150 protein-coding genes (1 of these 150 cut by a window edge) are annotated in these 170,451 nt (G+C 41.4%); 101 read left to right on the top strand and 49 right to left on the bottom strand.

Annotation, left to right across the window (positions count from 1 at the left end; all coding sequences use genetic code 11):
• Positions 1–557 precede the first annotated feature (557 nt).
• From ABKW31_RS10410 to ABKW31_RS10400, 3 genes are all read left to right on the top strand, one after another.
• Complete coding sequence (locus ABKW31_RS10410) at positions 558–2,966, top strand: zinc-dependent metalloprotease (protein ID WP_348616277.1); 2,409 nt, start codon at positions 558–560, stop codon at positions 2,964–2,966.
• The gene (locus ABKW31_RS10405; RefSeq protein WP_348616276.1) at positions 2,967–3,497 is read left to right on the top strand and encodes an NUDIX domain-containing protein; all 531 of its coding nucleotides are present in this window, start codon (positions 2,967–2,969) and stop codon (positions 3,495–3,497) included.
• A 379-nt stretch (positions 3,498–3,876) separates the two neighbouring features.
• A complete protein-coding gene (locus tag ABKW31_RS10400; protein ID WP_348616275.1) occupies positions 3,877–4,332 on the top strand; it encodes a transposase in 456 nt (151 codons plus the stop codon).
• A 229-nt stretch (positions 4,333–4,561) separates the two neighbouring features.
• Here the strand turns inward: ABKW31_RS10400 and ABKW31_RS10395 are convergent, their stop codons facing one another.
• From ABKW31_RS10395 to ABKW31_RS10340, 12 genes are all read right to left on the bottom strand, one after another.
• Entirely contained in the window at positions 4,562–5,704 is a 1,143-nt protein-coding gene (locus ABKW31_RS10395; protein WP_348616274.1) for an acyltransferase family protein, read from the bottom strand.
• A gap of 36 nt (positions 5,705–5,740) precedes the next feature.
• The gene (locus ABKW31_RS10390) at positions 5,741–6,427 is read right to left on the bottom strand and encodes an ABC transporter permease (RefSeq protein WP_348616273.1); all 687 of its coding nucleotides are present in this window, start codon (positions 6,425–6,427) and stop codon (positions 5,741–5,743) included.
• Positions 6,428–6,438: 11 nt separating this feature from the next.
• Positions 6,439–7,317 carry an ABC transporter ATP-binding protein gene (locus ABKW31_RS10385; protein ID WP_348616272.1) on the bottom strand — a complete coding sequence of 293 codons (879 nt, stop codon included), beginning with the start codon at positions 7,315–7,317 and terminating at the stop codon, positions 6,439–6,441.
• Between the two features lie 24 nt (positions 7,318–7,341).
• On the bottom strand, positions 7,342–7,731 hold the full coding sequence (locus ABKW31_RS10380) for a GntR family transcriptional regulator (protein ID WP_348616271.1): 390 nt from the start codon (positions 7,729–7,731) through the stop codon (positions 7,342–7,344).
• A gap of 882 nt (positions 7,732–8,613) precedes the next feature.
• Positions 8,614–10,032 (bottom strand): TonB-dependent receptor, encoded by a 1,419-nt coding sequence (locus tag ABKW31_RS10375; protein WP_348616270.1) that lies wholly within the window; start codon positions 10,030–10,032, stop codon positions 8,614–8,616.
• Positions 10,033–10,772: 740 nt separating this feature from the next.
• A complete protein-coding gene (locus tag ABKW31_RS10370) occupies positions 10,773–11,360 on the bottom strand; it encodes a hypothetical protein (RefSeq protein WP_348616269.1) in 588 nt (195 codons plus the stop codon).
• Complete coding sequence (locus tag ABKW31_RS10365) at positions 11,353–11,862, bottom strand: sigma-70 family RNA polymerase sigma factor (protein WP_348616283.1); 510 nt, start codon at positions 11,860–11,862, stop codon at positions 11,353–11,355. The genes ABKW31_RS10370 and ABKW31_RS10365 overlap by 8 nt, the downstream gene beginning before the upstream one ends.
• A gap of 119 nt (positions 11,863–11,981) precedes the next feature.
• Entirely contained in the window at positions 11,982–12,623 is a 642-nt protein-coding gene (locus ABKW31_RS10360) for an energy transducer TonB (protein WP_348616268.1), read from the bottom strand.
• A gap of 743 nt (positions 12,624–13,366) precedes the next feature.
• The gene (locus tag ABKW31_RS10355) at positions 13,367–13,783 is read right to left on the bottom strand and encodes a group 1 truncated hemoglobin (RefSeq protein WP_348616267.1); all 417 of its coding nucleotides are present in this window, start codon (positions 13,781–13,783) and stop codon (positions 13,367–13,369) included.
• Between the two features lie 4 nt (positions 13,784–13,787).
• Complete coding sequence (locus tag ABKW31_RS10350; RefSeq protein ID WP_348616266.1) at positions 13,788–14,651, bottom strand: DUF3034 family protein; 864 nt, start codon at positions 14,649–14,651, stop codon at positions 13,788–13,790.
• A complete protein-coding gene (locus ABKW31_RS10345; protein WP_348616265.1) occupies positions 14,648–16,981 on the bottom strand; it encodes an EAL domain-containing protein in 2,334 nt (777 codons plus the stop codon). The genes ABKW31_RS10350 and ABKW31_RS10345 overlap by 4 nt, the downstream gene beginning before the upstream one ends.
• Positions 16,981–17,709: a methylamine utilization protein gene (locus ABKW31_RS10340; RefSeq protein ID WP_348616264.1), complete on the bottom strand. Its 729-nt coding sequence runs from the start codon at positions 17,707–17,709 to the stop codon at positions 16,981–16,983. The genes ABKW31_RS10345 and ABKW31_RS10340 overlap by 1 nt, the downstream gene beginning before the upstream one ends.
• Before the next feature lie 214 nt (positions 17,710–17,923).
• Between ABKW31_RS10340 and ABKW31_RS10335 the strand changes: the two genes are divergently transcribed.
• Positions 17,924–18,754, top strand: coding sequence for a mechanosensitive ion channel family protein (locus ABKW31_RS10335; protein WP_348616263.1), 831 nt, complete (start codon positions 17,924–17,926; stop codon positions 18,752–18,754).
• A 49-nt stretch (positions 18,755–18,803) separates the two neighbouring features.
• On the opposite strand, the gene ABKW31_RS10330 is transcribed toward ABKW31_RS10335, so the two are convergent.
• Positions 18,804–19,313 (bottom strand): hypothetical protein, encoded by a 510-nt coding sequence (locus ABKW31_RS10330; RefSeq protein WP_348616262.1) that lies wholly within the window; start codon positions 19,311–19,313, stop codon positions 18,804–18,806.
• A 166-nt stretch (positions 19,314–19,479) separates the two neighbouring features.
• Here ABKW31_RS10330 and ABKW31_RS10325 point away from each other — a divergent pair, with 166 nt between their 5' ends.
• Positions 19,480–20,475 carry a CorA family divalent cation transporter gene (locus ABKW31_RS10325; RefSeq protein WP_348616261.1) on the top strand — a complete coding sequence of 332 codons (996 nt, stop codon included), beginning with the start codon at positions 19,480–19,482 and terminating at the stop codon, positions 20,473–20,475.
• Between the two features lie 526 nt (positions 20,476–21,001).
• On the opposite strand, the gene ABKW31_RS10320 is transcribed toward ABKW31_RS10325, so the two are convergent.
• Together ABKW31_RS10320 and ABKW31_RS10315 are read right to left on the bottom strand one after the other, a co-directional pair.
• The gene (locus ABKW31_RS10320) at positions 21,002–21,511 is read right to left on the bottom strand and encodes a hypothetical protein (RefSeq protein WP_348616260.1); all 510 of its coding nucleotides are present in this window, start codon (positions 21,509–21,511) and stop codon (positions 21,002–21,004) included.
• A gap of 125 nt (positions 21,512–21,636) precedes the next feature.
• Positions 21,637–22,182: a DUF6265 family protein gene (locus ABKW31_RS10315; RefSeq protein WP_348616259.1), complete on the bottom strand. Its 546-nt coding sequence runs from the start codon at positions 22,180–22,182 to the stop codon at positions 21,637–21,639.
• A 159-nt stretch (positions 22,183–22,341) separates the two neighbouring features.
• Here ABKW31_RS10315 and ABKW31_RS10310 point away from each other — a divergent pair, with 159 nt between their 5' ends.
• Positions 22,342–23,718, top strand: a complete 1,377-nt coding sequence (locus ABKW31_RS10310; RefSeq protein WP_348616258.1) for a GntP family permease — start codon at positions 22,342–22,344, stop codon at positions 23,716–23,718.
• A 442-nt stretch (positions 23,719–24,160) separates the two neighbouring features.
• Here ABKW31_RS10310 and ABKW31_RS10305 read toward each other — a convergent pair whose 3' ends face one another.
• From ABKW31_RS10305 to mutS, 12 genes are all read right to left on the bottom strand, one after another.
• Positions 24,161–26,467, bottom strand: a complete 2,307-nt coding sequence (locus ABKW31_RS10305; protein WP_348616257.1) for a molybdopterin cofactor-binding domain-containing protein — start codon at positions 26,465–26,467, stop codon at positions 24,161–24,163.
• The gene (locus ABKW31_RS10300) at positions 26,460–26,945 is read right to left on the bottom strand and encodes a (2Fe-2S)-binding protein (protein ID WP_348616256.1); all 486 of its coding nucleotides are present in this window, start codon (positions 26,943–26,945) and stop codon (positions 26,460–26,462) included. Before ABKW31_RS10300 ends, ABKW31_RS10305 begins: the two co-directional genes overlap by 8 nt.
• A 19-nt stretch (positions 26,946–26,964) precedes the next feature.
• A complete protein-coding gene (locus ABKW31_RS10295) occupies positions 26,965–28,260 on the bottom strand; it encodes a cytochrome c (protein ID WP_348616255.1) in 1,296 nt (431 codons plus the stop codon).
• Between the two features lie 441 nt (positions 28,261–28,701).
• Positions 28,702–29,619 (bottom strand): DMT family transporter, encoded by a 918-nt coding sequence (locus ABKW31_RS10290; protein WP_348616254.1) that lies wholly within the window; start codon positions 29,617–29,619, stop codon positions 28,702–28,704.
• An 80-nt stretch (positions 29,620–29,699) separates the two neighbouring features.
• Positions 29,700–30,317 (bottom strand): 3-isopropylmalate dehydratase small subunit, encoded by a 618-nt coding sequence (leuD, locus tag ABKW31_RS10285; RefSeq protein WP_348616253.1) that lies wholly within the window; start codon positions 30,315–30,317, stop codon positions 29,700–29,702.
• 14 nt (positions 30,318–30,331) lie between these two features.
• Positions 30,332–31,744 carry a 3-isopropylmalate dehydratase large subunit gene (gene leuC / locus ABKW31_RS10280; protein WP_348616252.1) on the bottom strand — a complete coding sequence of 471 codons (1,413 nt, stop codon included), beginning with the start codon at positions 31,742–31,744 and terminating at the stop codon, positions 30,332–30,334.
• A gap of 52 nt (positions 31,745–31,796) precedes the next feature.
• A complete protein-coding gene (gene leuB / locus ABKW31_RS10275; protein ID WP_348616251.1) occupies positions 31,797–32,885 on the bottom strand; it encodes a 3-isopropylmalate dehydrogenase in 1,089 nt (362 codons plus the stop codon).
• Positions 32,886–32,891: 6 nt separating this feature from the next.
• The gene (gene leuA / locus ABKW31_RS10270) at positions 32,892–34,448 is read right to left on the bottom strand and encodes a 2-isopropylmalate synthase (protein WP_348616250.1); all 1,557 of its coding nucleotides are present in this window, start codon (positions 34,446–34,448) and stop codon (positions 32,892–32,894) included.
• A 347-nt stretch (positions 34,449–34,795) separates the two neighbouring features.
• Positions 34,796–35,437 carry a hypothetical protein gene (locus tag ABKW31_RS10265; protein ID WP_348616249.1) on the bottom strand — a complete coding sequence of 214 codons (642 nt, stop codon included), beginning with the start codon at positions 35,435–35,437 and terminating at the stop codon, positions 34,796–34,798.
• A 41-nt stretch (positions 35,438–35,478) separates the two neighbouring features.
• Positions 35,479–36,771, bottom strand: coding sequence for a phosphopyruvate hydratase (eno, locus tag ABKW31_RS10260; protein ID WP_348616248.1), 1,293 nt, complete (start codon positions 36,769–36,771; stop codon positions 35,479–35,481).
• A 142-nt stretch (positions 36,772–36,913) separates the two neighbouring features.
• A complete protein-coding gene (locus ABKW31_RS10255; RefSeq protein ID WP_348616247.1) occupies positions 36,914–38,545 on the bottom strand; it encodes a CTP synthase in 1,632 nt (543 codons plus the stop codon).
• A 284-nt stretch (positions 38,546–38,829) separates the two neighbouring features.
• Positions 38,830–41,445, bottom strand: coding sequence for a DNA mismatch repair protein MutS (gene mutS, locus ABKW31_RS10250; RefSeq protein ID WP_348616246.1), 2,616 nt, complete (start codon positions 41,443–41,445; stop codon positions 38,830–38,832).
• A 75-nt stretch (positions 41,446–41,520) separates the two neighbouring features.
• On the opposite strand from mutS, the gene ABKW31_RS10245 reads away from it, so the two are divergent.
• On the top strand, positions 41,521–42,006 hold the full coding sequence (locus ABKW31_RS10245) for a nicotinamide-nucleotide amidohydrolase family protein (protein WP_348616245.1): 486 nt from the start codon (positions 41,521–41,523) through the stop codon (positions 42,004–42,006).
• Positions 42,007–42,844: 838 nt separating this feature from the next.
• Here the strand turns inward: ABKW31_RS10245 and ABKW31_RS10240 are convergent.
• Positions 42,845–43,996, bottom strand: coding sequence for an AI-2E family transporter (locus tag ABKW31_RS10240; protein WP_348616244.1), 1,152 nt, complete (start codon positions 43,994–43,996; stop codon positions 42,845–42,847).
• Positions 43,997–44,525: 529 nt separating this feature from the next.
• Here ABKW31_RS10240 and recA point away from each other — a divergent pair.
• Positions 44,526–45,563 carry a recombinase RecA gene (gene recA, locus ABKW31_RS10235; protein ID WP_348616243.1) on the top strand — a complete coding sequence of 346 codons (1,038 nt, stop codon included), beginning with the start codon at positions 44,526–44,528 and terminating at the stop codon, positions 45,561–45,563.
• Between the two features lie 409 nt (positions 45,564–45,972).
• Here recA and ABKW31_RS10230 read toward each other — a convergent pair whose 3' ends face one another.
• Both ABKW31_RS10230 and ABKW31_RS10225 read right to left on the bottom strand, forming a co-directional pair.
• Complete coding sequence (locus tag ABKW31_RS10230; protein ID WP_348616242.1) at positions 45,973–46,290, bottom strand: EscU/YscU/HrcU family type III secretion system export apparatus switch protein; 318 nt, start codon at positions 46,288–46,290, stop codon at positions 45,973–45,975.
• A 25-nt stretch (positions 46,291–46,315) separates the two neighbouring features.
• Positions 46,316–48,835 carry a flagellar hook-length control protein FliK gene (locus ABKW31_RS10225; RefSeq protein WP_348616241.1) on the bottom strand — a complete coding sequence of 840 codons (2,520 nt, stop codon included), beginning with the start codon at positions 48,833–48,835 and terminating at the stop codon, positions 46,316–46,318.
• A 235-nt stretch (positions 48,836–49,070) separates the two neighbouring features.
• Here ABKW31_RS10225 and ccmA point away from each other — a divergent pair, with 235 nt between their 5' ends.
• From ccmA to rfbD, 14 genes are all read left to right on the top strand, one after another.
• Positions 49,071–49,691: a cytochrome c biogenesis heme-transporting ATPase CcmA gene (ccmA, locus tag ABKW31_RS10220; protein ID WP_348616240.1), complete on the top strand. Its 621-nt coding sequence runs from the start codon at positions 49,071–49,073 to the stop codon at positions 49,689–49,691.
• Positions 49,691–50,356 (top strand): heme exporter protein CcmB, encoded by a 666-nt coding sequence (gene ccmB, locus ABKW31_RS10215; RefSeq protein ID WP_348616239.1) that lies wholly within the window; start codon positions 49,691–49,693, stop codon positions 50,354–50,356. The genes ccmA and ccmB overlap by 1 nt, the downstream gene beginning before the upstream one ends.
• A complete protein-coding gene (locus tag ABKW31_RS10210) occupies positions 50,356–51,135 on the top strand; it encodes a heme ABC transporter permease (RefSeq protein ID WP_348616238.1) in 780 nt (259 codons plus the stop codon). The genes ccmB and ABKW31_RS10210 overlap by 1 nt, the downstream gene beginning before the upstream one ends.
• A gap of 5 nt (positions 51,136–51,140) precedes the next feature.
• The gene (ccmD, locus tag ABKW31_RS10205; protein ID WP_348616237.1) at positions 51,141–51,347 is read left to right on the top strand and encodes a heme exporter protein CcmD; all 207 of its coding nucleotides are present in this window, start codon (positions 51,141–51,143) and stop codon (positions 51,345–51,347) included.
• 17 nt (positions 51,348–51,364) lie between these two features.
• Positions 51,365–51,850 carry a cytochrome c maturation protein CcmE gene (gene ccmE, locus ABKW31_RS10200; protein ID WP_348616282.1) on the top strand — a complete coding sequence of 162 codons (486 nt, stop codon included), beginning with the start codon at positions 51,365–51,367 and terminating at the stop codon, positions 51,848–51,850.
• Positions 51,851–51,862: 12 nt separating this feature from the next.
• On the top strand, positions 51,863–53,866 hold the full coding sequence (locus ABKW31_RS10195) for a heme lyase CcmF/NrfE family subunit (protein WP_348616236.1): 2,004 nt from the start codon (positions 51,863–51,865) through the stop codon (positions 53,864–53,866).
• Entirely contained in the window at positions 53,866–54,444 is a 579-nt protein-coding gene (locus ABKW31_RS10190) for a DsbE family thiol:disulfide interchange protein (protein ID WP_348616235.1), read from the top strand. The genes ABKW31_RS10195 and ABKW31_RS10190 overlap by 1 nt, the downstream gene beginning before the upstream one ends.
• Positions 54,441–54,890, top strand: a complete 450-nt coding sequence (locus ABKW31_RS10185) for a cytochrome c-type biogenesis protein (RefSeq protein ID WP_348616234.1) — start codon at positions 54,441–54,443, stop codon at positions 54,888–54,890. The genes ABKW31_RS10190 and ABKW31_RS10185 overlap by 4 nt, the downstream gene beginning before the upstream one ends.
• Positions 54,887–56,137: a c-type cytochrome biogenesis protein CcmI gene (ccmI, locus tag ABKW31_RS10180; protein WP_348616233.1), complete on the top strand. Its 1,251-nt coding sequence runs from the start codon at positions 54,887–54,889 to the stop codon at positions 56,135–56,137. The genes ABKW31_RS10185 and ccmI overlap by 4 nt, the downstream gene beginning before the upstream one ends.
• Complete coding sequence (locus ABKW31_RS10175; protein WP_348616232.1) at positions 56,134–56,895, top strand: VacJ family lipoprotein; 762 nt, start codon at positions 56,134–56,136, stop codon at positions 56,893–56,895. The genes ccmI and ABKW31_RS10175 overlap by 4 nt, the downstream gene beginning before the upstream one ends.
• Positions 56,896–58,035: 1,140 nt before the next feature.
• Positions 58,036–59,121: a dTDP-glucose 4,6-dehydratase gene (gene rfbB / locus ABKW31_RS10170; RefSeq protein WP_348616231.1), complete on the top strand. Its 1,086-nt coding sequence runs from the start codon at positions 58,036–58,038 to the stop codon at positions 59,119–59,121.
• Between the two features lie 596 nt (positions 59,122–59,717).
• Positions 59,718–60,599: a glucose-1-phosphate thymidylyltransferase RfbA gene (gene rfbA, locus ABKW31_RS10165; protein ID WP_348616230.1), complete on the top strand. Its 882-nt coding sequence runs from the start codon at positions 59,718–59,720 to the stop codon at positions 60,597–60,599.
• A gap of 243 nt (positions 60,600–60,842) precedes the next feature.
• Positions 60,843–61,391, top strand: coding sequence for a dTDP-4-dehydrorhamnose 3,5-epimerase (rfbC, locus tag ABKW31_RS10160; RefSeq protein WP_348616229.1), 549 nt, complete (start codon positions 60,843–60,845; stop codon positions 61,389–61,391).
• A gap of 12 nt (positions 61,392–61,403) precedes the next feature.
• Positions 61,404–62,276 (top strand): dTDP-4-dehydrorhamnose reductase, encoded by an 873-nt coding sequence (rfbD, locus tag ABKW31_RS10155; protein WP_348616228.1) that lies wholly within the window; start codon positions 61,404–61,406, stop codon positions 62,274–62,276.
• Positions 62,277–62,731: 455 nt separating this feature from the next.
• On the opposite strand, the gene galE is transcribed toward rfbD, so the two are convergent.
• The 3 genes from galE to ABKW31_RS10140 all read right to left on the bottom strand — a co-directional run bounded on the left by galE (position 62,732) and on the right by ABKW31_RS10140 (position 65,701).
• Positions 62,732–63,745: a UDP-glucose 4-epimerase GalE gene (gene galE, locus ABKW31_RS10150; protein ID WP_348616227.1), complete on the bottom strand. Its 1,014-nt coding sequence runs from the start codon at positions 63,743–63,745 to the stop codon at positions 62,732–62,734.
• 2 nt (positions 63,746–63,747) lie between these two features.
• Positions 63,748–64,047, bottom strand: coding sequence for a DUF6170 family protein (locus ABKW31_RS10145; protein ID WP_348616226.1), 300 nt, complete (start codon positions 64,045–64,047; stop codon positions 63,748–63,750).
• Positions 64,048–64,171: 124 nt separating this feature from the next.
• Positions 64,172–65,701, bottom strand: a complete 1,530-nt coding sequence (locus ABKW31_RS10140; RefSeq protein WP_348616225.1) for a peptide MFS transporter — start codon at positions 65,699–65,701, stop codon at positions 64,172–64,174.
• A gap of 704 nt (positions 65,702–66,405) precedes the next feature.
• Here ABKW31_RS10140 and wecA point away from each other — a divergent pair.
• The 20 genes from wecA to ABKW31_RS10040 all read left to right on the top strand — a co-directional run bounded on the left by wecA (position 66,406) and on the right by ABKW31_RS10040 (position 92,613).
• A complete protein-coding gene (gene wecA, locus ABKW31_RS10135; protein ID WP_348616224.1) occupies positions 66,406–67,491 on the top strand; it encodes a UDP-N-acetylglucosamine--undecaprenyl-phosphate N-acetylglucosaminephosphotransferase in 1,086 nt (361 codons plus the stop codon).
• Between the two features lie 94 nt (positions 67,492–67,585).
• Complete coding sequence (locus ABKW31_RS10130) at positions 67,586–67,951, top strand: hypothetical protein (protein ID WP_348616223.1); 366 nt, start codon at positions 67,586–67,588, stop codon at positions 67,949–67,951.
• Positions 67,951–69,714 (top strand): polysaccharide biosynthesis/export family protein, encoded by a 1,764-nt coding sequence (locus ABKW31_RS10125; RefSeq protein ID WP_348616222.1) that lies wholly within the window; start codon positions 67,951–67,953, stop codon positions 69,712–69,714. The genes ABKW31_RS10130 and ABKW31_RS10125 overlap by 1 nt, the downstream gene beginning before the upstream one ends.
• A 27-nt stretch (positions 69,715–69,741) precedes the next feature.
• A complete protein-coding gene (locus ABKW31_RS10120) occupies positions 69,742–70,527 on the top strand; it encodes an ABC transporter permease (RefSeq protein ID WP_348616221.1) in 786 nt (261 codons plus the stop codon).
• The gene (locus tag ABKW31_RS10115) at positions 70,524–71,174 is read left to right on the top strand and encodes an ABC transporter ATP-binding protein (protein ID WP_348616220.1); all 651 of its coding nucleotides are present in this window, start codon (positions 70,524–70,526) and stop codon (positions 71,172–71,174) included. The genes ABKW31_RS10120 and ABKW31_RS10115 overlap by 4 nt, the downstream gene beginning before the upstream one ends.
• Before the next feature lie 2 nt (positions 71,175–71,176).
• Positions 71,177–72,619 carry a lipopolysaccharide biosynthesis protein gene (locus ABKW31_RS10110; protein WP_348616219.1) on the top strand — a complete coding sequence of 481 codons (1,443 nt, stop codon included), beginning with the start codon at positions 71,177–71,179 and terminating at the stop codon, positions 72,617–72,619.
• Positions 72,620–72,828: 209 nt separating this feature from the next.
• The gene (locus ABKW31_RS10105) at positions 72,829–75,531 is read left to right on the top strand and encodes a glycosyltransferase (RefSeq protein WP_348616218.1); all 2,703 of its coding nucleotides are present in this window, start codon (positions 72,829–72,831) and stop codon (positions 75,529–75,531) included.
• Positions 75,532–75,634: 103 nt separating this feature from the next.
• Entirely contained in the window at positions 75,635–76,264 is a 630-nt protein-coding gene (locus ABKW31_RS10100) for a glycosyltransferase (protein WP_348616217.1), read from the top strand.
• 11 nt (positions 76,265–76,275) lie between these two features.
• A complete protein-coding gene (locus tag ABKW31_RS10095; protein ID WP_348616216.1) occupies positions 76,276–77,061 on the top strand; it encodes a CatB-related O-acetyltransferase in 786 nt (261 codons plus the stop codon).
• On the top strand, positions 77,058–77,927 hold the full coding sequence (locus ABKW31_RS10090; protein WP_348616215.1) for a WcbI family polysaccharide biosynthesis putative acetyltransferase: 870 nt from the start codon (positions 77,058–77,060) through the stop codon (positions 77,925–77,927). Before ABKW31_RS10095 ends, ABKW31_RS10090 begins: the two co-directional genes overlap by 4 nt.
• Complete coding sequence (locus ABKW31_RS10085; protein ID WP_348616214.1) at positions 77,917–78,534, top strand: glycosyltransferase; 618 nt, start codon at positions 77,917–77,919, stop codon at positions 78,532–78,534. Before ABKW31_RS10090 ends, ABKW31_RS10085 begins: the two co-directional genes overlap by 11 nt.
• 26 nt (positions 78,535–78,560) lie before the next feature.
• Entirely contained in the window at positions 78,561–81,119 is a 2,559-nt protein-coding gene (locus ABKW31_RS10080; RefSeq protein WP_348616213.1) for a hypothetical protein, read from the top strand.
• A complete protein-coding gene (locus ABKW31_RS10075; RefSeq protein WP_348616212.1) occupies positions 81,112–83,511 on the top strand; it encodes an FkbM family methyltransferase in 2,400 nt (799 codons plus the stop codon). The genes ABKW31_RS10080 and ABKW31_RS10075 overlap by 8 nt, the downstream gene beginning before the upstream one ends.
• A gap of 50 nt (positions 83,512–83,561) precedes the next feature.
• Positions 83,562–84,473, top strand: a complete 912-nt coding sequence (locus tag ABKW31_RS10070) for a hypothetical protein (RefSeq protein WP_348616211.1) — start codon at positions 83,562–83,564, stop codon at positions 84,471–84,473.
• 342 nt (positions 84,474–84,815) lie between these two features.
• Complete coding sequence (locus ABKW31_RS10065) at positions 84,816–87,428, top strand: glycosyltransferase (protein ID WP_348616210.1); 2,613 nt, start codon at positions 84,816–84,818, stop codon at positions 87,426–87,428.
• Positions 87,429–88,583, top strand: a complete 1,155-nt coding sequence (locus ABKW31_RS10060; RefSeq protein ID WP_348616209.1) for a glycosyltransferase family 1 protein — start codon at positions 87,429–87,431, stop codon at positions 88,581–88,583.
• Positions 88,584–88,595: 12 nt separating this feature from the next.
• Complete coding sequence (locus tag ABKW31_RS10055; protein WP_348616208.1) at positions 88,596–89,534, top strand: GDP-mannose 4,6-dehydratase; 939 nt, start codon at positions 88,596–88,598, stop codon at positions 89,532–89,534.
• A gap of 145 nt (positions 89,535–89,679) precedes the next feature.
• Complete coding sequence (locus ABKW31_RS10050; RefSeq protein WP_348616207.1) at positions 89,680–90,531, top strand: sulfotransferase domain-containing protein; 852 nt, start codon at positions 89,680–89,682, stop codon at positions 90,529–90,531.
• A 380-nt stretch (positions 90,532–90,911) separates the two neighbouring features.
• Positions 90,912–91,802: a WcbI family polysaccharide biosynthesis putative acetyltransferase gene (locus ABKW31_RS10045; protein WP_348616206.1), complete on the top strand. Its 891-nt coding sequence runs from the start codon at positions 90,912–90,914 to the stop codon at positions 91,800–91,802.
• The gene (locus ABKW31_RS10040; RefSeq protein WP_348616205.1) at positions 91,795–92,613 is read left to right on the top strand and encodes a sulfotransferase family 2 domain-containing protein; all 819 of its coding nucleotides are present in this window, start codon (positions 91,795–91,797) and stop codon (positions 92,611–92,613) included. The genes ABKW31_RS10045 and ABKW31_RS10040 overlap by 8 nt, the downstream gene beginning before the upstream one ends.
• Positions 92,614–92,814: 201 nt before the next feature.
• On the opposite strand, the gene ABKW31_RS10035 is transcribed toward ABKW31_RS10040, so the two are convergent.
• Complete coding sequence (locus ABKW31_RS10035) at positions 92,815–93,576, bottom strand: sulfotransferase family 2 domain-containing protein (RefSeq protein WP_348616204.1); 762 nt, start codon at positions 93,574–93,576, stop codon at positions 92,815–92,817.
• Between the two features lie 788 nt (positions 93,577–94,364).
• On the opposite strand from ABKW31_RS10035, the gene gmd reads away from it, so the two are divergent.
• The 20 genes from gmd to galU all read left to right on the top strand — a co-directional run bounded on the left by gmd (position 94,365) and on the right by galU (position 119,378).
• The gene (gene gmd / locus ABKW31_RS10030; protein ID WP_348616203.1) at positions 94,365–95,480 is read left to right on the top strand and encodes a GDP-mannose 4,6-dehydratase; all 1,116 of its coding nucleotides are present in this window, start codon (positions 94,365–94,367) and stop codon (positions 95,478–95,480) included.
• A 54-nt stretch (positions 95,481–95,534) separates the two neighbouring features.
• On the top strand, positions 95,535–97,127 hold the full coding sequence (locus tag ABKW31_RS10025) for an FkbM family methyltransferase (protein ID WP_348616202.1): 1,593 nt from the start codon (positions 95,535–95,537) through the stop codon (positions 97,125–97,127).
• A gap of 2 nt (positions 97,128–97,129) precedes the next feature.
• Complete coding sequence (locus ABKW31_RS10020) at positions 97,130–98,092, top strand: GDP-L-fucose synthase (RefSeq protein WP_348616201.1); 963 nt, start codon at positions 97,130–97,132, stop codon at positions 98,090–98,092.
• A 527-nt stretch (positions 98,093–98,619) separates the two neighbouring features.
• A complete protein-coding gene (locus ABKW31_RS10015) occupies positions 98,620–99,069 on the top strand; it encodes a GDP-mannose mannosyl hydrolase (protein WP_348616200.1) in 450 nt (149 codons plus the stop codon).
• A gap of 72 nt (positions 99,070–99,141) precedes the next feature.
• Positions 99,142–99,627 (top strand): hypothetical protein, encoded by a 486-nt coding sequence (locus tag ABKW31_RS10010; RefSeq protein ID WP_348616199.1) that lies wholly within the window; start codon positions 99,142–99,144, stop codon positions 99,625–99,627.
• A gap of 8 nt (positions 99,628–99,635) precedes the next feature.
• Positions 99,636–100,841 (top strand): hypothetical protein, encoded by a 1,206-nt coding sequence (locus ABKW31_RS10005; RefSeq protein ID WP_348616198.1) that lies wholly within the window; start codon positions 99,636–99,638, stop codon positions 100,839–100,841.
• Between the two features lie 74 nt (positions 100,842–100,915).
• Positions 100,916–101,650 (top strand): hypothetical protein, encoded by a 735-nt coding sequence (locus ABKW31_RS10000; RefSeq protein ID WP_348616197.1) that lies wholly within the window; start codon positions 100,916–100,918, stop codon positions 101,648–101,650.
• A gap of 384 nt (positions 101,651–102,034) precedes the next feature.
• Entirely contained in the window at positions 102,035–102,979 is a 945-nt protein-coding gene (locus ABKW31_RS09995) for an NAD-dependent epimerase/dehydratase family protein (protein ID WP_348616196.1), read from the top strand.
• Positions 102,976–103,797, top strand: a complete 822-nt coding sequence (locus ABKW31_RS09990) for a hypothetical protein (RefSeq protein WP_348616195.1) — start codon at positions 102,976–102,978, stop codon at positions 103,795–103,797. The genes ABKW31_RS09995 and ABKW31_RS09990 overlap by 4 nt, the downstream gene beginning before the upstream one ends.
• Positions 103,797–104,870: a GSCFA domain-containing protein gene (locus tag ABKW31_RS09985; RefSeq protein WP_348616194.1), complete on the top strand. Its 1,074-nt coding sequence runs from the start codon at positions 103,797–103,799 to the stop codon at positions 104,868–104,870. The genes ABKW31_RS09990 and ABKW31_RS09985 overlap by 1 nt, the downstream gene beginning before the upstream one ends.
• Positions 104,871–104,908: 38 nt before the next feature.
• Positions 104,909–107,986 carry a rhamnan synthesis F family protein gene (locus ABKW31_RS09980; protein ID WP_348616193.1) on the top strand — a complete coding sequence of 1,026 codons (3,078 nt, stop codon included), beginning with the start codon at positions 104,909–104,911 and terminating at the stop codon, positions 107,984–107,986.
• A gap of 30 nt (positions 107,987–108,016) precedes the next feature.
• Positions 108,017–109,273 (top strand): glycosyltransferase family 2 protein, encoded by a 1,257-nt coding sequence (locus tag ABKW31_RS09975; protein ID WP_348616192.1) that lies wholly within the window; start codon positions 108,017–108,019, stop codon positions 109,271–109,273.
• A gap of 6 nt (positions 109,274–109,279) precedes the next feature.
• Positions 109,280–110,743, top strand: coding sequence for a glycosyltransferase (locus tag ABKW31_RS09970; RefSeq protein WP_348616191.1), 1,464 nt, complete (start codon positions 109,280–109,282; stop codon positions 110,741–110,743).
• A gap of 2 nt (positions 110,744–110,745) precedes the next feature.
• Entirely contained in the window at positions 110,746–111,975 is a 1,230-nt protein-coding gene (locus tag ABKW31_RS09965; protein ID WP_348616190.1) for a glycosyltransferase family 4 protein, read from the top strand.
• Positions 111,976–112,153: 178 nt separating this feature from the next.
• Positions 112,154–113,278, top strand: coding sequence for a hypothetical protein (locus ABKW31_RS09960; protein WP_348616189.1), 1,125 nt, complete (start codon positions 112,154–112,156; stop codon positions 113,276–113,278).
• A gap of 56 nt (positions 113,279–113,334) precedes the next feature.
• A complete protein-coding gene (locus tag ABKW31_RS09955; RefSeq protein ID WP_348616188.1) occupies positions 113,335–115,065 on the top strand; it encodes a glycosyltransferase family 2 protein in 1,731 nt (576 codons plus the stop codon).
• Between the two features lie 150 nt (positions 115,066–115,215).
• Complete coding sequence (locus tag ABKW31_RS09950) at positions 115,216–116,118, top strand: glycosyltransferase (protein WP_348616187.1); 903 nt, start codon at positions 115,216–115,218, stop codon at positions 116,116–116,118.
• Complete coding sequence (locus tag ABKW31_RS09945; protein WP_348616186.1) at positions 116,115–116,981, top strand: glycosyltransferase family 2 protein; 867 nt, start codon at positions 116,115–116,117, stop codon at positions 116,979–116,981. The genes ABKW31_RS09950 and ABKW31_RS09945 overlap by 4 nt, the downstream gene beginning before the upstream one ends.
• 161 nt (positions 116,982–117,142) lie before the next feature.
• A complete protein-coding gene (locus tag ABKW31_RS09940) occupies positions 117,143–118,483 on the top strand; it encodes a UDP-glucose/GDP-mannose dehydrogenase family protein (RefSeq protein WP_348616185.1) in 1,341 nt (446 codons plus the stop codon).
• Between the two features lies 1 nt (position 118,484).
• On the top strand, positions 118,485–119,378 hold the full coding sequence (gene galU, locus ABKW31_RS09935) for a UTP--glucose-1-phosphate uridylyltransferase GalU (RefSeq protein WP_348616184.1): 894 nt from the start codon (positions 118,485–118,487) through the stop codon (positions 119,376–119,378).
• A gap of 52 nt (positions 119,379–119,430) precedes the next feature.
• Here the strand turns inward: galU and ABKW31_RS09930 are convergent, their stop codons facing one another.
• The 6 genes from ABKW31_RS09930 to queF all read right to left on the bottom strand — a co-directional run bounded on the left by ABKW31_RS09930 (position 119,431) and on the right by queF (position 125,498).
• Positions 119,431–119,736, bottom strand: coding sequence for a helix-hairpin-helix domain-containing protein (locus ABKW31_RS09930; protein WP_348616183.1), 306 nt, complete (start codon positions 119,734–119,736; stop codon positions 119,431–119,433).
• A gap of 155 nt (positions 119,737–119,891) precedes the next feature.
• Positions 119,892–120,899 carry an isocitrate dehydrogenase gene (locus tag ABKW31_RS09925; protein ID WP_348616182.1) on the bottom strand — a complete coding sequence of 336 codons (1,008 nt, stop codon included), beginning with the start codon at positions 120,897–120,899 and terminating at the stop codon, positions 119,892–119,894.
• A gap of 124 nt (positions 120,900–121,023) precedes the next feature.
• Positions 121,024–122,754 carry a hypothetical protein gene (locus ABKW31_RS09920; RefSeq protein WP_348616181.1) on the bottom strand — a complete coding sequence of 577 codons (1,731 nt, stop codon included), beginning with the start codon at positions 122,752–122,754 and terminating at the stop codon, positions 121,024–121,026.
• A complete protein-coding gene (locus ABKW31_RS09915) occupies positions 122,747–123,121 on the bottom strand; it encodes a DUF3192 domain-containing protein (RefSeq protein ID WP_348616180.1) in 375 nt (124 codons plus the stop codon). Before ABKW31_RS09915 ends, ABKW31_RS09920 begins: the two co-directional genes overlap by 8 nt.
• A 111-nt stretch (positions 123,122–123,232) precedes the next feature.
• A complete protein-coding gene (ppnN, locus tag ABKW31_RS09910) occupies positions 123,233–124,591 on the bottom strand; it encodes a nucleotide 5'-monophosphate nucleosidase PpnN (RefSeq protein WP_348616179.1) in 1,359 nt (452 codons plus the stop codon).
• 67 nt (positions 124,592–124,658) lie between these two features.
• Positions 124,659–125,498, bottom strand: coding sequence for an NADPH-dependent 7-cyano-7-deazaguanine reductase QueF (queF, locus tag ABKW31_RS09905; protein ID WP_348616178.1), 840 nt, complete (start codon positions 125,496–125,498; stop codon positions 124,659–124,661).
• 120 nt (positions 125,499–125,618) lie between these two features.
• On the opposite strand from queF, the gene syd reads away from it, so the two are divergent.
• Entirely contained in the window at positions 125,619–126,182 is a 564-nt protein-coding gene (gene syd, locus ABKW31_RS09900; RefSeq protein ID WP_348616177.1) for a SecY-interacting protein, read from the top strand.
• A gap of 2 nt (positions 126,183–126,184) precedes the next feature.
• On the opposite strand, the gene ABKW31_RS09895 is transcribed toward syd, so the two are convergent.
• Positions 126,185–126,460, bottom strand: coding sequence for a hypothetical protein (locus tag ABKW31_RS09895; RefSeq protein ID WP_348616176.1), 276 nt, complete (start codon positions 126,458–126,460; stop codon positions 126,185–126,187).
• Between the two features lie 199 nt (positions 126,461–126,659).
• Between ABKW31_RS09895 and ABKW31_RS09890 the strand changes: the two genes are divergently transcribed.
• Positions 126,660–127,037 carry a DUF3192 domain-containing protein gene (locus ABKW31_RS09890; protein WP_348616175.1) on the top strand — a complete coding sequence of 126 codons (378 nt, stop codon included), beginning with the start codon at positions 126,660–126,662 and terminating at the stop codon, positions 127,035–127,037.
• Positions 127,038–127,114: 77 nt separating this feature from the next.
• Here the strand turns inward: ABKW31_RS09890 and ABKW31_RS09885 are convergent, their stop codons facing one another.
• Positions 127,115–127,345 carry a DUF2789 family protein gene (locus ABKW31_RS09885; RefSeq protein WP_348616174.1) on the bottom strand — a complete coding sequence of 77 codons (231 nt, stop codon included), beginning with the start codon at positions 127,343–127,345 and terminating at the stop codon, positions 127,115–127,117.
• Positions 127,346–127,460: 115 nt separating this feature from the next.
• Here ABKW31_RS09885 and ABKW31_RS09880 point away from each other — a divergent pair, with 115 nt between their 5' ends.
• Both ABKW31_RS09880 and ABKW31_RS09875 read left to right on the top strand, forming a co-directional pair.
• On the top strand, positions 127,461–128,078 hold the full coding sequence (locus tag ABKW31_RS09880; RefSeq protein ID WP_348616173.1) for a GNAT family N-acetyltransferase: 618 nt from the start codon (positions 127,461–127,463) through the stop codon (positions 128,076–128,078).
• Between the two features lie 940 nt (positions 128,079–129,018).
• Complete coding sequence (locus ABKW31_RS09875; RefSeq protein ID WP_348616172.1) at positions 129,019–129,891, top strand: universal stress protein; 873 nt, start codon at positions 129,019–129,021, stop codon at positions 129,889–129,891.
• A gap of 55 nt (positions 129,892–129,946) precedes the next feature.
• On the opposite strand, the gene ABKW31_RS09870 is transcribed toward ABKW31_RS09875, so the two are convergent.
• Together ABKW31_RS09870 and ABKW31_RS09865 are read right to left on the bottom strand one after the other, a co-directional pair.
• Positions 129,947–130,252 (bottom strand): DUF3301 domain-containing protein, encoded by a 306-nt coding sequence (locus ABKW31_RS09870; protein WP_348616171.1) that lies wholly within the window; start codon positions 130,250–130,252, stop codon positions 129,947–129,949.
• A complete protein-coding gene (locus tag ABKW31_RS09865; RefSeq protein ID WP_348616170.1) occupies positions 130,249–131,274 on the bottom strand; it encodes a DUF3549 family protein in 1,026 nt (341 codons plus the stop codon). Before ABKW31_RS09865 ends, ABKW31_RS09870 begins: the two co-directional genes overlap by 4 nt.
• 71 nt (positions 131,275–131,345) lie before the next feature.
• On the opposite strand from ABKW31_RS09865, the gene ABKW31_RS09860 reads away from it, so the two are divergent.
• Genes ABKW31_RS09860 through ABKW31_RS09850 form a run of 3 tightly spaced genes read left to right on the top strand, consistent with a single transcriptional unit; the run spans position 131,346 to position 132,886 of the window.
• Positions 131,346–131,666 carry a YqcC family protein gene (locus tag ABKW31_RS09860; protein ID WP_348616169.1) on the top strand — a complete coding sequence of 107 codons (321 nt, stop codon included), beginning with the start codon at positions 131,346–131,348 and terminating at the stop codon, positions 131,664–131,666.
• 4 nt (positions 131,667–131,670) lie between these two features.
• Positions 131,671–132,447, top strand: coding sequence for a tRNA pseudouridine(65) synthase TruC (gene truC, locus ABKW31_RS09855; RefSeq protein ID WP_348616168.1), 777 nt, complete (start codon positions 131,671–131,673; stop codon positions 132,445–132,447).
• Positions 132,440–132,886: a flavodoxin domain-containing protein gene (locus ABKW31_RS09850; protein ID WP_348616167.1), complete on the top strand. Its 447-nt coding sequence runs from the start codon at positions 132,440–132,442 to the stop codon at positions 132,884–132,886. The genes truC and ABKW31_RS09850 overlap by 8 nt, the downstream gene beginning before the upstream one ends.
• Before the next feature lie 77 nt (positions 132,887–132,963).
• On the opposite strand, the gene rpsT is transcribed toward ABKW31_RS09850, so the two are convergent.
• Positions 132,964–133,227 carry a 30S ribosomal protein S20 gene (gene rpsT, locus ABKW31_RS09845; RefSeq protein ID WP_348616166.1) on the bottom strand — a complete coding sequence of 88 codons (264 nt, stop codon included), beginning with the start codon at positions 133,225–133,227 and terminating at the stop codon, positions 132,964–132,966.
• 254 nt (positions 133,228–133,481) lie between these two features.
• On the opposite strand from rpsT, the gene murJ reads away from it, so the two are divergent.
• From murJ to ispH, 6 genes are all read left to right on the top strand, one after another.
• Positions 133,482–135,041, top strand: coding sequence for a murein biosynthesis integral membrane protein MurJ (gene murJ / locus ABKW31_RS09840; RefSeq protein WP_348616165.1), 1,560 nt, complete (start codon positions 133,482–133,484; stop codon positions 135,039–135,041).
• A 193-nt stretch (positions 135,042–135,234) separates the two neighbouring features.
• A complete protein-coding gene (gene ribF, locus ABKW31_RS09835) occupies positions 135,235–136,161 on the top strand; it encodes a bifunctional riboflavin kinase/FAD synthetase (RefSeq protein ID WP_348616164.1) in 927 nt (308 codons plus the stop codon).
• Positions 136,162–136,205: 44 nt separating this feature from the next.
• Positions 136,206–139,034 carry an isoleucine--tRNA ligase gene (gene ileS / locus ABKW31_RS09830; protein ID WP_348616163.1) on the top strand — a complete coding sequence of 943 codons (2,829 nt, stop codon included), beginning with the start codon at positions 136,206–136,208 and terminating at the stop codon, positions 139,032–139,034.
• Positions 139,027–139,521, top strand: a complete 495-nt coding sequence (gene lspA / locus ABKW31_RS09825; RefSeq protein WP_348616162.1) for a signal peptidase II — start codon at positions 139,027–139,029, stop codon at positions 139,519–139,521. Before ileS ends, lspA begins: the two co-directional genes overlap by 8 nt.
• On the top strand, positions 139,514–139,990 hold the full coding sequence (fkpB, locus tag ABKW31_RS09820) for an FKBP-type peptidyl-prolyl cis-trans isomerase (protein WP_348616161.1): 477 nt from the start codon (positions 139,514–139,516) through the stop codon (positions 139,988–139,990). Before lspA ends, fkpB begins: the two co-directional genes overlap by 8 nt.
• Positions 139,991–140,014: 24 nt before the next feature.
• Positions 140,015–140,959: a 4-hydroxy-3-methylbut-2-enyl diphosphate reductase gene (gene ispH / locus ABKW31_RS09815; protein ID WP_348616160.1), complete on the top strand. Its 945-nt coding sequence runs from the start codon at positions 140,015–140,017 to the stop codon at positions 140,957–140,959.
• A 32-nt stretch (positions 140,960–140,991) separates the two neighbouring features.
• On the opposite strand, the gene ABKW31_RS09810 is transcribed toward ispH, so the two are convergent.
• Positions 140,992–141,399: a type IV pilin protein gene (locus ABKW31_RS09810; RefSeq protein ID WP_348616159.1), complete on the bottom strand. Its 408-nt coding sequence runs from the start codon at positions 141,397–141,399 to the stop codon at positions 140,992–140,994.
• 93 nt (positions 141,400–141,492) lie between these two features.
• On the opposite strand from ABKW31_RS09810, the gene ABKW31_RS09805 reads away from it, so the two are divergent.
• The 9 genes from ABKW31_RS09805 to ABKW31_RS09765 all read left to right on the top strand — a co-directional run bounded on the left by ABKW31_RS09805 (position 141,493) and on the right by ABKW31_RS09765 (position 152,236).
• Complete coding sequence (locus ABKW31_RS09805; RefSeq protein WP_348616158.1) at positions 141,493–142,011, top strand: prepilin peptidase dependent protein A; 519 nt, start codon at positions 141,493–141,495, stop codon at positions 142,009–142,011.
• Positions 142,005–142,640: a prepilin peptidase dependent protein B gene (locus ABKW31_RS09800; RefSeq protein ID WP_348616157.1), complete on the top strand. Its 636-nt coding sequence runs from the start codon at positions 142,005–142,007 to the stop codon at positions 142,638–142,640. The genes ABKW31_RS09805 and ABKW31_RS09800 overlap by 7 nt, the downstream gene beginning before the upstream one ends.
• Positions 142,627–143,760 (top strand): PilX N-terminal domain-containing pilus assembly protein, encoded by a 1,134-nt coding sequence (locus tag ABKW31_RS09795; protein ID WP_348616156.1) that lies wholly within the window; start codon positions 142,627–142,629, stop codon positions 143,758–143,760. The genes ABKW31_RS09800 and ABKW31_RS09795 overlap by 14 nt, the downstream gene beginning before the upstream one ends.
• A complete protein-coding gene (locus ABKW31_RS09790; RefSeq protein ID WP_348616155.1) occupies positions 143,750–145,411 on the top strand; it encodes a hypothetical protein in 1,662 nt (553 codons plus the stop codon). The genes ABKW31_RS09795 and ABKW31_RS09790 overlap by 11 nt, the downstream gene beginning before the upstream one ends.
• A 231-nt stretch (positions 145,412–145,642) precedes the next feature.
• A complete protein-coding gene (locus ABKW31_RS09785; RefSeq protein ID WP_348616281.1) occupies positions 145,643–146,224 on the top strand; it encodes a pilus assembly protein PilV in 582 nt (193 codons plus the stop codon).
• Positions 146,221–147,084 carry a PilW family protein gene (locus tag ABKW31_RS09780; protein WP_348616154.1) on the top strand — a complete coding sequence of 288 codons (864 nt, stop codon included), beginning with the start codon at positions 146,221–146,223 and terminating at the stop codon, positions 147,082–147,084. The genes ABKW31_RS09785 and ABKW31_RS09780 overlap by 4 nt, the downstream gene beginning before the upstream one ends.
• Positions 147,081–147,662 carry a pilus assembly protein PilZ gene (locus ABKW31_RS09775; RefSeq protein WP_348616153.1) on the top strand — a complete coding sequence of 194 codons (582 nt, stop codon included), beginning with the start codon at positions 147,081–147,083 and terminating at the stop codon, positions 147,660–147,662. Before ABKW31_RS09780 ends, ABKW31_RS09775 begins: the two co-directional genes overlap by 4 nt.
• A gap of 45 nt (positions 147,663–147,707) precedes the next feature.
• Positions 147,708–151,757: a pilus assembly protein PilY gene (locus tag ABKW31_RS09770; RefSeq protein ID WP_348616280.1), complete on the top strand. Its 4,050-nt coding sequence runs from the start codon at positions 147,708–147,710 to the stop codon at positions 151,755–151,757.
• A 2-nt stretch (positions 151,758–151,759) separates the two neighbouring features.
• Positions 151,760–152,236: a type IV pilin protein gene (locus tag ABKW31_RS09765; RefSeq protein ID WP_348616152.1), complete on the top strand. Its 477-nt coding sequence runs from the start codon at positions 151,760–151,762 to the stop codon at positions 152,234–152,236.
• A gap of 611 nt (positions 152,237–152,847) precedes the next feature.
• On the opposite strand, the gene ABKW31_RS09760 is transcribed toward ABKW31_RS09765, so the two are convergent.
• Positions 152,848–153,393, bottom strand: a complete 546-nt coding sequence (locus tag ABKW31_RS09760) for a GspH/FimT family pseudopilin (RefSeq protein ID WP_348616151.1) — start codon at positions 153,391–153,393, stop codon at positions 152,848–152,850.
• A gap of 154 nt (positions 153,394–153,547) precedes the next feature.
• Between ABKW31_RS09760 and nadE the strand changes: the two genes are divergently transcribed.
• From nadE to ABKW31_RS09675, 17 genes are all read left to right on the top strand, one after another.
• The gene (nadE, locus tag ABKW31_RS09755; protein WP_348616150.1) at positions 153,548–154,378 is read left to right on the top strand and encodes an ammonia-dependent NAD(+) synthetase; all 831 of its coding nucleotides are present in this window, start codon (positions 153,548–153,550) and stop codon (positions 154,376–154,378) included.
• 24 nt (positions 154,379–154,402) lie between these two features.
• Positions 154,403–154,741 (top strand): P-II family nitrogen regulator, encoded by a 339-nt coding sequence (locus tag ABKW31_RS09750; protein ID WP_348616149.1) that lies wholly within the window; start codon positions 154,403–154,405, stop codon positions 154,739–154,741.
• A 181-nt stretch (positions 154,742–154,922) separates the two neighbouring features.
• A complete protein-coding gene (locus ABKW31_RS09745) occupies positions 154,923–155,456 on the top strand; it encodes a hypothetical protein (RefSeq protein WP_348616148.1) in 534 nt (177 codons plus the stop codon).
• A 57-nt stretch (positions 155,457–155,513) separates the two neighbouring features.
• Positions 155,514–156,362, top strand: coding sequence for a DUF692 domain-containing protein (locus ABKW31_RS09740; protein ID WP_348616147.1), 849 nt, complete (start codon positions 155,514–155,516; stop codon positions 156,360–156,362).
• On the top strand, positions 156,362–157,111 hold the full coding sequence (locus ABKW31_RS09735) for a putative DNA-binding domain-containing protein (RefSeq protein WP_348616146.1): 750 nt from the start codon (positions 156,362–156,364) through the stop codon (positions 157,109–157,111). Before ABKW31_RS09740 ends, ABKW31_RS09735 begins: the two co-directional genes overlap by 1 nt.
• A gap of 119 nt (positions 157,112–157,230) precedes the next feature.
• Entirely contained in the window at positions 157,231–157,353 is a 123-nt protein-coding gene (locus ABKW31_RS09730; RefSeq protein WP_348616145.1) for a hypothetical protein, read from the top strand.
• 35 nt (positions 157,354–157,388) lie between these two features.
• Positions 157,389–157,925, top strand: a complete 537-nt coding sequence (gene apt / locus ABKW31_RS09725; protein WP_348616144.1) for an adenine phosphoribosyltransferase — start codon at positions 157,389–157,391, stop codon at positions 157,923–157,925.
• Between the two features lie 9 nt (positions 157,926–157,934).
• Complete coding sequence (gene dnaX, locus ABKW31_RS09720) at positions 157,935–160,313, top strand: DNA polymerase III subunit gamma/tau (protein ID WP_348616143.1); 2,379 nt, start codon at positions 157,935–157,937, stop codon at positions 160,311–160,313.
• 47 nt (positions 160,314–160,360) lie between these two features.
• Entirely contained in the window at positions 160,361–160,687 is a 327-nt protein-coding gene (locus tag ABKW31_RS09715; RefSeq protein WP_348616142.1) for a YbaB/EbfC family nucleoid-associated protein, read from the top strand.
• A gap of 13 nt (positions 160,688–160,700) precedes the next feature.
• The gene (gene recR, locus ABKW31_RS09710) at positions 160,701–161,300 is read left to right on the top strand and encodes a recombination mediator RecR (protein ID WP_348616141.1); all 600 of its coding nucleotides are present in this window, start codon (positions 160,701–160,703) and stop codon (positions 161,298–161,300) included.
• Between the two features lie 129 nt (positions 161,301–161,429).
• Positions 161,430–163,352 (top strand): molecular chaperone HtpG, encoded by a 1,923-nt coding sequence (gene htpG / locus ABKW31_RS09705; RefSeq protein ID WP_348616140.1) that lies wholly within the window; start codon positions 161,430–161,432, stop codon positions 163,350–163,352.
• A gap of 186 nt (positions 163,353–163,538) precedes the next feature.
• Positions 163,539–164,183 (top strand): adenylate kinase, encoded by a 645-nt coding sequence (gene adk, locus ABKW31_RS09700; protein WP_348616139.1) that lies wholly within the window; start codon positions 163,539–163,541, stop codon positions 164,181–164,183.
• 82 nt (positions 164,184–164,265) lie between these two features.
• Positions 164,266–164,652 carry an MAPEG family protein gene (locus ABKW31_RS09695; protein WP_348616138.1) on the top strand — a complete coding sequence of 129 codons (387 nt, stop codon included), beginning with the start codon at positions 164,266–164,268 and terminating at the stop codon, positions 164,650–164,652.
• Between the two features lie 438 nt (positions 164,653–165,090).
• Positions 165,091–166,302 carry an efflux RND transporter periplasmic adaptor subunit gene (locus ABKW31_RS09690; RefSeq protein WP_348616137.1) on the top strand — a complete coding sequence of 404 codons (1,212 nt, stop codon included), beginning with the start codon at positions 165,091–165,093 and terminating at the stop codon, positions 166,300–166,302.
• A 1-nt stretch (position 166,303) separates the two neighbouring features.
• Positions 166,304–167,056: an ABC transporter ATP-binding protein gene (locus ABKW31_RS09685; RefSeq protein WP_348616136.1), complete on the top strand. Its 753-nt coding sequence runs from the start codon at positions 166,304–166,306 to the stop codon at positions 167,054–167,056.
• A 26-nt stretch (positions 167,057–167,082) separates the two neighbouring features.
• Complete coding sequence (locus ABKW31_RS09680) at positions 167,083–168,321, top strand: ABC transporter permease (RefSeq protein ID WP_348616135.1); 1,239 nt, start codon at positions 167,083–167,085, stop codon at positions 168,319–168,321.
• A 36-nt stretch (positions 168,322–168,357) separates the two neighbouring features.
• On the top strand, positions 168,358–169,602 hold the full coding sequence (locus ABKW31_RS09675) for an ABC transporter permease (protein WP_348616134.1): 1,245 nt from the start codon (positions 168,358–168,360) through the stop codon (positions 169,600–169,602).
• 74 nt (positions 169,603–169,676) lie between these two features.
• On the opposite strand, the gene ABKW31_RS09670 is transcribed toward ABKW31_RS09675, so the two are convergent.
• Both ABKW31_RS09670 and lepB read right to left on the bottom strand, forming a co-directional pair.
• Positions 169,677–170,114 (bottom strand): Hsp20 family protein, encoded by a 438-nt coding sequence (locus ABKW31_RS09670; protein ID WP_348616133.1) that lies wholly within the window; start codon positions 170,112–170,114, stop codon positions 169,677–169,679.
• A 223-nt stretch (positions 170,115–170,337) separates the two neighbouring features.
• A protein-coding gene (gene lepB / locus ABKW31_RS09665; protein ID WP_348616132.1) for a signal peptidase I crosses the window boundary here: on the bottom strand, positions 170,338–170,451 show its end. Its footprint extends 540 nt past the window's final position; only the last 114 of its 654 coding nucleotides appear in the window; its start codon lies off the right edge, out of view — the gene reads right to left on this strand; it ends in the stop codon at positions 170,338–170,340.

Genomic DNA, 170,451 nt, shown 5'->3' with positions numbered 1-170,451 from the left:
GTTGATATGTTCGTCCCTAAAGGAACTCCTACAAGGGGGGCGATTCTAGCACTTGTAGGAGCTGCTTCAGCTGCGAACAATCAACCATCATTGTTAAATGGATAGTGAATGGTAAATCAACATCGCGGTAGATTTTTTCGGCTCTAAAGGGCCTCCTACAAGGGGGAGGATTCTAGCACTTGTAGGAGCTGCTTTAGCTGCGAATAATCAACCTCATTGTTAAATGGATATTGAATGGTAAATCAACATCTGTGGTTGATATGTTCGTCCCTAAAGGAACTCCTACAAGGGGGGCGATTCTAGCACTTGTAGGAGCTGCTTCAGCTGCGAAGCTTTTAGCTGCGAATAATCAACCATCATTGTTAAATGGATATTGAATGGTAAATCAACATCGCGGTTGATATGTTCGGCTCTAAAGGGCCTCCTACAAGGGGGGGTGTGTCTTTTGCTTGGTAACTATCCATTTCTAAATGTCGTGCTCGGCTATTTTGGGCTTTTTTTTCGGTTTGATTGTGGTTAATGTGGGTGGGCTAATTATTAAAATGGGAATTGATTAAATGCGTGTTAGATTTTTATTGGTATCACTGTTGCTGGTGGCGTTTTTTAGTGGCGCTAAAGATGCGCCTTCGCCTGAGAGTATTAAAGATTTTACCCAGAACATGCAGCATCAGGCGGGCTATTATGATTTTTATTATCAGCTTGACCAAGACAAAATTTATTTAAAAATCAATGCTTTTGACCAGCCGTTTTTATTTCAGAGCAGTATGCCGCAGGGCATTGGTTCGAATGATATTGGTTTAGATCGGGGGCAGTTGGGTGAAACGCGTTTGGTTAAATTCGAGCGCTATGGCAATAAGGTGATGCTTAAGCAGCTTAATACTGCTTATCGTGCGTCTTCTAGTAACCTCGCCGAACAAGCCAGTATTGATGAGGCCTTTGCCGATTCGGTGATTGCGGGTTTACCGGTTGTGGCGACCGAGGGCAGTGCGGTGCTGGTGGACTATACTGACTTTTTACTATCGGACATTCACAATATCAGTGCGCAATTAGATGATACTAAACAGGGTTCATTTAAAGCTGATCCGATGCGCAGCGGGGTGTATTTACCGCGCAGTAAAGCCTTTGTAGATAATACCGAGCTTGAGGCTATGGTTACCTTTGCTGGCAGCAAGGCGGGGGAGTATGTGCGCCAAGTTACGCCAGATTCCAATAGTATTTCGGTGCATTTGCATCATTCTTTAATTCGTTTACCGGATGATCAATATCAAACGCGGTCGTTTACGCCGTTTTCGGGCTATTGGTCGGTCAGTCATCAAGACTACTCAGCGCCACTGGATGAGAGTATGACGGTTAGCGTGATCCCGCGTCATCGTTTGCATAAAAAAGACCCTAATGCGCCAGTGAGTGAGGCGCTTGAACCGATTATTTATTATTTAGACCCGGGTATTCCAGAGCCAGTGATGAGTGCCTTAAAAGACGGTGCGCTGTGGTGGGATCAGGCCTTTAGTGCGATTGGCTATAAAAATGCATTTCAAGTCAAAGTGTTACCTGAGGGCGCCGACCCGATGGACGTGCGCTATAACGTGATCCAATGGGTACATCGCGCTACGCGGGGCTGGTCTTATGGGGCATCGGTGATTGATCCGCGCACGGGCGAGATTATTAAAGGTCATGTGACTTTGGGCTCGTTGCGGGTGCGTCAGGATTATTTGATTGCTCTTGGTCTCACTAGCCCATTCAGTGACAATGCCGCTGAAGATAAAAACGTCAGTACACAAGCGCAAAAAGACATGGCGTTGGCGCGTATTCGTCAATTATCTGCCCATGAAGTTGGCCACACCTTGGGCATTGCCCATAACTTTTCTGCCAGTGAATATGGCCGTGAATCGGTAATGGATTATCCTCATCCTTATGTATCGATAAAAGATGGTCAAGTCAGTTTGGATGGGGCTTATGCCACTGGCATGGGCGCTTGGGATAACTATGTGATTGCCTATGGTTATCAAGATTATGCAAAAGGTGCAGATGAAAAATCTGCACTCGCTGATTTAGTCACGCAGGCCCGAGAACAAGGTTATCGTTATCAATCTGATCCCGATGCACGTCCTTCACATGCGGCTAATCCCTCTGGCAGTTTGTGGGATAACGGCGCAGATGCTGTGGCTGAATTAAGCCGTTTAAGTGAAATTCGTCAGTTGGCCCTGGCTAATTTTGGCTTGAAGAGTTTAAAAAGTGGTGCCAGTTTGTCGTCGCTTGAAGAAAGTTTAGTACCGATTTATTTGTTACATCGTTACCAGTTAGACGCGGTGGCTAAATTAGTGGGTGGTGTAGATTACGAGTACGAGCTTAAAGGCGATTATAGTCAGCCCAAAGGCGCGGTGCCGCTGGCCGCTGAGCAACAAAAAAGTGCTATTAAGGCGTTGTTAGCAACCATACAGCCTGAGTATTTGGCTATCCCCGCGTCTATTGTGCGCTTGATTACGCCTAAAGCATACGGCGAATCGCGTAATCGTGAGAGCTTTAAAGGTCGCACCGGATTAACCTTTGACCCTGTCAGTGCGGGTGAATCTGCGGCAAATTATACTGTTGATTTATTGCTCAAGGCCGAACGTTTAAACCGTTTAGCCCAGCAGGCCGAGCAGCAAAAGGGTGTGCCGGATGTGCAAAGCGTTGTCGCGCAGTTATTTGAGACCAGCATTCAAAGCAAGTCGGACAGTGAGTTGGCTAAACGCATTAATTTTGTAGTGCTGGATGCTGTGGTCAGAGCCAGTTTACAAACCACTCTGGCACCTGAAGTTAGAGCTGATGTTGAATTGCAATTAAGCAACTTGTACAGCTGGCTTAAAAACAACAAACGCAATCCGCAGAATAAGATTATGGCCAAGCAACTTGAACTTTATTGGCAAAATGGCGAGTGGAAGCCCTTGTTTAAAGCCTTACCTTTACCCCCAGGATCGCCCATTTAAATGATTCAGATTAACAATAACCTACGATTTTGCCCCCAGTGTGGGGCCCAAAGTTTTAGCCAGCGCTGTGAAAAATCGCTAGTGTGCAGTGAATGTGGTTTTACCTATTTTCATAATGTGGCTGCCACCGTAACTGGTTTTATTTTTTATCAAGATAAGTTACTGCTGGTCAAACGTGGCCAACAACCCTGTTTGGGTATGTTAGATCTGCCAGGCGGTTTTGTTGATCCCCACGAGTCAAACGAACAAGCCCTAGTCCGTGAATTGATGGAAGAGTTGCAACTGCGGGTTGATGCCATGGACTATCTATTTTCTTACCCCAATGTCTATACCTACAAAACGGTAAGCTATCACACCTTAGATAGCTTTTTTATGATTAAACTCAATGCCTTACCCGAGCTTATCATTCAAGAATCAGAACTCAGCGATTACTGCTGGCTCAAACCAAGTGAAATCGCCCCCGAAACATTGGCGTTTGAATCACATAAAAAAGCCTTGAAAGCGCTAATGGAAAAGGCCGCAAGGGCATAGGGCTATTTGTAGGAGCTGCCGGTGACCGGCGCAGTTCAGCTGCGAAAAATCAACCATCATTGATAAATCGTCAATGATGGTAAATCAATATCTGTTGTTGATTTGTTCGTCCCTTGTAGGAGCTGCTTCAGCTGCGAAGCTTTTAGCTGCGAACAATCAACCTCGTTAATTAATGGACAATGGCTGTAAAATCAACATTTGCGGTTGATTTTTGTTCGTCCCTAAAGGAACTCCTACAAGGGGGCTCTTGAAGGAGTTTACTCCGCAACCCCGTTGCCCCAACGGATGTTATCAGCTGCGAAGCTTCTAAATTGCATTAATACTTGAAAAAATTATCTCAGCGGCTAGTTTTAAATAGCTAACTAAAAGGGATTTTAAGATGAATTTTCATGCAAAGGAATTGCGCAGGGGTCGTATTTCTCAGGCCGATGCAATCTACTCTATCACTGCGGTAACGTATGAGCGCCAAACCATATTTGATGACTTTGGTTCCGCTAGATTACTCATTCAAACCCTACGTCAGTCGCAACTCGAGCAGCAGTCTGAGACGATTGGTTTTGTGCTGATGCCAGATCATTTACATTGGATGGTAAGGTTAAATCACCCAATAAAATTAAGCCGTTTGATGATGATGATAAAAGGTCGTAGTGCAAGGCAAATAAACCTGTTTAGAAATAATAAAGAACCGATTTGGCAAAAAGGTTATTACGATCATTGTCTGCGCGATGATGAAGATTTGATCAAAAACATGCGTTACATCGTGGCAAATCCATTACGAGCAGGATTGGTGTCAACGTTAAGACATTACCCACATTGGGATAGTATTTTTTTGTAGGAGCTGCTTTAGCTGCGAACAATCAACAGCGGTGATTGATAAAGGGCATTGTTGTCAAATCAGCATCTGTGGTTGATATGTTCGTCCCTAAAGGAACTCCTACAAGGGGGGGAAATCAACCTCGTTGATGAAATGGACATTTGTTGAAAAATCAATATCTGTGGTTGATTTTTGTTCGGCCCTAAAGAGCCACCTACAAGGGGAGGGGCTTGCTGTTCGACATTTTTTGCTAACTGCTTTTGCTCACTAACATGCGTGATAGCCATGTCCAAGATACTAGTAGATGGAAACTGATGATGCTGATGGTCAGTGTGGCAAGGCTTGATACTAAAAATTTAATGCTCATATGCCATGTGACATCGATAAGTAAAAATTGGATAAAAAACAGTAGCGGTAAATGTACGATGTAAACCCAATAACTCACTTTTGATATGTAACGCATAAACGCACGATTGCTATTTAAGTAGCGCTTGGCATACAGCACGGCACTTAGGGTTAATAATACTGCACTTGTTGCTTCAAGCACGATTATTGCCAGTTTGACTAGTCCTTGAGGTTGTTGCTCGGGGAATAGTTGACTGGGCAGAAGATAGTAATAAATGAGATAAGTGATCAGGCCAATCACGAGCCACAGTGGTAATTTTTCTTCAAATTGTTCAATAAGTTTGGGCTTAGTAAAAAAGCCGTAACCTAGAGCAAAAAATAATCCATAAAACCACAGTGCCCACAGCGCTGGAAATACCCATTCAGGTGCTGGGAAGGGCACGGATACTGCGTATAAGGCTGGGATGCTGGCTGCAATTAGTAGGAGTAGAAGTTGTGTTGGTTTACGCGATGTAAACCAAATGGCTAGCTTGGCACTGAGTAAAATATGGCCAACGTAAGTGAGTAAATATAAAAATAACAGATGATATAAAAACCACAGATGCATGGTATTTAATGGCGCTGCGGGTGGTTCTGGCAGGGCCATAAGCATTTGAATGAAATTTAAAAATGGGTTTTTGTTTTGCACCTGCTCAAGGCCGTATTGAATGACGAACATCATGGCAATACTGAGTATGGGTAAAAATATCACCAGGGGCAGGGCAATGCGTATTAAGCGGTTTTTCATAAATGTAAAACCGCCTGATTTTTTAAGTACCAAGGCACAAAAGAAGCCTGCCATCACAAAAAATACCGGCATTCTGAACAAATGGCTGCCCCAGGCAAACAAATCAAACAGCCAATGATTTTGTGGGTTAGCACTTGGCCATATTGAATGTGCCATTGGGCTATACGCTAAGGCGGCATGAAAAAAAATCCCTGTTATCATGGCGATTGCGCGCAGGTTGTCCATAAAAAATAGACGTGTTGATCCCTGCAATGAATTCATCGGCATGTTTCCTTTTTAGACTAGAAATTTAGTGAATTATAAGAAGCTGGTCAGGCGTTTTTGTAAGATACCGGTTAGCAGTAATATGGCTGCAGAAAAGGTAATTAATGCGGCCAAAATCAACAGAGATGTGGCGTTCCAGCTAGCTGTAGCCGCTTCAAAGGTTTGGTTTAATTCGGGTAATCTCATTATGAGAATAATAAAGCCGTTTAAAAGCAGGTTTGTTACGATCATGACCGAGATGGTAAAACCCTCTGAATACGTCAGTAATGCGGTGGCAAGATAACAGCAATAGGCTGCGAGAATGTAAGCACTGACTAAGATCACTAAGGGGATGACACCGTTGTAAATGGGTGTACTCACAATAATAACTAACATACCGAGCACCAGAATCAGCCAAGGTACAAAATATAAGACCAAATTTGATAATAGTTTGGCAAAGGCATAGTCTTGCGGCGTTACGGGTAGGCTTAAAATAAAGGGTAGGGTTTGCTCTTTCTTTTCATTTACGATGGATTCGATTGCTGAACGGGCCCCTATTACAATTAACAAGGTAATCATCAGGATCGCGGCAATATTGAAGGTGATCGCTGTCGCCATGCCCATGATGCCAAGAGTCACAATGCCTGCGAGCATATAAGCAGCAATGGATTTTTTCATTAATGCCCAGTCTTTCATTACTAGGTGTTTTATCATTTGGCTGTTGTGTATTGTCGTTGTCATTTTATACCTTCCTATCGGCTGCGTTTTACATTGGCGACAAAGATTTCTTCGAGCGACATGCGGTGCTGTTCTAGTACGCTAAAACCGGCTTCTTGCAGTTGCTTGGCATAGCCTTCTGACCATTGATCAGTCACTACTTCAGCGATTTGGCCATGACGTATTATACTGACGGCTCCAACGACCGATTGGCTTGCAGTATCCTTAACTTGGCATCTGAATCGGCCCCAACTTTCTAAGTATGATTCTTTGTCTTGTAAGGCTAATAACTTACCTTTGTCTAGAAACGCAATTTGGTCTGAGAGTTTTTCGATGTCATGGGTATTGTGTGAGGAAAACAGTACGCTGCGTTCGTCATCACGCAGGATGTCAGCTAGTTCGCTTATCACCTCTTCACGGGCTACCGGATCAAGACCGGTAGTGGGCTCATCCAGCACTAACAGTTTTGGTCTTCTGGCCAGTACTAATAACAAACAGGCTTTAACACGTTGGCCATGAGATATGCCTTTAATTTTCTGATCGGCAATTAAGTCAAAGCGCTTGAGTAAGTCTTTGGCATAGGCTGAGTCAAATTTAGGGTAAATGCTTTGAACAAAATCCATATGCCATTGAAGGGTCTGGCTTTTGTATAAACGCATATCGTCTGAAGCAAAACCGATATCGTATTTGGCTTGTACTTGTTGACTGGGCAGGTCGTAACCCAGCGCTTTTACTTCACCTGCGTTGGCTTTAACTAAACCCATTAGAATACGAATGGTTGTAGACTTGCCCGCTCCGTTAACACCCACTAAACCCATAACTTGCCCTTGCAATAAGCTCAAATTAAGGTTCTCCATACTAAAATGCGGATAGCGAATCGATACGTCGCGCATTTCAAATGCATAGTTTTGCATGATTATTCTCCCAGCTTTTATTCCCTACTTAGGGGATTTGTGCTCACCTAAGTGTTGTTTTACGCAAGTGATGATGTCGTCATCACTCAACTGCAATTGTTTGGCAAGATTGATGGATTCTGCCAAGTGTTGTTCAAATTCTTGTTTTCTAAGTTCTTGATTTAGCTCGCTATTGGTCGATACATAGGAGCCTTTCCCGGGTTGGGTTACGATAACCCCAGCGCGTTCTAACTCTAAATAAGCCCGCTTAACAGTGATTACGCTGACCTGTGTGCTAGCCGCTAGCTCTCTAATTGATGGCAAGGGCATATCTGCAAGCCAATCGCCGACCATTACTTTGCTGGTGATCTGCTCCACAATCTGTAAATACATCGGTTTTTTATCAGTTGAGGATAGAAACAGTCCAAAAGTCATAGACTTCCCTATTAAGTGTTATTCTGTATATATACAATATGCACAGTATATACACATGTATACACAGTGCAATAGGGTGAGTAAAAAATAAGCACAAATTTAGGATTTGTTGTAGGAGCTGCCGGTGACCGGCGCGGCCGTAACGGATGTTATCAGCTGCGAACAATCAACCTCGTTGATGAAATAGGCATTTGCTGAAAAATCAACATCTGTGGTTGGCATGTTCGTCCCTGAACAACGCCGGTTACCGGGAACTCCTACAAGGGGGCTCTTGTAGGAGCTGCTTTAGCTGCGAATAATCAACCTTGTTGATAAAATAGGCATGTGTTGTGTAATCAACATCTGTGGTTGGCATGTTCGTCCCTGAACCACGCCGGTTACCGGGAACTCCTACAAGGGGGGATTTGGCAATTGTAGGAGCTGCTTCAGCTGCGAACAATCAACCTCGTTGATGAAATGGGCATTGCTGTGTAATCAACATCTGTGGTTGATTTTTGTTCGTCCCTTGTAGGAGCTGCTCCGTAACGGATGTTATCAGCTGCGAACAATCAACCTCGTTGATAAAATAGGCATGTGTTGTGTAATCAACATCTGTGGTTGGCATGTTCGTCCCTAAAGGAACTCCTACAAGGGGGGATTTGGCACTTGTAGGAGCTGCTTCAGCTGCGAACAATCAACCTCGTTGATAAATGGACATTCGTTGAAAAATCAACATCTGTGGTTGTTTTGTTCGTCCCTGAACAACGCCGGTTACCGGGAACTCCTACAAGGGGGGGATTTAGCACTTGTTGGAATTGTGCGGAACGGTAATGCCGATAGGGCTTTGCCAACTGTTAAAAATTTGGCCTAGTGCTTGTTGACTAGGCCTTTATTTTATAGGGTTTAAGGCTTGAAGCCGAAGAGGCGCTTATCTATGATTTCTTGGACGATTTCTTCTGGTAGGGCTTTTTCCCATTCGCCGCGTCCGTTTTTCAATTGCTTGAGCACTTCGCGAGAATAGATTTTAAACAGATTTACGTCACTGCTTTCAATGCCGGCTAGGAAGCCATTTTCCAGCAAGTGGCGGTAGAGAAAACGCAGGTGCTCTTGCACTTTCACGGCGGTGAAGTCGCTCAGCTCGCCATCGGCAGTTAACTCTGGATAAATGAACAAACGGGTATTATCTGGGAAGAGTTTACCAAAGCCTTCTAATATTCCGCCTTCTACGCCACGGTAAGTATCTTCATCAAAAATCTGTTTGATATTAACCATACCCACCACGATGCCGATTTGCATTTTGGTGTATTGGCGAAAGTAAGCCCGTAGTGAGAAATAACGGGTGTAATCCGAAACCATCACGTTGTAGCCCAACAAATTCAGTAATTGAACGCGTTGAATTATATCTTCTTCAGGCACTTTAGCATCTTGCCCTTTGGCGTCATTTAATGAAATTTCGGCAATGGCGATGGTGTTTTTTTCGTTTACATCGGTCAGTTCATAAAATGATTTTTTACCTTGCTCAATCATGTCTATATTGAGTTTGGTTACCGGCCTGAATGAACCTCGAATAGTCAGCACATTCTTTTTATAAAGCATTTCTGCAGGCACCGAGATTGAACCATCTGGGCGGAACATGATTGCGCGGGTTTTCCAGCTTCTGATCAAATGCAAGTTGATGGCGCGGTTATCGATGTCTTCAAAATAGGGGCCAAGAAACTCTATGGAGTCAATTTCTATGCGACCAGCTTTAATGTTATCAGTGAGTGAATCGATGATTTTTTTAGGATCTTCAAAATAATAATAAGCCGCATAAATTAAGTTAACACCTAGCACACCGAGCGCTTGTTGCTGTGCTTCTGCATTATCATCAAGCATACGTGCGTGAATTTTTATATTGGACGGTTCGGCGCCAGGATACATCTGAATACGAATACCACACCAAGCATGACATTCATTTTGACGATTAAAACTTTTGGCGGCTACCGTGGCCGCATATGCGAAATAACGTGAAGACTTTGAACGAATATCGCCAACACGCTCTAAAACCAAATCAAATTCTTGGTGCATCATGGCTTTTACGCGGGCTTTACTGACGTAGCGGCCGTCTTCTTGTACGCCGTAAATGGCATCAGAAAATTTCATATCATAGGCTGACATGGTTTTAGCTATGGTGCCGGCAGCAGCCCCTGCAATAAAAAATTGCCTAGCGACTTCTTGGCCTGCACCTATCTCAACAATAGTCCCATACTTTTTTTCATCTAAGTTTAAACGTAGGGCTTTTTGCGACGTAGTGCGTTCGCTGACATTTTTATCTTTGTCCATGTTGATTCCTAGTGCGAAAGTATTGACGATGAAGTTACCATTGTAGCGCTAAATAAACCGATCAATAAATCTAATTTTTGACTAATACATTGAATATGAAAGGTAAAACCATCGACGAGTGGATAGCGTTGAGTTGCGCGCGAATGCAAAAGCAAAAGTGAGCCATCACAGCCATCGATGATGGGGGGGAATTGTAGGAGCTGCCGGTGACCGGCGCGGTTCAGCTGCGAACAATCATCCTAGTTGATAAATAGACATTGGTTGTGCAATCAACATCTGTGGTTGATTTGTTCGTCCCTAAAGGGACTCCTACAAGGGGGAGTTGGCACTCGTAGGAGCTGCTCCGTAACGGATGTTATTAGCTGCGAAGCTTTTAATTAAAACAATCATCCTCGTTGATAAATAGACAATGGTTGTGTAATCAATATTTGTGGTTGATTCTTTCGTCCCTTGTAGGAGCTGCCGGTGACCGGCGCGGTTCAGCTGCGAAAAATCAACCATACATTCATAAATGGATATTGAATGGTAAATCAACATTTGTGGTTGATTTTTTCGTCCCTAAAGGAACTCCTACAAGGTGACGATCTGTTGTAGGAGCTGCTCCGTAACGGATGTTATTAGCTGCGAACAATCAACCTAGTTGATAAATGGACATTGGATGGTAAATCAACATTTGTGGTTGATTTGTTCGTCCCTGAAGGAACTCCTACAAAAGGGGGGAGCTCGCACCTATCTTTTCCTCAACAATGTGCCAGTTTGGGGCTGGGTTTTATGCCTAAAATTAAGCCGGTTTTGTCGAACATCAAAGCGACATGGTCGCCGGTTTTGAAGGTGCCTTCAATTTGGTGAATATTGCGCAGGGCAGTAATAAGATCTTGCGACACTTTTACCACTTGCTGATCGCAGGTTTGTAATTGCCAGCCGTCATCGGTTTGCTGCAATATCGCCTGTTTTTGGTGGTGGAAGGCTAGGATCTCTCGCTGCGACAAATATTCGTTATAGTGTTTGGCGTAGCGTTCTGATATGGCGTCTGATTGTTTACTGGGCGCTAGTGAGTGCAACTCGATGCTGGTGTAGTGAGTTGAAGCAATTTGTTGCTCCATCGATTGCCATGAATAATGGTGCCAAAATACCAGTCCACAAAGTAATAAGGTACTAGCTGCGACAGCGACATGGGTGATGCGTCGCCAAATCTGCTGGTTACTGAGTAAAGTCTGATGTTTGGCCAGAACCTGACGTTTGATGCCGGCAGGCGCGACATGTTGTGCTTTGCGCTGCTGGTATAAACGGTCTAGCGTTTCATCTGAGTATTTATCGGAATTAGGCATGATTGTCCTCGATGATAGGTTTAAGTTGCTCACGTAAGTTATCTTTGGCGTAACGTAAGCGGCTTTTAACCGTTTCAATATTGGTATGGGTGATGCTAGCGATGTCTTCTAAGCTAAAGTCTTCTTGTTGTAAACAAAAAGCCTCTCGTTGGGCAAAAGGTAATTGTTGCAAGGCCCCATTAAAACGCTGTAATAATTCACCCTCTAATGCTTGGGGTGCTTGCTCGGCGCACAAGGTATCTAAGTCATCGCTGGTATTCTTTTGTTTGCGGTATTCATCAATCAGCAGATTTCTGGCTAGGGTAAACAGCCACGCTTTAAATAAACCCGAGTCACGGTAGAGATGTTTCTTTTCGATGACTTTGAGCCATGTCATTTGGCATATATCTTTGGCTAATGTGGGCTCTGACAGGGTTAACATAAAATGATAGAGATCATTGCCACACACATCATATAACTTGCTCAGTAAGATAGTGTCGCCGCTACTGGCGTAACGAAGCATAAGCGCTTCATTACTCCAGTGGGTATCGACCGAAAGACGGTTTAACCAGGTTTTTAATGACAAGCCAATACTCATTGCTACTCCTTGAATATGATTATTTTGCCTGTGTGCTTATCTATTTATTGAGCGAGTTTAAAATCAAGTACCACCATCATGCCATCTTGGGCTTGTGGAACGCCAGCAACAATTTGTGGTTTATATTTCCATTTGCTTAAAGCGCGTTTTGCTTCTCGGTCGAATATACGACTCGGCTCAGACTCTAACACTTGAACATTTTCGACTTGGCCAAGTACATCGATAGAAAACAATAATTTAACCCATCCTTCAATACCATCGCGAGCGGCTTGTGCTGGGTATTTTGGCTCCATTCTTACGATGGGACGGGCATCACCTTCTCCTGGTGACATTTGCGTGCCAATGCCTAAACCAATCGGACCTATATTCACATCGGGTATATATTTAGCGATTAAGCCCGTGTTGTCGGGGGTGTCTTCAATAACCCGAGTGTCTATTTTAGGGATGGGTTTGATTTCTGGCTTAGGTGCGAGCTTCGGACGCACGATTGTTTGCGGCTCATCAATGTTTTGTAGAAAGGTCACAACGGTTGGTTGTTCAGGTTTAACAATTGAAACTGTATTGTTGGCGATCAATTTTTGCATCATCACAAATAGACCGAAGGTAACGGTTAATGCGATGCATACGGTCACGGCGATTTTAGTAAAAGAAATAGTGGTTTGTGGCAGTGCTAGGCTTGCGTTCATGGTTTTCTCCTGTGGTTTGTAGGAGTAACGGTGTTGAAAGTCAAAAGGGGTTAAATAAAAAAAGATAGTTTGAGTTTGGAGGCAAAGAGTAAAAGCAATTTAAGCACAGAGGGCACCGGGTGCCGCGCACCAAGGCGCATACCTTGTAGGAGCTGCCGGTGACCGGCTCAGTTCAGCTGCGAACCGTGGTGATTAATGGACATTGTGATATCAAATTAACATCTGTGGTTGTTTTGTTCGTCCCTAAAGGAACTCCTACAAGGGGGCTCTTGTAGGAGTTTGCTCCCCAACGGAGTTGCCGTAACGGATGTTATTAGCTGCGAATAATCAACCATCATTGTTAAATTGATATTTAATGGTAAATCGACATCTGTTGTTGTTTTGTTCGTCCCTAAAGGAACTCCTACAAGGGGGGATTTGGCACTTGTAGGAGCTGCTTTAGCTGCGAAGCTTTTAGCTGCGAATAATCAACCATCATTTTTAAATGGATATTGAATGGTAAATCGACATCTGTTGCTGTTTTGTTCGTCCCTAAAGGAACTCCTACAAGGGGGGATTTGGCACTTGTAGGAGCTGCCGGTGACCGGCGCGGCCGTAACGGATGTTATTAGCTGCGAACAATCAACCATCATTGATGAATGGAAAATGGTTGTGAAATCAACATCGGTGGTAGATTTTTCGTCCCTAAACAACTCCGTTGTGGCCACGCCGGTTACCGGGAACTCCTACACAAAAAAAAAGGGTTACAAATATATAATTTCTTTGCGGGTTGGGACCATCTTGGCTAATAATTTATTTTGAATTGGGTGGGGGATGTTGGCTTTGGTCATGGCGGCGATGAATAAGTCTACGCCGAGGTTAAAATCGCTTTCGGTGATGTTCATGCCGGCGTGTACTTGTTCCATGGTATCGCCGGTGTATTCGCAGGGGCCGTTGGCTAATAGACATAGGTGTTCATTCAGTTTTTCTCGGAAACGTTCGATGTCAGATTCTGCGAAATAACGAAACATCGTGTCGTTAAACTCTATTTCGTGAATAAAATTATCGACGATAGTGGCAACGGCTTGTTGTCCACCTAGTTCGGCATAAAGAGTGGTTTTTGTGTTAGCACAACTAGATAAGGCACTTAACAGGATAAATAGGCTGAATAATTTTTTCATGGTGTTACCACAACTGTCCGTTAAAAGAGAGATAAAGACCTGACTGTCCTGGTGCGCCTGCAATAGAGCCTAATTTTGCCCAAGCCAAGGTTAAGTTGAAATCTTTACTGGGGATATAACTGACAAAATAGTCGGTCCAATCATCTTCGCCGAGACCAAGATTATCGGGTTTTTGTCGGTACTCAACGCCCACTGCTATATTGCGCGAAAATAGGATCCCTGCTGAGGCCTCTAACATCAACTCGTAATCGTTATTTTGCACACCACCAAACCCCAAAATTCCCATTTGATTGGCTTTAGTCGCTCGTGCTGTGATATTCCACACCGCGTTATAGCCGGCAATCGCGCCAAGGTGAACCTTAGTGGCGGCTACATAAAAATCGGTGCCATTACTGCTATTTTCTGCACCCACTGAGCTTGCTACCGCAGAGTCTTCAAGTTGTTTATATTGCATACCAACACTGACTTGTGGCCAAGTTGAATAGACCACGTCGCCACATACACGGTATTTTAGTCCTAGGATATTCTGTTTAATTTCAACGCCGGCGCCTTTAATTTCAAAACGTTGTTGGGCGATACTGACTTCTAAGGTGTCGTAAAATGAGACATTGGCCGCAAACATTACCAAACGAAAATCATCAACATCTACCTGCGTGGCTGTGGCGCTGGCCGATATTTGGTCACGGCTGTCATAACCGGAAATAGTTGCCCAAGGCACGATACCGCCGCCGCCACTGCCTTCGACTTGGGTGAGTCCTGCGGTACCAATTAATTTACCATCCGCGGCCAAAACACTCATCGATAGGCCCAACAATGCAGCGGCGCAGATAAAAGTTTGGGTTAAGCCTTTGAGTGAGAAGATGCTCATGAGTTTTCCAGCCAATCTTGATTTATATTGGTTTGATACCAGTCGAGCAAGGCCGCAACGGGTATCGGTCTACAAATATGGTAGCCTTGAGCATATTCGCAGCCCCACTGTTGTAATAAATTAAGGGTTGCTTGGTTCTCAACCCCTTCAGCAACCACATCCATGCCAAAACTTTTCGCTAGTTTTAGAACGGTTTGCACGATATTTTGATCACCCACTTGGGTATTTAATTTGAGGATAAAACTTTTGTCTACTTTTAAGGTATCCACGGGTAAATTTTTCAAATAAGCCATGGATGAATAACCTGTACCAAAGTCATCAATGGCTAAGATAAAGCCATATTCTCTGAAAGCAGACAGATGTTTAATGGCTTTTTCAGGATCTTTTACTACGTCACTTTCGGTAATTTCAAAGGACAAGACGCTGCGTGGTAAGTTATTTTGCTCGAGCAAGTTAACCACATAGGGCAATAGATCTTCGTTCATGACATCGTTTGCCGACAAGTTGATAGCAATGCACAAATCTATGCCAGCCTGTTGAATGAGCAGGGCATCGCTAATGGCACGATTGATCACCCATTCGGTTATTTTATCAATGAAACCGGCTTGCTCAGCAATGTTGATAAAGTCTTCAGGTGAGACAAAGCCAAGAGTTGGGCTATTCCAGCGAATTAATGCCTCAACACTTTTTATTTTATTGGCACCAATATTCAGTTTGGGTTGGTAAGACAAACTGAGCTCTTGTTGTTCACTGACCAGGACTTTTTTAAGCTCAACGATAATGGATAAACGGCGCAGATATCGCTCTTCTATAGCGGGGTCAAAGTTGAGGAGTAATTGGCGGGTAATCTGCGCCTCATCCAAGACAATGTTCATACGTCTGAACAATAGTTGCGCGGAACCGGCTTGCTCTGGACAATGAATAATACCGATGGCCACTTTTAAATTAATCACAACCCCAACATCATCAATCGGTTGTTCTAGGCTTAGTTTGAGTGCGCTTAGCTGCACTGGTGTTTGCACTTGGTCAGGGATCCACAGCAACTCACCGCCGGTTAAGCGAGCGGCTAAACCGCCGAGCTCAGCGACTCTTGAGGCAAGAATTTTAAGGCATACATCACCACTTTGATAACCAAAAATGTCGTTGATACCCCGAAAACCAAAAATGTTAATACCGATGGCTTGAAACTCGTCCTTGAGTTTTAGTTTGTCATCAACCAATTGTTCAATGTGGTAACGGTTATTCACGCGGGTAAGCAAGTCGTGGTTAGCTTGGAATATGATTTTTGATTCCCTTGCCTGGATGTTGTCTTGCATCAGGGCAAAGGCAGACGACAGTTCTTGAACTTCCGCTAAGTCTTGTTGTTCACTGACTAAATTTTGTTGATAGTTGCCGTGGGAAATACGATTAGCAATCTGGGCTAGGTTGCCCAAGGGTTTAGATAGGCGACGTGAAAACAGCGCGGCAAATATCAAGGCAATTAGCATCGACAAAAACGCCACGATTGAAATAGTCACTTGTAATTGGTTAAATTCTGAAAAAATTTGTTCGGCATTTTCTGATAGTACGGCCCATACCGTTTGGTCATCCAGTTGTGACAGAGAAAACTGCTTAGAGATATAGGCGTGTTTTTTTAACAGCACCGTTTCAAACCAACTAAATTCCGCCTCTTGCTGATTTAAGGCTTCAGCTTGAGCGTCTGGTGCCAAGGTAGATTCGGAAAAAATCACATTTTCGCCTTGCCTGACCTGTAAGCTTATTTCTAATTGAGTAATCTTTTTTAACTGGGTCAGTAGCTCTGACTCCAATTCAAATCCAACAACGGTCAAGGCGATAGGTTTTGGTGTATCAACAGTCAGAATAATAACCTGATACAGTTTACCGCCAATTAACATTAAGTTGGAACTGCCACCCTCTTGCAGGGTAGTTTGAATCAATTCAGGGTAGGGAAAAGGACTACCCTGGGGCAGTGCTTTAGCAGTACTGGCGGTTAAATTGCCATCTAAGGAGACTAAGGCCATCAGATCAGCATCAATTCTGTTACCGTGATTTTGCAAAACACTTTGGATGGTGGCTCCGTCGTTGGTCGCAACCGCGGTTCTAAAGGCAAAGTCTAAGGTTAGGGCATTGGCACTTATATACAGTTGTTGTTCGCGACTGCCGAGTACTTGTTGTAATACACCTTGGGCAACATTGAGATTGCGATTGAGTTGTTTTTGCGCATGACTTGAGGTGGTTGCCCACATACTGACAAGCACGCCTACAGTAATAAAAAGTACTGTACCAACGACTAATCTAAATATACTTTTATTGAGGGTAATTGCGGCCATTAATTAAATTTTTTCTTAAATTTAGAGGTACTGTTTTGTTGTACTTCTGTATCTGTTTGCTCAAGCAACATGTCTAAGGTAATCGGGATAACATTGCTACCGGGTAAGGGGCTCAGTTTGGCAATACTCACCGTATCACGTTGGCTGTTTTGCGTGGATAGATTAGCATGCCAAATAGTTATTTGATCACTTCCTGCGGGTAAGTCTACTTGCCCCAATGCATCACTGACAAAGGTTTGTTCATTTTTGGCTACGTAGATGTAACCCACCATATTGTCATGAATATTACAGCCAAGCACTACAATACCAGGGCGTTCAAATACAATAGGTTGTGTCACCGCACCCTTGAATAGTTTGATTTCAAAGGGTTTTGCGGCGGAAAAACTATAAACATGATGACGAATATCGTCACTGTTTGGAAAACTTACGCGTTGCCCTTCTTGGATAACCAGCACCCGAGGATAAAATTGTTTGCTTATTTGGTCCATGATTGCCACTTCATCGGTGGCCGAAGAGGAGGAGCTGTCGGGCATTGCGATCCCGACTACGGCATCGGTGATGGGCTTGCCTGCTTTGTCTAGCAATACAATGGATTGTGCATTCACTACTGCGACACTAAGCATTAAAGAAGTGATAAATAAAGTGGGCTTTAAGCTACGGCTAAGGAAAGTTATACCGTTACCTATGTTGAATGCGATGCTTTGACCCAGACTACAGTTATTTTTCATTATATTTTGGCTGTTTTTCTTAATCACTACCGCATCCTACATGATAGGATCGCAGTTATACAAGCCTGTTAAAATAATCCTGACACATAATGATTATCCTTATTTGTCGGGCTTAATTATTAACAAGACCAAGATAGCGACGTTTGGCTTGAAATCAGGTCGCTTGAACAAGCAAATTTCATTTTTATAAGTGATTAGATTTAAGGGTTAATCAGTGGATTTAGTGTTTAGTATTGTTAACAATCAGTTTTTTCTTACTTTTTTCATCCCCTTCGTGGCGCTGACTATTAAATATACCTTGGTGAGTTGGTGTCGTCGCCGTGCTAAAAGCAAAGATGATGACAAGCGCGACTTAATTAATAATATTAAAAACTTTATTAATTTTACCCTGATTGTTTCTTTGTTGGCGGTTTGGGCGCCAGAATTACAAAAATTCGCCCTATCGATCGCAGCCTTTGCGGTGGCTATTGTGCTTGCTACCCGCGAATTTATTCAGTGTGTTATTGGTTTTTTCTATTTACTGTCGACTCGCCCGTTTCGCATTGGTGATTGGATAGAGGTTGAAAATCAAGTGGGTGAGGTTTCTGCTACCGATTGGATCAAAACCACCCTGATCGAAGTGGCGCCACAAACTTATCAATACACCGGAAAAACGCTTTTTATTCCGAATAATAAGTTGATTGCTAGCCCGATTAAGAATTTCAATTTTCTAAAACGTTATGCCTCACATAAATTTTCGATTACCCGCGACCAAAGTGTTAATCCTTATGTTTTTTTGGCCCAACTGCAGGAAAATGCCCAAGAATATTGTGCCGATTTTTATGAGGTAGCTGCACGCTATAATCAAATGATTGAACGGCGTTTAGATGTCAATATTACTGGACCCGAGCCAGAAATTACCGTAACGACTTCGAATGTAGGTGATACGGTGGTGACTTTTACCTTATTTTGCCCCACGCAACGGGCGGCAGAACTTGAACGAGCATTGACCACTGATTTCATGAATTTATGGTTTGAACAACGTAAGCAAGCACTTACTCTTTAAGCTTTTTTGATAGCTAATACTGATAGGTGATGGCCCTTAGGTTGAAAGGCTAATACTCCAACTCCAATCCCAGCGGTGACAAGGTAATCGCGATGGGTTCGTTGCTGAGCAAGTTGAGGTCGAGTTGCTCAAAGTCGAGTAAAATGATGGGTGGCAGCGAGCGACTAATTGATTGCTTGACCACTTTAACCGCTTCTGTTGAATCAGACATATTATTTTGGGTGATAAAAAATTCATCCAATTGTGGACGATCAAATCGCAAGGTATTACTGACTGGTTGAAATGTGGCAGTGTCTTTAATCAGTCCATTGGCTTCCAAGCTCTGCCCTTGATACGTGACTTTGACTTGCAGTTTTATTTCAATTTCATTGTCAAGGTATCTAACGATAACCTTAGGATTATAAAAGGTCGCTTCGACGTCATCGTATTGGCGAACGATAGGAAAACGTTGCTGGATTTGCTTATTAAGTTGAACGGCCGTTACGGTAAATTGTTCTGCGTATGATATTGAGCTATTCAGCAGCAAATAAACTAATACACTACCGAGTAAATATTTCATTGCTACGACTTTATCCTCTTATGTTAAACCTAACGCGTGCTAATCACTGAAAAAGCACTTTTAATTATAGTAATAAGCTAGCACCATACTCATCATTTTAATAGTGATTTGAACGTGTTTACTTTGCACTACTAGCAAGTAAATGTAGAAATCGTAAGGAAAAGTAATGCCCGATACTTCCAGTGACAAAATATTTGTGGCAGGCCCTGATGGCCTGCTTTGGTGTTATATTATAGAGCCAGGAAAGACCAGTCAGTGTTGCTCATTTGAAGAGCTTTTAGCCTATCGTGGTCAGGGTTTTACCTGGATACATATGCAAAGCGACGAAGTTGAATCAGGCCTGACGCTGAGTCGTTTGGGGCTTAACAAGCCGCAAATAGATGCCCTTTGTGCCCTTGATACTAGACCCAAAGCGCAACAGTTTGACGATGGCATGTTGGTTTACCTGCGGGGCATCAACCGTAATCCTGAAGCTGATCCTGAAGACATGGTGTCGCTGCGCATGTGGGTGAAAGAAAATCAAATCATCTCATTGCGGCGCAAAGACCGGCGTTTATTGTCGATTTTAGATGTAAAAGAAAACCTTGAACGGGGCTTGGTACTTAATTCGCCAAATGAGCTGATGTTAAATATAGTGCGCCGCGTCACTGATCGTATCAGCGATACAGTAGATGAACTGGATGATGAGCTCACACAGTTCGAAGCCTTAGACGTACCGCAACATGAATCCCGCATTCGTTTGACGTGTGCAAGACGACAAGCGGCGGCTATTCGACGTTATCTGGCTCCTCAGCGGGATGCGCTTGATGCCATTACACGCATTTCTAAACATCTTAGTGATGAACAAATTCATAATCTGCGCCTCGAATACGATCGTATGACACGTTATGTGGAAGATTTAGACCTAGCCAAAGAACGCGCCATGGTGTTGCAAGATGAATTACGTAACCGCATTGCTGAACAACAAGGTATGCGCATGTACGTCTTGTCGCTGGTCACCGCCATCTTTCTACCGCTATCATTTTTAACCGGTATATTTGGCATGAATGTCGCCGGCTTACCCGGCACCGAAAACCCCATAGCGTTTACTTTGTTAGCTTTTAGCATGGTCGCCATTGCCATCGGTATTGGTGGCTACATGGTTTGGAAAAAGTGGATGTAAACAGGTTTTGTAAAAGGCCCTGGTCACCGGAGTTGGGGCCGAAAAATCAACAACAAATGTTGATTTTACAACAAATGCCCCCCTTGTAGGAGTTCCTTTAGGGACGAAAAAATCAAACACAGATGTTGATTTCTCAAACGATGTCCATTTCATCAACGAGGTTGATTGTTCGCAGCTAAAGCAGCTCCTACAAAAGCCCCCCCCTTGTAGGAGTTCCCGGTAACCGGCGTTGTTTAGGGACGAATAAAACAACAACAGATGTTGATTTCCCTGCACTGCCCCTCTATCAACCACCGATGTTGATTTACCATCAGCGTCTATTTATCAACTAGGATGATTGTTCGTAGGTAAAAGCTTCGCAGCTGAAGCAGCTCCTACAAGTGCCCTCCTCCTTGTAGGAGTTCCCGGTAACCGGCGTTGTTTAGGGACGAACAAATCAACAACAGATGTTGATTTCATAACCAATTCCAATTTATCAATGTATGGTTGATTTTTCGCAGCTGAAGCAGCTCCTACAAGCCCCCCTTCACACCGAACCTTTGGCGCATTCTTTATCGAGGTAATCGCTGTCGATATTAAATTGGCTTTGCAAGGTAGTGTAAACCGCGTCTGTTATTGCTTTTCCGGTGAGCTTGTCTTGGAGCCAGATATAACTTTTTCCGTCTTTGTCACGTCGTTGAATGGTGACAATTTGTCCGGCAGTTAAGGGGGCTTTGAGCATGATATAACTCCCTTGTCTGACGATACCGCCCCATTGTGTGCGATTTCTCAGGGCTGGGTTCATGTATGAATAATCGACGACTCGGATAAAAATGTCATGTGCTGCGGGTGAGAGGTTGCGATCAATTTCGGTGTAAGGGGCGAGATGCCGCTTGAAACACATTAGCTGCGCGACTTTTGTACCACTGTCGCTGTCTTGTTTAAAATTAATGAGGGTAGCGGAGTTGGCTTTAAGTTGTTCATTCCCCTGTAATCCTGCGCAACTCGATACACTTAGCGCCAGTGCTGCACTTATTATCAGTTTCCCTATCTGCATGTGATTGTTCCTTTTGTGGGTAATAGCGTTGTTGCACTCATTGATGGTTAATGTTTATCAAGATGAATGGCGCTTAGACTCAAGCTTAAAATACGTTATTTGCAACACGACTGACAAGCCTAAGTTCAACGAGACTTGTTGCGCTTAAAGGCAAACTTGGTTTCTTGTTTTTTACCATCGTCGTCGATAACAACAAAAACATGCAACTCGTCTGGGCTAACTAATTGATAAGTATAGCCATCAAAATAGGCGATATTTTTTTCAAGTTTAACCAGTTTAAATTCCATATATTGATCTTTTTCTTCCCAGCCCTTCAGGTCAGCTGAAAAATGTTTTAAGCGCAAGACTAGGCTGTTGTTTTGTTCAAACAGGGTAATGATTTCGTAAAAGTTTACCTGCTCGTCAGCGGCAAATTTAAAACTGGCCATCATGCTACCCGCTAGTGGAGCTGACCAAATTTCTTCTGCTTGGCCTCCCCATATTTCACCTTGCCAATATCCTTGCAGCCAACTGATATCACCTATTTTAGCCTGAGGAGAACCCTCTGATGCTTGGTAAGAATAGGTATTGGGAAATTGAGACGCGGCAAACAGTGTGTGGCTGAATACTAAACTTAGTAGAGTAAAAACAAGGATATGAACGTGTTTTAAAGGTGGTTTAATCATGCGCATTATATTTCCTTAGTGTTGCTTAGCTTTAATGTACAAACGAAGTGACGTATTTTCGACATAGCACTAGTTAAAATAAAACTAGCATTGCACCGAGTAAGTGTATTCAATTGTTAATAAATTGTAGGTTAAACTTTCTCGCTAAACTAGGTAGAAATAAGTATGGAAACACTATTATCACCCACTGACGGTGGTTATTTATTGCTGGTGGCCTTGGCTGCTGTTGCTGCTTTATTGTGGCTGATTGTATTTGTTAGATTACACGCTTTTGTTGCCCTTTGCTTAGTCAGTTTAGCAACAGCCTTGGCTGCAGGCATCGCTATAGATGCTGTTGTGCCCACCTTATTATCTAGTTTTGGCGGTACTCTAGCTTCAGTTGCATTGCTCGTAGGTTTGGGGGCGATGATTGGTAAATTGCTGGAGGCCTCGGGCGGGGCGCAAGTATTGGCGGATAAATTAATCAGTTTGTTTGGCCCAAGTAAGGCGCCACTGGCTCTTGGGGTTGCGTCTTTATGTTTTGGCTTTCCGATCTTTTTCGATGCTGGTTTGATCGTGATGATGCCGATTATTTTTAGTGTTGCGCGGCGTTTTGGTGGTTCGATTTTAACTTATGCCTTGCCTGCTGCGGGTGCGTTTGCAGTCATGCATGCCTTTGTGCCGCCTCATCCTGGACCTGTAGCCGCGGCTAATTTTCTCGGCGCTGATATGGGCTTGTTATTGTTAGTGGGCTTACTGATTGCGATACCGACTTGGTATTTAGGAGCTTATCTTTTTGGTCTGTATGCCGGTAAAAAATTCTTAGTTAATATACAAAATACTCTTTTTCAACCGAGTGCTGATGATCCCTCTTTACCTTTGCCGGCTTTTTCTCAAGTCATCATTATCTTGTTGTTGCCCATCTTGTTGATATTTCTCGATACGGGTTTAAATACCTTACTCTTGGCTGGGGTTATTGAGAGTGACTCAGTTTTAATTGATACGTTACGCCTCTTGGGTAAAACCCCTGTCGCTCTGCTCATTACCTTAATCATGTGTTTATTAGTATTTCGTGCACGATTTGGTATGAAAAAAATGGAACAGATATGCAGTGATTCATTAGCGCCGATATGTGGCGTAATTTTAGTCACGGGCGCTGGTGGGATGTTCGGGGGCGTGCTACGTGCGAGTGGCATCGGTGACGCCTTAGCGGCCCTATTAAGTGATATTGGATTACCTCTTATCGTTGCTGCCTTTGTGATTTCTGCTTGTCTAAGGGTTGCCCAAGGCTCAGCTACGGTGGCCTTAACCACCACGGCTGCACTAATGGCGCCTACTGTCTTGCAAACTACCGGACTGTCGCCTATAGATTTGTGCTGTATTGTTATCGCTATCGCGGGTGGTGCAACGGTATTGTCGCATTTTAATGATTCGGGCTTTTGGCTGGTCAGCCGCCTGTTTAACATGGATGAAAGCACCACACTGAAAACGTGGACAGTAATGGAAACATTATTAGGCACCATTGCTTTTGTCATCGCGTATTTAATAAGTTGGGTATTTTAGGGGGTAGGTGCTAGTTGCTAAGTGCGGGGTGCGAGTAAGAGCTTTTTACCAACGAGGACAATGGGTGCTGCGCATTGGGTGTCGCACATCGGTGGTCGGTATGTTCAGCTGCGAAGAATCAACCATCATTGATAAATGGACGCTGATGTTAAATCAACATCTGTTGTTGATTTGTTCGCAGCTAAAGCAGCTCCTACAAGGGGGGGGCTTTTTGTAGGAGCTGCCGGTGACCGGCTCAGTTCAGCTGCGAAGAATCAACCATCATTGATAAAATGGATATTGGTTGTGAAATCAACATTTGTTGTTGATTGGTTCGTTCGTCCCTAAAGGAACTCCTACAAAGGGGGGGACTTGTAGGAGCTGCTTCAGCTGCGAACCGTGGTGATAAATCAACCTAGTTGATAAACGGGCAATGGTTGTCAAATCAACATCTTTGCTTGCTCTAAACCCTACTAAGGGCGGTTTTTACGTCCTCTGGGGTCATGGGTATTTTGCGTAAACGAATGCCTACTGCCTGATAGATTGCATTGGCGATGGCTGGTGCAACTGGGGTTGTAGCAGGTTCGCCTAAGCCAGCAGGTGCTGCTGTGTTGGGGATGAACTCAATCTTAACCTCAGGAGTTTGGCTTAAACGTAATGGCGTGTAGGTGTCAAAATTAGCGTCTTTCACCTTGCCATTTACAAACTCGGTACCTTCATACAAGGCCATGGATAAGCCCCATAAAGCAGCGCCTTGGCACTGGGCTTCGGCACCATTGGGATCAACAACAATCCCGGCGTCTACTACAACATGGAGTTTTTGTACCTTAACGATACCGGTACTTTTGTTGACATGTACTTGCACGGCAACCGCAACCCAAGTGGGCATATTGCGTTCTTGACCGAAGGTTGAGGCAAGACCTAAACCGGTATCAGCGGCTTGTGGCTGGCCCCAGCCTATTAGGTCAGCGGCGCGTTGCAATACAGCTGCTTGACGTGCAGCGCCTCCAATAGATATTGGCTCTACACCTGCGTTGCGACCCTCTGCAATCAGCTTATCTAAGCGAAAGGTCAGTGGGTCTGCACCTATATGATGAGCGGCCTCATCCATAAAACTTTCTAGGGCCCAGTTTGTCCAACCGGGGCCAACCGAGCGTAACCAGCCTGGTCTAAAAGACTTATTGGCTAGTTCGTTTGATATAGCTCGAACTTTTTGTGCACCAACGCTATACCAGTGATCTGCTCCTGAAATTGAAAAGGGATCAAATGACTCGCCATTGATACCTTTGGGCATAAACGCCGGTACCATGACTTTGGTGGGCCAGCCTGCTGTTGCATGATGTTCCATCGCACTGACTTTGTTGTCTTGGTCAAAAGCCATTTTAAGCAGTTGCACCGAGGACGAACGTGGGCTGTCAAACTGAAAATCTTCTGTGCGCAACAGCACCATTTTAACCGGTTTACCGCCTAAGGCTTTAGACGCTAATGCTGCCGGAACCGTATAGTCGCCGTTAAGTCTGCGACCAAAACCACCACCGAGTAGATAACTCCGCATGATGATGTCGTTTTCCTTGACCCCTAATGCACTGGCTAGCGAGGGTAGGGTCAACGATTGCCATTGGCAACCAGAATGGATTTCCCACACCTTGTCGCTATTTTGAAAGGCTAGGGCATTGACCGGCTCCATTTGCGCGTGGAGTACGGTATGGGTTGTGTATTCTTGGGTGAGCGTTGAGCTCGCTTGTTCAAAAGCCGCAGCGGTGTCGCTGTTGCCAGTATCGAGGATCGCGCCTTGGCTTGCATCCTGAATTAACTTGCGGCCTTCGGCCATAAAATCTGACTCAGACACATAAGCCGCAGCACCAGCTTGCCAGCTGACTTTGACTTTTTTCGCGGCTTTTTGCGCAGCATAAAAGCTGCTTGCAATCACCATTACCCAACCGGGAACGGTATCGCTAGGATCCTCTAAGATCAGAGTTTGTTGATAGCCTTTTATCGATTTGGCGGCACTATCATCAAGGGTGGATACTTTTGAGCCATTGCGAGTAGGGGGCAGTATTGGGCAACCGTAGACCATGCCCTCGATTTTGGCATCGATACCGAAGATGGCTTTACCATTGGTTTTGTTAGTAATATCTAAAGAGGTAACTTGCTGGCCGACTAAGCTTAAATCTTTGTTAGGTTTTAAGGGTAAGGCCTTAAGTTCTTCTTCGCTAAATTGACGACTGAGCCCTTTGGCGACAAGATCACCATAGCTCAGGGTTTTTGTACCATAGACGACCTTACCCTTTTGTGCTTTACATTTACTGGCAGCTACGCCCCATTGTTTGGCGGCTGCTTCAATTAATGCAGTTTTACCCGCGGCACCGGCTTGACGATAGACGGGCCAGCTTTGCGACACAGACCAACTGCCGCCGGTGACCATATAACCCCATTTTTCATTACTATCAACATGGATAATTTCGATATCTTGCCAATCGGCTTCTAGTTCGTCCGCTAAAATACGTGCGATTGAGGTACCCACATGCTGGCCCATTTCTGCACGGATGATATTAACTTTTATTTTCCCCGCGCTATCAATGGAATACCACAGGGAGGGCTCGTATACGTCTGCTGCACTGGGTAATACCTCACCGTTTGGCGAGGCTGGGTCCATAGCTGCCCAAGAGCGTGGGAAACCAAAACTGACTCCGGTCGCCGTCATCGCAATTAAAAAGCCGCGACGGCTGATGCTGGATGAATCGCCTTGTTTATTGCCTAATTTACGCATGGCTGCTCTCCTTAGTGGCTGGTGCCCCAGTGGCTGCTGCCGCGTCATGGATAGCTTGGCGAATACGCACATAAGTCATGCAACGACAAAGGTTACCGCTCATTACCGCATCTATTTCTTCGTCACTGGGCGAGGGGATATCTTTTAGCAGGGCCGCGGCTTGCATTATTTGGCCTGATTGACAGTAACCACATTGGGGAACTTGCAATTGTTGCCACGCGACTTGTACAGGATGATCCCCTTGCTCAGACAAACCCTCGATGGTGGTAATATTAGCGCCTTCCACAGCGACGACTGGCGTGATACACGAGCGCGTCGCTCTACCACCAACGTGCACAGTACAAGCACCACAGGTGCCTATACCACAACCAAACTTGGTGCCGGTTAAACCTAATTCATCACGGATAACCCATAACAAGGGGGTATCATTTTCCACATCAGCGGTCATCGTTTTACCGTTTAACTTAAATGTTGCCATAATTTGTTTCTCCGCGAACTTACTGTGCAAACTGGGGTTGGTTTCTGACTTCACCCACTTTACTGATTAGATTGGGCCATGCTTTTTCACCGGCTGATTGACGCAGGTAGCCCGCAATTAGCGCAATATCCTCATCACTGAATGCCTCTCGATAGGCTGGCATAACGATGCCCTTAAGACCTTGGTCAGCATGAAAGCCATCCAGGATAACGTTGATTAAATTAGTCGGTTCAGCCAAATGCAATGATGAGCCAAGACTGAGTAAGGGACGACCTTTTACTATATCTTGCCCACTGTAATGACAAGACTGACAAGCAACTGCATACAAATTAGCGCCTTGATCGAGTCGTAAGTCGGGAAGTGTTTGTTGTGCATCGATAGCGCTGATTAATTGTGAGTTGGCGGTAAAATCTTGATCACTATTAACCCCCGCTACATTGGCAAAATAAATACTAATTGCCATCACATCGCTATCACTTAATGCAGACATACCATCGTGCACAACCGGTGCCATTGGACCAGCCGCACTGTCATGATAAGGAGAGTTACCGGTAGTTAAATATTCGAATATATCTTGGGCTCGCCATGGCAAGGGAGCCGGATTAGTTGTGGTTAACGATGGAGCTATCCAGCCATCAATCGCTGCGCCAGCATACATATTGTCGCGTTTTTCAGCGCCCACGGCATTGCGCGGTGTATGACAAGCGCCGCAATGGGATACCCCTTCAGCTAGGTAAGCGCCCCGATTCCACTCAGGTGACTTGGCTGATTGCGCAACAAAGGGAGCGGTATCAGCAAACAGTAATTTCCAGCCTGCCTGTAACCAACGTATGTTGAGGGGAAAGGGAATGGCATTGTCTTTTTTGAGCTGATTAACTGCTGGGATTGAGGTCATAATATAAGCATAAATGGCTTTGATATCGGCATCGCTCATCTTATTAAAATGCTCATAAGGGAAGGCGGGCAATAGATGATGACCATCTTGACTGACACCACTGCGCATTGCTCGCTCGAAAGCTTCTAAAGACCAAGAGCCAATGCCGGTTTCTTTATCAGGGGTGATATTGCTCGTATAAATAGTGCCAAATTCGGTATGCATGGCATAATTTCCCGCATACAACTGACCATCTGCTGGCGTATGACAGGTGCTGCAATAGCCAGCGGCGGCCAGTATTCTGCCCTCGACTATTTCTTCGGAGGTAAATTGGGCATTGTCGGGAGATGAAATCGGCTCGATGGGAGAATGCCAAGCATATAGGCTGAATAAACCCACCCCGGCAATAAGCACTAAACTGACGATAAGACGTTTTTGCATAGTATATAAGCCTTGTTGTGAATAATTTTATTAGTAGACAGGTGGGTATTGACAATTTTATCTGAGCACAAGCAAACGTTACGACGTGATCCTTTGGTTTTATGAGCGAAAACCCAACCTTGGCTATTTACCCTAATACTAAGTGCATGAAATATCCAGTCATTCATTAAAGTAAGCAAATTTAATTAACATCTTAAGTTCAAGTTGAATCTATTGTTTTGTGCTACGGCCTCTGTCATCGCGTGTTTGATGAGTTTGGTAATTTAGATGCGATATGAAAGTGTTCGTCCCTAAAGGAACTCCTACAAGGGTGGGGCTTTTTGTAGGAGCTGCTCCGTAACGGATGTTATCAGCTGCGAAAAATCAACAATACATTGATAAATTGGATATTGGTTGTGAAATCAACATTTGTTGTTGATTGGTTCGGCCCTAAAGAGCCTCCTACAAAGTCGATGATTTGGGCTTTTTAATCATTAACCATACGGCTAACATCACCATCGTTAAACCTGCAAAATGATAAAGCGTAAAGGCCTCATTTAGCCAAAAAACCGCGACCATTGAGGTAATCACCGGCCCACATGTGCCAATTACGCTTGTGCGTTCTGGGCCCATTCTATTTATGGCTTCGGCTACTAAAAATGATGGAATAACGGTGGCGAATAACGCGATAGCTGCGCACCATAGTAATGCCTCAGTACCCACATTAAGTTCATCAAAACTATGGCTAAAACTAAAGTGCAGCAAGATCACCACGCTTGCAGACAACATAGCCAAGCAGGTAAACATCATACTGCCTACTCTAGTCATGAGTGGTTTGCTCCATAAGGTATAAATGGCAAAACTGACGGCACTAATAAACACCAATACGCTACCAAACAGCACTTCGTCACCCAAGGTGGCCATATCGTGAGCAAAAATTAATAATATGCCCGCATAAGATAAACCTAGAATGAGCCAGATATTGCGTGGCATGGGCGTATTAAATACCCAGCGTGAGAGCAATACTACGATAGTTGGAAAGCAAAACAGCACCACTCTTTCTAGTTGGGCGCTGATATACTGCAAAGCCCATAAATCAAGAAAACTGGCGATGTAATAACCCAAAATACCTAAGCCTGAAATGAATAGTAGGTTATTTTTATATAGTCCATGCAACTGAGTATTCTTGCGCCACAAGATGCACCCGATAACTAAATAAACGGGACCTGCAAACAACATGCGCAAAGCAATAAGTTGGCTGCTATCGATACCCAGTAAATATAATTGTTTAACCAAAATCGGTTTCATAGAAAATAAAAAGGTACCAGCAAGAGCAAGCAGTAATGCAGATAAATAAGAGGCTGGATGATGGGTGTTCATTTAATCTATCTCATTAGTTTGCCCATAAAAAACGACCCTATTGGGTCGTTTATATAAACACCAAAAGGCTCGTTACAAGACTAGGCCTGTTGCCACTGTGGGCGGCTGTTTTCAAAGGCGGTAATCTTGTCATTCAGTTCAAGGGTTAAGCCTATAGCGTCTAAACCTTTTAGCAAGTTGGTTTTGTGCTGGTGGGCAATATCAAAATGAAAACTAAGGGCATTCACTTTAACAGTCTGCTCTTGCAAATTAATCGTTACTTCTGCATTGGCATCGGCTTCGACTAAAGCAAAAAGTTGATCAATTTCATCGCTGGCTAATTGCACCGGTAATAATTGGTTATTAATGCAGTTGCCATAAAAAATATCAGCAAAGCTGGTGGCGATAACGACTTTAAATCCATAGTCGGCTAGGGCCCAAGGTGCGTGTTCGCGACTTGAACCACAACCAAAGTTTTCACGGGTCAATAAGACACTGGCACCTTGATATTCAGGGTTATTTAAGGCGAATTCGGGGTTCAATACTTGCTCATGTTGATCCAAATAACGCCAATCGTGAAACAAATGTTTGCCATAGCCAGTGCGGGTGACCGCAGTTAAAAATTGTTTAGGGATAATTTGGTCAGTATCGACATTGGCTTGATTCAAGGGCGCGATGCGACCGCTATGAATGTTGATACTCATTTCAGTTGTTTGCATATTCAATTCCTTAGCTATTGATAGTCGCGTACGTCGGCAAAATGACCGGCTAATGCCGCTGCTGCTGCCATGGCGGGGCTGACTAAGTGAGTCCGTGCGCCGCGGCCTTGACGACCTTCAAAGTTACGGTTGCTGGTAGACGCACAACGATCACCTGCGAGCAAAATATCGTCGTTCATGCCCAAACACATTGAGCAGCCAGGCAAACGCCATTCAAAACCTGCATCGATAAATATTTTATCGAGTTGCTCAGCTTCGGCCTGTTGTTTAACGGCAACAGAGCCAGGCACCACGATAGCGGTTACGCCTTTGGCTACTTTGCCTTGTTTAGCAATGGCAGCTGCGGCACGCATATCTTCGATACGACCATTGGTGCACGAACCAATAAAGACATTGTTTACCGCTAAGTCTGATAACTTTTGACCTGGGTTTAAACCCATATATTTAAGGGCTTTAACCGCTGAATCTTGATCAATAGGATCACTAAAGTCTTGAGGAGCAGGCACTGGGTGATTGACTCCGATAACTTGACCTGGATTAGTCCCCCAGGTCACTTGGGGAGTGATTTCTTTGGCATTTAATTCCACTATGGTATCAAATACGGCGTCGTCGTCAGATTTTAAGCTCTGCCAGTAGGTAAGAGCCTGCTGCCAATTATCGCCTTGAGGCGCATATTCACGACCTTGTACATAGTCGAAAGTAGTTTGATCCGGGGCAATGAGTCCGGCTTTGGCACCGGCTTCTATGCTCATATTGCACACTGTCATGCGCTCTTCCATGCTCAAACCTTGAATCGCTTCGCCAGTATATTCAATAACATAACCGGTAGCACCGGCATGACCAATTTTACCAATAATCGCAAGTATCAAATCTTTGGCCGTAATACCAATTGGCAAAGCGCCATTGACTTGTACTTTCATACTTTTGGCTTTGCTTTGTTTTAAGGTTTGGGTAGCAAATACATGTTCAACTTGCGAGGTACCAATACCAAAAGCGAGTGCACCAAAGGCGCCATGGGTGGCGGTGTGAGAATCGCCACATACCACTGTCATACCAGGCTGAATTAAGCCTAGTTCTGGGCCCATAACATGCACAATACCTTGTTTTTGATGACCGACTGGGAATAATTCAATGCCGTGTTTCGCACAGTTATCGGCCAAGGTTTGGAGTTGTAATTTGTTGGTTGGGCCACAAGCATCGATAGCTAATGAACGGGTAGAAATACTATGATCCATGGTCGCAAAAGTGCGTTGTGGGCAGCGAACTTTGCGGCCTTTCATATCAAGCCCTGCAAAGGCTTGAGGTGTGGTCACTTCATGAATAAGGTGACGGTCGATATAAATTAAGCCTTCTTCGCCGGTCGCTGAGGCTTGTTGAGAATCTATGATATGGGCTTGCCATATCTTGTCATATAAAGTTGTTGCCATATTTATTTACTCTTTACTCAATTTTTAATGTCTTGGCGTTCTTGGGCGTAAACTACGCTAATAAACTGACAATATAATCACCAACTTCGCTGGTGGACTTGGCTAAATGACGATGCTCTTTAGCCAGTAATTCGCCGGTCAGAATGCCATCTGCCAGAGTTTGTAATACGGCTTGATCAATTGCGTCGGCTGCTGCTATTTCGTTCAAGCTAAAGCGCAATAACATCGACGCAGATAAAATTTGTGCAATTGGGTTAGCGATGCCTTGGCCAGCTATGTCAGGGGCAGAACCACCGGCGGGTTCAAATAAACCAAAACCGCTGCCGTTGATACTGGCAGAGGGCAATAAACCCATAGAGCCGGTGATCATGGCACATTCGTCAGAAATGATGTCGCCAAATAAATTCGAACACAGCATCACGTCAAAGCTGCTGGGAGCGCGCAAGAGTTGCATGGTCGCATTGTCGATATAGATATGTTCCAAGGTGACATCAGGATAGTCTAAGGCGACCTCTTCGGTGACTTCTCGCCACAAACGGCTGCATACCAATACGTTAGCTTTATCTACCGAGGTGACTTTTTTGCCACGTTTAAGGGCGGCTTCAAAGGCACTAATAGCAATTCGACGAATTTCACGGCGGCTATAGCGCATAGTATCAAAGGCGTTTTGTTCTTCACCTTCGCCTTCTATACCCTTAGGTTTACCAAAATAAATACCACTGGTGAGCTCGCGAATAACCAAGACATCAAAACCACTTGCTGCAATATCTGCCCGCAAAGGTGATAGCGCTTCAAGGCCTGGGTAGATTTTAGCCGGGCGCAGGTTACTAAATAGATCAAAATGGCCGCGTAAAGCGAGCAGGGCGGCACGCTCTGGGCGCTGCTCTAAGGGTAAGGCATCCCATTTTGGACCGCCAATTGAGCCAAATAAGATAGCATCAGCAGCTTCGCAGCCTTTGAGTGTGGCGTCGGGTAGGGCATGACCGTGATTATCAATGGCGATGCCACCGACATCAAATTCACTTAATTTAAAGTCGATTTTGAATTTAGTGCTGACCGCGGCCAATACTTTTTTGGCTTCGTGCATGACTTCTGGGCCAATACCATCACCGGCCAATACTGCGATTTTATACTCAGACATTGTGTTCTATACCCCTGCTATCTTTACTTGTTTTTTTTGATGGTCTATTTGATCGGCCAAGTGGGTGTTATTTAATACATAAATCAATGCTTTAACCCCTGATTCAACAATATCTGTGGCCAGTCCGATACCGTTAAAACGCCGACCATTATATTCTGCAATCACACTTACTTGTGCAAGAGCATTGGCGCCTTCCCCTTTTGAATCGAGCTTGAAGTCGACGATATCGATGCGGTTATGGCCAAGTATCTTAGTTATCGCATTGTAGGCTGCATCGACTGGACCGTTGCCAATGGCGGTTTCGGTGACTTCTTTGTCGCCGACCAATAAACTCACGGTTGCACTAGGAATGATTTCTTTACCTGATGAAGCGTGCAAATATTTTAGCTCGTAATAGGCGTGGTCGTGTTTTTGCTGACTAAAAAACAACAAGGCTTCTAAATCATAGTCAAACACTTGGCCTTTTTTATCCGCTAATTTTACAAAGGATTCGTAAACGGTTTCTAAGTCAAAATCACTTTCTTTGTAACCCAACTCCATCAAGCGATGTTTAATAACATGGCGACCTGAGCGAGAGGTTAAATTCAAATTATTTTTATTAATACCCACACTTTCAGGTGTCATGATCTCATAGGTATTTTGCGCTTTTAAGACTCCATCTTGGTGAATGCCTGAAGAGTGACTAAAGGCATTTGCGCCGACAATGGCCTTATTAGCTTGCACCGGCATATTACATAAGTTACTGACTAACTTAGAGGTGCGTGAAATCTCTTGGCTGCGGATATTGGTGGTTAAACCTAATAGGCCGTGGCGGGTTTGTAAAATCATGGCAATTTCTTCAAGAGAACAATTACCTGCTCGCTCACCCAAGCCGTTGATAGTGGCCTCTACCTGACGGGCGCCTTGTTCAACGGCGGCCAAAGAGTTGGCTACCGCCAAACCTAAATCATTATGGCAGTGCACAGAAATGATCGCTTTGTCGATATTCGGTACGCGGTTGAACAGGGTTTTAATGATGCCGCCAAACTCGGTTGGCGTGGTATAGCCGACGGTGTCGGGAATATTTACCGTAGTCGCACCCGCATTAATCGCGGCTTCAACCATACGGCATAAATAATCAATGTTAGTGCGCCCCGCATCTTCGCAAGAAAACTCCACATCGTTGGTGTATCGACGCGCTCGTTTGACTGCACGTACGGCCATTTCAACCACTTCGTCTTGTGACTTACGCAACTTTGCACCCACATGAATTTCAGAAGTAGCAATAAAGGTATGAATACGGAAATGATCAGCAACTTTTAGGGCTTCACCGCAGGCATCAATGTCTTTATCTAAGGCACGAGATAAGCCGCACACTGTGGCATTTTTAATTTCTCGAGCAATGGTTTGCACTGACTGAAAGTCGCCAGGTGAAGACACGGGAAAACCGGCCTCAATAATATCTACGCCAAGACGTTCGAGGGCCAGAGCAATTTTCAGTTTTTCTTTAACGCCTAAACTGGCAGGTAAGGCTTGTTCGCCGTCCCGCAAGGTTGTGTCGAAAATTTTGACTTGGTTTGACATACCTTTCCTTTTGCTCCGTGGTTGATGATGAATGATTACTTTGGGTCTATGTTTTTAAAACTTTACATACAAAAAACCCGTGCTGGGCACGGGCTTTGTAATACTTAAACTTGTTTAGTTTACTTACAACCTACCCGTGCAGTCTTGCTGCCAGAAGGAGTAGGATAGAGAGAAATAACGTTTTCATAAAGTGTTAGGTCTAATTTTATGCAAGTAAAGTTTCATTAAGGTATTTGTAACCTGTAAGGCCTTGTGGGTCAATACTAAAGCGGCAATAGAGTTATAACTTAATGATATAATTACGAAGATAAATACTTACTGCTCAACCAGTTCAACAAGCGGGCTGTTTATCGAAACGTTTGCCAGTTGATTGAAAATGACAGCATTAACTCGCGTAAGGTTAATAAGCGTGGTTGGCTGCGACCTTTGTGATTCCAACTATGCCCACAACAAGCAGCCGTTAAGACCCCTTTTGTTGGCTTGAGTAATTGTGTTTTTGCTGATTTGCTATCTGTTTGTATGGATAAAGATTTGCCATCTAGGCTAAACCAACCAAATTTATTTAAGTGTAATTTGGCCGCTTCAGTATCAATACGGTCGATGGAATCAAGTTCAATGTGTTCGACTCCCAGCTCATTCACATGCACAGAAGCGCAGACGCCTAATTCTAAAGGTCGATGGTACCAAGCCAGGGTTTTTTCGAAATCGAGTAATTTGGCTGGGCATTTAGCCGCTTGTTTCGCTTGCCAACTGGCATTATGAATATCGATTTCAAGTGGGGCTTGATGTTGCAGTAAATTATAGGCAGCACGTTTGATATGGTGTTTTAAACCACCTATTTGGCGCTGTAATAAACTGATATTATTGAGTTTTTGTTGACTTATATGTGTTAGTTCACGCTCATACAGCGCATTACACAACTCAGCAAAATGCAGCTGACGAAGATCGTCAGAAAAAATATTAACTTGGCGCTTGTCGATGTGCTGCATAAAAATAGCTGACCGGCATTCAACCGGTCAGCAAAGGTCAATTATTGACCTTTGATTTCTTTACGGCCGTTGTAACTTACTGCACTACCAAGGGCTTCTTCAATACGAAGTAATTGGTTGTACTTAGCCACACGATCAGAACGACACAATGAGCCTGTTTTGATTTGGCCTGCAGCAGTACCGACAGCTAAATCCGCAATAGTGGCGTCTTCAGTTTCGCCGCTACGGTGTGAAATAACTACGGTGAAACCAGCAGCTTTAGCCATACGAATAGCTTCTAGGGTTTCAGTTAATGAACCGATTTGGTTGAATTTGATCAGGATAGAGTTACCTACGCCATTATCAATACCGCGTTTTAGGATCTTAGTATTGGTAACAAATAAGTCATCACCGACTAATTGAATTTTACTGCCTATTTTCTTAGTTAAATAAGCCCAGCCATCCCAATCGCTTTCGTCTAGGCCGTCTTCAATAGAAATAATAGGGTATTTTTCACTTAGCTCAGCTAGATAATCGCTGAAACCTTCAGAAGTAAAGACCTTGCCTTCGCCTTTAAGGTCATACTTGCCATCTACATAAAATTCAGAGGCAGCACAATCCATCGCCAGCGTAACGTCTTTGTCCATAACATAACCAGCAGCTTGGATTGCTTGGATAATAACGGTTATCGCTTCTTCGTTAGAGCTTAGGTTAGGGGCAAAACCACCTTCATCACCTACCGCCGTATTGAGGCCTTTCGCACTTAATACTTTTTTTAAGCTGTGGAATATTTCGGCGCCCATGCGCAATGCTTCTTTAAAGTTTGCAGCGCCAACGGGTTGAACCATAAACTCTTGGATATCAACGTTGTTATCAGCATGCTCACCACCATTGATGATATTCATCATTGGTACGGGCATTGAATATTGACCAGCAGTACCGTTTAATTCAGAAATGTGTTGGTAAAGTGGAATTTTTTTATCAATTGCAGCCGCTTTAGCTACCGCAAGTGATACCGCTAGGATTGCGTTTGCACCAAACTTTTCTTTGTTTTCGGTACCATCTAAGGCAATCATAATGCGGTCAATGGCTTCTTGTTCATAAGCAACTTGGCCAATAAGAGCAGTTTGGATGTCGTTGTTAATAGCGGCAACAGCTTTTAATACGCCTTTACCTAAATAACGACTTTTATCACCATCACGCAGCTCTAATGCTTCACGAGAACCGGTTGATGCGCCTGAGGGTGCTGCCGCACGTCCCATTGCGCCTGATTCTAAATATACATCTGCTTCTACTGTGGGGTTACCGCGAGAATCCATGATTTCACGGCCAATAATCTTACTGATCTTTGACATTAACGTTACCTTACTTAGTCTGGATAAAAGTTAAATACCCATGCTCTTTTACTACCCTGCTAAAACGCAAATTTTGAAGGAGTATGGGTACCTTGAGTCTAATCTTTGTAGGTCAAGTAGACTCGTTGTTATTTATATTATTTTAATTATTTTGTTTAAAATACTCGCCCGCCGCTTTTACAAAGCCTTCGAACAATGGATGTCCGTCGCGAGGAGTAGAGTTAAATTCTGGGTGGAACTGACCCGCAATAAACCATGGATGATCTGGTAATTCTATGACTTCCACTAAACGTTTATCAGTAGACAAACCCGTTACTAATAAGCCTTTGGCTTCTAATTCAGCGCGTAATTTGTTGTTTACTTCATAACGGTGTCTGTGGCGTTCATATATTTCATTTGAGCCATATAATTCGTGAACTTTGCTGCCGGGAATTAAATGACAAAGCTGGCTACCCAAACGCATGGTGCCACCGAGATCAGACGATTCATTACGAAGCTCAGTGCTACCATCAGTTTCAAGCCATTCGGTGATTAAACCAACCACAGGGTAGGGGGTTTGTGGGTCAAATTCTGTGCTATTAGCGCCTTCCATGCCAGCTACGTTGCGGGCAAATTCAATCAAAGCCACTTGCATACCTAAACAGATACCAAGGTAGGGGATTTTGTTTTCACGGGCATATTTTGCAGTGGCAATCTTGCCTTCAATACCCCGTTCACCAAAGCCGCCTGGCACTAAAATAGCGTCTAAGTCCTTCAGCAACTGGTCACCTTTGCTTTCAACATCTTGTGAATCAATGTGCTTGATATTGACGGTAAGACGGTTTTTAAGGCCTGCATGTTTAAGTGCTTCATTGACTGATTTGTAAGCATCTGGCAATTCAACATATTTGCCGACCATGCCAATATTGACTTCACCTAAAGGGTTAGATTCAGCAAATAACACTTGCTCCCATTCGGCCAAATCAGCCTCTGGGCAATCATAACCAAAACGTTTTACCACGAGTTCATCCATACCTTGCGCTTTCAGCGCGGCAGGGATTTTATAAATACTGCTAGCATCTTTTAAGGAGATAACTGCTTTATCAGCTACGTTGGTAAACAAGGCTATTTTAGAGCGTTCGTTAGAAGGCAGGGCATTCACTGAACGACACACTAGAATGTCGGGCTGAATACCAATAGAGCGCAATTCTTTAACCGAATGCTGAGTGGGTTTGGTTTTAACTTCACCAGACGCAGGCATATAAGGTACTAAAGTAAGGTGCATGTACATAGAATGTTCACGGCCCACTTCGGTACCTAATTGACGAATGGCTTCTAAGAATGGTTGTGATTCGATGTCACCTACTGTGCCGCCAATTTCTACAATAGCAATATCAACGCCTTCAGCACCAGCAATAATACGGCGTTTAATTTCGTTAGTGATATGCGGAATAACCTGAATAGTGGCACCTAAATAATCACCGCGACGTTCGCGTTTGATGACTTCTTCATACACTCTGCCGGTAGTGAAGTTATTACGTTTAGTCATTCGGGTACGAATAAAACGTTCATAGTGACCTAAATCTAAATCGGTTTCGGCACCGTCATCGGTCACAAATACTTCACCATGTTGAATCGGACTCATGGTTCCGGGGTCAACATTAATATAGGGGTCAAGTTTGAGCATGGTGACACGCAGGCCACGTGCTTCTAGAATTGCAGCCAATGATGCAGCAGCAATACCTTTACCAAGTGATGAAACAACACCACCTGTGACGAAAATATAGTTTGTCATGAGAACCCTAAGGCGTTGGAGTTTAAAAGATTTTTACTTTTTTGGGGCACGGGATAGCACAATGTTGCTGATCCTTAATTTTGCAGCCCCAGACGGGCAAATAGTATACTTAAAAGCGGGCTATCTCACAATTTAAAAGCGCGGATAAATCGAAATAAAACTATTTATTGCTGGCTCAGTGCAATCTGGCCGTCGCGCGCGATGGTACTATGCATCAGTGCATGTTCCAGTGAGATGGCGCTTTGTCAAAGCTAGTAGCTCGCAGCTCCTGACTCGCAGCTGCTCTACTCTTCTGCTAAACGTTTAAGTTGATACAAATAATCAAGGGCAAGCTTGGGCGTCAACTCGTCTGGATTGATGTTCTGTAAGGCCAAACGTAGTTCATCACTTTGGCTGAGCATGTCGAGCTGTTTAGTGGTTCTAGTGGGTGTCTCGATCGTTACCGCAGTGTTATTTTCTAACTCATGTAGCTTGAGTTTAGCTTGTTTGATCACCGCTTTGGGTACACCAGCTAATTGAGCAACTTGTAAGCCATAACTTTTATTGGCCGCGCCCTCTTGTACCGCATGCATAAAACGAATGTTATCGTCGTGCTCAACCGCGTCTAAATGCACATTAGCCAACTCAGGCATGGCTTGGGCTAGGTGGGTTAATTCAAAGTAATGGGTGGCAAACAAAGTATAAGATTGCAACTGTTGGGCAAGATAAGCGGCGCAAGCCCAAGCCAGCGATAGGCCATCATAAGTGCTAGTGCCGCGGCCTATTTCATCCATTAAGACTAAACTATTTGAGGTGGCATTATTGAGGATGTTGGCGGTTTCGGTCATTTCTACCATAAAGGTCGAACGGCCAGAGGCCAAGTCGTCAGAGGCACCAATACGGGTGAAAATGCGATCGATTGGGCCAATTTGGGCATTTTCAGCCGGCACAAAACTGCCAATATAGGCCATCAATACGATTAAGGCGGTTTGACGCATATAAGTGGATTTACCGCCCATATTCGGACCGGTAATGATTAACATACGCCGCTTTGGATTAATCGCAATGGGGTTGGCAATAAACGGTGTTTTCATCACTTGTTCAACCACCGGATGGCGGCCTTGATCAAAATAAATCCCGCTTTGGGTGCTCAAGCTAGGGCAGTGATAATCGAGGGTATCGGCTCGCTCAGCTAAGTTAGTTAATACATCAAGCTCGGCCAAAGCATCAGCACTTTGCATTAAGCGATCAAGTTCAGGTAACAGTAGGTCAAATAGCTCGTCATATAAGCGTTTTTCGAGGGCCAAAGAACGGCTTTGACTGGTCAATACCTTGTCTTCGTGGGCTTTTAATTCGGCCACAATAAAGCGCTCATTGTTTTTTAGCGTTTGGCGGCGAATATAGTCAGCAGGCACTAAGTGAGCTGAGCTGCGACTAACTTCGATGAAAAAGCCATGGACGCGGTTATATCCCACCTTTAGGCTGGATATACCGGTGCGCTCTTTTTCACGCTGTTCTAATTCATCTAAATAATCAGTTGCGCCTTGGGATAGCGCACGTAGTTCATCTAATTCTGGGTTGTAACCAGTTTTAATCACCCCGCCATCGCGAATTAACACGGGCGGTGACTCCTCAATGGCGGCCTCAAGTAAGTCCGCAAATTGTGGAAATTGGCTAATGTCTGTGGCCAATTGCATTAAACCCACATTGGCAACTTGCGCCGACTCTTCACTAACAAAGCTTTGAATATCAGGAAGTAGTTGGAAAGCTTGACGTAAACGAGTGAAATCTCTAGGTCTGGCTGAGCGCAAGGCTAAACGAGCCAAAACTCGCTGCATATCACCTACTTGTTTCAGCAGTTTTTGCAGCTGTGGATAGTCTGTATTAAGTAAAGACTTAATATTGTTTTGCCGGGTTTGAAGCTTTTTTATATTGGTTAGCGGGCGATGCAACCAACGTTGCAATAAACGACTACCCATGGGCGTAGAGGTATTATCTAATACACTGGCTAAGGTGTGTTCTCGTCCACCTGCTAGGTTTTGCGTTAGCTCTAAATTTTTGCGGGTGGCAGCGTCCATCAAGACCGTATCACTGGCCACTTCAACTTCAATTTTACGAATATGGGGCAGGGCGGCGCGCTGGGTATCTTTAACATATTGCATCACGCAACCTGCGGCACACAGAGCGGTTTGACTGTTATTTACGCCAAAACCAGTGAGCTCTTTGGTAGCAAATTGCTGGTTAAGCAGGGTAACAGCGGTGTCGTAATCAAACTCCCATTGTGGGCGTCGACGTAAACCTTTGCGTGAATCAATTAAAGATAAATGGCTAAAATTTTCTGGATAGAGTAATTCAACTGGATTAGTGCGCTGTATTTCCGCCGCTAAGGCCTCGAGATCCTGTGGTTCACAAATAGCAAAACGTCCGGTGGTCACATCTAAAGTGGCATAGCCAAAATACTCTTTTTGTGCTTGTTTGACTGCCACAATGGCCGCCAAGATATTATCTTGTTTGTCTTCTAGTAAGGCTTCGTCAGATACGGTACCTGGCGTAACGATGCGCTGTACTTGACGTTCTACCGGACCCTTGCTGGTGGCCGGATCGCCAATTTGTTCAACAATAGCCACAGATTGGCCCATTTTCACCAGACGCGCCAAATAGTTTTCTACAGCATGATAGGGCACACCAGCCATGGGTATGGCATTACCACCGGACTTGCCACGAGCGGTTAATGAAATGTCGAGTAGTTCAGCGGCTTTTTTGGCGTCATCAAAAAACAATTCATAAAAATCACCCATGCGGTAAAACAGCAAAATATCGGGGTGCTGAGCTTTGATACTCAAATATTGTTGCATCATTGGGGTGTGGGTTTGCAAGGCTGGACTGATTTGCTCTTGCTCTGAAGTTTTATTCAACGCCATAATACGAATACTTTCTTAATGTTAAGGGATAAATACTAAGCATTTATCCACTGACTAGTGACTTAGGCTGACTACATGAATCTTGAAATTGACCAACTCTCTCATTTGTTGGGCCAAAAATTACTTGCCAAAAACTGGACTATAAGCTGTGCAGAATCCTGCACCGGAGGTGGAATAGGATACGCTATCACTGCTATTTCTGGAAGTTCAACTTGGTTTAAACAGGGTATCATTAGCTATTCCAATGAGGCAAAACAGCAGCTGTTGGGTGTGTCTGCTCAGACCTTAGACAATTTTGGTGCTGTCTCGCTAGAAACCGTAAAAGAAATGGCCCAAGGTGCCGCCAAAATAGCCCAAGCTCAAGTAGCCATTTCAGTCAGCGGCATTGCCGGCCCAGATGGCGGAACCAAGCAAAAGCCAGTAGGCACCGTGTGTTTTGGTTTTTATGTCGATGGCCAAATCACCTGCGTGCAGCAGCTGTTTAAAGGCGACAGACAACAGGTTCGTTTGAAGTCAATTGAGTTTGCTTTATCGAAGGTACTAGGGTTGGTTAGAAACTAGCAAGAGCAAGAGCCAAAGCATTTAACCACAGAGTTCACAGAGGTTTCTGTTGTAGGAGGTCCCGGTAACCGGGAGCTCCTACAAGGGGTCACTTGTAGGAGCTGCTTCAGCTGCGAAGCTTTTAGTTGGTATTGATAATTGGAAATTTGCTGTGAAATCAACATCTGCGGTTGATTTGTTCGTCCCTAAAGGAACTCCTACACGGTGAGATGCACTTGTAGGAGTTTGCTCCCCAACGGAGTTGCCGTAACGGATGTTATCAGCTGCGAAGCTTTTAATTGCTAATTGATAATTGGAAATTTGCTGTGAAATCAACATCTGCGGTTGATTTTTCGTCCCTGAACAACTCCGTTGGGGCAACGCCGGTTACCGGGAACTCCTACAAGGGGGATGTACTTGTAGGAGCTGCTTCAGCTGCGAAGCTTTTAATTGGTATTGATAATTGGAAATTTGCTGTGAAATCAACATTTGTGGTTGATTTGTTCGTCCCTGAACAACTCCGTTGGGGCAACGCCGGTTACCGGGAACTCCTACAAGGGGGATGTACTTGTAGGAGCTGCTTTAGCTGCGAAGCTTTTAATTGGTATTGATAATTGGAAATTTGCTGTGAAATTAACATCGGTGGTTGATTTTTCGTCCCTGAACAACTCCGTTGGGGCAACGCCGGTTACCGGGAACTCCTACAAGGTGGGATGCACTTGTAGGAGCTGCTTCAGCTGCGAAGCTTTTAATTGGTATTGATAATTGGACATTTGCTTTGAAATCAACATCGGTGGTTGATTTTTCGTCCCTGAACAACGCCGGTTACCGGGAACTCCTACAAGGGGGGATTTGGCATTTAACCCTCTGACTCAATAATGGCTATCCATTGTGGCCATATGCCGAGTTGGCCAATGATCAGTTTGATACATACCAGTAGAGGCACGGCGAGTAATACACCGACTGCACCCCATAACCAGCCCCAAATAATTAACCAAAGCATGACGATTAATGGGTTTAAACGCATCTTGTGACCTAACACTGTGGGAGTAACTACCTGTGATTCAACAAGGTTAAGGACCAAATAGGTGAGCGGCGGTAATAGTGCCAACGCTTCGATACCATATTGGGTTAAACCGGCGAGGGATAAAATACCAAAGCAGATGACACTGCCCACATAAGGAATAAAATTAAGTAAGGCAGCTAATACTCCCCACAACAAGGCATCTTCAACGCCCAAAATCTTTAATGCTATCGCAGTACAGGCCCCTAAACCTGCATTTATTAGGCTAATGGTGCCAATATAACGCGACAACTCGGTTTGTATTGTGGTTGCTAAATGAATGGCTTGTTGCTCGCTGTGCGCATTTTTTAAGCCAAGCACATAGGCATGAAATAACCCCGGGCCAAATATGAGCAAAAACAAAATAAGGACTAAACCTGTTAATAGTTGGGCAATCATCAAGGGGGCTGCTGCTAACATATTAACCAGTACTTCTAGCCCGCCTTGCTTAATGCGCTCTGTTACCATATTTTGTTCAGGATCTTGTGCTTCGACCGGCTCATCATCAAACCAGCCAAAAAAACTAAAACCATTGCTCTGTTCCTTGGGAGGAGGCTTAACGACCGGCTTACCTCCACTCTGAATCGCCGAGTTAATCGAGTCTATTTGTTCATCCAGAACATTTGATAATTCGGGCAACAATTGTGCCCATTTTTGCACTGGCTGCGCCAATTGAACGCCCAAAAAACTAAATGGAGCAAACAGCAAAGTAACCAAGACCAAGGCAGAAATAACCCGTGGCACATGGGCCCGCCTAAATAAGGTAACCAGCGGACTGAGCAGTAAAGCCAATAAAAAGGTAACGATTAAGGTGAGCAACAAGGTTTTAGCAAAATACAGGGTATACAATAGTCCCAGCACAACCAGCCAATTTAAGGCCCTTATCTTGGTTGATGAGCGTGGTAAATTATCTTGGTTTGCCTGCGACTGATGCGGTGATTCTGACATTGTGTTTCAAATCCTAGTTTTGCTTACAAAAAGGGTAGGCTGTCGAACAAAGCTCAATTTATAACAGAAAGTATGTTTACACAGCTTAAATTGGTAAAAGTACATCAAAATACATGCCGCTTTAATACAAGCCATATTTTATTCGTTACTGCACGGCGTTACTTGCTCAGTAGACAGTTTTTGGGCGATTCAGTGTTTACGCTAATTGAGTGAATACAGTATAAATTACACAACAGTGTGTAATAAGGTTGAACATTAGGGCAACGAGTCTCATATAGTCACTACGAAGATTAATATTTTAAATCTGGGCAACAAATTATTTTTATGAATTTAAATAAAATTTATGGGTGTTTTGCCCGTGAGTTCGCAAAGCTGTTTTATTTTAAATGCTTAAATTTTGCCCAAGTGGAGAAAAATTTACTAAACTCTCTTGTAACTGTATAACCATACAGTATACTTCGCATATAAATTAAGAATAACAAAACAAACCTTAATCAGTTTGTTCACTAGACAGCAGCAAGGATTTCTTATGGATGACAATAAAAGTAAAGCGTTAACCGCGGCCTTAGGTCAAATTGAAAAGCAATTTGGTAAAGGCGCCATTATGCGCTTAGGCGATAATAATGCCTTGGATATTGATACGATATCCACCGGTTCATTGACTATTGATATTGCCCTTGGCATAGGTGGTTTACCCTGTGGTCGTGTTGTTGAAATATATGGTCCAGAATCATCAGGTAAAACCACATTAACCTTACAAGTTATAGCAGAAGCGCAAAAAGCCGGTAAAACCTGTGCATTCGTAGATGCTGAACATGCTCTTGATCCGCAATATGCCAAAGCCTTGGGCGTGAATATTGATGATTTATTGGTATCACAACCTGATACGGGTGAGCAGGCTCTAGAAATCTGTGACATGTTAGTGCGCTCTAGTGCCGTTGACGTGGTCATTATTGACTCAGTTGCCGCCTTGACACCTAAGGCTGAAATTGAGGGTGACATGGGTGATTCTCACATGGGTTTGCAAGCCCGTTTGATGTCTCAAGCCTTACGTAAGTTGACGGCCAATATTAAACGTTCTAATACCTTGGTCATTTTCATTAACCAAATTCGTATGAAAATTGGTGTGATGTTTGGTTCACCTGAAACCACAACTGGTGGTAATGCTTTAAAGTTTTATGCCTCTGTACGCTTAGACATCCGTCGTATTGGTTCGATTAAAGAAGGTGATGAGATAGTCGGCAGTGAAACACGGGTAAAAGTAGTAAAAAATAAAGTGGCGCCGCCCTTTAAACAAGCCGAATTCCAAATCATGTACGGGCAAGGTATATGCAAAGAGGCTGAATTAATTGATTTAGGTGTACAACAAAAAATGGTTGAAAAAGCCGGCTCTTGGTACAGCTACAAAGGTGAACGTATTGGTCAAGGTAAATCCAACGTCATCAAGTTCCTTAAAGAAAACGTTGCGATGGCTAACGATATTGAAAAACGTTTGCGTGAAGAGCTATTGTTATCTAAAACCATTAAACCAGAAGCACCCGCACCAGCGGTTGAAGCTGACGCATAGTCATACTTTTTAGCGTAATGCTGTCTTTGCCTCACCTACGGTGGGGCTTTTTTGTTGCAGTACTGCCCCCCCCCCTTTGTAGGAGTTCCCGGTAACCGGCGTTGTTCAGGGACGAACAAATCAACAACAGATTTTGACCCCACAACCAATAACCATTTATCAACATCTGTTGAATATTCCAAATAAAAGCTTCGCAGCTGATAACATCCGTTACGGCAACTCCGTTGGGGAGCAAACTCCTACAAATGCCTTCCTTGTAGGAGTTCCTTTAGGGACGAACAAATCAACAACAGATGTTGACTCCACAACCAATAACCATTTATCAACATCTGTTGAATATTTTAAATAAAAGCTTCGCAGCTAATAACATCCGTTACGGTCGTATCGGTCACCGGCAGCCCCTACGACATCAAACAATCTTCGATACTTTGCCAAAATCTTTTGCCCAGCTATCGGGGAACTTGCCTTGTAATACGTATGAGAAGGCGATGAGTTCGGCGATGATGTGATAAAGCTGATCGGGTATTTCTTGGCCTAAATCGAGGGTGGCTAGGAAATCACTTAAATAGGGGTCTTCATGCACTAAAACGCCGTTTTGTTTGGCTAGGTCGACAATCTCTTGTGCTAGATCACCAAATCCTTTTGCGATAACGGTAGGCGTCGCCGACGCTTCTCCTTGTTGATACTTAAGAGCAACTGCACTTTTGTTTTTCGCTTTTTCAGTCAATTTTAACTCCTGATTTCTTAACAGCTTAGGCTTTGGCCATAAAGATATGGTAGGGCCGTTCATCCAGTGTTTGCGGTATTTTGCCCAATTGACACTGGCTTTTAGTGATTTCAATACCAAGTGACGCAAGACGTTTTTTCAGTAAGGGCATAAAGTTCATTACTTGATGTTTCACCGGATCATTAGAGGCGTAAAAGTCAATTTCAACATGATCTGGTCGTAGTTTGGCTTTAGTCAGTAATTCACCCAGTTCGCCCACACTTAACTTCATGGTCAATTGCCATGACTTTGTTGCATTGGCGTCTTGTTGAGCTTCTTGTTTATTTTGTTCTTCACGTTTAATCAGTAACTCAATATTATTAAACTTATCGCCAAACATGCTCGGTAGGTTGTAATAAAAAGTATCTTGCCCTTGTAAAAGTTTTTCAGCGTTGACTAGTTTGCTACTTTGATGATCAGCCAGTAGGCGAGAAATTTCGCGCATGAGCTGGCCTCGTTGCTCCAGTTGCGCAAATTCTTGCATCGCCTTTACAGGATTGGCGGTGGTTTCTCCTTTGCTTGGCTCGCTGAAAATAGACGGCAATATTTGCGCTAATCGCTCGGCCTGACTTGGTTGGCTGCGTATTAAACGTGAGGCCAATGAGACCTGTAATAATGTCACTAAACCGGCGAGTAAGCCCTGACTAGTAGGCGGGCTAATCAATTGCACGGCTGTTAAAGATAGCGGCGGTGCACTGATTAATTGTTTGATTCGACTGGCATCTTGCTCATTACCTTGTGGCACTGCCTGTTGTAAATCTTGCACAATTTGCTTAACCCAGGTTTGAGTCGCTGGCTCTGTAAGGGTATTGCTGGTAACAGGTAGATTTAATGCCTTATCAATATTAGCTAGAACGATGCTGGGTAATTCTGCTTTTGGCTGAGACAAACGTAATAGATTTTGCAATAAGGCAAGCTGTGCTGGTTTGTTGCTTAATAAGTCAGGCGTGACAAGGGTGTTTACATTGGGTTTTATCTGCTCACTATTGTTGGCCGTTTTGAATTCAGGCAAGGAAACTGGATAGCCTTTTACCAAGGGGGGGCCGGCATTAACCGCTGTTGCTGATTCACTGTTACCACTAGAGGGCTTAGTTAATGGGGCAGCGGTGGCCACACTGGGTTCGATAGCTGGGCTAGATAGCTTGCTAGCCAAGTTTATTAAAGCGCTCAGTATATTTTTAGAATTAACTAACGGTGCCTCAGTTGCCAGTGTTTGTTTTACTATTTTAGGCGCTAAATTACTTTCGTTGTTTTGCCCCTGACTGACTAGCGGGTTTATTTTTGTGTTTGTGGCATCGCTTGATTTAAGGTTTGATTCATTAACTTGCCCTTGACCAACAGGCTTTAAATTAGCCAAAGTCTGGTCCACTTGAGATTGAGCCCTTACTTGGCTCAAAGTGACTAACTTTAAGGGGATTAAACTTTCTAACTGCGAGAGCGAAAGAGGTAAGTTAGCTACTAGTTTAGGATGCTGAACTTGTAAGGTGTTTTCACCTGATTGGCGCATTTGTAAGCTTATTTTTTCTGGTAGTAAGTTGAGCACTTGGTTTAGTAAAGCCTGATTACTTGTTGTATTGCTTTGACTCAACTGAGTGATAAAGGTCTTTAATGGCAAAGTAATATCAATATTATGTTTGCTGGCTTGTTGCTGTAACAGTGTTTTAATCAACTCACTGGCGACCTCTGGGGCTAATGCCACTTTGATGCTTGCAGCTGGGTTATTTGAATTTAGCGGCATAGCTTGGAGTTTAGCTGGTGGGTCGCTGCGCAATATCGTGGGCTCTGCCAAAAGTGGTTTTGTACCTGAAACTTCAGGCTTAGCTTGGTTACTTAAAATAACGTGATCGGCAGCATTGGCTCGTATGGCTGGGTTTTTATCTGTCACACTTACGTTGACCTGCCAGTTTTTGCCCTTTGTCAGTAACTCAATAATAACAGCGTCACCTTTTTGCACATTACTACTTTGACTCACAGGGATTGTCAGCAGTGGGCCTGGCTTAGATGTATCTAATTTAATCTCCAATTGTTTGTTTGCTTGTTCGCTTGCAGTGATACCAGTAATAATACCCTGCAAAACAGCAAATAGATTAGCCGTTTTAGGGTTTAGCTCTGTGCCTAAACTGATTTTATTTTGGGTAAAAAGCTGGCTTAATTGAGCGGCTGGCAATTTTAACAGGGCTTGGATTAGCTCATCTGAAACGGGCAGTTTAGTTTGCTCAGCCCCTTTTGTATTAGTGAAGAACTGTAATAGATTGAGCGTCTCTTGACTGAGCTTTACTTGATAATTTTGCCCACTATTGATTCTTCCTTGTAAATTAGTGGTGGGTAATAAAGTCGTTTTAATTTGGTCACTAAGGGCTGGACTTAAACTTATTAACTTACCTTCAAGTTGTTGAACCACTACTTCAATCGCTTGACGTGCGACAGCCGAATTGGGCGCTGCTTTTAGCAGTTCAGTTAAGGCTTGATTTAATTGGACATTAGTATTTAAAGGTATATCTGTCATAACAGCGCTATCGGCCAAAATTCAGATTTATTAACTAACGCTAAACGTTATCGCATAAACCAACAAGACTTTATTCCATATTGTCTATTTTATTTGGTCTAAAAGTACAATTTTCTGTTACAAATAGACCTGTATTATAGCCAACAAATTGCTATCACTTGGTAGGTATCGTTAAGTCACTATGCTATCATCGCGGGGTTTTAGTATTGATCGATTAAGGGTTATTTTGGGTGTTTTGAGTGCACATAATTTATCACTGGTAAAGAACGACAGGTTGTTGTTTGATAAGGTGAATTTCTCCCTTGACGCCCATGGTCTATTGTATGTAAAAGGCCCCAATGGTGCGGGCAAAACGAGCCTTCTTAGAGCGCTCATTGGTTTGCATGAAATCGAGCAAGGTGAAGTGCATTTTTTACAGGCAAATGTGCTGGATTGTAAAACTCTGTTTCACCAAAATTTAGTCTACTTTGGTCATAAACTGGGTCTTAATTTGCGCCTTAGTGCCACTGAGAACTTAGACTTTTGGTGTAAACAACAAGAGCAAATATGCTCCATTGATACAATATACAGTGTCTTGACTCAGCTTAACTTAGTTGGTTTAGAAGATATCCCAGTAGCGCACTTATCGGCGGGGCAGCAACGACGTGTCGCCTTAGCGCGCTTTTGGCTTAAAGAGAGTGCCTGTTTGTGGGTCCTTGATGAACCATTTACGGCGCTAGACAGTAATGGTATTGACTTGTTGACTGAAAAAATTCTGAGTTTTTTAAGCAGTGGTGGGGCAGTTGTGATGACCTCGCATCAAGAATTATTATTTAATTATCCTAAGCAAGAGCTGGTGTTGGAGTACCGTATTTAATGTCTCCGATAATTGCTTTATTTAAGCGTGATTTAATATTGGCCTATCATAATCGGGCCGAACTCATGCAACCTATGATGTTTTTTATGTTGGTCATCAGCTTATTTCCTTTGGCAGTGGGACCTAATGCCGCCACCTTAAAAATAATCGGGCCAGGCGTTATCTGGGTAGCAGCCATTTTGTCGTCACTGCTTGGACTTGAACGACTTTTTCGTGATGATTTTCAGGATGGCTCTTTAGAGCAAATGATTTTATCAACCACGCCGTTACCAGCGATAGCGTTGGTTAAGGTGGCAACACATTGGCTCACTAGTATTTTGCCCTTAATTTGTTTGTCACCTCTGTTAGCGGTGTTTTTACATTTAAATGAAGCGATGTATTGGGCCTTACTAGTGACCTTATTATTAGGCACACCATTGTTGAGTTTGATTGGTGCTATCGCGGTCGCCTTAACGGTAGGTTTGAATAGAGGTGGGGTGCTGCTGGCCTTGTTACTGGTACCTATTTTTATACCATTGTTGATTTTTGCGACTTCAGCGGTCGATGCCGCAGCCATGGAATTACCGTATACTGCGCAATTAGCCTTTATTGCAGCGATGTTATTGTTTGCTTTTGCCTTGGCTCCTTTTGCCATTGCATACGCCTTAAAAGTGAGTCAGAACTAATGTGGAAGTGGTTACACCCTTACGCTAAACCAGAACGAAGCTACCAGCTTTGCCAAACATTACTGCCATGGTTTGCTGTCCTAGGAGGTTTGAGTTTATTTGTTGGTACGATGTGGGGGTTAGCCTTTGCTCCGGCAGATTACCAGCAGGGTGACGCTTTTCGGATTATTTATATCCATGTGCCCAGTGCTATTTTGTCCAAGAGTTTGTATTGCACTATGGCGATAGCCGCGTTTGTAGGCTTGGTTTGGCAAGTCAAAACTGCGTTTATGGCGATGGTTGCAGTAGCACCAGTGGGGGCGATGGTGACCTTTGTATCGCTCATTACGGGCGCGGCTTGGGGTAAGCCCATGTGGGGCACTTGGTGGGAATGGGATGCCAGAATGACCTCACAACTCATTCTATTGTTTTTGTTTGTTGGCGTAATGTCACTGTACAAATCATTTGAAGATGCTCAACAAGGTGGTAAAGCCGCCGGTGTGATGGCCATGGTAGGTATCATCAATTTACCTATCATCCATTATTCAGTGGAGTGGTGGAATTCACTACATCAAGGCGCCACAATCCTTAAAATGGGTAAACCTTCGATGGCGCCAGACATGTTGTGGCCTTTATTACTGTGTATTGTCAGTTGGGTGTTAGTCAGTAGTGCGATCTTTTTATTACGTTTGCAAAATGAAATTGTGCGTCGCGAAATTAAGCGTCCATGGGTGGTTGAACTTGCCTTGCAAAATAGCAAGCAACAAGCGCCGAATAATATGTCAACGGATAGAGGTTAAGTAACATGCACTTTGCCAGTATGAATGAATTTGTAGCCATGGGTGGCTATGGATTATACGTGTGGTTGTCTTTTGGTTTAGGTTTGCTCAGTGTGGCAATCTTGTGGTTGTCGTCATGGTCAACAAAAAAACGTTTATTTAAGCAGGTGCTAAGGGAACAAGTGCGACAACAGCGTATCCAACAAGCTAAACAACAGCCCGTTAAACCCTAATTGAAGCAGAATTAATGATGAATCCCAGACGACAAAAACGGTTATTAGTGGTATCGGCCATCGTATTAGTACTCAGTGGAGCTATTGGTATGACGCTCTACGCTTTAAGTCAAAGTATCGATTTATTCTACACCCCATCAGAAATATTTGAAGGCAAGGACGGTAATGTGCCGCAAGTTGGGCAGCGTCTTAGAATTGGCGGAATGGTGGTGCCAGGTAGTGTTAAACGTAATCAAGAATCCCTTGCAGTTAGTTTTGATTTAGTCGATACCGGGCCTAGTGTGACCGTTAGTTATCACGGGATTTTACCTGACCTATTCAGAGAGGGCCAGGGGATTGTTGCTACTGGAATATTGACCGAAAGTAATCATATTGAAGCGCACGAAGTATTAGCCAAACATGATGAAGAGTATATGCCACCGGAGCTGGCTGAAAAAATGAAAGGAATAAAACACATCAAGCCGAATAATGCCAGTTATGGCGAAAAAACCAGTGTTAATTGAGGTCGTTTTATTATGTTAGCTGAATTAGGTAATTTTTCATTGGTAATGGCTTTGTTGATGTCATTACTACTGGCCATTTATCCCATGTGGGGAGCGTATAAACAACATCCTCAACTGATGGCCATGGCAAAACCCTTAGCGATTGGCATGTTTTTATTTACGCTTTTCGCCTATGCCTGTTTAACTCATGCATTTTTGCACGACGATTTTACTCTCGCCTATGTGGCTAATACCTCCAATAGCAGCCTGCCCATTTATTATAAAATTACTGCAGTATGGGGTGGCCATGAAGGCTCTTTTTTACTTTGGGTTATGATCTTTTCTATCTGGACAGTGGCAGTGGCACTGTTTAGTAAAGCGATACCAGTCAGAATGGTCGCTCGCGTACTGGCTATTTTGGGGGCGGTAGGCTGTGGTTTTTACCTGTTTATGTTAATGACCTCGAACCCATTTGATCGGCTCTTACCGTTTTTTCCCATCGACGGTAAAGACTTAAACCCCTTGTTACAAGATTTTGGCATGATCATTCATCCACCGATGTTGTACATGGGTTATGTGGGCTTTTCGGTTGCTTTTGCCTTTGCTTTAGCCGCCTTAATATCGGGCGAATTAGACTCTACTTGGGCCCGTTGGTCTAGACCGTGGACGATTGCAGCTTGGTCTTTCTTGACTGTAGGTATCGCACTCGGCAGTTGGTGGGCGTATTACGAACTAGGTTGGGGCGGTTGGTGGTTCTGGGATCCGGTTGAAAACGCTTCGTTTATGCCTTGGTTAGTCGGCACGGCTCTGTTGCATAGCTTAGCCGTAACCGAAAAACGTAAGATATTTAAAGCTTGGACAGTGCTGTTAGCCATAGCCGCGTTCTCTCTAAGTTTATTGGGGACCTTTTTGGTGCGTTCGGGCATTTTGGTGTCGGTGCATTCCTTCGCCAGCGATCCAAGTCGAGGATTGTTTATCTTGGGTTTATTGGTGGTCATTATTGGTGGTTCATTAGCGCTGTTTGCTTTTAGGGGCAGACAATTGCGCGGCTCAGGACGTTACTCATTGTTCTCTCGTGAAGTTTTATTAATGGGCAACAATATTTTTCTGACTGCCGCGACCTTAGTGGTGTTGTTAGGTACCTTGCTACCCTTGGTGCATAAAGAAATAGGCTTGGGCTCTATTTCTATTGGTGCGCCGTTTTTTGACACCATGTTTACTTATTTAATAGTACCCTTTGTGTTTTTTATGGGTATTGGTCCCTTATCTCGCTGGAAAAGCCAGAGTCCGCAGGCCCTGTATAAGCAATTGTTATTGGCATTTGGTCTGGGCCTAAGTGCCGCAATACTGATCAATTTTAGTTTTGACCAATTATCCTATTTAGCTGTGTTAGGTATGCTTCTGAGTGTGTGGATTATGATCACTACTATCATGGAAATTCAGCAGCGTATCGAGCCATTACAACAAGCAAGTCAGCTTACTATTGTGCAAAGTTTGCGCAAATTAGCGCCAAGTCATTGGGGCATGGTGTGCGGCCATCTTGGCTTTGCTGTTTCACTGATCGGCATCAGTTTGGTTAGCGCCTACAGTGTTGAGCGCAATGTTAGAATGGCCATTGGCGATTCAGTACAAGTGCAAGATTATGAGTTTGTATTTGATGATGTTACGCGAGAGCAAGGGCCAAATTATACGGCTGACCGTGGACATTTTGTGATAAATCAACAAGGCAAGCAAGTTGCTGATCTGTATGCTGAAAAACGCTTTTATCCGGTGCAACGTAACAGTATGACTGAAGCGGGTATCGATTCTGGCGTAACTCGAGATTTGTTTGTGGCCTTAGGTGAACCCCTTGAAAACGGCGATTGGGCGATCCGAATTTACGTAAAGCCTTTTGTTAATTGGATATGGTTAGGGGCCTTCATTATGGCGTTTGGCGGGGTGTTATCGATTAGTGATAAACGTTATCGCATGTCGAAAATGGCGGCCAGTTCATCATCCAGTCATGGCGGTGTAACAGAATTAGGAAAGTTGACGTAATGAAAAAGTGGTTAGTGTTTTTACTGCCTTTATTGGCTTTTGGTGTACTACTGATTTTTTTATTCCAAGGATTGTTTTCTGATCCCAGAGAGCACAAATCAAGTTTATTAGAGCAGCCGATGCCTGCCTTTGTTTTGCCTGATTTAATGCAACCTGAACGTGAATATACCCAAGATGTGTTTGCAGGCAAAGTCACTTTACTCAATGTTTGGGGCGTTTGGTGTATCACCTGCGCCATTGAATTACCGTATTTGACTCAGTTGCAACAAGAAGGAAAACACATCGTTGGTTTATATTACGACCAAGATATTGACCCTGACTTTGGGCTTAAAACCGTGGCTCGAGTGCAACAAGAAGTCACTCAAAAGCTTGCCCAATTGGGTAATCCCTATGCCTATAATATTTTTGATGTAAAACGTAATTTGTCCCTAGATTTGGGCGTTACAGGCGCACCTGAAACCTTCTTAATTGATCAACAAGGGCATATTCGCTTACATCATATTGGTGACCTTAACCCACGTGTGTGGCGCAATAAATTTGAGCCCGTGTATCAATCGTTGATGGGGCAGCCTGAATGAAACTGCTGACTATTTTTAGCTTGCTGATACTGTTTGCTGGCGGCGTAAGTGCGACCGAAGACAAATACCAATTCGATACTGAGGCCCAGCAAAATTTGTTTTTTGAATTGAGTAAGGAGCTACGCTGTCCTAAATGTCAAAATCAAAATTTGGCCGATTCAGACGCGATGATCGCTGCGGATTTAAAACGTAAAGTGCATGACTTAGTCAAAGAGGGCCAGAGCAAAGAGCAGGTTATTGCTTATATGAAACAACGTTACGGCGATTTTGTTTATTATCAACCACCAGTAAATTCCATGACAATTTGGTTGTGGTTGCTGCCTGCATTGTTTGTTTTATCTGGCTTGTTGTGGTTATTGATGAATCGCAAAAACACTAATGCTGATGTCAAATTAGACAGTGCACAGCAAAAAAAAGTGGACGAATTACTGGAGCGTGATGAGTGAGTGAGTTTTTGATTGGTGCCAGTGTACTGCTGTTGGGCGGTGTATTATTGGTTTGTTTACCGTGGCTTAGGCGCAGTAAAAAAGCACAACAAGATGTATTAACCAATACACGCCTAATAAAACAACGTTTGGCTGAGTTAACAGTAGAGCAATCGCAAGGTTTATTGTCTGAAACTGACCGCCTGCAAGCTGAACAAGAATTGAAACTCGCCTTATTGGATGAGGTGAAAGTAAATGTAGTTGGGACCGGTCAAACAATATGGATATTATCCGTAGGGCTTATTATTGCCCTAGTGATTGCCGGTAGCGTGTACTTTAAAGCTAACCAGTTACAGCAAATCAATCATTGGCAAACGGCGGTCACACAATTAAATGCCCTTGGGCAAACCATTAATAGTGGACAAGATATTCAAGGTAAAGACTTGCAAGATTTTGCCTTAGGTTTACGCACTAAATTGCATAAAGATCCCGAAGATGCGACGGGTTGGATGTTACTGGGGCGGGTTTGGGGGGCGTTAAATCAGCCTAATACGGCCAAAGAAGCCTTTGAAAAATCTTTAGCCCTAGAGCCAGATAGCGTTGGAACCTTACTTAGTTATGCGCAAGCACTGATCCTGTTAGGCACAGAAGATGAATTAAAACAGGCTAGACGGGTACTCCAACGGGTAATTACACTTGACCCTAATAACATCAATGCTACGGGGACTTTGGCTATTGTCAGTGCTGAATTGGGTGATAATCAGAGAGCGTTGCAGTACTGGCTGAAATTACAAAGCTTTTTGCCTAAAGACGATCCGAATTACGCTGCAGTGCAACAAAAAATAAATGAGTTCCAAGGCATAGGGCAAAACGATGGTGAGCTTGCTAAGGCGCAAGCTGGCGAGCAAGGCGGCTCTAAACGTGTGCAAATTACGATTAATGTCAGTGACGAGTTAAAGGCTAAATTGCCAGACAGTGGTGTGCTCTTTGTCTTTGCGCAAGATCCTACCGGACAGGTGAGAATGCCAGCAGCTGTGGTTAAATTGCCTTTAGGGAAATTCCCTGTGACCGTTGAGTTATCTGATGCAAATGCGATGATGCCAACCTATACCTTGTCGGGCTTAAGTACGGCAAAGTTAGTCGCTCGCATATCTCGTGACGACAACGTAATGCAAGCGGCTGGTGAATTACAAGGCGAAATTATTCTGGAACTACAAGCTGATAAACTCGTTACAGAAAATATTATGATAAATAAGGAAATTATGTGAAACATGCTTCATGTCTTTTAGTTGTATTGGCCTTACTTTCGCTAGGAGGTTGCGCGGCAAACCAGGCTGGCGAGCAAGCTCAGCAATATAGTGATCCAAAAGATCCATTAGAGTCGATAAACCGCACGATGTGGGATTTTAACTATGATGTATTAGATGCTTATATCCTGCGCCCGACAGCGGTGGTTTACGCAGACTACATGCCGCAATTTGCTCGCACCGGTTTACTTAACATGGCCCTAAATCTAGAAGAGCCCTCCAACTCTGTAAACAACTTACTACAAGGCAAAGTTAGCGGTACTTTTGTAAGTTTAGGGCGTTTTTTGCTTAACTCTACTGTGGGCTTGCTAGGTTCAATTGATGTGGCCAGCAAAATTGGTTTAGCTGCCGAAGAAGAAGAATTTGGTGAAGTATTGGGCAGTTGGGGCGTTGGTACAGGTCCTTATTTAATGGTGCCAGCGATAGGACCAAACGATCCAAGAAGCGGGGTAGGCGATTACATTGATAGCGCCTATGGCCCTTTAGACAGTTTAAATATTTACTTCAGCGCACTACGATTTGGTATTAAAGCGCTAGAAGCAAGAGCCAGCTTAATCCAACAAGAGCAGCAACTGGATAACTCAGCAGACCCCTATAGCTTTGTGAAAAACGCTTACTTCCAAAATTTAGAATACAAAGTTAAAGACGGTAAGGTAGAAAAAACCCAAGAAGAAGAATCCTTAGAAGACGATATAGACGCTTATTTGGAAGGCCTTTAGACAGCTTAGGTTATCGGCAACAGAAAGTCCTAAAAGGACCCACCTTGTAGGAGTTCCTTTAGGGACGAACCAGTTGTTTAGGGACGAACTAGTTGTTCCTACAAGTATTTCCACCTTGTAGGAGTTCCCGGTAACCGGCGTGGTTCAGGGACGAAAAATCAACCACAAATGTTGATTTAACATCAGCATCCAATTTAGTAACGAGGATGATTGTTCGTAGTTGAAAGCTTCGCAGCTAATAACATCCGTTACGGAGCAGCTCCTACAAGTGCCCACCCTTGTAGGAGTTCCCGGTAACCGGCGTTGTTTAGGGACGAAAAATCAACCACCAATGTCGATTACACAACCAATATCCATTCACCAACGAGGATGATTTCCCCCTTGTAGGAGTTCCTTTAGGGACGAACAAAAATCAACCACCAATGTCCATTCATCAACGAGGTCGATTTATCACCGCGGTTCGCAGCTAAAGCAGCTCCTACAAGTGCCCACCCTTGTAGGATTTCCCGGTAACCGGCGTGGTTTAGGGACGAACAAAAATCAACCACCAATATCCATTCATCAACGAGGTCGATTTATCACCGCGGTTCGCAGCTAAAGCAAACTCCTACAAGTGCCCACCCTTGTAGGATTTTCCGGTAACGGGTGTGCGGCACCCGGCATTATTCAGGGACGAACAAATCAACAACAGAAATTGATTTGACAACCAAGGATTAATTAGCAACAAGGCTGATTTATAATCACGGTTCGCAGCTAAAACATCCGTTACGGTCGCACCGGTCACCGGCAACGCCTAAAAAGAAAAATCAACCGCTACCCTTATGTGTGTTCTCGGTAACCGATGTGCGACACCCGTCTTGGTTTATGGCCGAAAAATAGCCATCCGATATAAAATACACTGTCGAAATTTTATGTTATCCCGCGATATTCGCGGCTAACAAAATCCGTTACAGACTGCGCCACCGGCAGAGCCTAAAACACAGCAGCCTCTTACACTTCTGAAAACCTAGATGTGCAGATAAAATTGATCAACCTGACATGTTTTTATTGCTATCTTATTTCGATTAATGTGAATTTTGGGTACACTGCACCCCTAATTTTTAGTTTGTAAAAAAGTCAGTTTGGTTTAGGGATATAAATATGAAGATTTTGGTGACTGGTGGTGCTGGTTTTATTGGAAGTGCGGTAGTAAGGCATATATTGACGTCATCAGACGATACCGTAATTAATGTTGATAAACTAACCTATGCCGGTAATAAAGAATCAATCCCTGCGGAACTTAATTCAGAGCGTTATATTTTTGAGCAAGTTGATATTTGTGACGCAGTTGCAATAAAGCGTGTGTTTGAGCAACATCAGCCTAATGTCATCATGCACTTAGCCGCCGAATCACACGTTGACCGTTCGATTGATGGCCCTGGCGAGTTTATTCAAACCAATGTGGTTGGTACTTACACTTTGCTTGAAGCCGCCAGAGCTTATTGGCAAGGGCTTGCTCAAGATCAAAAATCCTCTTTTATTTTTCACCATATTTCTACCGATGAAGTTTACGGTGACTTGCCTCACCCTAACGAATTACCTGAAGGTACTGAACTGCCTTTGTTTACCGAAGAAACGCCTTATGCGCCTAGCTCACCCTATTCTTCAAGCAAGGCTAGTTCTGATCATTTGGTAAGAGCGTGGCAACGTACCTATGGTATGCCTACCGTTGTTACCAATTGTTCAAACAATTATGGGCCTTATCATTTTCCAGAAAAATTAGTGCCGCATATTATTTTAAATGCCCTTGCGGGAAAGGCCCTACCTGTTTATGGAGATGGCAGCCAAATTAGAGATTGGTTATTTGTTGAAGATCACGCCCGTGCTTTATATTTAGTCGCAAAATCGGGCAAAGTAGGTGAAACCTATAATATTGGCGGCCATAACGAAAAACGTAATTTGCAGGTAGTTGAAACTATTTGCGATTTGCTTGATGAACTGGCACCGCATAAACCAGAGGGCATTAATTTCTATCGTGAATTGATTACCTTTGTAAAAGACCGCCCAGGCCATGACGCACGGTATGCCATTGATGCCAGTAAAATACAGCTTGAATTAGGTTGGGCGCCAGTAGAAACGTTTGAGTCTGGTATTCGCAAAACAGTATTGTGGTATTTAGACAATAAACAATGGTGGCAACGAGTCTTGTCAGGTGCCTATCAACTGGATCGTTTAGGGGATAAGTAGATAGTTGCGAGTAAATAGTAGATAGATAAAGCAAAAGCAAAAGCAAAAGCGATCTCACCACAGAGGCCACAGAGGACATAGAGGTTAAGAAAAGGAAAGAGCAAGAGCGTTTGAACCACAGAGGACAACGGGTGCTGCTCACAGAGGTTTCTTTTGTAGGAGCTCCCGGTAACCGGTTTTATTTAGGGGCGAATAAATAGTGTATAGGTGCTAGTAAATAGTCAATAGTAGATAGAAAAAGCAATTGCAACAGCAAACGCAAAAGCAAAAGCAAAAGCGATCTCACCACAGAGGCCACCGGGTGCCGCGAACAGAGGACATAGAGGTTAAGAAAAGGTAAGAGCAACCGCAACAGCATTTGAACCATGGAGGGCTCGGAGGAAAGATAAGGAATATAGTTGTTTAAGATTAACGACAAAAAATAAGTTTTTTGTGAGTTGCAGTGCAGTGCTTGCTCAATGTGTTTTTAACATCTGATATTTTTGCTGTCCTCTGTGAGCGAAGCGCTCTGTGGTGAAATGCTCTGGCTTTCAAAAAATAAAGAGTTTGCTTTAGGATTTAACGTTTTAATAAATTGACATGATTAAGGAAGGGAAATGGCAAAGTATAAAGGTATTATTTTAGCGGGTGGGTCAGGATCGCGTTTGCACCCTATTACCATGGGTACGTCTAAGCAATTATTGCCTATTTACGACAAACCAATGATTTATTACCCCTTATCTGTATTGATGTTAGCTGGCATCAGAGAAGTGCTAATTATCACTACCCCAGAAGACCAAGCCAACTTTATGAAGCTTTTAGGTGATGGCAGCGCATTCGGAGTGGATTTGAGTTACGCCATTCAACCTAGCCCAGATGGTTTAGCGCAAGCGTTTATTATAGGTGAAGATTTTATCGGTGATGATAAAGTAGCCTTAGTCTTAGGTGACAACATATTTTATGGCCAACATTTTTCTACTTACCTAAAAACGGCTGCCAAGGTTGAAACTGGTGCAACGGTGTTTGGCTATCATGTTAATGATCCAGAGCGTTTTGGTGTAGTTGATTTCGATGAAAACGGCAAAGCTGTCAGTATTGAAGAAAAACCAGCCAAGCCTAAATCAAGCTATGCGGTCACTGGTTTGTATTTTTATGACAACCAAGTGGTTGAAATTGCGAAAAATATCAAACCTTCCGTGCGAGGCGAGTTAGAAATTACCGATGTTAATTTGGCCTATATGCAAAAAGGCGAATTGAACGTGTCTTTGCTAGGGCGAGGGTTTGCTTGGTTAGATACCGGCACCCATGATTCTTTATTAGAGGCTGGGCAGTTTGTTCAAACAGTCGAGCATCGCCAAGGTTTAAAGGTAGCCTGTTTAGAGGAAATTGCGTATCGCCAAAGCTGGATCACTAACGCTCAGTTAATAAAACGCGGTAATAGTTTGAGTAAAACTGGTTATGGCCAATATCTGCTTAAAGTAGCTGATGGCTACCAGTAGTAATATAGGAATGAGTTGTGACAAGTGAGCGACGAGTAAAATTTGCTATTTGTAAGCCTAATATTTACGCGGTTTGTCATCCCGATACGCAGTGAGGGGTCTTGGTTGTTAACAAAAGCAAGATCCCTCTTCGTTGCACTCTGTCGGGATGACACAAGAAAAATTTAGTAAAATGCACTTATTCAAGAGAAAGAACATGTCAAATAAAGACTTTTGCTCATGTTTATAAAAAACAGGTAAACAATGAACGTTATCAAAACCAAGTTAAACGATGTACTCATATTTGAACCAAAGGTTTTTGGTGATGAGCGTGGTTTTTTTATGGAAACCTATCGCGCTGATTTTTTCAGTGAACAAACGGGTTCAAAGCCACTAGTTCAAGATAATCACAGTAAATCAGCCCAAGGTATTCTGCGCGGCTTGCATTATCAACTTGAGCATACGCAAGGAAAATTAGTACGCGTGGTACAAGGCTCGGTATTTGATGTGGCGGTTGACTTACGTCAGTCGTCTTCGACCTTTGGTCAATGGATGGGGATTGAATTGACCGCGCAAAACAATCGTCAACTTTGGGTGCCTGAAGGCTTTGCCCATGGTTTTTATGTTACCAGTGAAACCGCTGAATTTGTGTATAAGTGCACCGATTATTACCATCCACAATCAGAAGTGTCGATTAGTTGGAATGATCCGAGTTTGAATATTGATTGGCCCCTAGTAAATGGGCAAGGACCAAACCTTTCAGCTAAAGATATCGCGGGCATGTCGTTTGCTGATGCACCTAAGTTCAAATAAAGAAGTGGTAAAATGAAAGTATTAGTAACAGGAAAAAGCGGCCAATTGGCCTGGGAAGTAGTCAATAGTGCCCCCCTTAACCTTGAAGTAGTTTGTTTAGGTCGAAGCGAGCTCGACATCGCAGATGCAAACGCTGTTAATCAAGCGATAAGTGCCCATAGGCCTAATGTTGTTATTAATACTGCTGCTTACACAGCGGTTGATAAAGCAGAAAGTGAACAAGATGCCGCCTACGCGGTGAACGAAGCCGGCGCGGCTAACCTTGCTCAAGCATGTAAAGATAATGGCGTAAGGCTGTTACATGTCTCTACTGACTTTGTATTTGATGGCACTAGTACTGCCCCTTACCAAACCGATGCAGCGGTTAACCCCTTAGGTGTTTATGGTGCATCAAAGCTTGCAGGTGACATAGCTGTTCACGGGATATTGCCTGACGCAGTCATCGTTCGCACTGCTTGGGTTTATTCGGTGCATGGTAATAATTTTGTAAAAACCATGCTGCGCTTTATGGCTGAAAAACCCCAGCTGGGTATCGTTTATGACCAAGTGGGTACACCTACTTGGGCAGCAGGACTCGCCCAATGGTTATGGGAGATTGTGGCAAAACCCGATATCAAAGGAATGTACCATTGGACAGATGCAGGCGTAGCATCATGGTACGATTTTGCTGTAGCCATTCAACAGTTGGCGATTGAAAAAGGCATGCTGGATAAAGCCATTCCGGTAAGGCCCATACCCGCTAGCGCCTATCCTACGCCGGCAAAACGCCCTAGTTTTTCGGTAATAGATAAAAGCACCGCAGAAGCTGCCTCTGGTATGTTAACCGTACATTGGCGTGAACAATTATCAACTATGTTAGATGATTTGAAAAAGCAGAATAGTTAGTTAAAAGTGATAATGAAAATAAAATAAACCACAAATGTTGATTTAACATCAGCGTCCATTTATCAACTAGGTTGATTGTTCGTAGTTGAAAGCTTCGCAGCTGATAACATCCGTTACGGCAACTCCGTTGGGGAGCAAGCTCCTACAAGTGCCCACCCTTGTAGGAGTTCCTTCAGGGACGAACAAATCAACAACAGAGATTGATTTCACGGCGATAGCCTGTTGTGTAACAATACTGATTTATTATCTCGGTTCGCAGCTAAAACAGCTCCTACAAAATAAAAATCAACCACAAATGTTAATTTAACATCAGTGTCCATTTTAACAACGAGGTTGATTGTTCGCAGCTAAAGCAGCTCCTACAATAGGCATGTTGTGGTATAAAAAAAGGGCAATAGTTAAACAATTCCCCTTTATCTTCAATCACGCCGCACTATACTTTTTCGCTCGTCGCTCTAATACCCGTTAGGGTTACTCGACTGCCACTTCCATGAGTCTTTACACATTTCTGCTAGGCCTCGTTCGGCTTTCCAGTTTAGTGCTTCATAGGCTGTTTGGGGGTCTGCGTAGCAGGCTGCTACATCGCCGCCGCGTCTAGGGACTATTTTATAGGGAATGGCTTTGCCGCTTTGTTTTTCAAACTCTTTGACCATGTCTAATACGCTATAACCTTGGCCGGTACCTAGGTTGTAAGTCACGATGCCGACATTTTGTGAGAGCTTTTCAAGGGCTTTAAGGTGACCGGCGGCTAAATCTTCAACGTGGATATAATCGCGTACGCCAGTGCCGTCATGGGTATTGTAGTCATTACCAAACACCGATAAGAACTCCCGTTTGCCCGTTGCTACTTGGGTAATAAAAGGCATAAGGTTATTGGGTATACCGTTGGGGTTTTCGCCGATACGTCCTGACGGGTGAGCGCCTGCTGGATTGAAATAACGTAAAATGGCAATGTTCCAACTCGGATCAGATTTAAATAAATCCTGTAATACATGTTCAACCATCAACTTTGACATGCCGTAGGGATTGGTCGGATGTCCGGTTGGCATATCTTCACGTAAGGGCAAAGAGACGGGATCGCCATAAACCGTGGCTGAAGAACTAAATACGATATTTTTAACGCCTGCTTTTTGCATGGCTTCACATAAGATCAGGGTGCCATAGACATTATTGTTATAATAATTCAGCGGCATCTCAACTGATTCACCCACTGCCTTTAAACCTGCAAAATGGATAACTGCATCAACTTTATTTTCAGCAAATATACTTGCTAGTTTCTGCGCATCTCGAATATCACCTTCAATAAATCGCGCCTGTTTACCGGTTAATTCGGCAACTCTAAGTAACGACTCTTGAGAAGAGTTACATAGATTATCGAGCACAATCACATCTTGACCCGCTTCCAATAATTGCAACACCGTATGGCTGCCAATGTAACCCGCACCACCTGTAACTAAGATAGTCTGCATGTCTAATTTCCTTGTGGTTTATTGTGGGAAAGATATTTAGCACAAAGTCCGAATTGTATCGGCTTAATAACAATGGGATAAAGCAAGAATAGCAACAATGCCCAGGCAAGTGCCCACCAATTGGCGCTTGATTGTAAAATCAGTACAAATACCGGAATAAAAATAAGCAGTTTTAACAGATTAAGTAACAGTTTTTCAGGGCCAGTGAGTTTTTGTTGCGCCTCACGTAGCATGGTTAAACGCTCGGTTAAAGAGTACGACTGAAGTTGTGGTATCTGTTTACTGGAAAAATACAATTTCATGTTGAGACCATTTTGAGGTAATCGATGATTATATTAGCATTGCGCTGAAATTAAAAACGCCTGATACGATGACCATATCAGGCGTTAATTATACTATAATTACTATTTATTGCAGTAGCTATATTTACGCTAGGGCTTTTTCTACTGAAACAGGCTCAGGACTATCAGCTAGTTTTTCCCATTTGCTGGTTTTCAGGGTAAATAAGGCAACCACAACACCAACACCGATAGTAATCAAACAGATATGTAAAAACAGCTCAGGCATTTGACTTAAGTTGTTAGGATCAAGATTGCCTGCCAATAAGCCAGCCACAACATTACCAATAGAATAGGTTAGTACAAATACTCCCATCATTTGTCCGGCAAAGCGTCTAGGTGATAATTTACTGACGGCGCTCAGTGCTACAGGGCTTAAACATAACTCACCAACTGTATGTAAAAAGTAAGTGGCAACCAACCAATAAGGCGCGACTTTCATACCCGATGCTGCGTATTGGGCGGCAAAGAACATAACTAAAAATCCTAAAGCCATAATAATCAAGCCTAAGGCACACTTTATCCCGTAAGACGGGGTGATCATTTTCTTCGCTAGGTTAATCCACAGCGCAGCAATGAAGGGTGACAACATAATAATGAAGGCAGAGTTTGACAGTTGAAACCAAATGGTCGGTATTTCAAATGAGCCAATAAAGCGATTGGTATAATCTTGCGCAAATAGGTTCAGTGAAGAGCCCGCTTGTTCAAAACCCGCCCAAAAACAGGCAGAAGCAACACAGACTAAAAACAAGGCACTTAAACTTCTTTTCTCATTACCACTAAGATTTCCGAGAAAAAATATGCCGGCAAAATACAAGATAAAAATAGCGGTGATCAGCACAGCAGCATATTCAGCAATGACAACCGGATCAATCACCACGCTGCCAGTCATTATGGCGCCAACCAATAAGGCTAAACCCACTAAAAAAGCCGTGATTATTGACCAACTAATCTTGATCATTTTCGGGCTGCTAACCACTGTTGGTTCAGCGCCTGCACCCTTAAGTTTGTAGATGGTTTTTCTATATTGAATTAAACCTGCAGCCATACCAACAGCAGCAAGACCAAAAGCCATATGCCACAAACCTTGCTCTTTTAAAGGACCAATAGATAAATAAGCCAAGAAAGAACCAATGTTGATACCCATATAATATAAGGTATAACCGGCATCTCGTCGCTTATCGTCTTTGCTGTAAAGCTGACCGACCATGGCGCCAATATTAGGTTTGAGTAGGCCGGTGCCTAACACAACTAAAACTAAGCCAATAAAAAATGTATCGTTCGACGGGATAGCCAGTACTACGTGACCAGCAAAAATGATAAGACCGCCATACCAGACTGTTTTTTGGCAACCCAATAGTCTATCTGCGATAAAACCACCCGGTAAACCCATCAGGTAAACCGCACCGGTGTAAAGACCATAAATTGCTGACGCGGATACTACGGTAATAAACAGTCCGCCTTCTTGAATACTGGCGGTCATGAACAATATTAATAGTGCCCGCATCCCGTAATAACTAAAACGCTCCCACATTTCTGTAAAAAAGAGGGTCGATAGACCTTTGGGATGGCCAAAGAAACTACTATCAATTGGTTCAACATTTTTTTCTGTCGTCATTAAAATTGCCTTTTAATTTTTATTATTAATTTACCTAACTTTATTTCTTCGCATCATACGGCCCAAGCCGATAATTTTTGGTTGCTAGGGAGTATGCCGAGAAATTCTGAAAGGCGTTGTGCGTTTTATACTAGAGCTAAGACACTAAAACAACTGTGATGCTAAAAATGACTATCATATTGAGGCACTAAGTCATGGTTATATTGCACTAGAACACACAATTTTATAGCGTTGCACTCCAAACAATCATGCTTGTCACCATAATAGTGCGTTAATGTGCAACTAAAGTGGTGCAGTTCAGATAAATCAACTAAACTAGCGGCTCAAATTTGCGATAAGCAATAAAACATCGACTGAAATTTAAAAAATTGCTGGGACTGTTATCTTTCAGAGACAGTTAGCTTCGGTTTTTTCGATTTAGTTACAAAATGTAGCATTTAAGAAACATTTTGATGAAAAGAATTAACACTAATTTACTAGCTAAACAGGGTAACTATTTGTTACTCTATGCGCCATCGGAAGGCTTGTGTAAAGGTAGCAAATTAAGTTAAAACAGAGGGTTAATATCCTGTTTTGCTTAAGTGACTAGTCTAAAAAATTATTTTTTGAGTCGTAATTGCTGAGTTGATTCTGAAATAAAATATTGAGGCTTGATTATTGCTAGCTCTATTGATAAGCAGTAAAAAACAGGGAAAATCTAGGGTATGTTTACACATTTGGAATTCGTTCCATTAGTTATAGCGGTTTTCACTGCATTTTTTGTGGCCGTTATTCTGCTAGTTATCATGACACCAATGGCACATCAATTAGGTTTGGTTGATCATCCAACTGAACGTAAAAACCACAAAGGTATGGTGCCTTTGACCGGCGGTTTGGCCATTTTTGGTGCGGTACTCATCGCGAGTGTTGCAACCGATGTATGGTTTAAAAACGGTTCGTTATTCTTTACTGCTTCTGCATTTATTATCTTACTGGGTATGTTAGACGACATGTTTGACCTCAGTCCCAAAGGCCGTTTAATGTGCCAATTCGGTGTTGCAGCCATCATGGCTTGGAGCGCGCAAAACTATATTACCGATTTAGGTGATTTGTTCGGTTTCGGTTCCATTTCTTTCGAAATTTTTGGTTACTTTTTCACGTTAATTTGTGTAGTCGGCGTAATTAACGCTTTCAACATGATAGATGGCATTGACGGCTTAGCCGGTGGCATGAGTTTGGTGGTATTGCTGAGTGTCGTCTTTTTGCTACTGATTTCAGAGAACGGCAAAGCGATTATGGGCCCTATGATTGTTATTGGTGCGATAGTGCCGTTTTTGGCCTTCAATCTAAGTTGGAAAGGTTTCAAAGGTAATAAAATATTTATGGGAGATAGCGGCAGCATGTTTGTTGGTCTCACCATTGTTTGGTTACTTGTTGAATATACTCAAGGGGCGGAAGCTGCCATGCGCCCTGTGACCGCAGTATGGCTGATTGGATTACCTTTGATGGACATGGCTGCGATCATGTATCGCAGATGGAAAAAAGGGCAGTCAGTATTAAGACCCGACAAGCAACATTTACATAATATTTTTATACGCGCTGGTTTGTCACCCAGACGTGCCTTAGCTGCTATTTTATTGATGGGTTGTACTTACGCTGGCATTGGTATTGTAGGTGAATTATTGCAAATCTCTGAAACTATCATGTTTGTTGGCTTTTTAGTGACGCTGTTTGTCTACAGTTTCGCATTACAAAATATTTGGACAATTCTGCGCTTCGTGCGAGGAAACAAAGTTACTTCTGTTTCTTAACGCCCTGCTTTGTTAGTCTTCTCTGTTTTCAAGCTTTGCAAATGCTGACCTACGGGTTAGTATTTGCAGAATTTATTTAAGTTGAACCTCGTTTATGAAAACCCTTTTTTCATTATTGTTGGTCTTGGTATCGCTGCAAGGCTGCACCAGCATTAAACAACCTGTTGCCTCGCGTCCTCTCGTTGAACAAAATTTTTCCAATATTTATCAAGTTTTACCTGAGTCTATTTGGGATAGTCTGCAAAATAGATCAAATGGCGAGTTGCTCAATTTTAATTCACAACAGGTCGAGCTGGGTCGATTATTTTTTTCAGCAAGCGGTAATCAATGTCGCCAGCTCACCTTTAATAATAACCTCTTACGCGTAGCATGTCGTGTTGATGGTTCTGCTCAATGGTATTTGGTCAAACCGGTCATTTCTGAATATAGCGAATCTGCTTCAACCATGGGGACAAAATAATGAACTCTCCTAGCGTTAAAATTATAGTTGGTGGTTTATTACTGTCTGCCATTTTATTGTTACCCATTAAAAATGGTGCAGCACAAGATGCCGCAACCTTAGAGCAACTTCAGCAAGCTAAATCGGCGGGCGCAAGCCAACGGGTTGATGTGTCTCAATATATGCAGTCTTCTGGCAACAGTACCGGGCGTAATGGCACCAGTAATCAAGTCAATGAATACGGCCCGCAACCTGCAGGTGAAGAAGGACTACCACCACCCTTTGGTGCAAACTTATTTAATGGCGGTTTTGCCGCGCAGCGCAGCGATGGCTTAAACTCTTCTTATCTTGTATCGCCAGGCGATAAAATATCTGTACAAATGTGGGGTACGGTTAATAATGCCCAAGTGGTTACTGTAGATAATCAAGGCAATATCTTTATTCCAGATGTTGGTCCGATTCAAGTTAAAGATATACCCGCCAATCGAATAAACTCCGTTGTTACCCAAAAAATCAAATCGATTTACACCAACAATGTCAGTGTCTATATCAATTTACTTACCGCTACACCTGTCAGTGTTTATGTGGCAGGCCCTGTGGCGAGGCCTGGTCAATATGCCGGTTTAGCCTCTGATTCCTTATTGTTTTTCTTAAAACAAGCCGGTGGCATCGATCCTCATCGCGGTAGCTATCGCGATATCAGTATTGTTCGCAACGGTGAGTCACTGCTCGAATATGATCTGTATGACTTTTTGAAAGAAGGCAAGATGACGACCTTCTCTTTTCAAGACGGTGATGTGATATTAGTGGCAGAACAAGGCGCAATGGTCACGGTAGAAGGGTCTGCCCGTTATCCTTTTCGCTTTGAGCTAGAAAGCAAAAACTCCAGTGGCAAAGACCTGATGTATTATTCGCGCCCCTTAACTAAAACAAGTCATGTTGCGGTTACCGGTAATCGTGCACAAGGGCCAATATCAGTTTATATACCCATAGATGATTTTGACAATTTTGTGGTATCAGATGGCGATGTGGTGTTGTTTAATGATGATATACGCGGCAACGTTATCAGTGTGCAATTATCAGGCAGCTACAAAGGCCCATCATTTTATACGGTTGACAAAGATGCGCGTTTACTCGACTTGCTCAGTTATGTTGAAGTTGATCCAAGTCAAGCAAACTATGGTGCGATATATATCAAACGTGAGAGCGTGGTTGAGCAACAAAAGGCACTCATCGATGAATCCCTGAACCGACTCGAACGCAGTATTTTTACCGCGCCTGCTTCTTCTGATGGCGAAGCACGAATTCGTGCGCAAGAAGCGGAATTGGTCGCGCAATTTGTTGCCAGAGCCCGCCTAATCAAACCACTAGGTAAAGTTATTGTATCTGAAAACGGCATAGTAGCTAACATTCGCCTAGAGCAAGGTGATGAAATAATTATTCCTCCCCACACTGACTTAATCCAAGTCGCCGGTGAAGTATTGTTGCCGCAAGCTATTGTGTATAACCCTGATGCAACCATCGGTGATTATGTCGCTTGGGCAGGCGGATTCAGTGAGCGCGCTCAAGACGAACGCATAGCCATTGTGCATGCTAATGGCCTAACCAGCTTTGTATCGATAGACGGTGGTCAATGGTTTGGCGAAAGTAGTAAAAACAAATTATCACCGGGTGACCAAGTATTGGTACTACCTAAAATTGATACCAAGTTATTGCAAGCGGTTAAAGATATCACCCAGATTGTTTATCAAGTGGCTATTGCAGCTAATGTGGTAACCAGATAGCCCATGTCAAGACGAGCTAGCTGAAAAATGACCACCGTAGTCAAACGCGGCCCTTGGAAAATCTGGAAAGACGTGATCTTTGCTTTGTTTGCCAGAGAAATTCGTACTGGGTTTAATGATAAACTGGGTATAAGTTGGGCAGTGATCAACCCTATAATTTTTATATTAATGTTGTCATTACTACGTGGTCGTATGGAAGGTGGTGAAACTCACACTATACCGACCTTTGTTTTTATGGCTTATGGCATGATACTTATTCAGAGCTTTTTGCAAACCTTAGGTGCTTCAGCAAATTCGATAAGTAAAAATAAAGCGTTATTTGCTTTCAGGCAGGTTCAGCCCATCAGTGCGGCTATTGCTGCTGGTTTGTTTGAATTATTGACTAAAGTGTTTGTAGTCTTGGGTATTTTTGTTGTTATGTACTTTTTGAATATGGAAATACAGATTGAAAATCCAATCCTGCTGATTACCTGTTTTGGTCTTCTATGGATTTTTGCACTGGCAGTGGGTTTGATCTTCGGTATTGCTGAAATGTATGTGAGCGAAGTAAAAAAAATCCGCGAGCTTTTAACCCGGCCACTGTTTTTTATCTCTGGGGTGTTCTTCGCTTTACAAGATTTTCCGCAAGAATATTGGTACTTGTTAAATTGGAATCCAATATTACATGCTGTTGAGCTATCTCGATTTGCTGCTTATTCTTCTTATGGTGATAACGGTGTCAGTTTAGCTTTTTTGAGTTTTATCACCCTTGTGTTTGTTTTTTTTGCACTGGCGATTTATCAACTTTTTTGGCGCCAAGCGATTAGCCGATGATTAAACTAGTCAATCTTACCAAGTATTACCCATCAAATTTAGGTAATCAGTATATCTTTAAAAATTTAAATTTTGAGATACCCTCTGGTCACAATATTGGAATTTTGGGCTCTAACGGAGCCGGTAAATCGACGTTGTTTAGGCTCTTGGCTGGTAGTGAATATCCGAATAAAGGCAAGGTTATTACCGATTTAAGTTTGTCCTGGCCTGTTGCATTGGCAACCGGCATTCACCCACAAATGACAGGGCGTGAGAATACTCGTTTTATCGGTCGTGTAAATGGAGTCGCCGATTTGGCTGCTTATGAGAAAAGGGTTAGAGCGTTCGCAGAGTTAGGCAATAAGTACGACCTACCTGTAAGAACGTATTCTAGTGGAATGAGGCCTCGTTTAGCTTTTGCATGTTCTATTGCAATTGACTTTGATGTTTATCTAATCGATGAAGTAACCTCTGTCGGCGATGCTAATTTTCGTCGAAAAGCCAAAGAGGCTCTTCTAGAAAGGAGCAAACTAGCGACCGTGATCATGGTTAGCCACGAAATGGATGAAATAAGACAGTTCTGCGATAGTGCCATTGTACTAAATAAAGGCGAACTTACTTTTTATAACGATCTCGAACAAGGGATCACGGAATATCAGGCATTGTAGGCATGACCCAACAGGCACAACAGCAATTAGAAACACAGTTTTTGACACTTCGTAAGCGGTATACCAGTTTACAATGGACCGATGGTCAATTTTTATTAGAAGAAGTTAAAAATATCGCAATCAATGATGTTGCCTTGGCTTATCGTCTAATGAAGCGTGTGAAAAATTTAGATCCAAGCGAAGACAATCAAAAATATCTTAATGAGCTTCAAAGCAGTACGCTGAAAGAAAAGCCCGAATTAGCCACTGTTACATCTAAAGAAAGGAAGAGTCTCATTATTCGCAAAGGTAAGGGCATTGCCGAGCAATTGTTGATAATACTCAACAACACTGCACTTAAGAAATATCGAACACCTTTTATGTTAGTGGTGTGGCTACCGTTTTTTGTTTTTGCCATTTATCAGATAATAATAGCAAGCCCTCGCTATGAAAGTCAGGCTAAAATTATTATGAGAGAGCCCAATGGTATGGCAACCCTTGATGCAACTATGGCTATTATGTCTGGTTTTGGTATATCTGGTGGTAGCAGTGATACTGAACTCATGAAAACTTATGTATTGTCGAATGATATGCTCATTTACCTTGATGAAAATATAGCAATCAATCAGCACTTCCAAGACACTCAATATGATTACTTAAGTCGTTTGTCGGGCTCCGCAAGTAGAGAGACACAACTTAAATACTATCAAAGTAGAGTGTTAATTGAAGTAGATGAAAAATCACAAGTCATCAATATTAGAGCACAGGCTTTTGAACCTGAATTTGCACATAAATTAAGCCTGGCTATTGTAGCTAGAGCAGAATGGTACATTAATGAAATAGGGCATAATTTAGCCAAAGAACAATTGAAATTTGTGCAAAAAGAGCATGAATTGATGCAAGAAAAGTTACAAAAAGCGAAGTCTCAACTTTTAGATTTTCAAAGTCGTTATGATTTACTTGATCCTGAAGCTGAAGGAATGGCGTTGCAGCAGATAGCGTATAAGCTAGAAGCACAGGTTGCTGCACAACAATCTGAATTACGCGCTTTACGCAGTAGCATGAGCGATGATGCACCATTAGTATTAAAAGCGATGGCACAGTTAGACAGTTTGAAGAAACAGCTTGATAATGAGCGAGGGCGGTTGACAGACCAAAATTCATCAGCCAATCGTCTGAGGGAAGATAAAGATAATCTTAGTGAAATACTCGCTAAGTTCAGTGATTTAAAAATTAATTTAGAACTGGCGCTAAAGTCCTACACAGTCTCACAGGTATCTCTTGAAAAATCACGAATTGAAGCTTACAGGCAGTTGAAATATTTAGTAGTGGTTGAGTCATCTACCTTACCTGAAGACGCAAAGTATCCATCAGTTATTTACAATATAAGTCTATTTTTACTTATTCAACTGATGCTATTTGGCATAGGTAAAATTATCTTAGCAACGGTTGAAGAATTGCGTTAGCCATTATTAAAGTCTGTTTACGCGGCATAATTCAAGTTAAGAGTTATACAAGAACGATTTTTAACTGTAGATAAACTTAAAAATACTGAATCTATTTGAGTGCTATTTTTATATTATGAAACAGTAAGGAATTTAATGATTGTTAAAATATGTTAACTTCGCGTAATTACAAAATGCATTCAAGCTTACATTAAAATTTAGAGGTAGAAATGTTCAAAGGTAGCATTGACGTTATAGAGAATGGGGTGGTCCTTGGGTGGGCCGTTGACCTTAATAATCAGGAACCATTGGCTATTGTCGTTGTTGCCGGTGAACAGCGGCTAGGTGTAGGCTTAGCCGACAAGTTTAGAAAAGACTTAAAGGAGGCTGGCATACATGAAGGTAATCATGCATTTCAAATTGATATATGCGAATTGTGGGGAGATGGTGAGGAGCTGGTCTTATCTTTAGTTGAAAGCAAAACCAATGAACTTATCGCCAATAGTACATTTAAAGTACCGTCAACTACGCCAATTATCTCAGCTAAACAAGTCAATTTTCAGCGTGGCGTATTGTCGCTTTACCTGAGTTCAAACATAGCCTTTGGCAAACGAAGTATTATTATTTGGGACAATGAGAAACCACTAGTAGAATTTCCAATTGATAGCAAAGAACTTGAATTGTTGGTGGATATTCAACTCCCAGTTACCTTACTTGATGGCAACCGTCGTCTTATCAAAGTGGGTCTTCAGGGCTACCCAAATATTATATGCAGCCAAATTATTGAATGTCAGCCAATTCAAACTCCGTGGCAATATTTGAATAACAGTTATCGCCAACCTGGCATGATGTCATTGCCAAAACAAGCTGGGCATCGTTACGAAACTTTAGAGTTTCAAATGAAGGCTATAGCTGACGGTGAGTCGCAATTAAGCGTTGGGCAACTATCATTGCTGCATAATGTACTGGTGGAGTCTTATGAAGGTCGAAAAGTCTTTCCAAAATTTTCATTGCCCAAATTCCAACAGCCGATGGTGAGCATTATTGTACCTGCTTACAATCTGTTTGAGCTTACTTATCACGCCATTGCCTCTATTGTTTTTGCTTTTAATAAAACCAGTTATGAAGTCATATTGGCAGACGACTGCTCAACGGATGAAACAGCAGAAGCCGAAGATATTATCGATAATTTAGTGGTATCTCGAAACGCAGAAAATCTGCGCTTTTTAAAAAGCTGTAATCAAGCCGCAGATTTAGCTAAAGGCAAATACATTGTATTTTTAAATAATGACACTGAAGTCACATCTTATTGGTTAGACGAGCTAGTCAATATAATGGAAAAAGATGAATCAGTGGGTATGACTGGCTCAAAACTACTTAATCTAGACGGTTCTTTACAAGAAGCGGGCGGCACAGTCTGGGGAAATGGTATGCCTTGGAATGTGGGTCGTAATGCCAATCCTCAAGCTCCTGAATACAATTATGTCAGGCAGGTTGATTATTTAACTGGTGCTGCCATGTGCATTCGCACTGATGTTTGGTTGCAAGTAGACAAGTTTAGTGAAGAATTAGCACCGTGTTATTTTGAAGACACTGACTTGGCCTTTAAAGTCAGACAGGCAGGCTTTAAAACACTTTACACGCCATTTTCACAAGTAGTGCATTTTGAAGGTCAAAGCCATGGAACCGATGTAACCCAAGGTTTAAAAAAGAACCAAGTTATAAATCAAAAAGTATTCGGCAAAAAATGGTTTAAAGCTTTCCGACTTAATGGTGTTGAGGGCATAGAAAACAGCAAAACTGTAAAAGATCGCAATATCAATCACAGAATATTAGTGATTGATTACGCTACGCCTGAATTGAATAAAGATGCCGGTGGATATGCTGCTATTCAAGAGATAAAACTACTTATTTCCCTTGGTTTTAAAGTCACTTTTGTGCCTGAAAACTTAGCCTTCTTTGGTAAACATACAAAAGCACTACAAGCGATGGGTGTTGAAGTACTGTATGCCCCCTTTTATATTTCGGTTCCTGATGTTATTCAAAAACGCGTTAAAGAAATGGATGCGGTTTACATTACTCGTTACAGTGTTGCAGAAAAATACATTGATTTAATCAAACAGCATTCTAACTGCAAAATACTTTTTAATAATGCTGATTTACATTTTTTAAGAGAATTACGTTCAGCACTAAAAAATGGTCGAGACGAAGTAAAATTACAAGGAGCGATACAAACACGCAGTGCTGAGCTGGATGTTTGCCAAAAAGTGGATGCTATCTTATGTTATAACACTACTGAACATGCGGTTATTGCATCTCATATTCTAGAAACCGAAAAACTCCATTTAACGCCTTGGGTCTTAGAAAATAAATCGGCTGGTCCTAGTTTTGAACAACGTCAAGGCATCGCGTTTTTAGGTGGATTTAATCATTTCCCGAATGTTGAGTGTGTAGAATTCTTGGCTGACAAAGTTATGCCAATGCTGGCAGAACAACGACCAGATATTTGTTTGTATGTTTATGGCAGCAACATGCCTGATGCTTTTAGCGAATTTGAAACAGACAATATGAAGCTGGTTGGCTACGCAGAGCATTTAGATGAGGTTTATCACAATCACAGAGTGTTTGTTGCACCACTTCACTCTGGTGCGGGTATCAAGGGTAAAATTCTTGAAGCAATGGCTTATAACGTGCCCTGTGTCTTGTCAGACGTTGCAGCAGAGGGAACCGGTTTAACTCATGGTATAAGTGCACTAATAGCCAATAAGGCTGATGATGTTGTGCAGAGTATTATTAAACTTTATGACAACGCTGAACTCTGGGCCAAGATATCAAGTAATGAAGCGATTATCGTAGAAAGCTCCTTCTCCTTTGAATTTGGTAAACGCAAGTTCCAAGATATATTAGCGAGCGTTGACATCTTTACTGATTAGTCCGTCAGTATTTGTTCAAATTTAAGGTGAATTTAAAAATTCTATTTTGAAAATGACTAATGCAAGCGTAAGGCTTTACATTCAATATTAGTTTGAGAAAAGTATGATCCCTAAAACCATTGTTCAGTTTTGGAACAATAAAAAGCTGCCGGATGATATTGCCCAATTGCAGAGCACTTGGCTGCATCATAATCCTTCCTTTGCGGTCGAAGTGTACGACAGTGAGCAAGCAAACTCATTAATATTAAAAGAGTTTGGACAAGATGTTCTAGATTTGTATAGAGTGGCTGCATTACCCGCTATGCAGTCTGATATATTCCGTCTTGCTTACTGCCTTGCAAAAGGCGGTATTTATGTTGATATGGCCACGAGGTGTAAAAATAAAATAGATGAATTACTCGCTGAACCAGATTCTCTGACAGTAATGAGAAAATGGCATGGAGGAATTTGGAATGGATTTATTGCTTGTGCTGCCGGCAATCCTGTTTTAACCCAGATTTGGAAAAATGTATTAGACAACCTTAAATCTCGGCGGTTTGATGATGTTTGGAAAGCAACCGGCCCATATAATTTCAATCAAGTTATCGATTCAGAAACATATAAAAATCACGTCTGTGTCATTCCTCAAACAAAAATTAATCCTTATTTTGATTTGGTCAACGATCTAGAGCACAAAAAGCAGGCGCATTGGTCAGAGATGCAAAAACAAACTAGTATTTATTTGTCAATTTAAGAGACGTTTTGATGCAAAAAGTAGTAGTTACAGACGCACTATTGAAATTTTTTAATGATAATCGCGTATATTTTTCGACAATAGGTGCTGACAAAGTAGCAGGTCGGTTTCGCGATGGTGAATCGTTATTATTTTTAGAAGATCTTAAAATTGAGCCTTATGCATGTTACATAAATGGTAGTTTTTTATTCAATATGGGCGCTTTTAGCTTCTCAAGAAGCCCACTACCATTAAATACTAAAGTTGGTCGTTATTGTTCTATCGGGGCAAGAGTTAGTGTGATGGGCCCTGATCACCCCAAATCTAGATTTACATCTGCTTCGGTGACCTACGACACTAATTTTGTTATTTGCCAACAATACTTTAATGATAATCCCCAATACAGGGTGCAGCAAGTACCCAATAACGAAGCGAAAAATGGCCTTGGTGTTGTTATAGGTCATGATGTGTGGATAGGTGAAGATGTAACCTTGGCAAGAGGAGTAACAATTGGTCATGGGGCTATTTTGGCCGCTAAAGCCACCGTCACAAAAGATGTACCACCTTATGCCATTGTCGGAGGTACCCCGGCAAAAGTAATTAAATATCGCTTCACTGAACAACAAATTGAGCAATTATTAACTCTTTCCTGGTGGAACTTTGAGTTAGCAGAATTAATACACGATCAACGATGTGATATGCCGATTGACAATTTTATCGACACGGCGAAACAAGCGATTCAAAATGCACAGGTTTCCCCATTTTTACTAAATGTATTGAGTTTGAAATCTATATTACAAGCGGCTGAACAAAAATGAAAGTGGCAATAGTTGGAAACTGTCAAGCTAGACCATTGGCGCGTTATTTGTCTTTACTCAAGCCTGAAATAGAAATTGTTGCGACACCAATCGTGCACTTGTTAAAAGAACATGAGCGTGATGATTGTCTTAGGTCACTAGAACAGGCTGACTTTATTATTAGCCAAAATATTGCCGACAGTTATCCCTGTTCTTTTATTCGTACATCGTTATTAAAACAGCAATTTGGTGCCAAAGTTAATACCATCCTTAATTTGTATTTTTCAGGCTACACGCCTGACTTACTTTATATCCGCCATCCCACTGTCGGCACATTAAGAGGTCCGTTAGGCGAATATCACAGCAAAACAATATTAGATGGTTGGTTATTGGGTATAGACCCAAAGCAAGTGGTAAATTGGCTTAGTGACCCATTTTATAATCAACAAGAATATGCTGAACAACAGTCTATTTCTTTAGCTGAACTAAAAGACCGCGAACTTAGTGTAGATATTAAAATCACAGATTTTATACAACATAATTTGCTTAAACAAAGGTTGTTTTTTACGTTTAATCACCCCTGTGCATTAGTATTAACCGAATATGCCCAGCGCATTTTAGAATATAAAATTGGTGACAGAGGCGACCCCACAAAGTGTCTGAAATTGCCTGAACAACTCGACCAAATAATTCCTAAATTAGCGATGCCCGTGGCAGAATTAAATGGTAATAGTGATAAACACAAGGGGCAAGCAGTGACAAATGTCGTAGGTCCTGACGTTAGTATCTCAGAAGCTAAGTACTACACTGACATCGAGTTAGTTGAGTGTTTTTATCATATCTATGCAAAAAATGATCAATTTATTAGGGAAAAATATGATACCTAGGATTATTGTACAATATTGGAATTCTGAAATTATTCCAGCAGATGTTAAACCATTAATATCAAGTTGGTCAAAATTCAATCCGGAATTCAAGCACATTGTTTTTACTGAAGAGCAAGCAGCGAGTTTTATTAAAGTAAAATTTGGCCCTGAAGCGCAAGAGCTGTTTTTAAGCGCGGCATTGCCAGCCATGCAATCAGATATATTTCGTGTAGCATTTTGCTTGGGCAATGGGGGCTTCTACATTGATGTAGCAACACAATGTTTAGGTTCAATATTAAGTATATTGCCTAGCGATAACAAATTAGCGCTAATGCGGAAATGGCATGGTGGCATTTGGAATGGCATGATTGCCTGTAAGCCAAACCATCCAGCTTTAGAGGCTATTTGGAATAAAATACTGCACAATTTGCGTAGCCAAAGTAGTGGTGATGTATGGGAGGTGACCGGCCCGTTGTCTTTCAATCAGATTAATAACGACAAGATTTATGCACCTAATATAGCAGTGATAGACCAAAAAGATATCAAGAGCTTTAAGTTGATTGGTGAACTTGAGTATCGAAAAGAACATTGGTCTGAAGTGCAAAAAAATCAGTCTATTTTTAAATAATTCTCCTAATTTTCAGGTATGCATTCATGAGTAAAACAATAGTTGTTGGCCCCGATAAACTCACCTTAGGCCATTTTTGTGGTCAGAATTTTGAAGAGGCAAACGTTAAATTTGGTGCATTAGCTGAGAATTTAGGATGGGCTGACGAGCAAAATGAACAAATACAGGTAGAGCAACTTATTTGTCATCCACAAGGAAGCGTCAAGATCGTTTTTGTGAATATTCACAACGATGCAACTACCGTCGACACAGTTCAGTTACTGTTACCATCTTTAGCGTGTTATTCGGCCTTGCATTTAAACAACAAAACGGTAAGTGACGTTGAGGTAAAACAGCTTTTTGCTCAGTGGACCCGTTACTTTCAGGCAATTCAACAGCTATTGTTAACTTATCCAGAACTGTTTTCAGCGGTAAATGTAGCCTTTGTAGGTAAGTCAGTTCTTTTATCAACTATTCAATCGCTGCTTATGTCTGATGACAAAATGGCGCAGATACATCTCGAATGGTCCACGTTTGTGAGTAACGCCGACAGCAGTAAATACTCACTGGCGCAGAGTATTGCTGGCTTAGTAAATGTACTGGCCGAAAAAACGTCACTTGAAACTAAGGTGGGGCAGCAGCAAAAAAATATTGCAGCAATCACTGCAACTGCAGCCGAGCATGATCAAGCGCAACAAAATACGATTAGCAGCCTTGAACAACAAATTAAACAATATGAAGTACGCACTACTCAATTAAATAGTCAAGTTTCAGAACTTTCAGAAAACCAAACAAAACGTGAAAGTGAATTTAAGAGAGTCGAGTTGCTGAAAGAAGCATCTGAGCAAAAGCTAATTGAACAAAGCCAGGAATCTGAATTACTCAATTTACAGGTAGCACAACTGCAAGAAGAATTAGAATCACAACATAAGCAAGTTCAACATATGCAACAACTCAAGATGGAAGAGATTGATACATTAAACACACAAGCTGCGCAGCAAGTTGAAGAACTTGAAGCTGAATTAATGCAACAGCGAGACGCGCTTAAACAGTCTCAACACAATCTTGCTGAATTTGCACTTAGGCTTGAAACCGCAGAACAAGGTTTATTGCAAAAGGACAGCTTGCTAAGTGAGGTTGAACAAAAAAGCGATATACAGAGTTTACAAATTACGCAATTGCAAGAAGAGTTAGAAACACAATTTATCGCCTTACAAAAATCACAATTACTTGCCAATACAAGTGCCACCGAGTTGAAAAAAGCTCAACACGAATCCAAAAAAATCGCTGAAGATGGGCAAAGTACTCTCAATAACCAACAAGCAGAAATCGAATTGCTCACCCTGCAAATTGCGCAGTTGCAAGAAGAGCTAGAATATTATTTTATTGAATTTAATAAACTAGCGAGTAGCAATGAAATCGCTGTTGAACAGGAACTAACAAGTTATAAGCAAATAGTACAGCAACGCTATCCCTACTTAGTTGAAGCTAAAAATATGAGTATTACCGGTGGCTTTGATCAGTCTCCTAATCACCGTTTAATTGTAAAATTACACGAGGTGCAAAATTTTGAACAAAGCTGGTCAGCGTTTAGCTTTGTGATCAATGACCGCAACGGCGTTGTTGATATTGAATTTCATGAACCCAGCAGTAGCCGAGTTTACCCCTTGTCGACTTTTATAAAAACCGGTACTAATAAAGTATGTGATTACAGCATAATAAGTCCCTATAGCGCTATTGGACTTAGTACCTATATGCAATTACCGCTTAACGAGCAAGGTTTACTTAGGGCGATTTTATCCGAGGTTTTATTTTTTCTTAAAACTGAAAATATAAGTAAAATGAATGCCAATAATGAAATTGAACTATCACTATGGGTTGCTAAGATCACTAATCTTATACAAGATCTGCAAAAGCCAGCATTATTACTAGCAGAGAAAGCCCCTGAGATAGAAACTGTAAAAAGTGCTAGCCAAACATCAACGAGCGTGAAAGCAGAAACGAAAGAACTTTCTCCATCGGAAGAGCCACTTGTATTTGAAAAAGTAATTGCAAAAGAAACCAGTGAGAAAATTATCACCGCTCCCAAGCAAGTTGAGAACGATCCCAGCTCATCGCTGCGCAAAGTAACCTTACTACAAAATATGGTGGCAAGCAGTAACGAGCATTTAACCCTGCAGTTAGATAAGCTAAAAATTGATAAAATGGTGTTTCCATCATATCAACTAAAGGTGGGCGCAAAACAGATTAAAACTGACTCCTTTACCTTGTTTGGTAGTTTAGAATTTAGAGAGCAAAAAAATCAACAAGCCGCTTTGCCTAACTGGCAATTAGATGAGCAAGACAAATGGGGTCCTAAACTTGTATTAGATTTTGGACCTGAGCTGACAATACAGCAGAAGAATAAATTAGATAATTTAACCCCAGATAATCGGCTTTTTGTCATGAAGTTGCTTAGTTTAATTGCAAAAAACTTGCACAAAGTAGATTTGAACGAACGAGCGCTAAATCAACCCTTAGCAAATTGGCACCAACTGATAATGACTATGATAAGTGTATTAAACGAAAAGCCACTTGACCTTGGCACAGAGGTAAATTATGAGTGAAACCTTAAAACTTGCTGCGGGTTTAGCTTATAAATTTGATACCGTACTCATTGCGGGTGGCGGTGATGGCCGCTCATTATCTTACTTAGAAAAAATTGATAGCAAGCAGTTTATATTACTCGAACCCGATCCCAAAGCCTTCACAAAACTAGAACGGCAAGTAAAATTATTGGGATTAAAAAACGTTTATTTAAAGCAGCAAGCCCTTATTGAACAAGACGCACCAGCAGTAAAATTTTACTCGGCAAGCGCGAGTGAATTTAGTGCAGTATTACCTCCACAGCTCATTAAAAAACTGCGACCAGGCTTAATTTTTGAGCAAATAGAAGTTGCCGCTACTACATTATCCCAGTTGGTTGAAGAACATAATATTGATGCCAGTAAAGCGAACTTGTTAATCATTGATATTAATGGGCTAGAATTATCATCACTAACAGATGAAGCTATGCAGCAGTTTTCATGTTTAATTATTAGGGCGAGCGAAAAAGCGCTATATGAAAACGTTGAAAAAGTTTCAACACTTTGGAAATACTATCAACAACACAGTATTCCATTTTTAAGCATACAAGAAGCGACACCGCCTTATTCGCACTTAATTACGGTACGCCAAGCAAATTGGGCAGAATCAACAAATCAACTGATTACCCAACAACAATTAACCAACGAATTACAAATTCAGCAGCAAGAGTTGCAAAATAAACTCGTGCATACTCAACAACAGGTAGTTGTTCTTGAAAAATCACACAATGAAGCTGAAAAAAACAACAATGAAATAAACGAACAGCATAAAAATCAGCTAGATAAAATCACTATTGAAAATGATCAACTCTTAGAAAACTTGACGCAAAGCCAAGCCACGAACGCTCAGTTAGAGCAGCAGTTGACTGAATTTAAAAACAAACAAAGCGAACTAGTTGAAGGGCATAAGCATAAAGACGGGCAAATTGCTGAACTGACGCAACAGCGTGACCAGCAAAAGCTAAGGCATGATGAGAGTCATAAACGTGCAGAGGCACTCAAAGCCCAGAACGAAGAGCTCAGTGCATCAAGCTCACATAAACAGACTGAGAATGAGCACTTGGTAGCTCAAGTTGCTGATTTGCAGAATAAACAGCACGAACTGGCTGAAACCCAAAAAAATAAAGATGCCAAAATAGCCGAACTGATCCAACAGCGTGATCAGCAAGCCAAGGGCCATCAAGAAACTAAGCAACGGGCTGAGGCACTGAAAGTCGAGAACGAAAAGCTCAGTGCTGATGCGACGCAGAAGCAAACTACGATTGAACAGATGGTAGCTCAAGTTGCTGCTTTGCAGTCTAAACAGGAAGAACTAGCTGAAACCCAAAAACACAAAGATGCCAAAATAGCCGAACTGATCCAACAGCGTGATCAGCAAGCCAATGGCCATCAAGAAACTAAGCAATGGGCTGAGGCACTTAAAGTTGATAACGAAAAGCTCAGTGCTGATGCGACGCAGAAGCAAACTACGATTGAACAAATAGCAGCCCAAGTTACCGCTTTGCAGAATAAACAAAACGAGTTAGTTGACGGCCACAAGAATAAAGATGCGCAAATAGCTGAGCTGACAAAACAGTATGACCTGCAAAAGCAAGGGCATGAAGAGAGTCGAGAGCTGATAGCGACACTCACACTTCGGAACGAAAAACTCGATATTGATAGTTCAGAGTTACAAACTAAAAATGAGCAACTGACAATACAAGTGAGTGAATTACAAACTAAACAGAACGAATTAGTTGACGGCCACAAGAATAAAGACGCGCAAATAGCGGAACTGACAAAACAGCATGACCTGCAAAAGCAAGGACATGAAGAGAGTCGAGAGCTGATAGCGACACTCTCTCTTCAGAACGAAAAACTCGATATTGATAGTTCAGAGTTACAAACTAAACAGAACGAATTAGTTGAAAGCCATAGAAATAAAGATGCGCAAATCGCAGAAGTAACTAAACAATGTGAGCAGCAGACCCATTGGCATCAAGAAAATAAAAAGTGGGCAGAAAGTCTCAACAAACAATGCGAAGAACTAAAAACTTATAGCGCTGAACGCCAAAGAAGCGCTGATTTGGCATTAAAACTTCAAACTAAAGCGCAGATAGATCTCGACAATTTGCGCGAAAAATATCAGATTAAACATAACAATGAACAGCAATTAGTTGATTTGGTCGGTGAGCTGCGAACAAAGCTGCAACAAGCTGCTGAGTATTATTACCAGTTACAAGAAAGTCACCCTGAGCTCAGTGAAGTAACACAAAATCAGGCTGATATAGAAAATGTTGAAGCCCTTAATGTAGCCGAGCCAATGCAGAGTGCGCCAACAATTGCTAAAGCTAAGCGTATTAAACCGTCTAAGAAAAAGAGTCGTGGTAAGTGATGAAGACTACGCTTCAATCTCTTCAAGAGTCACTATCACGAGCAGTTGATATGATTGATAAAAGTCAGATAATAAGTGAAGATTCGATTCAACAACGATCTGTTAAACTTTCGAAAAATACTCTTGATTTTACCAACGCAAGCTCTTTGTTAGATAAATGCGAGCAAGTCATTAACAGTTACCAAAGTGCTAAGCCTATAATGCGAGTTATACACCATTTTGCCTGCAGCGGTGGTACATTATTTACCAAGTGCTTATCAAGTATGGCCAATACCTTCATACTTAGTGAAGTGCATCCTCATTTTTATCAGCACTTACAAACTGATATGGCAACATTCTTACCCTCCGATATTGCAACCCTTGCTATGCAAGCTGGTGTTCCCGATCCAAATAAATTAGCAAGGAAAATTTTCCATCAGTCAGTAAAGTCAGCACATGAACATGTCGACCAGCGAGGTGGGATTTTGGTCCTACGTGATCATAGCCATTCCGATTTTTGTGTTGGGGCAGAATATAGACAGAAAACCCTGATTACAGAATTATTAAAGGATGATTTCAATGTTATTTCGGTTGCGACTGTGCGTAATCCCATAGATGCTTATTCTTCATTGCTTGCGAACGATTGGGTGCATTTCAGTCCACAAACTTTCGATGCTTATTGCGAACGGTTAAGTCAATTTTTAGTACAATTCAAAAAGGAAAATATTATTTATTATGAAGATTTTGTTGATTGCCCCCCCCAAATAATGGAAAAAATGTGCTCGATTCTGAATATTGAATACGACGAGTCGTTTTTAGACTTATATGATCAGTTTAAAGTCTCAGGTGATAGTGGTCGAAAGACCAGTGACATTTCCAAACGAGGAAGACGGGAAGTCTCAGCTGAATTGAAAAATGAAATTGAAGATTCAGAGTATTTCAGATTGATATGCAACGATTATGAATTTCAAGGTACGGTTTAGAATTGAATTTTTTGAATCAACGAGCGTTTTATATAGATTTTTTGAAATTCATATTGATTGGTGCACAATATATTGAATAATGAGGTGCAGTGCTTCAGAACCCATTGGAATGGATGATCTCGAAAGCTATATTAGAATGTTTATAGTTATATTGTTGCGGTTGTGGTTGAATTAGCCTGTTACTTTAAAAAGAATAAAATTCAAAACTTACCAATCATTACTTGAAATATTAGGTGGTTTTTTGGACAAAAATCAGTTTCTTACTGCTTTGTGTAAATATTAACCAAATACACTTTGATGTAAATTTTTTATGGATCAGATGAAGAATAAGTGAAATTAAACATGAACAAAAAAATTGTAGTTGATATGGCGGTTTTAGCTCAGGGAGTCAAAACTGGCGTTTATAGAGTGGCACATGAGTTAGTTAACTTTTTGATTCACAATGAACATTATGACGTGGTTTTTACGTTATCTATAGAGAAGGAATTTTTACGGCAACATAATGTTAATTTAAGAGACGGATTAGAGCGGTATGTAGAAGAAACCGGCTTTGCAGCTCCATTTGTAACTATTGAGTTTGATCCTGCATTTGTTAATGCGGATTACTACTTAACTCCTTTTTTTAGTGTTCCAGAAAATTGGGCGAATGAGCAAAGAGTTACAAAGTTATTGATTGCCTATGATCTAATCCCGATTATAAGTCCTGAATACTGTGAAAAAGGTATAGTTGATTTGGTGAGTGAATTTTACCACCATATCCAAAATGATTGGCAGGTATTTGCAATTTCAGAATGCACAAAACAAGACCTACTCAAGTTCAGGCCTGAATTGAATGCCGAAAACATAACTGTGTTGTATTTAGGGGCAGATGATAATTATAAGCCCAATATATTATTAGCAGTACAAAAAGCCGTGCGAGCAAAATATTACATACCTGAAGGTAAAAGTTATTTCTTAAGTGTTGCAACATTAGAAATAAGAAAAAATCTGGAAACAACCGTTAAGGCGTTTGCTGAATTTGTAAATAAGAATCCAGATAATGAGGCACTTCTGGTGCTTACAGGCATGAATGGTTGGAAGTTAGATAAGCTGAAAGCTGAGTTAAACAAATGGCCTAAAATTATTGAACGTGTGATTTTTACTGGCTTTGTAGACGAACTTGATTTACCCGCATTATACTCTGGTGCAGAAGCGTTTATCTATTTGTCATATTATGAAGGTTTTGGTTTGCCGCCACTCGAGGCAATGTCGTGCGGTATCCCTGTTATCTCTAGCAATTCATCATCATTGCCTGAAGTTATCGGAGACGCAGGAATATTAGTTGCCGCAACTGATTTTCTTGGTGCTTCGTTGGCTTTTAACTCAATTATTAACTCTAAAGATATGAGAGATAAGTTATCAGCTAAATCTATAGAGAGAGCGAAGTTATTTTCTTGGCAAAAATTTGGTCAAGAATTTATAAAGCAGTTAGACAAAACATATAAACAGGTGACTCCGTACTTAAGTATTATTACAATTTGTTATAATGAAGAACAAATAAAAGATACTTGCGAATCGATCCTAAAACAATCTTTTCAATACTTTGAGTGGATCGTTGTTGACGGAGGTTCTAACGATGCAACGTTGGCAATATTAGAAAAATATAAGCATCGAATGAACGTTTTTATATCTGAAAAAGATAATGGCCGTTATGATGCTATGAATAAAGGAATTAAAAAGAGTTCCGGAAAATATTTACTTTTTCTAAATGGTGGTGACTGCTTATATCAACCTGATACTATTAAGAATATTTTTTCTTTTTCAGTTCCTTTTGGTAAACATAATATTTTTAATAATCCTTTTTTTGAAGACATACTATATGGTGAAGTAGTAACACAAGAAACAGGATTAATGCCATACCCGGCATGGAAAACTGGCGCACAATCTCATGACCTAAGTTTCTTCGTTGGAAGTAGTTTGCCTCATCAAGCAACATTTATTAAAAAGGCGCTGTTTGATCAATTTGGACTGTACGATTTGTCATATCAGTATGCGGGGGATTATGAATGGTTTATGCGAGTCTTGTTGAAAGAAGGAGCAAAATCTCAGTATCTTCCGGCCATTATATCTACATATAATTTCGACGGTGCTAGTAGCCAGAGCCCTGCAGCCGATGCTCCACACATATTAGAGATTAAAAGAGCGTACGATACTTATAATCAGCCTGTGATCGGTTCGACTTTAGCAAAGCAGCCACAAACAAACACACAACACAACAATATTGAACTATGTGTTACAGGCGCAACGAGTCATTCTTTGCTATCAAATATAGACGGTGTCAAAAAGTATGCTGACCTTGACTACTTTGGTTCGCTTTTAAGTAAATCTTCAAAGTATTTGACCCTGCACGATATTACGGTCATTGGCAGTTATGTAGAGATACTGTTTCATTCGAGATTTTCTAAAAAGCACCTGATAGCTATAGACTTTCTAAAAAGTACGAGTGTTGCTGCCGGCGCCTTATATACATATATTCACAGGCTAAGTGACATAATTATGAATCAAAAATATGTTATCGATTCTGTCCCTTACATGCGAGTTGCATTTAATATTCGCGGGTACCTTAAAAAACTTCAGCGAAATCATTTAGATATGGCTTTTGACTGCCAAAATGATTTTGATGATAAATATGAACTTCTTATTAAAGAATCATACATATATCTATTAGGTAGGAAAGCAACTCATGAAGAAATAAATAATTGGAAAAACACCTTGTCTGAACATATTGTAACATCGACAAGTTTCTTTAGTGCTGTCAATAATAGTGAGGAAGCGCGTAAGTATATAGATACATCCAATCAACTTTCTCTAGAAAAAGGACACCCCATACTCTCGCCATATAGTATGTTACAAAAAGCGCTGCGGAATCATGCGCTTAATAATAAATATTCTAATAAGATTAGCGTGGTGAACTAAATGATAAAATTACTTGTAGACGGAGTTTTCTTTCAACTAAATAGTACTGGTATCGCCAGAGTATGGGCGACTATTCTTGGAAGTATTGCCAGATCAGATGAAATTAAGGTTTATTTCTTGGACAGAGGTAATGCCCCTGAAATTGCAGAAATTACATATATTCCTTTTATGAAATATGCTGAATTGCAATGTGCTAAAGATTCGATAGAAATCCAAAAGATCTGTGACTCATACGAGATAGATGTTTTTACTTCAAGCTATTATACGACACCTCTTTCAACGCCGATGTTAATGATGGTATACGATATGATACCAGAATTACTTAACTACGATTTAACTCCGAGGCCTTGGTTGGAAAAGGATGTTACTATTAATTACGCATTGCGATACTTATGTATTTCTGAAAACACTAGGTATGATTTATTAGCTTTATACCCGGAAATACCCGAGAATCATGTGGCCATGGCCTATTGTGGCGTTGATAGGCAGTCCTTTTATCCTAGAAGTAAAAAAGAAATTGAACGTTTTAAAAAAGAAAACGGAATTTCAAAAGATTATTATGTGTTTGTAGGTTCAAGAGGTGAGCCCGGTAATTATAAAAATAGTCATCTGTTTTTTGATGCGTTGGAATCTTTGTCGCCAGACTTTGATGTGGTTTTTGTAGGTGGTGAACAACACGTTAGTGAAGCAGTAATATCGAAACTCCCAGCAGGCGTAAATTATATTCAATTAAGGCTGACTGATGAAGAGCTATCCATGGCTTACACTGGTGCTATAGCATTAGTGTATCCATCGCTATATGAAGGTTTTGGTATGCCAGTTGTCGAAGCGATGGCATCAGGTTGCCCAGTCATTACAACAAATCACGGCTCATTGGCGGAAGCTGCAGGAAATGCTGCATTAACGTTGAAAGGCACCTGTGTTCAAGAAATGGTTGATGCTTTAAAGCATATACGCGATCCAGAAACTCAACGACAATTGCGAAAAGTAGGGCTGGAGCATATTGAAATATTTAATTGGGAGCATATGGCTGAAGTGTTTATTGCGGAAACCAAGATACTTTTTCAGCAATCTTCAGGCGAAGATACAAGTAATTTTTTACAAGGCTGGAAACAGTTGAGGTTGCTTCAAGCAGAAGTAGATGAGCCAAAATAAGAGGTTGATAGAATGAAAGCGCTAATTTGTGGTGTTAATGGACAAGATGGAAGCTATTTAGCGCAATTCTTACTAAAAAAAGGTTATGAAGTATGGGGTACATCCCGTGATGTACAAGCAAGTAGCCTAAATAATCTTGAACGCTTAGCTATCAAAGACTCGGTAAAGTTAGTGTCAATGGCACCTGGCGACTTTAGAAGTGTTTTTAGTGCGATGGATAAAAGTGATCCCGATGAAGTGTATTACCTTTCAGGTCAGAGTTCAGTTGGTTTATCTTTTGAACAGCCTGCTGAAACATTAGAAAGTATTGTATCTGGTACTTTAAACGTACTTGAAGTGTTGCGCTTAAGACATCGTAATACTCGACTTTATCATGCAGGCTCCAGTGAATGTTTTGGTGACACCGATGGATTGCCAGCGGACGAATTAACCCCTTTTAAACCTCGCAGTCCTTATGCTGTCGCCAAGGCTTCAGCGCACTGGTTGGTGGCAAATTACCGAGAGTCATATGCATTACATGCCAGCACAGGTATCTTATTTAATCACGAGTCACCCTTGCGACCAAAGCGCTTTGTTACGCAAAAAATCATTGATAGCGCAAAGAAGATTGCCAGTGGTGAATTGGATAAATTAGTTTTAGGTCGACTTGATATTCAACGAGATTGGGGGTGGGCACCAGAATATATAGATGCTATGTGGCGTATGTTGCAGTTAGAAACGCCTGAAGATCTTGTTATAGCGACTGGACAAACCCATAGTCTTGAGGAGTTTGTTGCAGAAGCGTTTGCTATTAATGGCTTAAATTGGGAAGATCATGTAGAAATTTCCCAAGAGTTCTATCGCCCTACAGACATTTTATATAGTGGTGGAAATCCAGCGAAAGCAAAGCAGCTATTAAACTGGAACGCAAAAATAAAAATGGCTGACGTTGTGCGTTTAATGAGTGAATAGTTCACTACCAATATCTACTAGAGATTAAATTTTACTGAAAGAAATAATTAAAAAAATGAATGTATAATTTAAATGTGGCAGATTTATTTTTTGTAATTAATTTGGCCGTGAGGCTTGAAAAAAGATTAGCTTATAGGATTTTATTATGAATGTTGTATGGATTAGCTCTTACCCTAAGTCAGGAAATACATGGGTAAATCATGTGTTGCAAACAGCTAAGGACTCTGGATACCCTCAAGGAGAAATGGATGTATATAATGTAATGAGTTCCGATAAGCTCCCATCAATTTGTCCTATTATAAATAAAGAAATTTCACAAGAACCAACTATTGTCCTAAAAACACATGCACCGTATGCTGATTCTATGCACAAAACACTCAATCTCAATACAGTTGCTTTTATCCATGTGATAAGAAATCCATTGGATGTTTTGCTTTCATACATTAACTTTTCACGCATCGATTATAGATTGTGGGGAAACAGGGAAGCATGCGCAACAAGATTTTTTATTGATTTTATGGGCTTTGATCAGATAGTACCATACGAAGAATGGTTGGATACAAAACTAGAAGATATACCGCAGTTTAATTTAGACCATGCACTTGAAAAATTTAGTGCGGGAAACGGCAAAATACCAAATGTCGATAATATGAGTGGTACTTGGTTTGAGCACTCTGAATCTTACTATAATGTCAGAGATAAGATACCTAACATCGTTTTGAAGTATGAAGATATGTTGGAAGATTCTAATACATTTATACAATTAAAAGATATTTTTCAGATTGATACTCAAACCATTATTAATGCTGTTAATAGCATTAATGAGAGGAATGTTGGGCTTAGTAAAAAAGGTGAAGGTGATACGGGTATTTTTTATAATAAAATGTCGTCATTCTATTATGTGAATTACTTTTCTAAAGAGACCATATCCAACTTTATCGCAGACCACCAAGCGAGACTAACTAGATTAGGGTATGGCAATCTACCTACATCGTAGCTTTTTTAAAAAGATAGATTTGGGCTTTTTTAATGTTGATTTATGTGAAGTATAAATATTCTGAAAATAAGCGATAATTACTGGGATGATCGGTCAATATGGTTCTTATTTAGCCTAATTATTATTAGAAAAATAATATGAGGTGCATGGCCGGCGTTGAGGATATTTATGAAAGCATCCATGTTAAAAACGCGCACTTATAAGTGTAAGTGTGTAATTACCCCTAGATACCAATATTAAGCGAGCTTCAGCATAATTATCTCAGTAAATTAACATGAGATAATTATGGTTATCCAACAAAAAACCAAACACTGGAAAGCTGTTTTTGAGCGGCAGCGATCTGCTGGTTTTATTAATTATTCATAAAAGAGGAGTATAAATTGAAATTAGTAATAGTGGGTAATTGTCAAATAACATATATAGGTGAAAGATTGAGGCAAGGACTCCAACAAAATTCAGAAATTTATATTCCCAAGCCCATTCATCTTATCAGTGACGAAGATATTATTGAATTGCACCAAAAAGTTACAGAGTGTGATTGTTTAGCAATTCAACCAATTGGCGACAGTTATCGAGGAACTGTTGGGTTAGGTACCAATTTCTTAAAAAATATTTTGCGAAATGATGCGCAATCTATAGTCATACCTAACTTATATTTTGGCGGTCTATTCCCTACATTTGGTTATCTGAGTGATAAAAATAACAATAGAATCCTAGCCCGTGACAAATTGTGGGAGGGACAAAAGCCTCCGTTTTCTGATTATCACGATTATTTAATGTTGATTTCTGCCAATAAAGGTTTTAGCTCCAGTGAATTCATAAACCTAGTCAATAGTAGTTTGCCAATTAAATTTATCGGAAAACTTTTCGACAAAAGTTACGATGAATTAGAGAAAAGGGATCGCGTTTGCGATGTTAAAGCAACAGACTTATTAAGTTCAGCTGACTTCTCACCAAGCAATTTCAGTTCTTTTAACCATCCTTCCAATGCATTAATGGATAGGGTTGCTATTGCTGTTTTGGAACTTGCCGGAACACCTAGAGCTGTTTTTAAGGATAATACGGTTGAAGAGTTTGCACACCCCAAATTACCTGTATATCCTTTTTTATTTGAAAGTGCTCATGAGTTTGTTATCGAAGAGACTATTAAAAAATATGATTTTTACAGCAATTTTTATCAATCACAGGGATTTAAGGAAAGAATCGCAGGAGTTAAACTATCAAACGAATACCAACTAGCACAAGAAATTATCGAGGCAGCTAATGTATAATAAAATGGTTTTTCATCACATTCCTAAAACAGCTGGCAGTTCGTTGAGGCGGATTTTCTTTGAAGAGTTATTTGAGTTAAAACAATCTTATTGGCATTACTCGACTCCCATTAAGTTAGAAATCGAAGTATTCGATTTTGTTTCGCTAGTGAACCTTAGTAATTTGAAAGGTTTGGCTCAAAATGATGCTGCTAAGGTGCGGGAGAAGCTTAAAAATGAAATTTCAAAAAAAGAATTCATTGGTGGTCATTTTACCTATCCTAATTATGTCGATTTGTTACAAGGTTTGGACCAGGAAGACTTTTCACTTCACGTAGCAGTGATCAGGGATCCTTTTGAGAGACTGATTTCTTATTGGGAGTTTTGTCAACGTAAAAATGAACACCCTTATAAGTTTGATGGAAGCTTTGAGGAAGCGCTGCAATCCAAGCATCGTTTTTTTACAAATTGTACCTGGGAACAGAATTGTTATATTTCTGGGAAACGCAGTTTTAACGAATCCTTACATGTTTTAATGAACAAAAATTTCCTAGTCATAGAGTTAGATAAATTGAGTTCTCTTAGTACTAAAATTAGACAACTGTTTAAAGACAACTCTAATATTAAGCTCAAACCAGCCACAAACGAACAATCTGATGTTGTTACAAATCAACAATCTAATATTGCGAAAAATGAAAACGTAAACCCAAATAAGTCCTACTTAAAAGAATACGAAAAATTCAGGCCTCTCCTGACAGATTTGCTTGAAGAAGATCAAAAGCTATTCGATTTTTTGCGCGAAAATGATGGCATTTTTTGCAATAAAAAATAAAATAAAATAAAATAAAATAAAATAAAATAAAATAAAAGAAAAGTAAGGTGTCAGTCCGACCAACCCCACCTTGATGGGCTAGGCTGAATTTAACAAGCTTGGGTTTTCAACTTTGAGGAAACCCATTATGGTCAGACGAACAACTCAAAAATGTCAAAGTTTCATGGATGCTCACTATCTGAGTTGCATCCCAAAGGTAACTCAGACCTGATTTCGAAATGTTTTCTGGGCTAGTTCATACAGACTCAAATCATACTTATTTTTTGCGCGTATGATACTGATCGCTTCCGACATGAGCGCTGGTTTTTCATCAGAATTAACCTTTCTCTGATTGAGTCTTACTTCGTTGGCTTCCCATCCCAAACGGTTTGAAAATAAGCTCAAGCTATCAGCCATCTCCTCTTGTAGACCGAACAACGTGTTATTGAGGAGGTTGTTTTTTGCGCATAGGAACATATCGTCATCACAGGCTGTAATTTTTTTTGGGTTTCTAGTACTAAATTCGAACAAGGGCCAGTAATAGGGGTTATAACAACGCCAGCCATAATTCGACAGAAATCTGGTTTGCATATTATCGAGTATTACCTCAAATTTATTTGAGCGAGCGAATTCTATGAGAGATAAACCTGAAACACCAGGATGAGCTGTGCTTTTAAGGTGGTAGAAGTGGCTTACAACTCGGTCAACAGGATCTCGTAACATTGTTATATATTGAAAATCGGATTGCCCAAGATACTCATGCATTGAAAAGCCAAAGTGACCCAACACAATTGTCTGACCATCAATCGGCGACTCGGCTTGTAGCTGATTGAATTGCTTTATCTGTTCAGAAATGCCCTGTCCACTCTGGTCATGTGCGACATGCAAAGTTAGGCTTCGCTCGCAGTTCTTCATTCCTATAGCGCGTAAGCTACTACCTGCGGTCTTAGGGATGTGTGCGAACAGTATTATTTTTTTCGTCATTTTTCTTCCTGAGATGGAATTTACGTAAGGATAAAAGTTGAAAGCGCTCTCGCCAAGTCTCGCACATTTATTCAGTCGCGCCAAAAAAATGCAGCTGCCAGAATCCGTGATGCTTATTATTCTAAAATTGTGAGTATAGGTAAAGTAGCATGCGGAGTACAGGTAAAGTATAACCAAAATACAACGTCATTTTTCATCGAGTACGGTGAGGCTCACGCCTCATCCCTCTCACATAAAAGTACTTACGGGCCTCGTATACGGCTCATGTATTCTTTACGAATGACGGGGTCAGGTCTTGTAGTATGCGTATCGACTTTTTTAACCTAGGTGACAGTTTTAATATGTATTTGGAATTTATTGGTTTTTATAAATCAAGTGAAAATAGAAGATTCAGCTACCAATTTCAAGTTGTTGATAAGCACCAAGCAATCTGTAACGCCTAACGCTCTGGTGGTTCTGCGCAAAAAAACGGTGATTATTTTGGCTTACATTATTCGCAAATAAGTCGCATTGTTGTAAATTACAAGTATTGCCCCTGTAGCACTCATTAAAAACAGTGACAGATATAGTCAATGATTCAATAATTGCTATTATCATGTCTTAAGTACAAGACATTTGCTGGTCAATTTGGAATAATGTTGTTATTTAGTGGGTCCAATAGCTTTGAATTAAGGGTGTTGAAACTCAATCATAGGCACTACTCGGCTATAACCGTGCACAAGTGCTAACAAGAATTCAATATTGCAGGGTCTTCCTGGGTAATCGAGTAGTAAAAGGAATATAGTTTAATGAAAAAAGCATTAATAACTGGGGTAACCGGACAGGACGGCTCTTATTTAGCCGAGTTTTTATTAGAAAAGGGATATGAGGTACACGGTATTAAGCGTCGTGCTTCGTTGTTCAATACTCAGCGTGTTGACCATATTTATGAAGACCCTCATGTGCAAAATGCGCATTTTAAATTGCACTACGGTGACTTAACTGACTCGTCTAACCTTATTCGTATCATGCAAGAAGTGCAGCCTGATGAGGTGTATAACCTCGGCGCACAGTCGCACGTTGCTGTGTCGTTTGAAGCACCAGAATATACCGCTGACGTTGATGCTATTGGTACTTTACGTTTGTTAGAAGCCATCCGTTTTTTAGGCCTTGAAAAGAAAACTAAGTTTTACCAAGCGTCTACTTCCGAGCTATATGGTGAAGTACAAGAAATCCCCCAAAAAGAAACCACGCCGTTTCACCCGCGCTCGCCTTATGCTGTGGCCAAAATGTATGCGTATTGGATAGCAGTGAACTACCGCGAATCTTACGGTATTTATGCATGTAATGGCATACTTTTTAACCATGAGTCACCACGCCGCGGCGAAACCTTTGTTACCCGCAAAATCACTCGTGGTTTAGCCAATATCGCCCAAGGTTTAGAAGAGTGTTTATATTTAGGTAATATGGATGCTTTACGTGACTGGGGCCATGCTAAAGACTACGTTCGTATGCAATGGATGATGTTGCAACAAGATACACCAGAAGATTTTGTTATCGCCACAGGCAAACAAATATCAGTACGTGAATTTGTGCGTATGTCAGCCGCTTATGCCGGTATTACCCTGGAATTTAATGGTGAAGGCTTAAATGAAGTGGCCACTGTTACCGCAATTAGTGGCACCGACGCCCCTGGCGTTAAAGTGGGTGATGTGCTGGTTAAAGTTGACCCGCGTTACTTCCGCCCTGCAGAAGTAGAAACCTTGTTGGGCGACCCTACGAAGGCTAAAGAAAAACTCGGCTGGGTACCTGAAATCACCGTTGAAGAAATGTGTGCTGAAATGGTCGAACATGATTTAAGTAAAGCCAAGCAGCACGCGTTGTTGAAACAGCACGGTTATGCAATAGCTGTTTCGAAAGAATAGTAGTTATGATGGTGATGGAAAGTAGTACTTACAGTCACGTTAGAGAGCATTATTTTGCTAGATAATTATGTAGAAAAAACTCTAGTATTATCACTTTTTGATGATGAAATGAGAAGAGCTCATATCAAGGAGCACTTTGAACAAAATGGCATAAAAAACTATCATTTTGTTGATGCAATCCCTCATGGCTCTCCTCTAGTTACTGCAACATACAAAAAGGGAGTCGTTAAGAGTTTTCCATCATGTTTCAGATGTGGTAAGTCTGCATGTCAGTGTGGGAACAATATTATTATTCCCCATCAAGTAGCAAATTGGTTGTCTTTTAAACGGATTTGGGAAATAGTTGCCGAAGCAACTGGCCCGGTATTGGTGTGTGAAGATGATGTGTTTTTTTATAGTGGCGGCCTCAAGAAATTAGAGCTTTTATTGGATGATTTGCTGTTAGATAAATTACATTTACCTCTATTAATTCGCTTAGGACATTCTGGATTATCTACAGGCATAAACTTAGAAAATGATGCAAATTTAGAGTTAGGAATCAATGTGGTTATGAGTAATGTCGCTCATATAATGACACCTATATTTGCTCAACTGTTACTCGAAAAATTTGAACGTATTGAAACAACTTCTGATATTTGGATTCATAGTTGGATTGCAAATAAACCAGGTGTTCTGGCTTATACAGTTGCCCCGTTAATTGCTACTGACCTCTCTTTTAACAAAGAATTTGCTCGATTTAGATCTCGCATCCATCCAAAAGGCATTGATGCTGAAGATATAATAAGTGCAGAAAATCATACAAAACGAGTTGATTCTGAGCAAGCATATAAAGAATATTTAGCGAGTGTGTTGGGCAGTGATCAGGCAGCGAATAATGCTATTATTAATTCTAAATCTAGGGATTTTGCAAAATATATTATTGACGATGATATAAAAACAAAAGTAGATGATGACAAAGCGTTTAGATTGCCAGAATTGTATCCCTTATTGAAAAACTATTTTTTACCAAACCATAGTGATATTTTTTGTGCACAAGAGGGTGAAGACGCTCTTGTGCGCAGAATTTTAAAATGGCATTACCATAAACTTGGTTTTTATGTTGATGTGGGGGCACACGATCCAATACGTTTTTCTAATACCTACCACTACTATTTGAAGGGATGGAAAGGAATAAATATTGATCCTAAAAAGGGTATGAAAGAGCGTTTTGACAGGATGAGACCGAGAGATAATAATTTGGAAATTGGTATTTCTGATGAGAAATCGTTGCTTACGTATTATCAATTCAAGGAGCCTGCCTTTAACACCTTTGATAAAGCAAGTGTTGTCTATGCCCAAACCCGCACTGAGTTAATAGGCGAATCGAGTATAGAAGTTAAACCACTTACCGCTGTGCTAGATGAATGCATAGAAAATAAACAAGTCATAACGTTCTTTAATATTGACGTAGAGGGTTTAGAAATTAATGTTTTGAAATCGAACGACTGGAGTAAATATCGCCCTTTACTTGTTATAGTTGAGGCTCTCAATGAGCATGCATTATTTGAATTGTGTAACTTTTTAGTTCAAAAAAGTTACACCCGTGTTGCTTCGACAAAAAATAGTTATTTTTTTTGCGAAAACAAATTTTGGGAAGAAGTGAAATAGAGATGAAAAAAATTTTTGTAGCGGGCCATCGTGGCATGGTGGGTTCAGCGATTGTTAGGCTATTGCAGGCACGTGGTGATTGTGAATTGGTATTGCGGACACGCAGTGAATTAGACTTAATCAATCAGCAAGCTGTGTCAGAGTTTTTTCAGACCGAAAAAATCGATGAAGTATATTTGGCTGCAGCGAAGGTAGGCGGAATTATCGCCAATAACTCTTATCCTGCAGACTTCATTTATGAAAACCTAGTCGTTGAATGCAATGTTATTCACGCTGCTCATGTGGCTGGTATCGATAAGTTACTGTTTTTAGGTTCTTCGTGTATTTATCCTAAACTAGCGGTGCAGCCTATGTCTGAAACCGCTCTGTTAACAGGCACATTGGAACCTACTAACGAGCCTTATGCGATAGCAAAAATTGCCGGTATTAAGTTGTGCGAATCATACAATCGCCAATACGGCCGAGATTACCGCAGTGTCATGCCGACTAACTTGTATGGGCCACATGATAATTTTCATCCTAAAAACTCCCATGTTATTCCTGCATTACTGCGCCGTTTTCATGAAGCGAAACTTAATGGTGATGCGCAAGTAGTGGCGTGGGGAAGCGGTAAACCCATGCGAGAGTTTTTGCATGTTAATGATATGGCGGCTGCCTCTATTCACGTGATGGAATTAGATAAAGCTACCTATAATGCAAATACTGAAGTGATGCTGAGCCATATTAATGTTGGGACAGGTGTTGATTGTACTATCCGTGAATTGGTTGAAACGGTGGCTAATGTCACCGGGTTTGAGGGCAAGATTGTGTTTGATGCCAGTAAACCTGACGGCGCACCACGCAAGCTGATGAATGTAGACCGGTTAGCCGCGTTGGGTTGGCAATATACCTATACCTTAGAAGCGGGATTAAAAGACGCCTATCAGTGGTTTTTAGATAACCAGGATAGTTTTAGGCAGGCGTAGAGTAGGTAATTGTAGGACTACCTTTAGGTGGGAACGAATGGAAAGATGCGATTATGGTGCTTGTTTTTGATTAATTTACCCTAGTGGTTGATTTGTCAATTGTGGTTGTTTTTTCGGCCCTAATAACATCCGTTACGGAGTGACCTCCTACAAGGTTGGGTTGTTTGTTTGTAGGACTACCTTTAGGTGGGAATGATTGCTGATAGGCGTGTATGGTGCCTGTTTTTGATTGATTTACCCTAGTGGTTAGTTTGTCAATTGTGGTTGTTTTTTCGGCCCTAATAACATCCGTTACGGAGTGACCTCCTACAAGGTTGGGTTGTCTGTTTGTGGGACTACCTTTAGGTGGGAATGAATGCTGATGGGCGTGTATGGTGCTTAATATTGTTTAATTTGCTATTGGTTGTCGTTTTATTCGGCCCTAATAACATCCGTTACGGGGTGGCCTCTTACAAGCTGGCTTGTGTTATTTTCGGTGCTAAATAGCTTGGATACTGTGGCCACCTGGTGATAAGGGTTTTATAAATATGTTTTTAGATAAAGACGTTTTTAAAACCGTGATTGTCAGTACACCATTGGTGTCGATTGATTTAGTCGTTAAAAATTCCAATGGTGAATACTTGTTGGGTTATCGCAATAACCGTCCTGCTCAAGGGGTTTGGTTTGTGCCAGGTGGTCGGATTTTGAAAGATGAATCTATGGATGCGGCTTTTTTAAGGCTGACTAAAGACGAGTTAGGTATCGCCCTATCTCGGCAATCGGCTGTCTTTATGGGGCCTTATGAGCATTTTTATACTGATTGTGTTTTTGGTATTGAGCATTCCACTCACTATGTGGTTTTGGGCTATGAGCTTACGGTAGATTTAACATTAAATGATTTACCTAAAGAACAACACAACCAATATGTTTGGTTAACTCGTGATGACTTTTTAGCCCGGGACGATGTGCACAGACATAGTAAATGGTATTTGAGTTAAATTTTGGTTTTAGATGGCGTGGTGCTGAGGTAAAGTAGTATTTTTATCTCAGAATATGCTAGAGACTGTGTAATGAACATTAAATCAACGATGAAAAAGTATGGCCGACGCTTAGTTGCCAAATCAAAACATAGTCAAATTACACCGCACAATATTAAGTTTCACATTGATGAACTAACGGTTGACAAATTTGCTGGTTGGATTTATCTGCAGGACGATGAACAATTTTTGTGCTGTAGCTTAACACTACTAATAAATGGTAAAAAGTGCTTAGATGTTAGAGCAAACCAGTATCGATCTGACTTGTTAGAATCTGGGTTTGGTAGTGGATGTCACGGATTTAATGTGGCTGTTTCGTGGCAAGACTTTGAATTAAATAAAAATAGTATAGAAGTTAAAGTCGGCGCCATTTCTGTTTATCAAGCAGAGATATTAGTTGATCAAAAACAAATGTTGGTTGCCATGACTAAACAATTAACTGGGCATTTTGATGAAGCATTGGGCGCTATTACAGCTACGATGAGTGATTTATCGACTTCTAGTAGTTTAAAAGTTTAGTCACCTATATGGCTTTAATTGTGCTAGAACCTGGTTACGAAGATAATAATTCTCACCACGTTAATGTTAATCAGCAACTCATTAAAGCCTGCGAACAAGCGAGTTTGACCTTACGAATCTTAGCGTCACATAGTTTAGATTTGCCTACAAAAATTGATGAGCTTATACCTGATACCGTTATCAGTTTTTTTAACACGCCATGTTATACCAATAATTTAAAACCACTCGATTGTGCTCAAGAACAAATGTTGGCAAATAAATTTTGTACGGAATTGCAACAGGCACAAAATGAAGGGCTTATTAGTAGTTCTGACAATCTGCTTATGCATACCTTCTATAGTTTTCATATATTGGGGCTTGCTATCTGGTTAAATAAAACTAAGTGTGGGTTCAAAGGTAAAATTTTACTTTGTGCAATGTTTTATCCTGGGCGGCTTAAAATTGAACATCAATCTGAATTAGATTACTTCAAACTTTATACCCGTTATCGCCTCGCATTTAATATGCTTAGTAGTGTTAAAAATGATAATCAGGTGATGTTGGCGACAAGTTGTAAACGCTTTGTTGAAGCTTACAAACAATGTACTAATTTAAATTTTAAGTTACACCCTGCTATTAATTTTGTTGAGCCTATCGCCGTTTTGGATGATGCCAAGGCAGTTAAACACGTTATATTGTATTTTGGCAGTGTGAAACGTGATAAAGGTCTAACTTGGTTGGTCGATATTTTGCCCGAGTTGCTAGCTGAATTTAGCGATATCGCGTTTTTTATTCATTTTAATGAGCAATCACCTGGTGCCCGCAATTTTCTTTCGTTTAAAACGCAACTTGAAGATTTAAGTGATAAGTTTCCCCACCTTTCAGTGTGTTTCTCGGCTATGTCACAACTTGAATATGAGAGTGAGTTAGCAAAAAGTCATGCATTGGTATTGATGTATGACCCTACAATTTACTCTAACAAAACGTCTGGTCTATTGTGGGACGCTGTCAGATACCCTCATATAAATCTATTTTGCAGTAATAATAGTTGGGTAGAGAGAGAGTATCTCGAACTTGGGGGGCAACCTATTACGTTTGAATATGGAAATACAAAAGCGTTTAAGCAATGTCTAGCGGTTTGGAATCAAAATGAAAATGTAACATTTGTAGCTAATAACTATACTGGAGCAATTAGTCAATCGTTTGCTGATTGGTGTCTATCTTTAGTTCGTTAGCAGTTTTTTGTTAAACTTTAAAAGGTAAATTTCATAATGTTTGTAGATAAAAAATTAAGTAATAAGGTAATTTAATGAAAAAAGCGATTTTTCACTTCCATCTTTTTAAGAATGCTGGCACATCCTTAGATGCAGCATTTAAAGACAATTTTAGCAATGATGAATGGGTTACAAGTGAATTTCCAGGGCAGCCATCAAAAAATCGAGAATTAGTCAAAGAATGGGTTTTAAATAATCCACAAGCAATTTGTTTTTCTTCACATACAGCAATGTTGCCGGTGCCAACTTTTGAAGATCGACTTTTATTGCCCGTCATTTTTATTCGCCACCCTATTGATAGAATCGCATCAGCTTATGCTTTTGAGAAAAAACAGGGCGGTGATGGATTTGGTGCTGTTTTGGCAAGAAATACATCGTTTAAAGGGTACGTTGAATCTAGAAATGCACTGGGTTATGACCGCCAATGTCGGAATTTTCATGTAGAACGCTTTGCTCCTATGTTTGGCCCAGAACATGGCACTGAAGTAGAAAGAGCCAAAAAGGCGATTGAGTCTTTGCCCTTTGTCGGATTAGTTGAACAATTTGATGCCTCTCTTAAGCGTTTGGAAACTTGGCTAAGCGACGAAGGAATAGAGAATGTGCAGTTGGCTGCTAAAGAACAAAATGTTTCACGCAATACTGGCGTGCCCATTGAAGCTAAAATAGCCAGTATAAAAGAACAATTAGGCGATGAAACGTTTGCACAATTATTAGACAGTAATCGTGACGATATGGCGTTGTATGAGATGGTGAAAGCTCGCTATATTTGATTTATCGTCCAAAGCTAAGCAGATTTGGGGCTGCTTAGTGATCAGTTGATGATAGGCATCATCGGTCATTTTTTATAAACATTGATCTTGTTGAAATACCAAAGGATCAGGGGCCTGCATTCATGAGTGGATTCATCCCTATTTATACTGTGGTTTTTTAAGTTCATTATCGCAGTTAACCCCACAACGAAACGAAATCCCAATATTATTGCCGCGATAAAGCCACTATCAAGATGGATAAAAGGCTACAAATAAACAAATAAACACCGCGTTGTGATAATGTCATGGCAAGGTATACCAAATTGTTAGTATTTTGATATAAGTGCGCTTAAGTGGTTTTTATTATTGAAAAATAACTAGATTTTGATAGAGTTCGCGGCTGTTTTGATAAATGAAAATTACGCTGGGGTGTTGGTGTCTTTCTTACTTGTAGGCGGATTTGGATTTATAGGGAAACACCTTATCGATACGGCAATTAAATGCTGTGAAGATTTTACGGTGATATCGAGAAAAGATCCTGAAGTTAATTGGGCAAGCTATCCTTATGTGTTAGATAACACTTTAGACGATAAAGCGCTATTCGACTTGGCATTGCAACACAATGTAGTTGTATATTTGGCTTCATCTTCAATACCAGCTACTGGATCTTTTACGCGTGAGATAAGAGAGAACGTTGAGCCGGCTATTGAGCTTATAGACAGGCTCACGTCTTTTAATCCTGCGCTTAAGGTTATTTATATTTCCAGTGGTGGGCAGGTTTATGGCAACGAATATCACGAATTAATCAGCGAAAAAGCCAAGTGCCTTCCTGTTAGCCCTTATGGTTACGGAAAGTTGATGGTCGAAGAAAGTCTCGCCTACTTACATCGAACAAAGAAAACACGAATTGCAGTTTTAAGAGTGGCTAATCCGGTTGGAAGATGGCAGACAGGATTGCGTCAGGGAATAGTCAATGTTGTTTTTCAAGCATTGATGAACAATAACCCTGTTAAAATTTTTGGCACTGGATTAGAGGTTAGAGATTACCTAGACGCCGATGAACTGGCCGAGTTAATACTTCGGGTTGCAAAAGCTGATTTCGGCTTCACCACTTGGAATGTTGGGTCTGGTCAAGCAACGTCTACGATTGAGCTAGTAACCAAAATTGAGAATATTGTCGGTAAAACTGCAGTGAAACAATATTTACCTCGTCGTTTTGTTGACCCAGAATACGCAGTTTTAGAGTGCAGTAAATTACACCACGATCTAGGTTGGAAAGCCTCTCAGTCAATAGACAAAATATTAGAAAAAACGCTCGCTCATAAATTATCCGTTAGTACATTAAAATGATAAAAAAATTAATAAAAAAATTTCAAATATCATCAGATGAATATGTAGAAAAGGTTGATAAAATGGAAATTATTATTACTGGACACTCCCATTGTTTTTGTATGGGAGTTACCCCAACTGGTGAGCTAAGATTCGAGCGAATTGAAAACGACGTGCCTGGTGTTTTTGGTGTTATGGGGGGGTGGGACGGCTCTAGAAATGACGCCTACTGGGAGTTTGTAGCTAAACATGCTCAGAATAAACGTATTGTCATTTTATGGGCTGGCAATCAGCATAATTCAGGTTTCATTTTTGCAAATGAAGAGACTTTTGATTTTGTATCTAATCCAAAAGACTCTGAGTCATTGTCAAACGACAAAACGATTGTCCCTAAATCGGTACTCGAACAACTCTTTAAGTCTTCATTAGGCGGATTACCCCGCGTTTTAGAAATACTTAAAAAGGGTAAACCGCACGACATCATATTGTTGGAAACACCTCGTCCAAAAGGTGATGGAGATTTTATCTTACCCTTTATTAAATCCTCTGCCCATTTCGTCGAGTTAGCGACAAAATCTGGAATAGATATTGAAAATCTATCCATATCATCTCTGGGTTTTAGATTGAAATTATGGCGAGTCATTCAGTCTCAACTAGCAGATGTTGCCATGTCACAGGACGTCACTTACATGCGAATACCCGAACAGTTCCATACTGAAGAGGGTGGGTTGAAAAGAGAGTTTTGGGCAAACGATGTTACACATGCAAATTCAAATTACGGAAAGGCAATGCTCAAATGTATTGCTGATGAAGTCTTGATTAATTCAGGGAGTTGTTAATGTCGCATCCTTATAAAAGCGCACCGAATACCTCTTTTTGGAATAGGGCGGTAGCGACTAATTTTAATGTAAATGAACTCATTTCGACATTTCCACTTATCCGTAAGGGGGATACTGTAGGTTCAGCTGGGAGTTGTTTTGCAGGTAACATTATTCCATATCTTGAAAGTGCTGGATTCGACTATGTTCGTAAAACACAGGTGCCCAAAGGGCTCAAAGACGTTTACGAAGAGAATTTCAACTACCATACGTTTTCTGCCGCATACGGTAATATCTACACAGCACGTCATTTGCTGCAGTTGATTCAACGAGCTTTAGGGCTATTCAAACCCGCTGAAGATCGTTGGTACATTGATAATGAAGTTGTCGATCCCTTTCGTCCAGGCCTTCGTTTCAAATCGAGCAATGATGTGGAGTTTGACAAGTTAACGACTCAATATTTGGAAACCGTAGTGTCAGCCTTTAAAGATATGAATGTTTTTGTATTTACTTTGGGGTTAACAGAAGCCTGGGTTTCTGTATTGGACGGTGCTGTATTCCCAGCCTGTCCTGGTACTATTGCTGGGAAATATGACCGCGAGCAACACACGTTTAAAAACTTCAGTGTCTCGGAAATAACTCAAGATTTATTGGATGCGTTCTCACTGCTTCGAAGCATTAATCCCAACTTGAAAATTATTCTGACTGTGTCACCAGTACCACTTGTTGCAACGGCAACTAACAATCATGTTGTTTCTGCTACAGTCTATAGTAAATCCGTGTTACGTGTGTCTGCACAAGAAGTGGTTAATACCCTTCCTTATGTAAACTATTTTCCTTCGTACGAAATAGTGACAGGACCACAAGCTCCTGCCGCTTTTTTTGAGGACAACCGACGGGATGTAAGTAAGATTGCTATTGACACCGTTATGATGGCATTAATTCATTGTTGTGAAAATGCAACTACGCGCCCTGTTGTAAACGTTCAGGATGTGACGCCTTCCAAAAAAGCGACTAGTGATTTGTCATCTTCAGCAAAGTTAATTGATCTAGAGTGTGAAGAGGCTGCAAGTGATCCTGGGCTCGCTCAATAAAGAAGCGTATTCGAAACTAAATTTAAAGCGAAATAAAGATGTTCAATCTTAGTAAGCAAGAACTGAAAGACTATGGTTTTATTCGGTCGTTAAAAATAAATTGGCGTAAATATAAGAAAGTAAATCAACTTCGTCCTGATGATGAACCCGTTGTTCATTGTGTGAAAAATGGTAAGTATAATGATGTATATGTTCCTGGCTATTTCAGCACTGCTGACTATTTAGCGCTGAACAAAGAGGCAATTGAGTCTGACAAACACCCAGTAGTTCATTATGAGGAGGCTATCAGAAATGGTGGCCGCCCTAAAAAGCCGTCTTTTTTTTCGAAAAAAGTAAAAAAAGTAAAAATAGCGCAGCTGAAAAGGGAGGAGATAGACGGAGTGCTACTTTCGCCGCAGGAGCTAGAAGATTTCTTCTTTTTTTTCACCGCTCCCATTCCGTGGATTAACTTTCATACAGAAGAACTTGAAAAAGACTATATAGACATAATCATCTATGTCATAAAGTCTTGGAAAACTGAGCGTATTATCATAAAAGGTGTATATGACTCAAAGGTATATTTAGAAAATAATAAAGATGTTGAGCAAGCAGGATTGAATCCTCTGCTACATTTTTATAAGTACGGAAATCAAGAAAAACGTACTGCGAGAGAAAACATAGAAAACAGAAAATTTGAAATAGACATCATTCACTCTAAAAATGTCAATTGGGATGGGTTTTTTAAACATAATAACATTACACTTAAACGACAAAAAGAAGCTGTTGAATATTACGTTGACAACTGGCGTTACGAAAACCTGCAGCTTGAAGGTTTTTTTGATACAGGTTTTTACCTAAAAAACTATCCTGATATAGCTGCTGTTGGTATCAATCCACTGTTCCATTATGTCACGAATGGAATGGAAGAAGGGCGTAAAGGATTTCTTGATCTGGATGAGTATCTAGACGTTGGTGATAAAGGCTTTGATGAAAATTTACCAACCATCGCCATTGTTAGCCATGAATCTTCTGCAACAGGCGCACCATTAGTTGGGTTGAATTTAGGCAACAGTCTAAATAATAAACACAACATTATTCACTTTATCGTTAGAAAAAAACAATTGCACCCAGATTTTCTTGCTGGCAGTAGTTTTACCCTCAAGGGGTTGGCTGATAACCCACGTTTTTATGTCAAAGCATTATTAGAAGCGGTGATTAGTAAATATCCGTTAATGGCGGCTGTATGTAACTCAGTAGAAACAATCGAAGTATTGGATGTCTTTAGTGAGCTTAAAGTCCCAACAGTTGCGCTGATTCATGAGTTTAGCGATTATACCCTGCCCAAAGGGAAGATCAGTAATACCGTATGTTTTGCTGATCGTGTTGTAGTGCCTGCTGAGCTAATCAAGAAGTCCATCGTTAAAGAAATAAACGAATGCTTCGGCATTACCGCCGTTCCCAACAATATTGTTGTGTGTCCGCAAGGATATTTACCTTTTGTTCCAGCTCTCTATGGTGAGAATTTGAGTGATTCGGAATTAAGAGAAAAGTTTTCATTAGCCATCGATCAAACTTTGGTCGTCGGTGCGGGTTATGTGCAGATAAGGAAAGGGGTTGACCTGTTTATTTCTGTGGCTAGCTATCTGAACAAAATGGCGCCAGGGAAATATAAATTTGTATGGGCTGGTGATGGGTATGATCCTGACCATGATTTGTCTTATTCTGTCTGGTTGAAACGACAGATTTTAGAGTCGAATCTAGAAGATAACTTTTTCTTTTTAAAACACCAGCGAAGCCTTGGAAACTTGCTTTCTATTACAGATGTATTCCTATTAACTTCCAGATTGGATCCGTTTCCTAATGTGGTGATTGATGCCTTGCAATCGGGTGTTCATGTTGCTTGTTTTGAAAATAGCACTGGATGTGCTGAGTTTCTGGCTAATAATGAGAGCAGCTCATCTGTATCAGATTATGCGGACACTGCAGGCATGGCTAAGAAAATTCATGAATATGCTTGTTCAGGAGATATCGTTAAAAGCCAAGCGTATATATTAAATCGACGGTTAGTTAAAACTAAATTAGATTTTGAACAATACTCGATGAAAATATTAAGTGAAATTGGTTTAGCTAAACAAATCATTAATAAGCGAAAGGAACACGAGCTGGTCATAGATGAATCAGGTCTGTTTGATTTTAACTACTATGCCCTATTGGATACTCATGCAAGAGGGCTTGATCATTATGTGAAATGCGCCATGAAGGGGATACACGTATCGAATCCATCTCCGGCATTTCATGAGGAAGTTTGGCTGCAAAACCATCAAGAGACAGAAAACTTAGTACCTCTTGTTGCCGCAATTGAGCAAGGAATAGAGAGCACACATTGCAACATTATTTTAAATGGTTCTAATCAAGAAGTAGTGCTCAAGGGCGCGGTTCATTTGCACCTTTATTACGAAGATATGTATCCCTTCTTTATTGAAAAATTCGCTGTTTTACCTGCACATTTTGATTTGTATATAACCGTTTGTCACAAAGAATCGGTGTCTAATGTTGAGAAGGTGTTTTCAGTCTGTAATTTCAATAAAACCCAAGTTATTTATGTTGAAAACATTGGCAGAGATATTGTGCCGTTTTTATCGGCTTTGAAAAAAGAATTATTCAGTAATGATGACTATGATGTTGTAGGGCATTTTCATAGTAAGAAGTCTGTAGACAATGAACCTGGATTTGGTGACAAATGGCTAGATTATTTAATGAATAATTTGGTTGGTGATAAAGCTAATGTAGCTCAATTATTGTCTCAATTTGAGGATCGTAATTGTGGAATTGTGTATGCAGCGGATCACCATAATGTTGGTTTGGGCGAAAATAAGCAGTTTGCAGATGAATTGTGTAAGGCCATGAATATTGAACCGATGAAATATGCAGCTAATTTCCCATTGGGAACGATGTTTTGGGCAAGACCTCAAGCACTGTCATTATTATTCGAATTAGACTTAAGCCCATTTAAACAAGCAGAACCTTTGCCTTATGATGGCTCGTATATGCATGCCATTGAACGGTTATTACCTCATGTTGCCAGGAGTAGTGGGTTTGAAATAACCACAGTTTATAAACCCGGTACTACTTGGTGATGTATTTGACTATTGAAGAATGTAAATAATATGGAAAAAATCAACATGCAAGCAGCTGCCTTAATGATGCAAAAAAATGAAAGGGAGCTCTTGGCAAAATGGATTGTTTATCATTCCGCAATTTTGGGGCTAGAAAACTTATATGTATTTGACAACGGAAGTGATGATAAAAATACAATAACTCTGTTAAAAGATTGGGAAGCCAAAGGCTTGGAGGTGTATTGGGATTTCAATACAAAACAGGACTTTGAGAATAAAGGGACAATCTTAGGTGACAAAATTAAACAGCTAGACGAACGAGGAAAACATGACTGTTATCTGCCCCTCGACTGCGATGAATTTTTAGCAGTAAGGCTAGAAAACGGTGGTTTTTCATGTGAGGCAAGTAATATTTTGGGTGAACTTGCTCGTTACGTTGATAGTGAGAATGTTTTACTGATTGATGCTCAGTTTTTTAATTCACCAATAAGTAATAGTTGGTTTCATCGTTACGAGAATCGAAAAGTCTTATTTATGAAGAACACTTTCCAATCTATGGATGTTGGTTTTCATTGGGGTAAAGTAAAAAATTCTGAGGTTGAAATTAAAACTAATTTGGTGCATTTCCACTTCCACTATAAGCCATTTGTTTTTGCACAAGAATATGCTCGGAACAAGTTAGCATTAAGAGTTAAAAGTTTTGAGATAGATTATTTAGCTACTTATAAAGGCCCTGGTGAGCATTTAACTAAATACTTTTTACTCTCTGAGAAAGAATATCTAAAGCAAGTCTTAGTAGCTCCTCATTTTAATATTACTGTTTTAGCTGAAAAATTTGACGAGTTAGGTATTGCTTGGCCTTATTTAGAATACATGGAACGCTCTTTACATGCTCTAGATGAGTCAGCGGATTTTGCAAATTCTGATACGGTAAAAAATCTACATCGGGTTGCTGATCATAGATTTAGAGGCAGCGTAGACCAGGTTATATTTAATGACGATACCCTAAGAATTGATGGCTGGAGCGCTGAGATGAATAGTCTACCTATTTGCAACTTTGTTTTAGTTGGAAGTTCGGGAGAGCTTGATATTGTCGCAGATGAAAATGTCTTCAGACCAGATATTGCCAAACTACTCGGTTTTGAAAAACGCAATTTTGGATTTGTTCTTCGTATTGCTAAAAGTACCTTTGAATCAATTAACGCTTCTCAATTAATATTATTGCCAAAGTTACAAAGTGGCGAGGTAGGGCCTGCGTTATCAATAAATAGAAAATACATCGATTTAGTTTCAAGCGTCTTAGTTTAAACGATTTTGGAGTACAAAGTGCTGTACAAAAGATTTGTCAAAAAAATGAAGTCCCTTTTCGACAAAGATACGCTCTTGTATGTTGATTACGTGTATTTTCAAAATTCAAATCTAGCTTTGTGTGGGTGGGTACTCGATAAAACCCATTCAGCGAGCAGAGAAATCAAGCTACTGGCCGGTGCAAGTTCTCTTGATGCACAAATCCATACATTCGAACGAATTGATGTCGCTCAGCGGTTTGGCGTGCAGTCCTTAGAAAATTGTTTCGGTTTTATTATTGAAGCGACTAATTGTTCGGGAATTATGTCGGATATAAGTTTGGCTTGGAGCGGGCGCAAATTTTTGTTGGAAAAATTAGATTTTGAAGAAGTTGACACACTACATGAGGTGCGAAATCAAGTGCCGGAGTATCCTGATAAACTTAATTTTGAGAATAGTGTTTTGTCTAATAAACCTCTAGTTTCTGCAGTTGCCAGTAGCAAAAAAAGCAAAAATAAAGATAAAGATATACAAAAAGTTATAGAACTTTTGAATCGGATAGATGCTAACGATGCCGGTTTTTTGCATCAGTTAGAAACAAACGCGTTACCCGCAATGCATCGATTATGGGAGAAAAGAATAACGAGTTATGCATCACCAAAGTTATTATCATTTGGACATCTAGATTGCGAACCTAAAGTGAGTATTGTGGTGCCGCTTTATGGCAGATATGACTTTATGCAACATCAATTGGCGCACTTTTCCGGTGACGAATCGATGCGCAATGTTGAGCTGATTTATGTGCTCGACGACCCCAGATTAATACATGAAGTTTCAATTGCAGCACAGGGTTTGTTCAACACGTTTGAATACCCATTTAAGTTGGTGCTTTCAACGAATAATCGAGGGTTTTCTGGGGCTAATAATTTAGGTGTTGCGTCTTGTACTGCACCTTTGTTGTTGCTCATTAATTCTGATGTCATACCTTTTAAGAATAATTGGTTACCAGACTTTGTTGCACAATATGAACAGTTAGATGAGCCAGCGATCCTCGGAGCAACTTTGCTTTATGAAGATTCATCAATACAACATAGTGGAATGGTTTTTAAACCAGACGGTCGTCATTGTGGGGTAAGGATGAACCATCATCCTTTTAAAGGATTACATGTTGACCTGGTCGTGCATTCAGAATTGTTCAAAGTGCAAGCAGTAACAGGCGCCTGTATGTTGATAAGCAAAACACTGTTTCAGAGTATAAATGGATTTGATGAATTACATATTTTAGGGGACTTTGAAGATTCAGATTTGTGTTTAAAGGTCCATAATCTCGGAGGTAATATATATTGTTCGGGTAGCACTCGGCTCTATCATTTGGAGAGGTTGTCTCAAAATTTGGTTTCCAATGGCGATTGGAAATGGAAGTTATCAATGGCTAACGCGGTGTATCAGGAACGCAAATGGAGTAAGCTGATTGATAAGGTGACTATGTGAGTATGAAATACGGTAAGCGGATACTCGTTATATCCCACGGTCATCCCGATATAAAAAAAGGCGGTGCTGAAGTAGCGTCTTATAATTTTTTCAAAGAGTTAGAATCAAGAGGAGAGGATGCTTTTTATTTGGCATGTTCCGAGCAGTTGCCGCATGGTGGCACATCTTTTTCTGCACATAATTCATCAAGGGAGATATTATTTCATACAAAAATTGAAGATGGTTTTTTGTACTCAAATTATGTTTCTCGGGCATTATGGAAAGAGTTCAAGGACTTGCTTGAAATCTTGTCACCTGATGTTATCCATTTTCATCATTATGTAGGTATGGGCATTGAAGCTTTAGAAGTAGCAAGACGCACACTAGCAAATGTAAAAATCGTTTTGACCTTGCATGAGTATCTTGCCATATGCCACAACAAAGGCTTAATGATTAAGACCAATAGTGCCCTTTGTTATAGGGCGTCACCGAAAGATTGTTCAAGTTGCTTTCCTGATAAAAGTCCTGCTGACTTTTTTTTACGGGAAAAATATATTAAACGCATTCTGAACAATGTGGATAAATTTATTGCGCCATCTAATTTTTTAAAAAACAGATATGTTGAGTGGGGAATAGATGAAACAAAAATATCTGTTATTGAAAACGGATTATCAACTTCAACGATATCGACAAAATTAAATATTGGTGGAGAGGACCGAATACGTTTTGCTTTTTTTGGTCAATTAAATCCCAATAAAGGTGTTGAAATTTTGCTTGAAGCGATAAGTAAGTTACCCAAAAAAATTCAAAGAAAGGCTATTTTTGATATATATGGTGCTAATCTTTCATTCCAACCTAGTTTGTTTCAAGAAAGAATAAGTGAATTGCTTGAAAAATTAAAAAACATTGTCTCGTATCACGGCGCATATGAGCAGGATATGATGTCAAAGTTGATATCGAGGACAGACTGGGTAATCGTACCTTCTACTTGGTGGGAAAACTCGCCTATGGTTATTCAAGAAGCGTTTCAGCACAAAGTACCTGTAATTGTGAGTGACATTGGCGGAATGGCTGAAAAAGTAGAGCACGGAAAGACCGGTTTACATTTTATGACTGGAAGCTCAGTCGATTTAGTAGATGTAATAACCTACGCAGTCAATAATCATTCTAATAGAAAAGAATTTGTCGATGCGATCGATGAACGACTCTCAGTAAAACAAGTAGTAGAACAACATTTTGTACTCTACGGGTAATTTAAATGCCTGTTTGCAGAACTGTAGTGTGTTCTAATGTTGTTTGTTGCAGATAACTGTAAATTTTGTAGTCAAAGTGAGCAAGTTCACGATAGGTAATTTTATTGTTACGATTAGAATTATGCATGTTTTACATATGAATATTAGTCGATAGTAGAATGTTTAATAGAGATGCATCTTGAGTAAAAAAATTTTTATTCATGTTGGTCCACCCAAAACCGGTACATCAGCTGTACAAAAATGGTTTAGTGACAACACGAAATTGCTAAGTAAAGAAGGGGTATATTATCCTTCTCATGACGTCGATCAGAATGGGGTTAGCTCTGGAAATGTGAGTTTACTCTATGACGTTAACAACGAAAAACAAATAGAATTAAATCAAGAACGTTTGGAAAAATTACTAACTGAATTTGAAAATAGTGAGTTTCAAACTTTATTTCTATCTTCAGAGTTCTTTTTTAGAGCAATGCTTGAACTAAAAAGTCACATACCGCAGGCTAAGTTTATAGCTTATGTTCGAAATCCAATGGAAATAAAGGAGTCTAGCTACAATCAGTCCGTCAAGCGCCATTTTCAAAAACAAATTTTGAATGCTGGAAGGAGTAAACGGCTACCTTTTATGGATAGGTTTGTCAATTTTAAGAACCAATATGGAACTGACGATTTGGTTTTGAGATTGTACGGCGCTAAATATTTTAAATACGGCAATATAGTCAGTGATATTTTGCATATCTTCGGTATCGAGTTTAATGTAGACCTTCCTCTTGTAAACAGTTCCTACCAATTTGAAGCGCTCGAATTTAAACGGTGGTTAAACCAATTTGAACTTGAAAAACATCAAGTTGTTGTTGACCGCGCTTTGCAAGCGTATAAAAGTGGCACCGCTTCATATTCTTTGATTTCAACAGAGCAGTATATAGACGATAATCTACATTATTCAAAGGTTATAGAGGGCTATGCGCTAGAGTTAGAGACAGATAATCTGGCTCCATTGGTTTCTGATATGAAAAATGTCAAAACCAAAAACTATTTAGTACAAAAATTAGATGAAAAGTCTTTTCGTTCTGTTTGTGATTTTCTTCAAAGCACTCTAAAAGTTGATTATTATTTGCTCATACAAGATGTGAAAAATTCTGAACCTAAGCAGGGCGATGAATATTATCAAATTTTTATTAATTCTTGTGAGGATAAGTATAAATTTATTCACTTACACATGCTTATCCAAAGCAAAGTGAAGAGGCTTATTAATTCACTTAAAAGAAGAATTAAATTTTCAGTTAAATTTTTTTACGGAAATAAGTAAATAATAATGTGTGAAGTTAATTTGTAGTGGATAAAAAATACCCTCGAAGGCAAATCATGCGTTTAGTGAAATATGCCATAGGACTGTTTCCTGATAATGTCAAAGCCAAATTTCGCAAAAATCTTTGGTTACATAGTACATATGCTAAGCTTCTGCAACGCTCTGGCTTGTTTTATGGATTTCCAAGCCCTGAAAAATTACAAGTTCTTTACATGAACACAATAAGGCGACAATCCCAAGAAATAGACTCATTGTTGCTGAAATCCGATTGTAAACAGAAGATTGATGTGGTTTTAGTGTTGCTGGGTGATATGAAAAAAGGAAAAGAGACTCTTTATGATCTTTACTTGGAAGAGCGAATTCACACTATATATATCTTTAGTGCTGAAGAGAATGAACCATTTTTAAGTCAAGGTATTACTTCGCCAAAAAACACCATAAAACTAACTACCTTTGACCAAATGGATGAGAATAGTGGCCGCCCTCTGTTGATGATACGAAGTGGCGATAAATTGCATCCAGCAGCAATCCCTATTTTCCTACAAAAGCAGTCTGAGCTTAATTTAAACGATGCTATTTTGTATTGCGATTGTGATTATTTAGATGATAACGGTAAACGCTACAATGCTGAATTGTTGCCTGATTGGAACCCAGATTTGCAGCTGAGTACTGGATACATTAAAACAGCCGTTTTTCTCTATGGGCAAGCTCTGATTGGCGACTTAATTTGTTTTTTAAGGCAGACACAGGCAAAAAATTTAATTCCAAATTGGCTTGCGTCAGTTTATTTAACCAAGCTTGATGTGCAGATTGAACACCTTGCTTATACTTTGCTGCATCAATCGCCCAAATTTCTGAGTGACTGGGATTTGAACTTACCTGAGTCAAGTAAAGGTTACTTTTCAACGATTGCCAATGAAAGCCCTGGTGTCACTTCATTGCAGTGGAACCATTTGGCCAATAATTTAGTTTCGCTTATTATTCCAACTAAAAATTCACATGATTTGGTTGAAAAGTGTATTAATTCAATTTTGACAAAAACTAGCTATAAAAATTTTGAAATATTACTGATAGATAATAACTCTGACGATTCTGAAAGTTTAAAATACTTCGATGAGCTTAATAAACACCCTCAGATTAGAGTGTTGAAGTTTCCGTATCCTTTCAATTATTCAGCCATTAATAATTTTGCAATGGAGCATGCGACCGGCGACATAATTGGTTTGGTTAATAACGATGTGGAAGTTATCACGCCTGATTGGTTGTCGTTAATGGTTGGGCATGTACTTAGAGACGATATTGGCTGTGTTGGCGCAAAACTGCTTTACCCTGACGGACGAATTCAGCACGCAGGGGTTGTGATGGGATACGGCGGTGGAGCAGGACATGCTCACAAATACTTTCCTCGTTATCACCCAGGCTATATGAATCGACTTGTTGCATCACATAATTTCAGTGCAGTCACGGCCGCATGTTTGTTAGTCAAAAAAGCTGACTACCAAGCTGTCGGTGGTTTAGATGAAAAAAATTTAACCGTGGCTTTTAATGATGTGGATTTTTGTCTAAAGGTATTGCAGTTAGGTAAACGAAATTTATATTGTGCTGAAGCTGAACTTTTTCACCACGAATCGGTGTCGCGAGGGCTCGACCTTAGCGAAGAAAAACGTCAGAGGTTTGAAAACGAATTAAGCTATATACAAACTAAATGGTCGAGTTATATAAAAAAAGACCCTGCCTATAATTCTAACTTAACATTACGTAGAGAAAACTTTGCTATTCGAGATTGAATATTTGAGTTTAGGGCCTGAAAAGCGATTACGCTTTTGTTGATGAAAAATCGAATTACTTTGTTATACTGCGCGGCTATTCAATCAGTGCTTAATATGAGTCAGTTCTCATTTGTGAGTTAGCTAAACTTTTCTAGGTTTTTTAATAATTTGACAAGTAAATTTTCTGTATTGTTCGAAGCTGAACCGCATCATTCGTTTGATCTCGTGGTTGCAATGGCTGTTTACAGCCAAGACCGGTTAAGTTGGGTTGAACAAGCTGTGTTTAGTGTTCTAAATCAAACATATGAAGATTACTTTTTTGTTATTGTTATTGATGGCCAAGTTAGTGAAGAAATATTTTCCTTCCTGAACTGTTTTTCACAAGATAATGGTAATGTTGTTTTGGTTACTAGTGAGAAAAATGTTGGTTTAAGTTGTTGCATGAATTTTGTTATCGATTGGGTGACAGCAAATCCAAAGCTTAGCTCTATCGAATACTTTTTCCGTATGGATTCAGACGATATTTCTTTACCCAGTCGCTTTTTGAGTCAAATTTCATATTTTGAGAATAATCCTAATGTCGATGTACTTGGTACTTCTTTAATCGAAATTAATGAAGAAGGTAAAAGGGTGGGTAAGCGTAAATTACCTGCTTCTCATGGGGAAATTTTACGTGTTTTCCCCCGTAGATGTGCTATCAATCATCCGACGGTAGCCATTCGTTTTAGAGTTTTCTCTGCAGGTTTTAGATACAGAGAAGAATTAAAAAACACTCAGGATTATTTTTTCTGGACCGACTTGATAGCTGCAGGTTACCGGTTTGCTAATCTTCCTGAACCTTTGTTAGAATTCAGACGAGTCAATGATTTCTATAAACGACGTGGTTTAAGTAAATCATTAAATGAATTTAAAGCACGCTTTTATACAATGAAAAAATTAAATCGGTATACAATGGGCAATGTGGTTTATGCCTTTGCGGTATTAGTGTTGCGTTTAATGCCTGCAAAAATTGTAAAATTGGCATATAAACTGGACCGTTATTTATTAAATAGGTGGGTAAAACACGAGTGATTGGCGCGACCATAATTTTGTACAAGCCAGATATGGATGTTACGCGCCAACTTATACAGTCTGTTATTGATCAGATTGATGTGGTCAGTATCATCGATAACTCACCTGAACCTACCCCTATTGAATTCCCCAGCACCAACTTTCACTATCATCATTTTCCTAACAATATTGGCATTGCTGCCGCTCATAACGTCGGGCTAACAGATTTGAAATCTGCTGGCTGTGAATACGGTCTATTACTCGATCAAGATAGTGCTATTGACGACGATTTTGCCTTCAGATTATCCAGTCTGATGGTGGCTTCAAAAATCGAGAAAAGACCTTTGGTGGCCATTGGGCCTAGAATTATCTGTTCGTTTTCTGAGAAATCTGTCAAACCTAGGGTACAACGCGAAATCTCCGTTTATGATGAGTTGGTCTGCGTAACTCAAATTATTTCCTCAGGCATGATGATTGACCTATCTAAACTCGACAGTATTGGGTTTAAAGAAGAAGGTTTATTTATTGACGGCGTTGACCATGAGTGGTGTTGGCGTGCGAGAACCAAAAATTTACTGGTCGCTATTGCTGAAAATATCGAAATGGTGCATCGCTTGGGGGATTCACGCAGTAAATTTGCGGGGATCACCTACAAGGTTGGGTCTCCCATACGTTTGTATTATCAATTTCGTAATATATTATTACTCGCCAGACGCGGTTATGTGCCGTGGTATTGGAAGTTGCGCAATATTCTAGTGTTACCCATTCGATTTATGGCGAATGCCTTGTTGCAAGAAAATAGATTGGCCAGAATTCGCTACATGTTATGTGGCATATGGGATGGTATTTTTAAAAGACAGGGCGCTTTTAACGAACATTGGTAGTCAATTTGGGCGCTGAGAATGTTTATTCGCTTTTGCCGCCACAAATGACAGATTTTTATTGGAAAGTTGTTAATACATTTTGTAATGTAACGTTCAAATGGTAATGTTTTAATTTGACTCTAACGTCGTACCGAAAAATTATAAGAGAAGGGAGCTAGCAGGTGAAAGTAACAGTATTTGGAATCGGTTATGTGGGCTTGGTGCAAGCTGCCGTTATGGCGGAAGTAGGCCATGACGTGGTGTGTATTGATGTAGACCAAGCTAAGGTGGATAAGTTAAAGCAAGGTCATATTCCTATTTTCGAACCTGGTTTAACCCCTTTGGTTAAGTCGAACTATGAAGCTGGTCGAGTTGATTTTACTACCGACGCTGCTCGTGGTGTTGAGCATGGTGAAGTTATTTTTATTGCTGTGGGTACGCCGCCTGATGAAGATGGCTCTGCTGACCTAAAATATGTTTTAGCGGTGGCAGAAACGATTGCTACGCATATGCTTAAACATAAGGTCATTATTAATAAGTCAACGGTGCCAGTCGGTACCGCGGATCGGGTCAAAGCCAAGGTTACTGCGACGTTAGAAAAACTAGCTAAAAATGTTACTTTCGATGTAGTTTCAAACCCTGAGTTTCTTAAAGAGGGCGCTGCAGTTAATGACTGTATGCGACCTGATCGTATCATCCTAGGAACGGATAGCGCGAAAGCTGAAAAGAAATTACGTGAATTATACTCTCCGTTTAATCGTAATCACGACAAGATCATCGTGATGGATATTCGTAGTGCTGAATTAACTAAATATGCCGCCAACTGTATGTTAGCCACTAAAATTAGTTTTATGAATGAGATGGCTAATTTAGCTGAACTATTTGGTGCTGATATCGAAAATGTGCGTAAAGGCATCGGTTCTGACCCGCGGATCGGTTATCAATTTATTTATCCCGGTTGTGGTTATGGTGGGTCATGTTTCCCCAAAGATGTGCAAGCCTTGGTGCGCAGTGCGCAAGGTGTGGGTTACACCGCACAAGTATTAGAAGCCGTAGAAGCGGTTAACTATGCGCAAAAAGAAAAATTATTTGAATATATTATGCGCCATTTTGGTGGTGATGTTTCAGGCAAGACGGTTGCCTTGTGGGGCTTATCGTTTAAGCCTAATACTGACGATATGCGAGAAGCATCGAGCCGAGTATTAATGGAGAAGTTGTGGGCAGCAGGCGCTAAGGTTAAGGCCTATGACCCAGAAGCGATGGAAGAAACACAGCGTATTTATGGTAATCGTCCAGAATTATCTTTGATGGGGACTAAAGAATCTGCCTTAGAAGGGGCTGATTTTCTTGTGATTTGTACTGAGTGGCAGGCGTTCAGAGCCCCTGATTTTGAGTTAATAAAAAGTAAGCTGAGCTCACCGCTAATATTTGATGGTCGTAATTTATTTGAGCCTCAAATGATGGTGGAATACGGATTGCATTATTACGCAATTGGGCGCGGATTATCTATTAAGGAGCAGTAAAATGGGACAAGTTAAAAAAGCGGTTATTCCGGTTGCAGGTTTAGGCACTAGAATGTTACCCGCCACCAAGGCCATTCCTAAAGAAATGTTGCCGGTAGTGGATAAGCCACTGATTCAATATGTGGTAACTGAATGTGTGAATGCTGGGATTAAAGAAATTATTTTGGTTACACACGCCAGTAAAAACAGCATTGAAAACCATTTTGATACCAGTTTTGAATTGGAAGCGACCTTGGAAAAAAGGGTCAAGCGTCAGTTGCTTGAAGCCGTGCAGGCTATTTGTCCTAAAGATGTGACGATTATGCATGTACGCCAAGGTGTGGCTAAAGGCTTAGGGCACGCAGTCTTGTGTGCACGACCTATGGTTGGCGATGAGCCTTTTGTAGTGGTATTGCCTGACGTTATTATTGATGAGTACACCAGCAATCCTAAAAAAGACAACCTTGCTGATATGGTGGCAAAGTTCAACACCAGCGGCGTAAGCCAAATTATGGTTGAGCAAGTGGCTGAACAAGATGTCAGTAAATACGGTATCGTCGATTTAGAAGGTTTGCAGCTGAAGCCTGGCGAGTCTGGAAAAATGTACAACATGGTTGAAAAACCAGATTTAGAAGACGCACCTTCTAATTTGGCTGTAGTGGGGCGTTATGTATTGTCCGGTGAAATCTGGGGCTTGTTAGAGTTTACCCCACCTGGCGCAGGTGATGAAGTTCAGTTGACTGATGCTATTTCAACCTTGATGAAAACCGAGCAGGTTGATGCGTATTACATGAAAGGCCGCAGCCACGATTGTGGTAGTAAGCTGGGATACATGACCGCTAATGTGGAATATGCCTTACGTCATCCTGAATTAGGCACTGAGTTTAAAGCTTTTTTGAAAAATTTAGAGCTGTAGTTACTGTTATAAAGTAGCTCGGCAATAAAGGTTGCCGAGCTACTTACTCCCTTCAAAGACTAACTTGATCTTTCATCTTCTCTAGCATTTTTTTACCAACGCCTTTTACTTCTGCAATTTGCTCTAAAGAAGTAAAATTGCCGAACTGTTTACGGTATTCAATGATAGCCGCGGCCTTTTTACTACCCACACCAGGCAATGCAGTCAGCTCTTCTAAACTTGCAGTGTTGATATTGATTTTTTGCATTTTCATTTGCTCCATCTTGGCCTTGTCTGCAACAGGCTGGGCGAAGACGAGGGGCGAAACTGAAAATAAAAACGTAGCGGAAAGAAGTAAAACAGGAATGAGTTTTTTCATAAATAATCCTTATTAATAGATCCTTGATGATGCAAATGCATCAAAGAAACATTAGTTCAGACTTTTAGATTGGTAAAGTAAATAGGCTTAAAAAATTTAAAAGAGTGTGATTGGTATAAGATGCCGACCGTATTTGTCGGCACCTTTTCTACAATTTAAAGGCGTTCTAACAAGGCTTGAGTAAAGTCACTAGTGCCGTGTACACCACCTAGATCACGCGTGGTTCTGTCACCAGATTCAATAACATCTTTAAGTGCATGTCTTATTTTATCGGCTTGTTCACCCATTTTTAAGTATTCAAGCATTTGTACCGAAGCCAAAATAACTGAGGTTGGGTTGGCTAAGTTCTTTCCTGCAATATCAGGAGCTGAACCATGTACGGCCTCAAAAATGGCGCAGTCAGTACCGATATTTGCACCTGGCGCCATACCTAAACCACCGACCAAACCAGCACAGAGGTCTGACAGTATGTCACCAAATAAATTGGTGGTAACAATCACATCGAATTGATGAGGATTCATCACTAACTGCATACAGGCGTTATCTACGATCATCTCATTAGATTCAATATCAGGGTAACGCTGCGCGACTTCGCGGGCGACTTTCAAAAACAAACCAGAGGTTGATTTTAAGATATTGGCTTTGTGCACTGCGGTGACTTTTTTACGATTGTCACGGCGGGCCATTTCGTAAGCGTATACTAAGATACGTTCGGCTCCGGCACGGGTAATAACGCTTTTAGCTTCTGCATGGCTGCCATCGGCCGACACAGTTTGGCCAAGTCCACAATACATGCCTTCGGTATTTTCACGCACAGTCACAATATCAATATCTTGATAGCGCGCCTTAGTACCTTTAAATGAAATGACTGGGCGTAAGTTAGCATACAGCTGAAACTTTTTACGCAAACTAACATTGATTGAGGTGAAACCTTCGCCTACGGGGGTCGTTAGAGGTCCTTTGAGCGCGACTTTATTTTTTGCAATTAGATCTAAGGTTTCTTGGGGCAATAATTCACCATGATTCTCCAAGGCCATTAGTCCTGCATCAGCAAAGTCATATTCGAAATCACAGCCGACTTTATCAAGTACTTGCAAGGCTGAGTCTATAATATCGGGACCGATCCCATCTCCACGGATGACGGTTATTCTTTGCTTAGTCATAATTGTTCCTGTCGTTTAAGAAATAATGTAGATGTAGAGTATTGTTATTGTGCTGGCATATACCAAATTTAGGCCGCGTTTATACCATAAAACCCTCGTGTTTTCTAGCTCAGAGACAAATTGCTCAGGCGTTAAAACTACAAAAAACTTGGTTTTTAAGGGCTATTTCTGTGCGTAGTTGAGTGAATTGTTGGGTTTCTAGCTTTAACTGTCTTAAGGCATTCTGTTCAAATAATGCGGTTTGTTTACATTCAGGGGCTTGAGCAAAATAAATTTTTCTCGCAGCAATTAGTGCTAAACCAATAATATTGAGCATGGGGTTGGTTGTAGGTTTTAGCGTATCTTGCCAAGTATGACTAAAGAGTTGCTGTAATACTGTGAGCACTTGTGGTGGTTGCTGCCACGCTTTAGCTAACTTGATTGGGAATTGACTGAACTGTTCAGCTTGTTGCAAACGAAACAGGTGGCTCAATTTGTAGTGTTCGTCTGGGTGCAACTGCCAATGAAGACGCGTTCTGATGCTAGGTGCAATAAAGTAATAAGAGACAGCAAATAAACACACAGTTGAAGCCAAATCACTGGCGTTTTTACCACTGAGTTTGGCCAACTCATCTGCGGTAAAACAAAACAACTGGGTGAAATTAAGCAATTTATTTTGCAGTGGAAAAACGTCTTGAGTCAGCCTAGACAATAAACAATGTTGAAGTAGTGCTTGATAGGAACGATCAAAGCCATTCATCAATAAACCATGACGTGAGCTTATAATCGGTAACATTAAGCGACTGTTGGCACTGGCGATGTTTTGCAATTGTGCTGAAAAGGCTTGTTCTTGTTCGAGTATATCGACGATTTTATCAACATTAGGCAAGGTTGAGCTTAGTTCGGTTTGTATGGCAATAAGACTGTGGGGCACGGTGCTTAAACTGGTTTTGTTGCTCCATGGACTAATAATCTTGGCTGTTGAACTCTCTGCGTTTTGAGTCGATATTGCCCAGTACTCTTTGAGTTTATTGCTGTTTGTTATCCTGAGTGCGGGGTAAAGTTGAGTGATCTTGGTCTGTGGCACTAGGCGCATAGAGTGCTGATTCACTGGTTCATTATCTGGCGCAAGTGCAATAAGCAAAAGCTTATTTGACTGCAAAGCTAAACAAAGTTGCCTTTCATCATGCTCGTCTGCTACGCAGGACCCGGGGGGGAGCACTGAGGGGTAGCTTAGCAACGGCCGTAAGCTTGGGTACCAATTTTGTGGCGCGCCGAGACACACTTTTTTAAGCGCCAGAGCAAAGTTGTCGGGTGCTTTAGCTTGGTCGCTGGTGGTTAATTTAGCTAACTGTACCGCAATAAATAAGACTGAATGCAGCCTATCTAATGTGGCTAGATGATTTTTACCTATATCGATAGACCGTACGAGATAGTTATTAATTTTTAAGCCATGGCGACATATTTGCCAACGAGGAGACTGAAAAAGGACAAATAACGCGTGGCCGGGAAAGGTCCTAGCTGTGTGCGTTTTTTTCGTTTTGTGGGTGAGAGGAATATAAGCACTTTGACAAATAGCCGCAATGAGAAGTTGTTGATGCACCGCATCATCTAATTTGTTGCGACTGGCTAATAGGCAAGTGTAAACCAGAATATTAAAACTCAAGTTGAGTGATGAAGCATAATCAACTTTGTGTAACTGTGGTTGCGCAAATAGTAGGTCTGGCTTAGCTTTTGCAAAACTAAGCCAGTCTTTGGCAAACAAGTTAAGGCGATTGCTTAAAGTGGCTTCAAACGGTGGATTTTGCAGCTCAGTTTGCAGTTGCTCTAGCTGTTGGTAAAGTTGAACGATGGACGAGTGGCTGAACTCATCCATCTATATAACTTTGGTAGGCGCTGTCTCCCCATGCAATTAGCTGGTCGTTGACAAATAGTAAGGGCGTACACTCGTCCACTGTGGTAATGCCATCTGCCTGTTTGTGTTGAGTACGATAAAACATCACCTGCATTTCTTTACCATCAAGGCGCTTGGCTTCAGTAATATCTGGGCTGCCTAACAGCGCGAGAATATCTTGCTTTTTTAAACCAAGTTCAATTTTTGTAATTTGAATCTTGTTATATTCTTCGCGGTCTTTCCAATCCATATCTTGTGGTTTGTCTGGGTAAAACATCAATACGGCGACCACAAATACCGCATATAAAAACACGCCTATCCCTATTCTTACTGCAATTTTATTATTCATTTTTATCTAATTCAGTCATTGTGCACTAACAAAGTGTATTTTATTTAACCTTGATAAGGTAATTATTAAGCGTAAAATTTTGTGACTTTAGCTCAAATACACTTAGCAATATTATTTTACTACTTTATAACAAGGTTGATATTCAGTACCGGGTAACTTCATGCGTTGTTGTTTAACAAAAGATTCTAGCAAGGTGTCCATCAAATCCATCAAGTCAGCGTCGCCGTGCAGTATAAATGGACCATTTTCTCTAATCAATTTAACGCCTTCAGCTTTTACATTACCCGCTACAATGCCAGAAAATGCTTTACGCAGTGAGGCGGCTAATTCGGCTTTAGGTTGGTCAAAATGTAAATTTAACCCAGACATATTAGCGTGGTTAGGAATGAAAGGAAGCTGAAATTCTGGTGAAATTTTCAATGACCAATTGTAATCAAATGAATCGCCTTTTTCACGACGGTAATTTCTGACCAAACTTTGCTTTTGCTTGATGGTACTGGCAACTTTAGCCGCATTTCCAACGATAATTTCATAAAGATTTTGTGCTTCTTTACCGAGGGTTTTGCCAATAAAACTATCAAGTGATTCGAAATACCCTTTACTTTGTTCAGGTCCGGTGAGGATGATAGGTAATACTTGTTCTTTGTTTTGCTGATTGAGCATGATACCAATGAGGTAGAGTAGCTCTTCAGCTGTGCCTGCACCGCCGGGGAAAATAACAATGGCATGAGCCATTCTGACAAAGGCTTCTAAGCGTTTTTCAATATCAGGCATGATCACCAGTTCGTTTACTATGGCATTGGGTGGTTCTGCGGCAATAATGCTTGGCTCGGTAATACCTAGGTAGCGGCCCGTTTTATAACGTTGTTTGGCATGGCCTATGGTGGCCCCTTTCATTGGTCCTTTCATGGCACCTGGCCCGCATCCAGTACAAATATTGAGTTCTCTTAAACCTAATTGGTAGCCTACTTCCTTGGTGTATTGATATTCTGTTTCACCAATAGAATGGCCACCCCAACACACTACTAGGTTAAGCTCACCAGTATTTTTAAGCACCTGGGCATGTCTCAGCATGTCAAACACCGAACTGGTGATATAGGGGCTATCTATGCCGTCTAATGGCGACTTAAAGGTATACTTGGTACCAATGTGCAGCAGATCGCGCAGTACAGCGAAGATATGCTCATGTACCCCTTTGATTAATTTGCCATCAACAAATGCCAAGGCTGGTGGGTTGATTAATTCAATTTTTACGCCGCGTTCACGACAAATTAATTTAATGTCAAAGTCATGATGAGGTTCAAAAATATTTTCACAGTTGTCTATTTCAGCGCCACTATACAGCACCGCTAAGCAGCAGTTTCTGAATACCTGATAAAGCTCTCCATCGGCCGAGTTGCTTAATGAATCAACTTCAATCTGAGATAATTGACTCATCGAGCCTAGGGGGTTTAGCTGGATACTGTGCATATTGAGATCTCTTTAATGATGGAGAGTAAGGGTCTTAAACTAGGCGACAAGTTTTGCTGAGGTATTATCATTGTCTCGCTAACCTAAACTCAGGATAAATACTTTCAAAATTACTACGAAACGGGTTGATATCTAAACCACCTCGGCGAGTATAGCGCGCATACACCGTTAGTTGCTCTGGTGCGCAATACTGCATAATGTCACAAAATATTCTTTCAACACATTGCTCATGAAATTCATTGTGTTTTCTGAATGAAATTAAATAACGCAGTAGCGAATCATGATTTATTTTTTTACCCTTGTAGCGAATAAATACGCTACCCCAATCGGGTTGGTTAGTGATCAGGCAATTAGATTTTAATAAATCACTACAAATACTTTCTTCAAGCCATTCATCTTGGGTGGTTAATAGCGCTGGATTGAGCTGATACTCGTTTATTTCGATATCTAATTCATCAATAGACACAGCCTGTAAAGTCGACATAACAAGTGAGCTAAAATCTTTTGGACTGACAAGATTAACTTTTACTTGGGCCTGAGCACATAGAGATAAGTCTTGCTGTATCACCGACTGGACTTGTTCTAAGGATTCATATTGAGTTTGGTTGAAGCTATTGAGATACAACTTAAATGACTTTGATTCAATTAAATTGGCCGATGACGCAGGCACTTCACATTGTAATATGGCAACTTGCGGTTTACCTTTGGGGTTAAGCCAAGACAATTCGTACCCTGTCCAGCGATCTACCCCGCTAAAAGGAAGTTCATCAAATAGCTCAATTTCTTCTCTATTTAAACTTCTAGGCACGCCTTGTAATAGTTCAGGTGCATAGGTTTCGTGGTATTCGGTAATTTTTCCGAGGCTCAAATTGTTTAAAATGGCATTTTTATCGGTGCTGCTCGCCATGTACTCACTCTTAAATCATTGTTTGCAAAATATTTGAGAGTTTAGCCTACATCATAAATGACTAGAACATTTGGATCGGTTATTTTGTTATTTATATTACAGATGTTGATGAGAAGGGTTATGGATCAAGAAATAAGTGATGCCTTGGATGGGTTTGTACATCGGTTTTTACAAAAAGTACAAAGTGAGAAAGAAGAGTTGTTGATTGAATTTGACTCGCAATGGCCCTCTTTATGTTATTTACAGCAAGCCACTGAAGGAGATGAGGTTAAGTGGCAGCCTGTGCGACAAAGTCATGCAGTGGATTGGTCGGCCTTTGAAACTGCCCTAGAGATTTGTTTACACCCCAGTATCAAATATTATTTTGGCTGTTATTGGAGCGATAATTTAGCGGCCAAACATGACTTTGGGCAACTAGAACTTATTCAGGTTTGGAATGAGGCAGATATTGAGCGTCTGCAACAAAACCTGATAGGCCATATATTGATGAAAAGACGCTTAAAACAAAGCGAAACCCTGTTTTTTGCCCTTACGGATGAAGAGGATGAGATCCTTTGTATTAATAATGTCACTGGTGAAGTCGTGCTTGAGCAGGTTGGGTTAGAACCTAAAAAAGTGATCGCCTCTGATATGGCAAGTTTTATCTTGTCCATTGAGCCTTGTATAAAAAAGCGCAGCACATAGGCTCAGCGCGCCAAAAACGCGGCGAGTTGACTGCTAAGTTCTGCGACTTTTTTCTCTAAACTAAGCACCCGATCTTCTAAACCTAGGTTAGCTGGTGTGACTATCGCCGGCTCTTCAACAATAGTGTGGGGGTTGTTTTTCCACATTTGCAATGCTTTGATAATTTCTGGAATGCTAAGAGTTTGGGTTGAATAATGTTTAATTAAGGCAACCGTTGGGGTTTTGCCTAAACGCTGTATTTGCTGGCAAACAGCAATGGCGTGGTTGGTATTTCGCATTTTTGGTTAATATCCTCAATAAATCGTTTTATTCACTAACTTATTTTTTATCGCCTAATCAATAAATGGCATTAATTAATATAAAACAAACACTTAGCTAATTGGCCTCAATTTTGAATAGACTCATGTCTGTGGTCGAAATAATAGCAGATTTCGCCTATTTTAAACCTACTTCCATATTCAATAGCAGGAGATTTACATGCAGAAGCTAATTTTAGCTGCAATCATAGGGGCATCATTGACACTCAGTGGTTGTGTTATTTCAATCGATGGTGAAAACGAGCAGAGTTACGGTTCAGATTGGCAAGATATCGAACAAAAAAATCGTCGTGCTATTTCCAAGTTACAGCCTTCATTAACACTTAACGACGTATCGTCCCGCATGACAAGCCCTGATTTTAATGAGTATTATGAAAATAAGGGAGATAACTATCAAATTTTATACTTTCGTACCCATCGCAATGAAGGTGATGGTGTCACAACCAAAGATGAGTGTACTCCGCTTATTTTTAAAAATGGGATTTTGACGGGGTGGGGCGACACGGCCTATCATCTGATGGAAAAGTCATCACGATAAACCTGTCACCTTGTTTATTTGATACTTTGTTATAGCTTGAGCTTATTTGTTAGAGGCCAAGCTATAACAAGCATTAATCATCTTAGTCGGGTACTTAATTGATCAATCAATTCGGCCCATTCACCGTCTTCGGCTAAAGCGGTTTTTAAGAAATCGGCTTGAGATGATGTCCAACATTGTGCATCTTCGATCTTTGTTTCAGTCGCCAGACCAGAGTTTAGCTTAATAAATTGTTGAATTTCTTGCTGTTGGTTGGGCAAGCCGAGTTGTGCAAACAATTCGCTCAATGCAGTATGATTTTGTTCCATTATTTATCTCTCCTCGTTTAAATTATTAATAAAATGTTAACAAGTATAAAAGGTTAGGATACAGTAGTTAAAAATCATTAGGGATTTTTTCAATGATTATATTAATGAGGCTCAAGTGACCGATATTAGCAACATAAAAGCGATTTATTTAACCGCAGAAGATTTGAAAATAGCGGCCTCTATCTTGTACAAAGCTTATCACGACGACCCCTTGTTTATTGACATTTTTGAGTTAGAAAAAGAAGGTTATGAATCTCGTTTACGTTCAGCCATTCGCGAAGAATTAAATGCATTTTGGCAAGCGAAACAACCCATGATCGGTTTATTTGAAGAAGAGAGACTCTTGGCTGTGGCATGTTTAAGTGATCCCAGCGCCACATTGGGGCCCAATCGATTCTGGCATTGGCGCTTAAAAATGTTGTTAACCGCTGGCTTTCTTGGCACCAAGCAGATGGTTGAAAAAGAGTCAGTGGTGCGTGCTCACATGCCGAGTCAGTATTTTCATATGTTGTCATTTATAGGGGTTCATCCAGATCACCAGCATCGTGGCCTTGGGCATGTGCTGATGGGGGCTATTGACAGTGTTATGCTTGAAGATCCTAAAAGTGAAGGTGTGGGCATGTTTGTTACCTTACCCAAGTGTTTATCATTTTTTGAAGATGGAAATTATAGTTTAATTGAAGCATTAGAAGTGGGCCGAATTAAAGGTCATATTATGTTTAGACACAGATAAATGTGTTTCTTGAGTCTAACTGATGCGCCTGAGCAATTAATATCATAGTCAATATCCTCCCCTTCATGTAAGAGATCTCTTACATGAATGTAAGTCATTACGTAAATTCTTCGACGTCATTGCCAAGTCATATTTTAACACCTTGTTTTAAAACAACTTAAATTTCATCGTTCATAAAATAGACACTTTTATCTGTGAAGATAATTCTCCCTGTCTGGCTAAATTTTGTGATTGATTTATAGTTACTGGGTCACAAGGAAACACGACGAGTCAGGATGACACAAGGATGAAACAGGATAACTTCAGGAAGAAAGTGGCAGGTAACGGATGTTACTTAAAATGGAATTTGGATAAGCAGGAAGCTTAGTTTACTCGGAGAGTAAATCATGGAAGGACAGCTAGGATGGCTGCTTGTATCGGATACAGGCTAAGGAATAGGACACACCAGGGATAGTGCCTCGCAAAGGAATAGCGAGTTAGATGGAGTTACGGATACACAAGGGATGGTGCCTCGCAAAGGAATAGCGAGTTAGACGGAGTTACGGATACACAAGGGATGGTGCCTCGTCTGGGAATAACGAGTCAGCTGGATTGAAGGACACACTAAGGATAGTGCCTCGCAAAGGAATGGCGAGTTGGATGGAATTACGGATACGCAAGGGATGGTGCCTCACTGGGAAAAGTGAGACTTGAAGGAAAGGGCGTAATAGGGACATTGTCAGGATAGATTTTGCAATGGATAGCAGAGAGGGAATCTCAAAATTCAGCAAACAGGCGCATTTTGAATAACAATTCAGAATGCGCCTTTTTTATTTCCTTTACTGCACAGATTTAGTGACTGGTTCATCTTGCATAACAATATCATTTTACTGTATGTTTTTTATTCAGCTAAACTGATGCAAGGATTTAGCTAGGGCATCATTCAAGTAAGGAAGGTTTAATGACAACGTTTAAGCATGCTTTCATCGTAATAAAAGACCAACATCAAGAGCTAGCACCACTGGTAAGAGCAGCGGAATGTTTGGGTAAGGTCTTATCATCTATCACCATCTATCGCCATACTGAGCTTATAAATCCCAAAAACACAGAAGCGTGGTCAGAATGGCAAAGCACTGAAATCGCTTCTTTTAAGGCGGTACTCGCAAAGTTCGATCTTTTGCCTACATTAGATTTTATTTTTACTGCCAAAAGCTTTACTCCCCAAGAATTTGAACAAAGCCTAGAAAAGAGTCAGGCCGATGTCGTTTTTCGCTTAAACAGTGGGCAGCGCTTTTTAGATGGGGTATTTGGCTCTAGTTTTGACCAGTACTTTATTGCTGATTGTTCGTTGCCAGTTTGGATAGTTAAGCCCCGACGCTGGGATGACAGTATTGAGGTACTCGCTTGTCTCGACGTTGATGATAGGAGTGAAATCAACCACAAGCTCAACAAAGACATTCTGCAGACGAGTGAGCAATTAGGCAAACACCTTAAGGGCCAGTTGCATGTCGTTGATTGTTTTTGGGGGGAAGTGGGTTCAATGTCATTTGAAGTAGACAACTCAGGTCGTTTTAAACAATCAACCAGTGTGCAGGTTCAACATAAAGATCTTATTCAAAGTTATATCGCTGAATATGCCTTAACTCAACAATCACTGCATATTATTGCTGGCACACCCGACTTTGCTATTCCTGATACCGCTTCACGTTTAAACGCTGAACTGGTCGTTATCGGTAACAATGCTGATCAGGGCATTATGGATCGCCTGTTTGGCGATACGGCGGTTAATTTAGTTAATAACGTTGATTGCGACGTATTGGTTCTTAAACCTTAACAAGCTAGGTTGACCTTGAAATAGGAGCTCTAGGTGAGCTCCTTGGCGTAAGCCTCTATTGAATGCGATAGGCCGGTGTATATAAATCGAGAGTTTTTAAACCGACCATAGTTAGCACGCCTTGGTAACTATCTTCACCATTGCCGGAAAACTCAAAGGAGAATTCACTGTGGAAATCAAGTTTTCCGCGGTAACTGCCTATTCTGGTTTTTATGCGGGCGATACTTAATAACTGCAGGTTTTGTCTTTCGCAGTAGTCGTTTAAATGTTGATTAGCCGTTTCAGCAATAGCTCTAAAACGCCAAAATAGTAGGCAAACAACAACAACCGACAGTAAAACAACTAAATCAAATAAATTCATGGATGTTGACTCTCAAAAAGTGTTTTTATGCGAAGGGCCAAGGCGGGTTCTTTTGTTGGCCATCGTAGTACGTTCAACATTGCATCTCGACAACTAGGGATTTGTACTAAATCTCGGAATAGTCCGCCAAATAAATTTACATCGCTTTGACTAAGTCGATGGATAAAGAGGCTCATGATTTGTTGGTTGGCTAGTTGTTGCCAATGTCTTGCCGCAATCAGAACCAATAAGTTGTCGCTAATTCGCTCGTCGTGGCTAAGAACGTCTAGTAATACTGAAGTAATTAAATCAGTGTCTTCACACTGGCTTAGGGCACGTAACATCGCCAATAAAAAATCGTTTTCTGCAGGATGCTTGCGCCATTCGCTAACAATTATTTTACCGAGAGCAGAATCTACCGGATGATTTTCTAGTGAATCACACAGTGCCCGTTGCACCTCTACAGCTAAAAACGCAAATTGCTGCAATAGTAATCGATGGATTGATTCCTCATTAATTCTAGCGCCAAGGTCTGCGATACCTTGTAATGATAATTGCTGCCAATCTATGTTTTGTGGGTTGTGTAAGTATTGTTGAGTCAGTTCAAAATACTGAGAAGGAGCTAATGCTAAAGCATGCCTAGTAATACTATTAAAACTGGCCAACTGTTGTTGATTGGGCACGAAAGTAAAAGGGTTTTCTGGTAAACCTGCTTGCGCATTCTTACTTTTTTCCATTTCAGCACCGAGGGCCTCCACAACAATTTGTAAAAATTGATTACGTGCAGCACTAATTAATTTGCCTTGCTCATCTAAAGGAAGTTTAACAAACCAAATATAGTGTTCTTGGCTGAGGCCTTTATTAATAAAGATAATACCAAACCAAGCATGTTGCTGACGTGGATAAGGCGCTGGAATATGGGTTAATTCAAAGTCTAAGAATGTTTGACTCGATTGGGGGCGAATAGCTCTACCCATGTCAAAAACTCGGTAGTCTGTGCCACCATGCAAAAGAAATTCGCTGATTGTATTAATACGACTCATGATATCCTTGACGCTATCGTGTGGTGCAAGGCACCTTTTATAAAATTAGTCTGTGATGTAGAACGGTGATCATGCCACGTAGCCTTATAGAAGTCGAAGCTCTGTTGCAACAACTTGAACATGCCTTGCAGCATGCAGGCTGTTGGTCAGCTAAATCGCCAACATCGGAAGCTTTGCACAGTAGTGCCCCCTTTGCTTGCGATCACCTAAGATTTGAACAGTGGTTACAATTTATATTTATTCCTAAACTTCGGGAACATCTGACGGCTAATAAGCCCTTACCGAATGCCATGGGATTGCATCCTATGGGGGAACAGTGTTTCTCTGAATCTTTGAGCCGGGCAACTGTACTGCCAGTACTTGCCCAAATTGATCTTTTTTTTAAAGTATAATCCATTGAATTTAAAAATTATTTACCAAGACGAAAGCATCGTAGCCATCGATAAACCAGCCGGATTGTTGGTGCATCGTAGTATGCTAGATAAACATGAAACGCAATTTGCATTGCAACTTGTTAGAGATCAAATAAATCAGCATGTATTTCCTGTTCACCGCCTTGATCGCCCCACATCTGGTGTTTTAGTCTTTGCCTTAAGCCCTGAAGTAGCCAGGATGCTTGGTGAACAGTTTAGTACACAGCAGGTGCTAAAACGTTATATCGCTATCGTGCGTGGTCATGCGCCTACAGAGGGGGAAATTGATTACGCTCTTAAAGAGCAGTTAGATAAGATAGCTGACAAAAAAGCTAAACAAGACAAAGAGGCGCAGCAGGCCTTTACGACTTTTTGTCGTTTACAGACTTTTGAGTTGCCTTTTGCGGTTAGTCGTTATCCTTCTGCTCGTTATTCTCTCTTATCTGTTGAGCCAAAAACAGGCCGCAAACACCAGATTCGACGTCACTTGGGTCACATTAATCATCCCATCGTGGGCGATACGACACATGGCGATGGCAAACATAATCAATTTTTGAAGCAACAATACGGATTTTCAGGACTGGCCTTAAGTTGTCAAACGATGCAGTTTAAGCATCCAATTCACCATACAAATTTATCCTTAAATTGTGATCCAGCAGAGCATATAAGTGGTTTATTATTAAAATGGGGAATTGATTTAGCCGGCTTAGAAACTATGATTGCAAACCGAAAAAATGGGGAAAAACAAAATAATGAGTAATATTGGGATTTTTGTTGGTAGCGTTTATGGAAACGCGCAACATGTGGCTGAAGAAGTAAAAGCAGCATTAACAGACAGTGGTCTTGTCTCTGAGGTCTATAATGATCCAAGTATCGATGACTTTCAAAACGCCAGTAAAGTGATTTTTATTAGCTCAACCACTGGGATGGGGGATATTCCGCCCAATCTAGAGTTTTTTATTCAAGACTTGCGCGATCAAATGCCCTTAATGGCAAATAAACCTTTTGCAGTAGCGGGTCTAGGTGACAGCAGTTATGGTGATACCTATTGTGGTGCTGGAAATCAGATTTTTACCTTGTTAACAGAATTGCAAGGCAATCCAATTGCTGATTTATTAGAAGTTGATGCCTGCGAAACCTTAGAGCCTGAGTTGGAAGTGGTTACATGGGTTAAAAGTTTAGTGAAATATTTAGCCTGATGTAGATTAAGTTGTAAATTTTAAGCAATAAAAAAGCGCCAACAGGCGCTTTTTTTGCATAATCTACACAACAAAAATTAAGCTAGTGCTTTAATCTGTGCTGACAAACGGCTCTTATGACGAGCAGCTTTGTTTTTGTGGATTAGGCCTTTAGTTGCCATGCGGTCAATAATTGGTGTAGCAGCAGCAAATGCAGCTGTTGCAGCTTCTTTATTACCTGATGCGATAGCAGCGATTACTTTTTTCAAAGATGTACGTGTCATAGAGCGACGGCTAGCGTTATGTTGGCGACGCTTTTCCGATGTAATGGCACGTTTCTTAGCAGACTTGATGTTAGCCAAGTTGTAACTCCCAAAAAATTCTAGTCAAAATTCAAGGGTGCGGATTATCCAGATTAGAGGCCCTCCTGTCAAATGGTTTTGTCGCATTTATAAGCAAAGTTTGTTTTTGCGACTTTAGGGAGTTGTTAGTTGGGCTGACTAGTGTGGGGTATCATAATTAAAGTTTGCTTGTTTGTATCTTTGTTTAATGAATCCATAGACTGCAAAGGTTGAGATAACGCATACTATTGGCTTTTGTTTAAAGGGATAACTGAGTGTCGAGAAAACTGCTTAAATCGGGTGTGATAGTGAGTGTCATGACCTTTATTTCTCGTATCTTAGGTTTAGTGCGCGATGCGGTTGTTGCCAACTTACTTGGTGCTGGCGCCAATGCTGATGTTTTTTTACTGGCCAACAAAATTCCAAACTTCTTACGCCGTCTGTTTGTCGAGGGCGCCTTTTCTCAAGCCTTTATTCCCGTACTCACTGAAGTTAAAAATGCCGGCGACGAGGCACATTTAAGACAATTTATTGCTAAAATTTCAGGCACACTCGGCATTATTGTGACCTTTGTTGCCTTGCTGGGGGTTATTGCCTCGCCTATTTTAGCGGCCTTATTTGCCTCAGGTTGGTTTGTTGAATATCTGAATGACGAGCCAGGTGGGGTTAAATATGAACTTGCTTCACTCATGTTAAAAATTACTTTTCCCTACATACTCTTTATTTCATTGGCGGGCTTGGCAGGTGCCATTCTCAATACTCTTAACAAGTTTGGCGCCGCGGCGTTTACCCCTGTATTACTTAATATTAGTATTATTAGTTGTGCTATTTATTTGTCTGAGCAGTTTTCTCAACCCGGCTTTGCACTCGCTTGGGGCGTATTTATTGGCGGCCTTGCGCAATTACTATTCTTAATCCCTTTTTTAATTAAGGCTGGGGTGTTAGTTCGACCTAGATGGGGATGGTCAGACCCTGATATTCAAAAAGTTAGAACGCTGATGATACCTGCTTTGTTTGGTGTTTCTGTGGGACAGCTTAATTTACTGCTCGATACCATGATTGCCAGTTTCCTTGGCACCGGTGCTATTTCTTGGTTGTATTATTCAGATCGTTTATTGGAATTTCCCCTCGGTTTGTTTGGTATTGCCATTGCAACAGTCATCTTGCCAACACTTTCACGCAATCATGTAGCTAAGGATGATTTAGCTTTTAGCAATAACATTGATTGGGCGATTAAAATGGTGTGTATTTTGGGTATACCTGCCGCAACAGGTTTATTTGTACTAGCTGAGCCTATGTTACTGACCATATTTCAGCGTGGGGCCTTCTCTCCGTTTGATGCGGCCCAATCTGCCGCAAGTTTGCAAGCTTACTCCTTTGGTTTATTGAGTTTTATGTTGGTGAAAGTACTCGCTCCTGGTTTTTATTCACGCCAAGACACTAAAACACCCGTTAAATTTGGTATTTGGTGCATGGCAGCCAACATGGTGTTTAATTTAATACTAGTTTGGCCCTATGATTATGTTGGTTTAGCCATGGCAACCTCTATGTCAGCTGCGATGAATGCGGGGCTGTTATACTGGGCCTTACATAAAAACAAAGTCTATTGTGCCAGTAAACAAACTATCTACTTACTTGTTAAAATCATTGTTAGCGCCATATTGATGGGCATAGTGGTTATGCAAATGAGCCCTATACTTGAAGTATGGGTTGCTTTTGAACTTATGGTAAAAATAGTTGAGTTGTTTAAGCTAATTGCTCTAGGTTTTGCCGTTTTTGTTTCAGCAATGCTGATCATGGGCGTGCGTAAACATAGTTTTGTGGCTCACGTTTAGGCTCTTTGGTGGTATGTAATCTACCCGCAATGTTAACGAGGTAGATAAACCTTGAGTGTAATTGCTAATAAGTCGGGCTAACTACTTTCAATAATGGCGCAGTTCGATATAATCCGCGCCTTTGAAATAACAATCATCTTCAATATTTAGCTACTTTAGTACTGGATTTTGACACGCAATAACGAGAATTTAGGTGGAATTGATCCGCGGACTATATAACCTCAGAGATAAACACAGAGGTTGTGTATTAACCATAGGTAAGTTTGACGGTGTGCATTTAGGCCATCAGGCTGTGTTGAGTCAGGTGCTTGAAAAAGCCAAGGCACTAGGTCTGCCTGCCACCGTCATGGTATTTGAACCTCAACCTGAAGAGTTATTTACACCACTGCATGCGCCAGCAAGACTAAGCGTATTACGTGATAAATATTCTCAGTTGCAAGCCTTGGGTATTGATCGTTTATTATGTATTAAATTTAGTCCTGAATTTGCCGCTTATTCAGCTGAACAATTTGTTGAAAACTTATTAGTTGATTTACTCGATGTTAAGTTTTTAGTGGTGGGCGATGATTTTCGCTTTGGGCGAGGCCGAGTGGGTGACTTTGCCTATTTGCAAAAAGAAGGTGAAAAGTGCCACTTTGATGTTGCCAGTACCCAGAGTTTTAGAGTAGAAAATTGCCGTATAAGCTCCACTGCGGTAAGAGAAGCGCTCGCCAATGGAAATTTCGGTTTGGCGCAACAGATGCTGGGCCGACCCTTTACTATATCGGGTAAAGTATTACATGGTGATAAACGTGGCAGAACTATAGGTTTTCCAACGGCTAATGTATTATTAAAACGGGTTAAAGCGCCGGTCAATGGAGTGTTTGCCGTTGAGGTGATCGTCAAAGGTCAATTGCACAATGGGGTGGCAAATATCGGACATCGCCCCACGGTTAATGGCACACGTTCACAGTTAGAAGTTCATTTATTTAACTTCAACGAAACAATATACGGACAAACCATCTCGGTTGTTCTCAAACATAAAATTCGAGATGAAATAAAATTTGATTCCTTCGAATTATTGCATAAACAAATTAAACAAGACGCCAAAAAAGCTCAACAATTGTTAAGCATGTCTTGATACACTTTTAGTCAAACCAATGACCAACTTGGATTAAACCAACAATGAGCGATTATAAACATACTTTAAATTTGCCTGATACTGCGTTTCCAATGCGTGGCGCTTTAGCTGAACGCGAGCCGAAGATGCTTGAGCAATGGACAACTAAAAAACTTTATCAGCAAATTCGCCAAGCCAAGAAAGGTAAAACACCTTTTATTTTGCATGATGGCCCTCCCTATGCAAACGGTGATATTCATATTGGTCATGCAGTTAACAAAATTTTAAAAGACATCATCGTTAAGTCAAAAACCTTGTCCGATTTTGATGCGCCCTATGTGCCAGGTTGGGATTGTCATGGTCTACCTATTGAATTGATGGTTGAAAAAAAGGTCGGTAAACCTGGGCATAAAATCAGTGCCGCAGATTTTAGACAAAAATGTCGCGAATACGCAGAGAAACAAATTGAAGGTCAGAAGAAAGACTTTATTCGTCTCGGTGTATTAGGTGAGTGGGACAACCCCTATAAAACGATGGACTTTAGTTCTGAAGCCGACATTATCCGTGAATTGGGCAATATTGTACGTTCAGGCCATGTTGAGAAAGGCTTTAAGCCAGTGCATTGGTGTACTGACTGCGGTTCTGCATTGGCGGAAGCTGAAGTTGAATACCAAGACAAATCATCCCCCTCAATAGATGTACGTTTTAAGGTTGTCAACGAAGCCGAGGTAGTGGCGTGTTTTGCGCACCCTGAAAAATTAGTGGGTGAAGGCCCACTTTCAGTGGTTATCTGGACGACGACACCTTGGACCTTACCGGCTAACCGCGCTGTGTGTTTAAGTCCTAAGCTCGAATATACCTTGGTACAAGTTAATGCTGAGTCAGGCAAAGAGCGTTTAGTTATTGCCTCTGATTTAGTCACTGAATGCATGGCACGTTTTGGCATTGATCATTACCATGCGATTGGTTTTTGTCATGGCGATGCTTTAGAAAACCAAGCATTACATCATCCATTTTATGATTTTCAAGTACCGCTGATTTTAGGTGATCACGTTACCACTGAATCGGGTACGGGCTGCGTGCATACCGCCCCTGGCCATGGTGTAGAAGATTTTAATGTGGGTCGCCATTATAACTTAGAAGTTGCGAACCCCGTTGGGGCCAATGGCGTGTATGTTGAAGGTACGCCTTTGTTTGCAGGTGAGCACGTATTTAAAGCGAATCAACATGTAGTTGATGTTTTGAGCGAACACGGTGCACTAATGCATCACCATGCTTATATGCACAGCTATCCGCACTGTTGGCGCCATAAAACACCGATTATCTTTCGCGCCACCCCCCAGTGGTTCATTAGTATGGATAAAAAGGGCCTACGTGAAGCCTCAATCGAACAAATTCACCAGACTCAATGGATCCCTGAATGGGGCCAAAATCGCATCGAGTCAATGGTAGCAGGTCGCCCTGATTGGTGTATCTCAAGACAGAGAACTTGGGGGGTACCAATCGCTTTGTTTGTGCACAAAGACAGCGGTGAATTGCACCCCAATACTGACGAGTTACTTGAAAAAGTTGCCTTGTTAGTTGAACAAAAGGGCATTCAGGCTTGGTGGGATATTGATGCCAGCGAGTTTTTAGGCGAAGACGCCAAGACCTTCGTTAAAGTCACTGATACCTTGGATGTGTGGTTTGATTCCGGAGTAAGCCATTATTTTGTGGTTGACCGCAGAGATGATATTCCGGCATCGGCTGATTTGTATCTAGAAGGCTCTGATCAGCATCGTGGCTGGTTTATGTCATCTCTAATTACCTCGGTTGCGGCTAAAGGCTGCGCACCTTACAAGCAAGTATTGACTCATGGTTTTACGGTAGACGGTGAAGGCAAAAAAATGTCTAAATCACTGGGTAATACCGTGGCACCTCAGCATGTCATTAATAAGTTGGGTGCTGATATCTTGCGTTTATGGGTTGCATCTACCGATTACCGCAGTGAAATCGCGGTGTCTGATGAAATCTTAAATCGTTCTGCGGATGCCTATCGCCGTATTCGCAATACCGCTCGTTTTTTATTGGCCAATTTGAAAGGTTTTGAACCGGCAACAGATTTAGTGCCATTAAATGAATTGGTTGAATTAGACAGTTGGGTTGTGTCCCGTGCTGCCAGTATTCAACAAGAAATTATTGCGGCGTATGAAAGGTATGACTTGCTGGTTGTGACTCAAAAACTCATGCATTTTTGCTCTATCGAATTGGGCAGTTTTTATCTAGATATCATCAAAGATCGCCAATATACCGCAAAAAGTGATAGTCACGCTCGTCGCTCTTGCCAAACCGCCTTGTACCATATTATTGAGGGCTTAGTGCGTTGGATGGCGCCCATCATGAGCTTTACTGCTCAGGAACTGTGGCAAGAATTGCCTTGGCAAAAACAAGAGTTTGTTTTTACCGATGTATGGTATGACACCCTCAATGAACTTAAAATCGAATCGACCTTCGATAATGATTTTTGGTTGGCAATTCTTGATGTTAAAGAGCAAGTGAATCGTAATATTGAAGGTGCTCGCAAAGCCGGCGTGATCAAAGGTTCATTGCAAGCCGAAGTGAGCATTTATGCAACTCATGAGCTTGCCACCTTGTTAAACAAGTTAGACGATGAATTGCGATTTGTATTAATTACTTCTGCCGCTAAAGTTATTGAAGTTGAGCAAGGTCCAGCCAACGCAAACAAAACAGAGATAGCCGGTTTATGGGTTGAAATAACCGCATCAGCAGGGCATAAATGCGCACGTTGTTGGCATCACCGAGAAGATGTGGGGGCAAATACTGCACATCCTGAAATCTGTTTACGTTGTGTTGATAACGTTGACGGCGAGGGCGAAAAGCGCGCTTATGCTTAAGCTTTTTAGCCAAACTGGTTGGCGTTTTTTGTGGTTGGCCTTGATAACCTTTGTGCTCGATCAATACACCAAAGGTTTAATTGTTGAGCACATTGAGCTCTATCAAGCGGTGCAGGTTAACTCATTTTTTAACCTAACCCATGTATACAATTACGGTGCTGCTTTTAGTTTTTTACATGATGCCGGTGGCTGGCAACGCTGGTTTTTTAGTGTCGTCGCTTTTGCTGTAGTGGCAATGTTGTTGTGGTGGCTTAAACAATTATCACGTGCACAGATCATACTACCTGTAGCATTTTGTCTGATTATTGGTGGCGCATTGGGCAATGTTTATGATCGTTTGGTTCTCGGGCACGTAGTTGATTTTTTGGTGGTTTATTACCAAGAATGGGTTTGGCCAGCATTTAATGTGGCTGACAGCGCTATCTGCCTTGGTGCAGTGTTGCTGATTGTTGATATGTTTAAAAATAAAGAGCAAAAAAATGACTGATGTTTCTCAATTCGTAGCTGAACAATCCTTGGCTGTTATTGATCAAGGCAGTGAAGTGGTGCTGCATTTTGATTTAAAACTGTCAGACGGTTCAGCGGCCGACAGTACAAGAGTCGATAATAAACCCGCTAAGTTAGTGATCGGTGATGGTAATTTAACGCCGAGTTTTGAAGCTTGTTTGTTGGGCTTAAAATGCGGCGATAAAAAATCTTTTACTTTGGCGCCCAGTGACGCCTTTGGTATGCCAAACCCAGATAATATTTATTATATGGACCGCAATAAATTTAATGCTGAAACACCAGCCGAAGAAGGTATGATTATCGCGTTTACTCAACCTGATGGTTCTGAGTTGCCTGGTATAATTCGCTCAGTAGCAGGAGACTCTGTAACAGTGGATTTTAACCATCCTTTGGCTGGGCAAGAAATTACTTTTGACGTGGAAATTTTGTCCGTCAGTTTACACTCATAATCTCGGCTTTTTAGGAAGAATAACATGCAAATTCATCTCGCTAATCCACGTGGTTTCTGTGCCGGGGTAGATCGTGCCATTACTATCGTTGAACGTGCGCTTGAGTTGTTTTCTCCGCCTATTTTTGTGCGCCATGAAGTGGTGCACAATCGTTTTGTAGTTGATGGTTTAAAAAAACGCGGCGCGGTGTTTGTAGATGAACTTGCTGAAGTGCCTGACGATAGTATTGTTATTTTTTCTGCTCATGGTGTATCGCAAGCGGTGAGAAACGAAGCAGATAGTCGCGGACTAAAAGTATTTGATGCGACCTGCCCACTTGTGACCAAAGTGCATATGGAAGTGATGCGCGCCAGTAAAAAAGGCACTGAGTGTATATTGATCGGCCATCATGGCCATCCGGAAGTTGAAGGCACAATGGGTCAGTACGATAATGCTAAAGGTGGTATTTATCTGGTTGAGTCAGTTGCTGATGTGGCACACCTTGAGGTGAAAAATGCGCAACATTTGTATTATTGCAGTCAAACAACCTTGTCGGTAGATGATACCGCCGATGTGATTGATGCCTTACGTCAGAAGTTTCCGCGCATAGAAGGTCCACGAAAAGATGATATTTGTTATGCCACGCAAAATCGCCAGGATTCTGTGCGTGAGCTAGCCGCTGACTGTGATGTATTGTTGGTAGTGGGGGCGCAAAATAGCTCTAACTCTAACCGTCTTAGAGAATTAGCCGAGAAAATTGGTGCTCAGGCTTACCTGATTGCAGATGAAAATTGTATTCAACGTGAATGGCTAAAAAATGCAACTAATATCGGAATCACCGCCGGTGCCTCTGCTCCTGAGGTATTAGTCCAAGGGGTGGTGAATAGGCTGAAACAATGGGGCGCAACCCATGCAATTGAGCGCCCTGGGCGTCCAGAAAACATTGAGTTTGCGGTTCCAAAAGAGTTGCGCATAAAACAAATCGATTAACGCTATTCAACGGCTTCTCAATAGGCAAATATTCACCAGCAGATCAACGGCGTTTTGTTCATTGATTGGTCGAGTGCCAATGTTTGACAGGCGCTATCTTCTTGTTGTGAGCCCTTCGCTTGAGCGACTAGGGTATAGGTTGTGGCGCTGACATTCACCACAGAAAAATCAAAATAGGCATTTTGCGGTAAACTGAGTTCGGATGTCGTTGCATAACTGACGTCATTAAGTCTAAACGACTCTTGTTGCATTTTCATTCGAAGCAGTTGTATAGCACAATCTGCGCGCCGCGATGTGAGAATGTGTTGCTGATAGCTTGGAAACACAATAGTAACCAATATACCAATAATGCTGACTACTACCATGAGTTCCAGCAAACTCATACCCACATTGTTTTTTAGTGACTTTTTCGAGTCTAAGACTGCATCTAGTTCATTCATAAAAATTCCTTTTTCCCCTTTCCATAATTTGAACTATAGTTAATAAAACGGATTTTGCGATTAGTTTTTTAACCTCAAGTATGGATGCTTATTATGCGTAATGCCCTTGGTCTTACCCTTCTTGAACTATTGGTTACCGTCTCTATCATGGCCTTGGTGCTCACACTAGGCGTGCCTTCAATATTAAGTGCCCAAAAAAGCATGCAATTAAAAGGGGCTGCTGAAGTCAGTTATTTTGCCTTTCAAAAAGCTCGCTCTGCAGCCATATCAAGCCAGTCAAATATTATGGTTATCCTTAATTCCTCATCTCCTTGGTGCATTGCGGTCAGTGATGGCGGTTTATGTGACTGTCAGATCTATCAAGACTGCACCGTCAATGGTGTGGAGGCCACCATTCAACAACAAGATTTTAAGCTGATTAAGATGCAAGACTTAAAATTTGGCAACAACGACGCGACTATTTTTGATGGTGTTCGAGGCTTATCGATGGGTCATGCGGGATCCACTGTGTTTAGCGACGGTAGCAATCAAATTAAGTTGATTTTAAGTAACATGGGTAGAGTCAGATTATGTGTTAAATCTGGCAGTTTGGGGGGCTATGAGACATGTTAAATCTGCGCTCATATCAGTTTGGCGCATCACTGGTTGAACTGATGATTTCTATGGCAATTGGGCTTGCTTCATTGACGGCCATGGCATCTTTAGTCGGGCATGGAATTGGCTTGAACAGTCAATTACTGGCTAAGTCTCGCTTAGATGAAGAAATCAACGCGATTGCGGCTTTGTTAGTGAGTGATATTAAACGGGCGGGTTACGACGCCAATATGATTAGCCTTGTGAGCGATCCCACTTTGCCAGCATCGGCTTTTGCTGATTCTTTACAGGTTTCTAACTATCCAGCAGAAGTGGCAAATAGTTGTGTGACCTTCGCTTATGACCGAAATCAGAATGGCCAATTAGATACACAAAATACTAACGAACATTTTGGCTTCAGATTAAAAGATAAGGCGATTGAAATGCGTATTGACGGATTAGCGTGTAACGCAGGTGGCTGGCATGATTTGACTGATCCTGATGTGGTTAAAGTGATCAAACTTGAGTTTTCAATTCAACGGCAAGCGTCATACGGAATTAGTGCAAGCCGTGTCGAACTGATATTAGAGGCAGAACTGAAACGGGATAGATCTATTTCAAAGCGGATCAGCACATCATTTCTGGTGAAAAATTATGACTCCGTATAGATTCAGTAAACCATTAATTTGCCAACAACAAGGCGCTGTTGTACTGGTAACCGTGGTGCTGTTACTCGTGATGGTAACACTTGTCACTTTGTATACCGGCAAGATTCAATCCTTTGAACATAAAATCATGTTGAACAGCCAAAACCAAAAACTAGCTTTTGCTGCAGCCGAGTCTGGAATAATGCGCGGCTTAGCTGAATTACAACAAAAAAAAGATTGGCCAGTTGCGACTCTCCAGGAGGTTCTGTTGGGCCAAGAACGCTTTTCGGTTAGTGCGGGCAAACAAACTATTATTCGCCATTCTCGTGAAATACAGTTATTTGAACTTAACTCTGTCGGCGTCTCTGCTGATGGATTAGCCAGCTCCAGCATAAAGCAACAGGTGATGGTTTATCCAATATTAACTCAAATACCCCAGTCCGCGCTGATGGTAGCGGGGGGATTAAACCAACAATTTAGCTTTGAGCTGGTGGCCAACCCCAATGGCGCAGGAGAGGGGATCCCTCTGTCTGTTTGGACTGGTGGGAATATTGATATGACATCAATTAATGGGTTTACATGTGGGCTACAAGAATATCAGGATGATCAATGTCAAACTCAAGCCTATTCCTCAGCATTGCAATGGGGTAACGATATAATATTCGACGATCCAAATTTTCCTAGTGATGTATTCGCACACTTATTTAACGTAGCTTTTGAACATAATATGGCACTGCGAAGTGAAGCTAAGCAAGTACTCAGTGCATGCAATATGCTTAATCAACAAACCACTGGCATTGTATGGGTTGACGGTGAGTGCGACATTAACGCCAATGCAATCTTAGGTAGTGCATCTCATCCCCTCTTGTTGTTTATTAACGAGGGAAGTCTGCACCTAGGTGATGAGGCTGAGGTTTATGGGCTTATTGTCATGCTAAAGCAAGTGAATACTGTCGCGAGTTACGATGTGTTTATATCGGCTGAAAGTGAAGTGCACGGCGCCTTAGTCGCAAATTACCAATTAGGTAGTTTAGCGGGCAGCATGCGGGTGATTTATGATAAAGATACCTTAGTGACCTTAGCTAATTCTGCTGAGTTTATGCGTATTGCTAAGGTGCCAGGGAGTTGGCATGACTTGTAAATCAAAGTGTCAAGCCGGCTTTTCCTTGGTCGAAGTACTGATTGCGTCCTTAATGATTATGTTGGGGGTGACGGGCTATGTAACCTTACAAAGTGAATTTGTAATGGCCGATTCGAAAATGAATTTACGTAATGTCGCTCTGCAGTTAGCACAAGAAAAGTTGGATGATTTGGCTAGTTTTAGCCAAATTGAATCTGAGCCTAATCAATTTTCTTATAATGATATTGGCGCCAATACTGGCGGCCAATTACCCAGTGGCAATGTCGATATCAAATTAGGCAATAATCAAATTAATATTCGTACATTTAAGCGAACTTGGCAGGTGATCAACAAATATTTTATCGATACTGATGATGATAAACAGGCGGATACATGGGTTGGCTTAAACCATCCCAAGCTAGTGCCACCTATTCCCATCGTAGCTGGACAAAAAAGTATTAGCATCAAGATTGACTGGTTAGATTATCAAGGCACTGAGCAGTCGCTTGTTCTGAATGGCACCATTACTCCCGTCCCGCAAAGTCGCAGTATATTAGCCTTAAGTGCATTAGCCAGTGTAGACCAAACCCCTCAAATAAACTTTAGTCCAAGTAGTATTCCAGATAGCCATATTAACTCCTTAGGTAAAAATGAATTTATGCAAAGTGCCAGTCCAAAAATGGTCCAAGCACAACGTGTTGACCTGTCTTTCGAAAAGTACCGTTATGTAAACGGCCAAGATATCAAAATTAACCAAAGTGACTTTAGCACTATTGCTTGTCGTTGTGAGCTAGTCGGAATAGGGCAGGGAAAGACTCCCTCTATGAGTATTATTCATAATGGCAGATTAGATATTGAAAAAGGGCAATTACGCGAAAAAATGACAGGTAAACCGGTATCAACTGGACAGGCTAGTTTGTGTTCACAATGTTGCAATGATCACCATGATAGTGAAGAAACTATTATTGATGAACATTTCTATCGAGCAGAAAATGGCTTAGCCCATAAACATTTTCAAAGACGGGCAGATATGAGCTATGTACCAGCTAGTTTGCCGGGTGATGAGTATGATGAGGTTTGTCGATTCAGAAGAGTGGATGGTTATTTTGTTTTATACCCAGACTGGCAGTTAGTTGAATTAGTGGTGTTGAGTCCAGATTATTTATTGGACTCGAATAAACAGGCAACGTACTCAGCCTATCTGAGTGCGTTGCTGAGTAGCAGCATTGATTATTCTCGACGCCCTGAACGCCCCGTTAACAGAGATGTTGACCTTAGTTTAAAAGGTCGACAACTTACTGTGCGTGGCGTGTATCTGGACCGTTTACGCAGTAGCGACAGAGCTTTGTTACAAGCAAAAATTGCTGCTGGACAGAGCGACTGGTTAAGCTTAACGCCCTACTATGACATCAATTTAACCTTATTGGCTGATTGGGCTACTGTCGTTCCCGCCATTGCCACCATCAGCAACGATTCGATCCTTTCGTTTCCTGCAGATAGCTACCAGTATTACCAAGTATACAGTCGTGGCCGCTTAGCCATTATTAGTGCAGGTTTAACCACAATAAGTGCCCGTGCTTCTATGTACAATAGTAGCTTGGCCGGTGTGCCGGCCATCACACCATTCGAATTAGCCTCCTTCAAACAAGATAATTCAGTGTCTTTAAAGTAAGGACATATTGCTCATGCACGTCCAACTTCACTCAATAGACGGGTGTGTTGTGCACTAATTTACTGAAAATATATACCTTTCATCAAGTAAAAATAACCAAACAGCAAGGAATTTAGCTACCATACTCATACGAAGATAAAACTTGCCCACAGTAATGAGGTGAAGGTGTTAAATCGTTTGCCAATAAAAGACAGTCATCAAACCGCACCTAGTTTTGCTAGGGGGATAGGTATGATTGAAATATTAGTTACCCTTTTCATCTTGGCTATTGGCTTGTTAGGGGTGGTTTATCTGCAATTTGTCGGCTCGTTTACCAACTCAGAATCATTAAATCGTTCTCAATCCGTATTAGTTGCGCAACAAATGTCAGAGCGTCTTAGAGCCAGTGCTGCTTTTTCTGTCACCGGCGACGGGCTGGTTGTTGATAATGAATATTTTGATACTGATATCTATAACTTTCAAAATCTAAGCTGTACAACTGGCGCGCAACCCTACGTCTGCTTTTGTCAAACTCGACCTGCCACTATCCCTAATTGCAACGATAATATATGTTCAACCAGTGAACTTGCACAATTCGATGCTTATGAACTGTCTTGTGCAGCGGTCATAACCAATCCTGATGTCATTATTTCGCTTACTTGTGAAGATAATGATACGACGGACACGCAAAGCTGCAGCGTAGGCTCTAAACATATTGTGACGTTAAGCTGGCCAGTTGAAAATTGGCAAAATATCAATAGAACCTTAAATGCAAAATGCAATGTGAATCAGACAAACCCACATGACTGTGTATCGGTAGACATTACATTATGAATAAGTTCAAACAACAGGGTTTTAGTTTAGTTGAGTTAATGGTCAGCATGACGATTGGCCTGATGATTTCAGGCGCATTAATTCAAGTTATGTTAGGTAATAATGTCACAGAAAGATTAAATCAAGCGGTTTCGTCGGTGCAAGAAAGTGGGCGCTTTATCATTACCCGCTTGCGCAATGATATTTTAATGACGGGGCGCTATGATAATTTATCACCTGACTTAAACCGTGATGTAGACATTGCTGTAGAGGCCGGGGTTGTGCAAAACAATCCTGTGGCTTTAGTCGGTGATTTTGTTAGCGGTGCCGGGATTGGTTCTATTGAAGGAGCAAATGGTGCAAGCGATACCTTGGTGGTCAGTGCTCAAGCGAGAACCGATTGCAGAGGCTACAAATTGGGTTATGCCGCAGATGAGGAGTTTTATGTGGTAAACCAGTACTTTGTATCGGGAACCTCGCTGCAATGCAGAGGATACGATGGCCGAGTGCTCAGAGGACAAAAAGTAGCGGCTAACAATGATGGTAATAAGGCTTATACCTTGTTGGACGACGTTTACAGTTTCCAAGTTCAATATGGCGTAACCAATAATTTTGCATCGCAGGATAATAGTTCACGGCCTGTGCGTTTTGTGACAGCAGATGCATTAAATGCATTGCGTACGGCTGGTTCGCAGGTCGTTGCTATTCGTATTGCGGTATTACTTAAAGCCGACTCTGAAGTCATGATTGACCCTGTCCCCTCATTTAAGCTATTGGATGAAACGGCCTACCAGCCGACTGAAAAACGTTTATTTAAACAATTTGAAACAACCATTACTTTAAGAAATGTTAAAAACTTTGTTCGCAGTAGGAATATATGAAAAACACGAATCTTAACAAACAGGCTGGCATGGTCATGGTTTTTGCCCTGCTGATTTTATTGAGCTTAACCATTTTAGGTGTGACGTCGGTCTCCAGCAGTTTACTGCAAAGTAAGATGGCAATTTCGATGGAAAGGAGCTCTATGGCTTTTGATGCCGCAGAATCAGCTATTGCTGGCGTTATTTTTGAATCGGAAGACAAAGTTATTTTGGCTGATGTTAATTTAAACGATCCTTTGTCTGATGCTCGCGGCGGCAATCAACTTGATCTGAATGTGCAGACCTTAAGTTGTTTTGACAACAATACATGGACTAACCGCAGTGTCACAGCGCAAGGATTGTCTAAAGGCAGTCGGCACGTTGCTACAGGCGATTACGTCAATCAACCGGCTATCGATAGCTGGTCAAAAACAGCATTTTTGCGCGAGCAACCATGTGTCGGTTCTAGCAATGTCATTGGTGGCAGTAACATCAGTTGTCACGTATTTATTGTGCGCGGCTGTGGTCAACTAAAAGACAGTAATTTTGTAGTGGCAAATACCCTAAGTGCATCGGTGTTTGCTCCTGCTGCCCAATAAGAGGGGGCTCATATGAACTATTTTCGTCGCTCAAAATTGTTTTTCATGCTAGTAGCATCGTTGTTTTTTATTCCGCCGATTTTGGCAGATGACCTAGAAATCTATTTAGGTACATCGGGTGCACAGGTTACCTATAATCCCAATGTTCTATTTATTATGGACACCTCGGGAAGTATGGCTTCTCAGGACGGTACCAATGAATCACGAATGTTACGAGTACAAAACGCGCTGAAACAAACCTTAGCTTCAGTCACTAATATCAATGCGGGTTTGATGCGTTTCTCAGACTATGGCGGGCCGGTTTTATATCCTGTTAGGTCCATTGATGACGCGGTAAGACCTGAAATTATTACCTCTATTAGTGATGGTAATGATGATGCTTACGAAATTAGTTCTACCGTCACCACTAACTCCAATAATTTGAAACATTCTCAGAGTACTACGCCAGTATTAGTTGGTTTACGTTACCAAGGGCTAAATATTCCAAGAGGAGCAACTATTACCAGTGCTTTCATCCGATTTACTTCTAATGCTTACAACATAGGAGCAACGGTATTTACTTTAAGTGGTGAATTAGCCGGTAATGCTAGTGCGTACTCCAGCAGTGCCAATAATTTAAGTAGTCGCACTAAAACAACCAGTTCTGTTTTGTGGGACAGTGTGAATGATTGGCCGGTGTCGAATGAAACGGTTTCCTCGCCAGATATTACCAGTGTTGTACAAGAAATTGTTGATCAAAGTTCTTGGTGTGGTGGTAACGCCTTAAGTTTATTAATAGATGGTGTTGGTACTTCAACCGGCAGTGCTCGGCAATCAAAGGCCTTTGAAGAAGGCTCGGGTTTGTCACCGCAACTGGTGATTACCTATGACGACTCTACTGCGACGGGTTGTGTGAAAGGTGCTTATACCTATCAGGTAGATTCACAGAGATACAATGCCGAAGAGCGCTCAGATGGTAATGAATCTACCGGCAGTGAGTTAGGTTTTTCAAGTAGTTCAAATGCCTATGTAGGGGTGATTTTTAGAAAAGTTGCTTTACCGCAAAATGCCACGGTTGCCAATGCTTATTTAGAGTTTACCGCTTATCAAAATAGCTCTAGCAGCACGGCATCGTTTAATATTTATGGAGCAAATGTCGACGATGTCGGTAATTTTAGAAGATATGACCGTTATGAACTCAGGGATGTTAATAAAACCGGATCAGTAGGATGGACAAATATACCACGTTGGTACAGAAACTCGACTTATCAAAGTCCATCCGTGACCAGTATTGTACAGCAAATTGTAAATCGCAGCGGTTGGCAAGCGGGCAATGATATGATGTTTATCATGTCAGACTTCACTGGTGTCAGAGGGGCTTACAGCTACAACGGCCAGCCTTCAGGGGCGGTTAAGTTAGTCATTGAATTCGAGGGCCAGGCGACACCTGGACAAACTTCGACCGTGCGCGATCATCTCATCAGCCAAGTTGATTCACTTAGTGCTGACGGATACACACCTATCGTTGATACCTTGTACGAAGCCGCCAGTTATTATGGCGGACTTAATGTTGACTACGGTTTGAAAAGGGGGGAAAGCTCTACTTCTTCAAGTGTTAGACGCAATACCAGAGTAAGTAACCGCTTAAGCTATATCGGTGCGGATTCAATTTTACCTTATGGTTGTAGTGTGGATGATTTGAGTAGCTCTTCATGTGTTAATCAATATATACCCAGTGGCGCACAATATATTTCGCCGGTAACCGATAGGCAATGTCAAACCAATAATCACATCGTTTTGTTATCGGATGGTGAGGCTAACAATAACCACAGTGTCAGTAAAATAGAGAGTTTATTGGGCCTATCTTGCCGCGGTTCAGGGGGTGAAAAATGTGGTTTAGATTTGATAAAAAATATTGGTGATGCCGATGAGTCTGTTATCGATACTAAGATTTATACGCACACCATTGGTTTTGCGTCAAACACAACTGCCAATGCCTTTTTAAATGACTTGGCGATTAACGGTAATGGTGGATTTTATACCGCGTCTAATACAGCAGATTTGGTCACTGTGTTTCAATCAATCTTAAAAACCGTTAAAGATGTTAATGCAACCTTTGTTTCGCCCGGCGTTGCGGTTAATCAGCTCAACCGTTTGACTCACAATGATGAGCTCTACTTTGCTTTGTTTAAACCGGCAGAAGGCTCATTGTGGCCGGGTAATGTTAAAAAATACAAGTTAGATGGTTCCGATATTCTGGATAAAAATGGTAATAATGCTGTCGACAGTTTAACCGGATTTTTCAGTGATAATTCCCATAGTTATTGGTCAGTATTGGCGGATGGTAATGATGTGCGTGACGGCGGTACAGCCAGTCAAATGGGTTTACCGCGCAATGTCTACGCTTTTTCAGGCAACGGTACCATTATTACTACCGCCAATTTAGTGCATGAAAACAATAATAATTTCACCCTCAACGACTTGGGTATTAGTTCTGTGTCCAATGCCACTGCGGTTCGTGAGTCATTATTAAAGTGGGCGCGAGGTGTTGATGTAAGAGATGATGACGGTGATGGCTTAGATACTGATGCTCGATTACAAATGGGTGACCCAATTCACTCTCAACCTGTGATTGTGAATTATTCGCTCACCGATAGTGCCGTTTTGGTAGCAACTAATCATGGATACTTGCATTCATTTGACCCAGAAACAGGCACTGAAAATTTTGCCATCATGCCAAAAGAGCTGATGGGCAATTTGTACGATTTTTATCGAGACAGCTCGACTTTTTCTCATATATATGGCTTGGATGGCGATATGGTGTTACGTACAGTGGGGTCGAATAAATATCTTTATCTAGGCATGCGTCGTGGTGGAAAAAATTACTACGCCTTTGATATTACTAGTAAAACATCTCCTGCCTTGAAATTTAAAATTGAGGGTGGAGTAGGGGACTTTGCTAAACTAGGACAAACTTGGTCGAAGCCGACCGTCACTAAAATCCGGGTCGGAAGTACCGTAAAAAATGTGCTTATCTTCGGTGGTGGTTATGATGAAGACCAAGATAGTAAGACTTTGCGCAGTGCCGATAGTATTGGCAACGCAGTATTTATAGTGGATGCAGATACAGGGACCCTAATTTGGTCAGCAAGTAATAGTAATGCCAACCTGAATTTAACTGAAATGCAATACAGTATTCCCGCAAGAATCTCGGTGATTGACAGAGATAATGACGGCTTTGCCGATCATATGTATGTGGCAGACAACGGCGCTCAATTATTCCGCTTGGATATTCACAATGGCGAATCCATAAGTGATCTAGTCACTGGAGGCTTAATGGCTAATTTTGGCGGCGATACGGCTACTGAAAATCGCCGCTTTTATTATGGCCCTGATGTTACCGAAATAAGCTTGGGCGCGGAGCATTATTATGCCGTAGCCTTGGGTTCTGGATATCGAGCACATCCTTTGGATAGCGTTGTAGAAGATCACTTCTACATGATAAAAGATACTGGGGTGTTTACCTTAGACACTGATGGTAACTACAGTTTGCCCAGTGTTGCTCTGTCTACTTCAAGTTTGTATGATGCGACAGACCATTTGCTGACCTCCTCTGATACAACTGTTCAGCAGGTTGAGGCAAACAGTTTTGCCCAACTCTCTGGTTGGTTTATTCGACTCGGTGCGGGGGGAGAAAAAGTACTTGCATCTCCTTTGATTCTTGATTACCAAATTATCTTTACCACCTATTTACCTGCAACTGCCAGCGCTAGTTCTTGTGCGCCACCATCAGGTAATAGCCGAGCTTATTTAGTTGAATTGATTAATGGTAATGCCGTAACCGATTTAAATAGGGATAATAATACAACTCATCAAGACCGATACGCCCAGTTAAAACAAACCGGCATTGCGCCAGATACAAAAATTTTGATTGAAGATATTATTAAACCAATTGTTTGCTTGGGGACTGAATGTGCTTCAACCGTGATTGAATTAGACAGTAATGGCAATAAAAAGGCGTGTAACTCGGATTTTGAGTGTTTAGCCGAGAATATTTATAGTAACTTTGAACGAGTACAAAAAAGCAGTTGGAAAACTGAAATTGAAAGGCAGTAATTATGAACCCAGTTAAGTGTCAACAAAGCGGTAGTCAGGGATTTACATTAGTTGAACTGATGATAGTTGTGGCTATCGTTGGGATCCTCAGTATGTTGGCCTATCCAAGTTATCAGGGATTTATTAAGGGTAGCAACCGTTCAGCAGCGCAGGCTGATTTAATGTCCTTAGCTGCCGCAATGGAGCGCCACAAAGCGGCGAGTTATAGTTACAAAGGTGCTGCTGCATCAGCCGCGGATACTGGTAGCCCCGCTATTTTCCATAAACATAGCCCCTCTGCAGAACCGTATGCCAGTCGTCAGTATGATTTAGTTATTAATCAAGCCGCGGGTAATAGCTATTTGTTAGAAGCAAAGCCGGTCACTAGCACTAATCAAAGTGGTGACGGCAGCTTATACTTCTACAGCGACGGCAGACGCGCTTGGGACAAAGACAATAGCGGGGCCATTAGTTCTGCAGAATATTGTTGGAGTTGTTGAGGCTAGACTTTTTCTGCTGTAATCGAAAGCGGCCTAAGGGCCGAGTAAGATATTTCTGAACGGGTCATAGACCTTTTTTTCTAGCAGCATATGGCAATTTTAACCAAGCATAATGGTTTTTTGTCATTATGCTGATATTGATATAAATGAAGGGAGTAATTCGAAAGAACAGTTGCCATTTTTATCTGCTAGGTCTTGTGTAATATCGATTGCTTTATGAATTACTCCTGCGCTCAATCCTTAGTCATCGCTGTTAACTACAATACTCCCCCTCTATCAGCAAGCGTGTCATAGCCTGCCAAGACTCGGGTGTGTCGGGCACCGCGTGTCGGGCACCGCGTGTCGGGCACCGGTTGCCGGGTACCACGTGTCGGGCACCATTTGCCTAGCACTGTGCAGCTAATAAAGCGTGTGGCCCACTCATCTTGCCATTGGGACCGTAGCTCGGACACTTACTCTATCCAAGCTGTCCTGCAGCTTATTCTGAATTATAGAAAGTGGAATGAAATCTTAAAATCTGCTTGGTATAGACAGATACTTGGCACTCGTTAAGGCTCTCTATGCAAAAGTCGCATCGAGATTATCATTCAATTGAGTTTAACGGCTTATCCTTATGGACAACTTATTGGCGTGCCTGTGGTGTCTTCATGAATACCATTTCTGTCACTATCTGAACTCATTTTCACGCGACCTTGCAAGGTAATGCTCAATTGCCTAGCGTATTCATTATCTTTTGATGAGTGGCACAATATTAAGTTTGAATTGGCCGCCGCTTCACCTGTTGCAGAAAAAAACAGCGGGTTGGCTGGGCCAGTTAAATAATTATTATCTGAAATAGCCCCTGTTGTGGCCAATAATTCTTCGTTGGCTCCTCGGTCACCGCTGCTGTCACTGTCAATAAATACTATTTTTGGATCATCCCAATTATTACTGCAGACTGAAAAATCCCCAGAAGGACAGACAATAATGGTGATTTGTTGATCAATGGCTTGATTTCGCGCAAACTGAATAACGGCACTTAATTCATTGATTTCAGAAACTATTCTGTTTTTGATTAAAATGCTTTGAATACTAGGTGCAACTGCAGTTATGGCAATTGCCATGATTGCTAAACTAATTAGCATTTCTATGAGGGTTACCCCTTTTTGCTTAATCACAGCCACTCCTTTTAAACTAATTAAGATAACATAAACTAATTTGAGAAAAATTTGGTATAAATTGTGTTGCTATGGTTAGAATTGCTATACACAACAACGAACCAATATTGAGATTGGTAGAGATGATTTTGATAAAAATGATAGGTATTGAACGATGTTAACAGCCACAGTGATTGAACAAATGCGAGTACTATCGCACATTGAGCCCGCATTTGAAGTAAACCGTCGGGTCAATTTTATCAAAACACAACTGCTAAACAGTGGGATGAAGAGTTTAGTCTTAGGTATAAGTGGTGGTATCGACTCGTGTACATTAGGTAAACTTGCACAAATTGCCGTAGATGAACTAAATCAACAACAAAATAAACACTTCCAATTTGTGGCCGTGCGTTTACCCTATAATGTGCAAGCCGATGAAGTTGATGCTCAAGCGTCTATTGATTTTATTAAACCTAGTCACAGTGTTGCGGTGAATGTTCAACCTGGTGCCGATGCCATCGACCAGCAAACCTGCGCTGCGCTGGCAGCTCAGGGCTTATTACCTGACAGTGAAACGAAACGTGATTTTGTAAAAGGCAATGTTAAAGCCAGAACCCGCATGGTAATTCAATATGAAATTGCTGGCATGTTAGATGCCTTGGTACTTGGAACGGATCATTCGGCAGAAAATATTACGGGTTTTTATACTAAGTATGGTGATGGTGCCTGTGATCTTGCGCCTCTATTTGGTTTAAATAAGAGGCAAGTGAGAGAAATAGCACACTTTTTAGGCGCCCCGGCTAACATTATTACTAAGGCACCCACTGCAGATTTGGAAAGTCTTGCTCCTCAAAAAGCGGATGAACTCGCTTTAGGCTTGAGCTATGACGAAATTGACGACTTTTTAGAAGGCAAAGTTGTTGCTCAATATGTTGCAGAAAAGCTGGTTAATATTTTTGTAAAAACACAGCACAAACGGGTGCCTATTCCAACCATCTATGATTAATTTTAACAGCACGGATACCAAAAAATGAAAAAATTAGAAGCTATAATAAAACCATTTAAGCTAGATGATGTTAGAGAGGCCTTGGCACAAATTGGCGTAAATGGCATGACAGTGACCGAGGTTAAAGGTTTTGGTCGACAAAAAGGTCATACTGAAATGTATCGTGGTGCTGAGTACAACGTTGATTTTTTACCCAAAATAAAACTGGAAATTGTTATCGTTGATGAAGATGTAGAAAGAGCGATTGAAGCTATAATGAATACTGCTCAGACTGGAAAAATCGGAGACGGCAAGATTTTTGTTTATGATGTTGAGCGTGTTATTCGTATTCGTACGGGTGAAGAAAACGAAGAAGCCGTATAAGCAGTATGAGCCCACTTAGCCTAGTTGCATTTTAGCGTGTTTTTGAGACCAGTAAGTAGGGTGAAAATGAAACTAAAAAGTAAATTGTATAATTAATGAAATAAATTTAAGTCGGCAATGGTCTCTATTATTGGATTTATTAAGCTCACAAAATTTGTTGTTAAAATAAAGGATACTTAAAATGAAACAGTTAAAGAAAACTGCCATCGCATCAACTATTGGTGCTGTTGTTATTGGTTCACTTGCTTCTGTAAGCCTACAAGCTAATGCCAACCCATTTGAACTACAATCCCTTGAGTCTGGCTATATGCTCACCCTAGCTGAAGGTAGCTGTGGTGGAGAAAAGAGCACAGACGCTAAAGACAAAGAAGCCAAATGTGGTGGCGATAAAGCCAAAGCGATGGCCAAAGATATGAAAGAAGGCAAGTGCGGCGAAGGCAAGTGTGGTGGCGACAAAGCCAAAGACATGGCCAAAGATATGAAAGAAGGCAAGTGTGGCGAAGGTAAGTGCGGTGGTGACAAAGCCAAAGCGATGGCCAAAGACATGAAAGAAGGCAAGTGTGGCGAAGGTAAGTGCGGTGGCGACAAAGCCAAAGCGATGGGCAAAGATATGAAAGAAGGCAAGTGCGGCGAAGGTAAGTGTGGTGGCGACAAAGCTAAAGACGCAGCGAAAGACAAAGTAGAAAAAGAAGGCAAATGCGGCGGCCAAGCTTAATATTTATAAATTGTAAGAGGCCAGCTTATGCTGGCCTTTATTTTTTGGGTGTAAATTATGCTGAATAAAACCAAGCTTATAGGCGCTGGACTTGGCCTAAGAAGAGAAATGCTGGGGCAACTAACAACGGTTCCTGCTAGTGTCGATTTTTGGGAGATAGCGCCAGAGAACTGGATCCCACTTGGCGGTAAATACCCAAAGATATTGCGTCAATTGACCCAACAGCATCAGTTTAGCTGTCATGGTTTGTCACTTTCAATTGGCAGTCCAGCCCCCCTAGACATCAATTTTGTGAAAAGCGTTAAGCATTTTTTGGATGAGCACCAAATTCAATCTTATAGTGAGCATTTAAGTTACTGTTCGGGTGAGGGCCATTTATATGATCTAATGCCCATTCCATTTACTGAAGAGGCGGTGAAACACGTAGTTCAGCGTGTAAAGCAGGTACAAGATATTATTGAACGCCCACTGATTCTGGAAAACGTATCTTATTATGCCGCGCCAGGACAAGAAATGAGTGAATTAGACTTCACTTTGGCAGTGTTGAATGAATCTGGTTGTTCTTTGTTACTCGATGTGAATAACATTTATGTCAACTCCATTAATCATGCTTATGATGCCGAGCAATTTTTAGCCTCCATGCCCAGTCATAAAATCGCCTATGGTCATATAGCGGGTCATTTTGATGAAGCTGATGATCTTAAAGTCGACACCCATGGCGCTGATGTGATTGAACCTGTTTGGCAGCTTTTAAAACGTGCCTACGAATTACATGGGGTGTTTCCAACTCTACTCGAACGCGATTTTAATATTCCGCCTATAAAAACTTTGCTGCATGAAGTCGAAAAAATTAAATCTACTCAGGCGCTGGTGGCCTTACAGAATAATTCTCAAAGGTTGGCTTAATGACACATTTTAGCGATATTCAGCATGCGTTTATGACGCATTTGAAAAATCCCGATGAAATTTCTTTTAAGTATGGCATTGAAGAACGTCGACTTGATATTTATCGAGAGTTATTTTTCAATAATATTGTCGGTTTTTTGGATTCAGCTTTTCCTGTGCTCAAGTCTCTTTATTTAGCCGATGATTGGTTAGTACTAGCGCGACAGTTTTTTGCTCAACACCATTGTCGTTCGCCCTATTTTATTGATATCAGTTTGGAATTTGTTGAATACCTCAGTTCTGAACATCAATTAAATGAGTTTGATCCGCCGTTTTTGAGTGAGCTGGCCCATTATGAATGGTTAGAGTTGTCGGTGAGTATTAAGAAGTGTCAACAAGAGATGCATATTTGGCAAGCGACTAGTGAGCAATTGCCCGATAAAATTTCGTTTTCACCGATTGCCACCTTAGTGAGCTATCATTATCCAGTGCATCAAATTAGTGTGGATTTTCAACCTAAAAGCCCCTGTGAGCCAGTCTATCTAGTGGTCTATCGTAATAGTGAAGATGAGGTTAATTTTACCTTGGTCAATCAGGTGAGTGCTCATTTGCTTACTGTTATTCAGCAATCTGAGGTAATCGAAATAACAGAGTTAATAGCAAAAATGCTCATAGCCTTGCCACAAATTGGCGCACAACAATTAGCCGTGTCTGTAAAAGACATTGTTGAACAAATGTTGCGCAAAGAGATTTTATTACCAGCTGATTAGAGATAGTTTTATTTTCTAAGGGGCTTAGCAAAGGTAAAAGCTACCAATTTGCAGTGGTTTGCATTACCATCTTGCCCCTTGTGTAAATTGATATTTAATTGCTTTTCGGGAGTCTGGTTATGCAAAAAGAAAACGAAGTCATTGACCCATTCAACTGGTCTTATGTTTTTGCCGCATTGATAGTTTTATTAGCCTTTCCATTGTTAAACGCCATTGTCGGTTGGTTTGTTTTTTATCTATAAACCGCAATAAATTTTTACTAACTACGGGGAAATTCGTGTCCGCCGCCTATATAAAGTCGGTCATTAAGACCGTGCCTGATTACCCAAAACCGGGGATCATGTTCCGTGATGTCACCTCAGTATTAGAGGATCACACCGCTTATTCACAAACTATTGCATTGTTGGTGAAACATTACGCCCCTATGGGCTTTGATAAAGTCGCAGGAACTGAAGCCCGAGGCTTTCTGTTTGGTGCGCCCTTGGCAATTGAGCTAGGTATAGGTTTTATTCCAGTGCGTAAACCGAGAAAGTTGCCTAGACCTGTGATCAGCGAAAGCTATGAATTAGAATATGGTACGGATTCTCTTGAAATTCACCAAGATGCCGTTAAGCCCGGTGAAAAAGTTTTGATGTTAGATGATCTGCTGGCCACGGGGGGAACCATGATTGCTACCGCAAACCTAATCCGTCGTTTGGGTGGTATTGTCGAACATGCTGGTTTTGTTATTTCATTACCCTCTCTCGGTGGTGAACAAAAGCTAGTAGAAAATGGTGTAACCAGTTTCTCGATCTGTGAATTTGAAGGTGAGTAGCATAAAAGCATGAGTTATCAGGTATTAGCCCGTAAATGGCGTCCCAATAGTTTTGCCGAGTTAGTTGGGCAAGAACATGTTGTATCTGCCATTTCCAACGCCCTTGATAACGATCGTTTACACCATGCTTATCTGTTTACGGGTACCCGTGGTGTTGGTAAAACCACTATCGCGCGAATATTTTCTAAAAGTTTAAATTGTGAGTTGGGCCTAAGTGCTACGCCCTGCGGCAAGTGCAGCACTTGTGTCGAGATTGAGCAAGGCAACTTCATTGATATGCTGGAGATTGATGCTGCTTCGCGTACCAAGGTTGAAGATACCCGCGAATTATTAGACAACGTGCAGTATCGGCCCAGTAGAGGTCGCTTTAAGGTTTACCTTATCGATGAAGTTCACATGTTGTCGAAACATAGTTTTAATGCATTGCTTAAAACGTTGGAAGAACCGCCTCCCCATGTAAAGTTTTTGTTGGCCACCACCGACCCACAAAAATTACCCGTTACCATTTTGTCACGATGTTTACAGTTTAATCTCAAAGCTTTATCACGCACTCAGATAAGCCAACAATTGGCGTTTATCCTGCAACAAGAGCAACTTGAATGTGAAATTGAAGCATTAAATCAGTTAGCCCGCGCAGCTCAAGGTAGTATGCGTGACGCCCTTAGTTTAACTGATCAAGCTATTGCACAGGGTAATGGTGTTGTGAGTTTATCTATTGTGACTGACATGTTAGGTCTGATGGATAAAAATGTGGTACTTAAGCTGCTTAACGCTGTTCTGCAGAAACAGGCTGATGAAGCTATGCAGTTAGTCGAGGCTATGTCGATGCAAGCGGCTGACTTTGCTCAAGTTTTAGCTGAACTGATGAGTTTATTACATCAAGTTGCCTTAACGCAGTTGGTTCCAGAAGCCTGCAAATTAGAGACTATTGCTGCTCGTGCTATCTATCAAATTGCCAAAGGTGTGGCACCTGAGCACATTCAACTATTGTATCAAATTGCCTTAAACGGCAAAAAAGATTTACCTCATGCCGCTGATTCACGTTCCGGTTTAGAAATGACCTTACTTAGAATGCTGGCTTTTTGCCCAGATAATCTAAAACTAGCGCCGGATGATATAAATGAGCTAGGGTCACAAGCATTAACTCATGTAACAGCTTCGCCAGTAAAAGCAGCAGAGCCAGAAGGCTTAAGGCCGCAAACAATGCAAAGCCCTGAGGTAACCGCCGAATTACCTCAAGCGTCGATTGTTAGTGCTGCTGAGCAAGGCGAATCTATTCCGCCTTTGCTTGACCCGTCTGATTCAGCAGATGAGTCTTATCCAGAACACCATTATGCCATGGAAGATGAACAACAGAATCTGGCAGATAGCGCCTATGAACAAGAATTGTTTGCTCAGCAAGAAGGCATAATTCAGCAAGCAGAAGACTATGGTCATGATGCACTCGCCGCTCAATTGCCAGCAGAACATGGTCATATTCCTGCTCATGCCCCTCCTTCATCTTCTTTAAGTGCCACTGAAACCATGATTGCCTTGCGTAAAAAACTACAGCAATCTCAGGCGGCAACGGAGGAAAAAAACCTTGCTGGAAAAAAGTCAGTAAAGACTGAGGTACCCAATTTAGCCTCAATTCGTCAACCTCAAGCTATCGATGTAAATAAAAAACCACCTAGTGTTGAACCTGTGCCAGAGCCAAAACCAGCACTAGTACCAGTACCAGCAAGGCCGATAGTCACTCAAAACGTCGAGCTAAGCTCAAATGTTGACGATGAAGATGAAGTAGTAGACACCAATACTGGTTTGATGCCGCCTTGGGATTTCGACGATCGCCCACGCTCAAATGAACAAGAGTCTTTACCCTCCAGTGATGAAACGATAGAAGTCAGTCAAGATTCCGTTGTTGAGGCTTATCGTGCACTTGATGCGCATGAGCACTTGGCGCTAAATGAACTAGGTGAAGTTAGTTTAGATATTCCAGTTTTTTTAGAAAATGAACAAAAAGTGACCTCTGCCGTTCAGGTTGATAAATGGAGTCAACTGATTGATACCATGCAAATAACGGCATTAACCAAGCAACTTGCCTTGCATTCATCTTTCGAGCGAGTGGGTGATACGGTAAAATTAACCTTATTGCATAGTAAAGTGCATTTAGATACGCCTTCTGCGCGCCAGCAATTGGGCGGGGCCCTTATATCTGCACTGAATGCCAATTTAGGACTTGAAATAGAATTGGGCCACCCCATTAATACACCTTTTGCTATCCAGCAAAAAGTAAATAATTTACGTCAAGAATACGCGCAAAACGTGATTAATACCGATGCAAATATTGCGCTAATGCAAGAGTTGTTTGCGGCTAAAGTCGATAGCGCGAGTATTGTTGCAAGATAAGCCAAAGCCGGCTGCCAATTTTTATTTCAGACTAAGAGAGAATCATTATGTTTAAAGGTGGTATGGGTAATATCATGAAACAGGCTCAGCAGATGCAAGAGCGGATGCAAAAGAATCAGGAAGAACTGGCTAAGGTCGAAGTAGTTGGCCAATCTGGAGCTGGTTTAGTCAAAGTAACGATGACCTGTAACCATGCGACTCGCCGTGTTGAAATTGACGAAAGCCTGATGCAGGACGACAAAGAAATGCTCGAGGACTTGGTTGCTGCAGCAATTAATGATGCGGTGCGCCGAGTACAAGAAACGACCAAAGAGAAAATGGCCGATGTCACTGGCGGAATGCCAATGCCTCCTGGCTTCAAGATGCCTTTTTAAGTTTACTGACACAATGCAATTTAGTCCCTTAATAAAAGAGTTAGTCGACGCCCTGAAGATACTTCCTGGGGTCGGCCCTAAGAGTGCGCAACGCATGGCGTTTCATCTACTTGAGCGCAATCGTAAGGGGGCGCTGCAATTAAGTTCGGTATTACACAATGCCATGGAGCATGTTAAACATTGTCAACAATGCCGCACGTTTTGTGAAAATAACTTATGTGAAATATGTGCCAATCTTGAGCGTCAAAGCTCACCATTACTGTGTATTGTCGAATCACCGCAAGATGTTCTCGCCGTTGAACAAACCCTAGAATTCAAAGGTCGTTACTTTGTATTGATGGGACATTTGTCGCCGATAGATGGTATTGGCCCAGCTGATATTGGCTTAGATCAACTCGATAAAATTTTACAGGTCGGAGATATTACTGAAGTTATTCTGGCCACTAACCCCACTGTCGAAGGTGCAGCTACCGCCCATTATATTGGACAGATGTGCAAGTCCCAGCAAATCCAAGCTACCCGTATTGCCCACGGTGTGCCAGTAGGGGGTGAATTAGAGTTTATTGATGGCAATACTCTGACACATGCTTTTAGTGGACGTCGCGCCATTTAAATTTGTTTTAAATGGCTTTTTTATGCAGCATTTGCATAATCTTAATTAAATTGTGACTTGAAATCTCTAAGTTCATCCCTATCTCCTGACTAACAAAATTTGTCACTAAACAATAGGAGATTTTAGTCCATGACTGATGCAGTTCATCAAGAGACTCACGGCTTTCAGACCGAGGTAAAACAACTACTTCAACTGATGATCCATTCACTTTATTCAAATAAAGAGATCTTTCTACGAGAATTAATATCCAATGCCGCAGACGCCGCGGATAAATTACGTTTCAGAGCACTGTCAAATGACAGTTTGTATGAAGGTGATGGGGATTTACACGTCAAGCTAAGTATCGATAAAGATGCCGGTACTATTACCATTGCAGACAATGGTATTGGTATGAATAAGGCCGATACCATTGAACATTTAGGTACGATAGCAAAATCAGGTACCAAAGAGTTTTTCGGCAAACTGTCTGGTGACCAAGCAAAAGACTCACAACTGATTGGTCAATTTGGTGTGGGTTTCTATTCGGCCTTTATTGTTGCTGATAAAGTGACGGTGCGCACTCGTGAAGCTGGTGCTGATAAAGCGAGTGGAGTTGAGTGGCAGTCAGCGGGTGAAGGCGAATTTACCATTGCTGATATCGAAAAAGTCGGTCGCGGTACTGAAATAATTTTACACCTTAAAGAAGAAGAAAAAGAATTTTTAGATGATTGGCGCTTGCGTTCAATTGTGAGTAAATATTCTGATCATATTAGTATCCCAGTTAAGATGTTTAAAGCTGAAGTGCCAGAGAGCGATGGTCCAGACGGTGAAAAAACGCCGGCAGTTCCGGCCCAATGGGAATCTATAAACAAGGCGACAGCACTTTGGACTCGTGATAAATCTGAAGTGTCAGACGATGAATATAAAGAATTTTACAAGCATATTTCTCATGACTTTGCCGATCCAATGGTATGGGCACACAACAAGGTAGAGGGTAAAACTGAATATACCAGCCTGTTATACATTCCAGCAAAAGCCCCTTATGATTTGTGGAATCGTGATCAAAAACACGGCTTAAAATTGTATGTGCAACGTGTCTTCATCATGGATGACGCCGAACAGATGCTGCCCAATTATCTGCGCTTTGTAAAAGGCTTGTTAGATTCAAACGATTTACCTTTAAACGTATCTCGTGAAATTTTACAAGACAACAAAGTAACGCAAGCGATGCGTCAAGGTTGCACCAAGCGTGTCTTACAGATGTTAGAAAAAATCGCCAAAAACGATGCTGAAAAATATCAAAGTTTTTGGGGCGAGTTTGGTAACGTATTAAAAGAAGGTCCGGCCGAAGACTTTGCGAATAAAGATAAAATTGCTGGTTTAATGCGTTTCGCATCTACCCATAATGATTCTGACGTGCAAAGTGTTTCTTTATCTGACTACATAAGTCGTATGCAAGAGAAACAAGAAAAGATCTATTACATTACGGCTGACAGTTATAAAGCAGCAAAATCAAGCCCACATTTAGAGATATTCCGTAAAAAAGGCATTGAAGTATTGTTAATGTCTGAGCGCATTGACGAATGGTTGATGTCGCATTTAAATGAGTTTGAACAGAAATCGTTGCAGTCTATTACCCATGGTGCCTTAGACTTAGGTGATTTAGATGACGAAGAAAGCAAAAATGCACTGAAAGAAGCTGAAAAACAAGTTTCAGGTTTAGCTGAGCGTGTTAAGGCCGCTTTGGGTGACAGAGTAAAAGATGTCAAGTTCACTCATCGTTTAACTGATTCTCCAGCTTGTATCGTTGCTGATGAAAATGGTATGACAACGCAGATGATAAAGTTGATGCAGTCTGCAGGTCAACCAGTTCCTGAGGCACAGTATCATTTTGAACTTAATCCAGAGCATCAATTAGTTAAATTACTGGCTGATGTGCAAGATGAAGAGCAATTTTCGCAGTGGACTGAAGTGTTATTTGACCAAGCTGCTTTGTCTGAACAGGGCAGCTTAAAGGACCCAGCAAGCTTTGTGCAGAATTTAAACAAGCTACTAATAAACTTGGTTAAATAGACCTTACATTGTAATATTTGAGTTAGTAAAAGCGGGCCTTAGTGCCCGTTTTTGATTGAAGTAACTAAAATCACAGAATTTGTGATTTGTATCATGCTCGTCAGCTTAATATTCTTGTAACATCAAGGGTGAATGTGTAAAGTTGCGGGCTTACATTTTTTGCAGGGTTAAAGCAGAGGACACAGTATGCGCATTATCCTTCTTGGAGCACCGGGTGCAGGTAAAGGGACTCAAGCTCAGTTTTTGATGGGCAAGTTTGGGATCCCACAAATATCAACAGGCGATATGTTACGTTCTGCAATAAAAGCAGAAACTGAACTAGGACTTGCCGCGAAACAAGTTATGGACGAAGGTAAACTCGTCTCTGATGACCTAATTATTGGCTTAGTAAAAGAGCGTATATCCCAAGCCGATTGTGAGAAAGGCTTCTTATTAGATGGCTTTCCTCGCACTATTCCGCAAGCGGATGCAATGAAAAATTCAGGCATCGTCATTGATCATGTCATTGAATTTGATGTCGATGATGAAATCATTGTTGAGCGCATGAGTGGACGTCGTGTTCATCCAGGCTCAGGTCGAGTCTATCATTTACGCTACAATCCCCCCAAGGTTGAAGGACAAGATGACGAGACTGGTGAAGCGCTTGCGATCCGGCCAGATGATCAAGAAGAAACGGTACGTAAACGCCTCGCTATTTATCATGACCAGACTAAGCCTTTAGTGTCTTATTATACTAAGGAAGCGCAAGCCGGTCATTGTCAATACCATAAGTTAGACGGCACTCAGCCTGTTGAAAAAGTAGGCCAACAGCTCGCAAGTTTGCTTGGTTAAGCATTGTTACGTATAAGCTAATGAGCCCACGTTTTGTGGGCTTTTTTATTGGTTGGGTTGTCAGTAAATTAAAAGGTTAATTATGCATATTCCAATTACGGCTTTTTATGCTGGTTTGTTAGGGCTTTTCTTTTTTTATTTAACCGTTCTGGTCATTCAAGGACGTATTTCTAAAAAAATTGCACTTGGCGACAATGGCGACCGACATTTTATACAGTTAGTCCGTTCACATGGTAACTTTACTGAATACGCGCCCTTTATTTTGGTGTTGATACTGCTTGCCGAGATTAATGGCACTGAGCCTCTATGGTTACATCTAGCCGGAGTGAGTCTGCTTCTTGGGCGCATTTTGCATTCACTGGGCTTACGACGACACCCAGGCACCAGTTGGCAAAGAATGTCGGGTATGATCTTGACATTTTATGCCTTGCTATCAAGCGCAGTGATTAATTTATTGGTACTGTATTAACAACCGCAGCTTGAAACTAGCAGTTGCAATAAAGATTAATAATTCCCTTTCTGCAGAAGTCATTTGTAACAAGCTGCATCTACAAAGTGTGTTGACGTAGTCAGCAGTTGCTGGCTTTTATGGAATTTTCATAGCAAGTCCCAGTAAGTGATAAACGGCGCAAGCAACCTTGCGAAGGCAAGTGCAGCATGAAACTACTATTAATTTCATCCACATATCTTTGCATTAACTGCCTTGTTTTAGGCTGATAGAGGTCAGTTGCCTTAAATTTGTATCCCCCTTTTACCTATATAAACCTGCTACTTTTTTGTACGTCTTGTTACGTTTATACATCTTCACTTACGTATTGCCCTTTTTCACAAATTTAAAATACGTCTATCCTTGGCAGTAACAGGGGTAAATTCCGCTAATTAAAATCAAGCATAGGGAAGTAAATAAATGAAAACTAAAATAATTGTCGGTGCAGTGTTAATTGCAGTCGTTATATTTGGTGGTATCGCTGTATTTAAAAAAGAAGATAAAAAAGGCATCGAAGTTGAAACTGAGCAAGTGGCTGAGGCTAAAATTGTCCAGAAAGTGAATGCTACAGGCAAAATTCAACCAAAAACCCAAGTTAATATCAGCGCTGACGTCAGTGCCAAAATTACCCGATTAGAAGTCAAAGAAGGTGATTGGGTAGAAAAAGGCCAATTTTTAGTTGAACTCGACAGAGAACGTTATGTGGCCAGTTTAGAGAGTGAAGAAGCCAATGTGCGTTCAGCGCAAGCACAAGCGCAACTAGTGCAAGAAAACGTTAAACAAGCTAAACGTGTATTAGATAGAGCGAGAGAGTTAGTTGAGAAAAAACTAGATTCACAATCCACCCTGGATAGTACGCAAGCCGCTTATGAAGTAGAAGTTGCTCGTTATGAGTCTTCATTACAGCAAGTTGAACGCAGTCGTGGTTTGTTAAAACAATCACAGGACGCCTTATCTAAAACCACTATTTATGCACCTATGTCGGGTACAGTCAGCAAATTAAATAAAGAGCTGGGTGAAATTGCCATTGGTTCGCAGTTTCAAGAAGACGTCATCATGATCATTGCTAATCTAAATGAAATGGAAGCACTGGTTAAAGTGGATGAAAATGACATCGTTGCGATTAAATTAGGGCAACAGGCTGAAATAGAAGTCGATGCTTTACTCGGCCAAACAATCAAAGGCCAAGTGAGTGAAATTGCCAGCAGTGCCATTGAAGCCGCCGCTGGCAGTGTCAGTCAGAAAACCGAATTTGAGGTGACTGTAACCATTACTGACGACGTCAAGCAACTGCGTCCTGGAATGACAGCAAGCGCTGACATTGTGACCGATACCCGAGAAAAAGCCGTCAGTGTGCCTTTACAGTCAGTAACGGTTAGAACGGCCAAGCAATTAGAAACAGAAGGCAAAACTTATAACGCTGCTGATGACGGCTTTGTAGAAATCGTGTTTGTAGTCAGTAACGGTAAAACAGAAGCGAGACAAGTCAAAACGGGCATACAAGGTGACACACTAATAGAGATTACTGATGGTGTAAGTCTCGGCGACACTATTGTGACGGGCAGTTACCGAGCTATATCCAGAGAGTTAAGTAACAACAGTGACGTCATTGTAACAACAGAGAAGAATTAGTATGACTATCGCAGCAAGTTCAGCACTTAGGGATAAGTCCACCTTGGTGATAGAGCGTGTCACCAAAGTCTATAAGATGGGCGAGCAGGAAGTACATGCACTCAAAGGTGTATCATTAACCATTAATGCCGGTGAATACGTGGCGATAATGGGGCCATCGGGATCGGGTAAGTCTACCTTAATGAATATGATCGGTTGTTTAGATGTGCCAAGCTCGGGCACTTATCATTTGGAAGGTCAATCGGTAGGGCAAATGAGTGAGGATCAACTCGCGACTATCCGTAATCAGAAGATAGGTTTTGTGTTTCAAACCTTTAATCTCGTGCCGCGGGTCAGTATTTTTAGCAATGTAGAACTACCTCTGATTTATAAAGGTGTTAGCAAAGCTGAAAGAATCAAAATAGTTGACAGCGCCATAGAGTCAGTCAATCTGACCTCTCATAAAAACCACAAACCCAATGAATTATCTGGTGGACAACGCCAACGAGTGGCTATTGCTCGAGCCTTAGTGTGTAACCCGTCGATTATTTTGGCGGATGAGCCAACCGGTAACCTCGATACTAAAACCGGTAATGACATTATGGCAATCTTGGATGGTCTGCACGCTAAAGGGCATACCATTGTTTTGGTTACTCATGAAGATGACATTGCCGCCCATGCTCTGCGGGTCGTGCGTCTTAAGGATGGGATTATCGAAAGTGATAAGCCGCAAACGGCTAAACCTGCACATCCACAAACAGCCCAAATAGATTAAGGTCTGTTCACTAAGGAGAGTGTTGCATGAAATTACACCTAGAGATAAGTGAATCCTTTAAAATCGCCCTGAGTGCGTTGACGGCCAATAAAGCCCGTGGTGCGCTTACCGCCCTTGGGATCATAATCGGTATTGTTGCGGTTATTACCACTATGACAGCCGCTAATGGCCTTCAGATTTCGTTTCGGGCGTCATTTGCCTCAGTGGGTTCAGATGTGCTGTATGTCTCACAGCGTCCTTGGATTCAAAATGGCCCGTGGTTTCAATATCGTAACCGCCCGCCCATAACCCTTGCAGCCAGTGAAGCCCTCGAGAGAAAGTTACTCAATCGTGGCGTCGTTAACCCCAGTACTGGGCAAAATGCCAGTATCAAATATCAAAGTGTGGTGGCCGACAGTGCTCGTGTTATTGGTACCACAGACAAGCAAATTATTGTGTCTAATATGCTGCCTTCTGCCGGACGCTTTTTAATGCCTTTTGACATCACCTATAAAAAACACGTGGTGGTAGTGGGCTCCGAAATTGCTGAAAATTTGTTTGGTCAATTTGATCCTATCGGTAAAGACATCAAGATAGGCATGTATAAATTTACGGTTATTGGCGTGATGGAAGAGCAAGGAGGCAGTGTGTTTGGCGGTCCAAACTACGATCGTCAAGTCTTTGTGCCTATCACCACCTATAACAAGGTGTTTGGCAACGACGGGGGACAAGCCAATATTGATATCGCTATTAAAGCGCCTTCTCCTGATGTAATGGAAGATTTTGAATATGAAGTTATAGGAGAAATGCGCAAAATTCGTGGCTTAAAGCCTATAGAAAGCGATGATTTTGCCATTAATAAATTAGGCACTCTATTAGATGCTTATAACTCAATTATGGGGGTCGTGGTTGCCGTAGGTTTAGGTATTACCAGTATTTCTTTATTTGTTGGTGGGGTAGGTGTGATGAATATTATGTTTGTTTCAGTCACTGAACGCACCAAAGAAATAGGTATACGCAAAGCTATTGGGGCAAAACGGCGCAATATACTTATGCAATTTTTGTTTGAAGCTTTGTTGATTTGTTTGTTCGGTGGCATTATTGGTCTTGCTTTTGCTGCGGGTATTACGGAAATAATTAATCAAACCTTGCTACCAGCCAGTTTATCGCCCGCTATTATTATTTTGGCCCTATTGGTCTCTATGTTGGTAGGTGTTGTTTCAGGTTTTGTGCCTGCTTATCGCGGTGCAAAGTTAGATCCGATTGAGGCTTTACGTTATGAATAACTGGCCACCGATTGGTGTAAAAAGAGGATACCCAGCATGATGTTTTTAGACACAGTCAAAATGTCCTTAAGCTCGATTCGCAGTAATAAGTTACGTTCAGGACTAACCTTGTTTGGCATCATACTGGGCGTAGCATCCATTATTGGGGTAATGACTGCGATTTCGGTAGTGCAACTTACCATGGAAAAAGAAATGACGGTGCTTGGTACTCAAACCTTCCAAGTGCAAAAATGGCCCAATGGATTCAGTAGTGATGAGCAACGTCGTGCAGCGATGAAGTGGCCACCAGTGACCTTAGAAGAAGCTCAGGCGATCCGCGAGCAGGTTCAATCAGTTGATTTGGTTGGAACTGAATTTTGGGATGGCGGTAAAGTAGCGAGCTTTAAAGGCTACAATACCGAGCCCATGGTCTCCTTATGTGGTGGTTCGCCCGAGTACGCAGAAAACAATACCCATTTTATTGCCAATGGTCGCAATATTTCTAGAATGGATATGGCCGCTCAGCGTCGGGTAGTGGTATTGGGCAGTGCTTTGGCCGAAGAGCTTTTTCCCTTTAGTGATCCCATCGGTCAAACCGTCAAAGTTGATAATCGAAAATATGAAGTTATTGGCACATTTATTCCAAAAGAATCGGCATTTGGAGGTCCTTACCAAACATTGGCTTTGATCCCCGGCACCACTTATACCCAGCTCTATGGCAAAACGGATGGGCGTGGTTTTCCGCGTTCTGCTAATGTGACCTTACATGCAATTACCCCAGAACTATTGCCAGATGCCATCGAGGAAATGCGTCAGGTATTGCGCAGGATCCGAAATATCAAACATAACGAGCCGGATAATTTTTATTATTTCACCAGTTTAAGTCAGATAGACCAGTTTAATGAGTCAACCAAGCCGGTTAAGATTGGCGCTTTTGTGATGGGTACAGTTGCCTTAATTGTGGCAGGCGTGGGCATAATGAATATTATGTTAGTGTCTGTTACCGAACGCACCAAAGAAATCGGTATTCGTAAGTCTTTAGGCGCAAAAAGACACAATATCTTAGTGCAATTTTTGATTGAGGCTGTGGTACTTTGCAATGTTGGCGGTGTGATCGGTATATTTATTGGATTTGGCCTAGGCAATATTGTTTCGGCTGTCACCGGATTTGATACTAATATTCCCTATGAGTGGGCCTTGTTTGGTATGGGTTTTTGCAGTTTTATTGGCGTAACCTTTGGTATGCTACCCGCGATAAAAGCGTCAAAATTGAATCCTATTCAAGCATTGTTCTATGAGTGATATTAGCCAATAGATTCAAAGATACTTAAACAAAAACGGCGCTATTAAGCGCCGTTTTTATATTCAATTAATGATTAATTGTTTTCGAGTAGTTGTGAGCCGATTTCAATTTTGCGTGGTTTTTTCGCTTCAGGCACAACACGTTCTAAATCAACATGTAATAAACCATTTTCCATATCAGCAGCAAGCACTTTTACATGATCACCGAGTTGGAATTTACGTTCAAAACTGCGCTCTGATATGCCTTTATGCAAGAACTTACGCTCGTCGTCTTTGCCTGGCTTAGTGCCTGTGACTTGCAAGGTGTTTTCCACTACTTCGATGCTAACTTCATGTTTAGCAAATCCAGCAACGGCCATGGTAATTCGATACTTATCTTCTGCTAACAACTCGATGTTGTAAGGTGGATAAGTGGATTGTTTTTCGTTTCTACTGGCATTGTCGATCATAGAAGCTAAGTGATCAAAACCAATGAATGAACGGTATAGGGGAGTTAAGTCAATATTACGCATGTTGTATATCCTCATAGATTAAGCAATATAAATATTATGTGCCCCGACTAGCGGCGGCGGTTTAGTGTTTACTAAGTTGTAGACCCTTTCAGCGACTACCCAATCTATATATGTTGAGACTGGCTTTTTTCAACTCTAGAACAGTGATTTTTTTAAATTATTTTTTAAGTAATTGAATTTATTATATTTATTTTAATTATTTTTTGATGAAAAATTTAATTTATTAAATGAGTGGTTTCAAAAAACGTTCTGAACGAGGTAAATAATTGTTTTGTGGGTCAAGTGAGACAAGCACACGAAGCGCTTTTCCTTGAATTTCTTGAGCAGGGAAAAAACC

This window comes from Paraglaciecola sp. 25GB23A, from assembly GCF_040012495.1.
In the GTDB taxonomy this organism is placed as follows: Bacteria; Pseudomonadota; Gammaproteobacteria; order Enterobacterales; family Alteromonadaceae; genus Paraglaciecola.
The sequence above is the reverse complement of the archived record's forward strand: the minus strand, read 5'-3'. Positions and strand labels throughout refer to the sequence as shown.

Coding starts and splice junctions, on each gene's coding strand:
- ABKW31_RS10410 (WP_348616277.1), top strand. CDS start 558: ATGCGTGTTAGATTTTTATTGGTATCACTGTTGCTGGTGGCGTTTTTT.
- ABKW31_RS10405 (WP_348616276.1), top strand. CDS start 2,967: ATGATTCAGATTAACAATAACCTACGATTTTGCCCCCAGTGTGGGGCC.
- ABKW31_RS10400 (WP_348616275.1), top strand. CDS start 3,877: ATGAATTTTCATGCAAAGGAATTGCGCAGGGGTCGTATTTCTCAGGCC.
- ABKW31_RS10395 (WP_348616274.1), bottom strand. CDS start 5,704: ATGAATTCATTGCAGGGATCAACACGTCTATTTTTTATGGACAACCTG.
- ABKW31_RS10390 (WP_348616273.1), bottom strand. CDS start 6,427: ATGACAACGACAATACACAACAGCCAAATGATAAAACACCTAGTAATG.
- ABKW31_RS10385 (WP_348616272.1), bottom strand. CDS start 7,317: ATGCAAAACTATGCATTTGAAATGCGCGACGTATCGATTCGCTATCCG.
- ABKW31_RS10380 (WP_348616271.1), bottom strand. CDS start 7,731: ATGACTTTTGGACTGTTTCTATCCTCAACTGATAAAAAACCGATGTAT.
- ABKW31_RS10375 (WP_348616270.1), bottom strand. CDS start 10,032: ATGGACAAAGATAAAAATGTCAGCGAACGCACTACGTCGCAAAAAGCC.
- ABKW31_RS10370 (WP_348616269.1), bottom strand. CDS start 11,360: ATGCCTAATTCCGATAAATACTCAGATGAAACGCTAGACCGTTTATAC.
- ABKW31_RS10365 (WP_348616283.1), bottom strand. CDS start 11,862: ATGCTTCGTTACGCCAGTAGCGGCGACACTATCTTACTGAGCAAGTTA.
- ABKW31_RS10360 (WP_348616268.1), bottom strand. CDS start 12,623: ATGAACGCAAGCCTAGCACTGCCACAAACCACTATTTCTTTTACTAAA.
- ABKW31_RS10355 (WP_348616267.1), bottom strand. CDS start 13,783: ATGAAAAAATTATTCAGCCTATTTATCCTGTTAAGTGCCTTATCTAGT.
- ABKW31_RS10350 (WP_348616266.1), bottom strand. CDS start 14,651: ATGAGCATCTTCTCACTCAAAGGCTTAACCCAAACTTTTATCTGCGCC.
- ABKW31_RS10345 (WP_348616265.1), bottom strand. CDS start 16,981: ATGGCCGCAATTACCCTCAATAAAAGTATATTTAGATTAGTCGTTGGT.
- ABKW31_RS10340 (WP_348616264.1), bottom strand. CDS start 17,709: ATGAAAAATAACTGTAGTCTGGGTCAAAGCATCGCATTCAACATAGGT.
- ABKW31_RS10330 (WP_348616262.1), bottom strand. CDS start 19,313: ATGAAATATTTACTCGGTAGTGTATTAGTTTATTTGCTGCTGAATAGC.
- ABKW31_RS10325 (WP_348616261.1), top strand. CDS start 19,480: ATGCCCGATACTTCCAGTGACAAAATATTTGTGGCAGGCCCTGATGGC.
- ABKW31_RS10320 (WP_348616260.1), bottom strand. CDS start 21,511: ATGCAGATAGGGAAACTGATAATAAGTGCAGCACTGGCGCTAAGTGTA.
- ABKW31_RS10315 (WP_348616259.1), bottom strand. CDS start 22,182: ATGCGCATGATTAAACCACCTTTAAAACACGTTCATATCCTTGTTTTT.
- ABKW31_RS10310 (WP_348616258.1), top strand. CDS start 22,342: ATGGAAACACTATTATCACCCACTGACGGTGGTTATTTATTGCTGGTG.
- ABKW31_RS10305 (WP_348616257.1), bottom strand. CDS start 26,467: ATGCGTAAATTAGGCAATAAACAAGGCGATTCATCCAGCATCAGCCGT.
- ABKW31_RS10300 (WP_348616256.1), bottom strand. CDS start 26,945: ATGGCAACATTTAAGTTAAACGGTAAAACGATGACCGCTGATGTGGAA.
- ABKW31_RS10295 (WP_348616255.1), bottom strand. CDS start 28,260: ATGCAAAAACGTCTTATCGTCAGTTTAGTGCTTATTGCCGGGGTGGGT.
- ABKW31_RS10290 (WP_348616254.1), bottom strand. CDS start 29,619: ATGAACACCCATCATCCAGCCTCTTATTTATCTGCATTACTGCTTGCT.
- leuD (WP_348616253.1), bottom strand. CDS start 30,317: ATGCAAACAACTGAAATGAGTATCAACATTCATAGCGGTCGCATCGCG.
- leuC (WP_348616252.1), bottom strand. CDS start 31,744: ATGGCAACAACTTTATATGACAAGATATGGCAAGCCCATATCATAGAT.
- leuB (WP_348616251.1), bottom strand. CDS start 32,885: ATGTCTGAGTATAAAATCGCAGTATTGGCCGGTGATGGTATTGGCCCA.
- leuA (WP_348616250.1), bottom strand. CDS start 34,448: ATGTCAAACCAAGTCAAAATTTTCGACACAACCTTGCGGGACGGCGAA.
- ABKW31_RS10265 (WP_348616249.1), bottom strand. CDS start 35,437: ATGCAGCACATCGACAAGCGCCAAGTTAATATTTTTTCTGACGATCTT.
- eno (WP_348616248.1), bottom strand. CDS start 36,771: ATGTCAAAGATCAGTAAGATTATTGGCCGTGAAATCATGGATTCTCGC.
- ABKW31_RS10255 (WP_348616247.1), bottom strand. CDS start 38,545: ATGACAAACTATATTTTCGTCACAGGTGGTGTTGTTTCATCACTTGGT.
- mutS (WP_348616246.1), bottom strand. CDS start 41,445: ATGGCGTTGAATAAAACTTCAGAGCAAGAGCAAATCAGTCCAGCCTTG.
- ABKW31_RS10245 (WP_348616245.1), top strand. CDS start 41,521: ATGAATCTTGAAATTGACCAACTCTCTCATTTGTTGGGCCAAAAATTA.
- ABKW31_RS10240 (WP_348616244.1), bottom strand. CDS start 43,996: ATGTCAGAATCACCGCATCAGTCGCAGGCAAACCAAGATAATTTACCA.
- recA (WP_348616243.1), top strand. CDS start 44,526: ATGGATGACAATAAAAGTAAAGCGTTAACCGCGGCCTTAGGTCAAATT.
- ABKW31_RS10225 (WP_348616241.1), bottom strand. CDS start 48,835: ATGACAGATATACCTTTAAATACTAATGTCCAATTAAATCAAGCCTTA.
- ccmB (WP_348616239.1), top strand. CDS start 49,691: ATGTCTCCGATAATTGCTTTATTTAAGCGTGATTTAATATTGGCCTAT.
- ABKW31_RS10210 (WP_348616238.1), top strand. CDS start 50,356: ATGTGGAAGTGGTTACACCCTTACGCTAAACCAGAACGAAGCTACCAG.
- ccmD (WP_348616237.1), top strand. CDS start 51,141: ATGCACTTTGCCAGTATGAATGAATTTGTAGCCATGGGTGGCTATGGA.
- ccmE (WP_348616282.1), top strand. CDS start 51,365: ATGAATCCCAGACGACAAAAACGGTTATTAGTGGTATCGGCCATCGTA.
- ABKW31_RS10195 (WP_348616236.1), top strand. CDS start 51,863: ATGTTAGCTGAATTAGGTAATTTTTCATTGGTAATGGCTTTGTTGATG.
- ABKW31_RS10190 (WP_348616235.1), top strand. CDS start 53,866: ATGAAAAAGTGGTTAGTGTTTTTACTGCCTTTATTGGCTTTTGGTGTA.
- ABKW31_RS10185 (WP_348616234.1), top strand. CDS start 54,441: ATGAAACTGCTGACTATTTTTAGCTTGCTGATACTGTTTGCTGGCGGC.
- rfbB (WP_348616231.1), top strand. CDS start 58,036: ATGAAGATTTTGGTGACTGGTGGTGCTGGTTTTATTGGAAGTGCGGTA.
- rfbA (WP_348616230.1), top strand. CDS start 59,718: ATGGCAAAGTATAAAGGTATTATTTTAGCGGGTGGGTCAGGATCGCGT.
- rfbC (WP_348616229.1), top strand. CDS start 60,843: ATGAACGTTATCAAAACCAAGTTAAACGATGTACTCATATTTGAACCA.
- rfbD (WP_348616228.1), top strand. CDS start 61,404: ATGAAAGTATTAGTAACAGGAAAAAGCGGCCAATTGGCCTGGGAAGTA.
- galE (WP_348616227.1), bottom strand. CDS start 63,745: ATGCAGACTATCTTAGTTACAGGTGGTGCGGGTTACATTGGCAGCCAT.
- ABKW31_RS10145 (WP_348616226.1), bottom strand. CDS start 64,047: ATGAAATTGTATTTTTCCAGTAAACAGATACCACAACTTCAGTCGTAC.
- ABKW31_RS10140 (WP_348616225.1), bottom strand. CDS start 65,701: ATGACGACAGAAAAAAATGTTGAACCAATTGATAGTAGTTTCTTTGGC.
- wecA (WP_348616224.1), top strand. CDS start 66,406: ATGTTTACACATTTGGAATTCGTTCCATTAGTTATAGCGGTTTTCACT.
- ABKW31_RS10130 (WP_348616223.1), top strand. CDS start 67,586: ATGAAAACCCTTTTTTCATTATTGTTGGTCTTGGTATCGCTGCAAGGC.
- ABKW31_RS10125 (WP_348616222.1), top strand. CDS start 67,951: ATGAACTCTCCTAGCGTTAAAATTATAGTTGGTGGTTTATTACTGTCT.
- ABKW31_RS10120 (WP_348616221.1), top strand. CDS start 69,742: ATGACCACCGTAGTCAAACGCGGCCCTTGGAAAATCTGGAAAGACGTG.
- ABKW31_RS10115 (WP_348616220.1), top strand. CDS start 70,524: ATGATTAAACTAGTCAATCTTACCAAGTATTACCCATCAAATTTAGGT.
- ABKW31_RS10110 (WP_348616219.1), top strand. CDS start 71,177: ATGACCCAACAGGCACAACAGCAATTAGAAACACAGTTTTTGACACTT.
- ABKW31_RS10105 (WP_348616218.1), top strand. CDS start 72,829: ATGTTCAAAGGTAGCATTGACGTTATAGAGAATGGGGTGGTCCTTGGG.
- ABKW31_RS10100 (WP_348616217.1), top strand. CDS start 75,635: ATGATCCCTAAAACCATTGTTCAGTTTTGGAACAATAAAAAGCTGCCG.
- ABKW31_RS10095 (WP_348616216.1), top strand. CDS start 76,276: ATGCAAAAAGTAGTAGTTACAGACGCACTATTGAAATTTTTTAATGAT.
- ABKW31_RS10090 (WP_348616215.1), top strand. CDS start 77,058: ATGAAAGTGGCAATAGTTGGAAACTGTCAAGCTAGACCATTGGCGCGT.
- ABKW31_RS10085 (WP_348616214.1), top strand. CDS start 77,917: ATGATACCTAGGATTATTGTACAATATTGGAATTCTGAAATTATTCCA.
- ABKW31_RS10080 (WP_348616213.1), top strand. CDS start 78,561: ATGAGTAAAACAATAGTTGTTGGCCCCGATAAACTCACCTTAGGCCAT.
- ABKW31_RS10075 (WP_348616212.1), top strand. CDS start 81,112: ATGAGTGAAACCTTAAAACTTGCTGCGGGTTTAGCTTATAAATTTGAT.
- ABKW31_RS10070 (WP_348616211.1), top strand. CDS start 83,562: ATGATTGATAAAAGTCAGATAATAAGTGAAGATTCGATTCAACAACGA.
- ABKW31_RS10065 (WP_348616210.1), top strand. CDS start 84,816: ATGAACAAAAAAATTGTAGTTGATATGGCGGTTTTAGCTCAGGGAGTC.
- ABKW31_RS10060 (WP_348616209.1), top strand. CDS start 87,429: ATGATAAAATTACTTGTAGACGGAGTTTTCTTTCAACTAAATAGTACT.
- ABKW31_RS10055 (WP_348616208.1), top strand. CDS start 88,596: ATGAAAGCGCTAATTTGTGGTGTTAATGGACAAGATGGAAGCTATTTA.
- ABKW31_RS10050 (WP_348616207.1), top strand. CDS start 89,680: ATGAATGTTGTATGGATTAGCTCTTACCCTAAGTCAGGAAATACATGG.
- ABKW31_RS10040 (WP_348616205.1), top strand. CDS start 91,795: ATGTATAATAAAATGGTTTTTCATCACATTCCTAAAACAGCTGGCAGT.
- ABKW31_RS10035 (WP_348616204.1), bottom strand. CDS start 93,576: ATGACGAAAAAAATAATACTGTTCGCACACATCCCTAAGACCGCAGGT.
- gmd (WP_348616203.1), top strand. CDS start 94,365: ATGAAAAAAGCATTAATAACTGGGGTAACCGGACAGGACGGCTCTTAT.
- ABKW31_RS10020 (WP_348616201.1), top strand. CDS start 97,130: ATGAAAAAAATTTTTGTAGCGGGCCATCGTGGCATGGTGGGTTCAGCG.
- ABKW31_RS10015 (WP_348616200.1), top strand. CDS start 98,620: ATGTTTTTAGATAAAGACGTTTTTAAAACCGTGATTGTCAGTACACCA.
- ABKW31_RS10010 (WP_348616199.1), top strand. CDS start 99,142: ATGAACATTAAATCAACGATGAAAAAGTATGGCCGACGCTTAGTTGCC.
- ABKW31_RS10005 (WP_348616198.1), top strand. CDS start 99,636: ATGGCTTTAATTGTGCTAGAACCTGGTTACGAAGATAATAATTCTCAC.
- ABKW31_RS10000 (WP_348616197.1), top strand. CDS start 100,916: ATGAAAAAAGCGATTTTTCACTTCCATCTTTTTAAGAATGCTGGCACA.
- ABKW31_RS09990 (WP_348616195.1), top strand. CDS start 102,976: ATGATAAAAAAATTAATAAAAAAATTTCAAATATCATCAGATGAATAT.
- ABKW31_RS09985 (WP_348616194.1), top strand. CDS start 103,797: ATGTCGCATCCTTATAAAAGCGCACCGAATACCTCTTTTTGGAATAGG.
- ABKW31_RS09980 (WP_348616193.1), top strand. CDS start 104,909: ATGTTCAATCTTAGTAAGCAAGAACTGAAAGACTATGGTTTTATTCGG.
- ABKW31_RS09975 (WP_348616192.1), top strand. CDS start 108,017: ATGGAAAAAATCAACATGCAAGCAGCTGCCTTAATGATGCAAAAAAAT.
- ABKW31_RS09965 (WP_348616190.1), top strand. CDS start 110,746: ATGAAATACGGTAAGCGGATACTCGTTATATCCCACGGTCATCCCGAT.
- ABKW31_RS09955 (WP_348616188.1), top strand. CDS start 113,335: ATGCGTTTAGTGAAATATGCCATAGGACTGTTTCCTGATAATGTCAAA.
- galU (WP_348616184.1), top strand. CDS start 118,485: ATGGGACAAGTTAAAAAAGCGGTTATTCCGGTTGCAGGTTTAGGCACT.
- ABKW31_RS09930 (WP_348616183.1), bottom strand. CDS start 119,736: ATGAAAAAACTCATTCCTGTTTTACTTCTTTCCGCTACGTTTTTATTT.
- ABKW31_RS09925 (WP_348616182.1), bottom strand. CDS start 120,899: ATGACTAAGCAAAGAATAACCGTCATCCGTGGAGATGGGATCGGTCCC.
- ABKW31_RS09920 (WP_348616181.1), bottom strand. CDS start 122,754: ATGGATGAGTTCAGCCACTCGTCCATCGTTCAACTTTACCAACAGCTA.
- ABKW31_RS09915 (WP_348616180.1), bottom strand. CDS start 123,121: ATGAATAATAAAATTGCAGTAAGAATAGGGATAGGCGTGTTTTTATAT.
- ppnN (WP_348616179.1), bottom strand. CDS start 124,591: ATGCACAGTATCCAGCTAAACCCCCTAGGCTCGATGAGTCAATTATCT.
- queF (WP_348616178.1), bottom strand. CDS start 125,498: ATGGCGAGCAGCACCGATAAAAATGCCATTTTAAACAATTTGAGCCTC.
- syd (WP_348616177.1), top strand. CDS start 125,619: ATGGATCAAGAAATAAGTGATGCCTTGGATGGGTTTGTACATCGGTTT.
- ABKW31_RS09895 (WP_348616176.1), bottom strand. CDS start 126,460: ATGCGAAATACCAACCACGCCATTGCTGTTTGCCAGCAAATACAGCGT.
- ABKW31_RS09890 (WP_348616175.1), top strand. CDS start 126,660: ATGCAGAAGCTAATTTTAGCTGCAATCATAGGGGCATCATTGACACTC.
- ABKW31_RS09885 (WP_348616174.1), bottom strand. CDS start 127,345: ATGGAACAAAATCATACTGCATTGAGCGAATTGTTTGCACAACTCGGC.
- ABKW31_RS09875 (WP_348616172.1), top strand. CDS start 129,019: ATGACAACGTTTAAGCATGCTTTCATCGTAATAAAAGACCAACATCAA.
- ABKW31_RS09870 (WP_348616171.1), bottom strand. CDS start 130,252: ATGAATTTATTTGATTTAGTTGTTTTACTGTCGGTTGTTGTTGTTTGC.
- ABKW31_RS09865 (WP_348616170.1), bottom strand. CDS start 131,274: ATGAGTCGTATTAATACAATCAGCGAATTTCTTTTGCATGGTGGCACA.
- ABKW31_RS09860 (WP_348616169.1), top strand. CDS start 131,346: ATGCCACGTAGCCTTATAGAAGTCGAAGCTCTGTTGCAACAACTTGAA.
- ABKW31_RS09850 (WP_348616167.1), top strand. CDS start 132,440: ATGAGTAATATTGGGATTTTTGTTGGTAGCGTTTATGGAAACGCGCAA.
- ileS (WP_348616163.1), top strand. CDS start 136,206: ATGAGCGATTATAAACATACTTTAAATTTGCCTGATACTGCGTTTCCA.
- lspA (WP_348616162.1), top strand. CDS start 139,027: ATGCTTAAGCTTTTTAGCCAAACTGGTTGGCGTTTTTTGTGGTTGGCC.
- fkpB (WP_348616161.1), top strand. CDS start 139,514: ATGACTGATGTTTCTCAATTCGTAGCTGAACAATCCTTGGCTGTTATT.
- ispH (WP_348616160.1), top strand. CDS start 140,015: ATGCAAATTCATCTCGCTAATCCACGTGGTTTCTGTGCCGGGGTAGAT.
- ABKW31_RS09810 (WP_348616159.1), bottom strand. CDS start 141,399: ATGAATGAACTAGATGCAGTCTTAGACTCGAAAAAGTCACTAAAAAAC.
- ABKW31_RS09805 (WP_348616158.1), top strand. CDS start 141,493: ATGCGTAATGCCCTTGGTCTTACCCTTCTTGAACTATTGGTTACCGTC.
- ABKW31_RS09800 (WP_348616157.1), top strand. CDS start 142,005: ATGTTAAATCTGCGCTCATATCAGTTTGGCGCATCACTGGTTGAACTG.
- ABKW31_RS09795 (WP_348616156.1), top strand. CDS start 142,627: ATGACTCCGTATAGATTCAGTAAACCATTAATTTGCCAACAACAAGGC.
- ABKW31_RS09790 (WP_348616155.1), top strand. CDS start 143,750: ATGACTTGTAAATCAAAGTGTCAAGCCGGCTTTTCCTTGGTCGAAGTA.
- ABKW31_RS09785 (WP_348616281.1), top strand. CDS start 145,643: ATGATTGAAATATTAGTTACCCTTTTCATCTTGGCTATTGGCTTGTTA.
- ABKW31_RS09780 (WP_348616154.1), top strand. CDS start 146,221: ATGAATAAGTTCAAACAACAGGGTTTTAGTTTAGTTGAGTTAATGGTC.
- ABKW31_RS09775 (WP_348616153.1), top strand. CDS start 147,081: ATGAAAAACACGAATCTTAACAAACAGGCTGGCATGGTCATGGTTTTT.
- ABKW31_RS09770 (WP_348616280.1), top strand. CDS start 147,708: ATGCTAGTAGCATCGTTGTTTTTTATTCCGCCGATTTTGGCAGATGAC.
- ABKW31_RS09765 (WP_348616152.1), top strand. CDS start 151,760: ATGAACCCAGTTAAGTGTCAACAAAGCGGTAGTCAGGGATTTACATTA.
- nadE (WP_348616150.1), top strand. CDS start 153,548: ATGTTAACAGCCACAGTGATTGAACAAATGCGAGTACTATCGCACATT.
- ABKW31_RS09750 (WP_348616149.1), top strand. CDS start 154,403: ATGAAAAAATTAGAAGCTATAATAAAACCATTTAAGCTAGATGATGTT.
- ABKW31_RS09745 (WP_348616148.1), top strand. CDS start 154,923: ATGAAACAGTTAAAGAAAACTGCCATCGCATCAACTATTGGTGCTGTT.
- ABKW31_RS09740 (WP_348616147.1), top strand. CDS start 155,514: ATGCTGAATAAAACCAAGCTTATAGGCGCTGGACTTGGCCTAAGAAGA.
- ABKW31_RS09735 (WP_348616146.1), top strand. CDS start 156,362: ATGACACATTTTAGCGATATTCAGCATGCGTTTATGACGCATTTGAAA.
- ABKW31_RS09730 (WP_348616145.1), top strand. CDS start 157,231: ATGCAAAAAGAAAACGAAGTCATTGACCCATTCAACTGGTCTTATGTT.
- dnaX (WP_348616143.1), top strand. CDS start 157,935: ATGAGTTATCAGGTATTAGCCCGTAAATGGCGTCCCAATAGTTTTGCC.
- ABKW31_RS09715 (WP_348616142.1), top strand. CDS start 160,361: ATGTTTAAAGGTGGTATGGGTAATATCATGAAACAGGCTCAGCAGATG.
- recR (WP_348616141.1), top strand. CDS start 160,701: ATGCAATTTAGTCCCTTAATAAAAGAGTTAGTCGACGCCCTGAAGATA.
- htpG (WP_348616140.1), top strand. CDS start 161,430: ATGACTGATGCAGTTCATCAAGAGACTCACGGCTTTCAGACCGAGGTA.
- adk (WP_348616139.1), top strand. CDS start 163,539: ATGCGCATTATCCTTCTTGGAGCACCGGGTGCAGGTAAAGGGACTCAA.
- ABKW31_RS09695 (WP_348616138.1), top strand. CDS start 164,266: ATGCATATTCCAATTACGGCTTTTTATGCTGGTTTGTTAGGGCTTTTC.
- ABKW31_RS09690 (WP_348616137.1), top strand. CDS start 165,091: ATGAAAACTAAAATAATTGTCGGTGCAGTGTTAATTGCAGTCGTTATA.
- ABKW31_RS09685 (WP_348616136.1), top strand. CDS start 166,304: ATGACTATCGCAGCAAGTTCAGCACTTAGGGATAAGTCCACCTTGGTG.
- ABKW31_RS09680 (WP_348616135.1), top strand. CDS start 167,083: ATGAAATTACACCTAGAGATAAGTGAATCCTTTAAAATCGCCCTGAGT.
- ABKW31_RS09675 (WP_348616134.1), top strand. CDS start 168,358: ATGATGTTTTTAGACACAGTCAAAATGTCCTTAAGCTCGATTCGCAGT.
- ABKW31_RS09670 (WP_348616133.1), bottom strand. CDS start 170,114: ATGCGTAATATTGACTTAACTCCCCTATACCGTTCATTCATTGGTTTT.